The organism is Mesorhizobium sp. L48C026A00 (assembly GCF_000502375.1).
Classification (GTDB): domain Bacteria; phylum Pseudomonadota; class Alphaproteobacteria; order Rhizobiales; family Rhizobiaceae; genus Mesorhizobium; species Mesorhizobium muleiense.
Genome location: NZ_AYWU01000004.1, coordinates 56,549 through 278,155 on the forward strand (window position 1 = coordinate 56,549; position 221,607 = coordinate 278,155).

The 221,607-nt window shown below is 61.9% G+C and carries 180 protein-coding genes, 3 tRNA genes, 1 rRNA gene and 5 pseudogenes (1 of these 189 running past the window's edge); 98 read left to right on the plus strand and 91 right to left on the minus strand.

Annotated elements, in window-relative coordinates:
• From X738_RS51415 to X738_RS51425, 4 genes are all read left to right on the plus strand, one after another.
• Nucleotides 1-519, plus strand: the final stretch of a protein-coding gene (locus X738_RS51415) for a CaiB/BaiF CoA transferase family protein (protein ID WP_023797932.1). Its footprint begins 672 nt before the window's first position; only the last 519 of its 1,191 coding nucleotides appear in the window; its start codon lies beyond the left edge, outside the window; the stop codon is at nt 517-519.
• A 38-nt stretch (nt 520-557) separates the two neighbouring features.
• Nucleotides 558-1,319 carry a HugZ family pyridoxamine 5'-phosphate oxidase gene (locus tag X738_RS0140935; RefSeq protein WP_031254499.1) on the plus strand — a complete coding sequence of 254 codons (762 nt, stop codon included), beginning with the start codon at nt 558-560 and terminating at the stop codon, nt 1,317-1,319.
• 173 nt (nt 1,320-1,492) lie between these two features.
• Complete coding sequence (locus tag X738_RS51420) at nt 1,493-1,831, plus strand: ArsR/SmtB family transcription factor (protein ID WP_023797933.1); 339 nt, start codon at nt 1,493-1,495, stop codon at nt 1,829-1,831.
• Between the two features lie 316 nt (nt 1,832-2,147).
• Nucleotides 2,148-2,951 (plus strand): TrmH family RNA methyltransferase, encoded by an 804-nt coding sequence (locus X738_RS51425; RefSeq protein ID WP_023797934.1) that lies wholly within the window; start codon nt 2,148-2,150, stop codon nt 2,949-2,951.
• 29 nt (nt 2,952-2,980) lie between these two features.
• Here the strand turns inward: X738_RS51425 and X738_RS51430 are convergent, their stop codons facing one another.
• A complete protein-coding gene (locus tag X738_RS51430) occupies nt 2,981-4,129 on the minus strand; it encodes a hypothetical protein (RefSeq protein WP_023797935.1) in 1,149 nt (382 codons plus the stop codon).
• Between the two features lie 148 nt (nt 4,130-4,277).
• Complete coding sequence (locus tag X738_RS51435; RefSeq protein ID WP_023797936.1) at nt 4,278-4,886, minus strand: DUF1134 domain-containing protein; 609 nt, start codon at nt 4,884-4,886, stop codon at nt 4,278-4,280.
• A 357-nt stretch (nt 4,887-5,243) separates the two neighbouring features.
• Here X738_RS51435 and chpT point away from each other — a divergent pair, with 357 nt between their 5' ends.
• Both chpT and X738_RS51445 read left to right on the plus strand, forming a co-directional pair.
• Nucleotides 5,244-5,873, plus strand: coding sequence for a histidine phosphotransferase ChpT (gene chpT, locus X738_RS51440; protein WP_023797937.1), 630 nt, complete (start codon nt 5,244-5,246; stop codon nt 5,871-5,873).
• Nucleotides 5,874-6,118: 245 nt separating this feature from the next.
• A complete protein-coding gene (locus X738_RS51445; RefSeq protein WP_023797938.1) occupies nt 6,119-6,487 on the plus strand; it encodes a response regulator in 369 nt (122 codons plus the stop codon).
• 120 nt (nt 6,488-6,607) lie between these two features.
• Here X738_RS51445 and ctrA read toward each other — a convergent pair whose 3' ends face one another.
• Nucleotides 6,608-7,303, minus strand: a complete 696-nt coding sequence (gene ctrA, locus X738_RS51450) for a response regulator transcription factor CtrA (RefSeq protein WP_006203583.1) — start codon at nt 7,301-7,303, stop codon at nt 6,608-6,610.
• 450 nt (nt 7,304-7,753) lie between these two features.
• On the opposite strand from ctrA, the gene X738_RS51455 reads away from it, so the two are divergent.
• Nucleotides 7,754-8,131 (plus strand): flagellar export protein FliJ, encoded by a 378-nt coding sequence (locus X738_RS51455; protein WP_023797940.1) that lies wholly within the window; start codon nt 7,754-7,756, stop codon nt 8,129-8,131.
• Between the two features lie 415 nt (nt 8,132-8,546).
• On the opposite strand, the gene sciP is transcribed toward X738_RS51455, so the two are convergent.
• Nucleotides 8,547-8,822: a CtrA inhibitor SciP gene (gene sciP / locus X738_RS51460; RefSeq protein WP_006203587.1), complete on the minus strand. Its 276-nt coding sequence runs from the start codon at nt 8,820-8,822 to the stop codon at nt 8,547-8,549.
• 274 nt (nt 8,823-9,096) lie between these two features.
• Here sciP and mnmA point away from each other — a divergent pair, with 274 nt between their 5' ends.
• Nucleotides 9,097-10,287 (plus strand): tRNA 2-thiouridine(34) synthase MnmA, encoded by a 1,191-nt coding sequence (gene mnmA, locus X738_RS51465; RefSeq protein ID WP_023797941.1) that lies wholly within the window; start codon nt 9,097-9,099, stop codon nt 10,285-10,287.
• Nucleotides 10,288-10,342: 55 nt separating this feature from the next.
• Here the strand turns inward: mnmA and X738_RS51470 are convergent, their stop codons facing one another.
• Nucleotides 10,343-11,308: a Gfo/Idh/MocA family protein gene (locus X738_RS51470; protein WP_023797942.1), complete on the minus strand. Its 966-nt coding sequence runs from the start codon at nt 11,306-11,308 to the stop codon at nt 10,343-10,345.
• Nucleotides 11,309-11,637: 329 nt separating this feature from the next.
• Here X738_RS51470 and X738_RS51475 point away from each other — a divergent pair.
• The 7 genes from X738_RS51475 to X738_RS86875 all read left to right on the plus strand — a co-directional run bounded on the left by X738_RS51475 (nt 11,638) and on the right by X738_RS86875 (nt 18,895).
• Nucleotides 11,638-11,714, plus strand: a tRNA-Met gene (locus X738_RS51475).
• 312 nt (nt 11,715-12,026) lie between these two features.
• Nucleotides 12,027-13,820, plus strand: a complete 1,794-nt coding sequence (locus tag X738_RS51480) for a putative bifunctional diguanylate cyclase/phosphodiesterase (RefSeq protein ID WP_084833647.1) — start codon at nt 12,027-12,029, stop codon at nt 13,818-13,820.
• 69 nt (nt 13,821-13,889) lie between these two features.
• Nucleotides 13,890-14,411, plus strand: coding sequence for a hypothetical protein (locus X738_RS51485; protein ID WP_023797944.1), 522 nt, complete (start codon nt 13,890-13,892; stop codon nt 14,409-14,411).
• A complete protein-coding gene (locus tag X738_RS51490) occupies nt 14,408-15,586 on the plus strand; it encodes a class I SAM-dependent methyltransferase (RefSeq protein ID WP_023797945.1) in 1,179 nt (392 codons plus the stop codon). Before X738_RS51485 ends, X738_RS51490 begins: the two co-directional genes overlap by 4 nt.
• Nucleotides 15,583-17,970: a SpoIIE family protein phosphatase gene (locus tag X738_RS51495; RefSeq protein ID WP_245277610.1), complete on the plus strand. Its 2,388-nt coding sequence runs from the start codon at nt 15,583-15,585 to the stop codon at nt 17,968-17,970. The genes X738_RS51490 and X738_RS51495 overlap by 4 nt, the downstream gene beginning before the upstream one ends.
• Nucleotides 17,971-17,972: 2 nt before the next feature.
• Nucleotides 17,973-18,536, plus strand: a complete 564-nt coding sequence (locus X738_RS51500; protein ID WP_023797947.1) for a slr1658 superfamily regulator — start codon at nt 17,973-17,975, stop codon at nt 18,534-18,536.
• 20 nt (nt 18,537-18,556) lie between these two features.
• Complete coding sequence (locus tag X738_RS86875) at nt 18,557-18,895, plus strand: slr1659 superfamily regulator (RefSeq protein WP_023797948.1); 339 nt, start codon at nt 18,557-18,559, stop codon at nt 18,893-18,895.
• 230 nt (nt 18,896-19,125) lie between these two features.
• Here X738_RS86875 and X738_RS51510 read toward each other — a convergent pair whose 3' ends face one another.
• The 6 genes from X738_RS51510 to X738_RS51535 form a co-directional block, all read right to left on the minus strand.
• On the minus strand, nt 19,126-20,499 hold the full coding sequence (locus tag X738_RS51510; protein ID WP_023797949.1) for an alpha-glucosidase/alpha-galactosidase: 1,374 nt from the start codon (nt 20,497-20,499) through the stop codon (nt 19,126-19,128).
• A 22-nt stretch (nt 20,500-20,521) separates the two neighbouring features.
• Nucleotides 20,522-22,192 (minus strand): ABC transporter ATP-binding protein, encoded by a 1,671-nt coding sequence (locus tag X738_RS51515; RefSeq protein WP_023797950.1) that lies wholly within the window; start codon nt 22,190-22,192, stop codon nt 20,522-20,524.
• 13 nt (nt 22,193-22,205) lie between these two features.
• Nucleotides 22,206-23,333 carry an ABC transporter permease gene (locus X738_RS51520; protein ID WP_023797951.1) on the minus strand — a complete coding sequence of 376 codons (1,128 nt, stop codon included), beginning with the start codon at nt 23,331-23,333 and terminating at the stop codon, nt 22,206-22,208.
• Nucleotides 23,330-24,343, minus strand: coding sequence for an ABC transporter permease (locus X738_RS51525; protein WP_023797952.1), 1,014 nt, complete (start codon nt 24,341-24,343; stop codon nt 23,330-23,332). The genes X738_RS51520 and X738_RS51525 overlap by 4 nt, the downstream gene beginning before the upstream one ends.
• Before the next feature lie 122 nt (nt 24,344-24,465).
• Nucleotides 24,466-26,550 (minus strand): ABC transporter substrate-binding protein, encoded by a 2,085-nt coding sequence (locus X738_RS51530; RefSeq protein WP_023797953.1) that lies wholly within the window; start codon nt 26,548-26,550, stop codon nt 24,466-24,468.
• A gap of 205 nt (nt 26,551-26,755) precedes the next feature.
• A complete protein-coding gene (locus tag X738_RS51535) occupies nt 26,756-28,222 on the minus strand; it encodes an alpha-glucosidase/alpha-galactosidase (protein ID WP_023797954.1) in 1,467 nt (488 codons plus the stop codon).
• Between the two features lie 230 nt (nt 28,223-28,452).
• On the opposite strand from X738_RS51535, the gene X738_RS51540 reads away from it, so the two are divergent.
• The 4 genes from X738_RS51540 (at nt 28,453) to X738_RS51555 (ending at nt 33,432) form a co-directional block, all read left to right on the plus strand.
• Nucleotides 28,453-29,319, plus strand: a complete 867-nt coding sequence (locus X738_RS51540) for an AraC family transcriptional regulator (protein ID WP_051407739.1) — start codon at nt 28,453-28,455, stop codon at nt 29,317-29,319.
• 465 nt (nt 29,320-29,784) lie between these two features.
• On the plus strand, nt 29,785-30,999 hold the full coding sequence (locus X738_RS51545) for a glycosyltransferase family protein (protein WP_023797956.1): 1,215 nt from the start codon (nt 29,785-29,787) through the stop codon (nt 30,997-30,999).
• 1 nt (nt 31,000) lies between these two features.
• Entirely contained in the window at nt 31,001-32,245 is a 1,245-nt protein-coding gene (locus X738_RS51550; RefSeq protein ID WP_023797957.1) for a glycosyltransferase, read from the plus strand.
• Complete coding sequence (locus X738_RS51555; protein WP_023797958.1) at nt 32,242-33,432, plus strand: glycosyltransferase family protein; 1,191 nt, start codon at nt 32,242-32,244, stop codon at nt 33,430-33,432. Before X738_RS51550 ends, X738_RS51555 begins: the two co-directional genes overlap by 4 nt.
• A 91-nt stretch (nt 33,433-33,523) precedes the next feature.
• Here the strand turns inward: X738_RS51555 and X738_RS51560 are convergent, their stop codons facing one another.
• Both X738_RS51560 and X738_RS85950 read right to left on the minus strand, forming a co-directional pair.
• Complete coding sequence (locus tag X738_RS51560) at nt 33,524-34,198, minus strand: class I SAM-dependent methyltransferase (RefSeq protein WP_023797959.1); 675 nt, start codon at nt 34,196-34,198, stop codon at nt 33,524-33,526.
• The gene (locus tag X738_RS85950; protein WP_198032785.1) at nt 34,140-34,631 is read right to left on the minus strand and encodes a hypothetical protein; all 492 of its coding nucleotides are present in this window, start codon (nt 34,629-34,631) and stop codon (nt 34,140-34,142) included. The genes X738_RS51560 and X738_RS85950 overlap by 59 nt, the downstream gene beginning before the upstream one ends.
• A 29-nt stretch (nt 34,632-34,660) precedes the next feature.
• Here X738_RS85950 and X738_RS51565 point away from each other — a divergent pair, with 29 nt between their 5' ends.
• From X738_RS51565 to X738_RS51575, 3 genes are all read left to right on the plus strand, one after another.
• Entirely contained in the window at nt 34,661-37,375 is a 2,715-nt protein-coding gene (locus X738_RS51565; protein WP_023797961.1) for an ABC transporter transmembrane domain-containing protein, read from the plus strand.
• Nucleotides 37,376-37,675: 300 nt separating this feature from the next.
• A complete protein-coding gene (locus X738_RS51570; RefSeq protein ID WP_023797962.1) occupies nt 37,676-38,125 on the plus strand; it encodes a cyclic nucleotide-binding domain-containing protein in 450 nt (149 codons plus the stop codon).
• A 132-nt stretch (nt 38,126-38,257) separates the two neighbouring features.
• Nucleotides 38,258-39,112 carry an MBL fold metallo-hydrolase gene (locus X738_RS51575; protein ID WP_023797963.1) on the plus strand — a complete coding sequence of 285 codons (855 nt, stop codon included), beginning with the start codon at nt 38,258-38,260 and terminating at the stop codon, nt 39,110-39,112.
• A gap of 1 nt (nt 39,113) precedes the next feature.
• Here the strand turns inward: X738_RS51575 and X738_RS51580 are convergent, their stop codons facing one another.
• Nucleotides 39,114-39,878 carry a polysaccharide deacetylase family protein gene (locus X738_RS51580; protein ID WP_023797964.1) on the minus strand — a complete coding sequence of 255 codons (765 nt, stop codon included), beginning with the start codon at nt 39,876-39,878 and terminating at the stop codon, nt 39,114-39,116.
• Nucleotides 39,875-40,963: a glycosyltransferase family 4 protein gene (locus X738_RS51585; RefSeq protein ID WP_023797965.1), complete on the minus strand. Its 1,089-nt coding sequence runs from the start codon at nt 40,961-40,963 to the stop codon at nt 39,875-39,877. The genes X738_RS51580 and X738_RS51585 overlap by 4 nt, the downstream gene beginning before the upstream one ends.
• A 73-nt stretch (nt 40,964-41,036) precedes the next feature.
• On the opposite strand from X738_RS51585, the gene X738_RS51590 reads away from it, so the two are divergent.
• The 8 genes from X738_RS51590 (at nt 41,037) to X738_RS51625 (ending at nt 52,038) form a co-directional block, all read left to right on the plus strand.
• Nucleotides 41,037-42,215 (plus strand): DUF3095 domain-containing protein, encoded by a 1,179-nt coding sequence (locus X738_RS51590; RefSeq protein WP_031254510.1) that lies wholly within the window; start codon nt 41,037-41,039, stop codon nt 42,213-42,215.
• Nucleotides 42,216-42,325: 110 nt separating this feature from the next.
• Complete coding sequence (locus X738_RS51595; protein ID WP_031254512.1) at nt 42,326-43,669, plus strand: nucleotide sugar dehydrogenase; 1,344 nt, start codon at nt 42,326-42,328, stop codon at nt 43,667-43,669.
• Nucleotides 43,670-43,874: 205 nt separating this feature from the next.
• The gene (locus tag X738_RS51600) at nt 43,875-45,215 is read left to right on the plus strand and encodes an adenylate/guanylate cyclase domain-containing protein (RefSeq protein WP_023797968.1); all 1,341 of its coding nucleotides are present in this window, start codon (nt 43,875-43,877) and stop codon (nt 45,213-45,215) included.
• A gap of 165 nt (nt 45,216-45,380) precedes the next feature.
• Nucleotides 45,381-47,276 (plus strand): ABC transporter ATP-binding protein, encoded by a 1,896-nt coding sequence (locus X738_RS51605; protein WP_023797969.1) that lies wholly within the window; start codon nt 45,381-45,383, stop codon nt 47,274-47,276.
• A gap of 26 nt (nt 47,277-47,302) precedes the next feature.
• Nucleotides 47,303-49,171: an ABC transporter substrate-binding protein gene (locus X738_RS51610; RefSeq protein ID WP_373420398.1), complete on the plus strand. Its 1,869-nt coding sequence runs from the start codon at nt 47,303-47,305 to the stop codon at nt 49,169-49,171.
• Nucleotides 49,172-49,173: 2 nt separating this feature from the next.
• Nucleotides 49,174-50,172: an ABC transporter permease gene (locus X738_RS51615; protein ID WP_023797971.1), complete on the plus strand. Its 999-nt coding sequence runs from the start codon at nt 49,174-49,176 to the stop codon at nt 50,170-50,172.
• Nucleotides 50,169-51,350, plus strand: coding sequence for an ABC transporter permease (locus tag X738_RS51620; RefSeq protein WP_031254515.1), 1,182 nt, complete (start codon nt 50,169-50,171; stop codon nt 51,348-51,350). The genes X738_RS51615 and X738_RS51620 overlap by 4 nt, the downstream gene beginning before the upstream one ends.
• Before the next feature lie 208 nt (nt 51,351-51,558).
• Nucleotides 51,559-52,038, plus strand: coding sequence for a class I SAM-dependent methyltransferase (locus X738_RS51625; protein ID WP_023797973.1), 480 nt, complete (start codon nt 51,559-51,561; stop codon nt 52,036-52,038).
• 51 nt (nt 52,039-52,089) lie between these two features.
• Here X738_RS51625 and X738_RS51630 read toward each other — a convergent pair whose 3' ends face one another.
• Complete coding sequence (locus tag X738_RS51630) at nt 52,090-53,505, minus strand: adenylate/guanylate cyclase domain-containing protein (protein WP_023797974.1); 1,416 nt, start codon at nt 53,503-53,505, stop codon at nt 52,090-52,092.
• Nucleotides 53,506-53,696: 191 nt separating this feature from the next.
• On the opposite strand from X738_RS51630, the gene X738_RS51635 reads away from it, so the two are divergent.
• From X738_RS51635 to X738_RS51655, 5 genes are all read left to right on the plus strand, one after another.
• A complete protein-coding gene (locus X738_RS51635; protein ID WP_023797975.1) occupies nt 53,697-54,521 on the plus strand; it encodes a hypothetical protein in 825 nt (274 codons plus the stop codon).
• Nucleotides 54,522-54,595: 74 nt separating this feature from the next.
• On the plus strand, nt 54,596-55,120 hold the full coding sequence (locus X738_RS51640) for a GNAT family N-acetyltransferase (protein ID WP_023797976.1): 525 nt from the start codon (nt 54,596-54,598) through the stop codon (nt 55,118-55,120).
• Nucleotides 55,121-55,178: 58 nt separating this feature from the next.
• Complete coding sequence (locus X738_RS51645) at nt 55,179-56,564, plus strand: hypothetical protein (RefSeq protein WP_023797977.1); 1,386 nt, start codon at nt 55,179-55,181, stop codon at nt 56,562-56,564.
• Between the two features lie 287 nt (nt 56,565-56,851).
• Nucleotides 56,852-60,151 (plus strand): adenylate/guanylate cyclase domain-containing protein, encoded by a 3,300-nt coding sequence (locus tag X738_RS51650; protein WP_023797978.1) that lies wholly within the window; start codon nt 56,852-56,854, stop codon nt 60,149-60,151.
• 18 nt (nt 60,152-60,169) lie between these two features.
• Nucleotides 60,170-60,850: a redoxin domain-containing protein gene (locus tag X738_RS51655; RefSeq protein ID WP_023797979.1), complete on the plus strand. Its 681-nt coding sequence runs from the start codon at nt 60,170-60,172 to the stop codon at nt 60,848-60,850.
• Between the two features lie 59 nt (nt 60,851-60,909).
• Here X738_RS51655 and X738_RS51660 read toward each other — a convergent pair whose 3' ends face one another.
• Nucleotides 60,910-63,888: a trifunctional glycosyltransferase/class I SAM-dependent methyltransferase/polysaccharide deacetylase gene (locus X738_RS51660; protein WP_031254518.1), complete on the minus strand. Its 2,979-nt coding sequence runs from the start codon at nt 63,886-63,888 to the stop codon at nt 60,910-60,912.
• Nucleotides 63,889-64,803: 915 nt separating this feature from the next.
• On the opposite strand from X738_RS51660, the gene X738_RS51665 reads away from it, so the two are divergent.
• The 5 genes and pseudogenes from X738_RS51665 (at nt 64,804) to X738_RS51685 (ending at nt 70,434) form a co-directional block, all read left to right on the plus strand.
• Nucleotides 64,804-65,469: a hypothetical protein gene (locus X738_RS51665; RefSeq protein WP_031254520.1), complete on the plus strand. Its 666-nt coding sequence runs from the start codon at nt 64,804-64,806 to the stop codon at nt 65,467-65,469.
• Nucleotides 65,470-65,476: 7 nt separating this feature from the next.
• Nucleotides 65,477-67,553, plus strand: a pseudogene (locus tag X738_RS89680) (OmpA family protein); the annotation flags it as partial.
• A gap of 92 nt (nt 67,554-67,645) precedes the next feature.
• Entirely contained in the window at nt 67,646-68,857 is a 1,212-nt protein-coding gene (locus X738_RS51675) for an OmpA family protein (protein WP_023797983.1), read from the plus strand.
• A gap of 29 nt (nt 68,858-68,886) precedes the next feature.
• Nucleotides 68,887-69,360 (plus strand): Rab family GTPase, encoded by a 474-nt coding sequence (locus X738_RS51680; RefSeq protein ID WP_031254524.1) that lies wholly within the window; start codon nt 68,887-68,889, stop codon nt 69,358-69,360.
• Between the two features lie 3 nt (nt 69,361-69,363).
• Nucleotides 69,364-70,434 (plus strand): adenylate/guanylate cyclase domain-containing protein, encoded by a 1,071-nt coding sequence (locus X738_RS51685; RefSeq protein WP_023797985.1) that lies wholly within the window; start codon nt 69,364-69,366, stop codon nt 70,432-70,434.
• A gap of 9 nt (nt 70,435-70,443) precedes the next feature.
• On the opposite strand, the gene X738_RS51690 is transcribed toward X738_RS51685, so the two are convergent.
• The 5 genes from X738_RS51690 to X738_RS51710 form a co-directional block, all read right to left on the minus strand.
• Complete coding sequence (locus tag X738_RS51690; RefSeq protein WP_023797986.1) at nt 70,444-71,175, minus strand: amino acid ABC transporter ATP-binding protein; 732 nt, start codon at nt 71,173-71,175, stop codon at nt 70,444-70,446.
• Nucleotides 71,156-71,815, minus strand: a complete 660-nt coding sequence (locus X738_RS51695) for an amino acid ABC transporter permease (RefSeq protein ID WP_023797987.1) — start codon at nt 71,813-71,815, stop codon at nt 71,156-71,158. Before X738_RS51695 ends, X738_RS51690 begins: the two co-directional genes overlap by 20 nt.
• Nucleotides 71,812-72,516: an amino acid ABC transporter permease gene (locus tag X738_RS51700; RefSeq protein ID WP_023797988.1), complete on the minus strand. Its 705-nt coding sequence runs from the start codon at nt 72,514-72,516 to the stop codon at nt 71,812-71,814. The genes X738_RS51695 and X738_RS51700 overlap by 4 nt, the downstream gene beginning before the upstream one ends.
• 70 nt (nt 72,517-72,586) lie before the next feature.
• Nucleotides 72,587-73,393: a transporter substrate-binding domain-containing protein gene (locus X738_RS51705; RefSeq protein WP_023797989.1), complete on the minus strand. Its 807-nt coding sequence runs from the start codon at nt 73,391-73,393 to the stop codon at nt 72,587-72,589.
• Nucleotides 73,394-73,844: 451 nt separating this feature from the next.
• Nucleotides 73,845-74,771, minus strand: a complete 927-nt coding sequence (locus X738_RS51710) for an SMP-30/gluconolactonase/LRE family protein (RefSeq protein WP_023797990.1) — start codon at nt 74,769-74,771, stop codon at nt 73,845-73,847.
• A gap of 214 nt (nt 74,772-74,985) precedes the next feature.
• Here X738_RS51710 and X738_RS51715 point away from each other — a divergent pair, with 214 nt between their 5' ends.
• Both X738_RS51715 and X738_RS51720 read left to right on the plus strand, forming a co-directional pair.
• A complete protein-coding gene (locus tag X738_RS51715) occupies nt 74,986-76,026 on the plus strand; it encodes a LacI family DNA-binding transcriptional regulator (protein ID WP_373420399.1) in 1,041 nt (346 codons plus the stop codon).
• Nucleotides 76,027-76,058: 32 nt separating this feature from the next.
• Entirely contained in the window at nt 76,059-76,487 is a 429-nt protein-coding gene (locus X738_RS51720) for a GlcG/HbpS family heme-binding protein (protein WP_306454935.1), read from the plus strand.
• A 9-nt stretch (nt 76,488-76,496) separates the two neighbouring features.
• Here X738_RS51720 and X738_RS51725 read toward each other — a convergent pair.
• Nucleotides 76,497-77,529, minus strand: a pseudogene (locus X738_RS51725) (L-idonate 5-dehydrogenase).
• A gap of 11 nt (nt 77,530-77,540) precedes the next feature.
• Nucleotides 77,541-78,461, minus strand: coding sequence for a 2-hydroxyacid dehydrogenase (locus tag X738_RS51730; RefSeq protein ID WP_031254529.1), 921 nt, complete (start codon nt 78,459-78,461; stop codon nt 77,541-77,543).
• A gap of 146 nt (nt 78,462-78,607) precedes the next feature.
• Here X738_RS51730 and X738_RS51735 point away from each other — a divergent pair, with 146 nt between their 5' ends.
• From X738_RS51735 to X738_RS51770, 8 genes are all read left to right on the plus strand, one after another.
• Nucleotides 78,608-79,372 (plus strand): SDR family oxidoreductase, encoded by a 765-nt coding sequence (locus tag X738_RS51735; RefSeq protein WP_023797993.1) that lies wholly within the window; start codon nt 78,608-78,610, stop codon nt 79,370-79,372.
• Nucleotides 79,373-79,391: 19 nt separating this feature from the next.
• Entirely contained in the window at nt 79,392-79,907 is a 516-nt protein-coding gene (locus X738_RS51740; RefSeq protein ID WP_156942566.1) for a gluconokinase, read from the plus strand.
• A gap of 3 nt (nt 79,908-79,910) precedes the next feature.
• Complete coding sequence (locus X738_RS51745) at nt 79,911-80,801, plus strand: NAD(P)-dependent oxidoreductase (RefSeq protein WP_023797995.1); 891 nt, start codon at nt 79,911-79,913, stop codon at nt 80,799-80,801.
• Between the two features lie 34 nt (nt 80,802-80,835).
• Nucleotides 80,836-82,368 carry a sugar ABC transporter ATP-binding protein gene (locus X738_RS51750; protein WP_051407735.1) on the plus strand — a complete coding sequence of 511 codons (1,533 nt, stop codon included), beginning with the start codon at nt 80,836-80,838 and terminating at the stop codon, nt 82,366-82,368.
• Between the two features lie 18 nt (nt 82,369-82,386).
• The gene (locus X738_RS51755; protein WP_023797997.1) at nt 82,387-83,439 is read left to right on the plus strand and encodes an ABC transporter permease; all 1,053 of its coding nucleotides are present in this window, start codon (nt 82,387-82,389) and stop codon (nt 83,437-83,439) included.
• A 45-nt stretch (nt 83,440-83,484) separates the two neighbouring features.
• On the plus strand, nt 83,485-84,603 hold the full coding sequence (locus X738_RS51760) for an ABC transporter substrate-binding protein (protein ID WP_023797998.1): 1,119 nt from the start codon (nt 83,485-83,487) through the stop codon (nt 84,601-84,603).
• Nucleotides 84,604-84,746: 143 nt separating this feature from the next.
• Nucleotides 84,747-85,094 (plus strand): hypothetical protein, encoded by a 348-nt coding sequence (locus X738_RS51765; RefSeq protein WP_023797999.1) that lies wholly within the window; start codon nt 84,747-84,749, stop codon nt 85,092-85,094.
• A 338-nt stretch (nt 85,095-85,432) separates the two neighbouring features.
• Complete coding sequence (locus tag X738_RS51770) at nt 85,433-86,392, plus strand: DMT family transporter (RefSeq protein ID WP_023798000.1); 960 nt, start codon at nt 85,433-85,435, stop codon at nt 86,390-86,392.
• A 22-nt stretch (nt 86,393-86,414) separates the two neighbouring features.
• Here the strand turns inward: X738_RS51770 and X738_RS51775 are convergent, their stop codons facing one another.
• From X738_RS51775 to X738_RS51835, 13 genes are all read right to left on the minus strand, one after another.
• The gene (locus X738_RS51775) at nt 86,415-87,221 is read right to left on the minus strand and encodes an ABC transporter permease (RefSeq protein ID WP_023798001.1); all 807 of its coding nucleotides are present in this window, start codon (nt 87,219-87,221) and stop codon (nt 86,415-86,417) included.
• Nucleotides 87,218-88,225 carry a daunorubicin resistance protein DrrA family ABC transporter ATP-binding protein gene (locus X738_RS51780; protein ID WP_023798002.1) on the minus strand — a complete coding sequence of 336 codons (1,008 nt, stop codon included), beginning with the start codon at nt 88,223-88,225 and terminating at the stop codon, nt 87,218-87,220. The genes X738_RS51775 and X738_RS51780 overlap by 4 nt, the downstream gene beginning before the upstream one ends.
• A 181-nt stretch (nt 88,226-88,406) precedes the next feature.
• On the minus strand, nt 88,407-88,916 hold the full coding sequence (locus X738_RS51785) for a superoxide dismutase family protein (RefSeq protein WP_023798003.1): 510 nt from the start codon (nt 88,914-88,916) through the stop codon (nt 88,407-88,409).
• 101 nt (nt 88,917-89,017) lie between these two features.
• Nucleotides 89,018-89,794: a sulfite exporter TauE/SafE family protein gene (locus tag X738_RS51790; protein WP_023798004.1), complete on the minus strand. Its 777-nt coding sequence runs from the start codon at nt 89,792-89,794 to the stop codon at nt 89,018-89,020.
• 183 nt (nt 89,795-89,977) lie between these two features.
• Nucleotides 89,978-91,057, minus strand: coding sequence for an AI-2E family transporter (locus tag X738_RS51795; protein WP_245277612.1), 1,080 nt, complete (start codon nt 91,055-91,057; stop codon nt 89,978-89,980).
• Between the two features lie 502 nt (nt 91,058-91,559).
• Nucleotides 91,560-93,071 carry an L-piperidine-6-carboxylate dehydrogenase gene (gene amaB / locus X738_RS51800; protein WP_023798006.1) on the minus strand — a complete coding sequence of 504 codons (1,512 nt, stop codon included), beginning with the start codon at nt 93,069-93,071 and terminating at the stop codon, nt 91,560-91,562.
• 238 nt (nt 93,072-93,309) lie between these two features.
• Complete coding sequence (locus X738_RS51805) at nt 93,310-94,584, minus strand: RNA polymerase sigma factor (RefSeq protein ID WP_023798007.1); 1,275 nt, start codon at nt 94,582-94,584, stop codon at nt 93,310-93,312.
• A complete protein-coding gene (locus X738_RS51810) occupies nt 94,581-94,955 on the minus strand; it encodes a YciI family protein (RefSeq protein WP_023798008.1) in 375 nt (124 codons plus the stop codon). Before X738_RS51810 ends, X738_RS51805 begins: the two co-directional genes overlap by 4 nt.
• 115 nt (nt 94,956-95,070) lie before the next feature.
• Nucleotides 95,071-96,177, minus strand: a complete 1,107-nt coding sequence (locus X738_RS51815) for a DNA topoisomerase IB (protein WP_023798009.1) — start codon at nt 96,175-96,177, stop codon at nt 95,071-95,073.
• A gap of 159 nt (nt 96,178-96,336) precedes the next feature.
• Nucleotides 96,337-97,221: a transglutaminase family protein gene (locus X738_RS51820; RefSeq protein WP_023798010.1), complete on the minus strand. Its 885-nt coding sequence runs from the start codon at nt 97,219-97,221 to the stop codon at nt 96,337-96,339.
• Nucleotides 97,222-97,258: 37 nt separating this feature from the next.
• Nucleotides 97,259-99,664 (minus strand): circularly permuted type 2 ATP-grasp protein, encoded by a 2,406-nt coding sequence (locus X738_RS51825; RefSeq protein WP_023798011.1) that lies wholly within the window; start codon nt 99,662-99,664, stop codon nt 97,259-97,261.
• 6 nt (nt 99,665-99,670) lie between these two features.
• A complete protein-coding gene (locus X738_RS51830) occupies nt 99,671-103,048 on the minus strand; it encodes a transglutaminase family protein (protein ID WP_023798012.1) in 3,378 nt (1,125 codons plus the stop codon).
• A 123-nt stretch (nt 103,049-103,171) separates the two neighbouring features.
• Nucleotides 103,172-104,377, minus strand: a complete 1,206-nt coding sequence (locus X738_RS51835) for an acyl-CoA dehydrogenase (protein WP_023798013.1) — start codon at nt 104,375-104,377, stop codon at nt 103,172-103,174.
• Between the two features lie 185 nt (nt 104,378-104,562).
• On the opposite strand from X738_RS51835, the gene X738_RS51840 reads away from it, so the two are divergent.
• Nucleotides 104,563-105,459 carry a LysR family transcriptional regulator gene (locus tag X738_RS51840; RefSeq protein WP_023798014.1) on the plus strand — a complete coding sequence of 299 codons (897 nt, stop codon included), beginning with the start codon at nt 104,563-104,565 and terminating at the stop codon, nt 105,457-105,459.
• Here the strand turns inward: X738_RS51840 and X738_RS51845 are convergent, their stop codons facing one another.
• The 8 genes from X738_RS51845 to X738_RS51880 all read right to left on the minus strand — a co-directional run bounded on the left by X738_RS51845 (nt 105,460) and on the right by X738_RS51880 (nt 116,493).
• Nucleotides 105,460-107,766 carry a Tex family protein gene (locus tag X738_RS51845; RefSeq protein ID WP_023798015.1) on the minus strand — a complete coding sequence of 769 codons (2,307 nt, stop codon included), beginning with the start codon at nt 107,764-107,766 and terminating at the stop codon, nt 105,460-105,462.
• A 371-nt stretch (nt 107,767-108,137) separates the two neighbouring features.
• Nucleotides 108,138-109,319 (minus strand): serine hydrolase domain-containing protein, encoded by a 1,182-nt coding sequence (locus X738_RS51850; RefSeq protein WP_023798016.1) that lies wholly within the window; start codon nt 109,317-109,319, stop codon nt 108,138-108,140.
• A 79-nt stretch (nt 109,320-109,398) separates the two neighbouring features.
• A complete protein-coding gene (locus tag X738_RS51855) occupies nt 109,399-110,595 on the minus strand; it encodes a serine hydrolase domain-containing protein (RefSeq protein ID WP_023798017.1) in 1,197 nt (398 codons plus the stop codon).
• A 238-nt stretch (nt 110,596-110,833) separates the two neighbouring features.
• On the minus strand, nt 110,834-111,868 hold the full coding sequence (locus X738_RS51860) for an ABC transporter substrate-binding protein (RefSeq protein ID WP_023798018.1): 1,035 nt from the start codon (nt 111,866-111,868) through the stop codon (nt 110,834-110,836).
• A 29-nt stretch (nt 111,869-111,897) separates the two neighbouring features.
• Nucleotides 111,898-112,701: an ABC transporter permease gene (locus X738_RS51865; protein ID WP_023798019.1), complete on the minus strand. Its 804-nt coding sequence runs from the start codon at nt 112,699-112,701 to the stop codon at nt 111,898-111,900.
• Nucleotides 112,694-113,614, minus strand: a complete 921-nt coding sequence (locus X738_RS51870; RefSeq protein ID WP_023798020.1) for an ABC transporter permease — start codon at nt 113,612-113,614, stop codon at nt 112,694-112,696. The genes X738_RS51865 and X738_RS51870 overlap by 8 nt, the downstream gene beginning before the upstream one ends.
• Nucleotides 113,614-114,708: an ABC transporter ATP-binding protein gene (locus tag X738_RS51875; protein ID WP_023798021.1), complete on the minus strand. Its 1,095-nt coding sequence runs from the start codon at nt 114,706-114,708 to the stop codon at nt 113,614-113,616. The genes X738_RS51870 and X738_RS51875 overlap by 1 nt, the downstream gene beginning before the upstream one ends.
• 117 nt (nt 114,709-114,825) lie before the next feature.
• Nucleotides 114,826-116,493 (minus strand): amidohydrolase, encoded by a 1,668-nt coding sequence (locus X738_RS51880; RefSeq protein WP_023798022.1) that lies wholly within the window; start codon nt 116,491-116,493, stop codon nt 114,826-114,828.
• A gap of 141 nt (nt 116,494-116,634) precedes the next feature.
• Between X738_RS51880 and X738_RS51885 the strand changes: the two genes are divergently transcribed.
• Nucleotides 116,635-117,666 carry a histone deacetylase family protein gene (locus tag X738_RS51885; protein ID WP_023798023.1) on the plus strand — a complete coding sequence of 344 codons (1,032 nt, stop codon included), beginning with the start codon at nt 116,635-116,637 and terminating at the stop codon, nt 117,664-117,666.
• Nucleotides 117,667-117,821: 155 nt separating this feature from the next.
• On the opposite strand, the gene X738_RS51890 is transcribed toward X738_RS51885, so the two are convergent.
• From X738_RS51890 to X738_RS51900, 3 genes are all read right to left on the minus strand, one after another.
• Nucleotides 117,822-118,370 carry a dihydrofolate reductase family protein gene (locus tag X738_RS51890; RefSeq protein WP_023798024.1) on the minus strand — a complete coding sequence of 183 codons (549 nt, stop codon included), beginning with the start codon at nt 118,368-118,370 and terminating at the stop codon, nt 117,822-117,824.
• Nucleotides 118,371-118,595: 225 nt separating this feature from the next.
• On the minus strand, nt 118,596-119,522 hold the full coding sequence (locus X738_RS51895) for an SRPBCC family protein (protein ID WP_023798025.1): 927 nt from the start codon (nt 119,520-119,522) through the stop codon (nt 118,596-118,598).
• The gene (locus X738_RS51900; protein ID WP_023798026.1) at nt 119,519-119,863 is read right to left on the minus strand and encodes an ArsR/SmtB family transcription factor; all 345 of its coding nucleotides are present in this window, start codon (nt 119,861-119,863) and stop codon (nt 119,519-119,521) included. The genes X738_RS51895 and X738_RS51900 overlap by 4 nt, the downstream gene beginning before the upstream one ends.
• A 463-nt stretch (nt 119,864-120,326) precedes the next feature.
• On the opposite strand from X738_RS51900, the gene X738_RS51905 reads away from it, so the two are divergent.
• Complete coding sequence (locus X738_RS51905; RefSeq protein WP_023798028.1) at nt 120,327-121,970, plus strand: MFS transporter; 1,644 nt, start codon at nt 120,327-120,329, stop codon at nt 121,968-121,970.
• Between the two features lie 68 nt (nt 121,971-122,038).
• On the opposite strand, the gene X738_RS51910 is transcribed toward X738_RS51905, so the two are convergent.
• Nucleotides 122,039-123,040 (minus strand): NADP-dependent oxidoreductase, encoded by a 1,002-nt coding sequence (locus tag X738_RS51910; protein ID WP_023798029.1) that lies wholly within the window; start codon nt 123,038-123,040, stop codon nt 122,039-122,041.
• Nucleotides 123,041-123,166: 126 nt separating this feature from the next.
• On the opposite strand from X738_RS51910, the gene X738_RS51915 reads away from it, so the two are divergent.
• Both X738_RS51915 and X738_RS51920 read left to right on the plus strand, forming a co-directional pair.
• Complete coding sequence (locus X738_RS51915; protein ID WP_023798030.1) at nt 123,167-123,769, plus strand: TetR/AcrR family transcriptional regulator; 603 nt, start codon at nt 123,167-123,169, stop codon at nt 123,767-123,769.
• Entirely contained in the window at nt 123,766-124,632 is an 867-nt protein-coding gene (locus X738_RS51920; protein WP_023798031.1) for an alpha/beta fold hydrolase, read from the plus strand. Before X738_RS51915 ends, X738_RS51920 begins: the two co-directional genes overlap by 4 nt.
• 193 nt (nt 124,633-124,825) lie before the next feature.
• Here the strand turns inward: X738_RS51920 and X738_RS51925 are convergent, their stop codons facing one another.
• Nucleotides 124,826-126,247 (minus strand): hypothetical protein, encoded by a 1,422-nt coding sequence (locus X738_RS51925; protein WP_023798032.1) that lies wholly within the window; start codon nt 126,245-126,247, stop codon nt 124,826-124,828.
• 372 nt (nt 126,248-126,619) lie between these two features.
• Between X738_RS51925 and X738_RS51930 the strand changes: the two genes are divergently transcribed.
• Nucleotides 126,620-126,904, plus strand: a complete 285-nt coding sequence (locus tag X738_RS51930; RefSeq protein WP_023798033.1) for an SCP2 sterol-binding domain-containing protein — start codon at nt 126,620-126,622, stop codon at nt 126,902-126,904.
• Between the two features lie 62 nt (nt 126,905-126,966).
• On the opposite strand, the gene X738_RS51935 is transcribed toward X738_RS51930, so the two are convergent.
• Nucleotides 126,967-127,638, minus strand: a complete 672-nt coding sequence (locus tag X738_RS51935) for a GNAT family N-acetyltransferase (RefSeq protein ID WP_023798034.1) — start codon at nt 127,636-127,638, stop codon at nt 126,967-126,969.
• A gap of 162 nt (nt 127,639-127,800) precedes the next feature.
• A pseudogene (gene odc2 / locus X738_RS51940) lies at nt 127,801-128,942 on the minus strand (ornithine/lysine decarboxylase).
• Between the two features lie 544 nt (nt 128,943-129,486).
• Between odc2 and X738_RS51945 the strand changes: the two are divergent.
• The 4 genes from X738_RS51945 (at nt 129,487) to X738_RS51960 (ending at nt 133,508) form a co-directional block, all read left to right on the plus strand.
• Nucleotides 129,487-130,686 carry an amidase gene (locus X738_RS51945; protein WP_023798035.1) on the plus strand — a complete coding sequence of 400 codons (1,200 nt, stop codon included), beginning with the start codon at nt 129,487-129,489 and terminating at the stop codon, nt 130,684-130,686.
• Nucleotide 130,687: 1 nt separating this feature from the next.
• Nucleotides 130,688-131,587 (plus strand): LysR family transcriptional regulator, encoded by a 900-nt coding sequence (locus tag X738_RS51950; protein ID WP_023798036.1) that lies wholly within the window; start codon nt 130,688-130,690, stop codon nt 131,585-131,587.
• 84 nt (nt 131,588-131,671) lie between these two features.
• Nucleotides 131,672-132,340, plus strand: coding sequence for a DUF1007 family protein (locus tag X738_RS51955; RefSeq protein WP_023798037.1), 669 nt, complete (start codon nt 131,672-131,674; stop codon nt 132,338-132,340).
• A 58-nt stretch (nt 132,341-132,398) separates the two neighbouring features.
• The gene (locus tag X738_RS51960; RefSeq protein ID WP_084833649.1) at nt 132,399-133,508 is read left to right on the plus strand and encodes a nickel/cobalt transporter; all 1,110 of its coding nucleotides are present in this window, start codon (nt 132,399-132,401) and stop codon (nt 133,506-133,508) included.
• A 274-nt stretch (nt 133,509-133,782) separates the two neighbouring features.
• On the opposite strand, the gene denD is transcribed toward X738_RS51960, so the two are convergent.
• The 4 genes from denD to X738_RS51980 all read right to left on the minus strand — a co-directional run bounded on the left by denD (nt 133,783) and on the right by X738_RS51980 (nt 136,811).
• On the minus strand, nt 133,783-134,760 hold the full coding sequence (gene denD, locus X738_RS51965) for a D-erythronate dehydrogenase (protein WP_023798039.1): 978 nt from the start codon (nt 134,758-134,760) through the stop codon (nt 133,783-133,785).
• Between the two features lies 1 nt (nt 134,761).
• The gene (locus tag X738_RS51970) at nt 134,762-134,968 is read right to left on the minus strand and encodes a hypothetical protein (RefSeq protein WP_027153224.1); all 207 of its coding nucleotides are present in this window, start codon (nt 134,966-134,968) and stop codon (nt 134,762-134,764) included.
• Between the two features lie 62 nt (nt 134,969-135,030).
• Nucleotides 135,031-135,996, minus strand: coding sequence for a cation diffusion facilitator family transporter (locus X738_RS51975; RefSeq protein ID WP_023798041.1), 966 nt, complete (start codon nt 135,994-135,996; stop codon nt 135,031-135,033).
• Between the two features lie 128 nt (nt 135,997-136,124).
• A complete protein-coding gene (locus X738_RS51980; RefSeq protein ID WP_023798042.1) occupies nt 136,125-136,811 on the minus strand; it encodes a GNAT family N-acetyltransferase in 687 nt (228 codons plus the stop codon).
• 83 nt (nt 136,812-136,894) lie between these two features.
• On the opposite strand from X738_RS51980, the gene X738_RS51985 reads away from it, so the two are divergent.
• Entirely contained in the window at nt 136,895-138,079 is a 1,185-nt protein-coding gene (locus tag X738_RS51985) for a pyridoxal phosphate-dependent aminotransferase (RefSeq protein WP_023798043.1), read from the plus strand.
• Between the two features lie 34 nt (nt 138,080-138,113).
• The gene (locus X738_RS51990; protein WP_023798044.1) at nt 138,114-138,494 is read left to right on the plus strand and encodes a YciI family protein; all 381 of its coding nucleotides are present in this window, start codon (nt 138,114-138,116) and stop codon (nt 138,492-138,494) included.
• Between the two features lie 191 nt (nt 138,495-138,685).
• On the opposite strand, the gene X738_RS51995 is transcribed toward X738_RS51990, so the two are convergent.
• From X738_RS51995 to trhO, 3 genes are all read right to left on the minus strand, one after another.
• Nucleotides 138,686-139,441 carry an SDR family oxidoreductase gene (locus X738_RS51995; protein ID WP_023798045.1) on the minus strand — a complete coding sequence of 252 codons (756 nt, stop codon included), beginning with the start codon at nt 139,439-139,441 and terminating at the stop codon, nt 138,686-138,688.
• 278 nt (nt 139,442-139,719) lie between these two features.
• The gene (locus tag X738_RS52000; protein ID WP_023798047.1) at nt 139,720-140,472 is read right to left on the minus strand and encodes a tellurite resistance TerB family protein; all 753 of its coding nucleotides are present in this window, start codon (nt 140,470-140,472) and stop codon (nt 139,720-139,722) included.
• A gap of 244 nt (nt 140,473-140,716) precedes the next feature.
• Nucleotides 140,717-141,640, minus strand: coding sequence for an oxygen-dependent tRNA uridine(34) hydroxylase TrhO (trhO, locus tag X738_RS52005; RefSeq protein WP_023798048.1), 924 nt, complete (start codon nt 141,638-141,640; stop codon nt 140,717-140,719).
• A gap of 193 nt (nt 141,641-141,833) precedes the next feature.
• Between trhO and X738_RS52010 the strand changes: the two genes are divergently transcribed.
• The gene (locus X738_RS52010; protein ID WP_023798049.1) at nt 141,834-142,472 is read left to right on the plus strand and encodes a 2-dehydro-3-deoxy-phosphogluconate aldolase; all 639 of its coding nucleotides are present in this window, start codon (nt 141,834-141,836) and stop codon (nt 142,470-142,472) included.
• Nucleotides 142,473-142,623: 151 nt separating this feature from the next.
• Here X738_RS52010 and X738_RS52015 read toward each other — a convergent pair whose 3' ends face one another.
• Nucleotides 142,624-144,510: a DUF882 domain-containing protein gene (locus X738_RS52015; RefSeq protein WP_023798050.1), complete on the minus strand. Its 1,887-nt coding sequence runs from the start codon at nt 144,508-144,510 to the stop codon at nt 142,624-142,626.
• 375 nt (nt 144,511-144,885) lie between these two features.
• Complete coding sequence (locus X738_RS52020) at nt 144,886-146,409, minus strand: sigma-54-dependent transcriptional regulator (protein WP_023798051.1); 1,524 nt, start codon at nt 146,407-146,409, stop codon at nt 144,886-144,888.
• A 191-nt stretch (nt 146,410-146,600) separates the two neighbouring features.
• On the opposite strand from X738_RS52020, the gene X738_RS52025 reads away from it, so the two are divergent.
• From X738_RS52025 to X738_RS52040, 4 genes are all read left to right on the plus strand, one after another.
• A complete protein-coding gene (locus X738_RS52025) occupies nt 146,601-148,439 on the plus strand; it encodes a M3 family oligoendopeptidase (protein ID WP_023798052.1) in 1,839 nt (612 codons plus the stop codon).
• Nucleotides 148,440-148,792: 353 nt separating this feature from the next.
• Nucleotides 148,793-149,584, plus strand: a complete 792-nt coding sequence (locus X738_RS52030; protein ID WP_023798053.1) for an NADH dehydrogenase — start codon at nt 148,793-148,795, stop codon at nt 149,582-149,584.
• A 171-nt stretch (nt 149,585-149,755) separates the two neighbouring features.
• Entirely contained in the window at nt 149,756-150,901 is a 1,146-nt protein-coding gene (locus X738_RS52035; protein ID WP_023798054.1) for an aminodeoxychorismate synthase component I, read from the plus strand.
• Nucleotides 150,850-151,512, plus strand: coding sequence for an aminotransferase class IV family protein (locus X738_RS52040; RefSeq protein ID WP_031254538.1), 663 nt, complete (start codon nt 150,850-150,852; stop codon nt 151,510-151,512). Before X738_RS52035 ends, X738_RS52040 begins: the two co-directional genes overlap by 52 nt.
• A gap of 110 nt (nt 151,513-151,622) precedes the next feature.
• On the opposite strand, the gene aztD is transcribed toward X738_RS52040, so the two are convergent.
• Nucleotides 151,623-152,834 carry a zinc metallochaperone AztD gene (aztD, locus tag X738_RS52045; RefSeq protein WP_306454936.1) on the minus strand — a complete coding sequence of 404 codons (1,212 nt, stop codon included), beginning with the start codon at nt 152,832-152,834 and terminating at the stop codon, nt 151,623-151,625.
• 83 nt (nt 152,835-152,917) lie between these two features.
• Nucleotides 152,918-153,901, minus strand: a complete 984-nt coding sequence (aztC, locus tag X738_RS52050; RefSeq protein WP_023798057.1) for a zinc ABC transporter substrate-binding protein AztC — start codon at nt 153,899-153,901, stop codon at nt 152,918-152,920.
• A gap of 358 nt (nt 153,902-154,259) precedes the next feature.
• On the opposite strand from aztC, the gene X738_RS52055 reads away from it, so the two are divergent.
• The 9 genes from X738_RS52055 (at nt 154,260) to X738_RS52095 (ending at nt 163,396) form a co-directional block, all read left to right on the plus strand.
• Nucleotides 154,260-154,640 (plus strand): Fur family transcriptional regulator, encoded by a 381-nt coding sequence (locus tag X738_RS52055; protein WP_023798058.1) that lies wholly within the window; start codon nt 154,260-154,262, stop codon nt 154,638-154,640.
• A 57-nt stretch (nt 154,641-154,697) separates the two neighbouring features.
• Entirely contained in the window at nt 154,698-155,702 is a 1,005-nt protein-coding gene (locus X738_RS52060) for a CobW family GTP-binding protein (RefSeq protein WP_023798059.1), read from the plus strand.
• A gap of 78 nt (nt 155,703-155,780) precedes the next feature.
• The gene (locus tag X738_RS52065) at nt 155,781-156,041 is read left to right on the plus strand and encodes a hypothetical protein (protein ID WP_023798060.1); all 261 of its coding nucleotides are present in this window, start codon (nt 155,781-155,783) and stop codon (nt 156,039-156,041) included.
• 355 nt (nt 156,042-156,396) lie between these two features.
• Nucleotides 156,397-157,842 (plus strand): homospermidine synthase, encoded by a 1,446-nt coding sequence (locus X738_RS52070; RefSeq protein WP_023798062.1) that lies wholly within the window; start codon nt 156,397-156,399, stop codon nt 157,840-157,842.
• 198 nt (nt 157,843-158,040) lie between these two features.
• The gene (locus tag X738_RS52075) at nt 158,041-158,412 is read left to right on the plus strand and encodes a hypothetical protein (RefSeq protein WP_023798063.1); all 372 of its coding nucleotides are present in this window, start codon (nt 158,041-158,043) and stop codon (nt 158,410-158,412) included.
• Nucleotides 158,413-158,590: 178 nt separating this feature from the next.
• Nucleotides 158,591-160,609 carry a bifunctional metallophosphatase/5'-nucleotidase gene (locus X738_RS52080; protein ID WP_023798064.1) on the plus strand — a complete coding sequence of 673 codons (2,019 nt, stop codon included), beginning with the start codon at nt 158,591-158,593 and terminating at the stop codon, nt 160,607-160,609.
• Between the two features lie 147 nt (nt 160,610-160,756).
• Complete coding sequence (gene hemH, locus X738_RS52085; RefSeq protein WP_023798065.1) at nt 160,757-161,821, plus strand: ferrochelatase; 1,065 nt, start codon at nt 160,757-160,759, stop codon at nt 161,819-161,821.
• Nucleotides 161,822-161,970: 149 nt separating this feature from the next.
• Nucleotides 161,971-162,921 (plus strand): SPFH domain-containing protein, encoded by a 951-nt coding sequence (locus X738_RS52090; RefSeq protein WP_023798066.1) that lies wholly within the window; start codon nt 161,971-161,973, stop codon nt 162,919-162,921.
• Between the two features lie 4 nt (nt 162,922-162,925).
• Entirely contained in the window at nt 162,926-163,396 is a 471-nt protein-coding gene (locus X738_RS52095; protein WP_023798067.1) for an NfeD family protein, read from the plus strand.
• A 76-nt stretch (nt 163,397-163,472) separates the two neighbouring features.
• On the opposite strand, the gene X738_RS52100 is transcribed toward X738_RS52095, so the two are convergent.
• The gene (locus X738_RS52100) at nt 163,473-164,474 is read right to left on the minus strand and encodes a KpsF/GutQ family sugar-phosphate isomerase (protein WP_023798068.1); all 1,002 of its coding nucleotides are present in this window, start codon (nt 164,472-164,474) and stop codon (nt 163,473-163,475) included.
• Between the two features lie 162 nt (nt 164,475-164,636).
• On the opposite strand from X738_RS52100, the gene X738_RS52105 reads away from it, so the two are divergent.
• Nucleotides 164,637-166,367: an outer membrane beta-barrel protein gene (locus tag X738_RS52105; RefSeq protein WP_031254540.1), complete on the plus strand. Its 1,731-nt coding sequence runs from the start codon at nt 164,637-164,639 to the stop codon at nt 166,365-166,367.
• Nucleotides 166,368-166,436: 69 nt separating this feature from the next.
• Here X738_RS52105 and galU read toward each other — a convergent pair whose 3' ends face one another.
• Entirely contained in the window at nt 166,437-167,342 is a 906-nt protein-coding gene (gene galU, locus X738_RS52110) for a UTP--glucose-1-phosphate uridylyltransferase GalU (RefSeq protein ID WP_023798070.1), read from the minus strand.
• A 212-nt stretch (nt 167,343-167,554) separates the two neighbouring features.
• Here galU and X738_RS52115 point away from each other — a divergent pair, with 212 nt between their 5' ends.
• Nucleotides 167,555-168,778 carry a lytic murein transglycosylase gene (locus X738_RS52115; protein ID WP_023798071.1) on the plus strand — a complete coding sequence of 408 codons (1,224 nt, stop codon included), beginning with the start codon at nt 167,555-167,557 and terminating at the stop codon, nt 168,776-168,778.
• A gap of 127 nt (nt 168,779-168,905) precedes the next feature.
• Nucleotides 168,906-170,141 (plus strand): SGNH/GDSL hydrolase family protein, encoded by a 1,236-nt coding sequence (locus X738_RS52120; RefSeq protein WP_023798072.1) that lies wholly within the window; start codon nt 168,906-168,908, stop codon nt 170,139-170,141.
• Nucleotides 170,142-170,251: 110 nt separating this feature from the next.
• On the opposite strand, the gene X738_RS52125 is transcribed toward X738_RS52120, so the two are convergent.
• A complete protein-coding gene (locus tag X738_RS52125) occupies nt 170,252-171,706 on the minus strand; it encodes a glutamate synthase subunit beta (RefSeq protein WP_023798073.1) in 1,455 nt (484 codons plus the stop codon).
• A gap of 143 nt (nt 171,707-171,849) precedes the next feature.
• Nucleotides 171,850-176,598 (minus strand): glutamate synthase large subunit, encoded by a 4,749-nt coding sequence (gltB, locus tag X738_RS52130; RefSeq protein WP_023798074.1) that lies wholly within the window; start codon nt 176,596-176,598, stop codon nt 171,850-171,852.
• A 575-nt stretch (nt 176,599-177,173) separates the two neighbouring features.
• Between gltB and X738_RS52140 the strand changes: the two genes are divergently transcribed.
• Complete coding sequence (locus X738_RS52140) at nt 177,174-178,226, plus strand: threonine aldolase family protein (RefSeq protein ID WP_023798076.1); 1,053 nt, start codon at nt 177,174-177,176, stop codon at nt 178,224-178,226.
• A gap of 70 nt (nt 178,227-178,296) precedes the next feature.
• On the opposite strand, the gene X738_RS52145 is transcribed toward X738_RS52140, so the two are convergent.
• Nucleotides 178,297-178,761, minus strand: a complete 465-nt coding sequence (locus X738_RS52145) for an Hsp20 family protein (RefSeq protein ID WP_023798077.1) — start codon at nt 178,759-178,761, stop codon at nt 178,297-178,299.
• 561 nt (nt 178,762-179,322) lie between these two features.
• On the opposite strand from X738_RS52145, the gene X738_RS52150 reads away from it, so the two are divergent.
• Nucleotides 179,323-180,297, plus strand: a complete 975-nt coding sequence (locus X738_RS52150) for an alpha/beta fold hydrolase (protein ID WP_023798078.1) — start codon at nt 179,323-179,325, stop codon at nt 180,295-180,297.
• Nucleotides 180,298-180,446: 149 nt separating this feature from the next.
• Here X738_RS52150 and X738_RS52155 read toward each other — a convergent pair whose 3' ends face one another.
• The 3 genes from X738_RS52155 to X738_RS52165 all read right to left on the minus strand — a co-directional run bounded on the left by X738_RS52155 (nt 180,447) and on the right by X738_RS52165 (nt 183,307).
• Nucleotides 180,447-180,989: a DUF1579 family protein gene (locus X738_RS52155; RefSeq protein ID WP_023798079.1), complete on the minus strand. Its 543-nt coding sequence runs from the start codon at nt 180,987-180,989 to the stop codon at nt 180,447-180,449.
• Between the two features lie 119 nt (nt 180,990-181,108).
• Nucleotides 181,109-181,882 carry a histidinol-phosphatase gene (gene hisN, locus X738_RS52160; protein ID WP_023798080.1) on the minus strand — a complete coding sequence of 258 codons (774 nt, stop codon included), beginning with the start codon at nt 181,880-181,882 and terminating at the stop codon, nt 181,109-181,111.
• 468 nt (nt 181,883-182,350) lie between these two features.
• Complete coding sequence (locus tag X738_RS52165; protein ID WP_023798081.1) at nt 182,351-183,307, minus strand: N-formylglutamate amidohydrolase; 957 nt, start codon at nt 183,305-183,307, stop codon at nt 182,351-182,353.
• Nucleotides 183,308-183,453: 146 nt separating this feature from the next.
• Between X738_RS52165 and cpdR the strand changes: the two genes are divergently transcribed.
• Together cpdR and X738_RS52175 are read left to right on the plus strand one after the other, a co-directional pair.
• On the plus strand, nt 183,454-183,816 hold the full coding sequence (cpdR, locus tag X738_RS52170) for a cell cycle two-component system response regulator CpdR (RefSeq protein WP_006199474.1): 363 nt from the start codon (nt 183,454-183,456) through the stop codon (nt 183,814-183,816).
• 115 nt (nt 183,817-183,931) lie between these two features.
• A tRNA-Val gene (locus X738_RS52175) sits at nt 183,932-184,006 on the plus strand.
• 282 nt (nt 184,007-184,288) lie between these two features.
• Here the strand turns inward: X738_RS52175 and X738_RS52180 are convergent.
• From X738_RS52180 to X738_RS52205, 6 genes are all read right to left on the minus strand, one after another.
• Nucleotides 184,289-185,164: a GIY-YIG nuclease family protein gene (locus X738_RS52180; protein WP_023798083.1), complete on the minus strand. Its 876-nt coding sequence runs from the start codon at nt 185,162-185,164 to the stop codon at nt 184,289-184,291.
• Nucleotides 185,165-185,414: 250 nt separating this feature from the next.
• Nucleotides 185,415-185,921: a hypothetical protein gene (locus X738_RS52185; RefSeq protein ID WP_023798084.1), complete on the minus strand. Its 507-nt coding sequence runs from the start codon at nt 185,919-185,921 to the stop codon at nt 185,415-185,417.
• Nucleotides 185,915-186,595, minus strand: coding sequence for a DUF6946 family protein (locus X738_RS52190; RefSeq protein ID WP_023798085.1), 681 nt, complete (start codon nt 186,593-186,595; stop codon nt 185,915-185,917). Before X738_RS52190 ends, X738_RS52185 begins: the two co-directional genes overlap by 7 nt.
• A 292-nt stretch (nt 186,596-186,887) precedes the next feature.
• Complete coding sequence (locus X738_RS52195) at nt 186,888-187,721, minus strand: hypothetical protein (protein ID WP_023798086.1); 834 nt, start codon at nt 187,719-187,721, stop codon at nt 186,888-186,890.
• A gap of 364 nt (nt 187,722-188,085) precedes the next feature.
• On the minus strand, nt 188,086-189,048 hold the full coding sequence (gene fcl, locus X738_RS52200; protein ID WP_023798087.1) for a GDP-L-fucose synthase: 963 nt from the start codon (nt 189,046-189,048) through the stop codon (nt 188,086-188,088).
• A 143-nt stretch (nt 189,049-189,191) separates the two neighbouring features.
• Nucleotides 189,192-190,346 carry a dihydrodipicolinate synthase family protein gene (locus X738_RS52205; protein WP_023798088.1) on the minus strand — a complete coding sequence of 385 codons (1,155 nt, stop codon included), beginning with the start codon at nt 190,344-190,346 and terminating at the stop codon, nt 189,192-189,194.
• Between X738_RS52205 and X738_RS84625 the strand changes: the two genes are divergently transcribed.
• The 14 genes and pseudogenes from X738_RS84625 (at nt 190,339) to X738_RS52275 (ending at nt 205,423) form a co-directional block, all read left to right on the plus strand.
• Nucleotides 190,339-190,515 (plus strand): hypothetical protein, encoded by a 177-nt coding sequence (locus X738_RS84625; protein ID WP_156942565.1) that lies wholly within the window; start codon nt 190,339-190,341, stop codon nt 190,513-190,515. The two genes, X738_RS52205 and X738_RS84625, sit on opposite strands and share 8 nt — an antisense overlap.
• Nucleotides 190,516-190,583: 68 nt before the next feature.
• Nucleotides 190,584-191,627 (plus strand): LacI family DNA-binding transcriptional regulator, encoded by a 1,044-nt coding sequence (locus X738_RS52210; RefSeq protein WP_023798089.1) that lies wholly within the window; start codon nt 190,584-190,586, stop codon nt 191,625-191,627.
• Nucleotides 191,624-192,582: pseudogene (locus X738_RS52215) on the plus strand (Gfo/Idh/MocA family protein). The gene X738_RS52210 and the pseudogene X738_RS52215 overlap by 4 nt, the downstream one beginning before the upstream one ends.
• Nucleotides 192,579-194,180 (plus strand): acyl CoA:acetate/3-ketoacid CoA transferase, encoded by a 1,602-nt coding sequence (locus tag X738_RS52220; protein WP_023798090.1) that lies wholly within the window; start codon nt 192,579-192,581, stop codon nt 194,178-194,180. The pseudogene X738_RS52215 and the gene X738_RS52220 overlap by 4 nt, the downstream one beginning before the upstream one ends.
• Nucleotides 194,173-194,949: an enoyl-CoA hydratase/isomerase family protein gene (locus X738_RS52225; RefSeq protein ID WP_023798091.1), complete on the plus strand. Its 777-nt coding sequence runs from the start codon at nt 194,173-194,175 to the stop codon at nt 194,947-194,949. Before X738_RS52220 ends, X738_RS52225 begins: the two co-directional genes overlap by 8 nt.
• Nucleotides 194,950-194,973: 24 nt before the next feature.
• The gene (locus X738_RS52230) at nt 194,974-196,485 is read left to right on the plus strand and encodes an aldehyde dehydrogenase family protein (protein WP_023798092.1); all 1,512 of its coding nucleotides are present in this window, start codon (nt 194,974-194,976) and stop codon (nt 196,483-196,485) included.
• 59 nt (nt 196,486-196,544) lie between these two features.
• Complete coding sequence (locus tag X738_RS52235; RefSeq protein ID WP_031254544.1) at nt 196,545-197,798, plus strand: ABC transporter substrate-binding protein; 1,254 nt, start codon at nt 196,545-196,547, stop codon at nt 197,796-197,798.
• A gap of 164 nt (nt 197,799-197,962) precedes the next feature.
• Entirely contained in the window at nt 197,963-198,919 is a 957-nt protein-coding gene (locus X738_RS52240) for a carbohydrate ABC transporter permease (protein ID WP_023798094.1), read from the plus strand.
• On the plus strand, nt 198,916-199,860 hold the full coding sequence (locus X738_RS52245) for a carbohydrate ABC transporter permease (protein ID WP_023798095.1): 945 nt from the start codon (nt 198,916-198,918) through the stop codon (nt 199,858-199,860). Before X738_RS52240 ends, X738_RS52245 begins: the two co-directional genes overlap by 4 nt.
• Before the next feature lie 4 nt (nt 199,861-199,864).
• Entirely contained in the window at nt 199,865-200,980 is a 1,116-nt protein-coding gene (locus tag X738_RS52250) for an ABC transporter ATP-binding protein (protein WP_023798096.1), read from the plus strand.
• 5 nt (nt 200,981-200,985) lie between these two features.
• Nucleotides 200,986-202,488: a GMC oxidoreductase gene (locus X738_RS52255; protein ID WP_023798097.1), complete on the plus strand. Its 1,503-nt coding sequence runs from the start codon at nt 200,986-200,988 to the stop codon at nt 202,486-202,488.
• Between the two features lie 208 nt (nt 202,489-202,696).
• Nucleotides 202,697-203,458, plus strand: coding sequence for a 3-ketoacyl-ACP reductase (locus tag X738_RS52265; protein ID WP_023798099.1), 762 nt, complete (start codon nt 202,697-202,699; stop codon nt 203,456-203,458).
• 12 nt (nt 203,459-203,470) lie between these two features.
• Nucleotides 203,471-205,099, plus strand: a complete 1,629-nt coding sequence (locus X738_RS52270; RefSeq protein ID WP_023798100.1) for a GMC family oxidoreductase — start codon at nt 203,471-203,473, stop codon at nt 205,097-205,099.
• A 10-nt stretch (nt 205,100-205,109) separates the two neighbouring features.
• Nucleotides 205,110-205,423, plus strand: a pseudogene (locus X738_RS52275) (Dabb family protein).
• A gap of 104 nt (nt 205,424-205,527) precedes the next feature.
• On the opposite strand, the gene X738_RS52280 reads toward X738_RS52275, so the two are convergent.
• From X738_RS52280 to X738_RS52330, 12 genes are all read right to left on the minus strand, one after another.
• The gene (locus X738_RS52280) at nt 205,528-206,373 is read right to left on the minus strand and encodes an EamA family transporter (protein ID WP_023798101.1); all 846 of its coding nucleotides are present in this window, start codon (nt 206,371-206,373) and stop codon (nt 205,528-205,530) included.
• A 7-nt stretch (nt 206,374-206,380) separates the two neighbouring features.
• Entirely contained in the window at nt 206,381-207,295 is a 915-nt protein-coding gene (locus tag X738_RS52285; protein ID WP_023798102.1) for an endonuclease/exonuclease/phosphatase family protein, read from the minus strand.
• A gap of 95 nt (nt 207,296-207,390) precedes the next feature.
• Nucleotides 207,391-208,941 (minus strand): cation:proton antiporter, encoded by a 1,551-nt coding sequence (locus tag X738_RS52290; RefSeq protein WP_023798103.1) that lies wholly within the window; start codon nt 208,939-208,941, stop codon nt 207,391-207,393.
• 160 nt (nt 208,942-209,101) lie between these two features.
• Entirely contained in the window at nt 209,102-210,166 is a 1,065-nt protein-coding gene (locus tag X738_RS52295; RefSeq protein WP_023798104.1) for an ABC transporter ATP-binding protein, read from the minus strand.
• Between the two features lie 31 nt (nt 210,167-210,197).
• Nucleotides 210,198-210,989, minus strand: a complete 792-nt coding sequence (locus X738_RS52300) for an ABC transporter permease (protein ID WP_023798105.1) — start codon at nt 210,987-210,989, stop codon at nt 210,198-210,200.
• Nucleotides 210,986-211,975, minus strand: a complete 990-nt coding sequence (locus X738_RS52305) for an ABC transporter permease (RefSeq protein ID WP_023798106.1) — start codon at nt 211,973-211,975, stop codon at nt 210,986-210,988. The genes X738_RS52300 and X738_RS52305 overlap by 4 nt, the downstream gene beginning before the upstream one ends.
• 160 nt (nt 211,976-212,135) lie before the next feature.
• Nucleotides 212,136-213,242 (minus strand): ABC transporter substrate-binding protein, encoded by a 1,107-nt coding sequence (locus X738_RS52310; RefSeq protein ID WP_023798107.1) that lies wholly within the window; start codon nt 213,240-213,242, stop codon nt 212,136-212,138.
• A gap of 243 nt (nt 213,243-213,485) precedes the next feature.
• A complete protein-coding gene (locus X738_RS52315) occupies nt 213,486-214,658 on the minus strand; it encodes an iron-containing alcohol dehydrogenase (protein WP_023798108.1) in 1,173 nt (390 codons plus the stop codon).
• Between the two features lie 18 nt (nt 214,659-214,676).
• Nucleotides 214,677-216,065, minus strand: coding sequence for an aldehyde dehydrogenase family protein (locus tag X738_RS52320; protein ID WP_023798109.1), 1,389 nt, complete (start codon nt 216,063-216,065; stop codon nt 214,677-214,679).
• Nucleotides 216,066-216,152: 87 nt separating this feature from the next.
• The gene (locus tag X738_RS52325) at nt 216,153-217,523 is read right to left on the minus strand and encodes a glutamine synthetase family protein (protein WP_023798110.1); all 1,371 of its coding nucleotides are present in this window, start codon (nt 217,521-217,523) and stop codon (nt 216,153-216,155) included.
• Nucleotides 217,524-217,618: 95 nt separating this feature from the next.
• Nucleotides 217,619-219,133, minus strand: coding sequence for an amino acid permease (locus X738_RS0140985; protein WP_031254545.1), 1,515 nt, complete (start codon nt 219,131-219,133; stop codon nt 217,619-217,621).
• Nucleotides 219,134-219,154: 21 nt separating this feature from the next.
• On the minus strand, nt 219,155-220,051 hold the full coding sequence (locus X738_RS52330) for an N-formylglutamate amidohydrolase (protein ID WP_023798111.1): 897 nt from the start codon (nt 220,049-220,051) through the stop codon (nt 219,155-219,157).
• A gap of 152 nt (nt 220,052-220,203) precedes the next feature.
• Between X738_RS52330 and X738_RS52335 the strand changes: the two genes are divergently transcribed.
• A complete protein-coding gene (locus X738_RS52335) occupies nt 220,204-221,031 on the plus strand; it encodes a MurR/RpiR family transcriptional regulator (protein WP_023798113.1) in 828 nt (275 codons plus the stop codon).
• A gap of 110 nt (nt 221,032-221,141) precedes the next feature.
• On the opposite strand, the gene X738_RS52340 is transcribed toward X738_RS52335, so the two are convergent.
• Nucleotides 221,142-221,218, minus strand: a tRNA-Met gene (locus tag X738_RS52340).
• 243 nt (nt 221,219-221,461) lie between these two features.
• A 5S ribosomal RNA gene (gene rrf / locus X738_RS52345) occupies nt 221,462-221,576 on the minus strand.
• Between the last annotated feature and the right edge of the window lie 31 nt (nt 221,577-221,607).

The following is a 221,607-nucleotide window of genomic DNA, read 5'->3' on the forward strand; positions in this document are numbered from 1 at the left end:
ACGCGTGGCACGAACCTGCTCGATTCCGGCGCGCCCTTTTACGACACCTATGAGACCGCGGACGCACGGCACGTCGCCGTCGGCTGCCTTGAGCCCCGGTTCTTCGCCGAATTCGCAAGACTGCTGCCGCTCGACCAGATTTTTGTACGCGGCCAATACGACAGGTATTTGTGGCCGCAGATGCGGGCCGCCATTGTCGATCGGGTCGGGCAAAAGTCACGGGACGACTGGGACCGTCTCTTTGCTGCGACCGATGCTTGCGTCGCACCGGTCTTGTCGCTGCGGGAAGCCAGGGATCATCCGCACAATCGCGCTCGCAACGCCTTCTTGAAGTCGGGTGCGCTTGAGCGCCCCGCCCCAGCGCCGCGCTTTTCGCGCTCCCGGCCGACGCTTGCCGCCATGCCGGCCGATCACGATTGTCAGGCGGCGACGGTGCTGGCAGGCTTCGGTCTTTCGGAAAGCGAGACTGAGGCCCTTTTCAAATCTGGGGCCCTTGTCAAATCCCGTGTGATAGGTTGATAACTGGAGAGCAAAGATCAGCTTAGGACGGTGTGGATTTGAACGATCGGAAGAAGGACGTGATCCGCGAGACCGACGCCGAAGCGATCAGGCTGGCGAAGACGCTGATCCGCAGTGCCCGTTTCGGCGCGCTGGCGGTGATCGAGCCCGGCACCGGTTCGCCGCTGGCCAGCAGGGTTGGTGTCGCCACCGATATCGACGGCACGCCGCTGATCCTTGTATCGATGTTGTCCGCCCATACCGGCGCGATCCTTGCCGACCCGCGCTGTTCGCTGCTTGTCGGCGAGCCCGGCAGGGGCGACCCGCTGGCGCACCCACGGTTGACGCTCGTCAGTCGGGCGGCACGGCTTGAGCGGGGATCCGACGAGCACGCCGGCGCCGAACGGCGCTATCTCAACCGCAACCCCAAGGCGAAGCTCTATGCCGGCCTTGGCGACTTCTCGATCTTCCGCCTGGAGCTGGAGCGCGCCAGTCTCAACGGCGGCTTTGGCAAGGCCTACCTGCTCGAACGCGCCGATCTGGTCACGACCGCGCCGATCGTCGAAGAGCTTGCCGCTGGCGAACAATCCGCCCTCGACCATATGAATGCCGACCATAGCGACGCAATTGCCGTCTACGCGCGCCACTTCGCCAAGGCGGCGGGCGACGGCTGGGTCGTCACCGGCTTTGACGCCGACGGCATGGACCTGGCATTGGGCGACGATATCTGCCGGGTGTTCTTTCCCGAGCCATTGAGGACGGCGCGCGAGCTCAGGCATGTTCTGGTCGACATGGCAAAAACCGGCCGAGTGGCGGATTAAACACAGTCCGACAGTTAATCGCGCCGGGTCGAAAGCAAGTCTTGAGGTTTGAGCTAGATGTTCTACGCTTTCCCGGTCGCGTTGAATCGCCAGCGCAAATTCGCAAGTGAGCCTATGGAATCAGACGCTATTGCCCCCATAGCGCCGGAGGAGCAGGAAGGTATGGGGGATCGATGGTCTCGAAAAAGCTAATCGCCAATGCCGAATCAGCGGCCTCGTTTCTGACGCTGATGGGCAACGAGAAACGACTGTTGATCATGATCCACCTGGCCGAAGGTGAAATGTCCGTCGGCGCTATCGCCGAAAAGGTTCTGCTCAGCCAATCCGCCCTGTCACAGCATCTGGCCAAACTGCGGGCGCTCGATCTCGTCGAGACCCGGCGCGACCGGCAGATGATCTACTATTCCTGCAAATCCGATGCCGTGCGCGAACTTCTCACCACGCTGGACGGGGTTTTCGGCGAGGGTGAGCTATCGCAGATGGCATACCGCTCGCGTCGCTCCGGGACTTGACCGGCCAATGCATGTCGCCCAAAGCCGGCACATGCATAAGATAAGAACTGGTCCGAGCGCCCCTTGCCTCGCTGACGACTCCTAATGCATGTCGCGCAAAAGCATGCCCGTGCAGCGGTTTTGCGATAGCGACATGCATAAACAACAACCTAAAGCGCGTCGCGAGAGGTCGGTTGAGGTCGGTCGAACGCGACGCGCTTTTGAGCGACTTGCGTCCACTTGGACGCAGAAGGTACGCTCTGACACTTTGGATCCACGCGTCGTGCTGTCGCAAAACCCACCACGATCGGGCCGATGCGGGTCAGTTGAGGCAAGCATGCGCAGCATTCGTATCGACGACCCGCAAGACCCGCGCGTCGCCGCCTATCTCGACATTCGCGAGCGCGATCTTGCCGGCCGGCAGGGTCGTTTCGTTGCCGAAGGCAAGGTGGTGCTCGAAATGTTGCTCGCGGCCAAACGCTTTGCCGCCGAATCGGTGCTGGTGCTCGAAAACCGGCTGGCAGGCCTCGACGCAACCCTGCGCAAGGCGCCCGCGGACCTTCCGGTCTACGTGGCGGCCAGCGAGGTTATGGACAGGATTGCCGGCTTTCACATGCATCGCGGCATATTGGCGATCGGCCGCAAGGGCGAGGCGCAGCCTGCAGAGGCCTTGCTGGATGCCCTGCCCGCCCGCGCGTTGATCGTCGTGCTGGTCGGCATCGCCAACCATGACAATATGGGCTCGATCTTTCGCAACGCCGCCGCCTTCGGCGCCGATGCCGTGTTTCTGGACGCGACCTGCTGCGATCCCCTGTACCGCAAGGCGATCCGCGTTTCGGTCGGCGCCGCGCTGAAAGTTCCTTTTGCCTCCTTCGCTGAGACCGTCGGCTTTACCGCGGCGCTCGATCGGCTGGGCTTCGGCCAATTCGCATTGTCGCCGCGCGGACAAACCGACATCCGCGATGCGAAAAGGACCGAACGGCTGGCACTCTATCTCGGCACTGAAGGCGAAGGCCTGCCCGAGATGCTGCTCGCCCGCCTGCGGACGGTGCGGATCGATATGACAGAAGGCTTCGAAAGCCTGAATGTCGCCGCCGCGTCAGCCATCGCCTTGCATCATTTCTCGGCAAGCAGGACCTGAGCCGCAGAAGTCAGCATCACTGCCTTGGCTCAATGCCCCGATTCGGCCTGCTGCAGCGCCCGCACGCGATCGGCAAGGCTGCGTTCACCGCTTCCTGGTGGGTTGGGTGCCGCAAGAACCTTTGCGATCGGCGATTCCGGCCCGTCGAGCTTCGCCGTCAGGGCTACGACCTGCGCCGCCAGGTCGCTCATCTGCTCGCGCAACGCAGCGCTGGCGCCTTCGGATCTGGATGCCGCGTCGGCGGCAAGATCCGTTTTCAGCCGCTTGTTCTCGCTGGCCAGTGCCGTCAATCTCGCCTCCAACTGCTCCCGGTCGCTGTCGAGCCTGGCGATAGCTTTTTCCATATCGCCCTTGACGGCCACATCGGCCTGACTGCCTTGCGCTCCGACGAGACGCACCGCCGCCGACGCATTTTCCACGCTTTCGCTTTTCAGCTTTTCGCGAAGCCGCGCGATTTCCTTTTCGCGGCGTTCAAGCTTGTCCTCGCGATCGGCAAGCGTGGCGAGCAGGCGCTCGATCTTCTTGTCCAGTTCGCCGGTCCTTTTCTTCTCGGCTTTCAACGCGTCTCGCGCGGCCTTGCTCTCGGCCGCGATCTCCTGTTGGCGCCTGTCCGCCTCCTTGCGCTGACCGCACAGCACTGAAATATCATCGGCCAGCTTTTGCAATTCGGATTCGCGCGCCACAAGTTCGATCTGACGGCTGCTGGAAGAAAAGCTGGCGTCGTCATACATGTGCTCCAGTTTTTTCAGCTCGAGCACACGCTTTTCCAGGGCATCCTCGGTTTGAGCAAGCCGATCCGACAAAAGCTGCAACTGGTCTTTGCGCTGCCGAAGGTCTTCGCCCTTGACCTCGAGCGCGGAAAGGGCCTGTTCCTTGTCCTTCCGCTCGAGCGCCAGTTCCTTCAGTGCTTCGCGGCCACGGCCGATCTCGACAAGCTGTTCGGCCGATTTCTCGCGCAACGCCTTGACGCTCATCTCAAGCCGACGTGTCGCCATGGCGAACTCGGCGCGGATGCGATCCTTCTCCGCCTGGATCTCGGCCAGCGTCAGCGGCATCGAGCCCTCGATGCGTTTACGCGTCAGCATCACGGCCCGCCGCCAGATGGCCGGGGCAATCATCAGCGCCAGAAAGCCGGCGCAGAGAAAGCCGAGGACAAAGAACAGGACCGACTGAACCAAGGTGACTATCCGTTATGAACGGCAAACAACCGTAAGGGACTGTGCCACGTTCGCATGACGGAATTCCAGTGCCGCGGCAAGGGTCTGCCGCAGCATTGTTCAGACCGTCGATCCTGGAAACAATCGCGGTGACGAGGCAACCACTTGCTCAGAATGGATTCCAGGTGGCGCGCTGGGTAAGCTTGAGGTAGCCGAGATTGACGCCAAGCCGGGCGCCGACGCCGGTACGGATCGGCACCAGCAGCACATTGTTGTTCTTCATCACGTTGAAGCCGACGCCAGCCACGAGGTAGGCGGAGCCGGCAAGGCCGCCGAAACGATTGTAGAGGCTGTTCACATCGTCGAGATTATAGACCAGCATCATCACCCGCGAGCCCTCGCCGCCAAAATCCCAGCCGAGAGACGGGCCCTGCCAGAACACTTTGTGATCGCCGGCATTCTTGGTGTAGAGTGTGCCTTCACCATAGGTCAGGCCACCGATCAGGGCGCCCGAGCCCTCCTCGCCAAGCAAATAGCCATTGGGCAGGCCATAGGAGGAGAAAATCTTCTCCACGACGGTGGCGAGCCCGCCCGACGTCGCACCGAAGAATTTATGACCGGAATCGACGATCTCCTGAGCGGTGTACTCCTGGGCCCGCGAAGGCGAGGTTGAAAAGACGACAAGGCCCATGAGAGCGATCGCCATCGAGAAGACACGGAGAAAACTCCGGTCTGTGAAGACACGGAAAAAACTCCGGTCGTAGTATCGGGAAAACATGCTTCCAATCTCCGTCAGGGAGCACTTTCGCCGACGCCTCGCATCCGTGCGGCTCTTTGGCGGCCGTTAAGGATGACTGTTAAGGACAAACTATGCCGTAATCCTTTTTCAACCATTAAGCTTTCACATGAAGATGGCGGTTAGTAGGCTGGTTTCGCGCTGATTTCGCGTCGGCCCGCAGTATCCGCACCCTGGGTGAACACACCATTTTCGATAACGACAATTCCGGATTTGTTGCTGCACGCTCAGGCGCTGTGTATTCAGTAGGCCTTGGGAGAGCGAGCGTGATTCGTGTGGGCAGGCGTGATCGTTGATCGCCCGGCCATTTCCAGTGAAATTTTGCAGGGACTTTCGCCGATGGCCGAGCTTTTCACCCTTTCCGCACCCGATCTCGCCGCGCTTTTGTGCAGCCGGGTCTGCCACGACATCATTTCGCCGGTCGGCGCCATAAACAACGGGCTTGAGCTGCTCGACGAAGGCGGCGCCGACGAAGACGCCATGAGATTGATTCGCCAGAGCGCCAGAAACGCTTCGGCCCGCCTGCAATTCGCCCGCATCGCCTTCGGCGCAGCCGGTTCTGCCGGCATGATGATCGACACCGGCGATGCCGAGGCCGTTGCGATCGCCTTCTTGAAGAACGAGAAGCCGGAACTGATCTGGAATGGACCCCGTGCGCTGCTGCCCAAGAACAAGGTAAAGCTGCTGCTCAACCTCATTCTCGTCGCCAACGCTGCCATTCCGCGTGGCGGCAAGCTTACGGTCACGCTTGAAAACCTCGACACGGAACCACGCTTTGCGCTCGCCGCGAGCGGTCCGATGCTGCGCGTGCCGCCCAAATTCCTGGAGCTCCATTCCGGCAACAAGCCTGAAGAACCGATCGACGCGCATTCGGTGCAGCCCTACTACACACTGCTTTTGGCGCGCGAGGCGAACATGACAATATCGATCCACGCGACCGCAGAAGAAATCGTTCTCTCGGCTGCTTGAAGTTGCTAAGAAATGATTGAAAAGAACAGATAAGAGTTTTTAGACAATATTTACTACGCCATCACGGTGGAATGAAATGAGCCATCCAGGCTAGTTCGGCCGAAGCATCGGTTAAGAAGTTTCCGTAAAAGCTGTTCTTGCAAAAATTTTACCTATCGGCTTTTCAGCTTCTTTACCGGATTGATCCTACGGTGCCTCCAGACCGCGACGCTGCCGGATTGCCGCATGGCAAAGAGGGCCCGGAAATGAAACGCTGCATGTTCATCGACGAGTCGAGCGTCATCAGGAGGGTTGCAAAGCGCATCCTGGGTGGTTCCGACATGCTGGTCATCGAAGCTGCCAGCGGGCTTGATGCGGTTGAGATGTGCACTGCCGACATGCCGGATATCATCATTGTCGACGGCGCCTTGCCGGACATGCAGGCCGAGGACGTCATTCGCCGCGTACGCGCCATGGAAAGTCCGATACAACCCCAGATCCTGATTTTGCTGGTTGAGGTCGACGTCGCTTCGATCATGCGGGCAAAGCGCGCCGGCGCGCAAGGCTATTTGCTGAAGCCGTTCACTCGGCCGCAACTTCTCGAGCGCTTCCGCACCTTGAGATTTGCCGGCTGATTCGCCGCCGCTGGCGCATGGCCGCGGAAATCGGCTCTCCAATATCTGCGACATAAAAACGCAAAATCCGGCCGAAGCCGGATTTTTGTCGGAAAAATCGATCGGATCGGCGTCGTCAGCTCAGGCGCTGACGCGGATGTCTTCCGGCTCGCGCAGCACGTAGCCGCGACCCCAAACCGTCTCGATGTAGTTCTGGCCGCCGGAAGCAGCGTCGAGCTTCTTGCGCAGCTTGCAGATGAAGACGTCGATGATCTTCAGTTCCGGTTCGTCCATGCCGCCGTAAAGGTGGTTGAGGAACATTTCCTTCGTGAGCGTAGTGCCCTTGCGCAGCGAGAGCAGCTCCAGCATCTGGTATTCCTTGCCGGTCAGATGCACGCGCTGGCCACCGACCTCGACGGTCTTGGCATCAAGGTTGACCACCAGGTCGCCGGTGGTGATGACCGACTGGGCATGGCCCTTGGAACGCCGCACGATGGCGTGGATGCGGGCGACCAGTTCGTCCTTGTGGAACGGCTTGGTCATATAGTCGTCTGCGCCGAAGCCGAGGCCACGTACCTTGTCCTCGATGCCGGCCATGCCGGAGAGGATAAGGATCGGCGTCTTCACTTTGGAAAGGCGAAGTGTTCTCAACACCTCGTATCCCGACATGTCGGGGAGATTAAGGTCGAGAAGGATGATGTCGTAGTCGTAGAGCTTACCTAGATCGACCCCTTCTTCGCCAAGATCGGTCGTATAGACATTGAAACTTTCCGATTTCAGCATCAGCTCGATGCTCTGTGCGGTCGCACTGTCATCTTCTATCAGCAGAACACGCATTTCATTCCCCTTTTCTGCTGCCGGACCATTTCACGACCCGTCCAGGACCGGAGCAGTGATTGCCTGAGCAGAGGCTGCCATCGAATGGTTAACAAAACCTAATTCCGTGCCGTTGACGGTACCAGATTTTTTAACCCTTTTCTACACCCTGTTGAATCTAATAGCGAATCTAAGAACCAAACCGCTAATGCAAAACATTAATAAGCCAGACTAAGTGACTCCAGGGACTCGCTAGCCGTGCTTCCGCATCGGGGCCGGAATTTTTACCCGGCCTTAAGTCCTGAGCCGTATGATTAACAATGCCCGTAAACGAATGGTTACCGCCGGCAAAAAACTTTAGGAATTTGTTTCCCATAGTTCTGGTAAAGTCGGTGGAAGCGGGTCGAAGCCTGAGTTTGCCAGGCGGATTAGACGATATGTGCAGGTGTGCGTTTCCAGGAGTACCGAATCATGAAGTCACGTGAAAACCTCGTTCGGCTGAAGCAGTTTCAGGTGAACGAGAAGCGGCGGCAGATGCTGCAACTCGACATGATGATCGCCGAATTCGAGCGCATGGCTGTCGAACTGGAACTCCAGATCACTGCCGAAGAAAAGAAAGCCGGCATCACCGACATCAACCATTTTGCCTATCCGACCTTCGCCAAGGCAGCACGCTTGCGCCGCGACAATCTCAGAAATTCGCAAAGCGACCTCGCCCAGCAGCGTAGCGTTGCCGAATCACTGCTTGGCGAAGCCGAAGCGGAGCTTTCCAAAGCAGAAATGCTCGAATCACGCGACACCAAGATCCGAGACGCCGAGACCGGCGGCCGCAGCGCCATGATCGGCTGAAAACAAGGCTTTCAGGCCGGTCAGCACCCAGCGATCAGGGCGTTGCCCATCTGGAATGTCGCCGCTCGTAGGTCGAGCAACTGCCAGTTTCAGGCCTACGCTGCCAAATCCCCTTGATGCTCCGCGACCGCCCGCACCTGGGCATCCTGATGTCGGGCGCAGGCGATTCCGGCCAGGACCTTATCTGATTGAGCAGCCCACCAGGTTCCGGCCGAGTTCGGCTCGAGGCCGACCGCGCAGGCTTGTGGAACTCGGCAAGGTCGACGCGAAAATGCTTGCTCCAAGAAGCAGGCGCTGCTCATGCCTTTTGTCAGCCCGATCGGCAGGTGGTGCTGACCGTCTGAAGCAGAGAAAACCTGTCGGCAAAGCAAAAAGGGCGCGGATTGCCGCGCCTTTTGACATCCTTGAACCAGCCCTAATGCCGATATTGCTGGATGCGCGTCGTGCGCAGGCCGGCAAGGCCATATTCATCGATCGACGCCTGCCAGGACAGGAATTCCTCGGTGGTCAGCTTGTAGCGCTGGCATGCCTCTTCGAGGCTCAGCAGCCCGCCGCGCACCGCCGCCACCACTTCGGCCTTGCGCCGGATAACCCAGCGACGTGTGTTCGTCGGCGGCAGATCGGCAATCGTAAGGGGGCTGCCGTCAGGCCCGATAACATATTTGACGCGCGGTCTAACAAGATCGGTCATCGTACTCTCTACTAAAAACTCAAAGACCCAATCCCCACCACATTACCGCCACAGCTTTAAAATTTGCCTAAGCGATCCCTAATAGCTAGGTAAGGATCATGAACGCCGCGTTAGTCTTTTCGTCGGCATTTGAGGCATCTGCCCAGCAAGCGCCCGAATCCGTTCAAAAAAATCGGCCGGTTCGCGAAGCTGGCGCACCCGGAAAGCTTGACCTATATTCCGGCCATTGGCATTCAGGCGCCGTCATCCAGGCGCCGTGCAGAACGAAAGAACCATGAACAGCCTCGACCTTCCCGGACGCCCCGAAGATACCCGCATCGTTGTCGCCATGTCGGGCGGCGTCGATTCGTCGGTTGTTGCCGGCCTTTTGAAGCATGAAGGCTATGATGTCGTCGGCGTCACGCTGCAGCTCTACGACCATGGCGCGGCAACGCACCGGGCCGGCTCGTGCTGCGCCGGCCAGGACATCGACGATGCCCGCCGCGTCTCCGAAACGCTCGGCATTCCGCATTATGTGCTTGATTACGAGGAGCGTTTCCGCAAGGCGGTGATCGACCCCTTCGCCGAGAGCTATGTGGCCGGCGAAACGCCGATCCCTTGCGTTTCCTGCAACCAGACGGTGAAATTCGCCGACCTCCTGGCGACCGCCAAGGAACTCGGCGCCGAGGCGCTGGCCACCGGTCATTACATCCGCTCCGGCGCCAACGGCGCCCATCGCGCGCTGTACCGGCCGGTCGACGCAGATCGCGACCAGAGCTATTTCCTGTTCGCCACCACACAGGCGCAGATCGACTACCTGCGCTTTCCGCTCGGCGGCCTGTCGAAGCCGCAGGTTCGCGCCATCGCCGAGGAAATGGGGCTGACGGTCGCTGCCAAGCAGGACAGCCAGGACATCTGCTTCGTGCCGCACGGCAAGTACTCCGATATCATCGCCAAGCTGAAGCCGACTGCTGCCAATCCGGGCGACATCGTCCATATCGACGGCCGCGTGCTCGGCCGCCATGAAGGCATTTTGCGCTACACGATCGGTCAGCGCCGCGGCATCGGCATTGCCTCGGGCGAGCCGCTCTACGTCGTCCATCTCGACGCAGACCGGGCCCGCGTCGTCGTTGGCCCGCGCGAGGCGCTGGAAACGCACAAGATCTATTTGCGCGACATGAACTGGCTGGGCAACGCTGCGCTGTCAGATATTCCGGCCGCCGGGCTGGAGCTTTTCGCCAAGGTCCGCTCGACACGCCCGCCACGCCCGGCCGTGCTGCGTCACAACGCCGGGATCACTTCGGTGGAACTGGTCGACGGCGAGTCCGGTATCGCGCCCGGCCAGGCCTGCGTGCTCTATTCCGACGACGGCAACGAGGCCCGCGTTTTCGGCGGCGGCTTCATCGAGCGTTCCGAACGCGGCGCCGAGGCCGAGGCGATGCTGACGCGGCTGGCGGCCCGGCCGGCGCAGATTCCCGCCGAATAGACGATAATCCCGATCTATCGGGATCGATCAGGCTCTGATACAGCCGCACTTTCTCTCAGGAAGACGATCCGGTGTGGGCAACCGTGCCAGCGGTCAGGATACGCAGCACCCTGATGGCTTCCTCGCCGCTGGTACGCGGTTCTGCCCGCGTCTCGATGCACTGGATGAAATGCTCGAGTTCTCGCGTCAGCGGCATGCCCTCGCCCACTGCAACATAGGACGGCTCGTTGGTGGTGAAGGCCCATTGGCCGCTGTCTTGCCAGACCGCGTGGCGGTAGACGGCGAGCTTGCGCTCCCACGGCTCGACATCGTCGAACACCGCCATCGCCTTGGTGCCGACCACGGTCAGCCGCCGTTCGCGGTAGGGATTGAGCCGCGACGCGAATAGGTGGCTGCGCAGACCGTTGGGAAAGCGCATGTGCAGATGCGCGAAATCGCTGAGATTGTCGAGGAGCGCTGCCCCTTCTCCACGCACCTCGATCGGTTCCGTGCCGGTGATGGCCAGGATCATCGACAGATCGTGCGGCGCCAGGTCCCACAGCGCATCGTTCTCGGTGTGGAATTTGCCGAGCCCGAGCCGGTGCGAATGGATATAGCGGACCTCGCCGAGCTCGCCATTGTCGATCAGCGCCTTCAACGTCTCGAAGGCGGGATGAAAGCGCAGCACATGACCGACCATGAAGACGCGGCCATTGTCGACCGCCGCCTTCACCGAACGCTCGGCATCGGCCACCGTCAGCGCGATCGGCTTCTCCACCAGCACGTCCTTGCCGCCCTGGACGGCGCGCACCGCCATATCGGCGTGGAACTGCGGCGGCAGCGCCATCACGATGGCGTCGATGTCGCTGCGCACAAACAGCGCCTCCGGCTCGATCGCCAGGCAATCCTGCTCACTGGCGAAACCTTCGGCGCGGGCAGGGTTGACGTCCGAGACCGCGTGCAGCGCGCCGAGCGCCTTGAGGGTGCGGATGTGGTTGCTGCCCCAGTATCCGCAACCGAGGACTGCAATGCGCGGTTTCATCATTCCAACTCTAGAATTTCGTGGCCGAGACATAGCGGCGCGCCCCGCCGAACTCAACCCGGCATTTCTGTGCCCGATTATCTGCCCGGCAAAGCTTTTCGGCCATCAGAGCTACGTGCGTGCGCCTGGACACACAAAGTACGTCTCAAGTCCGTGAACCTTGGCGACGCGACAGGATGCCATAGAGTGTGGCGCCAGACCGGCTGCATCGACACCGGCTGCATCGATGCTTGACAGGCTTGGCGTCCCAATCTTATATCCGCCCGACCTTGGCGAACGCTTCGACATGCCCTCTGATTTGAGGCGGATTTCGGGCCTTTCGCCGCCCTGGCGGGGTAGCTCAGTTGGTTAGAGCACGGGAATCATAATCCTGGGGTCGGGGGTTCAAGTCCCTCTCCCGCTACCACCTTCAAAATTGCCCAACAATTCTCCGGCCCCTTCATGGCTCCCGGAAGCCCAGCGTTTGCGGGATGTGCGGCCGAAAGCTGGGGAGAGCGGAAACAACCTTCCCATTCAATCTGCTCTCCGAATGTCCATCATTCTCCGAAGCTCGGGAGCCTTTTGGATCTTCGGTCCGGCCCCTCCGCCGGCACAATCTTTGCGTTTCCGCCAACGGTTCCGCCAATGGCGTCTCTATGACTTGCCCGCAAGCACCGCCGCAACCTATAGGTTTGCAACTAGCCTTTTGGTTTGCTAGCTTCACCGTAGGGATGAGGAGATGCGGATTTTGTACCGCCTTTGGAAGTGGCTCTTACGTCCGAAAGCACTGGGTGCCGGAGCGAACAGGGAGGAGCTTTCACCGAGTCATCCGTCCTCCATCAGCGAAGCACGTCTCCTGGACTTTTTGGCGAACACGACTGATGGTGTGTCGTTCTATGATCAGGACTTCCGCCTGACGCACTACGCAACCAACCTCAAAAGCATCCACAGCCGCCCGCTAGTTGCGGGCGTCGCTCTGTGGGAGATTTATCCGAACGTCGACACTGAGCTCATCGAAAAATTTGTTCGCGTGCTGCGCGGCGGCACTCCAATAAATGTCAATCTCCAGCGATCGCTGGGGGAGGCGCCCCGTTCCGCTGTCGTTTTCGGCGCTGCGAATGGAATTGGAATCATTGAATCCAGAGAAAGGGAGCGGGGCGGGCGGGGCTCACCGGAAGAGCAAGAGCGTATGATGCTCCTTCATCAGGCGACGCACGACGCATTAACCGGATTGCAGAACCGGCGGGGGTTCAGCGAAAACCTGCAACAAGCTCTGTCGGTGGTCGATGAGCCAAATGCCACTGCCCTGCTGCAAATCGACCTTGACGGTTTCAAAGCGGTCAATGACACACTCGGCCATGGCACGGGCGATACGTTGCTTCAACTGGCAGCAGGCCGGATCCGGGACACGCTGCAGGATGGCGAACTCGCATACCGGTTAGCTGGAGACGAGTTCGCCGTCATTCAATCGCGTACGGGACAGCCCGCCGAAGCGGAACGCCTCGCGGGGGCGTTAATTGAAGCATTCAAGGCGCCGTTCATGATCAACGACATCCCCGTCTTCGTCGGCGCGAGCATCGGAATTGCATTCGGACCGGGACACGCGACCGAGGGCGAGCAGTTGATGAAGGCCGCGGATATCGCCCTTTATGCCGCCAAAAGAGACGGACGCGGCTGTGCGCGAATTTTCAATCGCTCGATGCAGCTCCTGCTCGAACAGCGTGAAAACCTGAGGCGCAGTCTTCGAATGGCGCTGGACCGGAACGAGCTTTATCTTGAATATCAACCGCTCATTCGGGCTCCCGCGTCGGTCGTGGGCTTCGAAGCGCTGCTGCGATGGCGGCATCCCGAAGTCGGGACCATTCCTCCGAGCGTGTTCATACCGATCGCCGAAGCCGACGGTCTCATGGACGAGATTGGACGATGGGTGATCGAAGAAGCCTGCCGCCAAGCAACGAGATGGCCGTCTTCACTGACGGTCGCCGTGAACCTGTCGCCGGCGCAGTTCCTGAGCGGTTCGCTCACGGACACGGTTGCTCAGATCGTCGACGCAGTCGGAATCCGCGCCGACCGGCTTGAGCTCGAGATTACCGAAACCGTTCTTCTCGAGCAAACCGTCGACAACATTGACACACTGAATACCCTGAATGTCCTCGGGATAAGGATCGCGCTAGACGATTTCGGCACCTACTACTCCTCGTTGAGTTACCTTAAGAACTTCCCGTTCGACACATTGAAGATAGACCGATACTTCATAAAAGACTTAGAAACCGATCGAAAAAGTCAGACGATCGTGCGATCGATCATAGGCATGGCGCACGGCTTGGGGATAAGCGTCACCGCGGAGGGAGTTGAAACGCCGGGACAAGCACAGTGGCTGATCAGGGAAGACTGTGATTACCTCCAGGGCGATTTCCTGGGACGGCCACTCGGAGCCGAGGCGACGCGCGATTTCATCAGGCGATCTCCCAAGGAACTAATACGCGAAAGTGGGGACGAAATCTGGCGATCCAGCGTCCGGCCCCATGCATAGCGGCGTGGACGAAACTGAGGGGTCGCATCGCTTGACTAACATGCAGCCAGAAACGAGTGAGGAACGCCAATGAATATTGCTTCTCATGACGAAGATGGCGAAGCAGTCTTTGAGACAATGATCCAGATCGATTTGGACGTCAAAACTTTTATGTCTGATTGGATACTCTGCGATCAACTCTCGACCTACTCGGCGCGGATGATCAGCCATAACAGAACTGACTCCGTACGGCATTCAAACCTCTTTTCCTCTGCGTTGAACGAATTATTGGAGGTCGCCTTTCGTACGCGGCATTACGGCGGTGAAATAGCCTGTAGAGTGTCCCGCCGGGGTGAGACGGACAGGATCGAACTGACATTCCCTTGCATGCCCGAAGAACGACAATTCTTTGAAGAAGCGGTGTTTCAAATTACGGGATCCGAGGCAATGGAGCGCTATCTCAACTCAGTGTCCGGAGACCTCGCGCCCAGTCGTGAAGTCGTTCTCTTGGAACTCGCCATCGACTACAACGCGACCCTTCGAGTCGAGCAAGTCGGCGCTGAAATCATCACTCTTGTCGTCGATCTTCCGCTTGAGGGCATGCCAAGTTGAGCGCGTACAACCTTTTCCCGCGTTTCAGAGCGCAATACGATGCAAACGATCAGGAGTTCTCGATATCGGGAATACTGCGGCCCCAGTCGATCGATGAGCTTGCGCCCAGCATTGCCCTGTTGAAGGAATCAATCGCTCGTGTACGCGGCACTCTGTACGTAAACGTCAAACGATTGACGCAAATGAACAACACCGCATTTCATGCTTTCTCGCGGGTCATTATTGACGCCTGTCGCGCTCGACCAGATCTCAGGTTCGTACTCGTAACGTCAAGCGTTGTCGGGTGGACGACCAGAAAATTCGGGCGCCTGAACGGAATCGAAGCGAACATCACGGTTCAAGAGTATGACAGTGATTTCTATCCGGGGCAGAGCTTCCTCGAAGAAGGCGGGTTCATTCCGATCCTCCGCACACAGACGAAGATGACTTGGCGCCACGAGCGCACAATCTTGCCGCGACACGGCATGCAACCCGGTATCGTCATGGCCGACATCTGTTGCGGAATTGGTGATTTCGCCGTACTCGCGCAGAAAGAATTTCAGCCGTCACGGATTGTCGCTCTCGACCATTCCAGATCAAGCCTTGCTTATGCGCGAAGCGTGGCTGCGGCGTTCGATATCGGAGGAATTGAATATACCTATGGCGACGCGTCAGAAATGCTGCTCGACCAAGATCAGTTTGACTTGGTCACATGCCGACACTCCCTGCAGGTGTTCAACAAGCCCGAACTGATTCTCAAGGAACTCTTTCGCATCTGCAAGCCGGGCGGACGCGTCTACATCACGAATGAAAAGAACTCGCACTGTCTGGGCGAACCGCGCGCCGATAGCATCCAGTGGACCTATAATGAAGTCGCCAAGCTTTGGGCGCACTTCCAGATGGATATCGAGCTTGGCCCCAAAAGCCGTCGATACCTGGTCGAAGCGGGGTTCGAAGACGTTCGAGTCGAGTCTTTCGTGGTCACCAACCACGACGGCGATCCGCAGGACTTCGCAGATGTCGTCGCGGCATGGGAGAACGTCTATGCAGGCGAGATGGCGACAAAGCGAGGTGACCCGCCGGCGTTCATCAGACGGTTCCGACAGGGTTTCCAGGATCACATTTTCGCTGCGCTCCACCCCAAGGGATATGCCGGCTGGCCAATCTGGGTTGCATCAGGACGTAAGCCACTGTGAGCGACCCGCATGCCATTTCCCCCAAACCCTGGTCCGTTTTCCGGCCTAACAGCTTCCGCGCGAAATTCATAATCGTTGTAGGCGGGGCGGTGCTCTTCGACCTCCTGGTCGGTGGGAGCGTCGCCCTGTGGAACGTCAACCGGCTTTCCCGCGACGCGACGTATCAGATCGAGAGCGGCCTCACCAAGGCGAGCCAGGAGTACCTCCAGAATTATATCGAGACGACTGCTCTGCGCGCCGATCTCCTGTTCGATCAAATGCACTCCGAGGTTACCGCACTTGCAGGCTCCATGCAGAGACTGATCGATCATCCAGAGGCGAAGGAGGCAATCGGCAACGCGCTGGCGACGGACTCCTATTTCAATGCGCCGCTTATACATGACCCCGAGGGAAACTGGATGCAGAGCCCACAAGGGTCGCCTTCGGTCTTGAGTATCTGGGGATATCTTCTCTCCCCCGATGGCCGACCGAAGCCCGAAATTCTCCACAAAATTCAGGAGAGTGCGGCGTTCGACATTTTTGGCCCAAGCCAAATGGCAACAGGCGCCAGGAAGTTGCAGGTCTATTACGTTGGACCGAAGGCAGCACCTATCATGCGCACGACTCCTTACTCCGATCAGGCGCAAACCTTCGACAAGCTCTATCCGGGCCACAACAACGCAAATTTCTGGGATTTCTTCTTTCCTGGCGTCTACGAGGGCTGGCAGGGGTGGATCAGGGACCCGAATTCGCGCCCCGTGAAAGGCGATGACATCACGGCGACTGCCCCATATATCGATGCGATTACCGGTAAGCTCATAGTGAGTTTCTTCCATCCGCTCTGGACGAAGGACCGCAAGGATGTCGCCGGCATGGTCGCTTCCGACGTAACGCTCGATCAGCTCGCTGAAATCGTCGAAAGCGTGAAGGTCGCTGAGACGGGCTTCGGTTTTCTCACCATGTCGAATGGCAATGTGCTCGCGATCAAGCCCGAAGGCGAGAAAACGCTCGGGCTCAAGATTGCAAGCGGTGCGGCGGGTCAAGGCGTTACCGGACTCGATCGCTCGCTCAAAAAGAGTACGCATTCGGCCGTTGCGGCGCTCGAACTTCCTGCCGACGACAAGACGGTCATCAAGCATATTTCGATTTGGGAGGAGGATGGCGAAGCCGAACCTCACATCGTCGCGCTTCGCCGACTGGAGGCAGTCAATCTCTGGAATAGCACGGGGTCCATCACAGCCGAAAACCAGATGCTCGGCTTCGTTGTCCCGGAGCGGGAAATCTATGCTTCCCTGCTTGCAGCGCAACAGAGCATTTCCAGCGCGACCAACCGGATCCTGGTCTCCCAGATCATCGCAATTATCATTTCGCTCCTGATTGTCTTTGCGGCTGTCTTCGGAATCTCAAAGCGGATCACCGCAGGCCTCAGCGCGCTTGCAGCAGCCGCAAAGCGGCTCCAGGCACAAGACTATTCAGTTCGAGTAAGCATTCCGACGCATGACGAAGTGGGAGAGGTGGGGGTCGCGTTCAACCGGATGGCGGAGGAGATCAGCTTCCATACGGAAAATCTCGAGCAAATCGTCGATGAAAGAACGAAGGAGCTTGAAGACGCAAATCAGGAGATTTCCGCCCTCAACAGCAAATTGCGAGATGAGAACCTCCGCCTTGGTGCAGAGCTTGCAGTTGCCAAACATATCCAGATGATGGTTCTGCCGAGAGCCAGCGAACTCGAAGCCATCCACGGGGTCGAAATCGCAGCTTATATGCGGCCGGCCGACGAGGTCGGCGGCGACTACTACGACGTCTTGCAAGAGGGATCGCGAGTCAAAATCGGGATCGGCGATGTGACAGGCCACGGGCTCGAAAGCGGTGTGCTGATGCTGATGGTTCAATCCGTTGCACGCGCGCTGCAGGAGACTGGCGAGGACAATCCACGTCAGTTTCTCGATCGACTGAACAGAGCCATCTATAAAAATATCGAACGGACCAACACCGACAAGCATCTCTCGCTGGCCTTTCTTGACTTTGAGAATGGGAGGGTGACCCTGTCAGGGCAGCATGAGGAGGTTCTCGTCGTTCGTGCAAATGGAGAGATCGAGCGTATCGATACCGCCAATCTTGGTCTGCCGATCGGCCTCGAACGCAACATCTTGCCGTTTATCGCAACGCGCGACATTCCGTTCAACAGCGGCGATGTGATCGTGCTCCACACGGATGGTGTGACCGAGGCGGAAGATCAGGAGGGAAAATTGTTCGGTTTGATACGCCTCTCTAACAGTGCGCGCCACTATCATCGCAGGAGCGCCGAGGAGATCAAAACTGGAATTATTGAGGACCTGATGGCGCATATCGGAACACAGAAAATCCACGACGACATCACGCTCGTGATCATGAGGCACAAGTAGGAATGACAACACTGTTCGGAACAGCCGACTTTGCAATTGGAATGAGAGAGAGCGTCAGCCGCGTGCGATTGTTCGATGGACCTCTCGACCTGAGTTGGCATCATTGCGCTACTACTTCGGACTTCATCGCGGACGTTTTTGCCCTGCGCTTCCAGTCTTCTCGCAACGACTACAGGGAAGTGCGACACAGCATTGGCTATCTAGTCAACGAACTGATTGAAAATGCGGTCAAGTTTCGTGCGCCAGGCGAGATCACCATCGAGGCGGCCATAGAATCGGAAAGTTTTAAAATCAAGGTTTCGAATGTTGTTGACGTCGAAACGACCGCTAAATTTCAAAATCTTCTGTCGGAGATCACAGCCGGCGATCCGGGTGAGCTCCTGATCCAGCGAATCGAGGAGAATGCCGCGGACCCTCAGACAACAAATTCCGGTCTTGGATTGCTGACGTTGATGAGCGACTATGGCGCGAGCCTGGCTTGGGTCTTCAGCCCCGCCGACGAAAGGGACCAGGTTCGCCTGGAAACATATGCTTCAATTGTGGTATCATCAGAAACTTATAACTAAAACGAAATGAAGACAAAATCGTGGACATAACAACGACAAATTATCGCGTGTGGAACGAAGGAAGCGATGTTTATTTTGACGGCGTAATGAGGTTGTCCAGTTCTGAGGCCTATGCGCCCATTTTGCAGCTAATGATGAATGTCCTTACCTCCAATCCTACTACTATAACGATACATGTATCAGACTTGGAGTTCCTTAACTCGTCGGGCATCAATTTATTGGCCAAATTTACCATAGAGGTCAGAAAGCATCCAGAGATCCAACTCATTGTCCGGGGAAGCTCGGAAATACCTTGGCAGTCGAAATCGCTGCCAAATCTCAAAAAACTACATCCTGCGATGGTACTCTTCGTTGGCTGACGGGCGGGTTTATCCAGGCGTCAAAGACCATTCGGCTACACTTTCCGGACGTCTGCCTTTTGAGATGCGAATCGAAGAGGACGGGAGCGGGCTCATACGCTCTGGCATCCGGCTGAATGCCGCTTCCGAGGCGGCGGCCGAAAGGCCGGTCAGGGTCATGACTTCCGGTACGGCTGAACGTCGGCGTTGGAGACGCCATATCGCGGCTCCAAACCAGGACCGTTCCGTCCTTACGCTGCCTGCACGTTTTTCGAGATCCGCGCCCACTCCGGAATCCAGTCGCGGTGCGCGGCGAGCAGGTCGTCGACAAGCGACCAGATCTGGTCGAGATCGAGCTCGGCGGCGGTATGCGGATCCATCATCGCCGCGTGATAAAGATGCTCGCGGTTTTCCGTCATCAAGGCCGCGACAGTCAGTTCCTGCACATTGACATTGGTGCGGATGAGCGCCGTCAGTTGCGGCGGCAAGGTGCCGATGAAGGTCGGCTGGATGCCGGACGCATCGACCAGGCACGGCACTTCGGCCGCGCAATTTTCCGGCAGCGAGGTGATGCAGCCATTGTTGCGGACATTGCCGTAAATAACTGAGGGCTCGCCAGTCCAGACCGAGTTCATGATCGAGGAAGCATATTCATGGCTCTCCTCGATCTCGATGTTCTCGGCGCTCCGGTAGGCGGCCGCCTGCCCTTTCCACCGCTCGATCTGCTCGATGCAGCGCTTGGGATATTCATCGAGCGGAATGCCGAATTTCTCGATCAGATCGGGCCTGCCGTCCTTGATGAAATAGGGCGTGTATTCGGCGAAATGCTCCGAGCTTTCGGTGACGAAATAGCCGAGGCGGGTCAGCATCTCGTAACGCACCTTGTTCGGGCAGCGCGGATTCCAGTGGCTGGGTTTCGGAAATCGCCCGTCGCGGTAGCCGCGCACGAGATCCGGATAAAGGTCGCGGTAGCTGCCATCGGCCTGCCGATGCTCGAATTTCAGGTAGAAGGCCATGTGGTTGATGCCGGCGGCACGGTAACGGATTTCATCGAGCGGGATTTCGAGATCTCGGGCGAGTTCAAAAGCCGTTCCCTGCACCGAATGGCAGAGACCGACCTGCTTGATGAGCGGATACTTTTCCGCAATCGCCCAGGTGTTGATCGCCATCGGGTTGACGTATTGCAGGAGGATGGCGTCGGGGCAGATTGCCATCATGTCTTCGCAGATTTTCCAGAGATGCGGCACGGTGCGCAAACCCCGCATGATGCCGCCAACGCCGAGCGTATCGGCGATCGTCTGGCGCAGGCCGTATTTCTTCGGCACCTCGAAATCAGTGACCGTGCAGGGCTCGTAGCCGCCGATCTGGAAGGCAACGACGACGAAATCCGCGCCTTCCAGGGCCTTGCGCTGGCTGGAATGCGTCTCGATGGTCGCCGCAGCGCCAAGCGTCTTGACCAGCTTTCCGGCGACGATCTCGCTTTCTTCCAGGCGCTGCGGATTGACGTCCATCAGCGCGATGGTAGCGCCCGAAAGAGACGGCCGCTGCAGCACATCGCCGATGACATTCTTCATGAAGACGGTGGAACCGGCCCCGATGAACGTGATTTTGGGTTGTCTCGTCATGAATTGCGCCTCTTGTCTGCGATTATGCGGCTACCTCGAACGCGGCCTTGACGAGCCGTTCAGTGTAGGCGGTCCTCGGATGGGAAAGAACCTCGTCGACGGGTCCCTCCTCGACGATTTTACCGTGCTGCATCACCACGACCCGATGACAGAGCGCGCGTACGACCTTGAGATCGTGGGAAATGAAGAGATAGCTCAGGCCGCGCTCATCCTGCAGCTTGCGCAGGAGGTCGATGATCTGGGCCTGAACGGAGAGATCGAGCGCCGATGTCGGCTCGTCGAGCAGGATGAATTCCGGCTCGAGTGCGATTGCCCGCGCAATAGCGATGCGCTGGCGCTGTCCGCCGGAAAACTCGTGCGGAAAGCGCGACAGGATGTTGTGCGGAAGCCCGGCGCTGACAAGCGCCTGCTCCACGCGCTGCAGCCGATCACTTTTGTTGTCGCCGAGCCGATTGACGATCAGCCCCTCCTCGATGATCTGGCCGACCGACATGCGCGGATTGAGCGAGGAGAACGGATCCTGAAAGACGACCTGCATGCGCGATCTGAGCGGCCGCATCTGGTCACGTGTCCTTGCGTGGATCGGTTCGCCGTCGAAGAAGATTTCGCCGCCGTCGGCCGTCAGAAGCTTCACCAGCGCCTGCCCGAACGTCGTCTTGCCGGACCCGGATTCGCCGACCAGCCCCAGCGTTTCGTACCGGTGAAGCTTTAGGCTGAGGCTGTCGACGGCGACGAGTTCCTTGAGCCGCGGCTTGAAGAACCCGCCATGCTTCAGCATGAACGACACCCGCACATTGCTGCCCTCGAGAATGACGGCTGAGTCCACCGGCGTCGGATTGGCCATGCCCTTTGGTTCGGACGCCAGAAGATGGCGCGTATAGGGATGCTGCGGGTTCTTGAAGAGCGCTTCAGTGGTGTTGTGCTCCTTCACCTCGCCCTGGCTCATGACATAGACGTAGTCGGAAAACTGGCGAACGACCGTCAGATCGTGAGTGATCAGGATTACCGCCATACCTAGCTTCTGCTGCAGATCACGGATGAGGTTGAGGATCTGCGCCTGCACGGTGACGTCGAGTGCCGTCGTGGGTTCGTCGGCGATGAGTACGTCCGGATTATTGGCGAGCGCCATGGCGATCATGACGCGCTGGCGCTGACCGCCTGAAAGCTGGTGCGGATATTGGTTGAAGCGGCTTTCCGGGTCCGGAATCTGCACCTGCCGCAACAGCTCCAGCGTACGCTCCGCTGCTTGCCTGCGGCTCATCTTCTGATGAACGCGGATCGCCTCGATGATCTGCGCGCCGACCGTGTAGACCGGATTGAGCGAGCTCATCGGCTCCTGGAATATCATCGAAATGCGGTCGCCGCGCAGCGCCAGGCGCTGCCGGTCGGAGAATTTCAGCACATTCTTCCCATCATATTCGATCCGCGAGTGCACGGCCACGGTGGCGCGCTTGGTGAGCAAGCCCATGACCGTGCGCGCCGTCACCGACTTGCCGGAGCCGGATTCTCCCACCACAGCGATGGTCTCGCCGCGATAGAGCTGAAACGAGACATCCTTGACCGCGTCGACGGTTCCGCCTTCTACCTTGAAGGTCACCGCGACATTGCGGGCGTCGATGATCGGACTGCCGGTCCTCACCGCATGATCGTGACGTTCGTCCGGCGCCATCGAGGTCTTTTCCGTCAGAGCCATGGTGCCGGCCTTCTCAATAGGGATCGACGGCGTCGCGAAGACCATCGCCCAGCGCATTGAACGAAAAGACGGTGACCAGCACGAAACCCACGGGGGCAAGGATCCAGGGATAGGACCCAATGACGGAGTATGTCGCGGTATCCTGCAGCATCAGCCCCCAGGAGATCAGCGGCGGCTTCACCGCGAAACCGAGGAAGCCGAGGAAGGATTCAAGCAGCACGACATTGGGGATCGCCAGCGTGACGGCGACGATGACGTGGCTCATGACGTTGGGGAAAATATGCTGAAAGATGATCCGGCGGTCGGTTGCGCCGATCGCCATCGCCGCCCGCACATAGTCGATCCGCGCCAGCGCCAGCGTCTTGCCTCGAACTTCGCGCGACAGCTGTGCCCAGCCGAGCGCCGACATCACGAAGATGACGAACGCGAGGAAGACATTGGTCGGCGCCGTCACCGGAATCAGCGAGGTGAGCGCGAGATAGAGCGGCAGTTGCGGAAAGGCGAGCACCAGTTCGACGAAGCGCTGCACCCATGCGTCGAACCTTCCGCCGAAATATCCGGACACCATGCCGACCGTCGTGCCGACTACCGTGATGATGAACACCACGGTCAGGGCGATCATCAGCGAAATGCGCGAGCCGTAGATGATGCGCGACAGCACATCGCGGCCGAACTTGTCGGTGCCGAGGAAATTGACCGGGCTTCCGTCGGTGGCGCCGAAGAAATGCCGCTGCGCCGGGATCAGTCCGAATAGCCTGTAGCCGAACCCCTTGACAAAAAAGCCGAGCGTCTGCGGGTTATCGTAGTCGGGACCGACGATCGGCTGGAACGTGACGGGGTCGAATTCATCTGTTTCACGAATCGGATAGCTGCGCGGCGGAAAGACGAAGTTCCCCTCCCGATCCGTCATGCTGATTGTCTGCGGCGGCGCGAAACCGACGCCGGTCAGTTTCGGATCGACGGGTGCGAAGAACTCCGCGAAAATCGTCATGATCATCAGGAGGCAGACAAGGATCAGCCCTATCATGCCGGTCCAGGATCGCTTCAGACGGCGCCAGACAAGCGCGGTATAGGTTTCATTGCCGTTGCCTTTGGCCGGCGGCACGGAGGCGAAGATTATGGATTGGACGTCGGCTTTCATGCGTCGGCCCCTCCCCCAAGACGAACGCGCGGGTCAAGTGCCGCGAGCAGCATGTCGGCGATGGTGTTGCCGACGATCAGCGTCACCGACAGAACCAGCATGAAGGTCGCCGTGACATAGACGTCGCCGACCCACATCGAGCCGACGATGGCCGGGCCGACCGTAGGCAGGGCGAAGATGATCGCGGTCTCGATCTCGCCGGTCAGCATGTAGGGCAGCACGACGCCCTGATACATGACGAGCGGATGCAGCGCGTTCGGCACGGCGTGGCGCATGACCACCGCGCCCTCGCTCAGGCCCTTGGCCCGAGCCGTTTCGACATATTGGGCGTTCAGCGTATCGAGAAGATTGCCCCGCATGACGCGCATGTTGTAGGCGAGCCCGCCCAAAGTGGCGATCGCGATGACCGGCCAGACATGCTTGACCAGGTCGACGAACTTGCCCCACGACCAGGGCGCCCCGCCGTAGCGAGCGGAATGGAAACTGTTGATCTCAGTGACATTGAAGTGGAACACCAGGATATAGACGATAATCAGCGCCATCAGGAATCGCGGTATCGTCATGCCGAGAAACGAGATGCCCGACAGCAGGCTGTCCACCCAGGAATATTGCCGGGTTGCCGCCAAAACGCCGAAGGTGATGCCGATCACCGAAGCCAGGATATGGCAGACGAGCGCCAGCGCCAGCGTACGGGGCAAACGTTCGCCGACCACATCGGCGACAGGCTTGTTGTAGAAGAGACTGTGGCCGAAATCGCCGCGGGTGACGATGCCCGTGATCCAGTTGACGTACTGGAGGGGCAAGGGCTTATCGAGGCCATGCGCGATCTTGTAGGCCTGCGCCTGGGCGTCGGCCTTTTCGAAGGATGCGCCACCCTGGTTGATCAGTTGGGAGCGCACATAGTCGCTGTAGTCGCCCGGCGGGGCCTGGATGATCGCGAACGTCACGACGCTCAGGACGAAGAGGACAGGAATCGCCGAGGCGATACGCACAAGCAGAAATCTGAACATGATCGTGTTTGCTTCTCTTGTGGCTCGTGGCGATCTGCTCCTTCACGAGGCGCGGTATCTCCACGGTTCAATTCGCAACCTCACCTCCGGCGGATGCTCGCCGGAGGGGAAATCGACTGCGGTCAGTTGATCGGACCGCCTTCACCGGGCTTGCCCGGAAGCTGCTCGGGGAACAGCTCGTAGTCGCCCTGCTTGTCGGCAGCGACGAAGACCCGTTCACGGATGATCGTGTCCTCCGCCCAATTGAACATGAAGATCGGCACGCCTTCCGGAATGTTGGAGAAGCGCTTGTTGATGATGAGCGCACCCGGATATTCTGTCAGGCCGATCGTATCGAGATTCGTCGTCGAGACCTTCTGGAACTGCTTCATCAGATCAGCCCGCTCGTCATTGTCGTTGCTGGAGATGAACTTGTTGACGACGTCCACGAGTTCCTGTTCGAACGGCATCAGATCGACCGTGCCGTCCGTTCCTGCCCTGTGATGCCAACTCGTGCGCGGACCGGTCGGGGCAAGCTGGGTCGTGTTCTGCACAACTGAGGTCTGTTCCTGCTCGTTGCGGCGAACAAGCCAGTCGAAGCGCCCGGCATACTGGGTTGCGTCGCGCTTCGCGCCATCGATTGTGTTGAGCACGACCTTGAGGCCAAGCTGTTCCATCTGGCCGACCAGACCTTCCGCGAGATTGCGATCGGTGCTGTAGTCGGAATTCACCAGAAGCACGATCTGTACGTCCGAGCCGCCAGCTGTACCGGCCGGAAAGTTGACGGCGCCGTTGCCGTCCGTGTCCTTCAACCCGACCTTCTCCAGCAGCGCCTTGGCGCCTTCCAGATCGAACGGGTAGTACACCGTCGAGGCGCGGTCGTAAAAGCTCGTGCCAGAGGAAATGCCGCCGGGATAGATCGCGGTGAAGGGTCCTTTGACGAGGGATTCGCCGAGTTTCTTGCGATCGATGGCCATGGTCACGGCCTTACGGAAATCGACGTTGCGGTTGAGCTCGCGTACGGCCTGCGCCCGCTCGTCCGGCTCGCCCCAGCCATTGGCTGAAAAGTTCGTGCGCAGATTGTAGCCGATCAGCCGGGCGCCAAAGGCCAGCCGCGCGGGAGCCGTTTCCTGTGCGGCGCGCTTCAGCGATTCCACGAAATTTTCAGGTTGCTCCAGGTTCGAGATATCGCCGGACCCGGCGATCGCCTGCACGTCACGATCGGCCCAGGTCGAAAGCTTGTAGTGCAGTTCGTTGAGATAGGGCAGCTGATTTCCCTCTTCGTCCACCTTCCAATAGTAAGGATTGCGGCGAAGCACGATGACGTCGTCCGAACGGTATTCGATAGGCACCCAGGCGCCCATGACGGGCATATTCAAGTATTCCGGCGGAAAGCCGTTCTTGTACTCGTCGTAGGTGGTGCCCGCATATTTCGGATGCTTGGTCTTCAAAATGTGCGAGGGGCCAGGGCAGAAGGTTCCATAGGCCATCGCATAGAGATGCTGGCGCGGGAACGCGTCCTTAAAAGTCCATTCGATCGTATATTTGTCTACCGCCTTCAGGGTGGTGCCTTCTCCGAACGTTTCCGGTGTTGCACCGTTCAGCGGCGAGACGTTCGGATCGACGACATTGTCGTCCCAATAGAACATCACGTCATCGGCGTCGAAGGGATCTCCGTCGGACCACTTTGCGCCTTCGATCAACTTCATCGTCAGTGTGTGGCCGTCTTCCGACCACTCCCAGCTCCGGGCAAGATTGGGCAGCGGCTCGACGTCTTTGGCATCGACCTGGAAGAGCGGCGCGGTGCGCGTCAGGCATTCGAACATCGCAATGTCAATGCCGCCCCAGCCTTGCGTCTGCCCGGCACTGTAGTTCCAGCCTTCCGGCCGGCCGCCGATGACGTGGCGCATCGTGTCGCCATAGACGCCTATCCCGTCGGGCATGTTGCCTGTCTTGAAGACCATCGGCTCCTTCGGCAGCCGCTCGGCCAACGGAGGCAGTTTCCCGGTCTTGACGAATTTTTCGGTGACCCACTCCGGCTCGCGATATTCGGATAGCGCCTTGAATTCCAGAATTGAATCGCGCGGCACGTAATTGATCTTGCCTTGCGCCGGAAACGGCGGCTGTTCCGGCACGATCGTCGGCTCGGAGGCCACGGCCTGGATCGCGAACGCCGATACACCAAACAGGAGCGCGGCGGCGGTTTTCATGCGGCCAAAAATGTTCATTGTCCTGGTCTCTCCCTTATGCTTCGGGCCTGCCGCGATGGCATGGCTCTCCTCCTACAAGCATTCGATCGAAGCGGTATTCCGCTTTCTCAGAAGCGGTATTCCGCTTTCTCGGATGACAGTGCCGTGCTGCCCGAGCGCATTCGCCGAGGCACGATCCTGGCCGCCCGGTTTTCCGGAACATTGGCTTATCGCAACCAATGTCTCAGCCGGCCGCGCGCAATGCGTCCTTTTCGGCCCTGATCTCTTCGATCGAGCGAACCTCGCGGCGGGCAACGCCCTTCCATTCCCGCGTTTTTACCGTCGCGCGGCTCAGCCGCTCCTTGGCGCTGTCGATCGCATGGGCGAATTGCGGCAGCCATTGCGCTTGCGCCACAACCATCTCGTCGACCATCTGCCAGACCTCTTCCGGCGTGCAGATGGCGCCAACCAGCGGATCGTGCAGCACGGCCAGTTTCAGGAGGTCGATGTCGCCGGAGATTGCCGCGTGGACGGACAGGCGCTGGACATTAATCGACGAAATGCAGGTCGCGGCGCAGGCTTCCGGAAGCGTGATGCCGGCCACCATGTTGATGCCGAAGCGATCGACGAAACCAGGCGATTCGATGATTGCATCGGACGGAAGATTGGTGATGACGCCTTCGTTCTTGACGTTGAAGTGACCGCGATAGACCCGACCGGTCTCGAGCGCCTCCAGTATGTGGCTGGCGTGCTCGTTCGAGCGGCGCCCGGGATCGAAGGGCTTTCCCGCATCTTCGAGGAATTGCGGGAACTCGGTTTCGAACCAGTTCCGGGTTTCGGTCGAATAGCGCAGATAACCGCCGGTTTCGCCGTGGATCCAGTCCGACATATCGATCCACTTGGCAGTCTCCTCAGGCCGTTTGCGATACCAGGGTAGATATTCCGACAGGTGGCCGTTACTTTCGGTCGAATAGACGCCGAAGCGCTTCAACACGTCGATCCTGAGTTTCTCCTGCCGCGAGAAGACCGGATGCGCCTCGAAGGCGGCGACGAGCTCATCCCTGCCGATCTTGCGGCCCTTGACGCGAACGTCGACGAACCAGGTCTGGTGGTTGATGCCGGAGCAGACATAGTCGAGCTCGCCTTCCCCGGCGCCGAGGATCTCGGCAATCTGCTCGGCCCCATGCTGGACCCCATGGCAGAGACCGACCGTATCGACCTTGCCGAATTCGATCGCCGCCCAGGTGTTCATCGCCATCGGGTTGGCATAGTTCAGGAATTTGGCGCCTGGCTCGGCCAATTCGCGAATGTCCTTGCAGAAATCCAAAATGACCGGGATGTTGCGCTGGCCGTAGAGAATGCCACCGGCGCAGATCGTATCGCCGACGCACTGGTCGACGCCGTATTTCAAGGGGATGCGGATATCGTCGGCATAGGCGGCGAGACCTCCGACGCGCACACAGCTAATGATGTAGCGCGCGCCCTCGATCGCCTTGCGGCGGTCCGTCGTCGCGGTCACCCGTGCAGGAAGCTGACTCGACTTGACGATCCGCAGGAGAATTGACTCGATCATCTTGAGATTGTGCTCGCTGATGTCGGTCAGTGCGAACTCGATGTCGCGCAGCTCCGGGACACACAAAATGTCCGTGAACAGCTTCTTGGTGAAACCGACGCTGCCCGCGCCAATGATTGCGATCTTAAATCTGCTCATTCGAACCTTCTCCGCAAGCGGATTGGACGATAGGTAAAATCGGTTCGTAGAAATCCAGTCCAGGCGTGTTATTCGGAAGACACGCAACCAAGCGGCGTGCAACCGGGGTTTCATCCTCATCTCTTTTGTTTTTTGGTCAATATGCGTAAGATCACGCCCCTCCGGTAGGGCGTAGATGTGCTTTGTAGGGTAATTTTGTGCTGCAAAAACTCGTCGACCTTGGACCGGTGATGAAAATGATTTCCCTGCCGCGCGCTCGGCAGCGATTGCACACCATGCCGACGAGCACCGGCTACGACGTGAGAACGGATGCCGGCTATAGCTGGGATGGCCGCAGGCGCGGGCAGACGCCGTTCACAGTGATACAGCACACCATCAGCGGCACCGGAAACCTGCGTTACGGAACCAGGTCCTACCGCATCGCTCCGGGCGAGACGATGCTGTTGGTTGTTCCGCATTCGCACCGCTACTGGGTCGAAAAAGGCGGGCGCTGGGAGTTTTTCTGGATATCGATGCATGGGGCGGAAGCGTTGCGCATCCATAGAGAAGTCCTAGCAACGAAAGGACCGGTGTTCAGCCTTCGGGCAGCGACCGTCGATAATCTGGCCGACTGCGCCTACCGGCTGGTCAAAGGCGACGGCTCAACGCCGGCACGCGCCTCGGCAATTTCCTACGAGGCGGCCATGGCACTCTATGACGACGTGTTCGAACTGCACGGAAATGACGTGGCGGAGAATTCGGTAGTGCGTCAGGTGACTGACTATATCGGTGCGCATCTGCATCTGCCGTTGCCGGTCGATGAGCTGGCGCGGCTTTCCGGTCTCAGTCGCGCGCATTTCTCACGTGTGTTCGCAGCGCATGAAGGTATTCCTCCGGCTGAGTTCGTCCTCAACAGACGCCTCGACCGCGCCGCAAAGCTACTGACCATGTCCGCCGACCTTCCGGTGAAGGATATTTCCGGCATGTGCGGCTTCGAAGATCCCAACTACTTCGCCAAGGTATTCCGACGTGGCTTCGGCGTCAGTCCGACAGAATTCAGAACCACTGGCATGTATGCAAGCGCCGGTTATCAGCAGGGGCAGATTTTGGACAGATGACAAATAGCGCTGACCTGTCACCCTTTGATGGCTGCTTTTAGCGCGAGAGAGACCGTCAACCTGGTCACTCGGACATCGGCTTTCAGGAGGCGGCAAAGCTAGCCTTGTAAGCAAAAAGCGTCCCGAAAGGCGCCTCTCAATAGCTTGATTCCCTTGAGAGAACTTGGAGCGGATGAAGCGATTCGAACGCTCGACCCCAACCTTGGAAACGTCTATTTCTGCCAACGCCGCCTTATCCGAATCTTCGCTGCCAATCCGAGATGATCAAGACCAGAAATGATGCAGGTTCTTCTGGACCAGCGTGGCAGCTGAGCAGACGCAGCTTCCTGGCTTCTGCATATGGACCCTCTTGGGTAATTGATAATTGCGCCGTCATGCTCCAAAACAGGTCGGCAGACCCGCGAGGATGGTTTCGTGCGGGGTCGTCCACGGTCCTCAGGCGAGAATTCCAAAAGACGTTCAACAATGACCCAGCACGTACAAAATGCTCGAATTCTCATGTACAGCCACGACACGTTCGGGCTCGGCCACTTGCAGCGCTGCCGGACGATCGCGCATTCGCTGGTCGAGGATTTCCGCGGACTTCAGGTGCTTATCATTTCGGGTGCGACTATCGCTGGCGCCTTCGACTACCGCGCCCGTGTCGACTTCGTGAAGATCCCCAGCGTCATCAAGTTGCGCAACGGCGAATACACCTCGCTGGAAAAGGATATCGATCTGCATGAGACGCTAAGGATGCGCCAGTCGATCATCCGCCACACAGCCGAGACCTTCCGGCCGGATATCTTCATCGTCGACAAGGAACCGCTTGGCCTGCGCGGTGAGATCGAGGACACGCTGTCCTACCTTAAGACGCGGGGCACCACGCTCGTGCTCGGCCTGCGCGAGGTGATGGACGCGCCGCATCTGCTCGAAGCAGAGTGGGCACACAGGGATGTGATGCGCAAGATAGGCCTGTTCTACGACAAGGTCTGGGTCTATGGTCCGCCGGATTTCTACGATCCGCTGATCGGTTTGGACGTGCCGCCGGCTGTCAGGGCAAAGATGAAGTTCGTCGGTTTCCTGCAACGGAGCCTGCAGAAGAACGAGTTGCCCGGCCACCGGCCCGACGGCGATTATATCCTCGTTACCACCGGTGGCGGCGGTGACGGCGGCGACCTGATCCACAGTGTCATCGATGCCTATCAGCAGGATCCGCAATTGCAGCATAGGGCGCTGATCGTGCTTGGGCCTTACATGCCGGCGCGCAAGCGCAACAAGCTGCTCAAGAAGGGGGCCAAGATCCCCTATATCAAGATCATCGAGTTCGACAACCGCATGGAAGATCTCATTGCCGGCGCTAAGGCGGTCGTGGCGATGGGCGGTTACAACACCTATTGCGAGATACTGTCTTTCGACAAGCCGGCGCTGATCGTGCCGCGCGTCAAGCCCCGCGAGGAACAACTGATTCGAGCACGGCGCGCAGCCGAACTCGGCCTCATTGAGATGCTTTTGCCGGAAGAAGCCGAGGATTCCCAGCGGTTTGCCAATGCGCTGGAGGTGCTGCCGGCCCGGCCCGGCCCATCGCAGAGCCATCCGCATCTGACGCTGGAAGGGCTGCCTCACATTTCTGAAATCGTCTCGGAACTGCTCGACCGGCGGGGCGGCCATCACCTTTCGGTCATTGAAGGCATGATCTGAGTTGCAACATCGCAAGATCGTCGTGGTTCTGAAGGGCTATCCGCGGCTGTCGGAAACCTTCATCGCGCAGGAACTGCTCGGTCTGGAGCGTGCGGGGTTCGACCTGATACTCTTCGCGCTCAGGCGGCCGACCGACGCAAAACGCCACCCCGTGCATGACGAGATCAAAGCGCCCGTCCATTATCTGCCGGAATATCTGCATGAAGAGCCGCTGCGCGTGGTTCGCTCCCTGTTTGCTTATCTGCTTCGGCCGGGCTTCTGGCGCGCGCTCGGATCGCTGGCTATCGACCTCGGCCGCGACTTTACGCGTAATCGCGCGCGCCGCTTCGGGCAAGCGCTCGTGCTGGCGGCCGAATGGCCGGAAGACGCGGGCTGGCTGCACGCACATTTCGCGCATACACCGGCATCGGTGACGCGCTATGCCAGCCAGCTTCGTGGCCTGCCCTGGAGTTGCTCGGCCCATGCCAAGGACATCTGGACTTCGGCGGACTGGGATCTGGCTGGCAAGCTTTCCTCGGCCCGCTGGACGGTAACTTGCACGAAAACCGGCTTCGACCGTCTGAAAAAACTCGCTAACGGCAACGCGTCTGTGCATCTGAGCTATCATGGGCTCGACCTTGATCGCTTCGGCAGTTTCGGCGAGGCGCGAAAACAGCATGACGGCTCGGCGCCGGACCAACCGGTTATCATTCTGAGTGTGGGGCGCGCCGTTGAAAAGAAAGGTTACGATACGTTGCTGGAGGCCCTTGCCCTCTTGCCTGGTGATTTGGCGTGGCGTTTCGAGCATATCGGCGGCGGCGAGGAACTAGAACGGTTCAAGGCGCTGGCGCAAAAGCTCGGCCTGGATGGCCGCGTCTTTTGGAAAGGCGCGCTTGCGCAGGAGGAGGTGCTTGAGCACTACCGCTGCGCCGACATCTTCGCCCTGGCCTGCAGGATCACCGCAAATGGCGACCGGGACGGTCTGCCGAATGTCCTGGTGGAGGCGGCTAGCCAGCGGCTTGCCTGCGTGTCGACCGATATTTCCGGCGTGCCGGAGCTTCTATCGCCGGATGAAACCGGGCTGCTGGTTCCGACGGAAAACCCAATTGCCCTGGCGCAGGCGCTGGAGCGCCTGATCCGTGATCCCGTGCTGCGCGCCCGCCTCGGCGACGCCGCAGAGCGGCGCGTGCGCGGTAATTTCGATCATTTGGCAAGCATTGGACAGCTCAAGGAACTGTTCGAGCGGGAGTGGCGGGCCGCCGAATGAAGCGGCTGCGGGCTTTCTTCTATGTCCAGCACCTGCTCGGCATCGGCCATCTCGCGCGCGCCAGCCGCATTGCGGCGGCTCTGGTCGACGACGGGTTTGACGTAACCGTCGTGACCGGCGGAGCGCCGATCGCGGGGTTTCCGGGAGTGGGTGTGAAATCTGTAACCCTGCCACCTGTCACCTCCGGTGATGAAGGATTTTCCGGACTTGTCGACCTGCAGGGCAAACCCATCGACGATGATTTCAAGAGATGGCGTTCAGAGATGCTGCTGCAGGCGTTCCGGGATTGCAGGCCTGATATCGTCATTGTCGAGGCGTTTCCATTTGGACGCCGGCAGATGCGTTTCGAACTCCTGCCGCTGATCGAGGCCATCGACGCGACGTCGCCCAGACCGCTGCTGGCGACGTCCGTCCGTGATATCCTTCAGGAGCGCGTCAAGCCGGGCCGAAACGAGGAAACGGTCGATCTGATCAACAGGCATTTCGACCTTGTCATGGTCCACGGCGATCCGGCTTTCGCAACCATCGACAAGACATTTCCACTGGCTGGGGCGATCAAGGCCGAGGTCACCTACACAGGGCTCGTTGCCGCGCCGCCATCGCCCGCGGCCTCCGCGCGGTTCGACGTTCTGGTGTCGGTTGGCGGCGGGGCTGCCGGAAAGAGCCTTGTCAGCTCCACCATCGCAGCGGCGCGGCATGCCAACAACGCTGGGAAATGGTGTTTGATCACCGGCCCCAACCTGCCGAAAGACGAGTTTGACGCGATCACACGCGATGCCTCGCCGGTCCTGTCCATCTTCCGGTTCCGCGAGGATTTCGCCAGCCTGCTGACCGGCGCCCGCCTGTCGGTCTCGCAGGCGGGTTACAACACGGTCTGCGATGTCCTGCGCGCGGGTTGTCGCTCTCTGCTCGTTCCATTTGCAGCCGGCGGGGAAACCGAACAGACGGTTCGCACCCTGAGGCTCGAAGAACTCGATCTTGCAACGGTGCTGATGGAGAAGGACCTAACGCCTGAAGGTTTGGCGCAAGCGATCGAACAGGCGCTTGCGGGACCGACGCCAGCCGCGCATCGTCTCGATCTGGAGGGCGCGCATCGCTCGGCGCAAATTCTGCGCCAGCGGTATCGAACATGGTCCCTAAAAGTGGGGCCCGGTTTCGGAGAAGTTCATGATCAAAACAGACGATAGATGCTAACGCGCGTCGCGTCTGGCGAGGTTCGTGCGACGCGCTTCAACTCCTCGTTTATGCATGTCGTTGTCCCAAACCGCGCGAAATGCGTCAAACAGTTCCAATCAGCATAAAGCGCGTATATTTTTTTGTCGGCAGTTCGCCGGAGAACCGCAACTCCCGTAACGCCGCCATTGCTTCGAAGGCTGCAAGCGAAGCCACGCAGTTGATGTGCGTCGGCTCGCTGAAATAATCGTTCGATTGCAGCAGTACAGCTGTGCCCCGCGGAAGCAGAGCAAGCCAGGCGCGCAGATCGGCTATGTGTTCGCAGCTCGTATTGACCATCAGGTCGGGCCGCCCGGCCGCATAGTCGAGTGCGTACATATCTGCCGTCAGCGCCCGGAACCGGTCGCCGGCTTCCCGGTTGAGGGTCCGGGCGACCGGCGCGACTTCGGGATCGATGTCGATGCTATCGACCGCCGCGACGTCGAAGCGGGCGTCGTTGAAAAGCATTGCCGGCAATACGCCGTACCATCCACCCAGAACCCATATGCGCCCGAACCGGCCGCCGCAGCTTTCGAACAACCTGTCGAGCGCCCACATCTTGCAGGCGACCTGCTTGTGGTTGAAGGCGTTGGCGATATCGGCGTTCGGATGCCTGGTGATGACGCGCGCCAGCCCTGCCACCAGGGGGCAGTTGACATAGGCAGCAATTCCCCGCGTCAGGTCAAAGGCTTGCTCGTGCCAGTCCATGCCGGCATTGCGTGGTTGCGTGACATCCATCATATTCGTCTTGTAGGTTGGGATTTCGGGCGACACAACGCAATCTTGCCTCCCGGAAGGCTGTTGATTCGCGGACGTCATTATGCTGCAAGCCGCTTCGCCATTGCCCGGTGCCGGAGAGAGCCTGTTGCATCTGTCCGGACCATCGGCGTCCATTCGCCAGCACCAGCCGCTCAGCTGCGGCTTTGTGCTGCTCGGCTATTCGCCGAAACCCTACCGAAGCCGCGAACCGTTTGGCCAGCCGCCTTCTTCGATGATCAGCAATGCCCATGTCGTTGTCATCGACCATGCGCCGGAACTGGATCGCGCCGCCTCGCAGGTTCCTTCCATCGTTGAGCGCAGGACAATCTCCGTGCGCTGCAGCTTCGAGTTTGTCTTTGGCGACGAAGAAATTGCCGATACGCCATTCGCCAGCAGGTGCTTTTGCATCCTGCATCGCTCCAACTGAAGGGTCCACAGCCGCATATGGAACCCAGCCTAGCCCGCTATATCTGGACGCACACCAAGAAGCAGCAGCTCTGGATATTGATGATCGTCGTGCTTTCGATGATCCCGTATTTCATGTCCTTCGACCTGCCGAAGCTGATCATCAACGGCCCGATCCAAGGTAGCGGGTTCGAGCAACCGGGCGCGACCCAGCCATTCATGAGGCTGCACTATAACCTGCCGTTCATCGGAGAGGTCCAGTTCTTCTCCGGTTTTCAGCTCGACCGCGTGGCGACGCTGTTTGCGCTGAGCCTTGTGTTCCTCTTGCTGGTCGTCATCAACGGCCTGTTCAAACTCTATATCAACACCTACAAGGGCCGCCTCGGCGAACGCATGCTGCGGCGAATCCGCTTCGATCTGGTCGATCGTGTGCTGCGGTTTCCGCCGTTTTACTTCAAGCGGGTGAAATCCGCCGAAGTGGCGACCATGGTGAAGGACGAGGTGGAGCCGCTGGGCGGCTTCATCGGCGATGCCTTCGTGCAACCGGTGCTGCTCGGCGGCCAGGCGCTGACGGCCATGCTGTTCATCGTGGTCCAGAATTTCTGGCTCGGAACGATTGCGGCCGGGATCGTGGCGTTCCAGATCGTGCTCATCCCGCGAATGCGGCGGCGGCTGATCGTGCTCGGGCGCGAACGGCAGTTGACGGCGCGCGCGCTTTCAGGCCGGGTTGGCGAAATCGTCGACGGCATCGGCGCGGTTCACGTCCACGACACATCAAACTACGAGCGCGCCGACATAGCTGCCCGGCTCGGGCTCATCTTCAAGATCCGCTTCGATCTTTACCAATGGAAATTCATGGTGAAATTCCTCAACAATTTTCTCGCGCAGGTCACGCCCTTTCTGTTCTACATGATCGGCGGGTATCTGGTCATCCAGGGGCGGCTGGACGTCGGTCAGCTCGTGGCCGTGATCGGCGCCTACAAGGACCTGCCCGGACCGATGAAGGAACTGATCGACTGGGATCAGGCGCGGCAGGATATCCAGGTCAAATATCAGCAGGTCGTTGAACAATTCACCGTCGATCGGCTCATTGCGCCGAGAATCGGGGTATTGACGATCGATGATCCCGATCCGATGACCAAACCCCTGTCGGCGATCGGTCTGTCTATAGCGGATGATGGCGGTGCCATGCTCCTCGACCGTGTCTCCCTCAAGATCAAGCCGGGTGAGACGGTGGCGCTGCTCAGTACCGCAACAGGTGGAGCCGAGGCGCTTGCAGAAGCCTTCGCGCGGCTGAACTGGCCCGACAGCGGAAGGGTCGCTTCGGGCGCCGACGACTTACTTGAACTCCCCGAAGCAGTGACCGGCCGGCGCATGTCCTATGCCTCGTCGGATGTTTTCCTGTTCCAGGCAAGCCTACGCGATAACCTGCTCTACGGGCTGAAGCATGCGCCGCTGACATCGGTGCCTTATGACGATGCTGCGGCAGACCAGCACCGCTGGAACATGCACGAGGCGCGCCTGTCGGGCAATCCGGATCTTGATATCCACAGCGACTGGATCAACTATGCTTCCGCCGGCGCTACCGGCCCGCACGACCTCTTTGAGGCCGTGCGCCGGGTACTCGACGCGGTTGTTCTATCGCGCGATATCCTGGATCTTGGCTTGCGCTCTTCGGCCGACCTCACGCGTCACTCCGAGCTTGCCAGGCGGATCGTCGAACTGCGTGCGGCGCTGCGAACCCAGCTGGAACACGAAGGGCTGAGCGGACTGGTGGTTCCTTTCGAACCGGGCGCCTACAACAAGGAAGCAACGATCGGCCAAAACCTGCTCTTCGGCGCTGCCGCCGGCCCCGAACTGGCCGACAGGGCTCTGGCGGCCAATCCCTATTTTGCTTCTGTGCTGAGGCAAGCCGGCCTCGACCGCACGCTCTACGAAATGGGCATGGAGATCGCCGAACAGGCGATCGAACTGTTTGCCGACCTGCCGCCCGATCACCAGTTCTTCCAGCAACTCGCCTTCATGAGCGCCGAGGAGATACCCACCTACGAAACCTTGCTGCAACGGCTCAAGAACCGTCCCCACGAGGCGGTTTCGGAGAACGACCGCGCCATGATCGTCACCTTGAGCTTTGCCTATATCGAGCCCCGTCACCGCTTCGGCCTGCTGAGCGACGAACTGATGAGCAAGATCGTCGCTGCACGCAACCTGTTCTATGAAAACCTGCCGCCCGAGCTGCAGAATGCCATCGAACGGTATGATCCCGCCAAATACATTGCCGCGGCCACCGTCATGGATAATGTCCTGTTCGGGCGTGTGGGCAACAACCATCCCGACGCGCCGGACCGCATACGCTCCATCGTCTATGACATTCTTGACGAACTTGGGCTTTATGCCGAACTACTGGATGTCGGCATGGACTTCAACGTCGGCTCCGGCGGCAGGCGGCTGACCAGTGGACAGCGACAGAAGCTCGATGTTGCCCGGGCCCTGCTCAAGCGTCCTGATTTTCTCATTCTCAACCGGCCGCTGTCGGCGCTCGACCAGCGCATGCAGGACAAGATTTTGCGGAACGTGCTCGAGGAAGCCAGGCGCGACGGCCATTCGCCGGCAATTGTGTGGGTCGTGACGAACCCGGCGATGGCGATGATGTTCGATCGCGTTATCGTCTTCGATTCGGGTAAATTGGTGGAAGACGGAACACCCGAGACACTTTTGGCAGGGAACGGTACATTCAAGGAACTGTTGTCATAGCAACGGACATTCAGATGGGATCATTCTGCCGGTGGGAATTTACTGCACGGTCAAGGGATTCGACGAAGGGCGCAGCAAGGCTACATCCCGCCGAAACCCGAAGGGCCTGCCGCAAATTCACCCGGCTCTTCGGGTTTCCGGTTGGCGGACGCCATTTCCAGGCGGCATCGCCCGATCGCACGACATCGGGCTCGCCACCTTTCGCGCGGTTCGTCTCGCCATCCCGGAAACAGAATTCATTCCATCAGGGCGTCCGTTGCTCTAGTCTGGCAAACGCGAATTTTGGGAAGGTTTGCGACAATGCTGCTCAAGGATGAAGTTGCAATGCTGCAACGCGTTCCCTTGTTCTCTGCCATCGACCCGACAAAGCTCAAGCTGCTTGCGTTCACATCCGATCGTGTGAGCTACGGCGCCGGCCAAATCCTTTTCCGGCAGGGCGACGAGGGAGACGCCGCCTATGTCATCCTTTCAGGCAGGGCGGATATTCTGGTCGATTCCGACAGCGGACCGATAAAAGTTGCCGAACTGGAGCCAAATTCGATTGTTGGCGAGATCGCCATATTGTGCAACAGCTCTCGCACCGCCACCGTCAGAGCGGCAAGTCCGCTGGAAGTCTTGAGGATCCGCAAGGATCATTTCCTGAGGCTTATGAGGGAGTTCCCGGAAATGTCCATCGAGATATTGCGGGTTCTTGCCGATCGCCTAAGCCATACGACCGCGGATCTGATCGACGCACGAAGCACAAAATAACGGATGACGTGCGCTCGATCCTCGCCGTCGCGATGGCACGCCTCTTGCTGAGAAGGTCGCCCGGAGAAAACCTGTCTCGCCTAGCAGCAGTTGATTGACTACGATGGGCGACGGGGACTGGGAAGGGGTAGCATGGACTACGAAGTTTTCCTGGTCAGGTTTTGGGGCGTGCGCGGCAGCACTCCGGTATCAGGGCCAGAATTCTCTCGCTATGGCGGCAACACGAGCTGCATTGAGATGCGATGCGGCAAGCATACGCTTCTGTTCGACGCGGGCTCTGGCCTACGGCCTGCCGGCGCCGCACTTCGGGCGTCAGGCGTGACCGATTTCGACCTGCTTTTCACCCATTGCCATTACGATCACATCATCGGGCTGCCGTTTTTTGCGCCGATCTATGACCGGAGCGTCAAGCTTACGCTTTGGTCCGGGCATCTTGCAGGACGCATGACGACCCGGCAGATGGTCGATGAGTTCATGCGGCCGCCGTGGTTTCCGGTGAAACTGGAGATCTGCAAGGCAAGCCTCGACTGCCGCGATTTCGTATCCGGAGAAGTGCTTCGCCCGCGCGAAGGGGTGGTGGTCCGAACCGGCAGTCTTATCCATCCGGGCGGCTGCATAGGCTACCGGGTCGAATGGGGCGGCCGGGTCGTGGCGGTGATCACAGACACTGAGCACGAGCCGGACAAACTCGATCAGGCGGTGCTCGCCCTGATCGAAGATGCCGACCTCGTCATTTACGATTGCACCTACACCGACCAGGAAATGAAACGCCGCCGCGGTAACGGGCACTCGACCTGGCAACAGGGCGTCAAGCTCTGTGAGGCGGCCGGTGCGCGGCGGCTTGCGCTGTTTCACCACGATCCGACACGCACCGACGAGCAACTGGACGAGATCGAGCAACTGGCCAAAGACAGGTTTGCCGGCGCTTTTGCCGCTCGGGATGGCCAGACGCTCGAATTTCCGGGCTCGTTGCACAAAAAGCGCTGAGCTATTTTCCTCTACTGGCGCTACGCCCGATCAATGTCCCGATCGGAAGCCATGCGCAGGCTTCAGTCTGTGCGGTGACTGTGAACAGCCGTTCGAGGAACAGCCAGGCCGATTCATCATGCACGAGATGGTGGGTGAGCAGGCCGACCGGTTCGCCGCCGGCGATTGCACGCTGCAATTGCGCGACGATAGCCTGAACCAATAGGCCATGATCGCGGCAGCCGCGCGTGCCATGCCAATCCATGATGTCGACATTGCTGTTGATGACCGCCAGTGGAGCCGGCTTCGGCGGCCCATAGACCGACAATGCCGCAAATCCTATCGATCCAAGGTTGGGTACCAAGCCGGCGTCGATCCTGTTCCAGGGTGGCACCAGCATCGGAACGGCACGTGCGCCGTGCAGGCCGGTTACGTGCGACAGCCCGCGAGCCAGATCATCGAGCACCGCCTCGCGTGGCCGATGCGCGCCGAGCTCCTGCTTTTTCTGGTCCTCGGGCGCATGATTTCGGTGCGCCCAGCCATGGATGGCGACCGCGGCATGCGGCGCCTCGTCAAGCCGGACGACAAGCTTCTCATCAGTCAGGGCCGGAATGACGGCCAGAGTGACCGGAACCGCGAATTCACCGGTGAGGTCGAGCAGCCGATCGAGCGCAGGCGTCGGATCCACGGCGTCATCGTCACGCAGCCAGAACTCTGCCTTACGGTCCGCCCGTCGCCGGCACGCCAGTTCTTCCACCAAGGGCTGCCAGATCCGATCGGATGTCATGAGACCGGGATCTTCGCAAGAAGTTCGGCCAGACGCCCCGCTGCAACACCGAGGGAACGTTCTTCGAGGATGAAACGTCTGGCTTCCGCGGCCATGATGGTTCTTTCGTCGTTACGGGTGAGAAGCCTTTCAATGGCAGAAGCGAACGCCGCCACATCGCCCGGCGGGGTGAGAAACCCGGTCTGGCCATCCCGCACGACCTCCGGCACGCCGGCGATGGCCTGAGCCACCACCGGAAGGCCGGCGGCCTGTGCTTCAAGATAGGCAACGCCATAGGCCTCGCCGTAACCCGGCCAGACGTAAATTCCCCCACTGTAGAGGACATCCGCGACGGCGGCCGGCTCAATCGCGCCAAGCCATACGATACGATCGCCGGGCAAGCCGGCGAATTGCGCTTTGACCTCGTCACGGGCAGGCCCATCCCCGACGACCGACATGGTCCAGGGCAGGTGGCCGATCGGACCGAGCGCCTGCGCCAGCATGCGATAGCTTTCGACTTTGTCGCCCGGGCGCATCATGGCGACGGTAACGAGGCGCGTCGGACAACCCCGTGCCGGCATTTCCCGGAATGCCGATGTGTCGATGAAGGGCGAGAGCATACCGAGAGCGGCGTCGGGAATCGCATCTGCCAGTCCCTGACGATCCCTTTGCGTGAAGCAGATGTTCAGCGCTGCCTGTTCGACGGCTCGCGCCACCAACGCTTGCGTGTCGGCCCACAAACCGGCGTTGCGCCGCCTCGAATAGGAGGCTTCCGCTGTCACACAGGGGATAGCAAAGGCCGACGCCAGCTCGGGTCCGATCAGGTCGGGCGCCTTGTAATAGGGATGATAGGAGAACCAGAGATCGGGCTTGCCGTCACGATCCCAAAGCTTTGTCAGCCGCGCGGCTTCCTCTCGGGCTTCGATCTTGAGCGCATCGAAAATTTTCGGAACCGGTTCGCGTAGATAGAAGCGCAATTCGGATGCTAGTTCGACGCTATGCCCTGCATGCTCCAGCGCCTTGACCAGCGTCCGTGCCATCTGGCGGTCGCCGGAGGCAACGGGATGATTGGGCGACTTCAGCGGCGCGTAGAAGGCAATTCGCATCGCCCGACCCTATCATCGGAAAGCCTGCGCAAGTCAATTTCGAAGCATGATCGACTCACTTTCAAGCAGTGGAATGTGGTATCTGATGCTCATGGAAACAGCTGCAGCGTCCGATCCGTTTGTCGCTTCTTTGCCGGTCTTCGCAAGGTTCGAAAGCGTTGCCGATATCGATAACTATCGGCCTCTCCCGGATGGCTGGGCGCTGGCCACCGCCGATATTGTCGGCTCGACCAAGGCGATCAACGCTGGGCGCTATAAAACCGTCAATATGGCCGGCGCCAGCGTTATCTCGGCGCTGCTCAATGCGCTGGGTCGGCGGGATCTTCCCTTTGTCTTCGGCGGCGACGGCGCGCTCGTGGCGTTTCCCGGCTCGGCTCTGGAGATCACCCGCAACGCGCTGGCCGCTGTCCAGAGATGGGTGGCGGACGAACTGGACCTGACCTTGCGTGCCGCAATCGTGCCGATAGAGGATATAAGAGCGCAAGGCCTCGACGTTCGCGTGGCGAGGTTCCGGGCCTCCGAAGCGGTCTTCTATGCCATGTTCGCGGGCGGTGGCGGCAGTTGGGCGGAAGCCGAGATGAAAGCGGGGCGCTACCGCATCGATCCTGCGCCAGCCGGCACACGGCCGGATCTTACCGGCCTCTCCTGCCGCTGGAACCCGATCGACGCCCGGCACGGCGAAATCGTCTCGATCATAGCCATCCCGGGGCCGTCGCGCGACTTGCGCGGTTTTCAGTCTTTGGCTTCCGACATCATCGCCCTTGCCGGGGGGCAGGAACGCGATGGCCACCCGTTGCCGGTGAACGGTCCGGCCTACAGTTTTTCGCCCGCCGGCCTCGATATCGAGGCGCGGGCCATGGCGCCGGCAGGATGGCGGTGGCTGTCGAAGCTGTGGATATTGTTCCAGCTGACGCTTACGGCTGTCACCGATAGATATGGCTGGACGATCGGCAGCTTCGATCCGAAGATCTACAAACGCGACGTGGCCAGCAATTCGGATTTCCGGAAGTTCGACGACGGCTTGAAGATGACTATCGACGTTGACGCGGATGTGTTGCGACGGATCGAGAACCGGCTGAAACAGGCGGAAGAGGCGGGCATCTGCAACTATGGCCTGCACCGCCAGAAATCGGCCTTGATGACATGCCTCGTCGCCTCGCCGCTGCAGCGCGATCACGTTCATTTCATCGATGGCGCCGCCGGCGGCTATGCGATGGCCGCCGCAAGCCTGAAGGCGAAGGTGCCGGTCTGACGACAGCTTGCGGAAATCGATTTTCCGCAATATGCCTCGGGTTCTTGGGCAACCAGGTGAGCCTCGCCATGGGCGCGGACGGCCTGTCCGAATTGACGGAAAGCAGATTTTTGGACGCCTCACGATCGACATATGACCGTCTTCTGAACCTGATTTCGACACGCGCCGCGCAAGTCGGTGTGATCGGGCTGGGCTATGTCGGGTTGCCGCTGGCAGTTGCGATCGCACGCGTCGGCTTCCCGGTTTCCGGCTTCGACATCGAAGCCCAGAAGGTCGAGAGCCTGAACAACGGCCAATCCTACATTGAGGCGGTGACGTCGACAGCCCTTGCCGGCCAGGTGGCGAGCGGACGGTTCCGCGGCACTGCGGATTTTGCCGAACTGGCCGTCTGCGATGTCATCATCATCTGCGTTCCGACACCGCTGACGAAAAACCGTGAGCCGGACCTCTCCTTTGTCAGGAACACGGCAGGCACCGTCGCGAAGCATTTGCGTCTCGGCCAGCTGATCGTGCTGGAATCGACCACCTATCCCGGCACCACCGACGACGTGATCAAGCCGATACTGGAAGAGACCGGCTTGCAGTCGAATATAGACTTCTTCCTCGGTTTCTCGCCCGAACGCGAGGATCCCGGCAACCGCAGCTTTGAAGTCGCGACGATCCCCAAGGTCGTGGCAGGCGACGGCATTGAAGCGGCGATACTCGTGCAGGCTTTCTACCAGGGCGTGGTCAAGACCGTCGTTCCGGTTTCCACCACGGCGACCGCCGAGGCGGTCAAGCTGACGGAAAACATCTTCCGCTCGGTCAACATAGCCCTGGTCAACGAGTTGAAGGTCGTGCTCGGGGCGATGGGCATCGATATCTGGGAGGTGATCGAGGCGGCAAAGAGCAAGCCCTTCGGCTACATGCCCTTTTATCCTGGCCCCGGACTTGGCGGGCACTGCGTTCCGATCGATCCCTTCTACCTGACGTGGAAGGCGCGCGAATACGAAATGCCGACCCGCTTCATCGAGCTGGCGGCAGAGATCAACACGGCCATGCCGCGTCATGTGGTCGATGAACTGGCGAAGGCGCTGGACCAGCGCTGCGGCAAGGCGCTCAGCCGCTCGCGCATTCTCATCATCGGGCTCGCCTACAAGAAGAATGTGCCCGACATCCGCGAAAGCCCCTCGTTGCGGCTCATTGAACTCATCGAGGAATGGGGCGGCAAGGCGGAATTTCACGATCCGCATGTTACCGAGATCCCGACCACACGGGAGCATATGACGATCAAGGGGCGGCGCTCGGTCGAATTGACCGAGGCGGCATTGAAGGATTTCGATGCTGTCGTCATTGCAACCGACCACGACGCGATCGACTATCAGGCGGTCGCTGATCACGCTCTTCTGATCGTCGACACACGCAATGTTTTTGGCCGCCTCGGGCTGGCCCGAGAGACGGTGGTGAAGGCCTGACCGCGTCTGAGCCGGCGAGTTTTTTTGCCCGATGTCAGGATCGTGATTGCACTCCCGCGGCAGCCTCGCCACATAATGCCCCTCGCCGGCTTTTGCCCAAAGCCGGCTTCATTGACTTCGAGGGTCTTATCCCTGGGGTCGTTAGCGGACCGTGTTGGGGCGGATCAAAGGAGAATGGCTCGTCTTCGACGGGTCTCAAGACAGCATGAGCACAGCGCAAGCAGAAATTTCCAGCATTCTCATGGACAAGGTTGCCGATTGGCTCACCCAATCGGCGCTGGCGGGCGACGCCCTGGAAACATTGGTAAAGGGTTTTTGTGAACGGCTGGCTGCTGCCGGCCTGCCGCTGAAGCGGGTGCATTTGAGCTTTTCGATGCTTCATCCGCTTTATGACGCGCTTGGCTTCACCTGGCTTCGCGGCCAGGGCATGGAAGTGGAAGGCTTCCGCAAAGAGGACGGCGCTCATTCTGACAGATTCCTGACCAGCCCATACTACCATCTGCTCAGCAACAAGCTCGACCATCTGCGGCGCCGGCTCGACCCGTCGGTACCGTCGGAATTTCCTGTTTTCGATGACCTCAGGCTTATGGGCGTGACCGACTACATGGCATTCGTGCATCCCTTCAACGGCAATACCAGTCAGGGCATGCTCGGGTCCTGGTCGACCGACAGCGCTGCAGGCTTCAGCGACAGCATGATTTCAGCGCTGCTGCGCATCCAGAACCATCTCGCTATCGCAACGAAGATGGCGGTGCTCACCAAGCTGGCCGACAACATGATGACCACGTATCTCGGCGGCGACGCCGGCAGGCGCGTGCTGGACGGCCAGATCAAGCGCGGCGAGGGCGACACAATCCGGGCCGCACTGGTCATGGCCGATATGCGCGGCTCGACAAGGCTTGCCGAAACTTCCGGCCGCGAAATCTACATCGATACGCTGAACCAGTTCTTCGATGCCATTGCTGCACCTTTCAATCGCAGAGGCGGGCAGATCATGAGTTTCCTGGGGGATGGCTTCATTGCCGTCTTCCCTTGCGAAAGGCACCGCTCGCAGTCCGAGATCGCCTGCCAGGCTGCTCTTGCGGCAGCGCACAAGGCCACGGCGCGCATGAAAGATCTCAATCTGCGCAGAAAGGAGCAGGGATTGGGCGACATAAACTTTGGCATCGGCCTGCATGTCGGCAATGTGATGTTCGGCAATGTCGGGCTTACGGACCGGCTCACATTCTCTGTCTTCGGCTCGGCTGTAAACGAGGTCCAGCGCCTCCAGACCCTGACCAAGAAATATCCGCACAGCGTTCTCGCCAGCAAAGACTTCGCCGGCTATTGCGGCGCCAACAGCTGGCTGACGCTCGGCAACGAGGAACTGGCGGGCGTCAAACAGAAGCTGACGGTGCTTTCACCCGATCTGTCGGGTGCTCTCGCACTCGATGAAGACGGTGCGCTGGAGCCGATTCACGACCGAATATCCGACGCCGAGCAGGTCATGCTGCTTCATCGCGATGCAGCGCGGCTGTCGGCGGCCGACCGGAGGAAGCTCCAGTAACCGCCACGATCTGATCCGAACGCCTTTGGTGCGCAGTCCGGTCGCCGGTTCCGCCAGGGAACTGGCGACCGATTTCGAATCCAAGTTGCTCTGCGCTGCCAATGCGTTAGTCTCGCTTTCTGGGCCCGCCGCCGGGCGGGCTGCCAGAGTGGGGCTGGTGTGAGAATGAATTCGGGTGTTGATCTGCTGCGGATCGAGGATGTTGGCATCTCTTTTGCCATTATCGGCGGACCGTTGCATGCCGTCAGACGTGCAAATCTTCGCGTCTTGCCCGGCAAGGTCACTGCGCTTGTAGGTGAGTCCGGTTCCGGAAAATCGGTTCTCAGCCAGGCAGTGATGGGCATTTTGCCGAACACAGCCCATGTTCGCGGCCGTATCCTGTTTTCCGATCCTGAAAAGCCCGGCACGACGCAGGATATCCTGCAGATGCCGCGTGACGGACCCGAAATCCGGGCGTTGAGAGGCAGCCGCATCGGCAAGATCTTTCAGGAGCCGATGACATCACTGTCGCCGCTGCACACGGTAGGCAATCAGGTAAGCGAATCCCTGCAGATTCATACGCCCATGGCGCGGGCGGAGCGCAAGGCGCGGGCCGAGGAAATGCTCGACCTTGTCGGCTTTCCCAACCCCAAGCGCGCCTATGACATGTATCCGTTTGAACTTTCGGGAGGATTGCGTCAACGCGCCATGATCGCCATGGCGCTTATCTGCCGGCCCGCCCTGTTGATCGCCGACGAGCCGACAACGGCGTTGGACGTCACCATCCAGGCGCAAATCCTGCAATTGCTGCGCGGGCTTCAGGCCAAGCTGAACATGGCGATGCTGCTGATCACGCACGACCTTGGCGTGGTCGCCAATGTCGCCGACGAGGTGGTGGTCATGTACCATGGCGAGATCATGGAAGCGGGACCTGTCGAGGCGATATTCCGCCGGCCAGGCCACCCTTACCTGAAGGGCCTGATGGCAGCCGTTCCGCATTTCGACCTGAAGCCTGGCGAAAGGCTAAAGGCGCTCCGCGAGGTGCCGGTGAATGTCGGGAACCTGCTCGGCAAGCAGACGGCGCCGGCATCGAAGGGGCCGGACGACATCCTGCTGTCGGTCAGGGATCTGACAAAGACCTTCACCATCCGCAAGTCCGGATGGTTCGGCGGAGATCATCAAACCTCTGTTCGCGCCGTCGACGGCGTGAGCTTCGATATCAGGCGGGGTGAGTGTCTGGGTCTTGTCGGCGAAAGCGGCTCCGGCAAAACCACCGTCAGCAAAGTCCTCATGCGGGCTGTCACACCAAGCGGCGGCTCTGTGATCTTCAACGGCAGCGATGGTCCGATCGACGTCCTGGAAGCCGAGGGAGACGCCCTGCGCATGCTGCGCGCGAAAATCCAGATGGTCTTCCAGGACCCGGTTTCGTCGCTTTCACCTCGCATGACGGTGGAGAACATCTTGAGCGAGCCGCTGGAAATCCATCAACGTGGCAATGCCGCGTCCCGACTCGTCACGGTCAAGAGCCTGATGCAGGCAATCGGGCTCGATCCGCGCTTCATAAAGCGTTATCCGCACAGTTTCTCCGGCGGGCAGCGTCAGCGTATCGGCATCGCGCGCGCGTTGGCGCTGGGGCCTGAACTCCTGATCTGCGACGAGCCGGTTTCGGCACTCGATGTCTCCGTCCAGGCGCAGATCCTGAACCTTCTGAAGGACCTGCAGAAGGAACTGGGCCTGACTTACCTGTTCATATCCCACAATCTGGCGGTGGTGGACTACATGGCAGACCGCATCGCGGTGATGTGCGGCGGCCGTATCGTCGAGCTCGCGCCGCGCGAAATTCTGCTTAGGAAACCGGTCCACCCCTACACGCGCTCACTGGTCGCCGCAGTACCTTTCCCCGATCTCGACAGGCCGATGGACTTCAAAACGCTGAAGCTCGACGGCGCTTCCGACACCAGCGCATGGGGACCGCAATTCCGCGACGAGAGCGACAAGGATATGCTGTCGCCGCTCGACCTTGGCGGCGGCCACCTCGTGCTGGCCCGGCGTACGGCCGATGTCAGCGAGTTACGCCATTGATCAGCCGGCGCACCGTCCTTGGACTTATGGCTTCGGCATTTCTGCCGGGCACGTCGCGCGCCGGCGATCTGGAGCCGGAATTTCTTCAGCCGCAGCTGAAGGCCAAGGCGCTGCCGGCACTCGCCGAACGCTTGCCCAAGAGCCCGCGCGCGTTGAACCTCGCCGCGATGGGCCGGCAGCCCGGCCAGTATGGCGGCACGCTGCGCACGATCATCGGCAGCCAGAAAGATATCCGGATGATGACGATCTACGGGTATGCTCGCCTGGTCGGCTATGACGAAAAGCTCAACTTGCAAGCCGACATTCTCGAAAATTTCGACGTAGCGGATGATCGCGTCTTCACTTTCAAGATTCGGGAGGGCCATAAATGGTCTGACGGTAGCCTGCTGACGCCGGAGGATTTTCGCTATTGCTGGGAAGATGTCTGGCTGAACGATGAGCTTTCGCAAGGCGGGCTTGCCCCTGCCCTGCTGGCGAACGCCAAGCCGCCACGCTTCGAGATCGTCGATCCGTCGACGGTCCGCTATAGTTGGGATGCGCCCAATCCCGACTTCCTGCCCAAGCTTGCTGCTGCTTCGCCGCTATCGCTGGTTCTGCCGGCCACCTATCTCAAGCAGTTCCACAAGAAATACCAGGATCCATTTCGGCTCGCCGGCCTGATGAAGGAGAACCGGGCCAAGAAATGGACGCTTCTGCATATCCGCATGTCGCGGCAGTATCGCCCGGAGAACCCGGAACTGCCGACGCTCGATCCATGGCGGAACCGGACCAAGCCCCCGGCCGAGCAATTCGTCTTCGAGCGCAACCCGTTCTTTCATCGAATAGACGAGAATGGCCGGCAAATGCCCTATGTTGACCGGATTGTCATGAATGTCAGCTCGCCGGCGATCATTTCCGCCAAGACCGGTGCGGGCGAGAGCGACCTGCAAAGCATGGGAATTGACTTCACCGACTACTCCTTCCTGAAGGATGCGGAGAAGCGCTACCCGGTGAAGATGCATCTCTGGAAACGCACACAGGGTTCGCGGCTGGCGCTGCTGCCCAATCTGAATTGTGCCGACCAGGTGTGGCGTGGCCTTCTTCGTGACGTTCGCGTGCGCCGCGCCCTTTCGCTCGCTGTGGATAGGCGCGAGATCAATTTGGCCGTGTTCTACGGACTGGGGCAGGAAAGTGCCGATACGGTCCTGCCGGAGAGCCCGCTCTACCGGCCGGAATTCGCGAAAGCCTGGGTCGCCCATGATCCCGACCAGGCCAATGCCCTGCTCGACGAGGCCGGCCTTCAGACGCGTGACGATGAAGGCATGCGGATACTTCCCGATGGACGCCCTGCGCAGATCATAGTGGAAACGGCCGGCGAAAGCACGCTGGAAACCGACGCGCTCGAACTCATCACCGATCACTGGCGCAAGATCGGGATCGCCCTGTTCATCCGGACTTCGCAGCGCGATATCTTCCGCAGCCGCGCGCTTGGCGGCCAGATCATGATGTCGATGTGGTCGGGCATCGACAATGGCGTGCCGACCGCCGACATGAACCCGTACCAGTTGGCCCCAACTATGGACGACCAGCTGCAATGGCCGCTCTGGGGTGCTCACCACTTGTCTCATGGCAAGGTCGGTGAGGCGCCCGATCTTCCGCCTGTGGTCGAGCTGATGGCTTTGCTCAAACGCTGGAAGGCATCGACCGAAGCCACGGAGCGTGCCGAAATCTGGAATTCAATGCTGTCGATCTACACCGATCAGGTGTTTTCGATCGGCACCGTGAACGGAACGCATCAGCCGGTTCTGGCGTCCTCGCGGCTGCGCAATCTGCCTGACAAGGCGCTCTACGGCTACGACCCGACCGCCTATTTCGGTGTCTACATGCCGGATACATTCTGGCTTGGAGAGTCCTGAGCGTGCTTCGATATTTTGTCTGGCGCATTGCCGTGATGGTTCCAACGCTGCTGGTCATATCGGCACTGGTGTTCACGATCATCGAACTTCCACCCGGCGACTATTTCGACAGCTATGTTGCCGAGCTTCGGGCTCAGGGCGAAGCGGTGGATTCCGATCGCATCGAGATGATGCGCAAGGACTATGGTTTCGACCAGCCACCGGTCATTCGCTACTTCTACTGGGTCGGCGGGATGCTGCGCGGCGATTTTGGCTATTCCTTCGAATATGAGCTGCCGGTCCGCGACGTCGTCGGGGACCGAATGTGGCTGACCGTGCTGGTTTCCTTCGTCACGATCATCTTCACCTGGCTCATCGCCTTTCCGATCGGCATGTACTCCGCCACGCATCAATACAGCTGGGGCGACTACGGCCTGACTCTCTTCGGCCTTCTCGGCCTTGCCATTCCGAACTTCATGCTGGCGCTGATCCTGATGTATTTCGCCAACATCTGGTTCGGCACATCCATCGGCCATCTCATGGACCAGCAATATCTCGGCGAGCCGATGAGCTGGGCCAAGGCGAAGTCGATCCTCGCCCATCTCTGGATTCCGGTCTTGATCATCGGCACCGGGGGCACGGCAAGCATGATCCGGCGGCTGCGCGCCAATCTTCTCGACGAGCTACACAAGCAATATGTCGTGACCGCGCGCGCCAAGGGACTTCATCCGTTCAAGGCGCTGGTCAAATATCCGCTGCGCATGGCGCTCAATTTCTTCATTTCCGACATCGGCTCTATCCTGCCGGCCATCATCTCCGGCGCCGAAATCACGGCGATCGTGCTGTCTTTGGAAACGACCGGGCCGATGCTGATCAAGGCGCTGCAAAGCCAGGACATGTACCTGGCAGGGTCGTTCCTCATGTTCCTCGCCTTCCTGACGGTCATCGGTGTCCTGATTTCCGACCTGGCGCTGGCGCTGCTTGATCCAAGAATTCGTTTGCAGGGCGGTAGCACCAAATGAGCACGCATTCGCCGCTGCCCGCTCCGGGTGCTCCGCTGCAACACTACGTTTCCACCGCGCCCTTTGACCTGGAGTCGGTCGAGGCGATGACGCCGGAGCAGTCGAAGGTCTTTCAGGCGTCGCAGTTGCGGCTGATGTGGTGGAAATTCCGGGAGCACCGGCTTGCCGTTATTTCAGGCATATTCCTGGCAGCGCTTTATTTCGGAATACTGATCTGCGAGTTCCTGGCCCCCTACAATCTGCACACGCGCAACATGGACTACATCTATTCGCCGCCGCAGCGGGTGCACCTGTTCCACAACGGCCAGTTCGTCGGGCCGTTCGTTTATGGCCGCCAGATGACGCTGGATATGGACACGCTCAAGCGGAACTACATCGAGAATCAAGATGATGTTCAGCGGATCCGTTTCTTCTGCAAGGGCGACAGCTATCGGTTCTGGGGCCTGATCGAAAGTGACAGGCATTTTGTCTGCCCTGCCGAAAACGGCCAGCTCTTTCTGGCCGGCACTGACAGGCTGGGGCGCGACGTGCTCTCGCGCATCATCTATGGCGCACGCATTTCACTGACAATCGGCCTCGTCGGCATCAGTTTCAGCTTCCTGCTCGGCATCGTCATCGGCGGACTGGCCGGCTATCACGGCGGTATATTCGACCTGATCGTTCAACGGATAATCGAAGTTCTACAGTCAATCCCCAGTATTCCGCTATGGCTGGCTCTGGCGGCGATCATGCCGATAACCTGGAGTCCGATCCTGATCTATTTCGGCATCACCGTCATCCTCGGGCTACTCGACTGGACCGGATTGGCGCGGGCCGTGCGTTCGAAGCTTCTAGCGTTGCGCGAGGAGGATTACGTTCTGGCTGCGCAATTGATGGGCGCCAGAAGCAGCCGCATCATCGGGCGGCATCTCATTCCCGGCTTCATGTCGCATCTGATCGCGACGGCGACGATCTCCATACCCGGCATGATCCTGGGCGAGACGGCGCTGAGCTTCCTCGGGCTCGGCCTGAGGGCGCCGATAACCAGCTGGGGCATCCTGCTCACGGAGGCGCGCAGCGTCAGCGTCATCGCGTTCTATCCATGGCTGCTTTTGCCGATGCTCCCCGTCATTCTCGTCATCCTGGCGTTCAACTTCCTCGGCGACGGCCTGCGGGACGCCGCAGATCCCTACAAGTGAGATCGCTATTCCGCCGCGCGCCGGGCCACCCGCTCCACCCGGTATGATCCTGTCGGCAGCCTGTTCGGTTATTGCAGGGTTCATCGTTCGCCTCTATACGTGCCGGGACGCGATCGGCGGTTAACATGTCGCCCTCGGGTTTCACCCGTGAACCGCTCTGGTCGCGGGCATTGCTGATCTCTTGAGCTGGTTCAGGACACACACGCATATGACTCGCCTTGAGAATTTCATCAGCAGGATGACCGCACAGCGCGACATTCTCGATCAGGTTTGCCCCGAGGTGGCAAAGATGGAAGGGCCGGTGCTCGAACTCGGCCTCGGCAACGGCCGGACGTACCACCATCTGCGCGAGCGCCTGCCCGGACGCCGGATCGTGGTGTTCGACCGTGAACTTAGCGCACACGCCAGCTCAATTCCCGACGCTGAAGACTTCGTGCTCGGCGAAATACGCGAGACGGCGAAGAGGTTCATTGGCATCGACGCGGCTCTCGTTCATGCTGACATCGGCACCGGCTATGACGATCGCGACGCAGTGACCTCTATCTGGCTTCCCGATCTGATCGCGCGCCTGCTTCGCGTCGGCGGCTTCGCGGTCAGCGGCACGCCCCTCGAGCACCCGCTGTTGCAACGCCTCCAGCCGCCGCCTTCGGTGCCCGCCGATCGTTATTTTGTCTGCAGGCGCGTGTGAGGGGCCGAGACGACCCAAACATTTGGCGGCCAAATCTTCGGGGCCAAATCTTCAGGGGATCATAAATACCGCTATCTCCCGCTCGATGCCGCGCAGCGAGACCTCGTGGGGCACGGGCGTCAGCGCGTTCCTGTTCAACAGATCGGCGGTGAGATTGTCGCCGACCACGGCACGAGTGGCGAAGATCGCCTGTGCATTGGCAAGGTTCTGGACCCGCGAAGCAATGTTGACCGTCTGGCCGAAATAGTCCTGTCGCTCGTTCATGGACACGGCGATGCACGGGCCGGCATGGACTCCGATCTTGAGCAGCAGATCCTCGCGCCCGCTCTTGTCGTTGAGCTCACGCATGGCATCGCGCATCCTGAGGGCCGCAGCAATCGCACGATCAGGCGTCGCGAAGGTCGCCATCACCGCATCACCGATCGTCTTGACCACCGCGCCTGCCTCCGCCGCAACGATCTCGTGCAGAACCTGGAAATGCACGCGCACGAGATCGAAGGCCGAAAGATCGCCCACCCGCTCGTAAAGCTCGGTCGATCCGCGCAGGTCGGTGAACAGGAAGGTCAGGCTGGTGATTTTCAGGCGCTGGTCGATGTCGAGCGTATCCGTGCGATAGAGATCGCGGAACGTCTGGTTGGTGAGCAGGCGCTTGGCGGTCAGGAAGGGCCGGCGTTTACCCAGGAGACCATGCAATTCCTGGCCGGCGATGAAGACCGTTGGCAGCACGCGTGTGTCGGTCCTGTTCTCCAGCGAAATGCGCAACGGGCCGGGTTGCATCTCCAGCGTCTGGTTCTGGACATGGTCGCGGTCGAAGACCAAAGAGAGGCTTCGGCGCTCTTTTGTTGGTTCGCCCTTCACGTCGATGAACTGTGCTGAATGGGTGACCGGCTCGAAGACGATGACGAATTCAGACGGAAGCTGTATGGGCAGAACCGCCTTTTCACCGGGGGCAAGCTCGATATCCTCCAGCGAGAACGCTTCGATCTTTTTCGCGAAATCCTCTTCCGGCAGATCGACGCCGGACGCCCAGTAGATCTGGCGGTAATATTCCAGCAAGGGCAGTTCGTGTGGATTGTGGGCGGCAATCCTGCGCACGCGGGGACTGACGGTGAATGTCACCTCGACCATCTCGTCGAGGGTCGGCGAATAGCCCTCGGAGCACAGCGCGCAGGTGTATTCGTCCTTCTGCAGGGTTTTCAGCGTGGCGTTTGTGTCGAGCACGCCGCCACAGCCGGGGCATAGAACATTCCAGGAAATGTCGAAGATGCCTACCCGTGCCGCATGGAGAAAGGCGCTTATGGCGCGTTCCTCGTCGAGGCCATGCTTGCTGGCGAAGGCTGGCGCATTGATGCGGCAAAGTTCGCGGTCCTTGCCCTCCGCGATGGTTCGCTTGATCGCGTCGATTGCCTGCGGATCGACACCGGTCGATTGCCGCAGAAGCGAGAACAGATCCTGAGCTTCGTTCATCGTGCAGGCTCCGGAAAATGCGCCCCCGGAGGCGTCTTTGGTCCCAGTACTCCATCTTACTTCGAAACGCATCCTACGGCCAATCGAATAGATGGGCATGGTGACAGTTCAATTTCCATTCGGCGGATTTTCACCGGCCGCAAGCGGCACTATGATGGTCCATGGGGCATTCATCTTGGGGACTTTCTCCCATGCCGACATCCAACAACCCGCCATTTCCCGCGGCCCTGCGCCTATTCTCTGTGGTGGTCATCATCGTGCTGATCGTAGGCGCCGGCCTGTTTTTCGCGCCTGTGCTGGTCAAGCCGCGCTGGCCTTGGGCCGTCACGCCGTTCAATGCCCGCTTCCTCGGCGGCTTCTACACCGCCGAAATGGTCGTGATGGCGGCGCTGCTGGTCTGGAATCGCTGGTCGCCCGGCAGGCTCGTGCTCGTCATGGCCTTCATCTTCACCGTCATCGTGTCGCTGGCTTCGTTCATCAATCTCGGCTATTTCAACTTCGAGCGCAAAGCGCCCTGGCTCTGGTTTTTGGTCTATCTCGCTTCGGTCGCGGTATCCGGGCTGTTCCTGTGGAGGGCCAAGGCCCGTCCTTCTGCAAAAGGCGTGACCTTAAATCCGGCATGGCGCGGCTACATGCCGGTGGAATCGGCGATCCTTGGGCTCTATGGCCTAGGCCTGTTGCTGTTTCCCCTGACATTCGGCAGCCTCTGGCCATGGCCGATCGATGCCTTCCATGCTCAGGTCTACAGCGCCATCTTCCTGGCCGGTGCGGGCGGTGTATATCTCGTCTGGAGAAGCGCGCCGCGCGAGGAACTGCTGGTGCTCGGCCTGGCGCAGTTTCTCACTGGCCTGCTTGCCATCCTTGGCCTCGTTATCACCGACGCTGCGGTGCACCGGATTGACTGGACAGCGACCAGGACATTGTGCTGGCTCGGCCTTTTCGGCTGGATCGGCATCAGCGGCGTCTTCAAATTCTACGCCGCCTCTCGGTATTTTAGCTCGCAATCGGCGTCATAGGTTGAAGAGACCGCTGGATTTTCAGGTGACGTCCGGTGCATCGTGCCGGGCCGATCGCCTTTGCCGGGAAAGCCATGACCAGCACGACCTCGCCATCCCCAAAGAAAATCCAGCCGCAGCTCCGGTCCGTCCGGCTAAGCGATGCGGAGGCGCTTTGCGCTATCTTCAACATGCCGGGCTTCCGCTGGGGCACGCTCAGGATGCCCTTCGAGATGGTGGAGCAGGTGGAGCGGCGCATCGCCAAGTCCGGCCAGGAAACCACCTGGATCGTTGCCGAGTTGGACGGCAAGGTCGTCGGCCATGGCAGCCTGGTCGTGCAGGGTTCGCCGCGCCGTTCGCATATCGGCGAGATCAATATCGGGCTTGACGATGCCTTTGTCGGCAAGGGCATCGGCTCTGCCATACTTGGCGCGCTGCTTGACGTGGCCGACAACTGGCGCGCCCTGAAGCGAGTCGAATTGACCGTCTTTGCCGACAACGAGCCGGCCGTCCGTCTCTACACAAGCCACGGCTTCGAGGTCGAAGGCTGGCATGTGAAGGCCGGGTTTACCGACGGGCAGTACCACGACCTCCTGAGCATGGCCCGGCTGCGGTTCTGATATCCGCTGTTGTCTGGTCTCCCTTGGCGTTTGCACCGCAAGCGGCTAGACGGGACCAATGACCGCCGTCTTTGACCCAACCCCTACGCCTCCGGTGGAAATTCTGGCGGTGCTGTCGCTGCTCTGCCCGGAAGTCGTGCGTGACATCGAGCAGAACTGGAATGCGCCGGTTTCAGATTATGCCCGCCATGTGTGGCGGCCGGTGGCAAGGCCTGCATCGGGCCCGGCAATCGCTGCCCGCTCGATCCTGCGCGAAGTCCTGCATCAGCGCCTTGAGGTGTTCATGCAGCCCGAAGAGATCGGCAAGGCCCTCGAAGAGTTCGAGCACAGACCGGTGATTCAGTCCGGCCTGCACTGCCTGCTTCTGATGGACCGGATCACCTTCGATGCCCTCCTGCTTGCCTGGCTCGGCGCGGTCGAAAACGGGCTGTCGGCCTTCTTCAGCTTCATGGGAACGACGATGACCATGGAGACAATTGGCCGGGAGGGGCCGGGATGGCTCGATGTCGGCGACGACAAGGTTAACCTGTTTGGAATGGGGCGCCACAAACTGTGCCGCAAAAGCGCCTGCGTGGCCGGTCCCGTCTCCCTCAACAAGCGCGCGCTCGAAGCGGTGGGCGACGAAACGGATGCCAGCCGCTGGCTGGGCACACTGCTTGCCAGCCAGGACAAGGTGTTTGGAACTGCCGCCGATGCGCTGATAGCCCTCAACGAGGATCTGGTCGCCGATTGGGATCGTTCCGGCATGGCCCAGCCGATTTTCATCGATGATCGGCTCGCCGCTTCTGCCATGGCGCGGCATCTGGAACATGACGGCAGCCTTGTTTCCAGGCTGCTCCTTGAGCCCGCAAGGCGCCAGCGTCTCGAACGTGCCTTGCAAGCAGCCGCATCGAGCCCATTTGGCAGGTTCCTGCCCAATGCCACGGCCTATTTCTGGGGCATCCGCGAGGAGCGCGTGCGCAAGCTCGTCCTCGAGAACGGGCACCTGATCGAGCCTGGCAGGCCGCATGGTCTTTCCATTCCGTTCGAGCGGCCGCATCTCAGGCAGGCGCTGCTGGACGGAGTGCTGCTGCCGAACTTGTTCCTGATGTTCCTGGTCCTTGCCATATTGCCGCGCGTGCGAGTTGTGGGCGGCCTGAGACAGATTGGTTATGTAGCGCTTTTCCACTCGATCCTGCTGGCTGCGCTAGATGAAAACGCGCCGGAAGAGCGCGATCTGGCTGCGGAATTGCAGGTTCGGGAAAATGCCTGGGGCATGCGGGTCATCGACGAAAAGATCTCGGTCCGCGAGCAGCTTGCCGGCCTGCCGGAAGGGGCGCTCTTCCCGGCCCTGCTCCGGCAATACCGTTTGCGGACGTTTGCCGAGGCGACCGACGACCTGAAGCTGGTTCGCGAAAACGCCCGATGGCGCAAGATCGGCCAGGCAGAGATCAAGGCGAACTGAGCCTACTTCAGGCTGATTTTCTGGTGCGCAACCGCAAGCGACGGCGATCTATCGGTGAGCCTCTGGCGTCTGATCCGGCCGCTTCCTCGACGCTGATGCCTTTCGGGATTTCGACGACGGCTTCCGCCTCGATCGGCAGCGCTCTGCCACCGGACCCACACGGATCGCTCGATGCCCATTTGCGCTGCCGCTTGCTGGTCGACGGCTATCGGTTCATTCTTGTGAACCTTGGCCGTGAAGTGCGTAGCGAGATCACGCCGTCACGGCCCCTAGTGAGGTCTTGTTCGATGGACTGCTCGGGCTGCGGTTTCGAGGTTGAGGGCGGTTACGCTTTCTGTCCGAGGTGTGGCAGGCGCCAGCCCGTGCCATGTGCCAGTTGCGGCTACCGCTGCGCACCTGATTTCGAGTTCTGTCCGAAATGTGGGGCAAGCGTCGGTGCGCCCGCAAAAGCCGTCGAACGGCCTGCTCCGACGCCAAGCCGGACCATTGTGCAGCCTTCTCGAACTCCGTCGCTGCTTCCGAACATCGAAAGCGAAGATGGGCAGTATCCCGTCTCTGACGCCGATCGCCGGACGGTAACGGTCCTGTTCGCCGACCTTTGCGGCTTCACAACACTCAGCGAGCAGCTCGACCCCGAGGTCATGCAAGCGCTGCAGAACGAACTGTTCAAGGAATTGACGGCGGCCGTGCGAAACTTTGGCGGTTTCGTCGACAAATTCATCGGCGATGCACTGCTCGCTTTGTTCGGTGCGCCGGTCGCGCATGAGGACGATCCGGAACGTGCGCTTCGCGCCGCTCTCGACATGATCGCCCGGACGGCGCGGCTCGGCGAAAGCACCCCCCACTCCGGCTCGCCTCTGTCGCTCCATATCGGCATAAACACTGGTCCGGTCGTCACTGGCGGATTGGGCGTCGGCATCGCCAAATCCTATTCGGTGACCGGCGATACAGTGAATACGGCGCAACGCCTGCAATCGCTGGCCGCACCGGGTGAGGTGCTGGTAGGCGAGCTCACTCACAGGCTGACCCGGCACGCCTTCTCTTACGAGTCGCTGGGTGATGTCGTGCTTCGCGGCAAGGCTGGCAGTGTGCTCGTCCATCGACTGGATGCACCGCTTGCGGCGCCGCGTGCAGCGCGTGGGCTCGAGGCGCTCGGCCTCAGTGCGCCGATAATAGGTCGTGGTGCGGAGCTCAATAGAATGCTGGCGAGCCTTGACCAGGCGTGCGGCGGCTCGGCCCAACTTGTCCGCCTCGTCGGAGAAGCCGGTATCGGGAAATCGCGGCTGGTGAACGAGTTCGTCGCCCGCGTCGGCGACGAGGATCGTTTTCGCAACGTCGCCGTGCGACAGGCCACGTGCTCACCGCTGGGCGAACAATCATTTGGCGCCTTGGGCGCAGTGGTGCGCAGCGCTGCCGGGATGATGCAAAACGACAATGGGGACGAAATGCGGGGGAAGCTCGCAGGCTTGCTTGCCGATCTCGGCCTGCAGGGCGAGGAGGCGAAGCGGCTGATGCCTTTGCTCTACCATGTGCTTGGCCTTGGCGACCCCGATACCACCTTGCAGCATGTCGAGCCCGAGCAGCTGCGGCGGCAAATTCTCTACGCAGTCCGCACAATCATCGAACGGCGGCTTGCGTTGTCGCCGCTGTTGATTGTCGTCGAAGACCTGCACTGGGCCGACGCCGTGTCGCTCGAGGCACTACGTTTCGTGATGGACAGGTTAGTGCGCACGCGGTTGATGGTGCTGGTCACGCATCGTCCGGCGCCGGACAATGACCAGCTCGACTCAAGTCGGGTCAGTCACACAGCGCTGAGGCTTTCGCCCCTCAACAGCGATGACGGACGCAGCCTGCTGGCGGCGCTTTTCGGCGAGAGCTGGGTAAACTCCGCGGGAGGGCTTCTCCACCAGATCCTCGAGCGCGCGGGCGGCAACCCCTTTTTTGTAGAGGAGATCGTTCGCGGCCTTATCGATCGCGGTGTACTGATGCGCGAGGGCCAGCGATGGCGGACTGTGGCAGGCGAAGTGGCAACCGGCATTCCCGCCACTATCCAGGCAATGTTGCTTGCTCGCGTCGACCGGCTGCCCCAAGAGGCGCGCCGGTTGGCCCAGGAAGCCGCGGTAATCGGCCCGCGCTTCAATGCCACACTTCTGAAAACCGTCACAGCCGACCCTGGCCGGCTAGAAGCCGGCTGCGAACTGCTTTGCGATGCGGAAATCATCGAGGAAATTGCCGGATCAGGCTCGGTCTCGTCGCAAGGCTACCGCTTTACGCAAACACTGCTGCAGGACGTGATCTACCAGAATCTGCTCCTGCAACGCCGGACCGACATCCACGGGCGGGTCGGCGCTGCCTTGGAGCAACTGTGCGGCGACAAGCCGGAACGGCTCGAGGATTTGACCGTGCTCGGTTATCATTTCGCACAGAGCGCCGAGCGGGAGAAGGGCGCGCATTACCTGCAGGCGGCGGGCGATCGCGCTCGCATGATATACGCCAACGACGACGCCCTTCGTTTCTACGATCGAGCACTGACTGCGTTGGGCGCGATCGGGCAAACACCGCTCAAACTGGCAATTGCAGAGCGCATTGCCGATTTGAGCGGCCCGGTAGGCCGCCGCGAGATCGCGCACCACCACTACGAGACGGTGTTGCAGGCATACCGCGAGTCAGCCAATCGTGTCGCTTCGGCGCGAGTTTTGCGTAAGATCGGTCGGCTGCTCTGGGACGTCGGCAAGCGGGACAACGCAGAATCCCGCTATGCTGAAGCGGCAGCGCTCCTCGATGGAGCGGATGCTCCGATCGAGCAAGCGCAACTCTGGCAAGAACGTGGCCGACAGGCGTTCCGTAGCGGAGATCACGCTCTCGCGGTAAAATGGGCAGACGCGGCGCTGGATTGCGTACGCACTCTGACAACGGAGCATGTCTCCGAGGTAGGATGTGATGCCACTCTTGTGACCGCCGAGGCACTTAATACCAAGGCTGTTGCGCTGGCTCGCCTTGGGCGAAGCCGTGAAGCCGTGCGACAGGTTGAGCGTAGCATTGAATTGGCCGAAGCCGCCGGTCTACTGGGCGCGGCCTGTCGCGGCTACACCAATCTCGGCGTGCTTTACACGATTATCGATCCGGCACAGGCGATGGAGGTCTGTCGGCGCGGTCTTGAAGTGGCGCGCCATATTGGTGATTTGGGTTTCCAGGCGCGCCTTCTCGCCAATCTGGCTGTCGCTTGTTGTACTTTCACGGATCGCTGTCCAACGGAGGGCGTGCCTGCTGCCGAGAAGGCCATCGAGATCGACCGGGCGCTCGACCAGCGCGAGCACCTGGCGGTGCCGTTGATCGTGCTTGGGCAGATCCACCAGTGCCACGGCCGTCCGGAACTGGCGGTCGGCTTGTTCCACGAAGCACTGGACGTAGCCCGCGAAACGGGCGAACCCCAACTGCTGTTTCCGTGCTATGATGGTCTCGCAACGCTTAATCTCGACCTCGACAATCTGGCCGAGGCCGAACGCTACTTTTCCCTGGCGCAGGGCATATGCGCCCAGCACGGGCTCGACCCGGAAGCGCTTGTGGTGCTGCCTTTTCTCGACTAGCCGGGTTGGAGGTTGGAAATGTCCGCGCGTAGTGACTTGGTACCGCTTCAACCGGGCGACCGTGCGCCGAACTTGGTACTCGACGCCATTACCCAGGAAGGCAAGATCGCGCTTGACGACTATCGCGGACAAAAACCGGTGCTGGTCGGCCTGTTTCGAGGTCTGCATTGTGCGTTTTGCCGGCGCTATATCGCCGCCCAGGCGCGGCTTGATCCGGAGCTGCGCGAAAAGGGCGTGGAGAGCCTGACGGTGGTCAACACCCCGATCGAACGGGCGCGCCTCTATTTCCGCTACCACCCGATGCCGAATCTGCTTGCGGCCTCCGACCCTGAGCGCGCTTCACATCGTGCTTTTGGACTGCCCAATCTCGAATTCACCCAAAACGAGACGAACTGGCCGTACAAGGTCTCGATGGCAGCGGTAAAGGATATGCGGGTCGACGTACCAGGCGAGTTGCCCGGTCCTATGGATCCTATTGCGGCCACCGAAATCCTCAACAAGATGGACCATTACGAAGTGACCGAAGCCGACGAGCAGATGGTGGCAACGGGACACGGACAACTGGTCGGTCAGTTCCTGCTGGACCGGCAGGGGATCGTCCGCTGGAGCTTCACGGAGGTTCCAGAGGGTGGGCGATACATGTTTGGGGCGCCAAGCCCGCAGGAGCTGATGTCAGCCGTGTCTCAAGTCGCCCAATAGACTTGCGAACGAGGTAAGGTAAACGGGCGGGACACTGAAATGACACTGACGAGACGAGTTCACCGTTCTTCGAGCACGGCCTCGACCTTGGCTACAAAGTCATCGAGTGAGCGATCCCCGCGAATCTCGATGCGCGGAAGGTCGATGGGATCGCAATCGAGGTCCGCCGGCCCGTGTCTGCCGCCGAAGCCGATCCGATAGCCGCACTCCTTGGCCAGCCGGCCAAGCCGTCGGTCGGTGACAGAAAAGGGTGCCGCGAACGCCGTGGTTGGCCGACCGGTCCACCGTTCGATGAACATGCGAGAGCGCAGGAGCTCGGCGGCCAGGTCGGAGCTCGACAGACCATCGATGGCGCGATGCGTCGCCAGATGGCTTCCGAAGAACGCACCTTCGGCGGCGAGGCGTTGCACCGTCCCGGCGTCCATAAGCTGTGTCGGCGGACCGCTGTCGGCGTCCCACAGTGCACTTTCACCCACTAGGTCCGTCACCAGGAACACTTCCGCGGTCAGGTCGTTCGCTCGCAAGATCGGCCAGGCATGGTCGGCAAAGTTCTGGAAGCCGTCGTCGAAGGTGATGAGCACTGGGCGGCCAGCGAAAGGTTGACGGCTGGCGATGAACCGTTCCAGCTGCTCGGACCTAATCGCGTGAAAGCCATTGGCGCGCAGCCATGCCATCTGGCTGTGGAATGCGGCGGGCGTGAGCCGAAAACGGGCGAGCGCGGCCGGACCTTCATCGGCGACGCTGTGATACATGAGGACAGGGATACGCTGCCGCCGCTCGCTACGCGCAACGTCGCGGCGCAGGGCCCGCGCCCCGCCCCAGACGATATTTCGCGCGACGCCGATTTCGAGGCGCGCGCGGATTGGCGCATGATCGATCATCGGTTCCGTCGCCACCTCGTCCGGTGACAGGCGGCGGAAGCGGTCTATGCGATAGAGCTCGGTCTGGATCGATTGATCGAGGACGAGGCCTTCGGTCCCTGCCAGCGTCTCTGAGATCGCTTGTGCACCGAATGTGTTCCAGTCGAAGCCGGTCCTTTCAACATTGTCGCGTAATACGAATGCGTGTGCGTTGATGAAACTGCCGCCAGGCGCCAATGCCTCGACGATTTTTTTGGCGATGCGCCGCAACTCGGCGAGATCATCCAGATAGTAGAGCACTTCCGAACACACGATCAGGTCCATCTCACCAGGCAGCGTGTCCGCGCAGAAATCCAGTACGCCGAACTCAACATTCGGCTGATCGCTGCATCGCGCGCGCGCTCGCCCGATAGCGACGGCGGAGATGTCGGTTGCGGTCAAATGGGCCACTCGCGGCGCCAGCTGCCGCGTGAAGTGCCCCTCCGCGCAGGCCAGCTCGAGCGCCCGTCCGATCGGACCGGCAGGCAGAATTTCGAGCTGCCGCTCATACTTTTCCTGCTCATAGGACGAACCGTAGTTCCAGGGATCCTCGGTCGCGAAACGGCGATTCCAGAACGACCTGCGATCATCGTCGTGCCCATCCGCAGCCGATGCACGGCGCGGTGGTGCAAGCGGCTCTGTAGCTTCGGCGCTCGACCGAACCAGCCTCCGCGCTTCCGCGGCCAACCGCGCGAATTTGCCGAAGTGGCTGTGCCGATCGGACCGGCGTCCGGCGATGGACAACAATGCCTCGGCTGCAGATATGTCTGACATGTCGGCACGGGCGCCCTGTTGCGGGGCACGTACAGGCGGTCGCCTCGCAAGCCGCGCGGCACTGTGTATAAGCCGCTCAGGGGGCACGAAATCCCGGGCCAATTCAATCCAATGGCGCCTTGTCACTTTCCCGAGTACGCCGAACTGCACGACAGCCTCGATCTGGCCATCCATCATCAGATAGGCATAAATTTGGTCGATTCCTTCCGGAAGTTCGATCGAGGTCGGATTTCGAATATCGACGCGAATTCCAAGCGTCCGCGCCAGCCGGCGCGGCGCGGCAAGATCGTCGAAGTCGAGAAGCATTTCCTCAAGGTGATACTGGACGCGGCGACCCGCGACGGGATCGTCCCAGACCTTGCCGAGTTCGGTGATCAACTCGGTGAGGGAGCCGCCGAACCTGTCCCATCTGGCAGCCAATTGCGCTGGCACCGATAGGCTTCCTACCATAAGGCCATCGAAGGCCACCTTGGCGATCTCACGCGCCCACTTACGTCCTGCCGGGAGCGCGCGCAGGGTCTGCGGGCTGATCGAGCAGCGGCCGCTGCCGCAATCCGACGCGGCGTTCCACAACGCGAACCACGCGAGTGCTTCGGAAGCGGTGCGGCCGTTCGTTTCGATCGCACCATTGGCATGAGCCGATGCTGGCTTTTTGACCCTGGGATCAGGAGAAAAGCCGCGGGCGATCACGATTTCCGCATCGGCCAGCATCTGTGTCGAATTGCGGGTGAGCGAGTTGGGACTGGTCCGATAGAAAGCGAGCGACTCGTCGACCATCACCCAACGTTTGCCTAGACGTGCCAGGCGCTGCCACAGATCCCAGTCCTCGCAGGTGCGCAGCGAAACATCGAAGCCGCCCAACTCGACAATTGTCTTCCGGTCGACGAGCAGCGCGTGAGTGCGGATGGGGCAACGGCGCGCGAATGTTTCGAAGGGCTGGATCGCAACCTCCGTCGGGATGCTCGACGGGGTGAGTTCGCCATCGGGCATCACGCGCCGGGAACCGCAATAGGCGGTGACCGCATCGGGCGCGGCTTCAAGCGCGGCCAGCATTTTCGCAAGGAAGCCGGCGTCCACCCAATCGTCCGCATCCAGGAACATGAGCCAACGTCCGCGCGATGTCGAAATCCCGCTATTGCGCGCGCCCGCGGCGCTATACGCAGAAGCGCTCAACGTCCGAAACCGGGCATCGTGCTCCACATAGCCGGCGATGATCGCGGCGGTGGCGTCCGTGGAGACGTCGTCGACGACGATCGCCTCCCAATCCACTATTTCCTGATCGACAAGGCAATCGAGTGCGCGCGGCAGCGTTACCTCCGCGTTGTGCGCAGGAACCACGATTGAAACCAAGGGATTATGCGCCACGCCGTCTTACCCGCGCCTGGTTCGAAGGTAGAACAAGAGTCCCGAAACATAGCCGGCGATTTCCTGCCAAAGGAAACGGTCCTCAGCGACACTGCGTCCAAACAGTCTCCTGCGAACACTTCCGAGCCGCCGCGACGCCGCCATTTGGCTGCAGAGCGAGCTTGCTCCTGTCGTGCTACCGATGTTGGAAGCCGGGCGCAGCATTCGCATCCGTGCCGCCGAGCTTGGGCGCCAGCTGTCGCAGAGGGACGTCAAGGCCAAGCATGCCGCATACTCATGTCGTCGATCCCCGGAGTCGGCGCCATGACCACGAGCTGCGGTCCCTGGCATCGTGCAATAGCTATGGCAACCTGACGTCTTTTGCAATCGGGACGCAATAGATGCAAGCCCACTGAAGCGTTGGGGGGAATGACTGCAGTGATTGGGACTATTGCTCCCCTGCTATCGACCGCAACGCCTCGATTCCGAGGTGCATTCTCGAACAGCCACTCTCCGTGCGAAACAAGACCTTCCTTCTACCGTTGGGCCCGCATCGGAAGCTGATCGTCGCAGTATACAGCCGGGTGCGAGACAGTATGTGCACCGCCAGACCCGCTATTTTAGATACTTCTAATGAATATGCGCTACTTAATTGAGTTCCAAGTAGCTATAGACTGACATTGTATTACTCATTTCTATAGTAGATTTCGTCAAATGGTCGATTAGCTTAGCCGGTTATGCCTGCTATCACGAAGAGATGTGCGAGCGACGTAACTCGGAACCCGTTCATTTGCCGCTAGTCAAGAGATGTAAAAGGGACCCACGAATTGGCTTAAGCCAAGAAGATTCCGGCTTGCGATCCGGCTATTTTGCTGACATGTTTGGGCGTTTTTGGGTTTTGCACTGTGGCAGGTGTTCAAATGAAGGGGCATAAGGATGGCTAAGGAATCTTCGAGTACCGCTTCTTCGGCAAGTAAAGCGGACGAAAATCTGATAAGCAATGCAGATGGAAACGGGCTGGCCTTCATGGGGGTCCAGGCCCGCGAGAGCGGGGTGTCCGGCGACGCTGTAGGTGTCGACAAGATACGTGATCTGCTGTTCGGCAACCAGATGCAGGACTACGACCGCCGTTTTTCCAAGCTTGAAGAACGGTTCTTGCAGCGCTTCAAGGATGTCGAATCCGAGGCCAAGCGCAATCTTGAAATGTACGAGTCGAATGCAAAGAAGCAGGTCGAATCGCTCGCGGCGCAATTGCGGAACGAAAAAGATGCACGAGCGGAGGCCGACAAGGAGATTGACCGGAATCTTCGCGAGCAAAATCAGGCGCTTGAAAAGCAGGTGCGCGCGTTGTCGGATCAATTGAGCGAGCTTGAGCGCGAAGTCGCGGACCGGATAAATCGAAGCGATCAATTGCTGCGTGAGGAAATCAAGCAAAAGAATGAAAGCATTCAGATGCTGATTGAGAAAATGTTTTCCGATCTCAGCAACGTCAAGACCGACCGAAATCTTTTGGCCGGCCTGTTTGTCGAGGTTGCAAAATGTCTAAATCAGGATCCCGTCGGCAGCAAGCACAACTCGGAACGCAGCTGGAAAGTGAGTTGATCGGAACTTGACGTCGACCGTCGACCCAATCAGCCTTCCTCAAAGAGCAGCTTCGAACGATCCAGAGATTGATCGCGAGGCTCTGGCTAATCTTTTGGTCGAAATTGCTCGGAACGTCGATCCGGACTACCGTGCGCGTCTCTACGGAGTTCCAACCGCCGATCCTCGCATGGAGACGCTGCGCCAGTTGCTGGTCGGCCGCGAAATTTCGGAGCTTTCACGAGTTGCGCACCTGCTCGACGAACCTGAGCAGCTTGCGGCTGCAGTGGGGGGTGTTCTCCCCAGTGCAGCCGCACGTGCGCCTCATGCGCAACTCGGCGAGGCCCTTGCGCCAGCTGTCGAGAGGGCCGTGCAGCGGTCCATCCAGAAGAGCCCGCGCACGCTTACGGATATATTATACCCGGTGTTTCTGCCGGCAATTCGCAAGTCGATCGGGGAAAAGATCGATCAGACCTTTCAGTCGCTGAATGAAACTCTAAGACATATATTTACCTGGCATGGGCTCAAGTGGAGATTTGAAGCTTGGAGAACGGGTGCAAGCTTCTCAGAAGTTGTTCTTAAGCATTCTCTTGTCTATCGTGTAGAGCATGTATTTCTCATCAACCGCAATTCCGGGATTTTGATAGCGCATGTAACAGCCGATAATGCAACGAGCGAAGATCCTCAACTCATTTCTTCGATGCTTAGTGCTATTCAAGATTTTGTGAAAGACTCATTTAACGAGAAAGAACAAAGCGGCCTGGACACTATCCGTTTCGGAGAGCTTCGTCTCTGGTCGGAAGTTGGACCGTTTGCGACCTTGGTCGCGGTGATCCGGGGAAATCCGCCAGAGGAATTACATGAAATCGTTCGCGATGTGTTGTTTCGCATCCATGATGAATACTCCCAGGCTTTAGAGCAGTTTGACGGCGACAGTTCGCAGTTGGCCGGCATAGAGACGCAGTTGCAATCCTGCGTTGAACTGAAGCAGGAGGACTCAAACCAGGGATTTCCGTGGCTGGTGGTGGCTGCAGTCCTGCTGGTTTTGATTCCGGCAGGCGGTTGGTTCTTTCTTTCCTGGCAATCCGGGCAACGCTGGCAGGCCTATGTGTCGCGGCTGAGTACCCAGCCGGGCATCATCGTTGCCGAACAAAAGGTGCGCGATGGCCAATTCTATATTGCCGGCCTGAGAGACCCGCTTGCCGCCGACCCGCAGNTGGCAGGCCTATGTGTCGCGCCTGGGAACCCAGCCGGGCATCATCGTTGCCGAACAAAAGGTGCGCGATGGCCAATTCTATATTGCCGGCCTGAGAGACCCGCTTGCCGCCGACCCGCAGTCGCTGTTGTCCGGAACCCAGGTCGATCCCGCCCGCGTTCATTCGCAGTGGCAATTCTATCAGAGCCTTGAGCCGGAGTTCGTGCTGAAGCGGCTGACGGCGTCGCTGACCCCGCCGAAATCGGTTCGGCTTTCGATCGTCGAGGATCGCATCGTTGCCGAGGGTGACGCTCCCGACACCTGGATAGATCGGGCACGCGCAGCGGCCCGACAGCTTGAGGCAGGCGGACCGGTATTCGATATNGCTCCCGACACCTGGATAGATCGGGCACGCGCAGCGGCCCGACAGCTTGAGGCAGGCGGACCGGTATTCGACATCTCCAAGGTTCGTGATGTGAGCCCCGAAGCACGCGCGGCGGAGCACTGGCAGGCCTATGTGTCGCGACTGGGAACCCAGCCGGGCATCATCGTTGCCGAACAAAAGGTGCGCGATGGCCAATTCTATATTGCCGGCCTGAGAGACCCGCTTGCCGCCGACCCGCAGGCTTTGCTGTCCGGAACGCAGGTCGATCCCGCCCGCGTTCATTCACAGTGGCAATTCTATCAGAGCCTTGAGCCGGAGTTCGTGTTGAAGCGGCTAACGGCGTCGCTAGCTCCGCCGGATTCAGTACGACTTTCGATCGTCAATGATCGCATCGTTGCCGAGGGTGAGGCTCCCGACACCTGGATAGATCGGGCACGCGCAGCGGCCCGACAGCTTGAGGCAGGCGGACCGGTATTCGATATCTCCAGGGTCCGTGATGTGAGCCCCGAAGCACGCGCGGCGGAGCNGCTCCCGACACCTGGATAGATCGGGCACGCGCAGCGGCCCGACAGCTTGAGGCAGGCGGACCGGTATTCGATATCTCCAGGGTCCGTGATGTGAGCCCCGAAGCACGCGAGGCGGAGCGCTGGCAGGCCTATGTGTCGCGCCTGGGAACCCAGCCGGGCATCATCGTTGCCGAACAAAAGATGCGCGATGGCCAATTCTATATTGCTGGCCTGAGAGACCCGCTTGCCGCCGACCCGCAGGCTTTGCTGTCCGGAGCGCAGGTCGATCCCGCCCGCGTTCGTTCGCAGTGGCAATTCTATCAGAGCCTTGATCCGGAGTTCGTGCTGAAGCGGCTAACCGCGTCGCTGACCCCGCCGAAATCGGTTCGGCTTTCGATCGTCGAGGATCGCATCGTTGCCGAGGGTGAGGCTCCCGACACCTGGATAGATCGGGCACGCGTAGCGGCCCGACAGCTTGAGGCAGGCGGACCGGTATTCGACTTCTCCAAGGTTCGCGATGTGAGCCCCGAAGCACGCGCGGCGGAGCACTGGCAGACTTATGTGTCGCGTCTTGAGGCCCAACCGGGAATCATCGTCGCCCAACAAAGGGCGAGTGGCGGACATTTCTACATTTCCGGCCTGAGAGATCCGCAGGCCGCCGACCCGCAGGCTCTGCTGTCCGGAACGGACGTTGATCCGGCTCGCGTTCATTCGCAGTGGCAATTCTATCAGAGCCTTGATCCGAAGTTCGTGGTGAAGCGGCTGATGGCGTCGCTGGTCCCGCCGGATTCAGTACGATTTTCGATCATCAAGGATCGCATCGTTGTCGTGGGCGAGGCTCCTGCCGCCTGGATAGATCGGGCGCGGGTCGCCGCCCAACAACTGGCCGCGGACGGACTCTCTCTAGAAATTTCCGAGCTGCGCGAGGTGACCCCTCAGGAACTCACGCATTTGAGGGAGGCTATTCAAGCGGTCGACATTTTCTTCGATTCTGGCAAGGCTGTACCGGGACCAGAGCAACTGCCAGTTCTCGACCAATTGGCGAATCAATTGAAAGAATTGGCCAAGGACGCCCGCAAGGCAGGCGTAACAGCACAGTTCATGTTGACCGGCCATTCGGACACCGTGGGCCGTGAGACGGCCAACGCGTCGATCAGCGCCGCCCGCGCCGAGACAGTTCGTGCGCTTCTCAAGAAGCGCGGCGTCGCTCCGGAATCGCTTTTGGTTCGCGGCGCGGGCACTTTTGAGCCGGCGGAGACTGAGAATAGCCGAACCGGGAGCTCCGCCAATCGCAGAGTTTCGGTTACGGTAAACTTCCACTAGGGCCCAGGTTATTGCAAAAAAAGATCTGCATGTTGGGCGGGTTCGCTGTCGGAAAGACGAGTCTGGTTCGCAGGTTTGTGCAAAGCATCTTTTCAGAAACCTACTTGACCACGGTGGGAGTGAAAATCGACAAGAAGAGTGTTGTACTGCCGGATAAAACCGTGGATCTGATTTTGTGGGATCTGGCCGGCGAAGACGATATCGGGTCGTTCCGCGTCAGCTATGTGCGGGGCGCGAGCGGGCTCGTGCTTGTCGTCGATGGAACCCGCGCCGCTACCCTAGCAGTGGCGCTCACGCTGCGCGAGCGGGCCGAGGCCGAATTCGGCGCCATGCCGTTCGTATTGCTGTTCAACAAATCCGATCTGGCCGATCGGTGGGCAATATCGGATAGTGAGATCAACGAACTGAGGCAACTTGGATGGCAAATCTATCTGACAAGTGCGCTTTCGGGTGAATATGTTGATGATGCGTTCCGCCAGCTTGCTTCGATGGTCACCGAATAGACCATGCGTGGATTGCCAAGAGAAGTCAGAAGCTGGATTTACGATTTCTTCTCCAACGAGCACTCTGTCGCATATCTGAAAATTGATGCCCAGCTTTGCATCGCTGAGAAGGGCGGCAGTGTTGAACATTACGGCCTATCATCACTTTGCATTGGCAAGCCCGTTGCCGAGCAGCTTGCGTTCATGGAAGGTTTGCTGCCTTGCCCGGAGCTTCCATATCATATGGCCATGGTCGAACTGCCCAGCGGGCGTGTCGCGGACCTTCATCTTTTTGCTGGCAATGCCTGCGTATGGCTGCTCTTTCTTGACGCCACTGCCGAACGCGACAACAGGCAGCGGCTTCAACAGAAGGCTTATGAAATGACACTCCTGCAAGAGAGGGAGCGTCAACTCAACGAAAAATTACAGTTGACGAACGAGGCGTTGCGGCAGAGCCAGGAGGGATTGTCGCGTGAATACCAGCGCGCCGAAAGCCTGCTCCTCAACATTCTTCCGGCGTCGATCGCGGAGCGGTTAAAGGCCGACGAGCAAATTGCAGACAACCATGCTGACGTGAGTGTGCTTTTTGCCGACATCGTCGGATTTACGGAAAGAGCGCGGAACGTCGGAGCCGAGGTAACGCTGGCTATTTTGAACTACTTCTTCAAGGCAGCGGATCTGCTCTCGGAACGAGACGGCTGCGAAAAGATCAAGACAATCGGCGATTGTGTGATGGTGGTCGCTGGCCTGCCCGTCGCGCGATCCGATCATGCAGAAGCTCTTGCGCACTATGCACTTGAACTGCGGAAGGCGGTTAAGCACGAACGCTTCGCAGGAGAACCGATAAGACTCAGAATTGGAATTCACTCAGGACCAATCGTCGCGGGCGTCATAGGCAAAAGGCGGTTTGCCTATGACCTTTGGGGCGAGACCGTTAATCTCGCCGCACGTATTCAAACGTCAGCGGAGCCCGATGAAATCCGTATTTCGGATGCAACTCGCAAACTGCTTGGACCAAATTTTGCTTGCGACCCTCTCGCGGAAACGGAATTGCGCGGTACAGGTCGTGTGCGAATGTGGCGGCTCCCGGCCTGATTTGCCGGGCTACTTCACGTCCGATTTAATAAACTGCTGCAGTTCCGGGGTCTTCGGCCTGCCGAAGAGTTCAACCGAAGGCCCCTCTTCCCAGATCTTTCCGTGATGCATGAAAATCGTTGTGGTCGCCACCCGGCGGGCAAAACCCATCTCGTGGGTGACGAGCAGCATGGTCATTCCGTTACGGGCGAGCGTTTCCAGCACGTTCAGCACCTCCTCGGTCAGTTCCGGATCGAGCGCCGACGTCACCTCGTCGAACAGCATCACCTTGGGACGCATGGCGAGCGAGCGGGCGATCGCCACGCGCTGCTGCTGGCCGCCGGAAAGCTGGTCGGGATAGGCGTCGAACTTCTCCGACAGGCCAACCATGCCGAGAACTTCCTCCGCAGTGGTTTTGGCTTCAGCTTTCGACACCAATTTGACGATCCGCGGCGCCAGCATGATGTTTTCGGCCACCGTCAGGTGCGGAAAGAGATTGTAGCTTTGGAAGACGATGCCGACATCGGTGCGCAGCTTGCGCAACTCTTTCGGGTCTCGGCCAACGGCGTGGCCGGCAACTTCGATGCGGCCGGAATTGATCATTTCCAGGCCGTTGATGCAGCGCAGAAGCGTGCTTTTTCCGGAACCGGAGCGGCCGATCAACGCAAACACATCGCCCCGATTGACGGACAGCGAGACGCCCTTGAGGACTTCGACAGCTCCGAAGCTCTTGTGGACATTATCAATAAGCACTTCCGGCATGGAGCCTCCTTTCCAGCAGACGCGACAGCTGGGACAACGGATAGCAGACGACAAAGTAGAGAGCCGCGACTGCGAGAAAAACGCGGAACGGCTGGAACGTCGCGTTGTTGATGAGTTGCCCGGCGCGGGCGAGTTCAACGAAGCCGATGATCGAGGTGATCGACGTGTTCTTGACCACCTGCACGGCAAAGCCGACGGTGGAAGGGAGCGCGATGCGTAGGGCCTGGGGCAGGATGACGTAGCGGTATTGCTGGGCTCGCGTCATCGCCAAGGATTCCGACGCCTCCCATTGCTGCTTGGCCACGGCCTGAATGGAGCCGCGCCAGATCTCCGCAAGGTAGCCCGAGGCATAGATCGTCATCGAAACGCCGGCTGCGACCAGGGGCGGCATTTGAAAGCCGGCGAGGCTGAGGCCGTAATACGAAAGAAACAGGATCATCAGCACGGGAATGCCCTGGATGATCTGGATGTAGGTGGCGGCGGCAACCCGCACGGCCTTGCGTGTCGAGGTCCGCGCGAGTGCAATGATGAAGCCGATAAAGCCTCCACCGGAAAGCGCAATGACGGTCAAAAGGATCGTCCACTGCAGCGCCGAGACAAGGAAACCGAATTCGCTGAAGCCGAAAGTCCGGAGCGTCATGCCTGCACCTCCGCAAGGGAGGTCGTCGCCTTGCGCGCCACACGGCGCCCGAACAGGCCCCAGCCAACGAGCGCCAGTATCGCGCGCAACGCCAGGGCGAGAGCCAGATAGATCAGCGTCACGACGATATAGACTTCGAACGAACGAAAACTTTGCGATTCGACAAAGGCTGCGGAAGCGGCGAGTTCCTTGGTCGAAATCGCCGAGCAGATGCTTGAAGCAAGCATCATCAGGACGAATTGGCTGCACAGCGCCGGATACACCTTGGCGATTGCCGGCATGATGATGACATGGCGATAGATTTGAAAGGACGTGAACCCGAGCGCTTCACCCGCCTCGATCTGCGACTTGTGGACGGCTTCTATGCCGGCTCGGATAATTTCGGTCGAATAGGCTGCGAGGTTTATCGTCATGCCGATCAGCGCCGCCGTCGTTGCGCTAACCCGCAGACCAACGCCGGGTAGTCCGAAATAAATGATGAAAAGCTGAACCAGGAATGGCGTGTTGCGGATGATCTCGACATACGCATCGACCATGAGCCGTACCGCCCGGCCGTGCATCGAACGCAGCGACGCGAGAACGATGCCGAACGAACTTCCCATCACGATGGAGGCGGCGGACAACATGATCGTCAGCCATATCCCGGCGACAATCTCGTCGGTGTATTGCGCGATAGCGCCGAACTGGAATGTGTAAGACATTCTTGGTCCTCGATCGGAACGTCACCAACGAATTTGCCGGACGCAGATCGTCCGGCAACCTTTCGTGAGATCAGAACAAAGGCAGTTGCGGCATCGGGGTGCCCGTCCACTTCGTCGCGATGGCGTCAAGTTCGCCGGAATTCTTCATCAGATAGATCGCGGTGTTGAGCCACTGGTGCACCTCGAAATCCTGGAGCGTGGTGGCCATGGAGTTGCCTTGCCGGAAAAAGGTGAAGCCGACCTGCAGACCGGCGTCCGGCCTCTGCTGAATGATGGCATTGGCAACCGTCGAGGGGAGCGCGGTCGCATCGACCTGGCCGGCAAAGAGCGCCTGAGCGGTCGTCGAATCGTCCTCGAACACGACGATCTCGAGCCCCGGCACGGCGACCCGCCGCAATGCGGCTTCCTGCGACGAGCCCCGATTGACGCCAACGCGTTTGCCTTCGAGCTCTGATAGCTGGGCGAATTTCTGATCTGGGCCAGACACGATCACCATGTTGAAGGCACTGTAGGGCTGGGTGAACATGACGGTCTTGGCCCGTTCTCCGGTGGGCGCCAGTGTGGCCACCAGGAAATCGACCTTGCCGGTTTGCAGGGCTGGGATTCGCGACGGCGGCGTCAGCGGAACGAGTTCCGCCTTCACTCCAAGATAACCGGCAATGAGGTTGGCGACGTCGACGTCGTAGCCCGTTGGATTGCCGCTTTCATCGACCATGCCCATCGGAGGCGCGCCGGTCACGACGCCGATTCGGACGCTGCCGCGTGAGGTAATCTCTTCCAGAGTGATGGCGCTGGCGGGCGAGTTGGCCATCGCTAGCATTGGGACGGCAAGGCTGATCGCGGCGAATATTGCGCGGATTTTGACAAGTGGTTTCATGGTGTTCTCCTCCGTGAAAGATCCCGAGGCGCCGACTGCGAGGCGCCTATCAAATATGTCCGTGCATCCACCGGCATTGACACGATCGGACAGATGGCTGTGTCTGCTCCTAGAGCTTCGATGTTGGAAAATTGGATCTGCACACTGCCCTTGGCGACTGCACAGGCGTTCTCCGCGGGCCTTAGCCCCGCATTTGCGAGCGTGCCGATCTCATTTCTCCTCCAACCGCCCTATATTGATGTTATCGATAACATGATGTCAAGTGCCCAGTGCGTGTTTCATGGATTGTTAGCCCCAAATGCGCGAAATACAGGAGATTCGCGGCTTGGTTGCGGGTCTAAGGGACATTCGCTTCGGCGACTCCCCGATCTTGGCTCTACCGCGATGCTCGAGTCGTAACATTGTCGAGCAGTCGCAGACGCCCGAGATGGCTGACCGTTCTGCTGCAGTGTCAGCCCAGTTTGGAGCCGTTGGCCGTAAGATAGACGGCATAAAGCGAAGTCGTCGCGCAGATGAAGAGTCGGTTGCGGCGAGTTCCGCCGAAAGTGACGTTCGCGACGGTCTCGGGAATACGGATCTTGCCGATTAGCGTTCCGTCCGGATCGAAACAGTGAATCCCATCACCGGCGCTGGTCCAGACGCGGCCTTTCGTGTCGATCCGGAAGCCGTCGAAAAATCCGCTGGCGCATTCGGCAAAGACGTCGCCGCCGCTCAGCCTTCCTTCGTCGCCGACGCGGAGCTTCCGGATGTGACGGGGTCCGCGCTCCAGGTGCGTAGCGCCCGTGTCGGCGACATAGAGCAGTTTTTCGTCGGGGGAAAACGCAAGGCCGTTGGGCTTGACGAAGTCGTCGGCGACTCGAGTGACCGCGCCCGTCGCCGCATCGACCCGGTAGACATGGCAGCCGCCGATCTCTTCCTCGCCGTAATCGCCCTCATAGTCGTGCATGATGCCGTAGGGCGGATCCGTGAACCAGATCGCGCCGTCCGACGCAACCACGACGTCGTTCGGCGAGTTGAAGCGCCTGCCTTCGAACCGGTCGGCAACGATCGTGATCGCGCCATCGAACTCCGTCCTTGTCACCCGTCGCGCCAGGTGCTCGCAGGTGACAAGCCGCCCATGATTGTCGACCGTGTTTCCGTTGCTGTTATTGCAAGGCTGGCGAAACACCGAAACCGAGCCGTCGGTCTCATCCCAGCGCATTATCCGGTTGTTCGGAATGTCGGACCAGATGAGATAGCGGCCCGGCCCGAACCACGCAGGGCCCTCCAGCCAGCGCCCGCCCGACCAAAGCCGCTCGACGCGCGCGTGCCCGACGAAGCAAGCGGCAAATCGCGGATCGAGCATTTCGAAACCTGTGCCCTCAATATTTTCAAACATTGGCCTCACGCCTCCCGCACGCTGGATCTGCGCTGGCCGGTTGGGGCCAGCTGATGGGCCCGCGGCACAACTGTTGCCAGCGCGGTATGATAGCGATAACATATCAATTGTAATCTGATTTCCAAGGGGGCATGCATGAGGACGGGCGCGCGATGAATCCATGGCACGCTCCGTCGTTAGCGTGCGTCCCGCGACCGGCTTGCGGAGCGCCATGATGCCCAAGGGACTGAACGCCAAATCTCCCGAGAACCAGGCGCCGACGATGCTTGACGTGGCCCGCCGGGCCGGCGTCTCGGCGATGACGGTATCGCGAGCGCTCAAGAAGGACGGCCGCGTCTCGGATGCAACCCGTGAACGGATCCTGGCGGCGGTAAACGAGCTTGGTTATGTGCTCGACCAGTCTGCCGGAAGCCTGTCGTCACGCAAGACCGGGTTTGTGGCCGCGATCATTCCCTCGATCAACAATTCGAATTTTGCCGACACCGCCCGCGGCATCACCGACGAACTGGAGAATACGGGTCTTCAGCTTCTGCTCGGCTACACCGACTACACGGCGGAAAAGGAAGAAAGGCTGATCGAGGCGATGCTTCGCCGACGTCCGGAGGGCATTATCCTGACCGGCGGCACACATACCGATCTTACGCGGCGCATGTTGGAAAGCGCGGGCATTCCGGTGGTTGAAACGTGGGAATTGCCGCCGAAGCCGATCGATCAGGTCGTCGGCTTCTCAAATGAGGAAGCGATGGCGCTGCTCGTCAGGACATTGGCGAAAAAAGGCTACCGGAAATTCGGCTATATCGGCGGTACGACGTCACGGGATACGCGCGGCAGCCAGCGGCGGGCCGGATTCGTCAAGGCGATCGAGGAACTCGGCCTGCCGCCCGGCCGCCTGGTTTCATTCGGCGTGCCTCCAATTTCGATCGAGCAGGGCGGACAGGCGGTCGTCGGCATGCTGGAGCGCTGGCCGGATACCGAGGTCGCGCTGTGCGTCTCGGATTTGTCGGCGTTTGGTGCGGTGATGGAGTGCAAGCGCCGGGGCATCCGGATTCCGCAGGACATCGCGATCGCCGGCTTCGGCGATTTCGAGATTGCAGCTTACTGCCATCCGACACTCACGACGGTGAACGTGGACTGCTACGGCATCGGCAAACAGGCAGCACGCAAGCTGATCCAGTCGATCAAGGGCGAGGACAACGGCTTGTCCCAGGAAATTATCTTGACCAGCTACAAGGTGGTGGAGCGGGAAAGCGCCTAACACTCAACCATTCCGGCGATAGAGGCCGCACCATGGCGATGTTCCGCGAAACCGTAAGTCTGAGCCATGACGGCGCAACGAAGGCGCTGAGCGCAGGCATGGCGCCAGCAAGCGCAAGGGGTGTCCCGCAATGCTTCGTAGTGGTCGACGCCAGCGGCGAGACGATCGCCAGCCTGCGCATGGACGGCGCCAGGTATTTGAGCATGCATACCGCGCGGGCAAAGGCGCGCACGGCGGCAGCCATCAACGTCGCGACAGGCGCAATACCATTCGAGGCAGCGGCGGCAGTCGCATCGCAGGGCGGCGTGAGCTGTCTTCCCAGCGGATTGCCCATCCGCTTCGACAGCAGGCTTGCGGGCGCGATTGGCGTTGGATCGGGAAGCGGCGAGCAGGACATCGACGTCGCGCGCCGCCCTGGCCGCGATCGGCGCGGATATGCTGTGAGCGGCTCGCTCCGGTAGCGCGGCCCTTCAGAAGGCGATCTGGACCTTCATCGACTTGTTGCGGTCGCCGGCGATCTCGAAGGCTGCGACGGCTTCGTCGAGCGGATAGACCCTTGTAAGCAGCGGTTTGACATCCACCCGGCGGCGGTTGATCAGGTCGACGGCGAGCGCGAACTCGTCATGGAAGCGGAACGTCCCGCGCATCTCGATTTCCTTCGCGACGACGAGATTTTGCGGCATCGCCAGGTCGCCGCCGAGCCCGAGCTGCATCAGCACGCCGCGGGGCCTTAGAACCTCAAGACCGGCGCGAACAGCGCGCTCGTTGCCCGACGCCTCAAAACATCACGTCGAAATATCCCTTGTCGGCGTTGTAGGCCGCCAGCTTGTCGGCGTCGGTCGCGACATTGATCGTGCGATCGGCGCCGATTTCCGCGGCTGTTTTCAAAACGCCGGCCATCACATCGGTTGCGACGATTTCCCGTGCCCCGTGCGCGCGGGCGGCGATGATGCAGAGCGCCCCGATCGGCCCGCAGCCCGTGACGAGAACCCGCTTGCCTAACAGCGAACCCGCCCGGTTGACGGCGTGCAGCGTAACCGCGAACGGCTCGGCGAAGGCCGCCTCGTTGATCGAGACGTGGTCTGCTATCCGGTGGCACTGCGAGGCGTCGGCGACCAGCCGTTGGCGGAATGCTCCCTGAATATGCGGCATCGGCATGGCGCTGCCGTAAAAGCGCATGTTGAGGCACTGGTTCTGCTGGCCCTTAAGGCAATAGCGGCAGGCATTGCACGGCCGGCTCGGCGAGATCGCAACCCGATCGCCTGTCTCGAGGCAGGAAACCCCCTCCCCGACCGCCCTGATCGTGCCAGCGACTTCGTGGCCGAGGATCATCGGTTCGCGCAGCCGGATCGCGCCGAAGCCGCCGTGGTTGTAGTAATGCAGGTCGGAGCCGCAGATGCCGCCGGCCTCAATGGCGATGTCGACCTGTCCGGGTTCGAGCGCGCCGGGGTCGGTTTCTTCGATCCGCAGATCCCTTGCGGCATGAATGACGAGCGACTTCATGGACGCCCCTCCTAAACGACCGGCGTCAGCAGGGCCTGCCCGCTGAAATGGGCGGCGAGATTGTCGCGCACGAGCTTGCCCATCGCCTTTCGTGTTTCGACCGTGCCGCTGGCGTGGTGCGGCTGCAGCACGACATTGCCGAGCTTCAGGAAACGCTCGTCGATCGCCGGCTCGCTCCAGAAGACGTCAAGCCCCGCTCCCTTGATTGTTTTCGATTCCAGGGTCGCGAGCAGCGCCGTTTCGTCGACCGTGCTGCCGCGCGAGATGTTGACGAGAATGCCGTCAGGACCGAGCGCGTCAAGGACGGAGGCGTTGATGATGTTTTTTGTGCTTTCGCCTCCGGCGAGTGTTACGATCAAAAATTCGCTGTCGCGCGCCAAGTCCACGAGGTCGCCGACATAGGCGTAAGGCAGGTCGCCGCGCCTGTTGATGTCGTAGTAGGAGATGGCACAATCGAAGGCGGCCGCGCGCTTTGCCACCGCGGCGCCGACCCGGCCCATGCCGACAATGCCGAGCTTTTTGCCGCAGACGCGGGTAACGAGTTGCATATTGCCCTTGGTCCAGCTTCCGTTCCGCACATAGGCATCCGCCTGAGGGATATTGCGCGCCACCGATAGCAGAAGACCGATGCCGATGTCGGCGACGTCTTCGGTAAGCACATCCGGCGTGTTGGTGACCCGGATCCCGTTCGCCCTGGCGTGGCCGAGGTCTATCGCGTCGGTGCCCACTCCGTAGCAGGAGACGATCTCCAGCTTAGGCAGCCTTGCCATGAGCGCGGCGCTCGCACCCAGTTCGCCGCGGGTCGCGATGGCGCGGATGGCGTCGGCCTTTCCGGTGAGCAGCGCGTCCTTGTCCGTCGCCTCCCAGAGCTTATGCATCCGGTATTTTGCTTCCAGGTCTTCCATGTCCCAGGCGGGGTAAGGGCCTATCATCAGGATGTCGGTCACCGGCTGATCTCCTCCGAATTTTCACCTTTTCTATTGACTATGTTATCGATAACATTAATGTCAATAGGATAGAAAGGCGGAGCAAGAAAATCGGTTCGCCTGGAATCGTTTTGCCTTGCAGGGAGGTTGGAGTGAGTTCGCTCTTCGATTTGACTGGGCTTCGAGCCCTGGTTACCGGATCGAGCCAAGGCATAGGCCTGGCGCTGGCCGAGGGTCTGGCGCGTCATGGCGCGACGATCGTACTCAACGGCCGCAACGCCGACAAAGTAGCGGAGGCGGCTGGAATGCTCGCCGCGAAGGGCTTCAAAGCCGATGGCGCGGTGTTCGACGTCACCTCAGCAGGGGCTGCCGCAAAAGGCGTCGCCAACATCGAAGCCAATCTTGGGCCGATCGATATTCTCGTGAACAATGCTGGCATGCAGTATCGCGCGCCGCTCGAGGATTTTCCGGTCGACAAGTGGGATGAACTCCTGCGCACCAACATTTCGAGCGTCTTTTATGTCGGTCAGGCGGTGGCCCGGTACATGATCCCACGCCAGAAAGGCAAGATCATCAACATCGCCTCTGTGCAGAGCGAATTGGCCCGGACCAACATCGCGCCGTACACCGCCACCAAGGGCGCCGTGCGCAATTTGACGCGCGGCATGTGCGCGGACTGGGCCAAACATGGCCTGCAGATCAACGCGATCGCACCCGGCTATTTCAAGACCCCGCTCAATCAGGCGCTGGTCGAAAATCCGGAGTTCTCGGCCTGGTTGGCCAACCGCACTCCGGCGGGAAGGTGGGGCAATGTCGACGAATTGGTTGGCGCGGCGGTCTTCCTCGCCGGCCCGGCTTCGTCATTCGTCAACGGTCATACGCTTTATGTCGATGGCGGCATCACGACCTGCCTCTGAGCCGGCGCTCATCGTGGTGATGGGCGTCAGCGGCTGCGGCAAAACCAGCATTGGCGAGGGCATCGCCGCGCGCCTGGGCATCGAATTTGTCGAGGGCGACGCGCTGCATCCGCGCCAGAACGTCGAGAAGATGTCGGCCGGCGTTCCGCTTGACGACGCCGATCGCTGGCCTTGGCTGGACCTTGTCGGCAAGGCGCTGCGTACGGCACAAGGCGATGGCCTTGTCGTCACCTGCTCGGCACTCAAGAAAGCTTATCGCGATCGCCTTCGCCAGGCGGCCGGAGGCGATCTGGTCTTCGTGTTCCTGGAAGGATCGCACCAATTGCTGCGGCAACGGATCGGCGAGCGGCGCGGTCACTTCATGCCACCCTCGCTGCTGGACAGCCAGTTCGCGACACTGGAACATCCCACGGCCGAGCAGGGCGTGGTGACGGTCAACATCGCTGCGACGATGGACGCGATCATGGACGCCGCGTGTGCACGGCTGGCGGAGATGGGGATCGGGGCGCAGATTCAGCAAATGAAGGGAACGTGAGATATGTCGCAAGCCCCAGCAAAGATCGCCGTCATCGGCGCCGGCATCATGGGCTCGGCGATCACGGCCCGGCTTCTCGAGGAGGGGCAGGCGGTGACGGTGTTCGATCTCGACAGCGCCAAGCTATCCGCTCTTGCCGGTAAAGGCGCAGCATCCGCCGTCTCCGTTGCCGGCGCGACGCTGGCAAGCGATTTCGTCATCCTCAGCCTCAACCACGCCAATATAGTGCGTGCCGCGGTGTTCGGCGCCGAGGGCGTCGCTGAAGCAGCCGGACCCGGAAAGATCCTCATCGACATGTCTTCCATCGATCCGGTCGATACCGCGCAGATGTCGAAAAAACTTGCCGACGAGACCGGCATGAAATGGGTGGACTGTCCGCTTTCGGGCGGCGCACCCGGCGCGCTTGCGGGCCGCCTGACGGTTATGGCCGGCGGCGACAAGGCCGATTTCGAGCGCGCCCGAACGGTCATGCAGCATCTTTGCGCAAACTACACGCTGATGGGCCCGAGCGGCGCCGGCCAGACGACCAAGCTGATCAACCAGCTCTTTTGCGCCGTGCTGTTCCAGGCGGTCGCGGAAGCGGTGAAACTAGCCGAAGCCGGAGGCGTCGATGCAGCACTAATTCCCGCGGCGCTCGCCGGCGGTCGCGCCGATTCCAACATCATGCAGGAGTTCATGAAGAAATTCGCCGCGCGCGATTTCTCGCCGACTGGCCGGATCGACAACATGCTGAAGGATCTCGATTCCCTCCAGGCGTTCGCAATGAAGACGAAAACACCGCTGCCGATGACTGGGCAGGTCGTCGAAATCCATCGCCTGCTTTGCGCGGCCGGTCTCGGAGCCCGCGATTCCGCCGAAATGATGCGCCTGCTCGACGGCATGCACCAGGACTGACGCATGATTTACGAGGCGGCGGTTGACTCTGGATATGTTATCGATAACATACCCTTTGGGAGGAGCGTGCGTGGTCGGGACCAAGCTGATCGAGTTTCAGACGATTACCAAGGAGTTCGGCGGCACGCGCGCGCTTTCCGACGTATCGCTCGATTTGCATGAGGGCGAAATTCTCGCCCTGCTGGGAGAGAACGGCGCCGGCAAATCGACGCTCATCAAGACGCTCGCCGGCATCCACCGGCCGGATGGCGGACGCATTCTGTTTCGCGGCGAGCCCTATCAGCATCGGCCTCCGCGTCCCAACCAGCGCCAGCAGGTTGCCTTCATCCACCAGGATCTCGGGCTGATCGAATGGATGTCTGTCGGCGAGAATGTCGGGCTGGCTCAGGGGTTTTCGCTCCGCTCGGGCCTTATCGACTGGCGCGCGACGGAAGAGCGGGCTCAGGCCGCGCTCAGCCTCGTTGGTTGCGATTTCGATCCGACGACCCGGGTCCAGGATCTCACCCGGACGGAAAAGTCGCTCGTCGCGATCGCCCGAGCGCTGGCAACCGAAGCCGATGTGCTCGTGCTCGACGAGCCGACGGCGAGCCTTCCCGCCGACGAGGTCGACCGATTGTTCGACGCGCTTCGTCCGCTGAAGCAGCGCGGCGTCGGCATGATCTATGTTTCGCACCGGCTCGACGAGATTTTCCGCATCGCCGACAAGGTAGCCGTGCTGCGGGACGGGAAGCTGGTCGGCCAGAACAAGGTAGCGGACACAAAGCCGGATGAACTGGTGGAAATGATCGTTGGGCGACCGGCGAGCCAGGTCTTTGCCAAGGCGGCCACCAAGGCGGGCGCGACGATCTGCGCGGTGCGCGACCTGGTTTGCGCGGGAGCCGGGCCGGTTTCCTTCGACGTCCGCCGGGGTGAAATGCTCGGCCTTGTCGGGCTGCGCGGCGCCGGGCAGGAACTCATCGGGCGGACGCTCTTCGGCTGCACAACTTTTGCGGGCGAGATTTCCATCGACTGCAAAACGCCTGATCTCTCCAGTCCCATTGCGGCGATGCAAGCCGGAGTCGGTCTCATCGCCCGCGATCGCACCGAGGAGTCGATCGCGGCTGCACTCTCAATCCGCGAAAACATTTTTATCAATCCGGGCGCGGCCAGGCGCAGCCTGTTTTCCTTTCTCGCTGGCCACAAGGAGGCGGCACATGCTCGGGCGATCGGCGATACGGTCGGCCTCAGGCCCAACGATCCGGACCTGCCGATCGAGGCGCTGTCCGGCGGCAACCAGCAGAAGGTCGTCGTCGGCCGTTGGCTTCATACCGGCCGCAAGCTGCTCATCGCCGAAGACCCGACCGCCGGCGTCGATGTCGGCGCGAAGGCCGAGATTTACCGGCTGATCGGGCGGGCGCTCGAAGCCGGATTGGGCGTCGTCGTTGTTTCGACCGACTTCGAGGAGATCGCCCATATCTGCCACAGGGCGCTGGTCTTTTCCCGCGGGCAGATCGTTCGCGAACTCGCCGGCGATGAACTCACGACATCCGCCGTGATCACCGCCGCATCGGCATCCGAAGCCGCCTGACCGTCCCGGAGCAAGACCATGCAATCCATCGAATCCACCGCTCTCGAGCCGATACGGGGCGAAATGACCGGCCTGCCGGCGCGGCAGAAGCTCATCAGGCTCGTCCCGGTCTACGGCCTCGTCATCCTCACGCTTATGCTGATCGTGCTGTTCTCAATCCTGCTGCCGAAAACGTTCCCGACACTGCTCAATTTACGCTCGATCGTTTCCGACAAGGCGATCATCGCACTGCTGTCGCTGGCCGCCATGATACCGATGGCTTCGGGCCGCATCGACCTGACCGTCGGCTACGGAATAGTGTTGTGGCACATCCTCGCTATCAGCCTGCAGACCATGCTGGGCATCCCCTGGCCCCTCGCCGTGATGATCGTCCTGTTTCTCGGCGCCGGTACGGGCTTCCTGAACGGGCTCCTCGTGGAAGTCGCCCGGATCGATTCCTTCATCGCCACGCTCGGCACGGGAACCGTGCTCTTTGCGCTTGCCCTTTGGCACACCGGCGGGCGGCAGGTGGTCGGTGTCTTGCCCGACGGGTTCTATGCGCTCAACGGCACCATGCTGTTCGGCCTGCCGATCACCGGCTTCTATGTGCTGGCGATCGCCATCACGTTGTGGATCGTGCTGGAATATTTGCCGATCGGCCGCTACGTCTACGCGATCGGCGCCAATCCCAAGGCGGCTGCCCTCAACGGCATTCCTGTCCGGCGCTTCGTCATCGGGGCTTTCATCTCGTCTGGGTTTCTCACCGCACTGACGGGCGTTCTGCTCGCTTCCAAGCTGCGCATCGGCCAGGCGAGCGTCGGCCTTGAATATCTGCTGCCGGCGCTTGTCGGTGCGTTCCTCGGCTCGACCACCATCAAACCCGGCCGGGTCAATGTCTGGGGCACGATGATCGGCGTCGCCATCCTCGCCGTCGGAATTTCCGGAATCCAGCAATTCGGCGGCTCCTTCTTCGTTGAGCCTCTATTCAACGGCGTGACGCTTCTCGTCGCGATCGGCATTGCCGGATACGCGCAGCGCAAACGGGGCGCCGCGGCAAAACTGCCGCGAAAGCCAAATCCGCCCGGAAGCTAATAGTCCGGACAGTCGATCAGGATCTTAAGAGCAGGGAGTAGGGTTATGCAGCGCAGGAACTTCTTGAAATCATCGGTGGCAATGCTGTCGGCCGCCATCGTGGCCCCGGCAATATTTGCCGACCAGGCGCGGGCCGATGCTATGGCCGACGCCATGGCGATCGTCGAAAAATATGCCCAGAAAGTTACGGCCTGGGATGGCCCGACCTCCGGCCCGAGGGCCCAGGAAGGCAAGACAATCGTCGTTCTTGCCGGCGACCTGAAGAATGGCGGCATCCTTGGGGTGACGACCGGCGTCGAGGAAGCGGCCGAGGCGATCGGCTGGGAGGTCAAGGTAATCGACGGCGCCGGATCGATCGGAGGCCGCACCGCCGCCTTCGGCCAGGCCATGGCGCTGCAGCCAAGCGGCATCATCATCAACGGCTTCGACGCGGTCGAACAGGCACCGGCGATCGAGCAGGCCAAGGCCGCGGGCATTCCGATGGTCGCCTGGCATGCTGGGCCGACGATCGGCCCGGACGACAAGATCGGGCTCTTTGCCAATGTCTCCACCGACGCCATGCAGGTTTCAGCCGCGGCCGCGAACTGGGCCTACGCAGACGCCAAAGGAAAACCCGGAGTCGTGATCTTCACCGATTCCACCTATGCGATAGCCATCGCCAAGGCCGATCGGATAAAGGAAGAAATCGAGAAGCTCGGCGGGACCGTGCTCGAATATGTCGACACGCCGATCGCCGAAACGTCGCAGCGCATGCCGCAGCTGACCACCTCACTGCTGCAGAAGTACGGCGACAGCTGGACGCATTCGCTGGCCATCAACGATCTCTATTTCGACTTCATGGGCCCCTCGCTCGCGGCAGCCGGCAAGACGGGTACCGACGCGCCGATCAACGTCGCCGCCGGCGACGGTTCGGAATCAGCTTATCAACGCATCCGCGCCGGCCAGTTCCAGAAGGTGACGGTGGCCGAACCGCTCAACCTGCAGGGCTGGCAGCTGGTCGACGAGCTGAACCGCGCGATCGCCGGTGAAAAATGGTCCGGCTACCTTTCGCCGCTCCATGTCGTGACAGCGGACAATGTCGAGTTCGACGGCGGGCCGAAGAACAGCTTCGACCCCGACAACGGCTATCGTGACGAATACAAGAAAATCTGGGGCAAGATGTAAGCACAGGCCGTTGCGGGCGCATCGGCGAAGATGCGCCCGCACCGACTCACCCGGCCAAAGTAGGCCCACCACAACCGATCCGGCAGTCGCGCGGCCTCGCGGCCGCACCGGGAAATATTGCCGGCCGAAACACCGGAGAACCCATGATCATCCGATACGCGCTCTTCGAAGGCGAAATCCATAGCGGCAGGGAAGCTGAGTTCCGCCAGTTCGTGAAAGACCGGCTTGTCCCGCTCTGGACGCAGTTTCCCGGAGCCGAGGAAATCCGCATCCTCGACGGAACTATCCGCGACGAAGGCGCCCCGGCCTACGCAATGGCGCTGGCCATCCGCTATCCGGATATGGCGGCCTGCGAATTGGCGCTTCAATCCCCCATCCGGTCCGAAAGCCGCCAAGTTACCGGCGAGCTGCTGAAAATGTTCACCGGACGCGTTCACCACCACGTGTTCGACGCGAGCGAATACGTGCCGACACGTGCACCTGAAGAATGAGCGGGCCGGTGGTCTGATCGGCTTGGCGTCATGGGACGCCATCTTCTGGTCGACATCGCCCACAAGGGTTTTCCGCAGTGGTTTTGAACCGTTTTCGTCGATGTATTGCCAATCAAGCTGGTGAGGCAGCCGCCGCGGACCAGGTCTAAATCGGCGATCCTGTCCGCCTCACGCGCTGCATCGGCACGGATCAGCGCGATGAAGATAAGTCGGTATCCGCCACGCGCCGTCATCCAGAGTTGCGCTCAAGCCGCCCACAGGGATTGGTGACATAGCTGACATTGCGGCTCGGCAAGGCGCAGCAATCTTGCTAAGATCGGCGGTGGGAGGAGACGGGCATGCAATCGCTGCCGATAGCCCATCCTGGCGTAGCCAAGACGACAGCCGACGCATCGCTTCCACTCGCCTATTCCACCGCGACGCTCTGCTGGCTCCTGTCCGCCGGCGTCTACATCGCAGCCAAGTGGGTCGCCCCCGAGATGCCGCCTTGGGCGCTCTGCTTCTGGCGGCTGGCGCTCGCCTGCGCGATCCTGCTGCCTATCGTCCATCATCATCACGGGGCGATGCTCACACTGATCCAGTCCCGGGCGATCGAGGTGCTGGCCATCGGCGCCATCGGGCTGACCCTGTGTCAGGGCATGATCTACACGGGCCTCAATTACACCGACGCGACGACCGCCGGCATCATCATGGCGCTGTCGCCGATCATGACCATGGTGCTTGCCCGCTTCGTGCTCGGCGAGCCCCTCGGCGTCTGGAAGGCGCTTGGCGCGCTGCTCGCTCTGGTCGGGATGGTGGTGATCGTGGCGCGCGGCGACCTTACCGCGCTGATGCGGCTCCAGTTCAATCCCGGCGAGTTGTGGATCGTCGGCAGCGCGTTTTGCTGGGGTCTCTACACCGTGCTGCTGCGTCGCGCCAAATTCGCTATCGAACTGCTGCCGACGGTGGTCCTGTTGCTGGGCGCCGGCGCGCTGGCCGCACTGCCACTCTATCTCTGGGAGCTGTTTTCCGGCGAGCGGTCGGCGCTGCATGCGAACGGCCTTCTGGCACTCGCCTATGTCGCTGGCCCGGGCGGCGCTCTGATGTATTACCTCTACAATCGCAGTGTCGAGACGCTTGGCGCCGGGCGCGCCAGCATGCTGCTCTATCTGCAGACTGTCTTCGTCGCCGTGCTCGCTTACCTTTTCCTAGGGGAAAGCTTGCACGACTACGACCTCGCCGGCGCCGCCTTTATCGTCGCCGGCCTGCTGCTCGCCACCGCGATCAAGCCGAGGCAGCGCACGGTGCATGTCGCGTAGGAACACCTCCCCGCTGCTCGTCTCACCTTCTGAGATACAGCCACAATGTCGTCGGCGCCAGGATCGCGGTCAGCGCCACCGGCGCGATCAGGGCGAGGACGACCTGACTGAGTGTCGCCCCGCCACCCATCAACCCGCGCAGCGCCGTCGTCATCAGCGACACCGGGTTGATTTCGACGAAGTCCCGCAGCCAGTCCGGCATGGTTCCGGGGTCGACCATGATGTTGGAGGCGAAGACGAGCGGGAACAGGAAGGTAAAGCCGAGCGTCATCACTGTGGTTGGCGTGCGGATCAGCAGGCCGAGCACGATGAATACCCAGCCCATGCCGAACCCGATGGCGATCAGCATGGCGAACGCCGCAAGCACGCCGAGGACGCCCGCTTCCGGCCGGTAGCCGAGAATCAGCCCGATGGCGAGGATGATAGACGCGGCAATCAAATGGCGCAGGATTTCGCCCACCATCAGGCCGGCGAATGGAGACAGCGACCAGATCGGCAGCGATCGGAAGCGGTCAAACAAGCCCTTGCCGAGGTCGGTCGACAATCCCATGCCGGAATACACTGCGTTGAACACCACGGTCTGAACCAGGATGCCGGGCAGGAAGAACTGCAGGTATTCGCCAGGCGAACCGGCGAGCGCGCCGCCGAAGACGAAGGTGAACAGCAGCGTGAACATGATCGGAGTCATCACCAGGTCGAACAGCTGCTCCGGCACATGCTTGAATTTCAGCACCGCGCGCCATCCGAAGACCAGCGCATTGGAAAGGGCTGATGGGGTCTTCGGTCGAGCGACCCTTTGCAGCCGCTGCAGGGATGTTGTGTCGATCATGGCTTGTCGTCCTTCGGGCTTACACCCAGGCTCGGCTGGCCCGTCAGCGCGAAGAAGACCTCCTCAAGGCTGGGTTGGCCCATGGAGAAATCCGACAGTTCGATGCCGGCAGCGACCAGGTCGGCCAGCGTCTCATTGGCGGCCTTCGCCGTGCCGGCAAGGACGGAGAGCTCCGCGCCCTCGGCACTGCGCTGGACAGGGTGCTCCAGCCGGCGTTCCAGGATCGACGCCGCCTGGTCCAGCCGCGCGACATCGGCGAGCGCTACATGGAGAAACCCGGAGCCTGTGGCCGCCTTCAATTCGCGGCTGGTGCCCTCGGCAATCTTCCGGCCGTGGTCGATGACGGCGATGCGTGCCGCGAGTTGATCGGCCTCTTCGAGATATTGCGTGCTGAGCAGGATGGTGACGCCGGCCTCGGCGAGGCCGCGGATCATGCCCCAGACATCTTTTCGGGCGTTCGGATCGAGGCCCGTGGTCGGCTCATCGAGGAACAGCACGCCCGGCGTGACGATCAGCGAGGCGGCTATGTCGAGCCGCCTTCGCGTGCCACCCGAATAATCCCTCACCTGCTTCGTCGCCGCTTCGGACAAGCCGAAAGCCGCGAGCAGGTCGTCCGCGCGGGTTTTCGCGGCGCGACCGCGAAAACCCCAGAGTCGGGCGAGCAGGACGAGGTTCTCCCGGCCCGTTAGGTCCTCGTCGAGCGAAGCGAACTGCCCGGTCATCGCGATTGCCGCACGGACCTCGTGCGGGGCCTGCACGACATCGTGCCCCATCACGGTCGCGGAGCCGGCGTCGGGGCGCGACAGCGTCGCAAGCATCCGCATCAGCGTTGTCTTGCCGGCGCCGTTCGGACCCAGGATGGCGAAAATCATGCCGCGCGGCACATCGAGATCGATGTCATCGACGGCACGCAGCTTGCCGAAGGTTTTGATCAGGCCCCGGGCGGAAATGGCTGACCGGGCAAGGCCCGTGGCGGGCATACCCATAGGAGAAGTATCGTTCATGCAATCATCCGGCAGTCGCAAAATGAAGGCCAACTTCGGCGCAATGGCTGCGTCGTCAATTCCTCTGCAGGCGCGCGAGCTTACCGTCTGGGTTGTCCCCGTGCCAGAGGCTCCGACCATCTGCCTGGCCGCCGAGCTGGAGCGCCGGTCAGATCATGTCGGCTACTTCCCTTGGGGTTTCTCACTCGATCACGGCACAGGCCTGACGCTTTCCGGCATTACCGGCAGGCTGGCTTTTGTAGTCGTCCTGTCCACCGTGGATCATCAATGCCTTGCCTCGTATCGCCGTTTCTCCACCATCCAGCTTGACCATGCTGTTGAAAACCTGGGCACGCAAAACGCCGTCGGCGCCGACCCGCTGATTTGGCATATCGCCCGCGTGCGGGCCTTTTTCGGCGAGATATCCATGTTCGGCATTCGTCGGATTGAAGTGCCCACCGGCCGAGTCATGGCCGGTCTGATGATCGCACTTTCCGGTCTCATGAACATGGAACGCAACCAATTCGCCCGCCGGCAGTCCCGTCACCTCCAACTCTATCAGCACACCCTGCGCCGTCTCGGTCAGCGTGGCCGTTCCATTCTTCTCGCCAGCCATGTTGACGAATTCGGCTTTCGCGGTCGCGGCGTCCTGCGCCGCCGCAGGCATCGCGACCGCCAGCGCCAATCCTGTTGCTGCAACCAATTTTCTCATCGACTCGGCCTCCGGTTGTCCAAGGCATCCAACAACAACGGCGCCTCTTCGTTCCATTTGGGAATTGAGTTTTTGTCTCCGGCACGGTCGATGTGCCTCTGTTATACCAATTCGAAGAGTTGCGCGGTTTGCCAGCCCGCAAGCAGTATGATGAGAGTGCCAACGAGCCTGAGAAGCGTCTTTTCTGCGATCGACTTCACCATCAATCCGGCCATCGGCGCTGCGATCACCCCGCCAAGGACCAAGCCGGCAACGGCGATCAGATTTTCTGCCAGCGCTCCTGCCTCCGCCCAATGGCCGGTCAATAACGCAAACAGGAAGGTCAGGGACACCGACAGCGTGGTAAGGAACTCGGTGGCATTTACCGTGCCAATCACGTAGCGGGGCGTCCCGCCAAAACCGAGAAGGCCCGTCGTCACGATGGGTCCCCATCCGCCACCCCCTGCCGCATCGAGAAATCCACCACCAAGCCCAAGCGGAGGCACCGCGGCTGCAGGGACCGGCTTGCTTGGTATCCGTCGGAAGGAACGGAACAGGAGCCAACCTCCGACGAGCGCAAGATATGTGGTCACATAAGGCTTCATGATGGCCCCCTCAAACGAGGTGAGCACAAAAGCGCCGAGAACGCCGCCGAGCACGCCAAACGGCATCAGCCGCCAGAAAAGCTTCCAGTCGATATTGCGGTGATAGAGGTGAGCCGAACCCGAGGCCGCCGTGGTAAACAGCTCGGCCGCGTGAACTGAAGCCGAAGCATGTGCAGGAGACACGCCGAACCCCAGTAGTGTTGTCGAGCAAATCACGCCGTAGGCCATGCCGAGAGCGCCGTCCACAGCCTGAGCTAAAAACCCTACGATCGCAAAAAGAAGGAATTCTTGCATTTGGCTCTCCAACAAGGCGCGGATGTACTCGATAAAAGAGGAACCCGCCGCCTACAACGCATGCAATCTTCATGCTTCCACAACTCACCAAACGCCTGGCATCGATAATGGGACGACGAACGGGAAACTGTCCACCCGCACCCTTCGAGCGATACAGCCTTCCACGGCGGCGCGTGGCGGTGCTTACTCACGACCAGTCGCGGCTCTCGACTGCCGTGATGGCTTTGTGTCGCGCTTTGGCGTCAGTTCCGCCCCGGTTTGGTCGTTCAATCGTTTCTTGAGGATGTCAATGAGGCTGACGGTGACCGCGATCACCGCAGGGCCGAGGACAAGCCCGGATGCTCCGAAAAGGACGATGCCCCCGATCGCGCCGATAAAGGCGACCACTGTGTGGAGCCGCAGCCGGCTCCCGACAAGCATCGGATAGAGCAGATTGTCGATGCCGGCGACGACGCCGCCGCCCCAGACGGTCAGGATCGCTGCGCTCGCCCAAGCCCCTTCCAGCGCGAGATAGATCGCTGCCGGCACCCAGACCAGGAATGCGCCAAGCACCGGCACGATGGCAAGAAGCCCCATTACCAGGCCCCAGAAGACCGGAGTCGGCAGGCCGAGCCACCAGAACATCAGACCGCCCAGCGTTCCTTGCACGACGGCGATGAGCACGGTGCCTATCAGGATCGCATGCACCGTCTCGGCAAGGCGGGACAGCAAATATGCCATCTCCGATGCGCGCAGCGGCGACAGACGCTCGATCCCGCGCAGGGCCGGTTCACGGTCCCGCAAGAAATAGAACAGCAGATAGAATGTCAGCACGAACATCACGGCCTGGTTGATCGAGCCGCGCAGCAGCGATGTGCTTTGTCCCGTCAGCCATTGTACAAATGCGGCGACCGTGCCGGCCGGATCGAGTTGGTTCTCGATCCATCCGGCAACCGCCGAAAGCCTGGGATAGCCCGACAGGAAGGCATCTGTGTTCCAGCCCCGGATGACCTCCTCCATGTAGGTGGCGCCGTTTACCGCCTCGCCAACAAGCTGCTGTGCCACGAAGACGAGCGGCAGGCCGACCGCCACCGCCGCGATGCTGACCGACATCAATGCAGCCAGATTTTGATTCCTGAGCCTTTCCTCGACCCGTCGATGAGCCGGATGCAGGACGATTGCCAACACCAGAGCCCAGGTCAATGCGGGCAAAAAAGGCAATGCCAGGCGGTAGCAGATGTACAGACCGATCGCCGTCGCGGCCACGATGCCGATCAATCTCATTTGTCTCATATCGGGCATCTGTTTCAGGTCGGGCATCTCTCGCCGTCTCGCAAACCAAGCGAGACTAGTGGATTCTTTGACGAAATGGCAGCTTCCGTTGCCGCACCCCTACTGCCAAGCCGCTGTCGAGTGTGACGAAAATGGTCGGGACATTACGCGCTCAGTGGGCTGTTATGCCGGTGGGCGCCCGTCCGGGCTGCCAGCACCACGGCCTGCCGGCGTGGATGCTCCGACCTACGGCCGTTTTTACAGCTCGCTCGCGGCAGCGCAGCTTCACAGGGCGGCCAAAAAGAAAAAAAGGCCGGACTGTTAAGGTCCGGCCAGGCATGAAGGTTCAAAACCTCCAGAGGGGAACGCGCCGGACGCAATGGGAGGAAAACATCCGACGCAATGCGCATATGGGTCGGCACGGATGACGTTTCAACGACATGGGCTGGGCCACATCAGCCGCCCTATAGAGCCACCCGGGCTCGGTGCTGCCACGAAACGAGCCCTGGCGTTCTCAGTCGATGTCGAAGGACACGCCTTGGGCCAGCGGCAGCGCCTTGGAATAGTTCACCGTGTTGGTGGCGCGCCGCATGTAAGCCTTCCAGGCGTCGGAACCGCTCTCGCGGCCGCCGCCGGTCTCCTTCTCGCCGCCGAAGGCGCCGCCGATCTCGGCCCCCGACGTGCCTATGTTGACGTTGGCGATGCCGCAGTCGGACCCGTCGACGCCGAGGAAGCGCTCGGATTCCTGCAGGTCGCGGGTGAAGATCGACGACGACAGCCCCGCTCCGACCGCATTGTGCTCGTCGAGCACGGCGTCGAAGTCCGAGTATTTCATCACGTAGAGGATCGGCGCGAAGGTCTCTTCCGTCACCGGCGAGACCTGCTTGGGCATCTCGATCAGCGCCGGACGAACGTAATAGGCGTCGGGATGGCCATTCTCGACCCGCGCGCCGCCGGTGACCTTGCCGCCGTGAACGGCGGCTTCCTTCAACGCATTCTGCATGCTGTCGAAGGCTGCCATGTCGATCAACGGTCCGACCAGCGCTGATGTCTCCAGCGGATTGCCGACAGAGACGCTTTCATAGGCCTTTTTCAGGCGCGGAACGAGTTGGTCGTAGACACTCTCATGCACGAACAGGCGCCTGAGCGTCGTGCAGCGCTGGCCGGCGGTGCCCATGGCGCCGAAGGCGATGGCGCGCAAGGCCATGTCGAGATCGGCCGTTGGGCAGACGATGCCGGCATTGTTGCCGCCGAGTTCCAGCACGGCGCGGGCAAAGCGCTTCGCAAGCCGCGGACCGACATCCCTGCCCATGCGGGTCGAGCCGGTGGCCGAAACCAGCGGCACATCAGGATGATCGACCAGGATTTCGCCGACGGCGCGATCGCCGATCAGCACCGAAATCAATCCTTCCGGAGCATCGCCGAAACGTTCTCCCGCACGCTTGAAGATCGCCTCGCAGGCGAGCGCCGTCAGCGGTGTCTTTTCCGACGGCTTCCAAACCACCGCGTCGCCGCAGACCAGCGCCAGCGCGGCGTTCCACGACCACACCGCGACCGGGAAGTTGAAGGCCGAAATCACGCCGACGACGCCCAGCGGGTGCCAGGTTTCCATCATGCGATGACCCGGGCGCTCGGTGGCGATGGTCAGGCCGTACAATTGCCGGGAGAGGCCGACGGCGAAATCGCAGATGTCGATCATCTCCTGCACTTCGCCGAGACCTTCGGACGGGATCTTGCCGACTTCGATCGACACCAGCCGGCCAAGCTCTGCCTTGTGCGCGCGCAGTTCCTCGCCTAGCAGCCGCACCAGCTCGCCGCGCTTCGGTGCCGGCACCAGCCGCCATGCCTGGAAGGCTTTATGCGCCCTGTCGATGGTCTCTGCCGCATCGGCCGGTGAGATCGTCTTCAGCGCGGCGATCTGCTCACCCGTCACCGGGCTGCGCACGATGAGATCGCCGCCTGAAAGCGCAGCCTCGGCAACGCCCAGTTTCGCCAGCAGCCCGGCTGTTTCGTTCGCAATAGTCATTTTCTTTCCCTTTCAGATCCCATCGCTCATAATGCATGTCGCCCAAAAGCATGCCCTCGGGCCCGACCCGAGGGTGCGCAGCGGTTTTGGGACAACGACATGCACCCTTGTGCCATGCCGTCCCTGCGCCGATCGGCACATCAGGCGCTGTCATGGCGTGGCATTACTCGTTTCAGGGAAAAATCGCCACCCCGGCATGGTCTAAGCCAAAGGCAGACCGTTGAACCAGCGAGTCGTCTCAGCGCGCTGTCTGCGCCGTTCCCCGCACGGCGCCTTCCTTCATGAGCCGGTCGATATGCATGCGGATATGGGCGGCCTCCGCGGCCGTATTGGCAAGCGCAATGGCGCGGTCGAAGGCGATGCGCGCCTCCTCACCACGATTGAGCTGCATCAGCAGTCCGCCCTTGAGGCCGAAAAAATGGAAATAGCCGGAAAGCCTTTGTTCCAGCGGCTCGATCATGGCAAGTGCGGCTTCCGGCCCGCGGACCTTGGCGACCGCGACGGCGCGATTCAGCGTCACCACCGGCGACGGCTGCATCTGCTCGAGCAGGCTGTAGAGCAGCTCGATCTCGTTCCAGTCCGTGTCCTCGGGCCTTTCCGCGCGCGCATGCAGGGCGGCGATCGCCGCTTGCACCTGGTAGGGACCGGGCTTGTGGTGGCGCAGCGCTTTGTCGACCAGCGCCAGCCCCTCGTCGATCATCTTGCGGCTCCACAGGCTGCGGTCCTGGTCTTCGAGCAGCACGATTTCGCCGTTCTCGTCGAAACGCGCCGGCGCACGCGCATGCTGAAGCAGCAAGAGCGCCGTCAGGCCCATGATCTCCGGCTCGGTCTGGAACAGCCTGAGCAGCAGCCGGGCCAGCCGGATCGCCTCCTCGCAGAGCGGCGCGCGCGCCGGCGCCTCGCCGCTGTTGGTCGAATAGCCTTCGTTGAAGATCAGGTAGACCATGGCGGCGACCGCGGCGAGCCGCTCGGAGCGCTCGACCGCACCGGGCGTCTCGAACGGCACGCCGGCATCGGCGATGCGCGCCTTGGCACGTGTGATGCGCTGCTCCATCGCGCTTTCACCGACGAGAAAGGCGCGGGCGATCTGCTTGACGCTCAGGCCTGAAACGATGCGCAGCGCCACGGCGATCTGCTGCGTCGCCGGCAGGTCGGGATGACAGCAGATGAACAGCAGCCGCAATATGTCGTCGCGGTAGTGCGCGCCGTCCAGCCGTTCGGCGATATCGGTCTCGGCATCTTCCAGATCGGAGATCTGGTGCTCTTCCGGCAGCGGCGCCTGCTTGGCACGCTTGCGCACCGCGTCGATGCCGCTGTTGCGGCCAACGAAGATCAGCCAGGCTGCCGGATCGCGCGGCGGGCCGTTTGTCGGCCAGTTCTTCAGAGCGCGCAGGCAAGCGTCCTGGAAAGCTTCCTCCGCCGCGTCGAGATCGCGGAAGTAGCGCAACAGCGCGCCCATCGCCTGTGGGCGGGCGGTGCTGATCGCTGTGCTGATCCAGGTAAGGTCGGTCATGCTGAAAACTTGGCGGGATTGAAGAGCGAAACCGGCCGTATCTCGTAGGAGCCGCCGCTCGGGTTCACCTCGGAAAGCTCGCGCGCAAAGTCGACGGCCTCGTCGAGATCGGCGCATTCGAGCGTGTAGAAGCCGAGGAACTGTTCCTTGGTCTCGGCAAACGGGCCATCGATGACGACCGATTCGCCCTTGACCTTTCTCAGCGTTGTCGCTGCGGTCGTCGGCAGCAGCCGCGCCACCGGGCCAAGCCGGCCGGCCCGAGCGTATTTTTCCTGCACGCCCAGGAGTTTTTCCATGACGGCATCGTCCTGTTCCTTGCTCCACGAGCAGACGACGTCTTCGGAGGCATAGCAGAGGATTGCGTAGAGCATGGGTGCGTCCTTTTCTCTGTCAAAGGACGAAACAGTAGGACCGATCCCGACACAACGTCGATAAAAAAATCATGTCCTGCCAGCACAATGAAGGCCTTTGGTTGCTCTGGTCGGTTCAGCTTTCCTGCGCCTTCAGCCATCTCAAAACGACGGCTTCTTCATCATCAAGGCCGGCTATCGATCGCTTCCGCTTGTTCGCATCCGCCATTTCGCCGAGCAGCCGACCTTCGGACCAGGCTTCGAAAACCTGTGGGTGGATATAACAGCTGCGGCAGATGGCGCGCGTGTTGCCCAGCCGCTCGGCCACCTTGTCGATGACGCCGTTCATCACCCGCTTCTGTTGTGCCTGGCTTTCGGGTCGTTCGGTTTGCGCAAACAGCGACGCAGCATTGATGGTGCCGCCCCAGGTTCGGAAATGCTTCGAGCTGAAATCGGCCCCCACCGTCTCCCTGATATAGCGGTTGACGTCGTCGGAGCGGATTGGTCGCCTGCTTCCGTCCTCGTCGAGATACTGGAACAGCTTCTGGCCCGGCAGATCCTGCGCCCCGCGCACGATCCTGGCGATCCGGCGATCGACGAGCTTCAGCTTCCACTCCTTGCCGGACTTGCCCTTGAAAGCGAAACGCAGGCTCGAGCCACTGATGTCGACATGGCGGTCGCGCAGTGTGGTCAGCCCAAAGCTGTTGTTGTCGCGAGCGTAGGCGGCGTTGCCGACGCGGATCATCGTGTTGTCGAGCAGCCAGACCACAGCGGCGACAACGCGTTCCAGCGGCAGGCCGTGACGGCGCAGATCGGCGTCGATCTGGCGTCGCAGTTCAGGCAGGCTCTCTGCAAAGGCAACCAGGCTCGAATATTTGACGCCGTCGCGCTCCTCGGCCCATTGCGGATGATAGCGATATTGCTTGCGTCCACGCTGGTCTCGGCCCGTCGCCTGGATGTGACCGTTGGCATCCGGCGCGATCCACACATCCGTCCACGCCGGCGGGATGGCGAGTGCCTTGATGCGGGCCATGGTGTCTGTGTCGACGCCCTGCCCGTCAGGCCCTTTGTACGAAAATCCCTTGCCGGCCCTGAAGCGGCGGATACCGGGCTCGTTATCGGTGAGGTAGGTAAGCGAGGCTCGATCGGCCGAGGCCTCTCCGCCATTCTTCGGCGCCCCGTTTTTTGGTGCAACCTCCTTGGCAGCCGATCGGCCAGACGACGACCCGGATTTGTCCAGCATGTCCTCTCCACGAGAAATTTTCCCGTAGATAAGCGCAGGAACGGCTGCTGGTTCCGCGTGTGGCTTTCAGAATGATGTCAGCGCACCGCATGTGCGTTCGACGGGCCGTCTCTCTGTCTACCTTCGGCGCCTACAAATCGATTGCGGCCTCGCTTGCCGTCATGCCTTTTCCAGCACGACCGGAATGACGTCGACAGCCTGCTCGCCGACCTGTCCGCCCGTCGTCTTCAGGACGCCGACGATCGGCGCTACATCCGAATAGTCGCGGCCGTGGCCAACGGTGATGTGGTCATTGCTTGCCCGCATGCCGTTGGTTGGATCGAATTCCTGCCATCCGGTGTCGCGCCCGCACCACACCTTGACCCAGGCATGCATGGCGTCGGCCCCTTCCAATCGCGGTTTTCCGCGCGGCGGAATGGTGCGCAGGAAGCCGCTGACATAGCCGGCGGGGATACCGAGGCCGCGCAGGCCGGCGATCATGATGTGCGAAAAATCCTGGCAGACGCCCCGCTTCAGGCTGAAAGCATCGCTCGCCCGGGTCTGCACCGTGGTCGCCTCGCCATCGTAGGTGAAATCGCGATGAATGCGATTGCACAGGTCCATGGCGGTACCGACGACAGAACTGCCGGCACTGCTCCGCGCATACCCCGTGATATCAGCGTCAATGCCGACATGGTCGCTGGCGGCCAGAAAGTGATGCGGTGTATCAGGCGACAGCGAACGCACCGCTTCGAGTTGGCTTCGCAGCCGGCGAATGTCGGGCGACACGTCAAGCCCGGGTTCCGGCCGCGAGACGGCGACGCGCGCGCTCATCCTGATGTCGAGCGCATCATGGGCATCGCGAAAGGCGATCGACGTGACATTGTTGCCGAAGAAATCGGAAAAGTCGGAGCGTTCGCTCGGCGCCGGCGCGAAGGACAGCGAAGCGGCGATCACCCGCTGCACGCCCGATATCGTCGGCGGCAGCACGCGCACCTGATGGCGGCCGCCGCCGGCTGCAGCATCATAGTCGTAACGCAGATTGAGTCTGATGTCGTAGAGCATGCCAGCCTCCGGGTCCCGTCCTTAGCCGAAATAGGCCTTACCCGAAATAAGCCTTGGCGAGGCGGTTATAGAGGCCGCCGATCTCGGTGGCGAGATCGTCCAGGGCCTTCGCCGTCATGTCCGCGGGCTCCTTGATGGCGATTGCCGTATTGAGCTGCAGTATCTCTTTCGCCGCCGGCGACATATGCCCCTCGCCGCCGACAGCAGGCAACAGCGCGATTTCGGCCTTCAGCCGCTCGAGCTGGAACAGGATGGAGCGCGGGTTGAGCGGATCGAGCACCAGGAGGTCGATCACCGTGCGCCTGCCGGCCTGCACCGGATACTGCCGCCGGTGGGTCATCACGCTGTCGCCGATCTCCAGCATCATGTCGAGCGCGCCTTCGGGCGCCGCAGCCCCGGTCAGCCGGGCCAGCGTGCGGGCGATCTGGATGCCGCGTTCCAACCGCCGGCCGATCTCCAGGAAGCGCCAGCCGGTGAAGCGATACATGTTCTCATGCAGCAGGCCGGAAAACCCGGCGAGCTTGCGCAGGATGACCGTCATCGCCCGCGTCGCATCATCGCCAGGCGCCACCGTTGTCGCGAATTGATGGATGGTCTTCGACAGATCCTTCAGCGCCAGCCAGCCGTCGGGCGAGAAGCGGTCGCGGATCTGTCCGGCGCTGTAGACGGCGCTGTCCAGCGTGCCGATCAGCCCCGGCGGGATCGCCGTGGCGACGTCGATGCCGAACGGTTCGAGATGGTCTCTGATATCGGCAAGCAAAGGCATGTCCGGGTCGGAGGCCTCGGCCAGCCGCACGTGATAGGCGCGCAGGATGCGCACCGTGCCTTCCGATCGCTCGATATAACGGCCGAGCCAAGTCAGGTTCTCCGCCGCGCGGCTGGGCAGGCTGCCTGGCGAGGTGCGGATGAAGCTGTCGTGCTCCTGCGGCAGCAGCGTCTCGCGCTCAACCGGCCTGTCGCTGACCACCCATACATCCGCAGCCTGGCCGCCGCGCTGCATGGCGATTGCGGTCGGGTCGAGCGAAAAGCCGACACGGGCAAAACCGCCGGGCATCACCGTCCAGCCTTCCGGCGTTCGCGCCAGATAGACGCGCAGGGCTGCCGGCCGCGGCTCAAGCCAGCCGCCGACATAGACCGGCGTGGTCGAAAGCGTCACTGCTTCCTGTCCGACGAAGGCGCCGCCGTCGCGTTCGATCCGGGCTATCAGTTCGGCCCGTTCCCCGGCAACCAGCGCCGAGCCCAGCCTGGTGCAATCGTCATCCTCGAAGGCAAGCCGCGTCGACAGCGCCGGACCGATCACCATGCGGTCGAGGTTGGCCAGCACATGGTCACGGTCGGCGTCCCGCCCGCACCACCATGTCGCGACGCTCGGCAAGAGAAGCTCCTCGTTGCGCAATTCGCGCGAAATTTTTGGCAGGAAGGCGAACAGCGCCCGCGTTTCCATCAGCCCGGAGCCGAGCGCGTTGACGGCTGAGACGGCTCCCCGGCGGATCGCCTCGACCAGCCCTGGCGTGCCGATCTGCGAATCCGGCCGCAACTCCAGCGGATCGGCGAAGGCGGCGTCGAGCCGCCGCCACAGCACGCTGACCGGCATCAGCCCGGAAACCGTGCGCACCATCAATCGACCGCCGGAGACGGTCAGATCCTCGCCTTCGAGCAGCATGATGCCGAGATAGCGGGCAATATAGGCATGCTCGTAATAGGTTTCGTTGAGTGGCCCCGGCGTCAGGATGGCGACACGACCGCCCGATCCCTTGGCCATGCCGTTAAGCGCGTCGCGAAAGCGACGGAAGAAGCCGGCAAGGCGGTGCACATGCATCTCGCCGTAAATGTCGGACAGCGCACGCGTTGTGGCGACGCGGTTTTCCAGCGCAAAGCCGGCACCTGACGGCGCCTGCGTGCGGTCGCCCAGCACCCACCAGCGGCCATCCGGTCCACGGCCGAGCTCGAACGCGCAGAAGTGGAGGAAATGGCCGCTGGCCGGTCTGGTGCCGACGACGGGGCGCAAATATTCCGGGCTGGCCGCGATCAGCCCCGCCGGCAGGATGCCTTTCTCGACCAGGCGGTTCGGCCCGTAGATATCGGCAATCGTTTCCTCGAACAGCTCGGCCCGCTGGACCAGGCCGGCACTGATCGCGGCCCATTCCTGCTCCTCTATCAGGAGAGGCACATGCGCCAGCGGCCATTCGCGCTCATTGGCGCCGGCCTGATCGTAGAGACGGTAATAGACGCCGGCGTCGCGCAGATACTGGTCGGCGCGGGCGAAGCGCTGGGCGAGCTTTTCAGGCCCCAGATCTTCCAGCGCCTCGATGAACTCCTTCCAGACCGGACGGGGATTGCCTGATGCATCGACCATCTCGTCGACGACGCCGTCGATCGGCTGGTAGTGCTCCAGCAAATTATGCGGCCTGCCGCGTATTTCCTGGTGATTCCCCTTTGCCATGGCTGATCAGAGTCTTGCAGGCCGCCGCAGGTCAAGGGTCATCGGGAAATCCTCAGAGGCTTGTTCGTCGCGCAGCACGTAGGCGGACGGCGTATGGCCGCGCGGCTCGAAGCGGGCGAGCCGCCGCGCCTCCGCTTCGTTGCCGTTGACCGGGAAAGTGTCGTAGCTGCGCCCGCCGGGATGCGCGACATGGTAGACGCAGCCGCCGATGGCCCGGCCCGACCAGCGATCGTAGATGTCGAAGACCAGCGGCGTGTTGACCGGCAGTGCTGGATGCAGCCCCGATGACGGCTGCCAGGCCTTGAAGCGGACGCCGGCCACCGCGATCTCTCTGGAGTCGGTCACCTTCATCGGCACGATGCGGCCGTTGCAGACGACCGCATGACGTTCCGGATTGAGCCCTTCGGTCTTCACCTGCAGCCGCTCGACCGAGGAATCGACGAAGCGCACGGTGCCGCCGATGGCGCCCTGCTCGCCCATGACATGCCACGGCTCCAGCGCCTGCCGCAGCTCCAGCTTGATGCCGGCATGCTGGACTTCGCCGCAGAAAGGAAAGCGGAATTCGAGCTGCGCATCGAACCATTCGGGACGGAACTCGAAGCCGTTCAGCTTGAGATCGTCAAGCACGTCGAGAAAGTCAGCCCATACATAATGCGGCAGCATGAAACGGTCATGCAGTGACGTGCCCCAGCGCACGAAGCGGCCATCGAGCGGGTTCTTCCATGCGCGGGCGATGATGGCGCGCACCAGCAATTGCTGCGCCAGGCTCATGCGCGCATTGGGCGGCATCTCGAAGCCGCGGAACTCGACCAACCCCAGCCGGCCGGTCGGGCCGTCGGGCGAAAACAGCTTGTCGATGCAGATTTCCGAACGGTGGGTGTTCCCAGTCACGTCGGTCAACAGGTTACGGAACAGCCGGTCGACCAGCCACGGCAACGGGGCGCTGCTACTGTCCGGATGCGGCACCTGCGCCATGGCGATCTCAAGCTCGTACAGCGAATCGTGGCGCGCCTCGTCGAAACGCGGCGCCTGGCTGGTCGGGCCGATGAACAGGCCTGAGAACAGATAGGACAGCGACGGACGTCGCTGCCATTGCAGGACAAGGCTTTTCAGCAAATCGGGGCGGCGCAGGAACGGACTGTCGTTGGGTGTCGCGCCGCCGACGACGACATGGTTGCCGCCGCCGGTGCCGGTATGACGGCCGTCGATCATGAACTTGTCGGCGCCGAGCCGCGTCTGCCGCGCCTCCTCGTAGATCGCTGTGGTCGTCGCCACGCAGTCCTGCCAGTTTGCAGCCGGATGGATGTTCACCTCGATGACGCCGGGATCCGGAGCCACGCGGATGACGTTGAGGCGCGGATCGTGCGGCGGGCCATAGCCCTCGATATGCACCGGCAGGCCGATAACCTTTGCCGCATTCTCGGCCGCCGCGACCAGTTCGAGATAGTCCTCCAGCGCCTCGACCGGCGGCATGAATACACAAAGCCGTCCGTCGCGCGGCTCGACCGACAGCGCGGTGCGCACCGCGCCACCGATCTCGGTAATCTCCTGTTCGACACGGTCCTGCTGGCCGGTCGCTGCGGTGAAGGACGCCGCCTGCTGGCGGCGCGCCATTTCGTCAGCGCCTTCAAGTTCGGCCGGGGCAGCCTCCGGCAAAGAAGCGGCTTCAGGCAAAATAGCCTCGCGCGCCGGCAATGGTCGGCGCGGCAGCGAAGGATCGACCGGCACGATGTAGGGGAACTGCGCCGGCGGCACATGGGGAAGCGTGCCGAGCGGCAGGCGGTAGCCGACCGGTGAATCGCCCGGCACCAGGAACAGCCTGCCGCGCCGCGTCTTCCACTTCTCCGAACGCCAGCGCGGTCCCGACGCCTGGCTGTTCCAGCGCTGGACAGGCAGTACATAGCCCGACGGCTTGGTCAGGCCGCGTTCGAACACCCGCGCCATGCGGCTGCGCTCCTCGGGGTCGTCCAGCTTCGAATTGGACGGATCGACATTCTCTGGCAGCTTGCCTTCCTTGAGCAGCCACTCAGCCGGGTCCTCATAGGCTTCGCTGACCATGGTGTTGTCGATGCCGAGTTCATCGGCAATCGCCGTCAGCAGGTTTTCAGCCTGCTTCGGCCCGACATCTGCTTCGCTGTTCTCCCGCGCGATCAGCGACGGGTCGCTCCACACCGGCTCGCCGTCGGCGCGCCAGTACAGCGAGAAGGTCCAGCGCGGCAGGCTTTCGCCCGGATACCACTTGCCCTGCCCGTAGTGCAGGAAGCCGCCGGGCGCGAAACGCTCACGCAGCCGGCGGATCAGCGCATCGGCCTTTTCGCGTTTTGTCGGGCCGACGGCGGCGGTGTTCCACTCCTCCGCCTCGAAATCATCGATCGACACGAAGGTCGGCTCGCCACCCATGGTCAGCCGCACGTCCCCGGCTTCGAGTGCGGCGTCGACCTGCCTGCCCAATGCGTCAAGCGCCTGCCAGCTTTCGTCCGAGAATGGCTTGGTGATGCGGGGGTGCTCGGCGATGCGGTCGACCCGCATGTCGAAGCCGAACTCGACATTGGCGAAGCTCGCCATGCCGGAAATAGGCGCGGCGTTGCGGAAATGCGGCGTGGCCGCCAACGGCACATGGCTTTCGCCGGTGAGCAGGCCGGAGGTCGGGTCGAAGCCGATCCAGCCGGCCCCCGGCAGATAGACCTCGCACCAGGCATGAAGATCGGTGAAGTCGACGGCGGTGCCGGGCGGACCGTCAAGCGCGACGAGGTCGGGCTTCAACTGGATCAGGTAGCCGGAAACGAAGCGCGCGGCGATGCCGAGGTTCCTCAGGATCTGTACCAGCAGCCAGCTCGTATCGCGGCACGAGCCTTTCTTGGCGGCCAGCGTTTCCTCCGGCGAAAAAACGCCGGTTTCCATGCGCACGATATAGGCGACCTCGCGCTGCAGGCGGGCATTGAGGTCGACGACGAAATTGACGGTATTGGTTGGGTGGCGATCGATGGTTTGCAGGAACGCCGACAGCAGCGGTCCAGCCGGTTCCGGCGTCCGGTAGATGGCGAGATCGTCGCTGATCTCTTCCGGGTATTCGAACGGCAAGGTCTCGGCCGCCGGCTCGACGAAAAAATCGAATGGGTTGTAGACCGTCATGTCGGCGACGAGGTCGACCTCGATCTTCAGTTCCGTCACCGGTTCCGGAAACACGAAGCGCGCCAGGAAATTGCCGTAGGGATCCTGCTGGAGATTGACGAAGTGGTTCGCCGGCCCGACCTTCAACGAATGGCTGAGCACCTTGGTGCGGGAATGCGGCGCCGGCTGCAGCCTGATGACCTGCGGGCCGAGGACGACCGGCCGGTCATATTTGTAATGAGTCAGGTGGTAGACGGCTGCCAGAATTGCCATGGGACCCCGAAAGTCGGCGTTTCAAACGAACTCGCCGAACCCTGACACAAATGCTGGCCATTCTCCAAGCAGAGATGTTGCGGTGCAACTAATTTAAGCAGCGTTGCTGGCCTCGGGGCCGGCTTAGAAAAACGCCTGCAATCCGGTCTGCGCCCGTCCGAGGATCAGCGCATGCACGTCATGCGTGCCCTCATAGGTGTTGACCGTTTCCAGGTTCTGCGCATGGCGCATGACGTGGTAGCCGATCTGGATGCCGTTGCCGCCATGCATGTCGCGGGCCTGGCGGGCGATGTCGAGGGCCTTGCCGCAATTGTTGCGCTTGACGATCGAGATCATCTCGGGCGCCATCTTGCCCTCATCCATCAGCCGCCCGACCCGCAAGCTGCCCTGCAGCCCCAGCGCGATCTCGGTCTGCATATCGGCGAGCTTCTTCTGGAACAGCTGCGTGCCGGCCAGCGGCTTGCCGAACTGCTTGCGGTCGAGGCCATATTGGCGGGCCCGGTGCCAGCAATCTTCCGCCGCGCCCATCGCCCCCCAGGAAATGCCGTAGCGCGCCCGGTTGAGGCAGCCGAAAGGCCCCTTCAGGCCCGACACGTCAGGCAGCAGCGCGTCCTCACCGACCTCGACGCCTTCCATCACCACTTCGCCGGTGATCGACGCGCGGAGACTGAGTTTGCCGTCGATCTTTGGCGCCGACAGCCCCTTCATGCCTTTTTCCAGCACGAAGCCGCGAATCTCGCCGTCATGCGCGCCCCCACTCTTGTCGGACAACTTTGCCCAGACGACGAACACGTCGGCGATCGGGGCGTTCGATATCCACATCTTCGAGCCGGAGATCCTGTAGCCGTTCGCCGTCTTCTCGGCCCGCGTCTTCATGCCGCCAGGGTCGGAACCGGCATCCGGCTCGGTCAGCCCGAAGCAGCCGATCCATTCGCCTGACGCCAGCTTCGGCAGGTATTTTTTGCGCTGCGCCTCCGAGCCATAGGCATGGATCGGATACATCACCAGCGACGACTGCACGCTCATCATCGAGCGATAGCCAGAATCGATGCGCTCGACTTCGCGCGCCACCAGGCCATAGGTGACGTAGTTGGCGCCGAGCCCGCCATATTCTTCCGGAATGGTGATGCCGAGCAGACCCGCTTCGCCCATCTCGCGAAAGATCCCGGCATCGGTCTTTTCCTCGAGATAGGCTTCCTCGATCCTGGGGGCGAGCTTGTCGGCGGCGAATGCCGCTGCGCCATCGCGCACCATCCGCTCGTCTTCCGACAGCTGGTCCTCGATCAGGAAAGGATCATCCCAGACGAATGCGTTCTTGTCGGCGGCCATGGCCTCGGTCTCCCAACTCTTGCATGTCGCCCAAAAGCTTGCCCTCGGGCCTGACCCGAAGGTGTCCGGCGGTTTGGGATAACGACATGCACAAACAACAACATGAATTGGGCGGCTTATCGGCTTCCGGTTCGAAAAAATCAAACGAAATTGCTTCGCCAACCAATGAGCGTTAGTAATGGATCATGAACGTGCAGCGCCGCCTTTTGCCTGGTATCAGCGCCCTTGCCGCCTTCGAGGCGGTGGCCCGGCTGGGCAGCTTCACCGCCGCCGCAAGGGAGCTCGATCTGACCCAGGGCGCCGTCAGCCGCCAGATCAGACTTTTGGAGGACCAGTTCGGCCGCCAGCTGTTCGAACGCGACAGCCGCAATGTCAGGCTGTCGACGGCCGGTGAGATCTATGCCGAAGCGGTGCGCGCCGCCTTGGGTCAATTGCGCGACGCAGCGGTTGGATTGATGAGCAATCGGCATAGTGGCATCTTGAACCTTGCGATCCTGCCGACCTTCGGCACACGCTGGCTGATGCCGCTCATCCCGGATTTCGTCGAAAGCAACCCTGATATCACCATCAATTTCGTCACCCGCATCGGCCGTTTCGACTTCGCCCGCGAGAGGCTCGACGCCGCCATCCATTACGGCCTGCCCGACTGGCCCGGTGCCGACTCGACGCTGCTGGTGCGCGAGACAGTGGCGCCGGTTGTCTCGCCCGAATTTCTGGCCGGCCGCGCCATTGCCACGCCTGCCGATATCGGCCGCCTGCCACTGCTGCATATGGCGACGCGGCCCGGCGCATGGACCGAGTGGTTCGAGCATCAGGGATTGAGCGTACCGACCGGGCCCGGCATGCAGTTCGAGCAATTCGGCACCGCCGCCCAGGCCTGCATGGCCGGGCTCGGCGTGGCGCTGCTGCCGCAGGTCCTCATCTCAGGCGAATTGCAACGGGGCCAGTTGGTGCCGGCGCCGGGCCGGCCGATGCAGAGCCGCAGCGCCTATTACCTCGTCGTGCCGCATGACAAGCGTGGCCATCCGCCGGTCGCCAGTTTTCGCGACTGGCTGCTGCGCCATGTGCCGCCGGAGAAGTAGCTACTTACGCTTCAACGCATCGGCCAACGCGGCGCCGAACGCGCCTTGCTGTACCGGCCGTTCCGGCTGGCGCTGCGGCGCCGGCGCTCGCGGCGCCGGTCTGTTGCCATTGTCGCGCGGCTTCGGTGTACCGCCGTCACCTTCCCTGCGCATCGACAGGCCGATGCGCTTGCGCTTGATGTCGACCTCGACGACACGCACCTTGACCACGTCGCCGGCTTTCACCACCTCATGCGCATCCTTGACGAAACGGTCGGCCAGTTGCGAGACATGCACAAGTCCATCCTGGTGCACGCCGATATCGACGAAGGCGCCGAACGCGGCGACATTGGTGACGGTGCCTTCCAGCAGCATGCCTGGCTTCAAATCCTTGATGTCGTCGACGCCGTCGGCGAAGGTGGCGGTCTTGAAGCCGGGGCGCGGATCGCGGCCGGGCTTTTCCAGTTCCGCCAGGATATCGCGCACCGTCGGCAGGCCGAACCGCTCATCGACGAAGACACGCGGATCGAGCGCCTTGAGAGCGGCACTGTCGCCCATCAGCGAGCGGAGGTCGCGTCCGCAGGCCGCAACGATCTTTTTCGCCACGCCATAGGCTTCGGGATGCACGGCCGAGGCATCGAGCGGTTCGGTGCCGTTGGCAATGCGCAGGAAGCCGGCGCATTGCTCGAAGGCGCGGGGTCCAAGGCGCGAGACCTTCAACAGGTCACGTCGGCTGGCGAAGGGACCCGCCGCGTCACGGTGCGCAATGATCGCCTCGGCCAGCGATGCGCCAAGACCCGAAACCCGCGCCAGAAGCGGCGCCGAGGCGGTGTTGAGGTCGACGCCGACGGCATTGACCGCGTCCTCGACCACCGCTTCCAGCGAGCGGCCGAGCCGGTACTGGTCGACGTCGTGCTGGTATTGGCCGACGCCGATCGACTTCGGCTCGATCTTGACCAGTTCGGCCAGCGGATCCTGCAGCCGCCGCGCGATCGACACCGCGCCGCGCAGTGACACGTCGAGGCCGGGGAATTCCGCCGCTGCCGTTGCCGAGGCGGAATAGACCGAGGCGCCCGCCTCGCTGACGATCACCTTGAGCGGCTTCGGCCCGGACTCGGCAGGCATGTCGGCCAGCATGTCTGCGACCAGCCTTTCCGTCTCGCGGCTGCCGGTGCCGTTGCCGATGGAAATCAACTCGACCTTGTGCAGGCGGATGAGTTTTGCCAGTTCGGCCTGCGTGCCGCGCACGTCATTCCTTGGCGGAAACGGATAGACCGTCGTCGTTGCCAGCAGCTTGCCGGTGCCGTCCACCACCGCCACCTTGACGCCGGTGCGGATGCCGGGGTCGAGCCCCATCGTGGCGCGCGAGCCGGCCGGGGCAGCGAGCAGCAAGTCCTTCAGATTGCGGGCGAAGACATGGATCGCCTCCTCTTCGGCCCGCTCGCGCAGATCCCGCATCAAATCGAGCGTCAGATGCAGCGACAGCTTTACGCGCCAGGTCCAGCCCGCCACCTCCATCAGCCAGCGGTCGCCCGGCAACTGGCGGCCGATGGCGTATGCATCGGCGATCATCCGCTCGACCGGCTTCACCGGCGACGCGTCGTCGGCATCGACTTCGATATCAAGCGACAGCACCTCTTCATTGCGGCCGCGCAGCATCGCCAGGGCGCGATGGCTCGGCACATTGGCCCAGCGCTCGACATGGTCGAAATAGTCGGAGAATTTCGCGCCGGCTTCCTGCTTGCCGTCGACGACGCGCGACCGCATGAAGGCGCGTTCCTTCATGTAGCTCCGCAGCCTGCCGACCAGATCGGCATTCTCGGCGAACTGCTCGGACAGGATGTCGCGCGCGCCCTCGAGCGCCGCCTTGGCGTCGGCCACCTCTTCAGTGATGTAGGCCAGCGCCAGTTCGCTGGGCGCCGCCGCGCGGTCGGCAAGGATGGCCTCGGCCAGCGGTCCCAGCCCACGCTCGCGCGCGATCTCGGCCTTGGTCCGGCGCTTCGGCTTGTAGGGCAGATAGATGTCTTCGAGTTCCGCCTTGGTGGCGGCCGCAGCGATCTTGGTTTCAAGCTCTTCGGTCAGCTTGCCCTGGTCGCGGATCGAACCGAGAATGGTGTCGCGGCGCGCATCGAGCTCGCGCAGATAGGCTAGGCGCTCGGCCAGCAGGCGCAGCTGCGTGTCGTCCAGACCGCCGGTGACCTCCTTGCGGTAGCGCGCCACGAACGGCACCGTCGCGCCTTCGTCCAGCAGTCCGATCGCCGCCGCGGCCTGTTCGGGCCGGGCTGTGATCTCGGCTGCGATGATTGCTGCGATGCGCTCGGATGCCATGTCGTTCCTGCTGTCCTGTCGAAAAGAGCGGCGACCATAGGCGCAGAGCGTCGCCCCGCCAACCTCGCTCTTTTCGACCGATCAGGAGTTCCACAGGAAAGCACGTTGGAAATTCGCATGGCAAGAATGCGCCCACGCCTGGATTTGCCCGTGCCCTTCAGACGTGCTCGCTGCCCTCATTGCCCTGCCGGGCATCTCTCCCCGTATAGTGACGGGGAGAAAGACGCCTTCGCAAAGGGTTTCGCCAACGACCAGCGTTGCAAAAAAATAGCGCCGCGGTGCGGCCAGCCCCCTTCTCCCCGTCACTATACGGGGACAAGGTGCCGGCAGCGGGGCAGCGCTGACATTGCCAGTCGGATACGATTGCCCTGCTAGACCATCCGGCTCAGCGCATCGAAGAAGGTGACCATATCGACATCGAGCGGCTCGTCGACCGGCTCAGGCTGCGACGACATCTTGGCGATGACCACCTCCGCCTTGGGATCGACGTAGAGCCACAGGCCGTGGATGCCGATACCGCAAAATGCGCCGCTGGCCGCGCCGGTCTGGTACCATTTGTTGCGGTAGCGGCCTTGCGGGAAGAGGAACGCCATCGCGCCACGCTGCCAGGCGTCCGTGTCTCCGCCTGTGCTGACAGTGTCGCGCACCCAGGCTTCCGGCACGATGCGGCGGCCATGGGCGATGCCGCCCTGCCGCATCATCTCGCCGACCCGCGCCAGATCGCGCGGCGTCACCGAAATGCCGCCGGCCGTGCGAGCAGTGCCGGCCATATCGACTGTCACCGAGGCTTCGCTCATTGCACCAAGCGGCAGCCACAATTTCTCGTACATCAACTCGGCGAAGCGCTGGCCGGACGCGCGCTCGAGCAGGATGCCGAGCAGGTCGGAATTGGGCGAGCGGTAGCGGAACGTCCGGCCATGCGGCTCGGCAAGGGGCTGCAGCGTCAGGATGAAGTCGGCCAGGCTTTCGGTGCCGCCGCCCGGATTCCACAGCGTCGCGCGGCGATAGCGGGCAAAGGCGCTTTCCGGATCGAGATAAGCTTCTTCGAAGTCGAGGCTGACGCTCATGTCGAGCACATGCCGCACGCTGGCATCGCCATAGGCCGAGCCGGCAGCTTCCGGCAGATAGCGGGTCACCGGCGCCTGCGGGTCGAAAACTCCTTCGCCTTCCAATATGCCGGCCAGAATGGCGGTCAGCGACTTGCTGATCGAGAAGATGATGTGGCGCGCGCCGAACTCCATATGCGGTGCGAACCAGTCGCCGACGAATTTGCCGGCTTTCATGATCGTCAGTGCGTCGGTGTCGGAGCGCTTGAGAAAGGCCGCAACGGTCTCGGCGCCGCCGGTCAGCGCGACCTTTTCGCCAAGCAGCCCGTCAAGATCCTGTGCCGGCGCCTCACTGCTGCTTGACGCTGCAGCGACACGCGCGCTCGGCACCAGCTCCCCGACATTCTGGAACGACCACCGGCTGAACGGGCTTTCGCGCCAGTTGCCGAGCAGCACCTTGTTGCGGGCAAAGCCATGTCTGGTCTCGAACGCGGTCTTACCGGTCATAGCTTTTCCTTCCGGTTTTTGGAACTTCGAGCCTGTTTCGAAATCAGATGGCCGCCAGAGTAGAGTTGCCAAACGGTCTCTAGGCCAGCGCGGCAGCGATCGCGTGGACGGCTTTCAGCGTCGCCCCCGAATAGGCGATGTCGGTGAAATCCGGGTAGCTCGAAAGCTTCACCACGACCATTCTCGTGTTCCAGTCGATATGGATCAGCTGCCCGAACACGCCCCGGCACATCAGCGCGCGTGAGCGCTGGTCCTCGATCCAGAACTGGTTGCGGTAGCTGCCTTGCGGCAGGCTGGGATTGAAGTCCGGTCCGTGCCTGCCGGTGCGCGTCGCCTCGATCCAGTCGGCCGGCACGACGCCGCCGCCATTGTCGAGGATCAGCTGGCCGAAACGGCCATAGTCGCGCAGCGTGGCGTTGAAGCCGCCATCGGCGATGGCGTAGCCGGCGCTGTCGACGGTGAAGCAGGCGCTTTCATCCGCGCCGAGCTTTTGCCAGAGTTCTTCCGAAACCAGTTGCGCCAGCCGCTTGCCGGTCACCCGTTCCATGATGAAGGCGAGCACGTCGGTCTCTATCGAACGATATTCGAACGCAGCGCCATGCGGCCGGCTTGTCTTCTTGAGCCGCAGGATCAATTCGAACATATGCGACGGCCACTCGAAGGCCGGGTCGCTGTCCGGCGGCACCGGCTTCCAGCCGCTGGCGACATCGACCTGGCCGATGTCGGAATAGCGGTCGGTGTATTCCTCGGAAAAGCGCACGCCGGTCGTCATGTCGAGCACGTGCTGCACGCTGGCGTCGGCCCAGCCGGTAGCTTCCAGCTCCGGCAGATAGGTCGTCACCGGCATGGCGGGATCGATCAGGCCGCGCCCGGCGAGTATGCCGAACACCGAGCCCGTGACTGACTTGGCCATCGACTGCGACAAATGCGGCGTGCGCTCGGTCATACCGTTGCAATAGCGCTCATAGGCGATCTTGCCATCCTTGAGCACGAGGAACCCATCCGTATAGGTTTCGTCCAGCAGCCCGGCCAGCGTCGAAGGCTGCCCCGTGCTGCCGCCCACCGGCAACGCGTCGAGATCGGCGTCGGCGCGCTCGAACCGGCGGCGATGGCCATTGCCGCGCCAGACTTCGACGGTCGGCAGGATTTCACGGATATGCTGGAACGCCCACCGGTTCCAGGGTCCCCTATCCCAGTCGAGCTTCGGCGGCACCATCCTGGGCGGTGAGCCCTGCATGATCGGCGGCCGCGGATCGGAGTTGCGGTAAGACTGCATGAGAATTTCCCTGCCGCCGCATGCCGCTCTTCCGTTCACTTGGATGAGGAGCGGTCTGCACAGCGGACGAAAAAGCCCCCGAATGGGCCTTTCGAGTGACGAACGCCCGACGCCATGGCGAAGGGCAGTGCCGGCAGGCCAGGTGAGGGGCGGCGCGAACGCTGCGAATTCAGCGCTACCCCTCATCCGGCCCTTGACCCGCCTTCTTCCCGCTCGCGCGGAAGAAGGCGGAGTGCCGCTATTTCTGAACGTCCGTCCAGATGCGCGTGTAGAGTTGCTGCACCTCGGGCGAGCAAGGGGTGAGGAACTCGCCCGCTTTCTCCAGTTCTGGCGGTACCACCAGTTCGGGCGCATCCTTCATGTCGGCTGGCATGAATGCCTTCGAGCCCTTGATGCCATTGGCATATTTGGCGAAGGCGGAGATCATGGCGGCGTTCTCGGGATCCATGATGAAGTTCATGAACAGCTTGGCGTTGTCGACATTCTTGGCATCCTTGAGGATGGCAACACTGTCCATGAAAAAGGGGAAGCCCTCCTTCGGGTAGCCGAACTTGATGTCGGGGTTCTTGATGCGCGAGCGCATGATGGCGCCGTTCCAGTAGTAGACGGCCGAATAGTCGCCGGCCGGTAGCTTCTCGGTCACGCTATAATCCATGGCCAGCCATTTCGGCTTGGCCTCCACCAGCTTGTCGCGCACCTTCTTGAGCAGTTCCTTGTCGTCCGTGCACCAGTCGCCGCCCAGATACTTGATGGTGGCGAACAGCACGTCGTTCATTTCCGGCGAGACATTGATCTTGCCAACCAGTTCCTTCGGCGGATCGAGGAAGATGGCCGAGGTGTTGATGTCGCCGTCATAGACCTTTGTGTTGACGCCGATACCGCTCACGCCCCACTGCCACGGAACCGTATAATGACGGCCCGGATCCCAGGGAACGTTCACCCAGCGCTCGTCGACATTCTTGAAGTTCTCCATCTGGTCGGGCCGGGCCTCAAGCAGAAGCTCTTCCTTCACCCAGATCGGCACGTAGTTGGCCGACGGCACCACAATGTCGAAGCCATGACCACCGGCGCGTACCTTTGCTAGCGCGGTGTCGTTGGAGTCGTAGTCGGTGATCGTCACCTTGACCTTATAGGTATCCTCGAACTTCTTGATCATCTCGGGGCTGGTGTAGTCGCCCCAATTAAAGATGTTGAGTTCGCCTTCCGCATACGCGCTGCCCGCAAAGGCAAACATTGCGAATACCGCCGTGGCAGCCGTGGTCTTCCATTTCATTGCTATTCTCCCGTTTTGGCAATCGTTGGTCATGGCTTGCGCCGATTGACGAAGTAGAACGCGGTTACGAGCACCACCGACAGCGCCAGGAATACCGTGGCGATCGCATTGATTTCCGGGCTCGTTTCGCGCCGCAACTGGCCGAGCATGTAGGTGGGCAGCGTATCCTGGCCGCCGGACTTGACGAATTCGGTGATGACCACATCGTCGAGCGAAATGACGAAGGCGAGCATGAAGCCCGCGATGATGGCCGGCCTCAAGAGCGGCAGCGTCACGAAACGGAAGGCTTTCCAGGGCGTGGCGTATAGGTCAGCGGCTGCGCGCTCCAGCGTCAGGTCCATGCTCTCCAGCCGCGCCCGGATCGGCAAGTAAGCGAACGGGATGCAGAAGGCGGTGTGCGCGGCGATCAGGTAACCGAGTCCTGAGTAACCGGTCCAGACCTTGATGCGCGAGAACACGATCAGGAGCGCGACGCCGGTGACTATCTCCGGCACCATCAGCGGCTGGTTGATGAAGGCGTATTTGAAGGTAAGGCCGGGATAGGGCCGCGTGCGGGTCGTGGCCAGCGCAGCGATGGTGGCGGCGATCGTCGACAGCGCGGCGGCCGAGACCGCCAGCACGAGCGAGCGGACGGAGGCGTCCTGCACGGCCGAATTGTGCCAGGCCGAAATAAACCAGCGCAGTGAGACGCCGTCCCAGCGCGAAAGCGAATCCGCCGTGTTGAACGAATAGGTGACGAGCGCCGCGATCGGCAGATAGAGCGCGAAGAAGGTCAGAAGCGCCATGAACCCGAAGCCGGGTTGCGCCTGGATGTCGAACGGACGCTTAGCCATGGGCGCCCTGCGACCCGGATGCGTTGCGCACGTAGAACAGGAGCGCGATCATCACCAGCACCATGAGCGTAATTGAGATGGCCGCGCCAAGCGGCCAGTTACGGCCCGCGCCGAACTGCAGTTCGATCAGGTTGCCGAGCATCATGTTCTTGCCGCCGCCCAGCACCCGCGGAATGACATAGGCGCCAAGCGAGGGAATGAAGACCAGTATCGAGCCGGCTATGAAGCCGGGCTTGATCAACGGGAAGATGATGCGGCGCAGAACCTGCCAGCGACCGGCGTAGAGGTCATATCCGGCCTCGACCAGCCGGAAGTCGAGCTTCTCCATCGAGGCGTAGATCGGCAGCACCATCAGAGGCAGGTAGATATAGATCATGCCGAACAAGATGGCGGCGTCGGTATTCATGATCTGCAGCGGTTGCTTGATGATGCCGAGCGCCATCAGCGCCGTGTTGACCAGCCCTTCGTTGCGGATCACCTGCTGCATGGCGAAGGTGCGGATCAGGAGATTCGTCCAGAACGGAATGGTGACGAGGAAAACCCAGACCTCGCGCGTCTTCGGCGGTCGCGTGGCGATGAAATAGGCTGTGGGGAAGCCGAAGAACAACGTCAGCACGGTGGTGTAGAACGACAGGCTTATCGAACGCCAGAAGATCGACAAATGCGCATCTGCGAAGGCCAGAGTGTCGTCGAAGATGTCACGCTGCATCAACACCGACAGCCAGCCGTCGGTAGAAAATTTCCACACCACGTCGCCATAGGGCCCCGGCGTCAGGAAGGAATAGATCACGACGATCAGCAGCGGTCCGCTCGCGGCGAGAAAGATGATGATCAGCGCCGGCGCCGACAGCAGCCAGCGATCGCGGATCTCTCGGCGCTCGGCCTCCTCAGCGACTTGTTCCGCGCTCGCCATCAATCCCTCAGCACTTGCGCGGCGTCGTTGCCGATCGAGATGCCGACCTTGTCGCCCCGCTCGAAACCGCAGCCGGCGCTGCGCGTGTTCTGCTGGCGCACGGTGAAGCTCTCGCTGCTGTCCAGGCGAACATGGATGTGCGTGTCGGTGCCGAAATAGACGATGTTTTCCACCGTGCCCGACAGGTCGCCCTTGCCGCTGGTCAGCTTGGCATGTTCGGGCCTGACCACCACGGTGGCATTGTCCTTTGGCTGGAAGCCTTCCGCCACAGTCGCGTCTATGGTCGCGCCGGATTTGAGCGTTGCGCGTGCCTTGCCGTTGCCCATGCCTGATATGGCCGCCATCAGGAAATTGGTTTCGCCGATGAAGTCGGCGACGAAGCGCTCCGCCGGCTTATCGTAGATGTCCCAGGGCGTGCCGACCTGCAGGATCTTGCCCGACGACATCACCGCGATGCGGTCCGACATGGTCAGCGCTTCTTCCTGGTCGTGGGTGACGAAGATGAAGGTGATGCCGGTCTCGTGCTGCAGCCGCTTCAGCTCGATCTGCATCTCCTTGCGCAGCTTGAAGTCGAGCGCCGACAGCGGCTCGTCGAGCAGCAGCACTTTCGGCTGCGGCGCCAAGGCGCGCGCCAGCGCCACGCGCTGCTGCTGGCCGCCGGAAATCTGGCTGGTGCGGCGGTTGCTGAGCGCTTCCATCTTGACCAGCTTCAGCATCTCGGCGACGCGCGCCTTCACTTCGGCCTTGGGCTTGCCGAGCATTTCGAGGCCGAAGCCGATGTTCTCGGCCACCGTCATATGCGGGAACAGCGCATAGTTCTGGAACACGGTATTGACCGGCCGCTTGAACGGCGGCAGCGGCGCTATGTCCTGGCCGTGCAGCAAGATCTCGCCGGCGCTCGGGAAGTCGAAGCCGGCGATCAGCCGCAAAAGCGTCGTCTTCCCGCAGCCGGACGGACCAAGCAGCGTGAAGAACTCATTTTCGCGGATCGACACCGAAACCGTGTCGAGGGCGGCGACCTGTGACTCCCCGCTACCGAAGACCTTGCGGACGCCACGAACTTCAATTGCACTTCTACCCGGTTGTTCCGGCACGATTACCCCATTCTTGTGTCCGCTCTTCTGGCGGATCCAGTTCCCACTCGATTGTCAGCACACGGCGCATGGCTTGGCAAGCATGCATCTGAATGTCGATCCAGAATGCAATACCCGTCAGGCCTGGTAGGTGATCTTGCCGCCGCAGATCGTCGTCACCGGCCGCACCGTATGCAGTGCTTCCGGCGCGGTCGCCTCGATGTCGGCTGAGAGCACCACCAGATCGGCCATAAAGCCTGGCTTGAGGCGGCCCTTGCGGTGCTCCATGAACTCGGCATAGGCGCCTTCCACCGTGTAGCCCGCTAGTGATTCATGCAGCGAAAAGCTCTGGTCGGGATCGCCCTCTGCCCAAGGTTTGCGCAGCACCGCCGCCTGAATGCCTAGGATCGGATCGATCGGCGACACCGGCCAGTCGGAAGCGAAGACGACATGCGCGCCCGCCTGCTTCAACGTCCGCCAGGCATAGCTCAGCGGCCATCTTTCGCGGCCGATGCGCGAAAGCGTCGGCTCCAGCGGGAAGTCCATGGCGCCGGGCGGGTGCGGCGGCTGCATCGAGGCGATGACGCCAAGCTCTGCGAAGCGCGGTATGTCGGCGGCAGTGACCACCTCGATATGCTCGACCCGGTGCCGGCTGTCGCGCCTGCCGTTCTTCCGCCGCGCCGCCTCATAACCATCGAGGACCGCGCGCACCGCGCCGTCGCCGATCGAATGCACGGCGACCTGCAGCCCGCGCCGGTCGGCCTCCACCGCCACCTCGGCGAGATGCTCCGGCGTAAACAGCGGCTCACCGCGCCAGCCCGGCCGGTCGGCATAGTCGTCGACCATCACCGCGGTCCAGCCTTCCAGCACGCCGTCGTAAAACATCTTGACCATGCCGGACGACAGCCATTCCGATTGGTAGGAGTTGGCCATGCTCGATGCCTTTTCCAGCCTGTCGAGCGTCATGAAGTTCTTGAAATGAAAAGGTATCTTGGTGCGGCAGAGCAGTCGCCCTTCCTGTTCCAGCCCGGCTAGCAGCTCGAGCTGGTAAAGATTGCCGTCCATGTTCTGGATCGAGGTGATGCCGTGGCGGGCGCACCATTCCAACCCGCGATGCATCAGGTCACGATCGGCCGCGACTTCGGCGGCGGAAGGGTACGGCTCGGGCTCTCCGCCTGTCGCAATGCCGAGCCGCACTCGGTTCCGCCCCGAAAGCTCGAGGATTGGCCCGAACGCCTCCCCCTCGCGCAATTCGCCCGCCGCCAGGCCATCCGCTCCCATGACGATCTCGTTGCCGGGACCGAGTTGCTTGCCGTGCAGGACGCCAGCCAGCTCCAGCGCCTTGGTGTTGGCCCACATCGTGTGATGATCGGAAGCCGACATGGCGAACGGCCGGTCGGCGATGATGCGGTCGAGATGATGGCGGGTGACCGGCTCTTCCTTGGAAAGGATGGTGTAGTCGACGCCGGCCCCAAGCAGCAATTTGGCGTTCGGCCGTGCCGCCGCATAGGCGCGGATCGCGTCGCTCAGTGCATCGAAGCCATGCACGCCCTGAAGGTGCAAATTGTCGAGTTCGGCCGCGCCGCCGAAAAGATGCATATGCGCTTCGATAAAGCCCGGCACCATCGACCCGCCTTGCGCATCGATAATCTTCGTGGCCGGCCCTTTCAGCGCCTCAATCGTCCGGCGATCCCCAACCGTGAGGATGTTGCCGTCCTTTATCGCCACCGCCTCGGCCGTCGGATTGCCTTCGTCCATGGTCAGCACACGGGCATTGATGACGATCAGGTCGGCATTTGAACTCATGATTACCCGCGGTTCGGTTGCGCTACCGACAGGCTAGACGAGTAGCTGCCGTGCCAGCAAGCCATGGCTGGTTGGCCCAGCGCCTTGTGAAAGGCAGTGCAAGACGGCTAGGGTCGCCGCATCTCACCACGGAACAATTTCATGAAGACTGTTTTTTCGCCCCTCCATGCCTGCCATTCCGGCAATGTCGAATTGATCGCCGGCGCCATCGTGCCGGCCTTCGAGAAGCCCTCGCGCGCCGAGTTCATCAAGGCGAGGGTGGAGAGCGAAAAGCTCGGCCCGGTGCTGCCGCCCCACACGCACGACCTCGCTGCCGCCAAGCAGGTGCATAGCAGCGACTACATCGATTTCCTGCCGACCGTATGGCCGCTCTGGGAAGCGTCGGGCCGGACGGGCTCGGCCATCCCCTTCACCTGGCCGACGCGCGGCTTGCGCGGCGATGTGCGCCCGCAAACCATCGATGCGCTGCTTGGCTTTTACTCCTTCGACGGCGGCGCCAGCTTCGTCAAAGGCACCTGGGAGGCGATCAAGTCGTCCTACGATGTGGCGCTGACCGCAGCCGCTCTGGTCAAGGGCGGCGAGATATCAGCCTTCGCGCTCTGCCGCCCGCCCGGCCATCATGCCGGTGCTGCGTTCATGGGCGGCTATTGCTACATCAACAACGCCGCGGTTGCCGCGCAATGGTTCCGCGACCAGGGCGCCAGGCGCGTCTCGATCCTCGATGTCGATTACCATCACGGCAACGGCACGCAGGAGATCTTCTACAGCCGCGACGACGTGCAGGTGCTGAACCTGCATGGCGACCCGATGACCGAATATCCGTTCTTCCTGGGCCACGCCGACGAGCGCGGCACTGGGCCCGGCGAAGGCTTCAATGTCAACTACCCCATGCCGTTCGGCACCACATGGGATGCCTGGAATGCTTCGCTGGAGGACGCCTGCGCAAAACTTGCAGCTTACGCTCCCGAGGTCGTAGTCGTCTCGCTCGGCGTCGACACGTTCGAGAAGGACCCGATCAGCAAGTTCAAGCTGAAAAGCGCCGACTATCCCAGGATTGGCCGTCGCATCGCCAAGCTCGGCCTGCCGACGCTGTTCGTCATGGAAGGCGGCTACGCCGTCGAGGAAATCGGCATCAATGCGGTGGGCGTGCTGACCGGATTCGAAGATCGGTAATGCATGTCGCCCAAAGGGCTGCCCCGGGCGTTCGACCCGAGAGCGCAGCGGTGATGGCAGCTACGCCACTTGGCCGCCGATCGTCTGGAGCGCGCCACTTCCCCGGGCCCTCCCAATTCGACAAGCCTGGTTGACGGGAAACGGCGGATCGATCGTCATTGTCTGCTCTCCGGCGCGTAATGGAGGATGACAACACCTGACTTGAGCGTCCTCGTCTCGAGATGCTTCAGGCGTATCAGATTCGGGCCGCCCTTGAAGAGCGGCGTGCCTCTCCCGAGAATGACGGGGTTGATCCCGAGGTGATACTCGTCGATCAGGCCGTGCTCCATCAGGGTCGCCGTGAAGTCGGCGCTGCCGAACACGAAGATGTCTCCGCCGTCCCTGCTCTTCAGCTTGGAGACTTCTTCCGCGACATTGCCGTTGAAGAGCTTCGTGTTGTTCCAGTCGGCGCTTTTCAGCGTGCGCGAGAAGACCAACTTCTCGATCTTGTTCATGAAATCCGCGATCCAGCCTTGCTCGGACGGCCAATAGGCTGCCATGAGCTCGTAGGTCACCCGGCCGAAGATCAGCGTGTCGGCCTTTTCCTGGGTCTCACGAATGTAGTTCTCGAGTTCTTCTTCGAAGACGAACCAGCTGATGTCCCTGTCCGGACCTTCGAAGAAGCCGTCGACACTCACCATGTCCCATATGATCAGCTTTCTCATAGAAACCTCCTCTTCGTGTATCCCTTTGTGAATTCTCGGCCTATCCCGTGAAGCGGAAGCGCATGTTGGTGATCTGCCCCGCTTCCGAGAGCTCGGTCTTCTCCAGCCTGATCGGCACCATGCCGTTCTGACTGAAGCGGCGGATGCCGTCGCCGATGAGGACAGGCGCGACATGGAGAACTCGTCCGCAACCCCTGATTCGGGCCGACGGGAAGTCGCAGCATTTCAGCGGGATGCGACGAAGCGTTCCAGTTTGCCCAATGTTTGCAGTCCCAGTTCCACGGCACCGAAGCCCTTCGCCTCCTGGAACTCGGCAGCCGTGCTGAATACCATGCCCAGCGTTACCTTCGTTGCCCCGTCCTGATCCTCGAACGAGGCCCAGGCGTCGGCATGCTTCGGCCCGTTCTCGCCCCAATGCAGCGTATAGCTGATCCTCTCTTCGGGCCGGACCTCGTTATAGAGATGGTGGTTCGGGAAAACCGTGCCGTCAGACGCGATCATGTCGAATACCCACTCGCCGCCCGCTCGCAAGTCGATCCTCTTCGTTCGACAGGAGAAGCCTTCCGGCCCCCACCATTGCGGCAGCGTTTCAGGGTTCATCCACGCGCCCCAGACGATGGACCGCGGCGCCTGAATCACCCGCTGCAGCACCATGGTTCGTTCGGCCGCGCCCGCGAGGTTGTCCAGGCCGGCACCGAAGCCCGCCCGGTAGCCTGCTTCCATGTCCTGCGCCAGCGAGGAAAGTTGCACCGTCACGACTAGCCGGCTGCGCTCGTGCGTGCCTGAGAGATCTGCCGTCACCAGCGCTGCTGATTGCGTCACGCCTTCGCACGAGATCACCTCGTAGTTCACACTGCACAGCGCTGGCTGCAACACCAGCCAGCCGCACTCGCAGCGGATGTCCGGCTGGCCCTCTGCCTTGCAGAGCGAGATCTCGCGTCCACCCACCCTGGTGTCGGCCTCCAAAAACTCCACGGTGACCGAGGGCGACGGCGCAGCCCAGATCGCCCGCGCGGCCGGCGCCGTCCAAGCCTCCCACAGCACGGCCAATGGCGCGGCCACGTCCCGTTCGAAGGTCAGCGTCGCAAAACGGCCCTTCCTATCATCGGGCACCGCACGGGTCGCACTGTTTGTAGCGAGGTTCTGTGTCATTCTGCGCGCTCCTTCTTCATCACATTCATCACAAATGCGTCCAACCGGTCGAGCCGAGCTTCCCAGATGGCCCGCTGTTCATCGAGCCATGTTCGCGCTGGATCCAGAGCCTCGGGTACGATGGCGCAGGTGCGTATCCGCCCGTCCTTGGACGTGGTGATCAACCCTGCCTCCTCCAGCACGGAAAGGTGCCGCATCACCGTGGGCAGCCGCAGCCCCGTGGGCCCAGCCAGATCCGTTACCCGCGCAGGTGTTTCGGCGAGCCGGGTCAGGATCGACCGGCGGGTCGGATCAGCGAGCGCGTGGAAGAGCAGCGAGAGATCAAGATCATGCTTAGCCATGTTGCTAACTATCGCCCAATTTGCCGGTGGCGCAAGCAAAAACTTCGTCAAGTCGCTAAGTATTTTTTGCGCAACGCGCCGAGTTCTTGGAGCAGGCGGATTCTGTTGCCAAGTCCGCAGAGAAGTTGCTCGTAGCGATGCTCGCACGGGCTGATGCTTGCAATCGAAGACAAAATCCTGAAGCCGCCAGTCCGCTTCCCACCAATCTCAGCCGTTCGCGTTTATCGGTTCACGGCAGCAGGCAGCGGGCGCGGCGGACAGAAAGTCGGACACCTCACCGAAGCGCTTCACGCGGCCTGCGAGAATGGCCGCCGACCTGTTCCCGCCACCGCTATCCTATTGTTGGACCATGATCTTCTTTGAAAAGGCGTTCGCCCTTTGCGAAGTCATGCTCTACTTCTAAGGGACGGCATGAGGGCACCGATTCTGGAAGAACGCAGCATTTGAAGTCGGGGAAGCATCCATGATCGACGACGAGCCGGACAGCGAACGCGTCTCGGCGCTGGCGCCGTTCCGGCACGGCATTTTCCGCGCCGTATGGTCCGCCAGTCTGGTTTCGAATTTCGGTGGCTTGATCCAGGGCGTCGGCGCCGCCTGGATGATGACCACGATCGCCACCTCGTCCTATCAGGTTGCGCTGGTCCAGGCCTCGACCACCTTGCCGATCATGCTGTTTGCGCTCGTTGCCGGCGCCATCGCCGACAGCTTCAACCGGCGCAAGGTCATGCTGATTGCCCAGATCTTCATGCTGGTCGTCTCGGTTCTGCTGACCGTTTTCACCTATCTTGGCTTGATGACGCCATGGACGCTGCTCGCCTTCGCCTTCCTGATCAACAGCGGCACGGCACTTTACAACCCGTCATGGCAGGCTTCCGTCGGCGACATGGTGCCGCGCGCCAAGCTGCCGGCTGCCGTCGCGCTCAACTCGCTGGGCTTCAACCTGACGCGCAGCGTCGGTCCGGCGATCGGCGGCATCATCGTCGCCGCCGCAGGTACCGCAGCGGCCTTTGCCGCCAACGCATTGAGCTATGTCGGGCTGATCATCGTGTTGGCCCGCTGGAAGCCGGACCTGCCGGCCTCGACACTGCCGCGCGAGACGCTTGGCGCGGCGATGGGTGCCGGCCTGCGTTACGTCGCCATGTCGCCCAATATCGGCAAGGTGCTGGTAAGGGGTGCGGCCTTCGGCTTCAGCGCCGGCGCGGTCCTGGCGCTGCTGCCGCTGGTGGCGCGCGACGTCGTCAAGGGCGATGCCTTGACCTACGGCATCATGCTAGGTGCTTTCGGTATCGGTGCCGTCGGCGGCGCGCTGATCAGCGTCAGGCTGCGGCAGATCCTGTCGAGCGAGACGATGGTGCGCATGGCATTCGCCGGCTTTGCGCTCTGCGCCTTCAATGCCGCCGTCAGCGATCAGGCCTGGCAAACGTCGCTCGGGCTGCTCATCGGCGGCGCCTGCTGGGTGGTCGCGCTGGCGCATTTCAACGTCACGGTGCAGATGTCGACGCCGCGCTGGGTGGTCGGCCGGGTGCTCTCGGTCTATCAGACGGCGACCTTCGGCGGCATCGCCCTCGGCAGCTGGATCTGGGGTGTCGTCGCCGATGCGCAGGGCGCCGAGTTCGCGCTGACCGCGGCCGCCGTCGCGATGCTGGCGGGCGGCGCGATCGGCCTGTTGCTGCCCTTGCCGCAGCAGGCGGTGCTCAACCTCGATCCGCTGAACCGTTTCAAGGAGCCGCACCTTGCGCTCGACCTAAAACTGCGCAGCGGCCCGATCGCCATCATGATCGAATACATCATCCGCGAGGAGGACGTGCCGGAATTCCTGGCCACCATGGCCGAGCGCGGCCGCATCCGCCGCCGTGACGGCGCCCGCAGCTGGACGCTGGCGCGCGATCTCGAAAATCCCGCAATATGGATCGAGCACTATCACACGCCGACATGGCTCGAATACATCCGCCACAACAAGCGGGCCACCCACGCCGACGCCGTTGTCGGCGAGCGCCTGAGGGCGCTGCACAGCGGCGACGAGCCGCCGCGCGTCCGCCGCATGATCGAGCGTCCGACAACCGCCGGCACCGCGATCGTCATGCCGAAAGGACCAATCGAGCATTAGGTTGGCGGAAGCCCTGTCGGAGGAAGCACGCGCAAGCTCATTCGCTTGTGCCGCGTTGCGCCGACAAGCTATTTGACCTTGATGATGACCTTGCCCTTGGCCCGGCCCTGTTCAATGTATGCCAATGCCTCGTTGGTCTGCTCAAGCGGAAAGACGCGATCTATAACCGGGCGGATGACGCCCGTTTCGATGAGCGACGTGATTTTTGTCAACTGCCCGCCATTGGCCGCCATGAACAGGAACGAATATCGGACATCTGCGCGTTTCCCCCGTCGCCTGATGCCTGCGCTCAAAACGCGCATGACCAGGTTCAGCACCCAGTTCAGCCCTTTCTCCCTGGCAAACCCAGGATCGGGCGGACCGGAGATCGAAACGGCGACGCCACCTGGCTTCAACACACGCAGGGACTTTTCGAGGGTCTTGTTGTCCTGGCTATTCAGGACGACATCGTAGCCCGAAAGGACTTTCTCGAAGTCATCCTTCTTGTAGTCGACAATGACATCGGCGCCCAGCTTCCTGACCATATCCGTGTTCGACGCGCTTGTTGTCGTGGCGACCGTTGCGCCGAGGTGCTTTGCCAATTGGATGGCGAATGTCCCCACTCCACCGGAACCAGCCTGAATGAAGACCTTCTGTCCTTTCTTCAGCTTCGCTTTTTCAACCAGCGCCTGCCAGGCGGTCAGCCCCACCAGGGGAATGGACGCAGCCTCTTCCATGCTGAGGTTCTTTGGCTTCAGGGCCACGTCCGCATCATTAATGGCGATGTATTCAGCGAACGCTCCGATTTGACCGTCGCGCGCTCGCGCATAGACCTCGTCGCCCGGTTTGAATTGTCGGACTTTCGCGCCGACGCGAATGACCGTTCCGGCCACGTCATGGCCTGCGACAAAGGGTCGGCGGTAGGGCAGGATGAGCTTGAATTCTCCGTCCCTGATCTTGGAGTCCAGCAGATTGACGCTGGCGGCATGGATCTGCACCAGCACGTCATTGTCCCCTGCTTCCGGCTCTGGAACCTCTCCAAGCCGTAGGCGAGCTTTCTTTGCATATCGATCGACGAAGAAGGCCTTCATTGCAGCTTTCCTAAAGTGAGGAGACCCGGAGCGCCCGATCGACATCTCCGGTGCCTCGCCCTATTGCATTATAGTCACTTAATGATAATATGGTCGTAATTCAATAGCTGATCGAAGGAGAAAAACATGCGCTACGAGAAAGGCAGGAGGGAAGCATCGCGGCAGCGGATCATGGATGTAGCGACCGAACGGTTTCGCTCCGACGGCATCGCTGCATCAGGTCTCGCCGGCATCATGGGCGAGGCGGGACTGACCAATGGAGCTTTCTATCCCCATTTTCCGTCCAAGGCGGCGCTTGTGCGTGAGAGTTTGGCGGCCGCCCTGGAGGTTCAGACGGCCCAGATCCAGGAGCTGTTGGCCGCCGGCGGCGCGTCATTGGCCATCGATACGTATCTGTCGGCGGAACACCGAGACAATCCAGGCAAAGGTTGCGCTTCAGCCGCGCTGTTGCCCGAAATTGCGCGTGAGCCGATCGAGACGCGCCAAGTTTACGCCGAGCACCTGCTCAAGCTCGTACGCCAGGTAGCGGCCGAGCTTACGCCCGACGCTCGCGATCCCGAGGCTGTCGCGTTTGGCGTCTTCGCGACCCTGATCGGCACGCTTGAGCTGTCCCGCGCGGTGAACGGAACCGAACTGTCCGATCGCATTCTTGAGGCTGGCGCGGTGGCGGCGAAGGCGCTGCTCCAGCCCCACGAGAACGGCAAGCCGGAAGAAAGGAAACCATCATGAACGTGCATCATCTGTCGCGACCTGCCGCGATCATCAAACACAGGGACGTGCCGACGAAAACGGTCGACGTCGACGGTACGAAATTCGCCTACCGGGAGCTCGGGCCCACAACCGGGGTACCGGTGATCTTCCTTACTCATCTGAGTGCGGTACTCGACAATTGGGATCCCCGGGTCGTCGATGGCATTGCCGCAAAACGGCGCGTTATCACCTTCGATAACCGTGGTGTTGGCGCATCAGGCGGGTCCACTCCCAACACGGTGGAGGCGATGGCCCGCGACGCGATCGCCTTCATCCGCGCCCTCGGCTTCGAGCAGGTCGATCTGCTCGGCCTATCTCTTGGCGGCTTCATCGCCCAGGCGATTGTTCAGCTGGAGCCTAATCTGGTTCGCAAGATCATCCTCGCGGGAACCGGCCCAGCCGGGGGTACCGGCATCGACAGGGTGACGTTCGTCACCATCTTCGACATGATCCGCGCCGCGCTGACCATCAGGGACCCAAAGAACTACCTCTTCTTCACCCAAAGCCCCAACGGCAAGAAGGCGGCGCGCGAGTTTCTGCAGCGCTTGAAGGAACGGACCAATGACCGCGACAAGCCCATCGCCCTCGGCGCTTTCAGCCAGCAGCTCAAGGCAGTCCGTGCCTTTGGCCTTGAGCGCCCTGCCGACCTATCGCGTGTCCGGCACCCGGTGCTCGTGGTGAATGGCGATCACGACAGAATGGTGCCCACCAGCAATTCCGTCGACCTGGCACGACGCTTCCCCAATGCCGAGCTGGTCCTGTACGAGGACGGCGGGCATACGGCCATTTTCCAGTATCACCGCGCCTTCGTGGAAAAGGCCCTGGACTTCCTCGAGGCCTAATCCGGCCGTGCCGGTGTGGCCAGCTGGTGGGCGAATGACGCTTCGATCCATGCGCTAACCTGACGGGCAACACCGTACACTAGATCGGGGAAGGCCTGAGGAAGGAAGCGCACGCAAGCTAATTCGCCGAATCTGCGTTGCTTCGACAACGGACCTTCAGTCTGTTCCCGTAAAGCCAAGTGACACCCGTGCGTCAGGATGCGGCGCGCAGGCTCGTACGGACGCGCCGCCTGCTTGTGGCGCGGGACTTCTCCGCCACGACACCGGTGATCTCGACCACGCCGTTCTCATGCGGTTTGGCGTTTGTGACCTTGTGGAGACGCTCATAGGGCAACAGTTCCTTGACCCGGGCGTCGAGCACAGCGACTTCGGCTCGCAGGTCCTCGCATTCCTGCCTCTGGACATCGAGCTGTATCTGTTCGGATGCCTGCTGCAGGGAAAGCTGCGAAAAATTCGCGCTCACGGTCGAGAGGTGCATCTTGTCGTTTTCGTTCTCCTTTCTGAGAACCGACAACCTTTCCTCCGCAATTTGCATTTCGGCGACAGCGTCGCTCCATTGAGCCTTGAGATTGGCGATCTCGCTCGCGGCTTGATTGTTCTCGTTCGAGGCGACTTCAAATCGTGATTGGAGGTTGCGAATTTCGGAACGCAGGCCGCCGATCTCAGCGAAACTACGCGCACGTTCGGCTTCCCTGTCACCTTCCATGATACGGGCCGCTTCCGTCATTTCCGACAGCTTCGCTTGCGCGATATCGAGCGATTTCTGCAGCCGCGTCTCCTCTTGTTCGCTCTTGCCGAGCGCAGACAGCAGTTCCGAAAGTCGCGCCGCGTCACTGGCATGAATCGTCGAGAGCTCGTCCAGCCGGTGCCGCGCCTCAGCTTCCCGCTTCAGCGCCTTGTCGAAGTCGATCGACAGGCTGACATGCTTTTCCCGCAATATCTCGTTCTCGCGCGCGCATCGGTTGGCCTCGGCCGTTCTGGCCGAAAGCGTTTTGACGAGGTCGCCGAACTCCGCTTCGCGTTCTGCGCTCGCATTGCCTGCCACGACGAGTTCCAGCTTTGCTGCAGCCAGCGCACTGCGAAGTGCCTCCTTGTCCTCGGCCAGGCTTATCTCGCGCTGCTGCAGGGCCTCGACGACGCTTTCACGCTCGCGCTGCTTTCTGGTCGCATCGTGGAACTGCTCCGATAGCACTCTTTGCTGCGTGGTCAGGCTGACATTTGCCAGTTCCAGTTCGTTGGCGCGAAGAATGTCCCCGTGAAGCAGCTTCAGGAATTCGCCTGTCAGGTGATGCGAGGTCGCGATCTCCGACAGTTTCGTGTTGATCTCCTCCAGATACTCGCGCGCATCGTCAAACAGCCCCTCAACGGCATCTAGCGCAGCCAGGCGGGTTTGTGTGTGGGAGGTCAGCCGCCGTGCGATCTCGGGAGCGTCGGCATCGTCCTCGGGCTGAGAGTTGTCATTCCTTGCCGCGAGGTTCTCATCCGGAACGTTGTCCAACGGCGATTGGTCGTCTAGGTTGAGACACTCATCGAACGCATCCGCCAAATCGGCTTCGAGTTCCTTGAATGCCCTGTCCACCGTCTCGGCACGCTTGATCAGACTTCTGATTTTCATGACTGAACATCCCCTACTGTAACGCCATCTGGGGTCTTGATCCTCGCCTCCCGGATACGGGTTCATCCCCTTCCCCCTGATCGCGCGGTGGCGCATGAGGCGAGCCCACGCTAGGGACAGGCCTGGCCACTGTCCTCGTCTGTTTGAATGATGCAGACCTTGTAACTGCCAGTGTGGACAGCGCAGCTTCACTGCGGCGATAAAACCCATCATCATATCGGGAACCGCGTTGACGTAAACGTCAACCCGAAGCTATATGCGCCGGCGACCTTGATCGCGAAACGCGCAAGACGGCGACTTCGGGCCGGATCAAAGTGCCCCAGACCGAAGTGCAATGGGGTGCGACAACGCAACGAGACGAGGAGAACGGCCATGGGCGTTCAGGAAATTGCCGACAAGATCAGCGCGCGCGTGGCGAGTGCCGGGTTCGATCGTTCCGTCAAATTCGATACCGGAGGCGACGGCGTCATCGTCATCGACGGCGCTGCTGTATCGACCACCGACGCGCCGGCCGACTGCACGATAAAGCTTTCGCTCGACGATCTGGAATCGCTGATATCAGGCGATCTCAACCCGACCATGGCGTTCATGTCCGGCAAGATAAAGGTCGAAGGCGACATGAGCGTCGCCATGGCGCTGAGCCAGTTGATCGGCTGACCCATTCCAATCCTGGATGGAAACAAGCCGCCGCCCGATGGCAGCGGCTTGTTTCCGATCCGTCAGGCAGCGAGCGACAGCCGCTGTGCCTTCAGCTTGCGCCCGGCCGCCTTCAGCGTGCCCTGCGCGCCGGCGAGCACGCCTTCCACCAGCTCCAGCGCCAGCAGGCGGTGCCGCTCATAAGGTCCCGGCATGGCCAGCGAGCCGGTTTTATCGGCCGAGAACCCGAAGCGCTGGTAATAGGGCGCATCGCCGACCAGCAGGATCGCCGCATGGCCGAGGCGCGCGGCTTCAGCGATTGCATGGCGCATCAGCGCCGAGCCGATGCCGGCATTCTTGATTGTGGGATCGACGGCGAGCGGGCCAAGCAGAAGGGCGGACCTACCGCCCTCGCCCAGCACGACATCCCAGAGCCGCACGGTGCCGGTGACAGCGCCCGACGCATCGCGTGCGACAAAGGCAAGGCCTTCCGAAGGCCGGCGGCCGCGCCGCAGCTTTTCCGACGATTTTCTCCGGCGCTTCGACCCCATGGCGCGATCGAGCAAGGCCTCGCGCGCCGGGACGTCGGCAGCGGTTTCGGCGGTGATGACGAAAGCGCCAGCAATCTCCCCCCTAGAGGGCGAGATGTCGCCGAAGCCGACAGAGGAGGGCGCCGCGCGTGAAGCGCCGGCGCCACGCAGTCCAAGAGAGGTCGCGACAGCTGAGGCGACCCCCTCTGGCCGCTTTGCGGCCATCTCCCCCTCAAGGGGGGAGATTTGCCGGCTCACAGCGCCATCAACGATGAAATCCACAATTTCCATTTCCGCGATCCTTCACGAGCGGATTGTTCCACAGGCGAACCGAAGCGGGCGATCTCGTCGCCCGCGCCGGATGATCTGACCGGCTCTTGCGAGCCGTCAGATCACGTAGGATCGGAGAGGCTCGAAGCCGTTGAAGGCGACCNGGCGACCGAGGCGTAGGTCGTCGTGTAGGCGCCGGTGCCCTCGATCAGCACCTCGTCGCCGATGGTCAGCGACAGGGGCAGCGGATACGGCGTTTTCTCGTACATCACGTCGGCCGAATCGCAGGTCGGGCCGGCGAGCACGCACGGCGCGGTCTCGGTGCCGTCATGCGCGGTGACGATCGGGTAGCGGATCGCCTCGTCCATCGTCTCGGCGAGCCCGCCGAACTTGCCGATGTCGAGGAAGACCCAACGCACATTGTCGTTGTCGGCCTTCTTCGAGATCAGCACGACTTCCGACTTGATGACGCCGGCATTGCCGACCATGCCGCGGCCCGGTTCGATGATGGTCTCGGGAATCGCGTTGCCGAAATGCTTGCGCAGCGCCGAGAAGATCGCCTGGCCATAGGCCTGTGCCGCCGGCACGTCCCTGAGGTAACGGGTCGGGAAACCGCCGCCCATATTGACCATCTTGAGCACAATGCCTTCGTCAGCGAGCGTAGCGAACACCTTTTTGGCGTCGCCGAGCGCGCGGTCCCAGGCGGTCAGGTTGGTCTGCTGCGAGCCGACATGGAACGACACGCCATAGGCGTCCAGCCCGAGCGCCCTCGCATGGCGCAGCACGTCGACCGCCATCGCCGGCACGCAGCCGAACTTGCGCGACAGCGGCCATTCGGCGCCTTCGCCGTCGGTCAGCACGCGGCAGAACACACGGGCGCCGGGTGCAACGCGGGCGATCTTCTCGACCTCCTCGACGCAGTCCACCGCGAACAACCGGATGCCGAGTTGATAGGCGCGCTGGATGTCGCGCTCCTTCTTGATGGTGTTGCCGAAGGAGATGCGGTCCGCCGGCGCGCCGGCGTCCATCGCCATCTCGACTTCGGCAACGGAAGCGGTGTCGAAGGACGAGCCCATCGCAGCAAGCAGGCGCAGGATTTCCGGCGCCGGATTTGCTTTCACCGCATAGTAGATTTTCGAATCGGGAAGCGCCTTCTCGAAGGCGCGGAAATTGTCGCGCACGACATCGAGATCGACGACGAGGCAAGGGCCGTTCGGACGTCGGGTGGCGAGGAAGTCAAGGATGCGCTGGGTAGCCATCGGGGTCTCTCCATAGCGCCTTTCGGCGCGCACAAAGGCTGCGGGACACGGGTCATTGACCTCGCGAACACGCGGTGGACAAAGGCGGGACGTCAATCCATGGAACCAGCCGGTGGAGACCCCGGAACCATGAAGCGCCGTCTCGCGGCGGTGAACCTTGGCCTTGCCCGGCCTCGGTTCGCTTTGTCTGCCTTGGCTTGGATTGGGAGAACCCGTTCCGCACTGCCGGCAATGAAGGTGTGCCTCTTCAGTAACCCCGGTCTTTGGACGACCGGCAGAACACCAGAAAGGCCCGCACCGTCGTTGCTTCAAGGTGTCCTCGGTCTGGCGGTTGGCCGCTAAACCGACTGGAGGGGTTAGCTCCAGTTACCTTACCGATATCCCTCACCATTTTGAGGATCGGCGGACACCCACAGGCACGTGCGACTTTGGGCAAGCGCGATATAAGGTCGATGGATTTCACAATCAATAAAAATCGTACGCCAGGTTGTAAAAATCCTGGCGTCGAACAATGTTGCAACAACTGTATCCGGATATCGAACGCATGGCAGGCACTCGCGGCCCTCTGAACGCTTTTCTCGACCTCGATGGTATACCTATATCCAATGCGCAGTCCGGCCCGCTTGCCGGCCTGCGGCTGGCCGTCAAGGATATTTACGACGTCGCCGGCTACCGCACCGGCTGCGGCAATCCGCAAAAATACCAGCAGGCTTCACCCGCCTCGGCGACGGCGCCGGCCGTCCAGGCGCTGCTTGATTCGGGCGCGTGCTTCGTCGGCAAGACGCAGACCGACGAACTGGCCTTCTCGCTGATGGGGCTGAACGCGCATTTCCCGTCGCCGGTCAATCCGGCAGCACCTGATCGCGTCACCGGCGGCTCGTCTTCCGGTTCCGCCGCCGCGGTCGCCGGCGGGCTGGCCGACATCGCCGCCGGATCCGATACCGGCGGTTCGATTCGCGCTCCGGCAAGCTTTTGTGGGCTGATCGGCCTGAGGACCACGCATGGCCGCATCTCGCTCGAAGGCGCCATGCCGCTGGCCCCTTCACTTGATACGTTCGGCTGGTTCGCCAGGAACATGGTCACCTACGAAAAGGTCGGCGCGGTGCTGCTCGGCGACGATCTGCACAACCAAGAATTGCAGCGCCCCCTCGCGCTGGATGCGCTGGACGGGCTCGTGCTCGGCCCGCAGGAAGCCGACGAGTATCGCGCCATGGTCCGCGCTGTCGCATCGGTGTTGGGCGCACCGCGCACCGTTGCCCCGCTGTCGCATTCCACCGACGATCTCTATTGGTGCTTCCGCAAACTGCAGGGGTACGAGGCCTGGCAAAATCATGGTGCCTGGATCGCCGGCAGCGATCGGATGCTCGGCCCCGGCGTCAAGGAGCGCTTCGAGCATGGCGCAACCATCGACGCGGCAACCGCACAATTTGAAACGGAACGTCGCGTTTCGTTTCGTCGCGAACTTGCCGACCTGCTTGGCGAAGACGGTGTTCTTGTGCTGCCGACCGCTCCGGGTGCCGCCCCGCTCAAGGCCGCCTCATTCGACGATTTGCAGACCTATCGGGAACGCGCGCTGAGACTGTTGTGTCTTTCCGGCCTGTCCGGCTTTCCGCAGATCACCCTGCCGCTGGGCCCGGTTGACGGCGCCCCGTTCGGCCTCTCGCTGCTCGGACCGAAAAACAGCGACCGGCAGCTGATGGCGCTTGCCGCGCGCATCCTTTCAGCCCACCAGAGGAGCGCATGACATGGATACGCTGACCCGCATGCGCGCCTTCATCGACGTTGTCGAGGCCGAAGGATTTTCGGCAGCGGCGCGCAAGATCGGCCGCTCCAAGGCGCTGCTGTCGAAATATGTGCGCGAGTTGGAGGACGAGCTCGGCGCGCTGCTGCTCAACCGCACCACCCGGCAGTTCTCGCTGACCGAGGCGGGCCACACCTATTACCGCCGCGCCTCGGAAATCGTCCGCGAGGTCGACAGCCTGGCCGATGCGGTGCGCGAATCCTCTGGCGACGTGCGCGGCAGGATCAAGCTGTCGGCGCCGCGCACCTTTGCCGATGCGCCGATCGGCCTATCGCTCATCGACTTCGCCAAGCAGCATCCCGACATCGTGCTCGACATTCATCTCGACGACCGCTTCGTCGATCTGGTCGAGGAAGGTTTCGATCTCGCCGTGCGCATTTCGCGGCTGGAAAGCTCCTCGCTGATCGCCAGGCGTCTGGCGCCGTTCTCGGTGCGGCTGTGCGCATCTCCCGAGCTGATCGCCAGGCACGGCATGCCGGCACGGCCGCAGGACCTTGGCCGCATGCCCTGCATCATCGACACCAATGGCCGCTGGCTGACCAACTGGCCGTTCAAGGGCGACAGCGGCGACACGGTGACCGTTTCGGTCTCAGGTCCGATCGAGGTCAACAGTCCGATGGCGGCAAGGGCGGCCGCCGTGGCGGGATTGGGATTTTCCGTCCTGCCGGATTTCATCGCAGCGCCCGATATCGAAAGTGGCCGGCTGGTGACCGTGCTGGATGACCGCATCCTGCCGGGTGGCGGCATTTTCGCCGTCTATCCGCACCGGCGCTATTTGCCTGCGAAAGTTCGCGTCTTTGTCGATTTCCTGGTGCAGTGGTTCAAGTCGATTGACAATGCATGAGCTTTTAGCCGCCCGGGGTCCCATTTTCGCCCGCTTTCTGGTAACTCTCGACAGTCACCGAAGTCGATGGAATCACCACCCAGAATGAACCTGAAGCGGCAAGCAATCATGATGGCTTCGGCCATGGCGGCGACTTTTGCCACGGTCGGGCCAGCCGACGTGCATCCCCACGTCTTCGCCGAGGCTCGCCTCGAAGTGATCCTCAGCCCGGATCACCAAAGCGTGAAGGCCTTGCGTCATGTCTGGCGCTTCGACGATTTGTTTTCGAGCACGGTGATGATGGAGTTCGACAAGAATTCCGACCTGAAGCTCGACGACAAGGAGCTGAAGGAAGTCGCCGACACCGTCCATGCTTCGCTGGCGGAGTTCAATTACTTCCAGCTCGTCACCGTCGACGGCAAGGATGAGGCGATGAGCCCGCCGCCGCAGCTGATGGCGAATTTCGACAACGACCAGCTCATTATCCTGTTCGAATCCGAACCCAAGGCGCCAACCAGGCTGGCCGGCAAGATCGATATCGGCGTCTATGACCCGACGTTCTACACGGCGATCGATTTCACCGAGGATGCCAATATGCAGGTCGCCGACTTGCCGTCGACATGCACGAGCAAGGTCGTTCGTCCGAACCCCGACGAGGCGATCGCCGCGAACCAGAAGAACCTGACGGACGCCTTCTTCAATGATCCGACAGGCACCGATATGAGCAAGATATTTGCGACCAAGCTTGAACTGAACTGTCAGCCAAAAGGATAATCCGGTGACGAAACCGTCCCTGCGTTTGGCTTTTGGCCTTTTGGCCGCCGCCCTTGTCATGACGCACGTCCTCGGCTCAGCCCACGCCCAGAGCTCGCTCGGCATCGGCACCAATGACGGGATGGCTCCCACCACCGGCCCGTTCGCCCAAATCCTGATGTGGATCAATCTGCGTCAGCAGGAATTCTACCGCGCGCTTGCCGGTGCGATGAAGGCGATGCGTGAGGACGGCAGCAAGCTGTGGCTGCTTATCGGCCTGTCCTTCGCCTACGGTATTTTCCATGCCGCCGGCCCCGGTCACGGTAAGGCGGTGATCTCGTCCTACATGGTCGCGAACGAAGTCGCGCTCAGGCGCGGCATCATGCTGTCCTTCGTCTCGGCCCTGTTGCAGGCGGTGACGGCGATCCTGGTGATGATGCTCGCCTACTTCGTCCTGCGCGGCACCACCATATCGATGACCGACGCGGCATGGTTCCTCGAAGTCACGAGTTTTGTCTTTGTCACCCTGTTCGGCGCCTGGCTTTTGTGGCGCAAGGCCGGCCCTGCCATCCTTCGTCTGTTCGGTGCGAACCCTGCCTATAGCCTTTCGGCGGCCCATGCCGGCCATTCGCAAACAGGCCATCCTGCACATGCGCATTCGGTGCATGCGCTTCACGCACATGGCCATGACGGCCACGATAACCATGATAGCCATGATAGCCATGATAGCCATGATAGCCATGATCATGGCGCACACGACCGTCGCCATGACCATGGCGGGCACCATCACCATGCGGCGGGCGATGTCTGCGAGACGTGCGGACATTCACACGCGCCCGACCCGGCGCTGCTTTCCGGCGACCGCTTCGACTGGCGCACTGCCTGGTCTGCGGTGGCCGCGGTCGGTATCCGGCCGTGCTCGGGCGCGCTGATCGTGCTGAGCTTTGCCATGCTCAACGGGCTGTGGTTCGGCGGCATCCTGTCGGTGCTGGCGATGGCACTCGGCACCGCGATCACCGTCTCGATCCTGGCGACGCTGGCGGTGACGGCCAAGAACTGGGCGGTGTATTTCGCTGGCGACGGCCGCATGGGCAACCGCATCCATTCAATCGTCGAGATCGGCGGCGCCGCCTTCGTCTTTTTGTTCGGGTTGCTGTTGTTGTCGGCGAGCCTGACGGCTGGTGGATAGCGCCTCGATCAGACGCGCGGCCTCAAGACTGACCCAGGAATTGTCGACCCTTGGCGCCGCCCCTCATCGCCCTGCCGGGCACTTCTCCCCGTATAGTGACGGGGAGAAGGGGCTGATCGCAACGCCGGCGCTACTTTTGCAGCGCTGGTGATTGGCAAAACCGTCGATGAGAGCGCCCCTCGCCCCGTTTACGGGGAGAGGATGCCGGCGGGCAGGTGAGGGGCAGCGCCGAGATCGGCACGTTGTGTGTTACCGCTGGCCCGAATATCGACACCTAACCCGCGATCTTCCCGTCCAACTCGTCCTCGATATGCGCGCGGATGATGTCGTCGAAGCTGGTTTCGGCGGCAAAGCCAAGCTCCCTCGACCGCCGCGCCTCGAACCGTGTCGGCCAGCCCTTGACGATCGCCCAGATCGTATCGTCGGGCTCCTCGCGGATCAGTTTCACCGCCTTGGCGCCGGCCATCCGTTCCAGGGCCTCGATCTGCTCGCCGACCGTGACGGCGACGCCGGGCATCGTCAGATTGCGGCGCGGCCCGACGGCGTCGCCGTCGATCGCTGCTGCGTGGATCAGAAAATTCACCGCCGAGCGCGGGCTGGCGTGGGTGTGTGCGACAGAGCGCGGCACCGGCAATATTGCTTCCCGGCCGTTCAACGGCTCGCGGATGATGCCGGAGAAAAAGCCTGAAGCCGCCTTGTTGGGCTTGCCCGGCCTGACGCAGATGGTCGGCAGCCTGATGCCGATGCCATCGAAGAAGCCGCGCCGCGTATAATCGGCGAGCAATGCTTCGCCCATCAGCTTCTGCGTGCCGTAGGAGGTCAACGGCGTCGGGTGGAATTCGTCTGATATAATGTCCGGAAACGGTGCGCCGAACACGGCGATCGACGACGTGAAGACGACGCGCGGCGCAAACCCCGCCAGTCTTATGGCATCGAACAGCGCCCTTGTGCCGTCGAGATTGACGCGATAGCCGAGATCGAAATTGGCCTCCGCCTCGCCCGACACGACGCCGGCGAGATGAAAGATCACGTCTGGGCGCGACGCGACCAGCCGTTCCATCGCGCTCGCCGCGGCGAGATCGCCTGTATGGATGGCGACGTCGACGCCATCCAGTGTCGGCGCCTGCGGCGGCACGATGTCGTGAAGGTCGAGCGCGGCGACCTTCCGGCCGCTGAGCGTTCCATCCTTCGCCAGCCGGGCGATGAGCTTGCGGCCGACCATGCCTGCCGCGCCGGTAATCAAAACACGCATATCAATGATCCTTTTTGCGCTGGCTGCGGCCACGCAACCAAAACACGACGAAAATGGCCACCATGAAGACAGCGGCAATAATAGCGGCAAGAATGGTCGACACGCGGCCGACCGCCAGCATCACGGTTGGCAAATAGTAGGCGGCGATGCCGAACAGCAGCAGCACCCACAGTGCGCCGATCGCCGCATTGCGCGTGTCACGATCCATCACGCGGCCCGGACACGGCGGGGATTCGTCAACTTCGTTACCATGCCATGGAACTCCTGGGATCAGTGATGGTGGCGATGATGCGGAGCCGCATCATGCGCATGGTCGTGCTCGCCATCATGCTTATCATCGGCGCAATGGCCGAATTCCGGTTCTACGGTGGCGTGGGCAATGCCATGCGCGGCAAGCCGCTTCTTGATGGCGCTGACCGCTTTGTGGGCATCGACGCCATCGTTGAGGCAAGCATGCAAGGTCGCCATGTTGCTTGACCCGTCAAGCGACCAGACATGCATGTGATGCACCTCGCGCACGCCGTTCACCGTCCCTTCTATGTCTCTGGCGATCAGGTCGCGATCGAGGCTCGCCGGCACGCCTTCGAGCAGGACATGGGCCGCTTCACGCATCAGCGACCAGGCGGTGGACAGGATCAGCAGCGAGACAAGGACGGACAGGATCGGATCGATAGGCGTCCAGCCGGTCGCCAGGATGATCAGCGCAGCGATGATCGCCGCCGCCGAGCCAAGCAGATCGCCGAGCACGTGCAGGATGGCACCGCGCATGTTCAGGCTGTCGCGGTCGCCGCCATGCAGCACGAAGAAGCAGCCGATATTGACCAGCAGGCCGGCGATCGCAACGACCAGCATCGGCCCGCCGAGCACGGGCGCAGGCGTCAGCAGGCGTTCCCAGGCCTCATAGATGATCCACAGCGCAATGGCGAAGATGGCGATGCCGTTGGTATAGGCGACCAGCGTCTTGACCCGGCCGAAACCGTAGGTGAGGCGAACCGTGGCCGGCCGGCCGGCCAGATGAAAAGCATACCAGGCAAGGCCGAGCGCGATACTGTCGGCAAGCATGTGGCCGGCATCCGCCAGCAGCGCCAGCGATCCCGTCAAGAGACCGCCAAGCGCTTCCACGACCATGAAGCCGGCGGTCAGGCAGGCCGCGATCAGCACGCGTTTCTTGTCGGTCGAGCCGTGCACATGACCGGCGCCGTGGCTGTGACCATGCCCTTGCGAACCATGCGCCATCTGCGAACTCCTGTCAGAGCTGATCCATCCCAGCAGAATCGGGAGGGAGGCTCTGTGTTCTTGTTTGACCATGATCTTTGCCCGAAAACTCGGCCTTCACTTTTCGGGATCGTGGTCCTGGATCATGGTCAGGCGCCGAACTCGGCGCGGAAATCCTCGAGCCGTCGCTTCTGCTGGCGGTCGCCGTCGAAATTGCCCGGATCGAGCCATGCCTCATAGGCTCTGCGCAGTGCCGGCCACTCCTTGTCAATGATCGAGTACCACGCGGTATCGCGGTTTTCGCCCTTGACCACAAGATGCTGGCGGAAAATGCCCTCGAACTTGAAGCCGAAACGCTCCGCCGCGCGCTTCGACGGCTCGTTGCGGTTGTTGCATTTCCATTCGTAGCGGCGATAGCCAAGCTCGTCGAAGATGTATTTCATGAACAGGAATTGCGCTTCCGTCGCCGCCGGCTTGCGCGAGATCAGCGGACCCCAATAGATGTTGCCGATCTCGATCACGCCATAGGCAGGGTCGATGCGCATCAGCGTCTGGCGTCCGGCGACCTTGCCGCTGGCCTTGTCGATGACGGTGAAGAACAGCGGGTCCTCGCTGGCTTCGGCCTTGTCCAGCCACGGCTGGAAGGCGCCGCGGGTCTGCGGCGGATAATCGGGCAGCCAAGCGAAGCGGCCGTCGACATCAGGCACCGACGACGCCTCGAACAGGCCGTCGCCATGGTTTTCGGAACTCAGCGGCTCAAGCCTGACAGTGCGCCCCTCCAGCACCTTGCGCTCCGGCCGCGGGCGCGGTTGCCAATTCTTGAGATTTTCCGACACCCAAAGCTCCAATCCGTTTGACTTTTGCGAAAGGACGCTCACAAAAACGCTCGCTCGGTGAAAGAACCACAGGGACGGGAAAAATGCTCCACACGATTTCGGCCTTCGATCGTCTCGGCGAGGAAAACGCCTTTGCGGTGCTGGCTCGTGCCACCGCGCTCGCCCATCAGGGCCGCGATATCGTCAATCTCGGCATCGGCCAGCCGGACTTCAAGACGCCGCAGCACATCGTCGAGGCCGCGATCAAGGCGCTGCGTGACGGCCACCACGGCTATACGCCGGCCAACGGCCTGCTGGCGACACGCGAGGCGGTGGTGCGCCGCACGCTGACCACAACCGGCGTCGAGGTGTCGCCCGAGGCGGTGATGATCCTGCCCGGCGGCAAGCCGACCATGTTCGCCGCTATCCTGATGTTCGGCGAACCGGGCGCCGAGATCCTCTATCCCGATCCCGGCTTTCCCATCTATCGCTCGATGATCGAGTTCACCGGTGCTGCTCCGATACCGGTGCCGATGCGCGAGGAGAACGGCTTTGCCTTCTCGGCGCAGGAGACGCTGGCGCTGATCACGCCGAAGACCAGGCTGCTCATCCTCAACTCGCCGGCCAACCCGACCGGCGGGGTCACCCCGCGCGCCGAGATCGAGAAGCTGGTCAAGGGGCTGGAAGCGCACCCGGACGTCGCCATCCTCTCCGACGAGATCTACGACGTGATGACCTATGACGGCGAGACGCACTTCTCGCTGCTCAATTTCCCCGAAATCCGCGACCGACTGATCGTGCTCAACGGCTGGTCGAAGACCTGGGCGATGACCGGCTGGCGCATGGGCTGGTCGATCTGGCCGAACGGCGACAAGGGCGCCCACCTCTACGACAAGGTGCGCAAGCTGGCGGTCAATTGCTGGTCCTGTGTCAATGCGCCGAGCCAGTATGCCGGCATCGCGGCCATCGACGGTCCGCAGGACGACGTCGACAAGATGATGCGCGCCTTCGACCGCCGCAGGAAGGTCGTGGTCGAAGGGCTGAACGCTTTGCCGGGCGTTTCCTGCATCACGCCGAAAGGCGCTTTCTATGCCTTCCCTAATGTCTCAAAAACTGGTTGGAAGGCCAAGAAGCTCGCCTCGGCTTTGCTTGAGGATGCCGGCGTGGCGCTGATCGGCGGACCTGATTTCGGCGTTCTCGGTGAAGGCTATATCAGGCTGTCCTACGCCAATTCCGAAGAGAACATCCTGCGCGCGCTGGAACGAATCAAGGCGTTTCTGGGCAAGTGAGGGCGGGTACGCGACCGACGAAAGGAGATGTCAGATGTTCTATGCCATCCTTGCCTATCACGTGGAAGAAGTGATCACGGCGCTGACGCCGGAGGAGGACGCGGCGCTGATGGCCGACCTGCTCAATATCCACGAACGGCTTTACCGGGATGGTAGCCTCGGCCCGGCGGCGCGGCTCGGGGCGACCCAAGACGCGTGCACCTTGCGCGGGCCGGGCGCCGGAATGGTCATTGACGGACCCTTCGCCGAGACCAAGGAGCAATTGTTGGGACTATACGTCGTCGACTGCGCCACGCGCGATGCCGCGATCGCGATTGCGCGCGACTTTCGCCGTGTCAATCCGACGGCCGTCTACGAAATCCGCCCTATTTCGCTATATCTTCCGGGCGTGCCGCTTTCGGTGACGCAGTCCTAAAGCGCATCGCGTTTGAAGGATGCGACGCGCTTTAGTTCTTGTTTTATGCATGTCGTTATCGCAAAACCGCTGCGCACTTTTGCGCGACATGCATTAGCCAAAATTGAACGCCGTCCGGCCGGGTCCCCCGGCGTTCGCCGGCCTTTCATCGTGCCAGTGGCACGATGAATTCGCTTACGCGAACCGGCCGCTCACCCTCGCCCGACATACGGCATCTTCGTCGCCATCACGGTCATGAACAGCACATTGGCGTCGAGCGGCAGGCTGGCCATATGGACGACGGCATTGGCGACCTGCTGGACATCCATCACCGCTTCGGCGGCGATGGAACCATTGGCTTGCGGTACTCCGACCGTCATCGCCTGCGCCATGTCGGTCAGGGCGTTGCCGATGTCGATCTGGCCGCAGGCGATGTCATAAGGCCGGCCGTCCAGCGCCAGCGTCTTGGTCAGCCCGGTAATGGCGTGCTTGGTCGCGGTATAGGGCACTGAGCCCGGACGCGGCGCGTAGGCAGACACCGAGCCGTTGTTGATGATGCGACCGCCCATCGGCTGCTGCCTGCGCATGGCGCCGAAGGCAGCGCGGGCGCACAGGAACGAGCCGGTGAGATTGACCCCGACAATTTCGTTCCACACCTCGACCGGGATCTCGTCGATCAATGTCGACTTGTAGCCCGCGCCGGCATTGTTGAAGAGCAGGTCGACACGACCGAAAGCCGCCGCCACCGTCTCGAACAGATCGTCGACCTGGTCGGCCTTGCTGATGTCGCAGGCGACCGCCAGCGCCTTGGCTTGTGTCGATCCGGCATCAGCGATTGCCTTGTCCAGCACCGGCTTGCGGCGTCCGCAGAACACCGTATTCCAGCCGGCCCTGAGCAGCGCCGTGGCGACGCTCTTGCCGATGCCCGTGCCGGCGCCAGTGACGATGGCTGTTTTGTAGTCTGTCATAACTGTCCTCCTATAGCGCCGCATGCCCGCAAGGACGCTATAGCACCATGATTTTGAGCAATTTTGAATTTGCGCATGATCGCTTCCAAAAATCGATTCCGATTTCGGCTCATGCGCTAACCGGCTGCGACAAAAAGGGCGGCCATTGGCGGCCGCCCTGATCTGAACCGGCTGGGAGGAGGAAAGCCGATCCGACTGCTTAAAATCATGCGCTTCCTGGGTAAACGAGACATTAACGCGAAAGCACGCCGGATTGCCGCTCTCCGCGGCCCTGAAGCCTACCAGCGCGAATTGGCGGTTGCCTTGCCCGATCCCGGCACCTCTGGCGCCGGCACTTTCGCCGCCGACACCGTCGCCTCGACATGGTCGAGCAGGGCATCCGGCAAGCTGAGGCGGCCGGCGAGCAGATCGAGATAGCCGCGTTCGGCACGTGTATTCGGATCGATGGCGAGGCGCGAGGCGGTGTAGAGCTCGAGCTTCTGGGCGTCGGTTTGGGCGCCGGCGACCAGCGTATCCAGGTCGAGCGGCCTTTCCAGTTCCGACAACAGGAATTTCTCCGCGTCGGAGTCGATGCCCGCGAGACTGAGCTTGCCGGCGATCTTTTGCCGTTCGTCGTCGTCGATATGGCCGTCGGCCTTCGCCGCCGAAATCATCGCGCGCACCAGCGTCAGCGTGAATTCGTCCTCGCCTTGCGGCGCCTGCGAGGGATGAAAGCTGGTGTCGGCGGGCGGCGGCAGCAATTCCGGTTCACCGGCAACTTGCGTTTCAGCCGGCGCCTTGCCGTTCTTGTAGTTCTGGTAGGCCTTGTAGGCGAGGCCGCCGACGACGGCCAGGCCGCCGAGCTTCACCGCCGTGCCGGCGACCTGACGGCCAGCGCCGGTTCCGAGCAGCACCGCGGCCAGCGCGCCAGCGGCCAGCGGATTGTCCTTGGCCATTTGCACCGCCTGGCCCCCTTTGTCGCGCACGGTCGATCCGGTTCCGGGAATTTGCGAGCCGAGCAGATCGTTGAGGAGCTTCTTGGGATCGAACATCAGTGCCTCCAGAATTGGCCGGCCGAAAGCGCCGGGCAGGTTTTCGGACGTTGAACAGGTAGGCCCCGCATATGGACATTACAATGACGGATGGGCGCTTTGCCGGCGACGGCACAAACGAGATGATGTCAGGATCTGCCTTGTCCAATGCGTTGGCCGAAAATCGGAATCGATTTTCGGAAAGCACGATTTTGATTCAAAGTGTTAGAGCGCACTTTGTGCGTCCAAGCCGACGCATGTCGCTTTAACGTCCAATGTGCGGAGCCCTGCCTTGCGCTTGCGCCAGCTCGACTTGGCGTTGACGCTCGGCGTAGCGGGCGCGATCCTCGTCGGAACGGGCATCGTAGCAATGCGGGCATGAGATGCCGGCGGCGTATTTCGACGACACCAGGTCCTGCCCGGTCAGCGGATGCCGGCAGGCGCGGCAAAGTTCGGCCTCACCCTCGACCAAGCCGTGCGACACCGAGACGCGTTCGTCGAAGACGAAGCACTCGCCCTGCCAGAGGCTTTGCTCGGCGGGCACCTCTTCGAGATATTTCAGGATACCGCCCTTGAGATGGAACACATCCTCGAAGCCGAGCGACTTCACATAGGCCGTTGCCTTCTCGCAGCGTATGCCGCCGGTGCAGAACATGGCCACCTTGCGGCCGACGAGTTCGGCTCGATGCTGCTCGACCCACGTCGGGAATTCGCGAAAGCTCGTTGTCGCGGGGTCGACCGCTCCCTTGAACGTGCCGATCGATACCTCGAATGCGTTGCGCGTGTCGATGACGATCGTGTCCACATCCGATATCAGCGCGTTCCAGTCGGCCGGTGCGACGTAGGTGCCGGCGCTTGCCGCCGGATCGAGATCCCCAACACCCATGGTGACGATCTCGCGCTTCAGCCGCACCTTCATGCGGTGAAACGGCATCTGCGCGGCGCTGCTGTACTTGACCTCGAGACCGGCGAGACCTTCGATGGATTCGAGATGATCGATGAGCGCGGCAATGTCAGCTTCGCTGCCGGCGACCGTGCCGTTGATGCCCTCATGCGCCAGCAGCAGCGTGCCCTTGATACCACGTCCGCAGCAAAAGGCGGCGAGCGGCGCGCGCAACGCCTCAAAGTCGTCGAGCCGGGCAAACCTGTAGAGCGCGGCAACGCGCAGGGGTTGATTGGGCAGTGTCATCGCCGAAGCCACTAAACGCTCATGAAAGCCGATTCAAGGCCGCCGCGCGGAGCAGCTTCTCCTTTGGTGGCCTTTGACGGCCGGTCTGACGGACTTGCCGGCAGCGCGTGACATCGCGACACGCCTCGCTTCGTGGACAGAAAACCGGCCTTCTGCTAACCGATTGAACGGATCAATACCGGAGAGACGACAAATGCCCAGCAAGACCGAAAAGCTCCTGTCGCTCCTCAACGGCCAACCGGTTATCCCGGTGCTCAAGATCGCCAATCTCGCCGATGCCGTGCCGCTGGCGCGCGCGCTGGCGCGCGGCGGCCTGCCGGCGATCGAGATCACGTTGCGGACCGCTGATGCGCTGGAGGCGATCCGGCTCGTGACAAGCGAGATCGAGGACGCCATCGTCGGCGCCGGCACCATTCTGGACGCCCGCCAGTTCGACGAGGCGGCGGCAGCCGGATCGAAGTTCATCGTCAGCCCCGGCATCACCCGCGAGCTTCTGGCGGTGGCGAAGGACAGCGACGTTCCGTTACTGCCCGGCGCCATCACGCCCGGTGAGATCATGGCCGCCCGCGAGGCAGGCCTGCGCTTCCTGAAATTCTTCCCGGCAGAACAGTCGGGCGGCATCGCCTCGCTCAAGGCATTCGCCTCGCCGCTCGCCGATGTCCAATTCTGCCCGACCGGCGGCATCACCGACAAGAACGCCAGCGACTATCTGAGCCTGCCCAACGTCATCTGCGTTGGCGGCTCCTGGGTGGCGCCGGACGATTTGGTCAAGGCCGGCAAATGGGACGAAATCGAAGCCCTGGCGCTCGCCGCGAGCAAGCTCGGGCGATAGAGACAGCTCTCACCCCAAGCAGACCAATGCATGCCGCGCAAAAGCATGCCTTCGGGCCTGACCCGAGGGCGTGCAGCGGTTTTGCGATAGCGACATGCATAAAAAAGCCGCGCGGTTGCCGGCGCGGCTTTTTTATTGGTTGGTCGATCCGCTACTCGGTCCTGAAGCGGGCGACCGACAGGAACTTGACGGCATTGCCGGTGAACCGGTTGGCGTCGGCCAACTGATCGTCCGCCTGGAAGCCCACGGTATAGACTTCGGTTGGCGGCGTGTGCACGATATTGTAGGCGAAGCGCTGCGCCGTCGTCGCGCTGGAGACGGTGGCGACATTCTCGCCGCTGTTCAACGCCCAGCGCGCCGCCGTCGGCTCGGCGGCGACTACCACGGACTTGGCACCAGGCTTCAGGTCACGGGCGGTTGCCCTGGCTGCCTTGCGGGTGGTCTTCACACCCGTGCCGATCGCCGCGGCCGGATCGGAGCCAGCTGGGCGGGCAAAGACAGCCTCGCGCGGCGATGCGGCATTGCCCTTCGCCAGTTCACCGAGGACCGCGCTTGGCTGGGAGAGCGAAGCGACCTGGTATTCGTCGGTTGCGCTGACCCGTTCGAGGACGGCTTTGACCGCGTCAGACTGGACTGCGGCAGACTGGACCTGGTCAGGCTGGGCCAATTCGGGCTGGGCCAGATCGGGCCGAGCCGACGGCAGCACCGAGAACACATCGGTAGCGGTCTTGCCGTGCCCGGCGGTATCCGCCAGCGCCAGAAGCACAGCCTTGTCCTGCGGCGCAAGGTCGGCCGCTGCAAGGTCGGCCGGCAACGAGTGATTGGGGCGCCAAGTCGGCAACGGAATGTTGTTGGCGGCAACCTGCGCCGCATCGGCGACAACGGACGGCTCGGCCATGCCGAAGGGAGCGTTCGCCGGCGCTTGCGCGGTCGTCACCGCCTGTTCGGTGGTGGCGGTGGCATCCGCCACGCCGAACGGAACGTTTTCGGGCGGCTGAGCGACATCGGCCTTCGGCCGCGGGGCGAAATCGGGCAGCGGCACGCTGCGCGCCGGCAGCGCCGCGATGATCGTTTCCGGCGTGTCCTCCTCCGGTTCCGGAGCAGGCGCATCGGCGATTGGCGGAATCTCGGCGCGCTTCGCATCCTCAGGCGACACGATGGCAATGCCCGGAAGCTTGCTGTTCCTGGCGGCCGGTGCCGGCTTGGCATTCGCCAGCTTCACGCTCGCCGCCTTCACATTGGTTGACTTCGGCGTTGGCGCGGCCACCACATCGGCGCTGTCATCGGTCTCGTCTTCACCGCCGCCGAAGAAAGCCGCCAGCAGACCGCCGGATCTTTTGGCGCCGCCACCTGCGCTGGCCATTTCGATGGCGGGAGCGCCGGCGCCCTTGCGCGCCTTGTACGAGGCGAGCGCCTGTGAATAGCCGGGCAACGGCTTGCCGTCGCTCGGCACATGCAGCGTCTTGCCGTTGGGGAACACGCGCGCCAGTTCCTGGCGGCTGATGCCAGGCCAGTGCCGCACATTGCCGACATCCATGTGGACAAAGGGCGAGCCGGACCTCGGATAATAACCGACGCCGCCACCCTGCATCCGCAGACCGATGTCGCGCAGTTTCTTCAGCGGCACGCCGGGAATGTAGAAGTCCATGGCCTTGCCGAGCGTATGCTGGCTTTTCTTGGCAACGCCCCTGCTGCGGCTGCGCAGCATCGAGTTCGTCGACGACGAGCGATAACCGCACACGACCTGGATATAGTCGCGGGCGCCGCTCTGCCGGTAAGCCTCCCAGACCAGGTCGAGCAGGCGCGGATCCATCTTGGTCGGCTCGTTGCGGCGCCAGTCGCGCAGGATGACGTTGATCTTTTTCAGACCCGCCTGATCGTAGCGGCCGCCGCGCTTGAAGACGATCTCCGCCTTCTCTTTGGTGTGCAGGTTGTAGAGTTTCAGCGAACGTGTCTGGGCGCTGGCGCCGGTCGCAGCCGCTGTAAGGAAGCCAAAGGCGAGAATCACCGCTGCCAGCCATCTCGGCCAGGCGCTCATGTGATAGTGCCGCCCGTTTGTGTGTCGTTCGACTTTGTTCAAATCAAAAGGCCTTGCAGGCTGCCGTTTGTCCCCGGATTTGACCAACGGATGCGGTGGTGTTCACATCCGAATATCGATCCTAATGGTTAATCATCGCTTATTGAAGCCGAAATGCGGTAACACCGTGGCGATATCCCGTCAAAAATATTGCACGGGGTTTCTTGGTAAACTGCTGGTTTAGATCATGTTTCTGGCTTTGCCTGAACACGATCTGTTACCAGACGCCTCAATGCGTGAATACTGCCGGCAAGCGCGTCGCCCGACCGCGTCACGCCCGATCGCGACTGTCGATTGTCCTGATGCCAGGTTGGCAAGCTGGTCCGGGCTTGCCTGTCAGGAAGCAAGCCGGTCGATACGGCCCGTTTCCGGATCGATGCCATATTCCTTGAGCTTCCTGTAGAGCGTCGAGCGGCCGATGCCGAGACGGCGGGCAACTTCGCTCATCTGGCCGTTATAATAGTCGATGGCGAGCTTGATCATTTCGAGTTCGACATCGGCCAGCGCCCGCACATTGCCGCGTTCGTCCAGCGCCCGCAGCGTGCCGAAGCGAGGCTGCGGCCTGGCCGGCGGATCGAGCTCGGCTACAGCGATGCCGTTATCCTCGCCAAGCGGCTCGGTGACCAAAGGCAACGCGGGCAACGCGCCATGCGCATCGAGGTTGACGGTGCCCTCGACCTGCGCCCGAATCTGCGGAAACTCCTCTTCCGTCAGCAGATCGCCTTCACAAAGCACCGAGGCCCGGAAGACGGCGTTTTCCAGCTGGCGGATATTTCCCGGCCAGTCGTAGGCCTGCAGCATGGCGAGCGCCGCGGCCGAAATGCCGTGCAGGCGATGACGTGGACCAGTGGGCGCGACCTTGTCCAGAAAATGCTCGACCAAATACGGAATGTCGTCGCGACGGTCGCGCAGCGGCGGCACGAAGATTGGATAGACGTTCAGGCGGTAGAACAGATCCTCGCGGAACTTGCCGTCCTTGACCTGCTGCAGAAGATTGCGGTGTGTCGCCGAGATCAGCCTGATGTCGACCCTGACGGTCGAACGCCCGCCGACCGGATCGACCTCACCGTCCTGCACGGCGCGCAGCAGCTTGACCTGCACGTCGAGCGGCAGGTCGCCGATCTCGTCGAGGAAGAGCGTGCCCGAATGCGCCTCGACGAACTTGCCGGTGTGTTTTTCGGTGGCGCCGGTGAACGAGCCCTTCTCGTGGCCGAACAGGATCGATTCGACCAGATTGTCGGGGATGGCGCCGCAATTGACGGTGACGAACGGTTTTGAGCGGCGATCGCCACTGCCCTGGATGGCGCGCGCCACCAACTCCTTGCCGACACCGGATTCGCCCTCGATAAGGATCGGGATGTTTGACGCGGCCGCCTTCTGGCCGAGACGGATCACCCGGTCCATCGCCGGGCTGTGCGTGATCATGTCCTTGAAGGTCAGGTGGCCGCCGCGCCGCCGCGACGTGCGCTTCACTTCCCCCTCGACCGCCTCGACTTTGAGCGCGTTGCCGATCGATGCCTGCAGCCTGTCGGGAGATGCCGGCTTGACGACGAAATCGAAAGCACCGTGACGCATGGCCGAAACGACGGTTTCGATGCCACCCTGGGCGGTTTGCACGATGACCGGAACCTGGATGCCGCGCTCACGCATCGCCTTCAGCACGCCGATGCCGTCAAGGCCCGGCATGACGAGGTCGAGGATGACCACCGACACGTCGCGCGCCTTGGGCCCGTCGAGCGCGTCGAGACCGGCCTCGCCGCCATCCGTGATGATCGCGCTATGGCCGAATTTCGTCACCGCCGCCTCGAGCAGCCTGCGCTGCACGGGATCGTCATCGACTATGAGTATGGAACCTGTCATGACTGGTTCAACGATGCTCGCCCAATATGCCCACCCCACTGTGCCCACCCAATGGGGAACCCTATGGATCATCCTGGCACAGGGTTCTAAATAAGATTTCAAAAAACCCGGTGAACGAATTGCTTAGGATTTGACCGGCTTTCTCATCCCCTTGATTCTTTGGCCCTTTGACAAACTGGAAAGTGTCGGCAATGAGCAAGGTTTTTAGTCGGCAGCTTGCGGCGGTGGCGTCCGGTCAGGGCGCGGCGGAGCTCGGTGATCTGCCGGAATGGGATCTCGCCGATCTCTATTCGGGCATGGGCGCCCCCGAGCTGAAACGCGACATCGCCAAGGCGCTCGCCGATGCCATCAGCTTCGAGAGCCGCTGGAAAGGCACGCTCGCCGCCGAGGCGGAGCGTGCCGACAGCGGCAGGCTGGGCGAGGCGCTTGCCGCCTATGAGGCGCTGGAGGAACTGATTGGCCGGATCGTCTCCTATGCGGGACTGATCTACGCCGGCAACACCGCGGATCCGCAGCGCGCCAAGCTCTATGGCGACATTCAGGAGAAGATGACCGACGCCAGCGCGCATCTTCTGTTTTTCGCGCTCGAACTGAATCTTGTCGACGATGCCGCGATCGAAACCGCGCTTGCTGCCGATCCTGCCTTCGCTCACTACCGGCCGTGGGTGCTTGATCTGCGCATGGACAAACCCTACCAGCTCGAAGATCGGGTCGAGCAGCTTCTCCACGAGAAGTCGATTACCGGACGCGGCGCCTGGAACCGCTTGTTCGACGAGACGATGACCGATCTGCGCTTCGACATCGATGGCGAAGAGCTGACCCTGGAGCCGGCGCTGAACTGCCTCCAACACGCCGATGGCGAGGTGCGCCGCCGGGCTTCTGAAGCGCTGGCCGCAACCTTCCGCAAGAATCTGCGCACGTTCACGCTGATCACCAACACGCTGGCCAAGGACAAGGAGATTTCCGACCGCTGGCGCGGCTTCGCCGACATCGCCGATTCGCGTCATCTCGCCAATCGCGTCGAGCGCAGCGTGGTGGATGCGCTGGCCTCAGCCGTTCGTGACGCTTACCCGCGCCTGTCACACCGCTACTACGCGATGAAGGCGCGCTGGCTCGGCATGGAAGTGATGAACCACTGGGACCGCAACGCGCCGTTGCCGGAAACCCCGCACGCGATCATCGGCTGGGACGAGGCCAAGAACACGGTGCTTTCCGCCTATCAGCGCTTTTCACCTGACATGGCGGAGATTGCCCGGGTTTTCTTCGACCGCAACTGGATCGACGCGCCGGTAAGGCCTGGCAAGTCGCCGGGCGCCTTCGCGCATCCGACAGTGCCGTCGGCGCATCCCTATGTCCTGCTCAACTACATGGGCAAGCCGCGCGACGTGATGACGCTGGCGCATGAGCTTGGCCACGGCGTGCATCAGGTGCTCGCCGCAAGCCAGGGCGCGCTGATGGCCTCGACGCCGCTGACACTGGCCGAGACGGCGTCCGTCTTCGGCGAGATGCTGACCTTCCGCTCGCTGCTGGACCAGACCACCGACAAGCGCGAGCGCAAGGCCATGCTTGCCCAGAAGGTCGAGGACATGATCAACACGGTCGTGCGCCAGATCGCTTTCTACGAGTTCGAGCGCAAGGTGCATGCCGAGCGCAAAAACGGCGAGTTGACATCGGACAGGCTCGGCCAGTTCTGGCTGGAGGTGCAGGCGGAAAGCCTCGGGCCGGCGATCAAGCTGCGCGAGGGTTACGAGGTCTTCTGGAGCTATATTCCACACTTCATCCATTCGCCTTTCTACGTCTACGCCTATGCGTTCGGCGACTGCCTGGTGAATTCGCTCTATGCGGTCTATCAGAATGCAGAGCGTGGCTTTCAGGACAAATATTTTGCCATGCTGCGCGCCGGCGGCACCAAGCATCATTCCGAGCTCCTGGCTCCCTTCGGTCTTGATGCCACCGATCCTGCTTTCTGGCAGATCGGCCTTGGCGTGATCGGCGGGCTGATCGACGAGCTCGAAGCTTTGGACAATTGACGCACAGCGCTGAACAGCCAGGTTCGACAGAACAGATTAGCCGCAATGCATATTGAAGGCCATTCTATTCTTTCCCTAAATATCTGTTCTTAAATAACTCTCCATGGAATTTTTCCGTTAGCTTTCCGGAAGCTGTATGATAGCGTCCCGCCTCAAGCTCAGTCGGGCGCGGCCAAATCTTCGGCCGGTCACGGCGCTTCGACGATTGCGACAGCGCCGTTGGCCATGGCAGGAAAGCCGGTCGCCGACAGCGCGATTTAAGCCGGCTGTTCCACGAGCAGCGGAGCCACCATTGAATGGTCCTTGTGCCAAGGTCCCAGGCCACGGCAGATGGATCGGACTGGAGAGAGACAATGGGCACTTTTTTCTACATGCTCCTGGCGTTCCTGGTAGGTGTGTTGGCTGGCTGGTTCATCTGGGGACGCCCGCGTGGCGATCTCGACAGCCTGCGCGGTGACATGGACCGCACCCGCAGCGAGCGCGACAGGCTGCGCGCCGACGCCGACCGCCTGACCCGTGAGCTGGAAGTATGCCGCGGCGCCCGCGGCGACCTGGAGCGGCAGTTGGGCGAGGCGCAAGGCACCAAGGCCGGTGCGACAAAGGCAGCAATCCCGGCACCGCCGGCATTGATGGCGACATCCGCGCCGGCCAACACGACGCCCGCCAACACGACGCCCGCTAAGACGACGCCGGCCAAGACCGGGCCGGCAAAGACCACGTCCAAGAAACCGGCGGCCGGGAAGGCGGCAGCCGCGCCGAAGGCCAGTGCATCGAAAGCGAGTCCGTCGCAGGCAAGTGCGCCAAAACCTCCCGCATCGAAAACCAGTGCTGCACCAAAGAGCGCTGCGCCAGCGGCAAAGAAAGCCGCGACAACAAAGGCGGCGGTGGGCAAAGCCAGCAATCTGCGCCGCCTGATCGGCATCGGTCCGGCCAACGAGCGATTGCTCCACGGGCTCGGAGTGACGACCTACGCGCAAATCGCCGCCTGGACGGCCGCCGACGTCAAGCGGATCGAGGAGACGTTGAACTTCGACGGCCGCATCGAGCGTGAGCGCTGGATCGAGCAGGCGAAACTGCTTGCCGCCGGCGATGAGGAGGAATTCGCGCGCCGCTTCCCGAACGCGGGGATCGGGAGCAACACCTGAATTGCCTGCCGGCATCGAGCACATAAGGGACCGGCGACGCCCGCGAGGTGCCGCCGGTTTGCTTTTGCACTAGCTGCGTTTGCGTCTTGAGACGCCGGTCTCTCGATTGCGCGCGATCGAGCCGCCATATAGAGCGATAGCTGGCGTCATCGATCGCAGCATCCGAGTCCCATGCCCCTGCCCTCTGCAATTTTTCGAAATGACGAGCGCGCTCATCAGCTCGTCTTCGACCAGCCGGCCGACATCATCGTGGCGCATGAGGCAGAGGATTTCCTGCCGGCGCTGGACATTGCGCAGGCCGCGCATGACGCCGGCAAATGGCTGGCCGGCTATTTCTCCTACGAGGCCGGCTACCTGCTCGAGCCGAAGCTCGTTCCGCTGCTGCCGGGAGGACGCCGCGCCCCGCTTGTCTGCCTGGGGATCTTCGACGCGCCTGTCGAACAGCCGGTCGCGCCCGGCGACGCGCCGTCGACCAACGGCCCGATCTTCAATGCGAGGGCCGCCTGGACTTCGGAAGACTATGCAAAACGCTTTGCGCGGCTCCACAATCACATTCGCAAAGGTGATTGCTATCAGGGCAATTTGACCTTTCCGGTTCATGCGCACTGGTCGGGCGATCCGCTGGCCGCCTTCGATGCGCTGACGGAGCGCCAGCCGGTGAAATACGGCGCGCTGATCGCACTCGGCGATCCGGTCGTCTTGTCGCGTTCGCCGGAACTGTTCTTCGAGATCGACGCCGCAGGCATGATCGAGACGCATCCGATGAAGGGCACCGCCCCGCGCGGCGCGACCAAGGCGGAGGACAAGCGGCTGAAGGCGTTCTTGCTCAATGACGAGAAGAACCAGGCTGAGAACCGGATGATCGTCGATCTCCTGCGCAACGACATTTCGCTGATCAGCGAAGTCGGCACGCTGGAGGTGCCGGAGCTTTTTCGCATCGAGAGCTACCCGACCGTCCACCAGATGGTGAGCCGCGTGCGGGCCAAGCTGTTGCCCGACCTCACCATCCGCCGGATATTCGCTGCGCTGTTTCCATGCGGATCGATCACCGGCGCCCCGAAAATCCGCGCCATGGAAATCCTGCACGATCTGGAAGCCACGCCGCGCGACGTCTATTGCGGCGCCATCGGCTGGATCGCGCCCGGCGGCACGATGCGCTTTTCGGTGGCGATCCGCACCATATCGCTCTTTTCCAGCGGCGAGGCCGTCTACAATGTCGGCGGCGGCGTCGTCTTCGATTCGACGGCCGAGGAGGAGTATCAGGAGTGCCTGCTGAAAGCGCGCTACGCGACGGGAACACCGCCGATTTCGAGCTGATCGAAACCATGCGCTGGCAGCCGGGCCAGGGCTTCCTCCGTTTCGACCGCCATTTGGCACGCCTTTATGGCTCGGCGGCAGAACTGGGTTTTGCCTGCGATCCGCAGAAGGTCGGCGAGATGCTCAAGAACGCCGTCGACCGGCCGGACATAGTCTTGCGTACACGCCTGGTCCTGTCGCGCAGCGGCAAGGTGACGGTCTCGGCGCTGCCTTATGAGCCGCACGCAGCCGACAAGGTCTGGAGGCTGCAACTGGCGCGGGTGCGGCTTGATTCAAGCGACACGCTGCTGCGCCACAAGACGAGCCGCCGGGACATCTATCAGCGGGCGCGCGCCGAATATCTGATCAGCCGGGCCGACGAGGTTCTCTTGGCCAACGAGCGCGGCGAACTCTGTGAGGGCACGATCACCAATCTGTTTGCCGATTTCGGCGACGGCGCGCTGGCAACACCGCGGCTCGATTGCGGCTTGCTGCCTGGTGTGTTGCGCGGCGAATTGCTGGACGAAGGCCGCGCCCGCGAAGCAATCTACAGCCTGGATGATCTGAAGTCGGCCAAAGCGCTGTTCGTCGGCAATTCACTGCGCGAACTGATCCCGGCACGGCTTGGCTGAAATTCACCCATTGCTGTGTCTCAACCATGGTTTCCCTTGCGAGTTGGAGAAGATGCGTCCGGCCCGAGAAGGAATGGGCAGGACGCGCGGCAGCCGCTTGGGAGGAGCGACTATTCGCCTTCGTGGGTCTGACCGGAGCCGCCGACGGAAACGATGTTGAAGGGCTTGCCTTCGACGGCAATGTCGCCGGTTTTCTCGAACGACGTCGCGTCAACGACATGCAGCACGCCTTGCAGGGGATCAGTGACCACGATCTTGTCGCCGGCGACCGCGACACGCGGCCTCGGATCGCTCCAGTGACCGTCCATCGAATAGGGGTCGGTCAGCTTGAGCGAGTTTGCGATCTCCCCCTTCACCACGTCGAGTTGGTGAAGCTGGCCGTCCTCGGTGAAGACGTAGGCGAATTTTGCACGAACGGGGTCGATCGCGAAATGCACGCGGCGCGTCGGAAGGTTGATCAGCCGGAATGCGTCGCTGTCGATCGTCGGATCGATCAGCACCACCTTGTCGGCGCCGTAGTTGCCGAGGAAATATTGCAGGCCTCGGCCGCCGATCAGCGTCGTCGTTTTGCCATCCGGCAGGCTGTCGGCATAGGGCAGATGACGGATCGCCGGGCTGCCGTCGCCATGGCTGACGACAAGCAGGCCGGTCGCGCAGGCGAAAGCCAGGATATTGCCGGAAGACGCCTCGCCGTGGAGGTCTGGGCAGGCGTGGATGCCGCCGATCGGCGCGCCGGCCTTGTCAGCGACCCTGATGCCGACCGGGAGTTCGTCCGGCTTCTCCCGGTTCGGCTCCGAAAGCAGGACATGGGAGCCATAGGCGACTGCGACGCCATGCTGCGGCGCGTCGGTCTTCACTTCCCTGAAATCCGGCTTGCCTTCCAGGACCGACTTCTCGGAGATGATGCGCGCGACACCCTCGCCGTCGAAAAAAACGGCGAAGTCTCCGTCATGCTCGACGAAATGCGACGGCTTCTTGCCTGTGATCTCGACGCCGGCAAGTTTTGGCGCTTCGACGTCGATGTCGCCGTGCTCGCCGTGGTCCTCGAAGGAAATGCCGCTCGCGATCCCGGCAACGACGCCGGCCGAGCCCTGCACGGCAAACACGGTCCTGCCGCTTTCGCTGCGATGGAGGGACGCCGGCCCTTTGATCTCAAGCGTGTCGAGCTTTTCGCCATCGATCGCATCGACTACGGTCACCTTCGGGTCCGCGTGATCCGAGATGAAGAGGCGCCATGCGGTCACCTCCTCGGCATGGGCAGCACTTGTTGATAGGGACACAAGCAGCGCGATAGCCGTGGCTGACGCCCAATTTATCGTCACAGTATTCTCCTTAATGTTATTACATACTCTTGGTGATCGATGAAGAGGCGGATTGCACCGCCTTTCCATCACAGGGCTGGCGGTCAGCTTCCGAGGATCGCGCCTTTGATCGTCGTGATGTTGTGCCGCATCATCTCGAGATAGGTCGCAGCCGGACCGTTCTTATCCGACAGGGCGTCGGAGTAGAGCTCACCGCCGACTTTCAGGCCCGTCTCGCTGGCGATCTGCTCGATCAGGCGCGGATTGGTGACGTTCTCCACGAAGATTGCCGAAGCCTTGTCTTGCCTGATCTGTTTGATCAGGGCCGCGACGTCGGAGGCTGACGCCTCGGATTCGGTGGAGACGCCCTCCGGTGCCAGGAATTTTATGCCGTATTCGTGTTCGAAATAGCCATAGGCGTCGTGGGAGGTGATGATCGTGCGCTTGTCCTCGGGGATCTCAGCTACGGCAGCTTTGATCTCCGCTTCCAGTGCCTCGAGCTGCTGGCCGTATGATTCGGCATTGGCCCGATAAGTGTCGCAGCCAGCTGCATCGGCGGCACAGAAGGCGTCGGCGATGTTCTTCACATAGAGTTCGGCATTGTGCACGGACTGCCATGCATGGGGATCGGACTCGCCGTGATGATGGTGCCCTTCCTCATGGCCCTCATCCGCCGCGGCGTGTTTTTCCCCGCCCTCGGCGGCTTGATCCTGATCGTGGTGACCTTCTTCCTCGGTCTTGCGCAACACCTCGGCGCCTTTGGTCAATTCCACGATCGGCGCCTTCGTCGCGCTCGCCTCGACGAGACGCTGGAGGAAGCCCTCGAACTGGAGGCCGTTGACCAGCACCACGTCGGCCGAACCGACAGTTGCCGCGTCGGCCGGCTTTGGTTCGTAGACATGGGCGTCACCATTCGGGCCGACCAGCGTGACGATGTCGACACGATCGCCGCCGACATTCTTGGCGAAATCGGCGATGATCGAGAAACTGGCGACAACCCTGAGGTTCTCGGCAGCGGCCACCGACGGAGCGATTGGCATCGATGTTATAGCGCCTATCACGGCGGCGAGTTTTAGCGTCCTGGACATTCGATCGACTCCTTTGTTCAAGCGGTTCGGGGGGAGATGCGCCGGACGCGTCGCGAGCAGCCGCGCGTCCCGGCAGAGATTAGAAGGCAATGTGGATCGTGCCCGCCGACAAATGATCGCCGGGCCGTACGATCCCATCGAGGCGCGCTGTTGCGGCCCAGCGGCGGGTCTTGAAGCGTCAGGTCTTGAAAGATCACGCAAGCAGCCATTCGATCCATCACCGCGGGAGCCATCGAAGTCAGCCCCGCTCTTGACGAGCCGTTATGTTATGTTATCACGCTCGTCAATCCAAAATGTTATACTATAACTGACGCCCGCCATTGTGCTCAAAACTGCCTGGAATACGAGGGAACAGCGGATGCCTGGACGCAACCAGCAGCTGGTACTCGACGCGCTGACGCGCTCCGAGAGGCCGATGGGGGCCTTTGAACTGCTTGGACTTCTTCGCCAGGAAGGGCTCCGCTCACCGCTACAGATCTATCGCGCTCTGGATCGGCTCGTCGAGCAGGGCCTGGTTCACCGGATCGAGAGCCTGAGCGCGTTTGCGCTCTGCGTCCACAGCGAATGCGGCACCCATGGGCGCGCCGCCTTTGCAATCTGCGCGAATTGCGGACGGGCAAGTGAGGTTCATGACCCGGCATTGGAGCGGGTGCTGCGCCTGATTGCCCGACGGCAGCGCTTCCAAACCAACTCGGCCACGGTGGAGCTTTCGGGTCTATGCGAGGCTTGCGCGCATTGAACAGGCGGTGGCCTTCCGTCTACGGGGCGATCCAATCCGCAACATCCGGAGACGACCATGCCTCTTGAAGCCTCCCAGAAAATGGCCGTCACGGTTCTTACCGGTTACCTCGGGGCCGGCAAGACGACGCTGCTCAACCGCATCCTGTCCGAACAGCACGGCAAGCGTTACGCCGTGATCGTCAACGAGTTCGGCGAGATTGGCATCGACAACGACTTCATCGTCGATACCGACGAAGAAGTCTTCGAGATGAACAACGGCTGCATCTGCTGCACGGTGCGCGGCGACCTGATCCGGATCATTGAGAGCTTGATGCGGCGCAGAGACCGTTTCGACGCCATCCTGATCGAGACGACCGGCCGTGCCGATCCCGCCCCCGTCGCCCAGACCTTCTTCGTCGACGACGATGTCAGGCAGAAGACGAAACTCGATTCGATCATCACCGTCGCCGATGCCAAGCATCTCCTCGGCGAGTTGGATCATGCCCACGAGGCGCAGGAGCAACTCGCCTTCGCCGATATCGTCATACTGAACAAGACCGATCTGGTGGCGCCGGCCGAACTCAAGGCAGTGGAGGCGCGCATTCGCAGGATCAACCCGACGGCTGCGATCAAGCATTCCATACGTTGCAACGTTCCACTCGACGAGGTTCTGGATCGCGGCGCGTTCGATCTGAACCGTGTCCTCGAAGTCGAACCGGACTTTGTCGACGCGGGCAACGACCATGTGCATGACGATCACGTCACCAGCTTCTCTCTCGTCACGGAAGCTTCGATCGATCCGCGCAAGTTCTTGCCGTGGATCCAGATGATCACACAGAAATTCGGCATCGACATGCTGCGCATGAAAGGCATCCTGGCGTTCGAGGGCGATGAACACCGCTTTGTCGTTCAGGCCGTCCACATGCTGCTCGAAGGCGATCACCAGCGCCCCTGGAAAGCGGGGGAGAAGCGCGTCAGCCGCCTGGTATTTATCGGCCGCAACCTGCCCAAAGGCCTGATTGAAGACGGCTTCCTTAAATGCCGCGCCGAAATGGACTCTCAGGTGGCGCTGAATGCATAGGTTCGGCAAGGCCGACGGCAGCGCGCCTTTATCGCATTTGTCTGGCCGAGCGCTTTCGTCTTCGGGACGGGATTGTATATGAACCGTCTCGCGAACCCACTCGCCCCCCGCGGGTTTGCCGTTCCGGAGAAGACCAGCCAGATCAAGCTCTGGGTTCGCAAGGCTTGCGGGCTCGATGACGATATCGTCGTGTTCGTCACGGAGCTGGCATGCCGCAAAGATGGCTGTCCCGACATCGAAACGGTGATCGGCATAGTGCGTCCCGGCGAGAAAATCGAGACGATCCAGCTTCGCAAGGCAATCGCCGATGTGACCTCGCACGATCTGCCGCGAGGGTGAATGGATCGGGATATGCGCAGGGTGTTCGGCCTCTCGACCGAAGCTGCGGCGCTTACCGAGTGTCACCGGGCTGTGGCCCGGATCCGGAACCATCGACGAGCCAATGCTCGCCGCATCTTCGGCCGCGCAACTGCTGGCGCTCGACTTTGCCAACGGCGACTACAAGGGAATGACGGCCGGCCGTCAGCGGCTGGTCGTCTCCTTAACCACATGACGAATGCGGCGTAGCTCGCGGCTTTTCGCTGGTTTATGACAATGATCTGTGGTTGTAGCGCGTGGCGGTCGGGCAAAAAAATGCTCCGCTTTGCGTCTGTTTGCCCGGCTTTTCAGCCTATCTGAGGGAGTAATCGATAAAATGGCGAATGAAAACTGGCCCGTTTACGGTGAGATCACCGGCCCTGTCGTGATGATCGGCTTCGGCTCGATCGGACGGGGAACGCTGCCGCTGATCGAGCGCCATTTCAAGTTCGACAAGTCGCACATGACGGTCATCGACCCACGCGATACCGACCGCAAGCTGCTCGACGAGCGCGACATCACCTTCATGCAGGATGCGGTGACCAGCAAGAACTACAAGAAGCTTTTGACGCCGCTGCTGACCAAAGGCGGTGGCCAGGGCTTTTGCGTCAACCTGTCGGTCGACACCGGCTCGGTGGATTTGATGCGGCTCTGTCGCAAGCTGGGTGTGCTTTACATCGACACCGTCGTCGAGCCATGGCTCGGCTTCTATTTCGACACCAAGGCCGACACTGGCAGCCGCACCAATTATGCGCTGCGCGAATCCATGATCGAAGAAAAGCGCGCGCACCCCGGCGGGGCGACCGCAATCTCCACCTGCGGCGCCAACCCAGGCATGGTCTCGTGGTTCGTCAAGCAGGCGCTGGTCAACCTCGCAACCGATCTTGGCCTCGAATTCTCCGAGCCCGCGCAGCACGATCGCGATGCTTGGGCCAGGCTGATGAAGAAGGCCGGCGTCAAGGGTATCCACATCGCCGAGCGCGACACACAGCGCACCAAGAAGCCGAAGCCGATGAACGTGTTCTGGAATACCTGGTCGGTCGAAGGCTTCATCTCGGAAGGGCTTCAACCGGCCGAGCTCGGCTGGGGCACGCATGAGACGTGGATGCCGAAGAACGGCAAGAAGCACAAGCATGGCTCGAAGGCCGCAATCTATCTGGAGCAGCCGGGCGCCAACACGCGTGTGCGCAGCTGGTGCCCGACGCCAGGCCCGCAATATGGCTTCCTGGTGACGCACAACGAGTCGATCTCGATCGCCGACTTCTTCACCCTGCGCGGCAAGAAGGGCAAGGTCCAATATCGCCCGACCTGCCACTACGCCTACCATCCCTGCAACGACGCCGTGCTGTCGCTGCATGAGATGTTCGGCGCCGCCGGCACCGCACAACCGGTGCATCACGTGCTCGATGAAAACGAACTGGTCGACGGTGTCGACGAACTCGGCGTGCTGCTCTACGGCCACGACAAGAACGCCTATTGGTACGGCTCGCAGCTGTCGTTGGCGGAGTCGCGCAAGCTGGCGCCTTATCAGAACGCCACGGGCATGCAGGTCACGTCGGCAGTGCTGGCGGGCATGGTCTGGGCGCTGGAAAATCCCGAGGCCGGCATCGTCGAGGCGGACGAGATGGACTACAGGCGCTGCCTGGAAGTGCAGTCGCCCTATCTCGGGCCGATCAAGGGCTACTACACCGACTGGACGCCGCTCGACAACCGCCCTGGGCTGTTCCCGGAAGACGTCGACAAAAACGACCCATGGCAATTCCGCAACATCCTCGTTCGATAGTTCAGCATCCCCGTTCGATAGCAATGTCTCACTGCCTTGCAATCGTCTGGAAATCGGGCGATTGAAGGAAGGCGGCCTGGAGCGACGTGCATCCATTTGGACGCACAAAGTACGCTCTAGCGGTTCGAGTGTACGCATCGTGCTTTCCGAAAAATCGCATCGATTTTCGGGCCAATGCGAGAGGAGAGGATCTTGATGATGACGATTGCGCGCAAATTGCTTTCGGCCGGCGTTGTCGCGGCCGCTGCCGCCTTGGCGGCGTGCACCACCGCCGGCCCGGGCGGGCCGCCATCGGCCACGCGGAGTCCGGTCGAAGGCTCATGGATCGACGCGCAGGGCACAGGCCTGTCGACCTTCGCCGGCGGCAGCTTCAAGACCGTCGCCACCGACACCGGCCAGAAGCTTGCCGACGGCAGTTACGCCATGACCGGCGGCACCTCGGTCCAAATCCAGGGCACTTCGCTGATCCGCCAGACGCCGATCAGCTTCAACTGCTTGTTGATCTCCACCTCGCAGCTTAACTGCACCAGCGTGAGCGGGCAGAACTTTGTGCTGACGCGACGCACCTGAGCCCATACTGAACTGCTTTTGCAAAGGACGGCGGGTTGAGGCCGCCGTCTTTTTGTGCCGGCAAAGCTGGGCCCGATTCCGCTTGCATCGGCTAAAACGCGATGTGAACATGGGCGAAAAGCCGGCTGTTATGTGCCAGTCGAGCGAGGGCGTTAAACACGTCATCCGGGAGACGAAGATGAAGAAGATCGCCGCCATTGCCGCCCTGTCGGCGTCTACGCTTGGCCTGTCGACCGGCATGTCCTTTGCCGACTACACGCTGAACATCCTGCACATCAACGACTGGCACAGCCGCATCGAAAGCAACAACAAATATGAATCGACCTGCTCGGCCGAAGAGGAGACCAAGGGCGAGTGCACCGGCGGCGCGGCGCGGCTGATCACGGCGATCGCCCAGCAGCGGAAGAAGCTGGAAGGCCAGAACGTGCTGCTGCTCAGCGCCGGCGATAATTTCCAGGGTTCGCTGTTCTACACGACCTACAAGGGCAAGACCGAAGGCGAATTCCTCAACCAGATGAAATTCGACGCCTTGGCGGTCGGCAATCACGAGTTTGACGACGGCGAGGCGGCGCTGGCGCCGTTCCTGGATATGATCAAGTTTCCGGTGCTCGGCGCCAATGTGAAGGCCAACGCGCAATCCAAGCTCGGTGACCGCGTGAAACCGTCTGTTGTGATCGAGGTCGGCGGCCAGAAGATCGGCGTCGTCGGCGCGGTCACCAACGACACGCCGGAGCTCGCTTCGCCAGGCCCTAACGTCACGATCGAGGACGACGTCAAGTTGATCACGTCAGAGGTCGAGAGGCTGAAGGGAGAAGGCGTCAACAAGATCATCGCGGTCACCCATATTGGTTACAAGCGCGAGCGTGACGTCATCGCCAAGATCCCGGGTGTCGACGTGGTGGTTGGCGGCCACAGCCATTCGCTGCTGTCCAACACCGACCCCAAGGCTGAAGGCCCCTACCCGACGATGGTCGACAATCCGGACGGCTACAAGGTGCCAGTCGTCCAGGCGGCGTCCTATTCGAAATATCTCGGCGAGTTCAAGGTCGTGTTCGACGACAACGGTGTCGTCAAGCAGGCCAGCGGCGACCCGATCTACCTCGACAAATCGATCACGCCAGACCCCGCCGTGCTTGCCCGCATCAAGGAGTTCGGCGCGCCGATCGAGGCGTTGAAGAACCAGGAGGTCGCCGAGACCACCAAGGCGATCGACGGCAGCCGTGAGAACTGCCGCACCCGCGAGTGCGAGATGGGCAATCTCGTCTCCGATGCCGTCCTCGACCGCGTCAAGGACCAGGGTGTCGAGATCGTCATCACGAATGGCGGCGGTCTGCGCGCTTCGATCGACCAGGGCACCGTCACCATGGGCGAGGTGCTGAACGTGCTGCCGTTCCAGAACACAGTGGCGACCTTCCAGATTTCCGGCAAGGATCTGGTTGCCGGGCTGGAGAACGGTCTCAGCCAGATCGAGGACGGCGCCGGCCGCTTCCCCCAGGTTGCCGGCCTGAAGTATTCATTCGACAAATCGGCCACCGCGAATGCCGGGCGCGTCAAGTCGGTCGAGGTCATGCAAGGCGGCGGGTGGACGCCGATCAATCCGGACAAGGATTACCTGGTCGCCACCAACAACTATGTGCGCCAGGGTGGCGACGGCTACAAGGTGTTCGCCGACAAGGCCAAGAACGCCTACGATTACGGTCCGGGCCTCGAACAGGTGGTCGCCGATTATCTCGGCGCGCATCGGCCCTATACGCCGAAGCTCGAGGGCCGCATCACCGAAATCACGGCCGCCGCCGCGGCGGAACCGGCCCAGCAGCCGGCTCAGGAATCGGCGAAGCCGGCCGAGGCTCCCGCTCCGGCCGAGCCCGCAAAACCGGCAGAAACGGCTCCAGCCGCGACTGCGAAGCCGGCGATGCCCGAACCGCCGGCCGGTTCGGACGATATTGCCACGACACCGCCAGCCGTGCCGACGGAACCCGCCCCGGCAGCGCCGGCACCAGCGGAGGCTGCGCCTGCCGAGCCGGCAAAGCCGGCCGAAAGCAGCCATGTGATCGTTGCCGGCGACACCTATTGGGATTTGGCGGAAAAGGCCTACGGCGATGGCGCCAGGTGGAAAACGATCTCCGACGCCAACCAGGACTACGAGCCGCGCCGCCTTCCCGTCGGCGCAACCTTGACCATCCCGGCCGCAAACTGAATTCTTCTGTCATTGTTGGAAAACCCGTCCGGCAAACCGGGCGGGTTTTTTTGCTTTCGCCTCCCAAGCTTAGATAAGGTGCGGCCAGACGCTGCATTGAAAACCGGCGCGGCATCGCTAGTTTCGCGCGGTGTCCGGAGATCCTTTATGACGCCTTCCAACCCTGCCGATCCAAAGGCCGCGACGGTCCTCGACCCGCTGCCGGCAAGACAGCCGCCGGTCGGGGCGGGCAGGATCGGCGTCATGCTGGTTAATCTCGGCACTCCCGACGGCACGGAATTCAAGCCGATGTGGCGCTATCTCAGAGAGTTCCTGTCCGATCCGCGCGTCATCGAACTCAACAAGGCGATCTGGTACCCGATCCTCTACGGGCTGGTTCTCACCACACGGCCGAAGAAGTCGGGCGCCAACTATGCCAGGATCTGGAACCGGCAGCGTGACGAGTCGCCGCTGCGCACCTACACCCGCGCTCAGAGCGAAAAGCTGACCGAGGCGCTGCGCGACCTGCCCGGCGTCAGCGTCGACTGGGCAATGCGTTACGGCAATCCTTCGACCGAGAGCGTCGCCAACGGGCTGGTCGCGCAGGGCTGCGACCGCATTCTGACATTTCCGCTTTATCCGCAATATTCCGCGACCACGACCGCCACCGCCAACGACCAGTTGTTTCGCGCGCTGATGAAGATGCGCCGCGCCCCGGCGATCCGCAGCGTGCCGCCCTACTATGCCGAACCGGTCTATATCGAAGCGCTCGCCCGTTCGATCGAGCGCCATCTGGCGAGCCTCGATTTCGAGCCGGAAATGGTCATCGCCTCCTACCACGGCATTCCAAAACCCTATTCCGACAAGGGCGATCCCTATCAGGCCCATTGCCTGGAGACGACCCGGCTGCTGCGGGAAAAGCTCGGCTGGGATGAGAAGAAGCTGATCACCACGTTCCAGTCGCGCTTCGGCGCGCAGGAGTGGCTGCAGCCTTACACCGACAAGACGGTCGAGAAACTGCCCGGAGAAGGCGTGAGATCGATCGCCATCGTCAATCCGGGCTTTTCTGTCGACTGCATCGAGACGCTGGACGAGATCGGCAGGGAGGCGGCCGAGACCTTCCATCATGCCGGCGGCGAAAAGTTCGCGCATATTCCCTGCCTCAACGACAGTGCCGAGGGCATGGCGGTGATCGAGGCGATGGTGCGGCGCGAGCTGTCGGGTTGGGTGTGAAGCCGATACAGTCGAGCGCCGGCAACCGGCTTTCTATGCACCGGTTATCCACTATCACCTGATTGTAACGTTCCTGAAACACACTTAAGTGTTTGGTGAAGTCGGTCGCGTTGAAACATTTCCGTGGCCGGCATCTGAGGGAGAGCCAAATGGATTTCAGTGGTTTCGATATCGCGCTTCTTGTTCTTGTCGCTCTTGTCGTGCTCGTGCTTTTCAAAGGCATCCGGACAATCCCGCAAGGCTACAATTACACCGTCGAACGCTTTGGCCGTTATACCAGGACATTGAGCCCCGGCCTCAACCTCATCGTGCCGTTCGTTGACCGCATCGGCTCCAAATTGAACATGATGGAGCAGGTGCTCGACGTCCCGACGCAGGAGATCATCACCCGCGACAACGCCACCGTCGCCGTCGACGGCGTCGCCTTCTACCAGGTGCTCAACGCGGCGCAGGCCGCCTACCAGGTCGCCGGTCTGGAGAACGCCATCCTCAACCTGACGATGACCAACATCCGTACCGTGATGGGGTCGATGGACCTCGACGAGCTGCTGTCGAACCGCGACGCCATCAACGAACGCCTGCTGCGCGTCGTCGACGAGGCGGCGCATCCTTGGGGCATCAAGATCACCCGCGTCGAGATTAAGGACATCAATCCACCGGCCAATCTCGTCGAATCGATGGGGCGCCAGATGATGGCCGAGCGCAACAAGCGCGCGCAGATCCTCGACGCCGAAGGCCTCAAGCAGTCACAGATCCTGGAAGCCGAGGGCCGCAAGGAAGCCGCCTTCCGCGACGCCGAGGCGCGCGAACGCTCGGCCGAGGCCGAGGCCCGCGCCACGCAAGTGGTGTCGGAAGCGATCGCCAAGGGCGACGTGCAGGCGCTCAACTACTTCGTTGCGCTGAAATACACCGAAGCACTGACCAGGATCGGCTCCGCCACAAACAGTAAGGTCGTGCTGATGCCTATGGAAGCTTCGTCATTGATCGGCACGCTCGGCGGCATCGGCGCGATCGCCAAGGAAGTTTTCGGCAGCGAGGGCACTGCCGGCAGCACGCGGCAGGCTGCACGCCCGCCCGTGGTTCGTCCCAGCGAGACCTGAGGCCATGTTCGAACGCATCATTTCCGAACTCGGCCCCTGGGTTTGGATGGTTCTCGGCTTCGTCCTCCTGGTGATGGAGGTCATCGCACCGGGCATATTCATGCTGTGGATCGGCATCGCCGCGCTGCTGATCGGCGTGGTGTCCCTGCTCATCTGGGACGCGGACTTCTGGACCTGGCAGATCCAGGTTCTCGCCTTCCTGGCGATGTCGCTGGTTTCAACCTATGTCGGCAAGAGACTGGTGGGTGGGCGCGATGATGGCACCGATCAGCCACTGCTCAACCGCCGCGGCGCACAGATGATCGGCAGGATGGCCACCCTGGACGAGCCGATCAGGGACGGCCGCGGCCGCATAAAGCTGGGCGACACGCTATGGCGCATCTCCGGCCCCGACCTGCCGGCCGGCACGCAGGTGCGCGTGACGGGCGCGGCCGACGCCGATCTGGAACTGACGGTCGAGGCGGTCCTGGACTGATCCGACCATCTCGGCGGGCGACTTTTCAAACAGGCCTGATGTCTCTCAGAGACTGTTTCGATTCGCTCTGGCGAGCTCAGGCCGCGCCGATGCGCAGCAGATCGTGCAGATGGACAAGTCCGACCGGCCGTCTGCCTTCGACAACCATCAGGCTGGAGATGGTCGAACTGTTGATCGTCTGCAGCGCGGTCGCCACCAGCGTATCCGGTCCGGCCGTCTTCGGCTCCTTGGTCATGACCTGATCGACGCTCATCGCCAGAAGATTGCTGCCGATGTGGCGCCTGATGTCGCCGTCGGTGATGATGCCGATCAGCGCACCATCCGCAGCGGTTATCGCCACACAGCCAAACCCCTTGCGCGACAATTCGAGGATCGCTTCTTGCATTCCAGTGCCGGAAGGCACCAGCGGCAGCCTGTCGCCGACATGCATGATCTCGCGGATCTGCGTCAGATTGGCGCCAAGTTGCCCACCGGGATGGAAGGTGCGGAAATGATCCGGCGTGAAGCCGCGCGCTTCGAGCAGCGCGATGGCCAGTGCATCGCCGATCACCAGTTGCAGCAGCGTCGATGTCGTCGGCGCCAGGCCGTGCGGGCAGGCTTCCGATGCACGCGGCAGCAAAAGCACCACATCGGCCGCCCGCGCCAGCGCCGATCGCTCTCCGGCAGTGACTGCGATCAGCGGAATCGAGAAGCGCCTGGAATAGGCGATGATGCCCTTGAGCTCGCGGCTCTCGCCCGACCACGATATGGCGATGATGGCGTCGTCCCTGGCGATCATGCCGAGGTCGCCATGATTGGCTTCGGCAGAATGGACGAAGAAAGCCGGCGTGCCGGTCGAGGCGAGCGTCGCCGCGATCTTTGAGCCGATATGGCCGCTCTTGCCGACGCCGGTGACGATGACGCGGCCAGCGATATGCGACACAATATCGACGGCGCGCGCGAACGGTTCGGTCAATCCGTTTTCGAGCGCGGCCGCCAGCGCCGCGACACCGGCCTGCTCGGTCGCTACCGTTCTAAGCGCCGAGGCGATCGAAGCCTGCCCATCGAGCCGCTTCTTGTCTGGGGATCCCGCATGCATGGCTGATGCGATTAGCGCTTTGCTGCGCGCCTGTCCAACGGAATTGCCATCCGTCAGCCGTCAAGTGGGCTTTGATCGACCGCCGCCTCAACCCGACGTTAACCATCCCCGTTTACGGTTCGGTAAGTATGGCGCGTGTGCGCCGCGCAAGCAGTGGTAGCGATGTCCGGGGCCCCGCCTGAAAAGAAAAGAAGACGAAACGGCAAGGCGATCTGCGCCTTGCTGCTGGCGACCAGCGTCTTCGCCTTGCTGCGGCCTGCGCAGCCTTATGCCCAGGTAACCGAGCTGCGCGGCGAGGTTTCGGAATCGGCGATTCTGGACGACCAGCAGCGCAAAACCAGGCAATTGAGCATCGCCCAGGATCAGACGGCGCAGGCCGGTGCAACCACCCAGAGCACTGCGCCGACGCCCGCCTATCAGCCGGCCAGCCCGGGCGCCGTGCAGGACGACGACGCGGCACCCGCGACCGGAAGCATTTTTGATCCGCCGGAAGCAACCGACGATCCGTTTGTGGACGCCCCCGTTCCCGTCCCGCCGCGCCGGCCATCGAGCGCAACCCAGGGCGCAGCCGATCAGGACGAAGCCGCCGAGACACAGGCCGCCACCGCGGCGACGGCCCCGACGGATAACGAGGACACCGCCGAGACGGACCCAATCAATTCCCGTGCCGTGACTATCGATTCCGCCGACAGGCAGCAACTCGATCCGGGCGCCGAGCGCGCCGAAGCCATCGAAGGCCGGGACAGGAGGGCCGAGGACGATCCGTTCGCCGCCACCGGTATCAAACTCGGCTCCTTCGTGATCAGGCCGACGCTCGAGCAAGGCCTGAAGGCCTCATCGAATGCCGATTCAAGCAGCGAAGGAAAGCCGGCCCTGCTGTCGGAAACGACGCTGCGCTTCAACGCGATCTCCGACTGGCGGGAGAATTCGGCTATCGTCGACGGCTACGGGACCTTTCTCAAGACCCTATCGGGCGACGAGGTTGAGGAGGCGCGCGGCCGTGTCGAAGGCACGCTCAATGTCGACTTCGACAACGATCTGCGCGCTATCGCCAAGCTCGGTTACGAGGCGGCGCCGGAATCGGCTTCCTCGCCGGTCGTCATCGAAGGCACCGCCGAGCAGCCGGTGCGCCAGACCATTGATGGCAGCCTGGCGGTCGAGAAGGATGCCGGCAAGATGCGCTTCGCCCTGACCGGCGCAGTCGAACACGACATCTACGGCGACGCCAGGCTTTCGACGGGCGGAACGCTGTCGCAGAAAGACCGCGATTCGACGCTCTATACCGCCACCTTGCGCACCGGCTATGAGATTTCGCCCGCCATCACCCCTTTCACCGAGGTCGAAATCGGCCGCCGGGTCTATGATTTGCGGGTCGACAGCAATGGTTTCGAACGATCCTCGACGCGGCTTGGGGTTCGGGCCGGCGCCGAGCTCGACCTCGGCGAGAAGCTTGCCGGCGAGTTCTCGGCCGGCTGGCTGCGCGAGGCGATCGACGATGACCGCCTGCCGGCAATTTCGGGCGCCACGGTGAACGCCGACCTCAGATGGTCGCCGCAACGCGGCACCACGATCGGCCTCACCGGGCAGACGATCGTCGAGGGCACGACAACCGCCGACGAAAGCGGCACCATCCTTTACTCCGGCCTCCTCACCGCCGAGCGGGAAATCCGTGCCAACCTGATCGGCAACGCAGCTCTCGGCGTAGACTGGCGCGACTACATCGGGTCGGACGGCCAGGATCTGACGCTGAGCGCCGAGGCCGGACTGACATGGTGGCTGAACCGATATGCCGGACTGACCACCCGCGCCAGAACTGAAAAACAGACCAGCAACATCGAGGGCCGCGACTACACCGCCCACAGCATCTTTGTCGGGGTGACGCTGCAGCCGTAAACCAAGCCGCCGCGCACCCTCGGTTCAGGCCCGAGGGCATGCTTTTGCGCGCATGCATTAGCCCGGGGGTTAGAACGCCGCGCCCCGCTGCTCTGACGGTTTCATCTCGTCGAGAAGCTTGCTGATAACGCCCGCCATGCGTCCGTTCATGTCGCTGCGCCACAGCGCGAAGGCGACGTTGGCCTCGACAAAGCCTTCCGGCGATCCGCAATCGAAGGTGCGCCCTCGGTAGTGGCAGCCATAGAAGGGCTGCTGCTTCTCCAGCTTCAGCATCGCATCGGTGAGTTGTATCTCGTTGCCGGCGCCCTTCTCCTGGCCTTCGAGTATCCCAAATATCTCCGGCTGCAGGATGTAGCGCCCGTTGATGTATAGGTTGGAGGGTGCCGTGCCGGTCTTCGGCTTTTCCACCATGCCGGTAATGCGGAAACCGTGATGCGTATCCTCGCCGCGGCCGACGATGCCGTATTTATGGGCCTCGGCGGGGTCGCATTCCTGAACCGCGACGATGTTGTTGCCGGTCTCGGCATAAAGCTCGACCATCTCCTTCATGCAGCTTTTTTCGGACTGCATGATCATATCGGGCAAAAGCAGCGCGAAGGGCTCGTCGCCGACCAGCTCGCGGGCACACCAGACGGCATGGCCAAGGCCAAGCGGCACCTGCTGGCGGGTGAAGCTGGTCTGCCCTGGCGAAGGTTGCAGCCGCTGCAGGCGGGCGAGCTCGTCGTCCTTGCCGCGTTGGGCAAGCGTGTCATAGAGTTCGAACTGAACGTCGAAATGGTCCTCGATGACCGCCTTGTTGCGTCCGGTCACGAAGATGAAATGCTCGATGCCGGCTTCGCGTGCCTCGTCGACCACATACTGGATGACAGGCCTGTCGACGACGGTCAGCATTTCCTTGGGTATGGCCTTGGTGGCCGGGAGGAAACGCGTGCCGAGGCCAGCGACCGGGAAAACTGCCTTGCGAACTCTCTTCATGCTGTCAAATATCCGCTTCTAAGGCTGTTCGGCAATCCCGCTTCAAGACATTTTCGTGCCGGAATCTGGGATTATGGAACGGCTGGTCAGAAAAAATCTGTAGTCCGTAAAGCACCAACCCGCCTTTTCGTTCCCAACGGCACCTATGGTAAACTAAATGCTAACCGGGTTAGGCGATGAATGATCTTCCTGTGATGAAGAAGGAGGAAAAGATGTCCGTTCGCGACGCCGCAAAGCGCTTCACCAGCATCGTTGCGGCCGCCAGCCTTTCGCTTGCCTTGCTGATGCCCACCGGATCGGCTTTTGCCGACGCCGGTTTCCGGCAATGGGTGGCGAGCTTCCGCGCCACCGCGGTGCGGAGCGGCGTTTCCGGCGCCGTTTACGACCGCGCATTCGAGGGCATCAGCGATGCCGACCCGGTCGTGCTGGAAAAAGCGCGTTATCAACCCGAATTCACCGCGCCCGCCTGGGACTATTTCGACAACCGCGTCCATGACCAGTCGGTCGCTGTTGGCAAGCAGATGGCCAGGAAGTGGAAGCCGTGGCTGGACAGGATCGAGGCAAGATACGGCGTCGACCGTCACATCCTGCTGGCGATCTGGTCGATGGAATCGAACTACGGCGAAATCCTCAAGCGCGACGATGTCATGCGCAATGTCGTGCGTTCACTGGCAACGCTTGGCTTTGCTGATTCGAGACGATCGAAGTTTGCCCGCACACAGTTGATCGCGGCGCTGAAGATCCTGCAAAGGGGCGACATCGATAAAAGCCACCTCAGTGGCTCATGGGCCGGCGCCATGGGCCATACCCAGTTCATTCCCACCAGCTACCAGGCCTATGCGGTCGACATGGACGGCGACGGCAAGCGCGACATCTGGAATTCGATTCCCGATGCATTGGCAACGGCCGCCAATCTGCTCAGGAAGAACGGCTGGCAGGCCGGCAAGACCTGGGGCTATGAAGTCAGCCTTCCCGACGGAAAGAAGTTCCCGGCCGGATCGAAGTCGTTGTCGCAATGGCAAGCGCTGGGTGTCACGCGTGCCAACGGCAAGCCGTTCAAGAGTGCGGAGAAGGCCACGCTGAAGGTGCCAGGCGGCCACGGCGGCCCGGCTTTCCTGATGGTCAAGAATTTTTCGGTCATCAAGCGTTACAACAATGCCGACAAATACGCGGTTGCCGTTGGCCTTCTTGCCGACGAAATCGCCGGTTATGGTGGGCTTGTGCAGGACTGGAAGCGGCCTTTCACGAAGCTCTCCTTCGAGGAGAGGCAGGAGCTTCAGCAATGGCTTTCCCAGTACGGCTACTATGACGGCAAGTTCGACGGCAAGATCGGCGAGGGATCGAAAGCCGCCATCATGGCCTTTCAGGCGAAGGCTGGCTTGACCCAGGACGGACATCCGAGCATGGAAGTGCTCAAATGGCTCAGGCAGAACTAGCTTCGCATAGGGCAGACCCGGAGCATCGGACCGAAACCGGTTTTGAGGAAATCCGATGCTCAACTTAAGGTAGAGCGGCGGCACGGTTGTATCAGAGTCCGGCGCTCTTTAGGGATGGAGACGGTAATTGGTTTCGGCTGCGCGTATCCGTGTGATCCTTCGTCGCGTGCCGATCCTGATTCTGGCTATTGCCGTCCTGGCCGTCGGCGCTGCCGCCGTCTTTCACACGCCGGCCGTGGCGCAGGAAGAACAAAGGCGTGGCTGGTCGCTGCGCGACCTGTTGTTTCTGCGCCGAAGCGAGCGGGTGGAACCGCCGCGACTGATTGAGCCGCGACGGATTCAGAGGATCGGGCCACGGAAGCCAAAAGTCAGAAAGTCGCGTGCCGCGCCGCGCCGGCCGGCTGAGCCGGCAGCCCCCATTGTCGAGAAGGCGCCGGATGCCCGCACCGTTCTGGTGGTCGGCGATTTCATGGCGACCGGCCTCGCCGAGGGTCTCGACACCGCCTTTGCCGAAAACAACAAGGTCAGGATCGTCGTCCGCAGCAATGGTTCGTCCGGTTTTGTGCGTGACGATTTCTACAACTGGCCCGAACAGATCAAGTCGCTGATCGAGACCGAAAAGCCCGCGGCCGTGATCGTCATGCTGGGTTCCAACGATCGGCAGCAGATGCGCGTGAACGGTGAACGCGAACAGCCACGGACCGAAGCGTGGACCGAGGAATACGAACGCCGTACCGATGCGTTCGGCAAGGCCATTGCATCGGCCAAGGTGCCGTATCTGTGGGTCGGCATGCCGGCCTTCAAGGCGCCGAAGATGACCTCCGACATGCTGGCTTTCAACGACATCTACCGCTCGACGGCCGAGAGCCATGGCGGCGAATTCGTCGACATCTGGGACGGTTTCGTCGACGAGGAAGGCGCCTTTGTCACCAGCGGGCCTGACATCAACGGCCAGCCGGTGCGCCTGCGCACCGACGACGGCATCCGTGTGTCGAAAGCCGGCAAACGCAAGCTCGCCTTCTATGCCGAAAAACCCTTGCTGAAGATCCTTGGAATGACCTCGCCTCCGGGCACACTGGCAGCTTATGCGCCAGCCGGCGCTCCGGTCGGGGCGCCGACACCGACACCCATGCCCGTCGATCGCACGGTGCCGATGCTGCTCAGCGATCCGGCACTCGACGGCGGTTCGGAACTTCTCGGCGCCGCAGCGCCGGCAAAGGCGGACGGGCCTGGCGAAAAACTCTTCGTCGAGGGCAATGTATCAGCTGCTTCGCCCGGACGCGCCGACCATTTTTCCTGGCCGCCAAGGAAGCAGCCTGCGGCGGCGGCCGTGCCCGAAACGACCACCGCGATCACTCCGTAACTAAACTGCTCCGGGCACCGGCTTACGCCGGCCGTAGCTTTAACTGCCACGACCGCTCACAAGTGCTTCGGCCGGCGAAGGCCGGAAGCGCAGAAAAGCCTCAAACGGTCTCAGCGCGGCAGCACGCTCGATCCCATCAGCGCCTCGTCGATCGAACGCGCTGCCTGACGGCCCTCGCGGATCGCCCAGACGACCAGCGATTGACCGCGGCGCACATCGCCCGCCGCATAGAGCTTTTCGACGCTGGTCTTGTAGTCGCGATCATTGGCCTCGACGTTGTTCGAGCGGCGGCTGTCGATGGCGATCTTCATCTGGCCAGCCAGTTCCGACACCGGCCCGACGGCGGCCGGCCCGGCAAAGCCGATAGCGATGAAGGCGAGATCCGCACGGATGACGAATTCCGTGCCGGCGATCGGCTTGCGCTTTTCATCGACCTCGCAGCATTTGACGCCGGTCAACGCGCCGTCCTCGCCGATGAATTCGAGCGTCGCCACCTGGAACTCGCGCTCGGCGCCTTCCGCCTGCGAGGACGAGGTGCGCATCTTCGTCGCCCAGTAGGGCCAGACCGAAAGCTTGTCTTCCTTTTCCGGCGGCTGCGGCCGGATGTCGAGCTGGGTGACGCGAACGGCGCCCTGGCGGAAGGCGGTGCCGACGCAGTCGGACGCGGTGTCGCCGCCGCCGACGACGACGACATGCTGGCCGCCCGCGACGATCGGCGGCGACGGCCACGCCACCGACTGGATCGGCTCACCGCCGATGCGCTTGTTCTGCTGCACCAGGTAAGGCATCGCGTCATGCACGCCGTCGAGATCGTCGCCGGGAATGTTGGCCGGGCGCGGCGTTTCCGAACCGCCGCAATAGAGCACCGCATCATACTCGGCGAGCAGCTCCGCCACCGGCTTGTCGACACCGACATTGATCCCGCAATGGAAGCTCACGCCCTCGCCTTGCATCTGCTCGATGCGCCGGTCGATGTAGTGCTTCTCGATCTTGAAGTCGGGGATGCCGTAGCGCATCAGCCCGCCCGGCCGGCTCTCGCGCTCGTAGACGTGAACGTCGTGGCCGGCGCGGCCAAGCTGCTGGGCGGCCGCCATGCCGGCCGGCCCCGAGCCAATGATTGCGACGCGCCTGCCGGTCTTCCTTTCCGGCGGATAGGGCCGGATATGACCGGTTTCATAGGCCTTGTCGGCGATCGCCTGCTCGATCGTCTTGATGGCGACCGGAATGTCCTCGAGGTTCAGCGTGCAGGCTTCCTCGCAAGGTGCCGGACAGATGCGGCCGGTGAATTCCGGGAAATTATTGGTCGAATGCAGGTTGCGGATCGCATTGTCCCAGTCGCCATTGTAGACGAGGTCGTTCCAGTCCGGGATCTGGTTGTGGACCGGGCAGCCGGTCGGCCCGTGACAGTACGGAATGCCGCAATCCATGCAGCGCGCGGCCTGTTTCTCGACCTCCTTGTCCGACATCGGCAGCGTGAACTCGCGAAAATGCCGGATGCGGTCGGAAGCCGGCTGGTACTTGTGCACCTGCCGGTCGATCTCGAGAAACCCTGTTACCTTGCCCATAGTCCAGTCCCTGCTGTCCAGATGGCGCGCTCGACGACGCACCCGTTAACCTCATAAGGCAGCCATGGCAACCTTCAGTCCGAGGCCAGGATTGTTGATGAAGGCGTCGCCCGGGAAGCTTGGCTTCCCGGCAATCCCAATACCTATTCCGCCGCAACGCCCATGCGCATGCGTTCCATTTCGATCAGCGCGCGGCGGTATTCGACCGGCATGATCTTCCGGAATTTCGGCCGGAAAGTCGCCCAGTTGTCGAGGATCTCGCGGCCGCGCACCGAACCCGTGTAATGGACGTGGTTCGAGATCAGCTGATAGAGCCGCTCCTCATCATGGCTGGTCATGTCGCCGGACACGTCGACGCGGCCTTTGTGATCGAGGTCGCCGCCATGATGGAGCAGTTTCTCCATCAGGTCGTCTTCTTCGGGAACGGGTTCCAGTTCGACCATCGCCATGTTGCAGCGCTCGGCGAAATCACCCACCTCGTCGAGCACATAGGCGACGCCGCCCGACATGCCGGCGGCAAAGTTGCGGCCGGTCTGCCCGATGACGACGACAATGCCGCCGGTCATGTACTCGCAGCCATGGTCGCCAACGCCTTCGACGACGGCGGCGACGCCCGAATTGCGAACCGCAAAACGCTCGCCGGCGACGCCGCAGAAATAGGCCTCGCCCTCGGTCGCGCCGTAGAGCACCGTGTTGCCGACGATGATCGACTCCGCGGCGACGATCTTCGTGTTCTCCGGCGGGCGGATGACGATGCGGCCGCCCGACAGGCCCTTGCCGACGTAGTCATTGGCCGCACCGACCAGCTCGAACGAAACCCCACGCGCCAGGAAGGCGCCGAAGGACTGGCCGGCGGTGCCGGTGAGCTTCACCGAGATCGTGTCCTCGCGCAGGCCCTTGTGCTTGAAGCGCTTTGCCACTTCGCCCGACAGCATGGCGCCGGTCGAACGGTCGACATTGCGGATCGGCAGCTCGATGCCGACCGGCTGCCTGGCGTCCAGCGCCGGCTTGGCCAACTCGATCAGCTTGCGGTCGAGCACGTCGTCGATCGGATGCTTCTGCCGCTCGGTCCAGTGCACCGCCTCATGCGGCGCATCCGGCTTGAAGAACATCTTGCTGAAATCGAGCCCGCGTGCCTTCCAGTGCTGGATCAGCTCCCGCTTCTCCAGGAGGTCGGTGTCGCCGATGATCTGGTCGAGGTGGGTGTAGCCCATCTCGGCGAGCAGCGCCCGGACCTCTTCCGCCACATAAAAGAAGAAGTTGATGACATGTTCCGGCGTGCCCTTGAAGCGCTTGCGCAACACCGGATCCTGCGTCGCGACGCCGACCGGGCAGGTGTTGAGATGGCACTTGCGCATCATGATGCAGCCGGCCGCGATCAGCGGCGCGGTCGAGAAGCCGAATTCGTCGGCGCCAAGCAGCGCGCCGATGACGACGTCGCGGCCAGTGCGCAGTCCGCCATCGACCTGCAGCGCGACGCGCGACCTGAGGCCGTTGAGCACCAGCGTCTGGTGCGTCTCGGCAAGGCCCATCTCCCACGGGCTGCCGGCGTGCTTGAGCGAGGTCAGCGGCGATGCGCCGGTGCCGCCGTCATAGCCGGAAATGGTGATGTGATCGGCGCGCGCCTTGGCGACGCCGGCCGCAACGGTGCCGACACCGACTTCGGATACCAGCTTGACTGAGACATCAGCCGCCGGGTTGACGTTCTTGAGGTCGTAGATCAGCTGCGCCAGATCCTCGATCGAGTAGATGTCGTGATGCGGCGGCGGCGAGATCAGGCCGACGCCGGGCGTCGAATGCCTGACCTTGGCAATGGTGGCATCGACCTTGTGACCGGGCAGCTGACCGCCCTCGCCGGGCTTCGCGCCTTGCGCGACCTTGATCTGCATCACATCGGAGTTCACCAGATACTCCGCCGTCACGCCGAAACGCCCGGAAGCGACCTGCTTGATCGCCGAACGCTCGGGGTTCTTGCCGCCGTCCGGCAGCGGCAGGTAACGGTCGGCCTCTTCGCCGCCCTCGCCGGTGTTCGACTTGCCGCCGATCGTGTTCATGGCGCGCGCCAGCGTGGTGTGCGCTTCTCTGGAGATCGAGCCGAAGGACATCGCTCCGGTCGAGAACCGCTTGACGATATCGGCCGCCGACATGACCTCGTCGAGCTCGACCTTCTTGCGCCCGGTTTCTTCGGCCAGCCTGATCTTGAACAGGCCGCGAATGCTCTGCGCCCGCGCCGTCTCGCTGTCGATCTGAGCGGAATAGTCCTTGAACGTCTGCCACGATCCCTGGCGCACGGCGTGCTGCAGGGTGGCCACCGCATCGGGCGACCAGATATGCGCTTCGCCGCGCATGCGGAACATGTATTCGCCGCCGACCTCGAGGCTGTTGCGCAGCACCGGGTCGTTGCCGAAGCCGTCGCCGTGGCGGCTGACCGTTTCGGCCGCGATCTCTTCCAGCCCGACGCCTTCGATCAGCGTCGCGGTGCCGGTGAAATATTTTTGCACGAAGTCGGTCTTCAGCCCGATGGCGTCGAAGATCTGCGCGCCGCAATAGGACTGGTAGGTCGAGATGCCCATCTTCGACATCACCTTGAGAATGCCCTTGCCGATCGACTTGATGTAGCGGGAGACGACCTCATTGGCGTCGACTTCGGCCGGCAGCTCGCCGCGCTTGTGCATGTCGAGCAGCGTGTCGAAGGCGAGATAGGGATTGATCGCCTCGGCGCCATAGCCCGCAAGGCAGCAGAAATGATGCACCTCGCGCGGTTCGCCGGACTCGACGACCAGGCCCACCGATGTGCGCAATCCCTTGCGGATCAAATGATGGTGGACCGCCGCCGTCGCCAGCAATGCCGGGATGGCGATGCGGTCCGGCCCGAGCTGACGGTCGGACAGGATGATGATGTTGTAGCCGCCGGCGACCGCCGCCTCGGCGCGCTCGCACAGCCGGTCGATGGCGCCCTGCATGCCGGCCGCGCCTTCGTTCGAAGCATAGGTGATGTCGATCGTCTTGGTGTCGAAACGGTCCTCGGTGTGACCGATGGAGCGGATCTTCTCAAGATCGCCATTGGTCAGGATCGGCTGGCGCACTTCGAGCCGCTTGCGACGCGAATTGCCGACGAGGTCGAAGATGTTCGGCCTCGGCCCGATGAACGACACCAGGCTCATCACCAGTTCCTCGCGGATCGGGTCGATAGGCGGGTTGGTGACCTGGGCGAAGTTCTGCTTGAAATAGGTGTAGAGCAGCTTCGATCTGTCCGACATCGCCGAAATCGGCGTGTCGGTGCCCATCGAGCCGACCGCTTCCTGGCCGGTGGTCGCCATCGGCGACATCAGCAGCTTGGTGTCTTCCTGGGTAAAGCCGAACGCCTGCTGACGATCGAGCAGGCTGACGTCCCTGCGCAGCGCCCGCGGCTCGACCGGCTTCAGGTCTTCGAGGATGAGCTGGGTGTTGGCGAGCCAGCTCTTGTAGGGATGCCTGGTCGCGATCTCCGACTTGATCTCCTCGTCGGAAACGATGCGGCCCTTCTCCAGGTCGATCAGCAGCATGCGGCCGGGCTGCAGCCGCCACTTCTTGACGATCCTTTCCTCCGGCACCGGCAGCACGCCGGCTTCCGAGGCCATGATGACGCGATCGTCGTCGGTGACGATATAGCGCGCCGGGCGCAGCCCGTTGCGGTCGAGCGTGGCGCCGATCTGGCGGCCGTCGGTGAAGGCCACCGCCGCCGGCCCGTCCCACGGCTCCATCAGGGCGGCGTGGTATTCATAAAAGGCCTTGCGATCTTGATCCATCAGCTTGTTGCCGGCCCAGGCCTCAGGGATCAGCATCATCATTGCGTGAGCGAGCGAGTAGCCGCCCTGCGTCAGGAATTCGAGCGCATTGTCGAAACAGGCGGTGTCCGACTGCCCCTCATAGGAGATCGGCCACAGCTTGGAGATGTCGTTGCCGAACAGTTCGGAATCGACCGAGGCCTGCCGCGCCGCCATCCAGTTGACGTTGCCCCGCAGCGTGTTGATCTCGCCATTGTGGGCGACCATGCGATAGGGATGCGCCAGCTTCCACGACGGGAAGGTGTTGGTCGAGAAACGCTGGTGGACGAGGATCAGCGCCGTCTCGAAACGCGGATCGGTCAGATCCTTGTAATAGGCGCCGACCTGATAGGCCAGGAACATGCCCTTGTAGACGATGGTCCGCGATGACATCGACACGACGTAGAAGCCATTGTCGACGCCCTTGGTCTCTTCGTGGATACGACCGGAAATGACCTTGCGCAGGATGTAGAGCCGCCGTTCGTAATCGTCGTCGCTCTCGATCTCGGCGCCACGACCCAGAAACACCTGCCGCTGGACCGGTTCGGAAGCAGCGATATCAGGCGCCTTTGACAGCGATGAATTGTCGACCGGCACGTCGCGAAAGCCGAGTAGCGGCTGGCCTTCGAGCTGCGCGACCTCGGCGATGATGCCTTCGATATGCGCCTGAAGCTCAGGATCGCGCGGCATGAACACATGGCCGACGGCGTAATGGCCGGGCTTGGGCAGTTCGACGCCCTGGCTGGCCATCTCCTCGCGGAAGAAGCGGTCGGGAAGCTGCACCAGCACGCCGGCGCCGTCGCCCATCAGTGGGTCGGCGCCGACGGCGCCGCGATGCGTCAGATTTTCGAGCACCGCCAGGCCGTCCGTGACGATCTGATGCGACTTGACGCCCTTCATATTGACGATGAAGCCGACGCCGCAGGCATCGTGCTCGTTGCGCGGATCGTAAAGGCCGTGGGCGGCGAACCCGGTAGGGGTCCGCCCGATCTTGGTCAGGCCAGTGGCGATGGACGGATTTTTGACGGCTGGCGCTTTCGTCTGCGCGGCCGGGCCGTTTGTCGCAGATGGCGTCACTTCCGTCATCGTCCTGTCCTCCATGCCAGCCCTTCGGGCGCTGGTTTGCGTTGGGAAGCACATGAGCTTCCCTCTCATCCTTGCGGCACGTCTTGCGAAATCCTTGCAGAACCAGGCGGCCTGGTTCGCATCCGGCAATCGTACAGGCCAGAGCCGGGCTGTCTACCTGTCGCTCGCGGCAATGGCCGGAGAGGCCCAATGATACGCCAATCCAGCCTGTTTTGTGCGACAAAATAAGACAGCACTACTGTCCTAAATTTTTATGACAGAAATTGCGGATGCGCACAAGACCGATTCACAACAATCATGGGCATCTAGAGACAGAAAATTACGCGCGACCCGGCCAAAACGCAACCTTCAGTCGTCCGCCTTAATGCATGTCGCGCAAAAGTGTGCAGCGGTTTTACGATAACGACATGCATGAAAACAAAAACCTAAAGCGCGTGGCATGAGGCCGGCCGAACGCGACGCGCTTTAGGTCCCCGGCCTCTCGCTGGCTTTACCGCTTTTCCGGCGCTTGGCACTTGCGAGCGGCATGCGAAAGCGGCCAAGGTCGCCTTGATTTTCCCAGCACAGGCAAACGCATGAATTTCGCTTCCGACAATTGGGCAGGCGCCCATCCCAGCATCGCCGCGGGCCTGTCGGCCCATGCCGGCGGCTTTTCCACCGCCTATGGCGACGGCGCCCTCGACGAGGCCGCATACCAGCGCTTCAACGAAATCTTCGAGCGCGAGGTCGCGGTGTTTTTCGTGGCCACCGGCACCGCCGCCAATTCCCTGTCGCTGACCGCCTACAACAAATCGGGCGGCATTTCCTTCTGCCATCGAGAGTCGCATGTCATCGAGGATGAATGCGGCGCCCCGGAATACTTTACCGGCGGCTCACGGCTCCATGCCGTCGACGGTGCGCTGGGCAAGATCGATCCGAACGACCTGGACAGGGCGGTCGGCCGGTTCGCGCCTGAAATCGTCCATTCCGGGCGCCCGATGGCGGTGTCGATCACCCAGTCGACCGAGGTCGGCACCATCTACACACTAAACGAAATTGCCAGGATTTCGGCGATCGCCAAGCATCACAAACTGCCGCTGCACATGGATGGTGCCCGCTTCGCCAATGCGCTGGTCGCGCTCGAGACAACACCGGCGCAGATGACCTGGAAGGGCGGCGTCGACATCCTCTCTTTCGGCGCCACCAAGAACGGCTGCTGGTGCGCCGAGGCTATCGTGCTGTTCGACCTCGACCGCGCCAGGGAACTGGCCTTCCTGCGCAAGCGCGCGGCGCAATTGTTCTCGAAATCGCGCTTCATCGCAGCGCAGTTCGAAGCCTATTTCAAGGACCACCTGTGGCTCGACACGGCGCGGCATGCCAACGCCATGGCAGCACGCCTCGCAGCACTGATCGAGGATTCCGCGTCGGCGCGTCTGGCCTGGCTGCCGCAGGCCAACGAAGTGTTCGCAGTGATGAAAAAGGCCAAGGCTGAACGGGTGCATTTGGCCGGTGCCGCCTTCTACGACTGGCACAAGCCGCACGGCTTTGATGGCCATATCGGCGAGGACGAAGCGCTCTATCGTTTCGTCACCAGCTTTGCGACCACGGCCGAAGAGGTCGACCGCTTTGGCGAGCTAATTGCTGGATAGCGGCACCTATCCATCAAAAGGGCGGCGCCAGGCGCCGCCCTCGTCTGTTAGGTCGTCTTTGTGACGCAGCTTACGCGGTGGTCTTGGCCTCGATCTGCTTGGCCTTCGCCGAAGACGCGGTGATCGCGATCTTCCGCGGCTTCAGTTCCTCGGGAATATTGCGCTTGAGGTCGACGAAGAGCAGGCCGTTCTTCAGCGAGGCGCCGACGACATCAACATGGTCGGCAAGCTGGAAGCGGCGCTCAAAGGCCCTGCTGGCGATACCGCGATAGAGCAGTTCGGAGCCTTCGCCATTGCCCTCCTTGCGCTCACCCTTGACTGTCAGAACGTTGCGGTGAGCCTCGATCGAGAGCTCATCGTCCGAGAAGCCGGCGACCGCCATCGAGATGCGATAGGAATCCTCACCGGTGCGCTCGATGTTGTATGGCGGATAGGTCTGTGCACCTTCCGGCTGCGCAAGCGAATCGAGCATGGTGAACAGCCGGTCGAAACCGACGGTCGAACGATAGAGCGGGGAAAAATCAACGTGACGCATAGTGTGTTCTCCTGTTGAGCAACAAACGTATGGCCGGTGCGAAACCCGTGACGGCGTTCCGGATGGGCCAGCGGCCCCGACATTGGCGGCCGCAGCAGACATTTGGGGAGCACGAGAAGGCATTTCAAGATTCTGCCGCCTCGATGAACGGCCGATGAACCGCGGCTTCGGCGGACGTTCAGCTAAGTCGCGCTAGACTGCTTCCAGGATCAAGGAACAGGCGGCGGTTACGGCGTCGCGCGTCCTCTCGGACATGCAAAAGGAAGCTGTAACACTTTGATTGCGCATGATTCACGGCGAAATCGGCTGCGGTTTTCGCGGTTATGCGCGAGATGCCGCAACGGGGCCGACCGGGTGTAACGTCCCTTCCTCCCGGATCGACGGGGGGCCGGAAGCATGCCGCAAGCTGCTTTCGGCCTCACTCGCCGGCCGGCTCGTTCAGCCTTTCCAACGCGTCCGGAATTCCTTTGCTTTTGCTGCCCTTTGCTTTTGCTGCATGGGGCGTCTATGCCTACCACAGCTTGCGCCATGCAGGCAGCGACACTTGAAACGCAGCGCCGAATGACGGACCTCCTCGACAAAATTCCCCTCTTCCGCGAAGTTCCGGGCAATCCGCTGCCGGAAAATGCGGCCGGTGGTTTCTTCACCACGCGCGACGGCAAGAAGATCCGTTATGGCCTCTTTGCCGCCGTTGCCCGCCCGATGAAGGGTACCGTGGTCGTCTTGACCGGCCGCAACGAGTGCATCGAAAAATATTTCGAGACCATCCGCAACCTCGCCGACCGTGGCTTTGGCGTCGCCACCTTTGACTGGCGCGGCCAGGGCGGTTCCGACCGGCTGATCAGCGATCGCGAGCGCGGCTATGTCCGCAGTTTCTTCGACTACACCGGCGACCTGGAACAGTTCTTCGAGGAGATCGTGCTGCCCGACTGCCGGGGGCCGTATTACATATTGGCCCATTCGGCCGGGGCGGTGATCACGCTGCTTGCCGGGCCGTCGATGGTGAACCGCGTACGGCGCATGGTGCTGATCGCGCCCTTCCTGGCGGTGCCCGACCTGCCGGTCTCGACAACCACCGTTCGCCGCCTCTGCTCGCTGTTCTGTCTGCTGGGTCTTGGCAAGCTTTATGCCGCCTGGGGTCCGCGGCCCAGAAAAACCATACCCTTTGCCGTCAACAAGGTGACATCGGATCCCGAGCGGTATCGGCGCAACACGCTGCTCTACGAAACCTACCCGCAGCTGGCGCTCGGCGGCCCGACGATCCGCTGGCTGAAAGCGGCGACGCAGGCCTCCGAGGTCATCAACGATCCCGACTTTATGGCCAGGATCCGGGTTCCCTTGCTGGTGGTCGCCGCCGGCGCCGACCAGGTCGTCTCGACTAAAGCGGTGGAAACCTACACCAGACGCCTGCGTCTCGGTTCACTGCTGGTGATCGATGGTGCACGCCATGAAATATTGCAGGAAGCCGACTTCTATCGGGAGCAGTTCTTTGCCGCCTTCGATGCCTTCATTCCGGGAAGCGACGACAACTCCTGATTGATTGCCGTGCTCCTCCGGACGCGCAAAAGACCCCTCCAAATCATTGAAAATCCATGACTTGGCTTGAAAACTGACTTGGCTTGAAAAAATGACTTGGCCTGGAAACGAACCTGGCTTGAAAAATGCTTTCCAGGTCGATCGTCAGCCTACACTTCCCGGGCGAAATCCATGATCCAGTTGGTCTCCCAGGTCTTGCCGCCATCCGCTGAAAAAGCCTGCTCCCAGCGCGCCGATGTTTCAGTGATCCGCGACCACAGGAAGCGAACCTGGATAGCGCGTCCGTCAAAAACGTCTTCACACAGGAACGCGCCGACGCCTGCTTCGAAGGCGCCGCGCATCGGAATATCGATGGTCGACGGGCTGCGGCCGTCTATCCACCAGATCGACCATTGTCTCGTCGCCGGATCGAAGGTCCGCAGCGTGGCGGCGCGATAGGCGCCGCCGGGCAATTCAATCACATTGTCATCGACATTGCCGAGCCCGCCAAGGATCGGGCGCACCTCGCATGTCCCGCCAAACACGTCCCAGTTCGTGTCGCCTTGCAGGCGCTCCTGCAACCTTCGATGGCTGACGTTCCAGCGTCCGAAGAAGAAATCGAAATCGGCCCGCCCATCTCCCAGAGCATTTTCTGCCGGCGCATTTTCTACTGGAGCATCTTCGGAACGGCTGGTTGTTGACTGCGTCGGCATGAGACTCCCTCCCGTGGCATTGTCTCCATAGCCGAGAGCTGCTGACACCTTGCCGTCAGGAGCATTGGGTTATCGTCGCCGTGGGCACCTCAGTCGTAATGGCCAGCTGCCCAGCCGGTTCAGCCACGCAACGCCGCCATCGCGGCGGCATGAAGCTCCGGCGTTGCCGCAGCCAGGATGTCGCCGCCCCTTTCCGCCGGTCCGCCTTCGAAGGTGGTGACGACGCCGCCGGCCTTCTCGATGATCGGGATCAGCGCGACGATATCGTAGGGTTTCAAACCGGGGTCGGCGACGATGTCGACGCTTCCCGCCGCGACCATGGCGAAGGCATAGCAGTCGGTGCCGTAGCGGGCGAGCTGGACCTGCCGCTCGAACAGATCGTAGCGCAGGCGCGCGTCTCCCTTGAACAGTGCTGGCGTGGTGGTGAACAGCGTCGCTTCGGCGAGGCTTGTCGTCTTGCGTGTGGTCAGCCTTCGCGGTCCGCCCGGGCCTTCATAATGGGCGCCGGACGCGTTGGCGTAGAAAAGCTCGCCGGTGAAGGGCTGCGACATCATGCCGGCGACGGCATCGCCGTCGACCGTCAGCCCGACCAAGGTTCCCCACACCGGCAGGCCGGAAATGAAGGCACGGGTGCCGTCGATCGGATCGATCACCCAGACATGCCTGCTGGAAATGTTCTCGCTGCCATGCTCCTCGCCGAGGATGCCGTGATCGGGATATTCCGCTGAAATAAGCGCCCGGATGACCCGCTCGGCCTCGCGGTCCGCCTCGGTGACCGGGTCGAAGCTGCCTTGCTCCTTGTTGGCGACTGCGCCCTGGCTGCGGAAGCGCGGCAAGGTTTCGGCTGCGGCGGCATCCGCAATGCGCCGCATGAAATCGATGCTGATGTGCAACTGATTCTCCCGCGTAATGCATGTCGCGCAAAAGTGTGCAGCGGTTTTGCGATAACGAAATGCATAAAACAACAACCTAAAGCGCGTCGTCCGGTCAAACGCGAGGCGCTTTAGCGTGCTGGAACCATCGTCTGCCTGTGGATTTCCGCCAAAACAAGGGCGTGCGGGACTTTTGCGCATCGACGACTGTTGCTCGAATGCAACGCTGGCGCCCTCGAAACCCAGTTTCCACATCATAGTGAATTAAAAACGCCGCACAGCGGCTTGACATTTGTGCATCGCACAATAGATTTGTTCTCGGACAGGTTCTCCTGTCCATGCCCTCCTTGGGCGTTTCCTCCCTAGACTTCGACCGTGTCGTGCAAACGATGCGGTCTTTTTTTCGGCGCGGCACTCAGCCGATTGCGCGTCCCGACCCGCACGCCGATGCCTTTATCCGGCGCAAAACCTCATTTTCGATTTTCGGCATCATTCGGCGGCGAGCGGCAGATCGATAAAATTGTGGTCGGGCATCGCCATCAGGTCGGCCGAGAATTGCGCCAGATCGTCGGCGAGCGCATCGAAGCCGGCGGATTTCTGGAACGTCCGCTCGTTCATGTAAAGCCCGCGATTGACCTCGATCTGCAGTGCATGGAGGTGGCGCACCGGGCGGCCATAATGCTCGGTGATAAAGCCTCCCGCATAAGGCTTGTTATGGGCGACGGTATAGCCCATGCCGATGAGCAGGCCGATCGCCGTCTCGGTCAACGCTGCCGCAGCGGAGATGCCGAAACGGTCGCCGACGATGAAGTCGGGCCTGACACCGCTGTCGCCGACCCTGATGCTCGCCGGCATCGAGTGGCAATCGATCAGCACGGCAAAGCCGAACCGCGCATGGGTCCTGGTCAAAAGCCGTTTCAGCGTCTCGTGATAAGGTTTGTAGACGGCCTCGATGCGCCCGACGGCTTCCGCCAGCGGCACGCGGCCGGCATAGATTTCGAGCCCCTCTCCCACCAGCTTGGGCACGGTGCCAAGCCCGCCGGCGACGCGCGCCGAGCGGATGTTGCAGAACGACGGCACGGGTTCGGCGAACATGCGCGGATCGAGTTCCCACGGCTCCCGGTTGACGTCGAGATAGGCGCGCGGGAAGTTTGCCGCCAGCATCGGCGCGCCGAGCGCGACGGCGCCGCCGAACAATTCGTCAACATAGCAATCTTCGGAGCGGCGGATGGCGTTTCGGTCCAGCCTTGCCATCGCCAGGAACCGGTCCGGATAGTGACGGCCGCTATGCGGTGAGTTGAAGAGGAAGGGGACGCGCTGTTCGGCGCCCGACCGGATTTCGAAGGGGGGAACGACCGAAAAATCCTCGGCTGCCGTTTTCAATTTGAACGAATCCGGAAACACCAATGCATCATGGTTGGAAAGGTGCCACCTCGCCGGCCGCATGTCCAGCGTTTCGGCGTCCGGACCGCTTTGTTAAGGCCGGTCGGGCCTTTATCGTTCACTTGATGTTTACCCTCGCCTCCTCATATACAGGATGGTTAACGGGCTGCCGCACGGCAGTCCCGGGCGGGTGATTCGGACGGGACAAGATGGCACGCATTCTGCTGGCGGAAGACGACGACGACATGCGCCGGTTCCTCGTCAAGGCGCTGGAGCGTGCCGGCTACCAGGTCAGCGATTTCGACAATGGCGCCAGCGCCTATGAGCGGCTGCGCGAAGAGCCTTTCTCGCTGCTCTTGACCGACATCGTGATGCCGGAGATGGACGGCATAGAACTCGCTAGACGCGCCACCGAGATCGATCCCGACCTCAAGGTCATGTTCATCACCGGCTTCGCGGCCGTTGCGCTCAATCCGGATTCCAAGGCGCCGAAAGACGCCAAGGTGCTGTCGAAGCCGTTCCATCTGCGCGACCTCGTCAACGAGGTCGAAAAGATGCTGCAGGCAGCCTGACACGTTTTCCGCCGGCATCCTGCGCGTCTCCGACGGTGCGGCAAGACGAAGCTTTCTTTCCCTTTTCCTGCTATTGACGCGCGGTGGCAAAAATGGTGTATGCGCGGCTTCGGATGGGCGTGTAGCTCAGCGGGAGAGCACTGCATTGACATTGCAGGGGTCACAGGTTCAATCCCTGTCACGCCCACCATCCGGTCCCCTTTATAAGCTTGGTAAACGTGCTTTTCGGGTTCTGCCGCTTTTTGCGGCTGACACGCAATTGACACGCGAAGCATCTTGGGCACGGGCAATAGCGTGCGCGCAACCATCGTCGCCCTAAGCGCCACCTTATAGAACCCGAGCCGCCGCCGTGTCACCGAACAAATCAACGGCCCGCGGTCGGAGCAAGTCCGGCACATTGAAGGGTGGATTGGCGAGGATGAAATCTGCCTTGAGGTCGGCGAACTCGTCGCGGTGGAGGCTGCCCTGTTGTTCAATTGTCATTCAGGCCATGCGGATACCGCGTGTGAAGGCGCTCCTTCCATTTCGCCTCAAGCCGAATCACATCCTCCGCAGACATGTCAGGCGAGACGCGCTGAAGGATGCTAAACTGGAAATTCCGATGGTCACGACCCTTAAGACGGCGGTTGCCGCCATGCCCCGACGTTGAATAATTCAGCCATCGGCCAAGAATGTTATCTGTCCCATAAGCCGATCCCACATATCCTTTCCCGTCTGCTGCGTCGAAAATGAAATAGATGCCACGCCACTGAGAAAGCGTTGTCTGCCAACGAGACGGCAAGACGGCCAGTTGGTCCCACGTCAGCCCGATTTCGTCCCAGAGCGGCATACCGGCAGCCAGCGCACTCTCTTCAAGGATCGCGAGAACCGGGATGTCGTTTTTGTGCGCTCTTCGCCAGCAAGACCGCTCCGGCGGAGGCCAGCCAACGACAAGTTTTCCTTTCCATTGCGCGTAGAAATCCGTGAGCGCCAAATTGAAAAAAAGGATAGATGATCGCCCGTCTTCCTCTGTGAAGCCTCGCATACCGAGTGCCTTCATCTCATTGTAGGCGACGACCTGCCAGTATTCTTCAAAGGTAAGCCGTTGAGATTGGCCAATCCCGTATAGGCCAACGAAGATCGCCTTCCCCGGTTCATGACCGATGAACGACGCCACATATCCGGCACCGACCATCGACTTTTCCAACTTCTCCCCTTGGGTCTGCTGATACGCATTGTAGAGATCGGGCCGTTCTGCCGCGAGCCAAGGGAGTATCTTTCGAAAGCGCGGCTCGAACGGGCGGTGTCTAAGAACGAGCACCGACTTCGGCTCGATACCTGTCGAAACAAGCAGATCGTTCAGCTTCATTCAAATCGTCCGTTCGCTCTCAGAAATCACCGCCAAGACCTTGGCCTCCGTTAGGGAGTGACGACGTTCTGAAAGGTCCTCCTTCAGTCCGGGACGAAGTATGCAGCCGAGCAAGCAGGCTATCTTCATCAGGGCGATTTGATCGAGGCGTTGTCTGGGTGATGAGGACGGCAAGGCGAGGGTGAACCGGCATAACATTCCTGTTGAAAGACTGGAGTAAGCCGACAATGAAAATGGAATTGATGGGTCGTTAGCTGCCTTCAGCTTCTGCTGTAGCAAGAACTCCTAACGGGTCTAGTGTGAAGTTAGACCGGAAGCGTTGGAACAGATCATCAACCTGATCGACGCGGAAATACCGCTCCGCTGCGGTTTTGCTGGTCGGCTGGTCCCGCCTCGCCAACTCGTCGGTGACCGCTCTCGGTATCAAATAAACCGCTCGGCCGGTGATCTCACCTGCCAACAGAAGGACAACAGCAAGCCAGTCGAAAACGTCATAATCATTGTAGCCCACATAGACCGCACCAGTTTTGTGAGTGCGCGATTTGACCGATATGCGCTGCGGCTCCGTGTTCGGTGGCTGTGCGATAACGTCGTAACCGGGCCAGTTGTCCGGCACTTTCAGGGCTGGGATGCCTGCAAGCGTCAGCTCGGCGGCTACAATCATTTCGCAGGCATCACCCATCTGCTTGGTCGTATATCCTTTTGGTGCAGTGATCGCGGCGTTGGTGGAGGTGGCAGTCAGTGGAACACTCAGCATGCGAGAAAATCCCCGTTGCCGGTGGCCCAGCCTAAGCGGAGCCGCTGTCCGGACCTCAGGATCACCGTGTTCGACAGATCAGGCTTAGCTTCAACGCCAAGAAGGCTTGCGAAGCTCGCGAAATCCTCGAACCACATGCGGGTTGGTGAGAACGAGTGGACGATCATCGCGGCTTCATCGGTCTTGAACCGCCGCGCCTCGATCAGCGCGGAAGCCATCCGGTGCATCAACTGATAGCGGATGTGGGACGGCGGAGCTTCGTCGAAGCCGAGTAAGCCGCACAGTTGGCCCATGCGATCTTGTTTTCCCTGCGACGGGCCGACAAGCCATTCACCCACCGTCGGGCCGAAAGGCTCGTTCACCTTGCCTTCAATGGTCGCCGCGCAGGTCTGATCGCCGAACCGGATAAGAGCGAACACATCGTTCTGGCTCTCCCGATTTCCTCCTTCGAGGGGCACCTTGTGCTCGGGCAGGGCCAGCAGAAGCTCGGCAGGCGGGTCGAACATTCGGGCGATCTCATTTGGCAAGCCCTCAGCGTTTTCCCAGCAGTGCGCAAGGGTCTTTGCTGAGTAGCCGGTTCGCCATTGCCTCTCGGGTTCCGCAAGGAACGCCTGCCAGCTCGCGGGGCCTTGACTAGGAATATAAACCCGCGTCCGATGGATGTTCCGTAACATGCCCAATTGATTACCCCACCCGCTGCACGCGCTATTTTCGGTGGCTTAGCCTACCGGGTGAGTGATGACCCTCAGTTAAAGGCAACGGTAAAAATTGAGGGGCTTCACAATACTACGCAAAACAATCGGGCGACATGATTTCCCAGATTCCCGGACTTTAAGCCATGGCATCGAATGGAGATTTGCTGTCAGCTTCAAAATCCGCCAGCATCGTGCAGCCAGCTCCAGCTCGGGCTCACCAGCTCAACGTTAAATGGGTCAGTTGCCCGGTCTGTGCGATGCCCACCGTGCTCTACGGTGTTGATCCCGTACCCCACGCAATCAGTTCCTCAGTCACCTTTACTGGGCGGGACTGATAGAGCTTTGAAAGCGCTTCGAGGCGTTTAATAACCTTCGGATCAACCTGCGCGTCCACGTCGAAATCTCGCTTCAAACGTTGCTGCGCTTCCACCCAAATCTTCAACGTGTTGCCTGCCAAGTCATTGCAGGTTGAAGACTGAAAGGGGTCGCCTAGCGGCTCTGGCACATTGCGATACTGCGCCAACTTTCTGCCGTAACCATCAGCGTCTCGGATTGGGCTACCGAACTCCTCGTCAATCTTCTGTTTGGCCTTGGCCTTTCCGTCCCGAATGGCTTCCCGAACCTTCGTGATCTCGGGCATGGACATATCGAAGAGGAAGTAGTCGTCCATCACCTTCTTAACGCTGGAAAAATCTATCTTCTGGCCAAGGACGTTGTGCTGGGTGACAAGATCATCATAGAGCTTCCAATGGCTTCCCCAATCGGTCTGGGTGCCCCATCTTCCCGCTGTGACTTTCCCAAGGATCACTTCTCGCGTGTAGATCGAAACCACCTCGCGCAAACGTTCAATGAGGTCGGCGGCCTCTTTTTGCTTGTCTTCCCAAAGTTCAGCTTCAAAGCCTAGGCCTTTGAACCGCTTGAACCGCGCAACGTTGGCATAGATGAAGCTGAGGAAGCCAAGGCCGAAGACAACTGCCGCTTCCGTGACTTTATCTGCATAGACCAAATATATGCTCGTCCCGAGCAGGATTAGCCCGACGATGACGAATAGCACCCGCTCCCAATTAACTGAGAGCCATTTCCCGAACGTCTTGGCAGTTTCCATTGATCTACCCCGCTCACACCCACGTTCGATGTAATGGCGTGAGAGGGGTTTGACAAATCAGGTTCCGACCTGCCGCTCAGGTTCCGACCTGCCGCGCTTCGCATGTACCAGCCTGCGAGGCTGACGGAGCGACAGAGCAAGCCAAATGCGATCTTTGGGAATGTAGCTACCGATACGTGCCGGGACAAAATCGACTGGCCCGGCTAGCTACCCGCCACGGCTTTGACGAGAGCATCATTGGACGCTTGTCCCTGGGGGCATCGCTCGTCCAGGTAAATACACAGGTATCCAAGATTTTGCATTGCCATGGCCATGAAGCGGCCGCCCAAGCGTCATGTCTGGTGGCGGCAATCAGAGTCGACGATCAAGCTGCGCCGAGGCGGAGATCGCCCGTCTCGATATGCTGGAGAAACCAGGCATAGGTCTGCTCCAAGCCACTCTGAAGCGAGTACCGCGGGCGCCAACCCGTGGCAAACAGGCGCGACACGTCCATCAGCTTGCGCGGCGTGCCGTCCGGCTTCGTCGCATCGAATGTGAGCACCGCCTCGGCGCCGACGACGGAGAGCATGGTGCGGGCCAGTTCGGCAATGGTGATGTCTTCGCCCGAGCCGACATTGACGTGGCTGTCGCCGGCATAGTTTTTCAGCAGCCAAACCAGAGCGTCGGCGGCGTCGTCGACATGCAGGAACTCGCGCATCGGCGTGCCCGATCCCCAGACCTCCAGGGTTTTGTCGCCGGCGCGCTTGGCCTTGTGCGCCTTGCGCATCAGGGCTGGTACGACATGGCTGGTGGAGAGGTCGAAATTGTCGCCGGGGCCATAGAGGTTGGTCGGCATCGCCGAGATGTACTCGACACCGTATTGGCGCCGATAGGCCTGGCACAGTTTCAGCCCAGCGATCTTGGCGATCGCATACCATTCGTTGGTCGGTTCGAGCGGACCGGTCAGCAAGGCATCCTCGGCGATCGGCTGCGCCGCAAACTTCGGATAGATGCAGGACGAACCGAGAAACAGCAATTTCTGCACTTCGTTGCGGAAGGCGCTCTCGATGACATTGGTCTGCATGATGAGATTGTCCTGCAGAAAATCGACCGGCAACCTGTTGTTTGCCAGGATACCGCCGACCTTGGCCGCCGCCATCACCACCGCATCCGGCCTGTGGTCTGCCATCCAGCGCCGCACGCCGGCCTGGTCCATCAGGTCGAGTTCATCGCGGGATGCGGTCAGGACCTCGCAGTCCTCGTCCGCCAGCCTGCGCAATATGGCCGAGCCGACCATGCCGCGATGCCCGGCCACGAAAACGCGCTTGCCCCTTAGGTCGAAATCCATTGGCGTATCCCTATGCAGAACGGCCGCTTTGACCATCTGGCGTCGGCGTGCCGGATGGTCCTGCGTCGGACGCATAGCGCATACAGATTTGCCGAGACAAGCCAAATCGGAGATTCGGGCGAGCTCTTCTTGTGGTATGGCGGTCAGACACCCGCCACGGCGCACAGGCTCTTCATTCTGGCGACGGCAAGCTCCGGGTCGGCCAGCGATCCGGCCTGGTCGGCGAGGCGGAACACATCGGCATAGTGGCAAATGCCGCGTGCCGACTGCATGCCGCCGACCATCGAAAAATGGTCCTGGTGGCCGTTCAGCCACGCCAGCAAGACGATACCGGCCTTGTAGTATTCGGTCGGCGCCTCGAAAATTTTCCGCGACAGAGGTACCGTCGGCGCCATCAGCGCGTCATAGCCTGAGCGGTCGCCAGCGGCCAGTTTCGCCAGCGCGGCATTGGCGACCGGCGCGATGGCGTCGAAAATCCCGAGCAGCGCATGCGAGTGTCTTTCGCCGTCGCCGGCGATCAGCTCGGGATAGTTGAAGTCGTCGCCGGTGAACATGACCACGCCTTCCGGCAGCCGGTTGCGCAGGGCAACTTCTTTGCCGGCATCGAGCAGCGATATCTTGATCCCCTCGACCTTGCCTGGGTGGCGTTCGATGATGGCGACGACCGTGTCGAGCGCGGTGTCGAAATCATGGCTGCCCCAATAATTCTTCAGCGCCGGATCGAACATGTCGCCCAGCCAGTGCAGGATGACCTTGCCGGATGCCTGGGACAGGATGCGGTCATAGACGCTGGCATAGTCTTCGGGACCCTTTGCGACAGCCGCCAGCGCGCGGCTGGCCATCATGATCGCCTTGCCGCCGAGGCCTTCGATGAAACCGAACTGCTCCTCATAGGCCGCGATGACATCGTCGAGCGTCCTGGCGGCGCCTGGCGCCAGATGGTCTGTCCCGGCGCCTGAGGCGAGATCGGCGCCCTCGATGGTGCGCGCCTCGGCGATCGAGCGGCGGATCAATTCCCTGGCGTTTGTCCAGTCGAAACCCATGCCGCGCTGCGCGGTATCCATCGCCTCGGCGATGCGGAAGCCGAGCCGCCACAGATGATGGCGGAACGCCATCGTGCGCTCCCAGTCGACCGCAGGATGAGCCCACGGATCGGTCATCGTGAGGGGATCGGCAACGACATGGGCGGCGGCATAGGCGATGCGCGAAAACCGCGCGCCGATCACCGGCTGTGCCGGCTGGCCGACAAGGCGGTAGCGAGTGCTGTGACCGCCCTCCCCGGGCAAGGCAATGTCCATCGATCTCTCCCTTCGTCGCGCTATTAAATGGAACGTTCCAACAAATCAAGGACCGTTGTGGATTCTCGATCCATACCCCAGAATGCTGCATCGCAGCGAAGAAAGCCGTTTAAGAGCGGCATCAAGCGCCGATCGCCAGATTTTCGAATTCTGGAAAAATCCTGATTGACTCATATCCAGCTCAGAATTAGAACGTTCCAATAAATTCGGCCGGAAAACACTGGAGGACGTATCTGAATGGCCAGCAGGCCCAAGGCGACGATACTCGACATTGCCCGTGAGGCGGGCGTGTCCAAGTCGACGGTGTCGCTGGTGCTGCAGGGCAGCGGCCTGATCCGACCTGAGACTGCGCTGAAGGTTCGCAAGGCGATTGAGGATGTCGGCTATGTCTACAACCGCGGCGCCGCCAATCTGCGCAAGGCCCATTCCAACGTCATCGGCATGGTCATCAACGACCTTACCAACCCGTTTTTCGCCGAAATGGCCGTCGGCATGGAGCGTGTGTTCCAGTCGGCGGGCATCGTGCCGTTCATCGCCAACACGGCGGAGAATCCGGTGCGCCAAGAAGAGGTGCTGAAATCGCTGATGGAGCAAGGTGTCGCCGGGCTGATCGTGTCGCCGGCGCGCGGCACGACTCCCGGTGCGTTCCGCCGCATCGAGATGGCGGGCCTTCCGATCGTCTTCACCATGCGCCGCCTTCCTGAAAGCCGCATCCCGGTGATCGCGCCCGACAATCATCGCGGCGCCTGGCTCGCCACCGCCCATCTGATCGGCAAAGGGCATCGCCGGCTGGCGTTCTTCGGCGGCTCATCGGATCTGGTAGTCTATCACGAGCGGCTGGGCGGTTTTCGCGAGGCCTGCGAGGGGCTCGGCATCGCCAAGCGCGATACACTGGTCGTCGAAGGCGAAACCAGCCGCAAGGGCGGCATTGCCTGCCTGGAGACGGCCCTCGCCATGGCCGAGCCGCCGACCGCGGCGCTGTGCTTCAACGATGCGGTTGCCTTCGGCGTCATGCTGGCGCTGCGCAAGCGCGGCCTCGAGCCCGGCGCGGATTTCGCCGTTGTCGGCTTCGACGACGTGATCGAAGCCCAGCACTACATGCCGGCGCTGACCAGTGTCGCGGTGGATTCGGCGGGCCTCGGCGAGCGCGCCGCCCATGTCATGCTGAAGATGATCCAGTCGCGCACCACGCGCGCCGAGGATCATATCGGCGCCGTCAACCTCGTCGTCAGGGACAGTTGCGGTCCTGATCGCCGTGCCGGAATGGGAGACGCGGCATGACCGTCAGATGGGGACTGATCGGCGCAAGCACGATCGCCAGGCAATTCGTGATCAACGCCATCCGCGGGCAACCGAACAGCGAGATCACGGCGGTGATGAGTTCCAGCCCGGAGCGCGCTGCTGCCTATGCCAAGGAGAACGGCATTGCGCTCGCCGTCTCGACGCTTGATGCATTGCTCGGCTCCGACATCGACGCCGTCTACATCTCGACCACCAATGAATTGCATCTCGAACAGGCACTGGCCGCCATCAGAGCGGGAAAACAGATCGGAAGAGCACACGTCNCGTGCTCGGCACCAACCATCATCTGCGCAATGCCGGCTCGCACCGGGCGATGCGCGAAGCCATTGCCGCCGGCCGCATCGGCAAGCCGATTGCCGCGCGCGTCTTCCACTCGGTCTATCTGCCTGAAAATCTGCAGGGCTGGCGCATAATCAGGCCGGAAGCCGGTGGCGGCGTGGTGCTCGACATCACCGTGCACGATGCCGACACGCTGCGCTTCGTGCTCGGCGACGATCCGCTCGAGGTTTCGGCGTTCACACAGGCCGCAGGCATGGCCACCGGCGGCTTGGAAGATGGCGCCATGTGCATCTGGCGCTTCACATCGGGCATCATCGCCCAGTCGCATGAGGGTTTCACCATCAAATTCGCCGGCACCGGCTTCGAGGTGCATGGCAGCGAAGGCTCCCTGATCGCGAAAGATGTGATGACGCAGAAGCCGATCGGCTCTGTGCTGCTGCGCACGGCAAAGGGCGAGGAGGAATTGAGCTTCGACCGCGAAGATCTCTATGTCCGTTCCCTGCGCCAGTTCCACGCGGCGATCGGTGGCGAAGGCCACCCGTCGGCCACCGGCGAGGACGGCGTCTGGTCGCTGACATCAGCCGAAGCGGCGTTGCAATCCGCGAAGTCCGGAAAATCGGTCGCGATCGATCCGAATCTCGGGGGCGCAGCGTGAGCAAACTCGTCTCCGCAGCGCAGGCCGCCAGCCTGATCGGCGACGGCATGGTCGTTTCGGTGTCGTCGTCGAGCGGCCTCGGCTGCCCGGATGCGGTGCTTGCCGCGATCGGCGAGCGCTTCGACGCGCAAGGCCATCCGAAGAACATCACAACGCTGCACCCGATCGCCGCCGGCGACATGTACGGCATCAGGGGTATCGACCATCTGGCCAAGCCCGGCCTGTTGAAGAGCACGCTGTGCGGCTCCTATCCGTCCGGCCCGTCCTCTTCGGAGCCGCCGCAGATCTGGAAGATGATCGGCGACAATTCGGTCGCCGCCTACAACGTGCCCTCAGGCATCCTGTTCGACATGCATCGCGAGGCCGCTGCCAAGCGCCCCGGCGTGCTGACCAAGGTCGGCCTCGACACCTTCGCCGACCCGCGTCATCAGGGCTGCGCCATGAATGCGGCGGCCAGCGAGCCGATCGTTTCGGTGCAGCAGTTCGACGGCGAGGAATGGCTGTATTTCCGCTCGATCGTGCCTGATGTCTCGATCATCCGCGCCACCACCGCCGACGAGCGCGGCAACCTCACCTACGAGCACGAGGGCGCTTATCTCGGCGGGCTGGAGCAGGCGCTCGCCGCCCGCAACAATGGCGGCATCGTCATCGCGCAGGTCAAGCGCGTCGTCGAGAACGGCACGCTGAAGCCGCATGACGTGCGCGTGCCCGGTGTGCTGGTCGACCATATCGTGGCGGCGCCCGACCAGCTGCAGACGACGCTGACACCCTACGACCCGGCCATCTCCGGTGAGATCTTCCGGCCGCTGTCGACTTTCCGCAACGCCGAGATGAGCGTCCAGAAGGTCATCGCGCGCCGCGTCGCCATGGAGCTTGCCGACGGCATGGCCGTCAATATCGGTTTCGGCATCTCGGCCAACGTGCCGCGCATCCTTATCGAGGAAGGCCAGCACGGCAAGGTCACCTGGGTGATCGAACAGGGCGCGGTCGGCGGCGTGCCGCTGCTCGACTTCAAGTTCGGCTGCTCGTCGAACGCCGACGCGTTCATGCCTTCGCCACACCAGTTCATCTATTTCCAGGGCGGCGGTTTCGACGCCTCGCTGCTGTCCTTCCTGCAGATCGACCGCCATGGCTCGGTCAATGTGTCGAAGCTTTCGGCCAGACCGCATGTCACCGCCGGCGCCGGCGGTTTTGTCGACATCACCGCGCGGGCCAAGAAGATCGTCTTTTCCGGTTTCTTCAATGCCGGCGCCAAACTGTCGCTCGCCGATGGCGGCATCCGTATCGACGGGGAAGGCAAGGTCAAGAAGCTGGTCGGCGAGGTCGAGCACATCTCCTTCTCCGGCAAGCGCGCAGTCGCGCAAGGACAGGACATCACCTATGTCACCGAGCGCTGCGTCATGAAGCTGACGCCTGCAGGGCTGATGGTGACGGAGTTGGCACCGGGCATCGACCTCGAGCGCGACGTGCTGGCGCAGGCAGAGATCCCGCTCGCCGTCGCCAACGACCTGATGGTCACGCCGGACGCGCTCTACCGTGACCGGCCGATCGGACTGTCACTCAATGGCGGCGCCTCGCTTGGAGGCGCGCATGGCTGAGCGTCTCGTCACCTTTGAAACCTACGGCGACCTCGGCATCGTCACGCTGCGCCGGCCGGAGAAATTCAACGCGCTCGACATCGCGATGCTGCGCGCGCTGGAAGCCGCGCTCGATACGGCCGAGGCCGCGGACGGCGTCCGCGTCGTGCTGCTGTGCGGCGAAGGCAAGGGCTTTTGCGCCGGCGGCGATGTCGAAGCCTGGTCGCAAATGAGCGCCGCCGATTTCCAGGTGCAATGGGTTCGCTATGGCCACCGCGTCTTCGACCGGCTGGCGCGGCTACGGCAGCCGACGATCGCCGTTCTGTCCGGCCATGCGCTGGGCGGCGGGCTGGAACTGGCGGTCGCCTGCGACTTCCGCGTCGCCGAGGCGCACGTGAAATTGGGTTTTCCAGAAACCTCGATCGGCGTGGTGCCCGGCTGGTCCGGCACGCAGCGCACGGTGCGCCGCTTCGGCGCGCAGACGGTGCGGCGCATGGCGCTTGGCGGAGAACTGTTCGTGGCTGCCGAAGCACTCGCTCTGGGCATCGTCGACCGGGTGGTCGAAACGGGCAACGCATTCACCGAGGCCAGGGCCTGGGCCGGCAAGATCGCCGAGCGCGGCCCGCTGGCAACCGAAGCCGCCAAGCTGATGATCGCGATCGCGGAAGGCGAGGACAGTGCCGCCGCAACCGAGGCGCTGGCCAGCGGCTTCATCGCGCTGACCGGCGATCTCAAGGCCGGTGTCGGCGCTTTCAAGACCAAGCAGAAACCAGCGTTTTCAAGATCCTAGAATGCAGCGGAACCCAGAACGCACATGAACTTGCCCCTCACCATCGCCATGCCCGCCGAGGCATCCGCAGCACCGAAGACCTACCGGCTGCTGATCGACGGCAAGTTCGTCGATGCCCGCGACGGCCGGACGCTGGAGCGCAACAGCCCCGGCCACGGCTTCACCGTTTCGCGCTATACGCAAGCCGGCGAAGGGGAAGTCGAGGCGGCGGTACAGGCCGCGCACAAGGCCTTCGAGACCGGCCCCTGGCCGCGCATGAAGGCCGGCGAGCGCGCCGCGGTCCTGCTCAAGGCGGCGGACCTGATCGAGGCGCGGCTCGAGGAGATTGCCCGGCTCGACGCGCTGGAATCCGGCAAGCCGATCGCCCAGGCGCGCGGCGAGATCGGCGGTGCCGTCGACATCTGGCGCTATGCCGCGGCGCTTGCCCGCACGCTGCATGGCGAAACCTACGCCAACCTCGGCGATGCCATGCTGGGCGTCGTGCTGCGTGAACCGATCGGCGTCGTCTCGATCATCACGCCGTGGAATTTTCCGTTCCTCATCGTCAGTCAGAAACTGCCGTTCGCGCTCGCCGCCGGCTGCACGGCGGTGGTCAAGCCGAGCGAGATGACCTCGGCCTCGACCTTCGTGCTCGGCGACATCCTGATGCAGGCCGGCTTGCCGGATGGCGTTGTCAACATCCTCGCTGGACTGGGCGCCGATGTTGGCGCGCCGATGGTCAGCCATCCGCTGGTCGAGATGGTGTCGTTCACCGGCTCCACCCGGGTCGGCAAGGTGACCATGGCATCGGCTGCAAACGCGCTGAAGAAGGTCTCGATGGAACTCGGCGGCAAGAACGGCCAGATCGTCTTTCCAGATGCCGACCTCGAAGCCGCCGCCGACGCAGCGGTGTTCGGCGGCTTCTTCAACGCCGGCGAATGCTGCAACGCCGGCAGCCGGCTGATCGTCCATGAGGCGATCGCCGACGACTTCCTCGGCGCAGTGAAGGCGCTCACCGCCAGGGTCACCGTCGGCGATCCGCTCGACGACAGCACCAAAGTCGGCGCGATGATCTCTTCCGAGCACCTGGCCAAGGTGACCGGCTACGTGGCGGCGGCGGCAAACGACGGCAGCAGCGTCTATAGCGGCGGCAAGCAGATCGCCTCCAGTGCCGGTCAGTATCTCGATCCGACCATCCTTCGCGGCGTCACCGAAGACATGGCCATTGCACGTGAGGAAGTGTTCGGCCCGGTGCTGTCGGTGCTGACGTTTGGATCGATTGAAGAGGCGTTGCGCATCGCCAACAACACGCCCTATGGTCTGTCGGCGGGCGTGTGGAGCGCCAACATCGACACCTGCATGTCGGTGGCGCGGAATGTTCGTTCGGGAACCGTTTGGGTGAACACGTTCATGGAAGGTTATCCCGAGCTGCCTTTCGGAGGCTACAAGCAATCCGGTCTCGGACGCGAACTCGGCAAGCGCGCCGTCGAGGATTATACCGAGGAAAAGACAATCCAGTTTCATCGCGGCCAGCGCACCGGATGGTGGGTCGGCTGAGCTGTGAAGAACCCGGCGGACAGCCGCCGGTCGTGTAGCTGCAACAAGGGAGGAAGTACATGTTGCGCAAACTGCTTATCGGAACGGCTCTCGGCTCGGGTCTTGCGTTCGCGGCCCATGCCCAGGACGTCAAGGAAGTCGAGATGCTGCATTGGTGGACGTCTGGCGGCGAAGCGGCTGCCTTGAACGTGCTCAAGGAGGATCTGGCCAAGCAAGGTTTTGCCTGGAAGGACGTGCCCGTGGCCGGCGGCGGCGGCGACGCCGCCATGACCGCGCTGAAGGCGATGGTCGCGGCCGGCAACTACCCGACCGCCTCGCAGATGCTCGGCTATACCGTGCTCGATTATGCCGCAGCCGGCGTGATGGGCGACCTGACCGAGGCGGCGGTAAAGGAAGGCTGGGACAAGTCCGTGCCGGCCGCCCTGCAGAAATTCTCGGTCTATGACGGCAAGTGGGTCGCGGCTCCGGTCAACGTTCACTCGGTCAACTGGCTGTGGATCAACAAGGCGGTGATGGACAAGATCGGCGGCACCGAGCCCAAGACCTTCGACGACTTCATCGCGCTGCTCGACAAGGCCAAGGCGGCGGGCGTCATCCCGCTCGCACTCGGCGGCCAGAACTGGCAGGAAGCCACCATGTTCGATTCGGTCGTGCTGTCGACCGGCGGACCTGAGTTCTACAAAAAGGCCTTCAACGACCTCGACGAAGAGCAGCTGAAATCCGACACGATGAAGAAGTCGTTCGACAACCTCGCCAAGCTCGTCACCTATGTCGACCCGAACTTCTCCGGCCGCGACTGGAATCTTGCCACCGCCATGGTCATCAAGGGCGATGCGCTTGTGCAGGTGATGGGCGACTGGGCCAAGGGCGAATTCAACGCCGCCAAGAAGACCCCGGGCACCGACTTCCTGTGCTACCGCTTCCCGGGCACCGACGGCAGCGTGGTCTACAACTCCGACATGTTCGGCATGTTCGACGTTCCGGAGGACCGCAAGGCCGCCCAGGTCGCCTTGGCCACCGCCACTTTGTCGAAGAGCTTCCAGTCGGCTTTCAACGTCGTCAAGGGCTCGGTCCCGGCCCGCACCGACGTGCCCGACACCGACTTCGACGCTTGCGGCAAGAAGGGCATCGCCGACCTGAAGGCCGCCAACGAAGGCGGCAAGCTGTTCGGTTCGCTGGCGCAAGGCTATGGCGCGCCGCCGGCCGTTGCCAATGCCTACAAGGACGTCGTCTCGAAATTCGTCCACGGCCAGATCAAGACCTCGGACGAGGCCGTGACCCAATTGGTCAACGCAATCGAAGACGCCAAATAAGAACCGGCATGAAAGGACCTTCCCCGCTCCGGTGGGGAAGGTTCCACCAAGCCAGGATGGTCGACTTCTGGTCGGAATGGCGCCGGCGATCAACCAACACGCCCCGTCTCGACGGGGCTATCCTTCCCCGCCTGGCGGTGAAGGGACCCGCGAGGGAGGAGCCCATGACAACGGTCGCGACCCAGATCAAGCTGACGCCGGAGCATAATGCGCGCCCGGGCGCGTCGGTGCGTTCGCGCCTGCAGGACGCGCTGCCGAAGATCGTACTGGCGCCAAGCTTTGCGATCACCATCGTCTTCGTCTACGGCTTCATCCTGTGGACGGTCTATCTGTCCTTCACCAACTCCAAGACCTTCCCGTCCTATGCGCTGACTGGGCCGCGTGCCTATCAGCGGCTATGGCGCTGGACCTTCGAGAGCGACCCGCCGTCGAGCTGGTACACGTCGATCACCAATATGGGCATTTTCGGCTTTCTCTACATCTTCATCTGCCTGGCGCTCGGCCTCTTCCTGGCCATCCTGCTCGACCAGAAGATCCGTGGCGAAGGCATGTTGCGGCCGATCTATCTCTACCCGATGGCGCTATCCTTCATCGTCACCGGCGTCGCCTGGAAATGGTTCCTCGATCCCGGCCTCGGCCTGGAGCAGACGCTGCATCAATGGGGCTGGACGAGCTTCCATTTCGACTGGATCAAGAACAAGGATTTCGTCATCTACACCGTGGTGATCGCCGGCGTCTGGCAGGCCTCGGGCTTCATCATGGCGATGTTCCTCGCCGGTCTGCGCGGCATCGACGGCGAGATCATGAAGGCGGCGCAGATCGACGGCGCCACCACGTTCCAGCTCTATCGCCGGATCGTTATCCCGCTGTTGCGGCCCATCTTCCTGTCGGCCTTCATCGTGCTCGCTCACCTCGCCATCAAGTCCTACGACCTGGTCGTAGCACTGACCAGCGGCGGGCCGGGCGGCTCGGCCTGGCTGCCGTCGAACTTCATGTACGAGTACACTTTCAAGCGCAACGAAATGGCCGTCGGCTCGGCCAGCGCCGTGATCATGCTGATGACCATCACCGCGATCATCGTGCCCTATCTCTATTCCGAGCTCAGGGAGCGGCCGCGATGAGCGTCATTGCCACGCCCACTCGCCAGAGCACTGGCGGCATCAGCGCCAGGACCATCAACCGCATCGTCATCTACGGCCTGCTGGCGCTGTTCGCGCTGTTCTACCTGATGCCGCTGTTCGTCATGCTGGTGACCTCGTTCAAGACCATGGACGAGATCCAGAACGGCAACATGCTGGCGCTGCCGCAGGCACCGACCTTCGAGCCGTGGCTGAAGGCGTGGGGCGAGACCTGCGTCGGCCTGACCTGCGCCGGCATCAAGGGCTATTTCTGGAATTCCATCAAGATGGTGGTTCCGGCGGTGCTGATCTCGACGCTGCTCGGCGCGCTCAACGGCTATGTCCTGACCAAATGGCGCTTCCGCGGCCACACGCTGGTCTTCGGACTGATGCTGTTTGCCTGCTTCATTCCGTTCCAGTCGGTGCTGTTGCCGATGGCGACGATCCTCGGCAGCCTCGGCCGTTTCGGCGTGACGCTGCGAAACGCTACGGGATTTTCATTCGGCTTGGGCAATCCGACGGTCAATCTGGTCTTTGTTCACGTCGTCTACGGGCTCGGCTTCACCACCTTGTTCTTCCGCAATTATTACGAGGCGTTCCCGACCGAACTGGTCAAGGCGGCACAGGTCGACGGAGCCAGCTTCTTCCAGATTTTCCGGCGCATCATGCTGCCGAATTCGATGCCGATCTTCGTCGTCACCGTCATCTACCAGTTCACCAACATCTGGAACGACTTCCTGTTCGCCTCGGCCTATGCCGGCACCGGCGACGCGATGCCGATGACCGTGGCGCTGAACAACGTCGTCAACACCTCGACCGGTGTCGTCGAATACAACGTCAACATGGCGGCGGCGATGATCGCCGCACTGCCGACCCTTCTCGTCTATGTGGTCGCTGGCCGCTATTTCGTGCGCGGCCTGATGGCCGGCGCCGTCAAAGGATAATCGAATGGCTTTTCTCGAAATTGATGGGCTGAGGAAGCGGTTCGGATCGGTCGAGATCCTGAAGGGCATCGACGTTGATCTCGAAAAGGGCGGCTTCCTCGTGCTGGTCGGCCCGTCCGGCTGCGGCAAGTCGACCTTGCTCAACACCATCGCCGGCCTGGAAAGCATCACCGAAGGCGAAATCCGTGTCGACGGACGCACGATCAACGATCTCCACCCCTCGAAGCGCGACATCGCCATGGTGTTCCAGAGCTATGCGCTCTATCCGAACATGACCGTCGCGGGAAACATTGCCTTCGGCATGGAGATGCGCGGCGTGCCGGCCCACGAGCGCCAGAAGGCGATCGACAAGGTGGCGAAGGTGCTGCAGATCGGCCATCTCCTGCAGCGCAAGCCGAGCCAGCTTTCCGGCGGCCAGCGTCAGCGCGTCGCCATGGGCCGGGCGCTGGTGCGCGACCCCAAGCTCTTTCTCTTCGACGAGCCGCTCTCCAATCTCGACGCCAAGCTGCGCGTCGACATGCGCATCGAGATCAAGCGGCTGCACGCAACCACCGGCACCACGATCGTCTACGTCACCCACGACCAGATCGAAGCGATGACGCTGGCCACCAAGATCGCGGTGATGCGCGACGGCGAGGTGCAGCAATTCGGCACGCCTGCCGAAATCTACAACAACCCGACCAACCTGTTCGTCGCCGACTTCATGGGCTCGCCGGCGATGAACCTGATCCCGGCGACGATCGGCGGCAATGGCAATGCGCTTTCCGTGGTGCTGCAGCGCGAGGCGCGCGAGCCGATCTCGCTGCCGCTGGCCGATGCGCCGACTGGTCTGTCGGCATTCCACGACAAGCCGATCATTTTTGGCGTCCGTCCCGAGGCCCTGACCGATCCTGAAGGAGCCGAACACAACGCATCGAACATCGCCACCGCCGACTGCCACATCGAGGTTGTGGAACCGGCCGGCTCCGACACCTTCGCCGTCACCAATCTCGGCGGCAAGGCGGTGGTGGCGCGTCTGCGCGCCGACGCCAACATCCAGCCGGGCACGGTCACGCCGCTCGCCTTCAACCTGACCAAGGCGGTGTTCTTCGATCCGGCGACCGAGAACCGCATCCTCTGACAGCCATGACAAACCCGGACATCGTCATTATCGGCTCCGGCATCGGCGGCGCCACGATCGCTTCCGGCCTTGCCGGCAGTGGCGCCTCGATCCTGATGCTGGAGCGCGGCGAACCGCTGCCGGCGACGCCGCACACGCGCGACACGCGCGCCATCTTCGTCGACGGCCACTACCGGCCGAAGGAGATGTGGCGCGAGGCCGGGGGTGCTGCGTTCAATCCCGGCAATTATTACTATGTCGGCGGCAATTCGAAATTCTATGGCGCGGTGCTGATCCGCTACCGCAGGGAAGACTTTTCCGTCATGGAACACTATGGCGGCGTCTCGCCGGCCTGGCCGTTCTCCTATGAGGAATTCGAGCCCTGGTATTCCAGGGCCGAGCAGCTTTTTCGCGTGCGCGGCGCACTCGGCGAAGACCCGACCGAACCGTTCCACTCGATCCCCTACCCCTTCGGGCCGGTGCCGGACGAGCCGCCGATCGCCCGCGCCCGCGCCGAACTCATGGGCCTCGGCCTGCATCCGGCATCGCTGCCGCTCGGCGTCGACATCGATGCCTGGCTAAAGGACGGCAAGACAGGCTGGGACGCGTTTCCCAACACCGGGACCGGCAAGGTCGACGCCCAATCGGGGCCGCTGACAGCGGCACTTGCCGACCGGAACATCAGGCTCGAGACCGGTGCTCATGTCGAATACCTCGAAGCCTCACCGGATGCCACGACGATCGCAGCCGTTCACTATCGCCAGGACGGCATACTGAAGAAAGTGACGCCGAAACTGGTCATCCTCTCGGCCGGAGCGGTCAATTCCGCCGCCATCCTGCTGCGTTCGCCGTCCCCGAACGGAAACGGCCTTTCCAACCGCTCCGACCAGGTCGGCCGCAACTTCATGAACCACAATTCGAGCGCCATGCTGGCGATCGATCCGCGCCGCAGGAACACCTCCGTCTACCAGAAGACGCTGATGCTCAACGACTACTATCTATCCGACGGCAAGGGCGGCAAGCCGCTCGGCAACGTCCAGCTTCTCGGCAAGATCGACGGTCATATCCTGAGGGCCAACGTCAAGCTTGCACCCAAATTCGCGCTGGACTTCATGGCCGGCCACGCCGTCGACTGGTACCTGATGTGCGAGGACCTGCCGGACCCCGAAAGCCGCATCATGGTCGACGGCAAGGACATCGTCATGCAGTGGCGGCGCTCCAACATGCAGTCGCTCGACGGGCTGACCAAGGTGATGCGCGAGAACTTCCGCGCCTGCGGCTATCCGATCGTCCTGTCGCGGCCTTTCGACAAGCGCACGCCGTCGCACCAGTGCGGCACGGTCAAGATGGGCGACGATCCGGCAACCTCGCCGCTCGACCCGTTCTGCCGCTCGTTCGACCACAAGAACCTGTTTGTCGTCGACGCTGGCTTCCTGCCGAACTCGGCCGCAGTCAATCCGGCGCTGTCGATCGCCGCACAAGCGCTGCGCGTCACCGACCACATCCGCAAGAGCGAGCTTGTCCTATGATCGGTCTGCGCCGCCCCTCATCCGCCTGCCGGCACCTTCTCCCCGTGAACGGGGAGAAGCCCGCTGGCCGCAACCTCGGCGCCTTTTTTGCAACGCTGGCGATTGGCGAAGCAGGCGATGAAGGCGTCCTTCTCCCCGTCACTATACGGGGAGAAGTGCCCGGCAGGGCGATGAGGGGCGGCGCTGACGTCCAAAGGAACATCTTCACATGAGCCGTCCGGCAGCCATCATCACCGGCGGCGCGCGCGGCATCGGCCTTGCCTGCGCCGAGGCGCTGGCCGATGCCGGCTTCGATGTCCTTGTCGTGGACCTTGCCGAAAAAGCCGGCGACGGGGTTGCCGCTGACATCACCGCCCGCGGCGCGAAATTCGCCTACCATTGCGGCGACATTGCCAACCTCGACGACCATGCCGCATTGGTCGATGCCGCGACGAGCGCCTTCGGCCGCATCGACTGCCTGGTCAACAATGCCGGCATCGGCGCCGTGGTACGTGGCGACCTGCTGGAATTGAAACCGGAAAACTTCGACCGGATCCTCGCCATCAACCTGCGCGGCACCGTCTTCCTCAGCCAGGCCGTTGCCAGGGCGATGCTTGCGGCGCCGGGTGATTTTCCAAAAACGATCATCACCATCACCTCGGTCAGCGCCGAAATGGCCTCGCCGGAACGTGCCGACTATTGCATCTCCAAGGCCGGGCTTTCGATGTGGGTGAAAACCTTGGCGCTACGCCTCGCCGCCGAAAATATCGGCGTGTTCGAGTTGCGGCCGGGCATCATCCGCACCGACATGACCGCAGGGGTAATGGCCAAATACGACGCGCTGATCGACGGCGGTCTGGTGCCGGCCAAGCGCTGGGGCGAAGCCGCCGATGTCGGTGCCGCGGTCGCGGCACTCGCCGGCGGCAAGCTCGGTTTTTCGACCGGCTCGATCATCAATGTCGACGGCGCGCTGTCGGTGCCGAGGCTGTGAACAGGTGACGCCATGACCGACTACATCATCGTCGGCGCCGGCCCGGCCGGCTGCGTGCTGGCCAACCGGCTGAGCGAAGAGCCATCGAATTCAGTGCTGCTGCTCGAAGCGGGCGGCAAGGACTGGCACCCGCTGATCCACATGCCGGCCGGTTTCGCCAAGATGACCAAGGGCATCGCCGCCTGGGGCTGGTCGACCGTGTCGCAAAAGCACATGAAGGACCGCGTCTTCCGGTACACGCAGGCCAAGGTGATCGGCGGCGGCTCCTCCATCAACGCCCAGATCTACACACGCGGCAATGCCCGCGACTACGACGCCTGGGAGAAGGAAGAGGGCCTTGCCGGCTGGGGCTATCGCGACGTGCTGCCCTATTTCAAGCGGGCCGAGAACAACCAGCGCTACGCCGACGATTTTCACGGCGACCAGGGTCCGCTCGGCGTGTCGAACCCGATTGCGCCGCTGCCGATCTGCGAGGCTTATTTCCGCGCTGGGCAGGAGTTGGGCATTCCCTTCAATCCGGACTTCAACGGGGTAGCCCAGGAAGGCGTCGGTTATTACCAATTGACGCAGAAGGACGCGAGACGCTCCTCTGCCTCGGTCGCCTATCTCAGGCCGATCCGCGCGCGAAAAAACATGACCGTTAGGACGGATGTGCTGGTGACGCGCATCGTCATCGACAAGGGCCGCGCCACTGGCGTCGAGATCGTCGACAGGCCGGGCGGCGAGAAGAAAATCCTGCGCGCCGAGCGCGAAGTAATCGTCTCGTCCGGCGCCATCGGCTCGCCGAAGCTGCTGATGCAGTCGGGCATCGGCCCGGCCGACCATCTGAATTCGGTGGGCGTGACGCCGGTGCACGATCTGCCCGGCGTCGGTTCCAACCTGCAGGATCATCTCGACCTGTTCGTCATTGCCGAATGCACCGGCGACCACACCTACGACAACTACGCCAAGCTGCACCGGACGGTGTGGGCCGGCCTGCAATACCTGCTGTTGAAAAAAGGCCCGGTTGCCTCCAGCCTGTTCGAGACCGGCGGCTTCTGGTACGCCGACCCGACCGCCGCCTCGCCCGATATCCAGCTGCATCTCGGCCTCGGCTCCGGCATCGAGGCCGGTGTCGAAAAACTGAAAAATCCGGGCGTGACGCTGAACTCGGCCTTCCTGCGCCCTCGATCGCGCGGCACGGTGCGGCTGAACAGCGCCGACCCGGCCGACCACCCGCTGATCGACCCAAATTACTGGTCCGATCCCTACGATCGCGACATGTCGATCAAGGGGCTCAGGCTGGCGCGCGAGATCATGCGGCAGAAAGCGCTGGCCCCCTACGTGCTGCGCGAGGTGCTGCCGGGACCGGCACTCACCAGCGACGACGAGCTGTTCGACTATGCCTGCCGCAGTTCCAAGACCGACCACCACCCTGTCGGCACCTGCCGCATGGGCCATGATGCGATGAGCGTGGTGACGCCGGATCTCAGGCTGCGTGGTATCGAGGGCTTGCGCGTCTGCGACGCTTCGGTGATGCCGCGCATCCCCTCCTCCAACACCAATGCGCCAACCATCATGGTCGGCGAAAAGGGCGCCGATCTGATCCTTGGCCGCGACCCGCTGCCGCCGGCCGTGTTTTCCACCAACCAAGCGGCATGAGATTCCAAGAATGATCAGGCACTGTGTTTTCGCTCGATTCCGCAATGACGTCACCGACGACGAGCGCGCGGCAATCCATGCCGATCTTGAGGCGCTGCGGTCGGTGATCGACGGCATGGCCAAGGTCGAATTCAGCGCCAACACCAGCCCAGAGCCGTTCGCGCCGGCTTCACGCACGGCTTCACCATCGACTTCAGCGATGCCGCCGCACGCGACGCCTATCTGGTGCATGAGGCCCACAGCCGAGCCGGCGCTCGGCTGGTCGCGGCGCTTGAAGGCGGAACCGACGGGCTGATGGTGTTCGACCTCGAGATAGGCGCTTAATGCATGTCGCGCAAAAGTGTGCAGCGGTTTTGCGTTAACGACATGCATAAAACAACAATCTAAAGCGCGTCGCGTGAGGTCGGTCGAACGCGACGCGCTTTAGCCTATCCGAGCCTCAGCGCGACGACGCCGGCAACAATGCTGAGCACGGCGGCACCCCGCCAGGCGGTCATCTTCTCGCCGAGCGCAAACACCGAGATCATCATGGCGAACAGGATCGAGGTTTCGCGCAGCGCCGCGACCGAGGCGATCGGCGCCTTGGTCATCGCCCACATCACGATCCAGTAGGCAGCGCCGCTGAGCACGCCGGTGTACACGCCCGCCTTCCAGTCTCGCGCCAGCACCGGCAAAGCCTTCGGTCCGAGGAATATCAGGCACAGCACCAGCGCCCACAGCGCATCGCAGACGAACAGCCATGCGGCATAGCTCGACGCCGTCGCGGCCAGCCGCGCGCCGCTGCCGTCGGACAGCGTATAGCCGGCGATGAAGATCGAGGTGCCAAGCGCAAAGCCGACGGCACGCAGGTTCAGCCTCTCCAGATGTGCGCCGCCGCGAAACGACAGCACCAGCGTCCCGGCCGACAAGAGAACAATGCCGAGAATGGCGAGCGGCGCCGGAACTTCAGCGACGACCACAATGCCGCCAAGTGCAGCCAGCAGCGGTGCCGTGCCGCGCGCCAGCGGATAGGTCTGGGCGAAATCGCCGGCCTTGTAGGCGCCTATCAGGAACGTCCTGTAACCCATGTGGAAGATCACCGAGGCGATGATGTACGGCCACACTTCCGCTTTCGGCACCTCGACGAAAGGCAGCGCCAGAAGCGCCACGGCGCCCATGCCGAGCGTCATCAGCGTGATCGACAAAAAGCGGTCGAGATGAACCTTGACCAGCGCGTTCCAGATCGCGTGCATGGCGGCGGCGGCAAGCACCGCGAAGAAGACGAACAAGGTCATCGGCGGCTCATGCGCCTTCGGCCCCCGTCGCGAACGGCGTTTCCAGGTCGATGTCGACCCGCAGCGGAAAATGGTCGGAGGCGATTTCGCCGATATCGGCACTGGCCGAGCGCACCCGTCCCGCCAACATCCCGCCGACGAAGCAGTGGTCGAGCCGTCGCTTTGCCAGCCTGCCGTTGATGGTCTTCACATGGGTATGGAAATCCGCCGTCGGTTCGCTGGCGACGGCGGCGGCATCGACAAAACCGTTGAGATAGGCAGCATTGCGATGGTACGGCGTGCTGCCGACGATGCGCCGGTACTCGGCGCTGCCCGGCTCCATGTTGAAATCGCCCATCCAGATCGCCGCCAGCGGGTTTTCCGGCTCCGGCTCGCTATTGCTCCAGTTGCGGACGGGCTCATCGTCGGCGCCGCTCCACGGGCCGCCGTCGGACGGCGCGCGGCGATGCTCGGCGAGCAGATAGTCGATCTGCTCCAGCCGCTCTTCGGCGGCGATATGCGCCAGATGCAGCGATAGCACCCGCACCGGACCGGCAGGGGTGTGGATCATGCATTCCAGCGCTGCGTTGCGGGTGTTGAGCGGACGCACGGTGCGGCGCAGCGGCAGCGTGTGCAGGCGCGACCAGACGATCGGCAGCCTGGACAGGAGCATGGTGCCGAATTGCCGCCGCCGGTTGACGATGCGGCCGTCACGCCGCTCGCTGGCGTCCATGTCGAAGGCCGGCCCATAAACCCAATAATGTTCGGGCAGCAGTCGCGAAAGAAGTTCCGGCTGGTCGTCCTCGTTGCTGCGCAGCCAGTGCCGTTCCACCTCCTGCAAGGCGATGATGTCGGCGCCGGCGACGATCTTGGCGCAGCGCGAGAGATCGTAGCGACCGTCGCCGCCGAACCCGTACTGGATGTTGTAGCTGACCAGCTTCATTGCTTATCCGGCTCAATTCCCTGAAAGCAGTAGCCGTTGGGCTGATCGGCTGCAATGTGCAGCCGGATGCAGAGCGCTTGGGCCAGATAGCGCAGCTAGGTCGTCAACGGCTGGAAACGTCCCGGCGGAGAGGCGGCCAGTTCCGACCAGTCGATTTCCTCCTCCAGGCGATGATATGCTTCGTCGCCGATCGTTCCGTCGATGCGCAATTGCTCCAGCGCGTCACGCTGGCTCTTGATGGCATAGAGGCGCAACCTGTCGTACTCGGTGGCAGCCTGGGCGTCCTCCGGGTTTTCAGCGATCGTGCGCTGCGCGGCAAATTGCTCGCGGACCACGGCCGCGGCATTCGATGTCTTGCCGCTCAACACGTCCAGCGCGGCCTGCATGATGGCGACGCGCGCCTGCGCGACTTCGCGGTCGACAATTTCGTCCGGGTCGAGACGAAGCAGGCGCAGCAGCGGCTTCAGGCTGATGCCTTGCAGCACCAGGGTGCCGAGGACGACCGAGAAAGCGGCGAGCACGATTGGGTCGCGGCCGGGAAAGTCAGCTGGCAAGGCAAATGCTGCCGCAAGCGTGACCAACCCGCGCATGCCGCACCAGCCGATCAGCACGCCGCCGCGAAATGACGGCGCCTCGGCCTGCCGTTCCGCGTCACCGAAGCTGGCGAGCCACCTCATGATCGCGCCGCATCCCAGCACCCAGACGAGACGCGAGACGATGACGACAGCCAGCACGGCTGCGGCAAAGACAAACGCTTCGACCTGCCCCTGCTCGGCAAGCCGACCGACGATCGATCGCGCCTGAAGTCCCATCAGGACGAAGGCAAGCACGTTGAGCACGAACACCGCCGTCTCCCAGACCGAGTAGGAGCTGACGCGATTTCTGGCCGGCATGCGGCGCGGCGCGGTGCGCGCGATGGTCATGGCATAGACGACGATCGTAATGATGGCGGAGAGCCCGATCCTGTCGGCCAGGATCCAGACGCCGAATGTTCCGGCAAATTGCACCACCGTGCCACTTGCCGGATCTCTGATGCGGCTGAGGGTGACGAGAGACAGCCGGCCGAGCACGTAACCAGAGGCAAGGCTGCCGACCGTCGACAGCAAGATCATCGGAACCGCGCTGCTCAGCAGGATAGAGCCGGCAGCTGCCGAAACCGCCATGCGGTAGATCAGCAGTGCGGTGGCGTCGTTGAGCAGGCTTTCGCCTTGCAGGATCGCGGTGACGCGGTGCGGCACCTTGAACTGTCCAAGCACGGCCGACGCCGCCACGGCATCGGGCGGCGCCACGATCGCGCCAAGGGCAATAGCCGCAGCGATCGGCAGGCCTGCCATTGTCCATCCGACGAGCGCGACGGTCGCAGTGGTGAAAACGACGGCGCCAAGCGCCAGCAGGATGAGCGGCAGCCTGTAGCGATTAAGATCGCGCAGCGACGTGTCGTACGCCGCGTCGAGAAGCACCGGCGCGATGAACAGGGCGAGCGCCAGCTCGGGATCGATCTCGATGGTCGGCGCAAACGGCAGAAAGGCGATGCCCGCGCCTGCCAACGCCAGCAACGAGGGATAAGGAATCTGCAGACGCCGCGACAACGCCGTCAGCGCGACGGCGATCAGCAGGAGAATAAGGGTCAGCTCGAAAAGCGCCATGCCTCATCGTAGCGGCGAAGCCGGGCGATTGGCAGGCAAAAAAACGGCGACGGCTTTGGCTGGTGAATGGTGAATGGTGAATGGTGAATGGTCGCTTGCAGAGAAATCTCGGCGCGTAAAGCGCCTTCTTGCTATTCACTATTCACCATTCACTCCGCCCCTAATGCAGCACAAGCATGTCGCCCGACGAAAACGAAATCTCGGCCTTCTCGCCGACAGCGGGCGGCGGCGAGGCCGGGCTGTTGAACGTGTCGAGCGACACCGTGCTGCCGCCGATGCCGACGCGAACCCGGATGACCGAGCCGAGGAAATGCACTTCGGTGATCTCGCCCGAAAGACTGGAGTCGCGGCCGGGATGGCGGCCGAGCGAAATCGCCTCGGGCCGCAGGGCCAACGACAGCGTGTCGCCGGACTTGGAGCCGTTTAGCTTTCCCCGCAGCGAGACCTCTTGCGAATTGACGCGCACCTTGCCCGAGGCTGCATCGGTGACGGTGCCTTCGAGCACGTTCAGCGTGCCGACGAAATTGGCGACGAACTTGGTCGCCGGCCGGTTGTAGATCTCGAACGGCGTGCCGACCTGCTCGGCCTTGCCGCCATACATGACGGCGATGCGGTCGGAGATCGACAGCGCCTCTTCCTGGTCGTGGGTGACGAAGATGGTGGTGATGCCGAGCCTCTTCTGGATCGAGCGGATTTCCTCGCGCAGCGACACGCGCACCTTGGCGTCGAGCGCCGACAACGGCTCGTCGAGCAGCAGCAGCTTCGGCTTTGGCGCAATCGCCCGCGCCAGCGCGATGCGCTGCTGCTGGCCGCCGGAGAGCTGATAGGGATAGCGGTCGCCCATCTGCGGCAGCTTGATGAGGTCGAGCATCTCGGCAACGCGCCTGTCGGCATCGGCCTTGGGGATGCCGGCGACCTTCAGCCCGAAGCCGATGTTTTGCGCCACGGTCAGGTTGGGAAACAGCGCATAGGCCTGGAACACCATGCCGACATTGCGCTGGTTGGGTTTGAGCCGGGTGATATCCTTGCCGGCGACGACGATCTTGCCGGCGCTCGGCTCCTCGAAGCCGGCGACCATACGCAGCACCGTCGTCTTGCCGCAGCCCGATGGCCCGAGGAAGGAGACGAATTCGCCCGGCTCGACGTCGAGGTTGAAATCCTGGACGACGGTGGTGGCGCCGAAGGATTTTCGCACATGCTGGATGGAGAGGAATGGCTCGGCCATGGCTTTTTTTCTTTCGGTCAGTACTTTTCGGTCAGTTTGGCCGGTTCGCCGATCGCGGCGCAAAACGCGACAGGATCTGGATCAGCGACATGCACGCCCAGGTAATGGCGAAGGCGATGATGGCAAGTGCCGCCGGCTCATAGGCGCGATTGGCGCCGATGTTCTGCAGGTAGGGACCGAAGGCCGGCCGATTGAGCAGACTGGCCATGGTGAATTCGCCGAGGACGATAGCGAAGGTAAGGAAGGCGCCCGACAATACCGCGATCAGCACATTGGGCAGAATGACACGGGCGATGATCGTGCCCCAGCCGGCGCCGAGGATCTGCGCCGCTTCCGTCAGCGTGCGCACGTCGATAGTGCGAAGCCCGGTGTCGACGGCGCGGTACATATAGGGCAGCGCCAGCGTCGCATAGCCGATGACCAGCAAGGCGTTGGTGCCCGTGTCGCTCGCCAGGAACGGCAGCGGCGAGTTCGATCCGTACATTCTGATGTAGCCGAAGACGATGACGATGGCGGGGATGACCAGCGGCAGCAGAGTGATGAACTCGACGACCGGTCTCAGTTGCGGCAGCCGTAGCCGGATCCAGTAGGCGGTGGGCACAACAATGAGCACGCCGAGGATGATGGTGAAGATGGCGGCAAGCACCGAATAGCCGAAGGTCGCCTGGAAGCGGGGGTCGCCTAGCACGACCTCGTAGGCGTCGAAGGAATAGACCCCGCGCCGCATGCGCATCGAGAATTCCACGGTCGCGATCAGCGGAATGAAGAAATAGGCCGCACCCAGCGCGAAGACGAGCCAGGCCCAGAAACGTCCGCTCTTCATTTGAGCCACCTTTCGCTGCGCGTCCGGAACCAGATGTAGAAGACGTTGGCGAGGCCGGTGATGACGATCATGCCGAAGGCAATGGCATAGCCGAGATGCGGGTTGTGCAGCACGTCGCCGCGGATCTGTGCGTAAAGCACGATGGGAATTATGTTGAGCGACGAGCCGGTCAGCGCATAGGCGGTGGCGATAGCGCCGAAGGCGTTGGCAAACAGCAGGATGACGGTGCCGAGAAAACTCGGCCATATCACTGGGATGACGACCATGCGCCAGTATTGCGCCGTGGTGGCGCCAAGCGTCGCGGCCGCCTCGCCCCATTCCTTCTTCAGTCCGTCGATCGCCGGCGTGATGATGACCACCATCAGCGGGATCTGGAAATAGACATAGGTCAGCGTCAGGCCCCAGAACGACAGGATGTTGAAGCCGTGGGCGTAAATGTTGAGGCCGAACACGGTGTTCAGGATCACCGTCGCGAGGCCGAGCCGGCCGAGCGTAGCGAGGAACGCAAAGGCCAGCGGCACGCCGGCGAAATTCGAAGCCACGCCGGAAAAGGTCAGCGTCGCCGAACGTATCCAGTTCGGCAGGCCGCCGCGCACGAGGGCAATGGCAATGGCCAGACCGGCAAATGCCCCGATGAGCGACGAAGCGAGGCTGATCTTGATCGAGATCCAGTAGGCGGCAAGGATAGTGGGCAGCCTGCAGTTTCCGTCGACCCAGGAGATCCAGGAATTATATTGGCACTGTATGTAGTTCGACAGATTGGGTGGGTCGAAGATACCGACAATGTTGTCGAAGGTGAACGTGCCGGCAGCGTTCTGGAAGGCGCCAAGCACCAGATAGAGTGTGGGCAGGACCAGGAACATGATGGCGAAGATGAAGAACGGCGCCACGCCCAGCCATTGCGTCGGCAGCCGAAACGCGCGCGCCTCGCTGGGCGGCGCCGTCTTCCCGGCAATCGCGTGATCGGAAAGCGAGAGATCGGTCATGCGCCGGCTACCGTCTTATCGCATCGGCCCGAAAATCGAACTCGATTTTCGGAAAGCACGATGCGGAAACTTGAGTTCTGGAGCGTACTTTGTGCGTCCGACGCACGTCGCTCTAGCGAGAATACCGGGCGGCGGTGAAGCCGCCCGGCGGTTTTCAACCTTACTGAACGTTGGCGCCGACGACGGCGTCCCAGTTCTTGGTGATGACTTCCTTGGCCTTGCCCTGCTCATCGAGCGACGGGAACACCGCGGCCTCATAGGATGCGGCCGGCGGCAGCTTGGCCATCACGTCCTCCGGGATTTTGCCGTTCTTGGCGAGATCGTTGAAGCGGATCGGGTGGCAATAGCCCTTCAGCCAGCCGATCTGGCCTTCGTCGGAATAGAGATATTCCAGCCAGAGCTTGGCAGCGTTCGGATGCGGCGCGTAGGCGCTGATCGCCTGCACGTAGACGCCCGCGACGACACCGGTCTTCGGCACAACGACGTCGACCGGCGGATTGCCTTTCAGCGTGTCGCGGCCGGCAAGCGCGTTGTAGTCCCAGTTGATCAGGATCGGTGTCTGACCCTGTGCAAGCGTCGCCGGCTTGCCGATGACCGGCACGAAATTGCCGGCGGCATTGAGCTTCTTGAAGAACTCGAGGCCGGCAGTACCTGCGGCTTCACCGGCCGCGGCGCCGCTTGAAAGACCAGCGGCGTAGACCGCCTGGATTGCCTGATTCGAGGCGCGTGGATCACCGGCGAGCGCGACGGCGTTGGCGTATTCCGGCTTAAGAAGATCGGCCCAATCAGTCGGCACTTCCTTGACCAGATCCTTGTTCACCATCATCGCCAGCACGCCGTAATAGTCGCCGGTCCAGTAGCCTTCGGGATCCTTGGCGCTGTCGGGGATCGTGTCCCAGGTCGACACCTTGTAGGGTTGGATCAGGCCGTCGGCCTTGGCGGTCGGGCCGAAGGACAGGCCGACGTCGATGACGTCGGGCGCCTGCGGGCCCTTATTGTCCTTGTTGGCCTTGATCGCCTCGATCTCGTCTCCGGAGCCGGCATCGGGGTTGAGCTCGTTGACGGTGATTTCCGGATATTTCGCCTTGAAGCCGGCGATCACCGCGCCATAGCCGCACCAGTCATGCGGCAGCGCGATGGTGGTGAGTTGGCCTTCCGCCTTGGCGGCGGCGACCAGTTCATCCATTGACTGCGCCGACGAGATGGCAGAGGTCGCCATCAGGGCGACGGCCGTAAGGGAAAGTACTTTTCCCGTGAATTTGAACATGTGTTCTCTCCGTTGAACTGACGCCGTTGGACGCCTGCGATGCGGTATCGTTTTCGTGTGACAGCCCGATGAATGGTTTGTGAAAGCGATGCCCTGCAGTACGAAAAAGTAAACTCTTTTTAACCGGCTGTAGCAATCGCCTCGCAACTATTTTTCCGGCTAACGAGTTTCCGTCTTACCTTTCATCTTTCCCCCTTTCTTTGCCCTCAATTTCCCGGATCAGTTTCCGGCGCGAATACTGTGTCAGGCGGTGCCGGCAATGGCATTTTCGAGCAGCGTCAGCGCCGCCTTCCTGGTCAGCTTGACAGGGTTGCCGCCGGCGGTCGGATCGACCACTGCCATGTCGGCGATCAGGCCCTTGCGCTTCTTGTCCATGTCGAGCCCCTTGATCAGGCCCGGCAGCGCGTGCGGCACCTCCAATTCCTTGCGCAGCTTGATGACGGTCTTGGCGAAACCGTCGAAGCCGCCCTTGATGCCGCAATAAGCCGCGAGCCGGGCGATGCGCGCCTCGATGGCGTCGCGGTTGAAGGTCAGCACATAAGGCATGAACACGGCGTTGGTCATGCCGTGATGGGTGTCGTAAAGCGCGCCGATCGGATGCGACAGCGAGTGGATGGCGCCCAGCCCCTTCTGGAAGGCGGCAGCGCCCATCGCGGCCGCACTCATCATGTGGGCGCGGGCGACGAGATCCTTGCCGTTGGCGAAGGCCTTCGGCAGGTTCTCGAAGACGAGCCGCACGCCTTCGACGGCGATGCCGTCGGCCATCGGATGATAGCCCGGCGCGCAATAGGCTTCGAGGCAATGGGTGAGCGCATCCATGCCGGTGCCGGCGGTGATGAAGCCGGGCATGCCGACCGACAGTTCCGGATCGGCGATGACGATGGCCGGCAAAAGTTTCGGATGGAAGATCACCTTCTTGGTGTGGGTCGCTTCATTGGTGATGACGCCGGCGCGGCCGACCTCCGAGCCGGTGCCGGCCGTGGTCGGCACGGCGATGATCGGTGCGATCGCGTCGGAGTTGGCGCGCGTCCACCAGTCCCCGATATCCTCGAAATCCCAGACCGGCCGCGTCTGGCCGGCCTGGAAGGCGATCAGCTTGCCGAGGTCGAGCGCCGAGCCGCCGCCGAAGGCGATGACGCCGTCATGCTTGCCCTTCTTGAACACCGCAATGCCGGCGGTCAGGTTGGAGTCCACCGGGTTCGGCTTGACCTCGGAAAATACGCCATAGGGTACCTTGGCATCGTCGAGGATCTTCAACGTCGAAGCGACGACCGGAAGTTTGGCCAGCCCCGGATCGGTGACGAAGAGCGGCCGCTTGATGCCGGTGGCTTCAAGCACATCAGGCAATTCCTTGATACGCCCCGCGCCGAAGCGCACGGTTGTCGGATAGTTCCATTTGGAAATCAATTTTGTCATTTCTGTCTTTCAAAAAAATCAGATGGCTTCACGCAGATGATATGACTTCGGCCTCGTCAGATTGTCGTAGCCGATGGCCGACAGCGCCGCACCCTTGCCGGTGTCCTTGACGCCGGTCCAGACCAGCGCCGGATCGAGATAGTCGCAGCGGTTCATGAACACGGTGCCGGTCTCGACGCGATCACCGATCGCCGCCGCATGCTCGGTGTCGCGCGTCCAGATCGAGGCCGTCAGCCCGTAGGGGCTGTCGTTCATCAGCGCGATCGCCTCTTCGTCGTTGCGCACCTTCATGATGCCGACGATCGGCCCAAAGCTCTCCTCACGCATGACGCTCATCTGGTGATCGACCCCGGTCAGCACTTCCGGCGCCAGATAGGGCGAGCCTTGCTCGTCATTGGCCACCCTCATGTTGATATGCGCCCTGGCACCCTTGCGCAGCGCCTCGGCCTTCTGCTCGCGGATCAGGTCGGCAAAGCGCGCCTGTGCCATCGGCCCCATTGTCGTCGCCTGGTCGAGCGGGTTGCCGACGACGTAGTTCCTGGTTTCGGCGATGAACCCTTCGACGAATTCGTCATAGACCTTCTCGTGGACATAGACGCGCTCGATGCCGCAGCAGCACTGGCCGGAATTGTAGAAGGCGCCGTCGACCAGGTTGGCGACGGCATGGTCCATCTTGGCATCGGCCAGGACATAGGCCGGATCCTTGCCGCCGAGTTCAAGGCCGAGCGTCATGAAGGTGCCCGCTGCGGCCTTTTCGATGGCGCGGCCGCCGGCAACCGAGCCGGTGAAATTGACATGGTCGATCTTGCCCGAGCCGAGCAGTTTTTCGGTCTGCGCATGGTTCATGACGAGGTTCTGGAACAGACCCTTGGGCAGGCCTGCCTTGTCGAACGCCTGTTGAAAACGTTCGCCGACCAGCAGCGTCTGCGCCGCATGCTTGAGGATGACGACGCTGCCGGCCATCAGCGCCGGCACGATGGTGTTGACGGCGGTGAGATAGGGATAGTTCCACGGCGCGATCACCAGGACCACGCCGAGCGGCACCTTCTTCACATAGCGGCGAAACCCGTCCTTCGGATTGGAGGCCATCACCGGCTTGAGTGCCGCTTCGGCGATCTCGACCATGTAGCTGGTGCGTTCCCTGACGCCGCCGAACTCGCCGCCATAGCGCACCGGGCGGCCCATCTGCCAGGCGATCTCCGGCACGATCTCGTCGGTCATGGCGACCAGCGCTTCCAGCATGGCAAGCATGTACTTGCCGCGCTCGACGATCGGCGTCTCAGCCCATTTCTCCTGCGCCGCCTTGGCCCGCTCGACCGCCGCATTGATCGCCTGGTCCGTGGCCACAGGCCGCTCGGCATAGATCGAACCATCGACGGGAGATTTTATCTTGACCGTTTCGGTCATTCCTTGGGTCCTCGCAATTTACGACAATCTCAGTTTTGAGCCGCCCGCCCGTCCGGCAGCAAAGCTGAACGGCGACGCTGGCGTAGTTTAGTACCGCTCAAACCCCCTGTGCAGTTCCCAATCGGTAATGCGGCGGTCGTATTCGAACTGCTCCCAGTGCGCCGTATGGACATAATGCTCGAGCACGCCGTCGCCGAGCGCCTGCTTCAGCATCTCCGATTTTGCCAGCGTCTCGGTGGCGTCACGCAAGGTCTTCGGAATTTCCGGCAGCTGCGACGCTTGATAGGCATCGCCGACGAAGGGTTTTTGCAGTTCAAGCTTTTCGTCGATGCCGGCCAGGCCGGCCGCGATCAGCGCGGCGAAGGCGAGATAGGGGTTGAGATCGGCGCCGCCGATGCGGCATTCCATGCGGATGCCCTTGGTGCCCTCGCCGCACAGGCGGAAACCGGCGGTGCGGTTGTCCTCGCTCCACATGATCTTGGTCGGCGCGAAGGTGCCGGCCTGGAAGCGCTTGTAGGAGTTGACGTAGGGCGCCAGGAACCAGGTGAATTCCCTGGCATATTTGAGCTGGCCCGCCGCCCATTGCTGGCCGAGCGTCGACAGTGTCCATTCGGCCTTTCTGTCGTAAAAAAGCGGCGTCTCGCCGTCGGCGCTCCATAGCGAATTGTGGATGTGGCTGGAATTGCCGGCCAGCCCGTAATTGTACTTGGCCATGAACGAGATCGCCTTGCCTTCGGACTCGGCGATTTCCTTGGCGCCGTTCTTCAGGATGACGTGGCGGTCGGCCATCTCGAGCGCCTCGGCATAGCGGACATTGATTTCTTCCTGGCCCGGACCCCACTCGCCCTTGGAGTTCTCGATGGGAATGCCGGCCGCCTGCATCTCGTTGCGCAGCCGGCGCATGACGCCTTCTTCCTTGGTCGTGATGCCGATCTGGTAGTCGCCGATATAGGGCGAGGCTGTGTCGAGGCCCTGCCAGTGCTTCTTGCGGGCGGAATCGTAGGTTTCGCTGAACAGATAGAATTCGAGCTCGGAGGCGAAATAGCCGAGATAGCCGCGTTCGCTCAGCCGCTTGACCTGCTTCTTCAGGATGGCGCGCGGCGAATGCGGCAGGTCGTCATGGGTGTGGTGGTCGAGCACGTCGCAGATCACCAGCGCCGTCTTTTCCAGCCATGGAATGCGCCGCAGCGTCGACAGGTCGGGCTTCATGACGAAGTCGCCGTAACCCTTCGACCAGCTCGCCGCCTTGTAGCCGGGCACCGGTTCCATATCGATGTCGGCGGCCAGGAGATAGTTGCAGCCATGCGTCTCGTCATGCGCGGAATCGACGAAATACTGCGCCAGGAACCGCTTTCCCGCCAGCCGCCCCTGCATGTCGACAATGCACGCCAGCACCGTATCGACCTCACCGCTGGAGACCGCCTTTTTCAACTGATCGAACGAGAAATTTCCGGCCATTCTTGCAAGCTCCGCCGCCTTTGTGGCGCTTCGAGAGTTCAACTCTGGACCCGGCCGCAGGAAGCGGCCGGGTGTTTCTTGAGGTCCGAGGCAGGTTAGGCTTTCTGCGCGTGCTCCAGCGCGAACTCTTCTTCCGGCGACAGGATCAGCTTGTGACGGCCGACCAGCCCGAAATAGACGATCGCGATGGCGAACCACAGCGCCACCCAGACCACGCCCTTGGTGAAGTTCGGGTCCTGAATCTGGTAGAGCAGGGTGACCACGCCGATGATGATCGTCAGCACGGCGCCCGGGACGCCGAGCGGGCTGCGATAGGGACGTTCCATGTTCGGCTGGTTCTGGCGCAGCAGGATGAAGGACACCGCCTGCAGGATGTAGGAGAACATCGCGCCGAACACCGCCATGTTCAGCAACACCGAGCCGATGAGCGAACCGGCCGTAGCGCCGCCCAGCGCGAACCACATGATCAGCATGATGCCGAAGCCGACGATGGCGCCCGCAAACATCGCCACATACGGCGTCTTGTACGATTTGTGGGTGACCGACAGCGCCGACGGGAAATAGCCGGCGCGGCTCAGCGAATAGACCTGGCGGCCCATGGCGAAGATGATGGTGTGGAAGCTTGCGATCAATCCAATCAGCGCGATGACGCCAAGCAGCACTGCGCCCGAGTCGCCATAAATCGCCCGGAACCCGTCAAGCAGAGGCTCGCCGGAAGTCGCGAGCTTGAACGAACCAACGCCGACGACCGACGGGTTGAGCAGCACGATCATGAAGGCCGAGACCATCAGCGTCAGCATGCCGGCGATAATACCGCGCGGCATGTCGCGCTTGGGATCGACCGATTCTTCCGCCGCCAGCGGAAGCTGCTCGATCGCCAGGAACAGCCAAACCGCAAAAGGCAACGTTGCCAGCACGCCCGAGAAACCGAACGGGAACATCGAGCCATTGCCTTCGGGAAGCTCCATCGCCGCTCCGTCCGGACCGACGCCGATGTTCAACGCCCAGCGCGAAAAGTCCATGCTCGGGATAGCGCTGATCCAGAAGACAATCAGCACGGCCAGCGACAGCAGCGTGACGATCAGCGTGACGCGGAAGGACAGCGCGACGCCGAAAATATTCAACGCCAGGAACAGCCCATAGGTCACCAGCCACCAGAGCGGCGGCCAGACGCTGGAGTCGGGAAAGGCGACCGACCAGATGCCTCCCATATAGGAGCCGATGAAGAAGGCGATGACGGCGGGCGTCACCACATACTCGACGTTTTCGCAAAGCCCGGTGATGAAGCCGCCCCACGGCCCCATCGCCGTCCGGGCGAAGGAGTAGGCAGCGCCGGTGTGCGGCAAAGCCGGGCTCATCTCGGCGATCGAGAAGACGAGGCCGACATACATGATGGCGATGATGATGCCGGCCACCAGCATGCCGCCCCAGCCGCCTGTCCCGAATCCGAAATTCCAGCCCGAAAAATGCCCGGATATGACGGCGCCGACGCCGAGCGCCCATAGATGCCAGACATTGGCGTGACGCACCAGTTGCCGGTCCTCGAAATAAGATTTGTCGCGCTTCGCGTATGCGACGCTGCCAACTTGCTTCGTATTACCGCCTGCCATTTGAAAGTCCCCTTCTTCTTGTCAGTTGACCGGTTCCACCGGATGGCCGAGCCCGCGCCGGCCAGATCCCTGGGATCCGGATGACGGCTCGAGATCGGAAAAAATCCCCGTGAGCAGATCCGCCCATTTTCGCTGCCCGGCTTCGTCGGATATTTCGTCATTGCGGATTTCGATCATCGCGCAGGGTAGGTCCCGCGGGCGCGCGTGCCGTTCCAGCGTGAAATAGACACGGTCGGCCGGCGAATAGGGTTGGTTGATGCCGACTGTGACGCCGGCGAGCCGCTGCAGCGCGGCGACGAGCGGCGCTGCCAGCCGACGATCCTCGTCATGGATGACGCCAATGTGCCAGGGCCGGCTCTTGCCGTTGTAGACCNGCGGCGCTGCCAGCCGACGATCCTCGTCATGGATGACGCCAATGTGCCAGGGCCGGCTCTTGCCGTTGTAGACCGGGTTGAAGGAATGGATTGAAACCAGCCGCGTCTCGAGCCCGCGCGCCAGCCTTGTATCGATGATGTCAGCGACCGCATCGTGAAAAGGTTGCCAGGACAGGGCGATGCGCGCGGCGCGCTGCTTTTGCGACAGGCCGGCATTGCCCGGAATGGTTGTGGTCTCGCTGACCGGCGGCACCAGATCGGGTGCGTCGAGCGGGCGGTTGCAGTCGATGACAAGCCGCGAAATGCGGGTCTCGACCAGCGTCGCGTCAAGCGCCGCGGCCATGCGGCGGGCCACCGGCAGCGCGCCGGGATCCCAGGCGATGTGGCGGGAAAGCTCTTCGGCAGCAAGGCCGAGCGTTCCGAATTCCGGCGGCAGGAAATTGGAGGCGTGGTCGCAGGTCAGCACGAAAGGGCTCGATCCGCCGGGGTTCGTCACCCCTACGGTTTCAGGCGATGCAAGGCTGGCGGGCCGTGCTGTCTCCATTATCCTGTCGTCCCCGGGGAGCGCTGTATCGTATGTTACGTATTTTGCCTCATTGCGTCCCTGTGGATGATTTCATACAGTTTGTCCGGCTTTGTCAAACGCGATTTCGGGTCAAATGCGATTTCGGCAAAACGGCCGGGCATGGGGAAAAGATGATTTCGAGCATTGCCGAACTGATCTCGGACCGCATCGGCACGATGCCGGCGGGCGAGCGCCGCGCAGCGCAGACGCTGATCGCCAGCTATCCGCTGATCGGCCTGAAGACGGTCGCCGAATTCTCAGCTGCCGCTGGCGTCTCCTCGCCGACGATCCTGCGTTTCGTCGCCCGCCTCGGCTTCCAGAACTACCCGGAATTCCAGTCGGCGCTGCAGGACGAACTGGCGGCGCAACTGCAGTCGCCGGCGTCGCGCACGCTCAACCCGCCATCGCCGAACGGCGGCGCGGTGTCGCCGATGCTGGAGGCGACGCTCGACAACATGCGCGAAACGTTCAGGCACCTGTCCGACAAACAGCTTGCCGACATCGTCGCAAAGCTTGCCGACCGACGCGGCAAAACCTTCCTGATCGGCGGCCGCTTCACCGATCCGCTGGCGCGCTACATGGCCGCCCACCTCGCCATCATCCAGCCCAACGTCTTTCACCTCGCCGGACAGGAAAGCGTCTGGCGCGATCGGCTGATCGACATGGGCAAGCGCGACGTGCTGGTGATCTTCGACATCAGGCGCTACCAGGACAGCCTGGTCCGCTTCGCCGAGACGGCACACCAGCGCGGCGTGCAGATCGTGCTGTTCACCGACCAGTGGCTGTCGCCAATCGCCCGCTTTGCCCGCCATGTCATCGCCGGGCGCACCGCCGTGCCCTCGGCCTGGGATTCTTCGGCGGCCCTTTTCGTCGTGGCCGAAACGCTGATCGGCGCCGTCACCCGGCAGCTCGAGGCCGACGGCGCCAAACGCATCCGCGAGTTGGAAAGCCTGCGGTAGGGAATAGGGACGCGGCCTGAACTCGACCGCATGATCACTTCCATGCCGGAGAAGGCGGCCAGCAGGCTGCAAACGCAAAACGGCCCGCGTGATGCGGGCCGTTTTTTATTTGGTTGCGGGGACAGGATTTGAACCTGTGACCTTCAGGTTATGAGCCTGACGAGCTACCGGGCTGCTCCACCCCGCGTCAACCAGACGGCGAATGCCGGCCGGGCAGCCCGGACTTTTTGTTTTGTCCGTCCTCGAGGCCTTCGGCCTTTGCGGGCGGACGGGGCGCTGCTCCACCCCGCGTCAACGTCAGAAGTAAGCCTTGGCTCACTGGAATCAAGCTTTCGCCAACTGAAAGGGCCGCTTGCGCGGCCCGAGTTCCCGATTGGCGGGCCTGTTTTGTAAGGAGAAGACTGGATTTTTTGCAACGTGCGTTTTGCAGACCTGGCAGCGACCTACTCTCCCGCGTCTTGAGACGAAGTACCATCAGCGCTGGAGCGTTTCACGGCCGAGTTCGGAATGGGATCGGGTGCAGCCGCTCCGCCATAACCACCAGGTCGGCAAAGCGCACGTTGCTCGAGAAGCTGT

Coding starts and splice junctions, on each gene's coding strand:
- X738_RS51420 (WP_023797933.1), top strand. CDS start 1,493: ATGGTCTCGAAAAAGCTAATCGCCAATGCCGAATCAGCGGCCTCGTTT.
- X738_RS51425 (WP_023797934.1), top strand. CDS start 2,148: ATGCGCAGCATTCGTATCGACGACCCGCAAGACCCGCGCGTCGCCGCC.
- X738_RS51435 (WP_023797936.1), bottom strand. CDS start 4,886: ATGTTTTCCCGATACTACGACCGGAGTTTTTTCCGTGTCTTCACAGAC.
- chpT (WP_023797937.1), top strand. CDS start 5,244: ATGGCCGAGCTTTTCACCCTTTCCGCACCCGATCTCGCCGCGCTTTTG.
- X738_RS51445 (WP_023797938.1), top strand. CDS start 6,119: ATGAAACGCTGCATGTTCATCGACGAGTCGAGCGTCATCAGGAGGGTT.
- ctrA (WP_006203583.1), bottom strand. CDS start 7,303: ATGCGTGTTCTGCTGATAGAAGATGACAGTGCGACCGCACAGAGCATC.
- X738_RS51455 (WP_023797940.1), top strand. CDS start 7,754: ATGAAGTCACGTGAAAACCTCGTTCGGCTGAAGCAGTTTCAGGTGAAC.
- sciP (WP_006203587.1), bottom strand. CDS start 8,822: ATGACCGATCTTGTTAGACCGCGCGTCAAATATGTTATCGGGCCTGAC.
- mnmA (WP_023797941.1), top strand. CDS start 9,097: ATGAACAGCCTCGACCTTCCCGGACGCCCCGAAGATACCCGCATCGTT.
- X738_RS51470 (WP_023797942.1), bottom strand. CDS start 11,308: ATGAAACCGCGCATTGCAGTCCTCGGTTGCGGATACTGGGGCAGCAAC.
- X738_RS51480 (WP_084833647.1), top strand. CDS start 12,027: ATGCGGATTTTGTACCGCCTTTGGAAGTGGCTCTTACGTCCGAAAGCA.
- X738_RS51485 (WP_023797944.1), top strand. CDS start 13,890: ATGAATATTGCTTCTCATGACGAAGATGGCGAAGCAGTCTTTGAGACA.
- X738_RS51500 (WP_023797947.1), top strand. CDS start 17,973: ATGACAACACTGTTCGGAACAGCCGACTTTGCAATTGGAATGAGAGAG.
- X738_RS51510 (WP_023797949.1), bottom strand. CDS start 20,499: ATGACGAGACAACCCAAAATCACGTTCATCGGGGCCGGTTCCACCGTC.
- X738_RS51515 (WP_023797950.1), bottom strand. CDS start 22,192: ATGGCTCTGACGGAAAAGACCTCGATGGCGCCGGACGAACGTCACGAT.
- X738_RS51520 (WP_023797951.1), bottom strand. CDS start 23,333: ATGAAAGCCGACGTCCAATCCATAATCTTCGCCTCCGTGCCGCCGGCC.
- X738_RS51525 (WP_023797952.1), bottom strand. CDS start 24,343: ATGTTCAGATTTCTGCTTGTGCGTATCGCCTCGGCGATTCCTGTCCTC.
- X738_RS51530 (WP_023797953.1), bottom strand. CDS start 26,550: ATGAACATTTTTGGCCGCATGAAAACCGCCGCCGCGCTCCTGTTTGGT.
- X738_RS51535 (WP_023797954.1), bottom strand. CDS start 28,222: ATGAGCAGATTTAAGATCGCAATCATTGGCGCGGGCAGCGTCGGTTTC.
- X738_RS51540 (WP_051407739.1), top strand. CDS start 28,453: ATGAAAATGATTTCCCTGCCGCGCGCTCGGCAGCGATTGCACACCATG.
- X738_RS51545 (WP_023797956.1), top strand. CDS start 29,785: ATGACCCAGCACGTACAAAATGCTCGAATTCTCATGTACAGCCACGAC.
- X738_RS51555 (WP_023797958.1), top strand. CDS start 32,242: ATGAAGCGGCTGCGGGCTTTCTTCTATGTCCAGCACCTGCTCGGCATC.
- X738_RS51560 (WP_023797959.1), bottom strand. CDS start 34,198: ATGATGGATGTCACGCAACCACGCAATGCCGGCATGGACTGGCACGAG.
- X738_RS85950 (WP_198032785.1), bottom strand. CDS start 34,631: ATGCAGGATGCAAAAGCACCTGCTGGCGAATGGCGTATCGGCAATTTC.
- X738_RS51565 (WP_023797961.1), top strand. CDS start 34,661: ATGGAACCCAGCCTAGCCCGCTATATCTGGACGCACACCAAGAAGCAG.
- X738_RS51570 (WP_023797962.1), top strand. CDS start 37,676: ATGCTGCTCAAGGATGAAGTTGCAATGCTGCAACGCGTTCCCTTGTTC.
- X738_RS51575 (WP_023797963.1), top strand. CDS start 38,258: ATGGACTACGAAGTTTTCCTGGTCAGGTTTTGGGGCGTGCGCGGCAGC.
- X738_RS51580 (WP_023797964.1), bottom strand. CDS start 39,878: ATGACATCCGATCGGATCTGGCAGCCCTTGGTGGAAGAACTGGCGTGC.
- X738_RS51585 (WP_023797965.1), bottom strand. CDS start 40,963: ATGCGAATTGCCTTCTACGCGCCGCTGAAGTCGCCCAATCATCCCGTT.
- X738_RS51590 (WP_031254510.1), top strand. CDS start 41,037: ATGTGGTATCTGATGCTCATGGAAACAGCTGCAGCGTCCGATCCGTTT.
- X738_RS51600 (WP_023797968.1), top strand. CDS start 43,875: ATGAGCACAGCGCAAGCAGAAATTTCCAGCATTCTCATGGACAAGGTT.
- X738_RS51605 (WP_023797969.1), top strand. CDS start 45,381: ATGAATTCGGGTGTTGATCTGCTGCGGATCGAGGATGTTGGCATCTCT.
- X738_RS51610 (WP_373420398.1), top strand. CDS start 47,303: ATGGCTTCGGCATTTCTGCCGGGCACGTCGCGCGCCGGCGATCTGGAG.
- X738_RS51620 (WP_031254515.1), top strand. CDS start 50,169: ATGAGCACGCATTCGCCGCTGCCCGCTCCGGGTGCTCCGCTGCAACAC.
- X738_RS51625 (WP_023797973.1), top strand. CDS start 51,559: ATGACTCGCCTTGAGAATTTCATCAGCAGGATGACCGCACAGCGCGAC.
- X738_RS51630 (WP_023797974.1), bottom strand. CDS start 53,505: ATGAACGAAGCTCAGGATCTGTTCTCGCTTCTGCGGCAATCGACCGGT.
- X738_RS51635 (WP_023797975.1), top strand. CDS start 53,697: ATGCCGACATCCAACAACCCGCCATTTCCCGCGGCCCTGCGCCTATTC.
- X738_RS51640 (WP_023797976.1), top strand. CDS start 54,596: ATGACCAGCACGACCTCGCCATCCCCAAAGAAAATCCAGCCGCAGCTC.
- X738_RS51645 (WP_023797977.1), top strand. CDS start 55,179: ATGACCGCCGTCTTTGACCCAACCCCTACGCCTCCGGTGGAAATTCTG.
- X738_RS51650 (WP_023797978.1), top strand. CDS start 56,852: ATGGACTGCTCGGGCTGCGGTTTCGAGGTTGAGGGCGGTTACGCTTTC.
- X738_RS51655 (WP_023797979.1), top strand. CDS start 60,170: ATGTCCGCGCGTAGTGACTTGGTACCGCTTCAACCGGGCGACCGTGCG.
- X738_RS51665 (WP_031254520.1), top strand. CDS start 64,804: ATGGCTAAGGAATCTTCGAGTACCGCTTCTTCGGCAAGTAAAGCGGAC.
- X738_RS51680 (WP_031254524.1), top strand. CDS start 68,887: ATGTTGGGCGGGTTCGCTGTCGGAAAGACGAGTCTGGTTCGCAGGTTT.
- X738_RS51685 (WP_023797985.1), top strand. CDS start 69,364: ATGCGTGGATTGCCAAGAGAAGTCAGAAGCTGGATTTACGATTTCTTC.
- X738_RS51690 (WP_023797986.1), bottom strand. CDS start 71,175: ATGCCGGAAGTGCTTATTGATAATGTCCACAAGAGCTTCGGAGCTGTC.
- X738_RS51695 (WP_023797987.1), bottom strand. CDS start 71,815: ATGACGCTCCGGACTTTCGGCTTCAGCGAATTCGGTTTCCTTGTCTCG.
- X738_RS51700 (WP_023797988.1), bottom strand. CDS start 72,516: ATGTCTTACACATTCCAGTTCGGCGCTATCGCGCAATACACCGACGAG.
- X738_RS51705 (WP_023797989.1), bottom strand. CDS start 73,393: ATGAAACCACTTGTCAAAATCCGCGCAATATTCGCCGCGATCAGCCTT.
- X738_RS51710 (WP_023797990.1), bottom strand. CDS start 74,771: ATGTTTGAAAATATTGAGGGCACAGGTTTCGAAATGCTCGATCCGCGA.
- X738_RS51715 (WP_373420399.1), top strand. CDS start 74,986: ATGCCCAAGGGACTGAACGCCAAATCTCCCGAGAACCAGGCGCCGACG.
- X738_RS51720 (WP_306454935.1), top strand. CDS start 76,059: ATGGCGATGTTCCGCGAAACCGTAAGTCTGAGCCATGACGGCGCAACG.
- X738_RS51730 (WP_031254529.1), bottom strand. CDS start 78,461: ATGATAGGCCCTTACCCCGCCTGGGACATGGAAGACCTGGAAGCAAAA.
- X738_RS51740 (WP_156942566.1), top strand. CDS start 79,392: ATGGGCGTCAGCGGCTGCGGCAAAACCAGCATTGGCGAGGGCATCGCC.
- X738_RS51745 (WP_023797995.1), top strand. CDS start 79,911: ATGTCGCAAGCCCCAGCAAAGATCGCCGTCATCGGCGCCGGCATCATG.
- X738_RS51750 (WP_051407735.1), top strand. CDS start 80,836: ATGTTATCGATAACATACCCTTTGGGAGGAGCGTGCGTGGTCGGGACC.
- X738_RS51755 (WP_023797997.1), top strand. CDS start 82,387: ATGCAATCCATCGAATCCACCGCTCTCGAGCCGATACGGGGCGAAATG.
- X738_RS51760 (WP_023797998.1), top strand. CDS start 83,485: ATGCAGCGCAGGAACTTCTTGAAATCATCGGTGGCAATGCTGTCGGCC.
- X738_RS51765 (WP_023797999.1), top strand. CDS start 84,747: ATGATCATCCGATACGCGCTCTTCGAAGGCGAAATCCATAGCGGCAGG.
- X738_RS51770 (WP_023798000.1), top strand. CDS start 85,433: ATGCAATCGCTGCCGATAGCCCATCCTGGCGTAGCCAAGACGACAGCC.
- X738_RS51775 (WP_023798001.1), bottom strand. CDS start 87,221: ATGATCGACACAACATCCCTGCAGCGGCTGCAAAGGGTCGCTCGACCG.
- X738_RS51780 (WP_023798002.1), bottom strand. CDS start 88,225: ATGAACGATACTTCTCCTATGGGTATGCCCGCCACGGGCCTTGCCCGG.
- X738_RS51785 (WP_023798003.1), bottom strand. CDS start 88,916: ATGAGAAAATTGGTTGCAGCAACAGGATTGGCGCTGGCGGTCGCGATG.
- X738_RS51790 (WP_023798004.1), bottom strand. CDS start 89,794: ATGCAAGAATTCCTTCTTTTTGCGATCGTAGGGTTTTTAGCTCAGGCT.
- X738_RS51795 (WP_245277612.1), bottom strand. CDS start 91,057: ATGAGATTGATCGGCATCGTGGCCGCGACGGCGATCGGTCTGTACATC.
- amaB (WP_023798006.1), bottom strand. CDS start 93,071: ATGACTATTGCGAACGAAACAGCCGGGCTGCTGGCGAAACTGGGCGTT.
- X738_RS51805 (WP_023798007.1), bottom strand. CDS start 94,584: ATGACCGACCTTACCTGGATCAGCACAGCGATCAGCACCGCCCGCCCA.
- X738_RS51810 (WP_023798008.1), bottom strand. CDS start 94,955: ATGCTCTACGCAATCCTCTGCTATGCCTCCGAAGACGTCGTCTGCTCG.
- X738_RS51815 (WP_023798009.1), bottom strand. CDS start 96,177: ATGCTGGACAAATCCGGGTCGTCGTCTGGCCGATCGGCTGCCAAGGAG.
- X738_RS51820 (WP_023798010.1), bottom strand. CDS start 97,221: ATGCTCTACGACATCAGACTCAATCTGCGTTACGACTATGATGCTGCA.
- X738_RS51825 (WP_023798011.1), bottom strand. CDS start 99,664: ATGGCAAAGGGGAATCACCAGGAAATACGCGGCAGGCCGCATAATTTG.
- X738_RS51830 (WP_023798012.1), bottom strand. CDS start 103,048: ATGGCAATTCTGGCAGCCGTCTACCACCTGACTCATTACAAATATGAC.
- X738_RS51835 (WP_023798013.1), bottom strand. CDS start 104,377: ATGGCCGCCGACAAGAACGCATTCGTCTGGGATGATCCTTTCCTGATC.
- X738_RS51840 (WP_023798014.1), top strand. CDS start 104,563: ATGAACGTGCAGCGCCGCCTTTTGCCTGGTATCAGCGCCCTTGCCGCC.
- X738_RS51845 (WP_023798015.1), bottom strand. CDS start 107,766: ATGGCATCCGAGCGCATCGCAGCAATCATCGCAGCCGAGATCACAGCC.
- X738_RS51850 (WP_023798016.1), bottom strand. CDS start 109,319: ATGACCGGTAAGACCGCGTTCGAGACCAGACATGGCTTTGCCCGCAAC.
- X738_RS51855 (WP_023798017.1), bottom strand. CDS start 110,595: ATGCAGTCTTACCGCAACTCCGATCCGCGGCCGCCGATCATGCAGGGC.
- X738_RS51860 (WP_023798018.1), bottom strand. CDS start 111,868: ATGAAATGGAAGACCACGGCTGCCACGGCGGTATTCGCAATGTTTGCC.
- X738_RS51865 (WP_023798019.1), bottom strand. CDS start 112,701: ATGGCTAAGCGTCCGTTCGACATCCAGGCGCAACCCGGCTTCGGGTTC.
- X738_RS51870 (WP_023798020.1), bottom strand. CDS start 113,614: ATGGCGAGCGCGGAACAAGTCGCTGAGGAGGCCGAGCGCCGAGAGATC.
- X738_RS51880 (WP_023798022.1), bottom strand. CDS start 116,493: ATGAGTTCAAATGCCGACCTGATCGTCATCAATGCCCGTGTGCTGACC.
- X738_RS51885 (WP_023798023.1), top strand. CDS start 116,635: ATGAAGACTGTTTTTTCGCCCCTCCATGCCTGCCATTCCGGCAATGTC.
- X738_RS51890 (WP_023798024.1), bottom strand. CDS start 118,370: ATGAGAAAGCTGATCATATGGGACATGGTGAGTGTCGACGGCTTCTTC.
- X738_RS51895 (WP_023798025.1), bottom strand. CDS start 119,522: ATGACACAGAACCTCGCTACAAACAGTGCGACCCGTGCGGTGCCCGAT.
- X738_RS51900 (WP_023798026.1), bottom strand. CDS start 119,863: ATGGCTAAGCATGATCTTGATCTCTCGCTGCTCTTCCACGCGCTCGCT.
- X738_RS51905 (WP_023798028.1), top strand. CDS start 120,327: ATGATCGACGACGAGCCGGACAGCGAACGCGTCTCGGCGCTGGCGCCG.
- X738_RS51910 (WP_023798029.1), bottom strand. CDS start 123,040: ATGAAGGCCTTCTTCGTCGATCGATATGCAAAGAAAGCTCGCCTACGG.
- X738_RS51915 (WP_023798030.1), top strand. CDS start 123,167: ATGCGCTACGAGAAAGGCAGGAGGGAAGCATCGCGGCAGCGGATCATG.
- X738_RS51920 (WP_023798031.1), top strand. CDS start 123,766: ATGAACGTGCATCATCTGTCGCGACCTGCCGCGATCATCAAACACAGG.
- X738_RS51925 (WP_023798032.1), bottom strand. CDS start 126,247: ATGAAAATCAGAAGTCTGATCAAGCGTGCCGAGACGGTGGACAGGGCA.
- X738_RS51930 (WP_023798033.1), top strand. CDS start 126,620: ATGGGCGTTCAGGAAATTGCCGACAAGATCAGCGCGCGCGTGGCGAGT.
- X738_RS51935 (WP_023798034.1), bottom strand. CDS start 127,638: ATGGCCGCAAAGCGGCCAGAGGGGGTCGCCTCAGCTGTCGCGACCTCT.
- X738_RS51945 (WP_023798035.1), top strand. CDS start 129,487: ATGGCAGGCACTCGCGGCCCTCTGAACGCTTTTCTCGACCTCGATGGT.
- X738_RS51950 (WP_023798036.1), top strand. CDS start 130,688: ATGGATACGCTGACCCGCATGCGCGCCTTCATCGACGTTGTCGAGGCC.
- X738_RS51955 (WP_023798037.1), top strand. CDS start 131,672: ATGAACCTGAAGCGGCAAGCAATCATGATGGCTTCGGCCATGGCGGCG.
- X738_RS51960 (WP_084833649.1), top strand. CDS start 132,399: ATGACGCACGTCCTCGGCTCAGCCCACGCCCAGAGCTCGCTCGGCATC.
- denD (WP_023798039.1), bottom strand. CDS start 134,760: ATGCGTGTTTTGATTACCGGCGCGGCAGGCATGGTCGGCCGCAAGCTC.
- X738_RS51970 (WP_027153224.1), bottom strand. CDS start 134,968: ATGGATCGTGACACGCGCAATGCGGCGATCGGCGCACTGTGGGTGCTG.
- X738_RS51975 (WP_023798041.1), bottom strand. CDS start 135,996: ATGGCGCATGGTTCGCAAGGGCATGGTCACAGCCACGGCGCCGGTCAT.
- X738_RS51985 (WP_023798043.1), top strand. CDS start 136,895: ATGCTCCACACGATTTCGGCCTTCGATCGTCTCGGCGAGGAAAACGCC.
- X738_RS51990 (WP_023798044.1), top strand. CDS start 138,114: ATGTTCTATGCCATCCTTGCCTATCACGTGGAAGAAGTGATCACGGCG.
- X738_RS51995 (WP_023798045.1), bottom strand. CDS start 139,441: ATGACAGACTACAAAACAGCCATCGTCACTGGCGCCGGCACGGGCATC.
- X738_RS52000 (WP_023798047.1), bottom strand. CDS start 140,472: ATGTTCGATCCCAAGAAGCTCCTCAACGATCTGCTCGGCTCGCAAATT.
- trhO (WP_023798048.1), bottom strand. CDS start 141,640: ATGACACTGCCCAATCAACCCCTGCGCGTTGCCGCGCTCTACAGGTTT.
- X738_RS52010 (WP_023798049.1), top strand. CDS start 141,834: ATGCCCAGCAAGACCGAAAAGCTCCTGTCGCTCCTCAACGGCCAACCG.
- X738_RS52015 (WP_023798050.1), bottom strand. CDS start 144,510: ATGAGCGCCTGGCCGAGATGGCTGGCAGCGGTGATTCTCGCCTTTGGC.
- X738_RS52020 (WP_023798051.1), bottom strand. CDS start 146,409: ATGACAGGTTCCATACTCATAGTCGATGACGATCCCGTGCAGCGCAGG.
- X738_RS52025 (WP_023798052.1), top strand. CDS start 146,601: ATGAGCAAGGTTTTTAGTCGGCAGCTTGCGGCGGTGGCGTCCGGTCAG.
- X738_RS52030 (WP_023798053.1), top strand. CDS start 148,793: ATGGGCACTTTTTTCTACATGCTCCTGGCGTTCCTGGTAGGTGTGTTG.
- X738_RS52035 (WP_023798054.1), top strand. CDS start 149,756: ATGCCCCTGCCCTCTGCAATTTTTCGAAATGACGAGCGCGCTCATCAG.
- aztC (WP_023798057.1), bottom strand. CDS start 153,901: ATGTCCAGGACGCTAAAACTCGCCGCCGTGATAGGCGCTATAACATCG.
- X738_RS52055 (WP_023798058.1), top strand. CDS start 154,260: ATGCCTGGACGCAACCAGCAGCTGGTACTCGACGCGCTGACGCGCTCC.
- X738_RS52060 (WP_023798059.1), top strand. CDS start 154,698: ATGCCTCTTGAAGCCTCCCAGAAAATGGCCGTCACGGTTCTTACCGGT.
- X738_RS52065 (WP_023798060.1), top strand. CDS start 155,781: ATGAACCGTCTCGCGAACCCACTCGCCCCCCGCGGGTTTGCCGTTCCG.
- X738_RS52070 (WP_023798062.1), top strand. CDS start 156,397: ATGGCGAATGAAAACTGGCCCGTTTACGGTGAGATCACCGGCCCTGTC.
- X738_RS52075 (WP_023798063.1), top strand. CDS start 158,041: ATGACGATTGCGCGCAAATTGCTTTCGGCCGGCGTTGTCGCGGCCGCT.
- X738_RS52080 (WP_023798064.1), top strand. CDS start 158,591: ATGAAGAAGATCGCCGCCATTGCCGCCCTGTCGGCGTCTACGCTTGGC.
- hemH (WP_023798065.1), top strand. CDS start 160,757: ATGACGCCTTCCAACCCTGCCGATCCAAAGGCCGCGACGGTCCTCGAC.
- X738_RS52090 (WP_023798066.1), top strand. CDS start 161,971: ATGGATTTCAGTGGTTTCGATATCGCGCTTCTTGTTCTTGTCGCTCTT.
- X738_RS52095 (WP_023798067.1), top strand. CDS start 162,926: ATGTTCGAACGCATCATTTCCGAACTCGGCCCCTGGGTTTGGATGGTT.
- X738_RS52100 (WP_023798068.1), bottom strand. CDS start 164,474: ATGCATGCGGGATCCCCAGACAAGAAGCGGCTCGATGGGCAGGCTTCG.
- X738_RS52105 (WP_031254540.1), top strand. CDS start 164,637: ATGTCCGGGGCCCCGCCTGAAAAGAAAAGAAGACGAAACGGCAAGGCG.
- galU (WP_023798070.1), bottom strand. CDS start 167,342: ATGAAGAGAGTTCGCAAGGCAGTTTTCCCGGTCGCTGGCCTCGGCACG.
- X738_RS52115 (WP_023798071.1), top strand. CDS start 167,555: ATGTCCGTTCGCGACGCCGCAAAGCGCTTCACCAGCATCGTTGCGGCC.
- X738_RS52125 (WP_023798073.1), bottom strand. CDS start 171,706: ATGGGCAAGGTAACAGGGTTTCTCGAGATCGACCGGCAGGTGCACAAG.
- gltB (WP_023798074.1), bottom strand. CDS start 176,598: ATGACGGAAGTGACGCCATCTGCGACAAACGGCCCGGCCGCGCAGACG.
- X738_RS52140 (WP_023798076.1), top strand. CDS start 177,174: ATGAATTTCGCTTCCGACAATTGGGCAGGCGCCCATCCCAGCATCGCC.
- X738_RS52145 (WP_023798077.1), bottom strand. CDS start 178,761: ATGCGTCACGTTGATTTTTCCCCGCTCTATCGTTCGACCGTCGGTTTC.
- X738_RS52150 (WP_023798078.1), top strand. CDS start 179,323: ATGACGGACCTCCTCGACAAAATTCCCCTCTTCCGCGAAGTTCCGGGC.
- X738_RS52155 (WP_023798079.1), bottom strand. CDS start 180,989: ATGCCGACGCAGTCAACAACCAGCCGTTCCGAAGATGCTCCAGTAGAA.
- X738_RS52165 (WP_023798081.1), bottom strand. CDS start 183,307: ATGCGGCCGGCGAGGTGGCACCTTTCCAACCATGATGCATTGGTGTTT.
- cpdR (WP_006199474.1), top strand. CDS start 183,454: ATGGCACGCATTCTGCTGGCGGAAGACGACGACGACATGCGCCGGTTC.
- X738_RS52180 (WP_023798083.1), bottom strand. CDS start 185,164: ATGAAGCTGAACGATCTGCTTGTTTCGACAGGTATCGAGCCGAAGTCG.
- X738_RS52185 (WP_023798084.1), bottom strand. CDS start 185,921: ATGCTGAGTGTTCCACTGACTGCCACCTCCACCAACGCCGCGATCACT.
- X738_RS52190 (WP_023798085.1), bottom strand. CDS start 186,595: ATGTTACGGAACATCCATCGGACGCGGGTTTATATTCCTAGTCAAGGC.
- X738_RS52195 (WP_023798086.1), bottom strand. CDS start 187,721: ATGGAAACTGCCAAGACGTTCGGGAAATGGCTCTCAGTTAATTGGGAG.
- fcl (WP_023798087.1), bottom strand. CDS start 189,048: ATGGATTTCGACCTAAGGGGCAAGCGCGTTTTCGTGGCCGGGCATCGC.
- X738_RS84625 (WP_156942565.1), top strand. CDS start 190,339: ATGTCCATCGATCTCTCCCTTCGTCGCGCTATTAAATGGAACGTTCCA.
- X738_RS52205 (WP_023798088.1), bottom strand. CDS start 190,346: ATGGACATTGCCTTGCCCGGGGAGGGCGGTCACAGCACTCGCTACCGC.
- X738_RS52210 (WP_023798089.1), top strand. CDS start 190,584: ATGGCCAGCAGGCCCAAGGCGACGATACTCGACATTGCCCGTGAGGCG.
- X738_RS52225 (WP_023798091.1), top strand. CDS start 194,173: ATGGCTGAGCGTCTCGTCACCTTTGAAACCTACGGCGACCTCGGCATC.
- X738_RS52230 (WP_023798092.1), top strand. CDS start 194,974: ATGAACTTGCCCCTCACCATCGCCATGCCCGCCGAGGCATCCGCAGCA.
- X738_RS52235 (WP_031254544.1), top strand. CDS start 196,545: ATGTTGCGCAAACTGCTTATCGGAACGGCTCTCGGCTCGGGTCTTGCG.
- X738_RS52240 (WP_023798094.1), top strand. CDS start 197,963: ATGACAACGGTCGCGACCCAGATCAAGCTGACGCCGGAGCATAATGCG.
- X738_RS52245 (WP_023798095.1), top strand. CDS start 198,916: ATGAGCGTCATTGCCACGCCCACTCGCCAGAGCACTGGCGGCATCAGC.
- X738_RS52250 (WP_023798096.1), top strand. CDS start 199,865: ATGGCTTTTCTCGAAATTGATGGGCTGAGGAAGCGGTTCGGATCGGTC.
- X738_RS52255 (WP_023798097.1), top strand. CDS start 200,986: ATGACAAACCCGGACATCGTCATTATCGGCTCCGGCATCGGCGGCGCC.
- X738_RS52265 (WP_023798099.1), top strand. CDS start 202,697: ATGAGCCGTCCGGCAGCCATCATCACCGGCGGCGCGCGCGGCATCGGC.
- X738_RS52270 (WP_023798100.1), top strand. CDS start 203,471: ATGACCGACTACATCATCGTCGGCGCCGGCCCGGCCGGCTGCGTGCTG.
- X738_RS52280 (WP_023798101.1), bottom strand. CDS start 206,373: ATGACCTTGTTCGTCTTCTTCGCGGTGCTTGCCGCCGCCGCCATGCAC.
- X738_RS52285 (WP_023798102.1), bottom strand. CDS start 207,295: ATGAAGCTGGTCAGCTACAACATCCAGTACGGGTTCGGCGGCGACGGT.
- X738_RS52290 (WP_023798103.1), bottom strand. CDS start 208,941: ATGGCGCTTTTCGAGCTGACCCTTATTCTCCTGCTGATCGCCGTCGCG.
- X738_RS52295 (WP_023798104.1), bottom strand. CDS start 210,166: ATGGCCGAGCCATTCCTCTCCATCCAGCATGTGCGAAAATCCTTCGGC.
- X738_RS52300 (WP_023798105.1), bottom strand. CDS start 210,989: ATGAAGAGCGGACGTTTCTGGGCCTGGCTCGTCTTCGCGCTGGGTGCG.
- X738_RS52305 (WP_023798106.1), bottom strand. CDS start 211,975: ATGACCGATCTCTCGCTTTCCGATCACGCGATTGCCGGGAAGACGGCG.
- X738_RS52310 (WP_023798107.1), bottom strand. CDS start 213,242: ATGTTCAAATTCACGGGAAAAGTACTTTCCCTTACGGCCGTCGCCCTG.
- X738_RS52315 (WP_023798108.1), bottom strand. CDS start 214,658: ATGACAAAATTGATTTCCAAATGGAACTATCCGACAACCGTGCGCTTC.
- X738_RS52320 (WP_023798109.1), bottom strand. CDS start 216,065: ATGACCGAAACGGTCAAGATAAAATCTCCCGTCGATGGTTCGATCTAT.
- X738_RS52325 (WP_023798110.1), bottom strand. CDS start 217,523: ATGGCCGGAAATTTCTCGTTCGATCAGTTGAAAAAGGCGGTCTCCAGC.
- X738_RS0140985 (WP_031254545.1), bottom strand. CDS start 219,133: ATGGCAGGCGGTAATACGAAGCAAGTTGGCAGCGTCGCATACGCGAAG.
- X738_RS52335 (WP_023798113.1), top strand. CDS start 220,204: ATGATTTCGAGCATTGCCGAACTGATCTCGGACCGCATCGGCACGATG.